At 72.6% G+C, this 191,995-nt stretch carries 168 protein-coding genes, 3 tRNA genes, 1 other RNA gene, 7 pseudogenes and 1 riboswitch; of the genes and pseudogenes, 107 read left to right on the top strand and 72 right to left on the bottom strand.

Features of this window, described 5'->3' with window-relative positions; all coding sequences use genetic code 11:
* Positions 1-229 precede the first annotated feature (229 nt).
* From AB0H28_RS12620 to AB0H28_RS12590, 7 genes are all read left to right on the top strand, one after another.
* Entirely contained in the window at positions 230-1,804 is a 1,575-nt protein-coding gene (locus AB0H28_RS12620; protein WP_358038237.1) for a sugar ABC transporter ATP-binding protein, read from the top strand.
* A complete protein-coding gene (locus tag AB0H28_RS12615) occupies positions 1,801-2,886 on the top strand; it encodes an ABC transporter permease (RefSeq protein ID WP_358037884.1) in 1,086 nt (361 codons plus the stop codon). Before AB0H28_RS12620 ends, AB0H28_RS12615 begins: the two co-directional genes overlap by 4 nt.
* 89 nt (positions 2,887-2,975) lie before the next feature.
* Positions 2,976-4,019: a substrate-binding domain-containing protein gene (locus AB0H28_RS12610; RefSeq protein ID WP_358037881.1), complete on the top strand. Its 1,044-nt coding sequence runs from the start codon at positions 2,976-2,978 to the stop codon at positions 4,017-4,019.
* Between the two features lie 20 nt (positions 4,020-4,039).
* On the top strand, positions 4,040-5,266 hold the full coding sequence (locus AB0H28_RS12605; protein WP_358037878.1) for a Gfo/Idh/MocA family oxidoreductase: 1,227 nt from the start codon (positions 4,040-4,042) through the stop codon (positions 5,264-5,266).
* A gap of 392 nt (positions 5,267-5,658) precedes the next feature.
* Positions 5,659-8,496 carry an RICIN domain-containing protein gene (locus AB0H28_RS12600; RefSeq protein ID WP_358037875.1) on the top strand — a complete coding sequence of 946 codons (2,838 nt, stop codon included), beginning with the start codon at positions 5,659-5,661 and terminating at the stop codon, positions 8,494-8,496.
* Positions 8,497-8,506: 10 nt separating this feature from the next.
* Positions 8,507-10,603 (top strand): lectin, encoded by a 2,097-nt coding sequence (locus tag AB0H28_RS12595; protein ID WP_358037873.1) that lies wholly within the window; start codon positions 8,507-8,509, stop codon positions 10,601-10,603.
* Positions 10,604-10,775: 172 nt separating this feature from the next.
* Complete coding sequence (locus AB0H28_RS12590) at positions 10,776-11,783, top strand: sugar phosphate isomerase/epimerase family protein (RefSeq protein WP_358037870.1); 1,008 nt, start codon at positions 10,776-10,778, stop codon at positions 11,781-11,783.
* 170 nt (positions 11,784-11,953) lie between these two features.
* On the opposite strand, the gene AB0H28_RS12585 is transcribed toward AB0H28_RS12590, so the two are convergent.
* The gene (locus AB0H28_RS12585) at positions 11,954-12,337 is read right to left on the bottom strand and encodes a hypothetical protein (RefSeq protein ID WP_358037867.1); all 384 of its coding nucleotides are present in this window, start codon (positions 12,335-12,337) and stop codon (positions 11,954-11,956) included.
* Between the two features lie 194 nt (positions 12,338-12,531).
* On the opposite strand from AB0H28_RS12585, the gene AB0H28_RS12580 reads away from it, so the two are divergent.
* From AB0H28_RS12580 to AB0H28_RS12565, 4 genes are all read left to right on the top strand, one after another.
* A tRNA-Asn gene (locus AB0H28_RS12580) sits at positions 12,532-12,604 on the top strand.
* Between the two features lie 166 nt (positions 12,605-12,770).
* A complete protein-coding gene (locus AB0H28_RS12575) occupies positions 12,771-14,906 on the top strand; it encodes an MMPL family transporter (RefSeq protein WP_358037864.1) in 2,136 nt (711 codons plus the stop codon).
* On the top strand, positions 14,899-16,131 hold the full coding sequence (locus AB0H28_RS12570) for an FAD-dependent oxidoreductase (protein ID WP_358037861.1): 1,233 nt from the start codon (positions 14,899-14,901) through the stop codon (positions 16,129-16,131). The genes AB0H28_RS12575 and AB0H28_RS12570 overlap by 8 nt, the downstream gene beginning before the upstream one ends.
* A gap of 120 nt (positions 16,132-16,251) precedes the next feature.
* Positions 16,252-16,328 (top strand) — tRNA-Ile (locus tag AB0H28_RS12565).
* A gap of 902 nt (positions 16,329-17,230) precedes the next feature.
* Here AB0H28_RS12565 and AB0H28_RS12560 read toward each other — a convergent pair.
* The 5 genes from AB0H28_RS12560 to AB0H28_RS12540 all read right to left on the bottom strand — a co-directional run bounded on the left by AB0H28_RS12560 (position 17,231) and on the right by AB0H28_RS12540 (position 19,491).
* Positions 17,231-17,728, bottom strand: a complete 498-nt coding sequence (locus tag AB0H28_RS12560; RefSeq protein WP_358037858.1) for a DUF5956 family protein — start codon at positions 17,726-17,728, stop codon at positions 17,231-17,233.
* Between the two features lie 113 nt (positions 17,729-17,841).
* Entirely contained in the window at positions 17,842-18,633 is a 792-nt protein-coding gene (locus AB0H28_RS12555) for a hypothetical protein (protein ID WP_358037855.1), read from the bottom strand.
* A 188-nt stretch (positions 18,634-18,821) separates the two neighbouring features.
* Complete coding sequence (locus AB0H28_RS12550; protein WP_358037852.1) at positions 18,822-19,133, bottom strand: hypothetical protein; 312 nt, start codon at positions 19,131-19,133, stop codon at positions 18,822-18,824.
* The gene (locus AB0H28_RS12545) at positions 19,079-19,366 is read right to left on the bottom strand and encodes a helix-turn-helix transcriptional regulator (RefSeq protein ID WP_358038234.1); all 288 of its coding nucleotides are present in this window, start codon (positions 19,364-19,366) and stop codon (positions 19,079-19,081) included. Before AB0H28_RS12545 ends, AB0H28_RS12550 begins: the two co-directional genes overlap by 55 nt.
* Positions 19,363-19,491 carry a hypothetical protein gene (locus AB0H28_RS12540; protein ID WP_358037849.1) on the bottom strand — a complete coding sequence of 43 codons (129 nt, stop codon included), beginning with the start codon at positions 19,489-19,491 and terminating at the stop codon, positions 19,363-19,365. The genes AB0H28_RS12545 and AB0H28_RS12540 overlap by 4 nt, the downstream gene beginning before the upstream one ends.
* A 581-nt stretch (positions 19,492-20,072) precedes the next feature.
* On the opposite strand from AB0H28_RS12540, the gene AB0H28_RS12535 reads away from it, so the two are divergent.
* On the top strand, positions 20,073-21,140 hold the full coding sequence (locus AB0H28_RS12535; RefSeq protein WP_358037847.1) for a helix-turn-helix transcriptional regulator: 1,068 nt from the start codon (positions 20,073-20,075) through the stop codon (positions 21,138-21,140).
* A 130-nt stretch (positions 21,141-21,270) separates the two neighbouring features.
* On the opposite strand, the gene AB0H28_RS12530 is transcribed toward AB0H28_RS12535, so the two are convergent.
* From AB0H28_RS12530 to AB0H28_RS12520, 3 genes are all read right to left on the bottom strand, one after another.
* Positions 21,271-22,164 carry an IS5 family transposase gene (locus AB0H28_RS12530; RefSeq protein ID WP_358037844.1) on the bottom strand — a complete coding sequence of 298 codons (894 nt, stop codon included), beginning with the start codon at positions 22,162-22,164 and terminating at the stop codon, positions 21,271-21,273.
* 291 nt (positions 22,165-22,455) lie between these two features.
* Positions 22,456-22,791 (bottom strand): hypothetical protein, encoded by a 336-nt coding sequence (locus AB0H28_RS12525; protein ID WP_358037841.1) that lies wholly within the window; start codon positions 22,789-22,791, stop codon positions 22,456-22,458.
* Between the two features lie 123 nt (positions 22,792-22,914).
* Complete coding sequence (locus tag AB0H28_RS12520) at positions 22,915-23,643, bottom strand: ALF repeat-containing protein (RefSeq protein WP_358037838.1); 729 nt, start codon at positions 23,641-23,643, stop codon at positions 22,915-22,917.
* Positions 23,644-23,771: 128 nt separating this feature from the next.
* Between AB0H28_RS12520 and AB0H28_RS12515 the strand changes: the two genes are divergently transcribed.
* Both AB0H28_RS12515 and AB0H28_RS12510 read left to right on the top strand, forming a co-directional pair.
* On the top strand, positions 23,772-24,353 hold the full coding sequence (locus AB0H28_RS12515; RefSeq protein WP_358037836.1) for a DinB family protein: 582 nt from the start codon (positions 23,772-23,774) through the stop codon (positions 24,351-24,353).
* Positions 24,350-25,003, top strand: coding sequence for a hypothetical protein (locus AB0H28_RS12510; RefSeq protein WP_358037833.1), 654 nt, complete (start codon positions 24,350-24,352; stop codon positions 25,001-25,003). The genes AB0H28_RS12515 and AB0H28_RS12510 overlap by 4 nt, the downstream gene beginning before the upstream one ends.
* Positions 25,004-25,251: 248 nt before the next feature.
* On the opposite strand, the gene AB0H28_RS12505 is transcribed toward AB0H28_RS12510, so the two are convergent.
* Positions 25,252-25,956 (bottom strand): RidA family protein, encoded by a 705-nt coding sequence (locus AB0H28_RS12505; RefSeq protein ID WP_358037830.1) that lies wholly within the window; start codon positions 25,954-25,956, stop codon positions 25,252-25,254.
* The gene (locus AB0H28_RS12500) at positions 25,953-26,135 is read right to left on the bottom strand and encodes a hypothetical protein (protein ID WP_358037827.1); all 183 of its coding nucleotides are present in this window, start codon (positions 26,133-26,135) and stop codon (positions 25,953-25,955) included. The genes AB0H28_RS12505 and AB0H28_RS12500 overlap by 4 nt, the downstream gene beginning before the upstream one ends.
* Here AB0H28_RS12500 and AB0H28_RS12495 point away from each other — a divergent pair.
* A pseudogene (locus AB0H28_RS12495) lies at positions 26,093-26,761 on the top strand (GNAT family N-acetyltransferase). The gene AB0H28_RS12500 and the pseudogene AB0H28_RS12495 sit on opposite strands and share 43 nt — an antisense overlap.
* A gap of 92 nt (positions 26,762-26,853) precedes the next feature.
* Here the strand turns inward: AB0H28_RS12495 and AB0H28_RS12490 are convergent.
* Positions 26,854-27,105 carry a type II toxin-antitoxin system prevent-host-death family antitoxin gene (locus AB0H28_RS12490; RefSeq protein WP_358037825.1) on the bottom strand — a complete coding sequence of 84 codons (252 nt, stop codon included), beginning with the start codon at positions 27,103-27,105 and terminating at the stop codon, positions 26,854-26,856.
* A gap of 174 nt (positions 27,106-27,279) precedes the next feature.
* Between AB0H28_RS12490 and AB0H28_RS12485 the strand changes: the two genes are divergently transcribed.
* Both AB0H28_RS12485 and AB0H28_RS12480 read left to right on the top strand, forming a co-directional pair.
* On the top strand, positions 27,280-27,864 hold the full coding sequence (locus tag AB0H28_RS12485; protein ID WP_358037822.1) for a hypothetical protein: 585 nt from the start codon (positions 27,280-27,282) through the stop codon (positions 27,862-27,864).
* A 65-nt stretch (positions 27,865-27,929) separates the two neighbouring features.
* Positions 27,930-31,082, top strand: coding sequence for a BTAD domain-containing putative transcriptional regulator (locus AB0H28_RS12480; RefSeq protein ID WP_358037819.1), 3,153 nt, complete (start codon positions 27,930-27,932; stop codon positions 31,080-31,082).
* Positions 31,083-31,088: 6 nt separating this feature from the next.
* Here the strand turns inward: AB0H28_RS12480 and AB0H28_RS12475 are convergent, their stop codons facing one another.
* From AB0H28_RS12475 to AB0H28_RS12460, 4 genes are all read right to left on the bottom strand, one after another.
* Positions 31,089-31,913 (bottom strand): ABC transporter permease, encoded by an 825-nt coding sequence (locus AB0H28_RS12475; protein WP_358037816.1) that lies wholly within the window; start codon positions 31,911-31,913, stop codon positions 31,089-31,091.
* A complete protein-coding gene (locus AB0H28_RS12470) occupies positions 31,910-32,866 on the bottom strand; it encodes an ATP-binding cassette domain-containing protein (RefSeq protein ID WP_358037814.1) in 957 nt (318 codons plus the stop codon). The genes AB0H28_RS12475 and AB0H28_RS12470 overlap by 4 nt, the downstream gene beginning before the upstream one ends.
* Before the next feature lie 145 nt (positions 32,867-33,011).
* Positions 33,012-33,542 carry an SRPBCC domain-containing protein gene (locus AB0H28_RS12465; protein WP_358037811.1) on the bottom strand — a complete coding sequence of 177 codons (531 nt, stop codon included), beginning with the start codon at positions 33,540-33,542 and terminating at the stop codon, positions 33,012-33,014.
* Positions 33,543-33,544: 2 nt separating this feature from the next.
* A complete protein-coding gene (locus AB0H28_RS12460; protein WP_358037808.1) occupies positions 33,545-33,853 on the bottom strand; it encodes a metalloregulator ArsR/SmtB family transcription factor in 309 nt (102 codons plus the stop codon).
* A gap of 65 nt (positions 33,854-33,918) precedes the next feature.
* Here AB0H28_RS12460 and AB0H28_RS12455 point away from each other — a divergent pair, with 65 nt between their 5' ends.
* Entirely contained in the window at positions 33,919-34,848 is a 930-nt protein-coding gene (locus AB0H28_RS12455; protein ID WP_358037805.1) for an LLM class F420-dependent oxidoreductase, read from the top strand.
* Positions 34,849-34,915: 67 nt separating this feature from the next.
* On the opposite strand, the gene AB0H28_RS12450 is transcribed toward AB0H28_RS12455, so the two are convergent.
* Positions 34,916-35,260: a hypothetical protein gene (locus AB0H28_RS12450; protein ID WP_358037802.1), complete on the bottom strand. Its 345-nt coding sequence runs from the start codon at positions 35,258-35,260 to the stop codon at positions 34,916-34,918.
* 67 nt (positions 35,261-35,327) lie between these two features.
* Here AB0H28_RS12450 and AB0H28_RS12445 point away from each other — a divergent pair, with 67 nt between their 5' ends.
* Positions 35,328-36,554: an FAD-binding protein gene (locus AB0H28_RS12445; RefSeq protein ID WP_358037799.1), complete on the top strand. Its 1,227-nt coding sequence runs from the start codon at positions 35,328-35,330 to the stop codon at positions 36,552-36,554.
* 75 nt (positions 36,555-36,629) lie between these two features.
* Here AB0H28_RS12445 and AB0H28_RS12440 read toward each other — a convergent pair whose 3' ends face one another.
* The gene (locus tag AB0H28_RS12440; protein WP_358037796.1) at positions 36,630-37,769 is read right to left on the bottom strand and encodes a site-2 protease family protein; all 1,140 of its coding nucleotides are present in this window, start codon (positions 37,767-37,769) and stop codon (positions 36,630-36,632) included.
* Positions 37,770-37,830: 61 nt separating this feature from the next.
* Here AB0H28_RS12440 and AB0H28_RS12435 point away from each other — a divergent pair, with 61 nt between their 5' ends.
* The 12 genes from AB0H28_RS12435 to AB0H28_RS12380 all read left to right on the top strand — a co-directional run bounded on the left by AB0H28_RS12435 (position 37,831) and on the right by AB0H28_RS12380 (position 52,660).
* Positions 37,831-38,115 carry a hypothetical protein gene (locus AB0H28_RS12435; RefSeq protein ID WP_358037793.1) on the top strand — a complete coding sequence of 95 codons (285 nt, stop codon included), beginning with the start codon at positions 37,831-37,833 and terminating at the stop codon, positions 38,113-38,115.
* A complete protein-coding gene (locus AB0H28_RS12430) occupies positions 38,112-38,522 on the top strand; it encodes a hypothetical protein (RefSeq protein WP_358037791.1) in 411 nt (136 codons plus the stop codon). The genes AB0H28_RS12435 and AB0H28_RS12430 overlap by 4 nt, the downstream gene beginning before the upstream one ends.
* Positions 38,523-38,586: 64 nt before the next feature.
* A complete protein-coding gene (gene pglW, locus AB0H28_RS12425; RefSeq protein WP_358037788.1) occupies positions 38,587-42,705 on the top strand; it encodes a BREX system serine/threonine kinase PglW in 4,119 nt (1,372 codons plus the stop codon).
* Positions 42,706-42,770: 65 nt separating this feature from the next.
* Positions 42,771-43,040 (top strand): type II toxin-antitoxin system prevent-host-death family antitoxin, encoded by a 270-nt coding sequence (locus tag AB0H28_RS12420; protein ID WP_358037785.1) that lies wholly within the window; start codon positions 42,771-42,773, stop codon positions 43,038-43,040.
* A 2-nt stretch (positions 43,041-43,042) separates the two neighbouring features.
* Entirely contained in the window at positions 43,043-43,318 is a 276-nt protein-coding gene (locus tag AB0H28_RS12415; protein WP_358038231.1) for a type II toxin-antitoxin system RelE/ParE family toxin, read from the top strand.
* Between the two features lie 136 nt (positions 43,319-43,454).
* Positions 43,455-44,711, top strand: coding sequence for an AAA family ATPase (locus AB0H28_RS12410; RefSeq protein ID WP_358037782.1), 1,257 nt, complete (start codon positions 43,455-43,457; stop codon positions 44,709-44,711).
* Entirely contained in the window at positions 44,701-45,540 is an 840-nt protein-coding gene (locus tag AB0H28_RS12405; protein ID WP_358037779.1) for a hypothetical protein, read from the top strand. Before AB0H28_RS12410 ends, AB0H28_RS12405 begins: the two co-directional genes overlap by 11 nt.
* 13 nt (positions 45,541-45,553) lie before the next feature.
* Positions 45,554-47,260: a DUF262 domain-containing protein gene (locus AB0H28_RS12400; protein ID WP_358037776.1), complete on the top strand. Its 1,707-nt coding sequence runs from the start codon at positions 45,554-45,556 to the stop codon at positions 47,258-47,260.
* Positions 47,261-47,294: 34 nt separating this feature from the next.
* Positions 47,295-50,825: a BREX-2 system adenine-specific DNA-methyltransferase PglX gene (pglX, locus tag AB0H28_RS12395; RefSeq protein WP_358037773.1), complete on the top strand. Its 3,531-nt coding sequence runs from the start codon at positions 47,295-47,297 to the stop codon at positions 50,823-50,825.
* Positions 50,826-50,989: 164 nt separating this feature from the next.
* On the top strand, positions 50,990-51,454 hold the full coding sequence (locus tag AB0H28_RS12390; RefSeq protein WP_358037770.1) for a winged helix-turn-helix domain-containing protein: 465 nt from the start codon (positions 50,990-50,992) through the stop codon (positions 51,452-51,454).
* Entirely contained in the window at positions 51,433-52,041 is a 609-nt protein-coding gene (locus tag AB0H28_RS12385; protein WP_358037767.1) for a transposase, read from the top strand. Before AB0H28_RS12390 ends, AB0H28_RS12385 begins: the two co-directional genes overlap by 22 nt.
* Before the next feature lie 79 nt (positions 52,042-52,120).
* The gene (locus tag AB0H28_RS12380; RefSeq protein WP_358037764.1) at positions 52,121-52,660 is read left to right on the top strand and encodes a DUF6879 family protein; all 540 of its coding nucleotides are present in this window, start codon (positions 52,121-52,123) and stop codon (positions 52,658-52,660) included.
* Between the two features lie 50 nt (positions 52,661-52,710).
* Here the strand turns inward: AB0H28_RS12380 and AB0H28_RS12375 are convergent, their stop codons facing one another.
* The 3 genes from AB0H28_RS12375 to AB0H28_RS12365 all read right to left on the bottom strand — a co-directional run bounded on the left by AB0H28_RS12375 (position 52,711) and on the right by AB0H28_RS12365 (position 54,635).
* A complete protein-coding gene (locus tag AB0H28_RS12375; protein ID WP_358037761.1) occupies positions 52,711-53,421 on the bottom strand; it encodes a hypothetical protein in 711 nt (236 codons plus the stop codon).
* A 142-nt stretch (positions 53,422-53,563) separates the two neighbouring features.
* Entirely contained in the window at positions 53,564-53,764 is a 201-nt protein-coding gene (locus tag AB0H28_RS12370) for a DUF397 domain-containing protein (RefSeq protein WP_358037758.1), read from the bottom strand.
* A complete protein-coding gene (locus AB0H28_RS12365) occupies positions 53,757-54,635 on the bottom strand; it encodes a helix-turn-helix transcriptional regulator (protein WP_358037755.1) in 879 nt (292 codons plus the stop codon). The genes AB0H28_RS12370 and AB0H28_RS12365 overlap by 8 nt, the downstream gene beginning before the upstream one ends.
* Positions 54,636-54,996: 361 nt before the next feature.
* Here AB0H28_RS12365 and AB0H28_RS12360 point away from each other — a divergent pair, with 361 nt between their 5' ends.
* The 6 genes from AB0H28_RS12360 (at position 54,997) to AB0H28_RS12335 (ending at position 65,695) form a co-directional block, all read left to right on the top strand.
* Entirely contained in the window at positions 54,997-55,326 is a 330-nt protein-coding gene (locus AB0H28_RS12360; protein ID WP_358037752.1) for a DivIVA domain-containing protein, read from the top strand.
* On the top strand, positions 55,323-55,577 hold the full coding sequence (locus AB0H28_RS12355; RefSeq protein WP_358037749.1) for a hypothetical protein: 255 nt from the start codon (positions 55,323-55,325) through the stop codon (positions 55,575-55,577). The genes AB0H28_RS12360 and AB0H28_RS12355 overlap by 4 nt, the downstream gene beginning before the upstream one ends.
* Before the next feature lie 175 nt (positions 55,578-55,752).
* The gene (locus AB0H28_RS12350) at positions 55,753-59,538 is read left to right on the top strand and encodes a phage resistance protein (RefSeq protein ID WP_358037746.1); all 3,786 of its coding nucleotides are present in this window, start codon (positions 55,753-55,755) and stop codon (positions 59,536-59,538) included.
* Positions 59,539-59,587: 49 nt separating this feature from the next.
* Positions 59,588-62,293, top strand: coding sequence for a BREX-2 system phosphatase PglZ (gene pglZ / locus AB0H28_RS12345; RefSeq protein ID WP_358037743.1), 2,706 nt, complete (start codon positions 59,588-59,590; stop codon positions 62,291-62,293).
* Positions 62,290-63,594, top strand: a complete 1,305-nt coding sequence (gene brxD / locus AB0H28_RS12340; protein ID WP_358037740.1) for a BREX system ATP-binding protein BrxD — start codon at positions 62,290-62,292, stop codon at positions 63,592-63,594. The genes pglZ and brxD overlap by 4 nt, the downstream gene beginning before the upstream one ends.
* A 1-nt stretch (position 63,595) precedes the next feature.
* Positions 63,596-65,695: a DEAD/DEAH box helicase gene (locus AB0H28_RS12335; protein ID WP_358037737.1), complete on the top strand. Its 2,100-nt coding sequence runs from the start codon at positions 63,596-63,598 to the stop codon at positions 65,693-65,695.
* 6 nt (positions 65,696-65,701) lie between these two features.
* On the opposite strand, the gene AB0H28_RS12330 is transcribed toward AB0H28_RS12335, so the two are convergent.
* Positions 65,702-66,550 (bottom strand): alpha/beta fold hydrolase, encoded by an 849-nt coding sequence (locus AB0H28_RS12330; protein ID WP_358037734.1) that lies wholly within the window; start codon positions 66,548-66,550, stop codon positions 65,702-65,704.
* A gap of 174 nt (positions 66,551-66,724) precedes the next feature.
* On the opposite strand from AB0H28_RS12330, the gene AB0H28_RS12325 reads away from it, so the two are divergent.
* From AB0H28_RS12325 to AB0H28_RS12310, 4 genes are read left to right on the top strand one after another with little or no spacing between them, the layout of a single operon-like run.
* Positions 66,725-67,612, top strand: coding sequence for an ABC transporter ATP-binding protein (locus tag AB0H28_RS12325; RefSeq protein ID WP_358037731.1), 888 nt, complete (start codon positions 66,725-66,727; stop codon positions 67,610-67,612).
* A gap of 23 nt (positions 67,613-67,635) precedes the next feature.
* Entirely contained in the window at positions 67,636-68,442 is an 807-nt protein-coding gene (locus AB0H28_RS12320; RefSeq protein ID WP_358037727.1) for an ABC transporter permease, read from the top strand.
* Positions 68,443-68,471: 29 nt separating this feature from the next.
* Complete coding sequence (locus AB0H28_RS12315) at positions 68,472-69,617, top strand: histidine kinase (RefSeq protein ID WP_358037724.1); 1,146 nt, start codon at positions 68,472-68,474, stop codon at positions 69,615-69,617.
* Complete coding sequence (locus AB0H28_RS12310; protein WP_358037721.1) at positions 69,614-70,234, top strand: response regulator transcription factor; 621 nt, start codon at positions 69,614-69,616, stop codon at positions 70,232-70,234. The genes AB0H28_RS12315 and AB0H28_RS12310 overlap by 4 nt, the downstream gene beginning before the upstream one ends.
* Positions 70,235-70,323: 89 nt before the next feature.
* On the opposite strand, the gene AB0H28_RS12305 is transcribed toward AB0H28_RS12310, so the two are convergent.
* Together AB0H28_RS12305 and AB0H28_RS12300 are read right to left on the bottom strand one after the other, a co-directional pair.
* Positions 70,324-71,199, bottom strand: a complete 876-nt coding sequence (locus AB0H28_RS12305) for a L,D-transpeptidase (RefSeq protein ID WP_358037718.1) — start codon at positions 71,197-71,199, stop codon at positions 70,324-70,326.
* Between the two features lie 70 nt (positions 71,200-71,269).
* The gene (locus AB0H28_RS12300) at positions 71,270-72,715 is read right to left on the bottom strand and encodes an alpha-amylase family glycosyl hydrolase (protein ID WP_358037715.1); all 1,446 of its coding nucleotides are present in this window, start codon (positions 72,713-72,715) and stop codon (positions 71,270-71,272) included.
* Positions 72,716-73,082: 367 nt separating this feature from the next.
* Between AB0H28_RS12300 and AB0H28_RS12295 the strand changes: the two genes are divergently transcribed.
* Entirely contained in the window at positions 73,083-74,579 is a 1,497-nt protein-coding gene (locus AB0H28_RS12295) for a hypothetical protein (RefSeq protein ID WP_358037712.1), read from the top strand.
* Entirely contained in the window at positions 74,576-76,042 is a 1,467-nt protein-coding gene (locus AB0H28_RS12290; protein ID WP_358037709.1) for an NADH-ubiquinone oxidoreductase-F iron-sulfur binding region domain-containing protein, read from the top strand. The genes AB0H28_RS12295 and AB0H28_RS12290 overlap by 4 nt, the downstream gene beginning before the upstream one ends.
* 113 nt (positions 76,043-76,155) lie before the next feature.
* Here the strand turns inward: AB0H28_RS12290 and serS are convergent, their stop codons facing one another.
* The 5 genes from serS to AB0H28_RS12265 all read right to left on the bottom strand — a co-directional run bounded on the left by serS (position 76,156) and on the right by AB0H28_RS12265 (position 81,523).
* The gene (gene serS / locus AB0H28_RS12285; RefSeq protein WP_358037706.1) at positions 76,156-77,442 is read right to left on the bottom strand and encodes a serine--tRNA ligase; all 1,287 of its coding nucleotides are present in this window, start codon (positions 77,440-77,442) and stop codon (positions 76,156-76,158) included.
* A gap of 85 nt (positions 77,443-77,527) precedes the next feature.
* Entirely contained in the window at positions 77,528-78,616 is a 1,089-nt protein-coding gene (locus tag AB0H28_RS12280; RefSeq protein WP_358037703.1) for a MerR family transcriptional regulator, read from the bottom strand.
* Positions 78,617-78,706: 90 nt separating this feature from the next.
* On the bottom strand, positions 78,707-79,882 hold the full coding sequence (locus AB0H28_RS12275; RefSeq protein WP_358037700.1) for a saccharopine dehydrogenase NADP-binding domain-containing protein: 1,176 nt from the start codon (positions 79,880-79,882) through the stop codon (positions 78,707-78,709).
* 145 nt (positions 79,883-80,027) lie between these two features.
* Positions 80,028-81,164, bottom strand: a complete 1,137-nt coding sequence (locus AB0H28_RS12270) for a zinc-binding dehydrogenase (protein WP_358037697.1) — start codon at positions 81,162-81,164, stop codon at positions 80,028-80,030.
* Entirely contained in the window at positions 81,161-81,523 is a 363-nt protein-coding gene (locus AB0H28_RS12265) for a hypothetical protein (protein WP_358038228.1), read from the bottom strand. Before AB0H28_RS12265 ends, AB0H28_RS12270 begins: the two co-directional genes overlap by 4 nt.
* Positions 81,524-81,745: 222 nt before the next feature.
* Here AB0H28_RS12265 and AB0H28_RS12260 point away from each other — a divergent pair, with 222 nt between their 5' ends.
* Positions 81,746-84,427, top strand: coding sequence for a LuxR C-terminal-related transcriptional regulator (locus tag AB0H28_RS12260; RefSeq protein WP_358037694.1), 2,682 nt, complete (start codon positions 81,746-81,748; stop codon positions 84,425-84,427).
* Positions 84,428-84,436: 9 nt separating this feature from the next.
* On the opposite strand, the gene AB0H28_RS12255 is transcribed toward AB0H28_RS12260, so the two are convergent.
* Complete coding sequence (locus tag AB0H28_RS12255; protein WP_358037691.1) at positions 84,437-84,988, bottom strand: DsbA family protein; 552 nt, start codon at positions 84,986-84,988, stop codon at positions 84,437-84,439.
* Between the two features lie 71 nt (positions 84,989-85,059).
* Positions 85,060-85,503, bottom strand: a pseudogene (locus AB0H28_RS12250) (BON domain-containing protein); the annotation flags it as partial.
* A 248-nt stretch (positions 85,504-85,751) separates the two neighbouring features.
* Here AB0H28_RS12250 and AB0H28_RS12245 point away from each other — a divergent pair.
* Positions 85,752-88,502: a cellulose binding domain-containing protein gene (locus AB0H28_RS12245; protein WP_358037688.1), complete on the top strand. Its 2,751-nt coding sequence runs from the start codon at positions 85,752-85,754 to the stop codon at positions 88,500-88,502.
* Between the two features lie 70 nt (positions 88,503-88,572).
* Here AB0H28_RS12245 and AB0H28_RS12240 read toward each other — a convergent pair whose 3' ends face one another.
* Positions 88,573-88,977 carry a hypothetical protein gene (locus AB0H28_RS12240; protein ID WP_358037685.1) on the bottom strand — a complete coding sequence of 135 codons (405 nt, stop codon included), beginning with the start codon at positions 88,975-88,977 and terminating at the stop codon, positions 88,573-88,575.
* 468 nt (positions 88,978-89,445) lie between these two features.
* Here AB0H28_RS12240 and AB0H28_RS12235 point away from each other — a divergent pair, with 468 nt between their 5' ends.
* Positions 89,446-89,805, top strand: a complete 360-nt coding sequence (locus AB0H28_RS12235) for an STAS domain-containing protein (RefSeq protein WP_358037682.1) — start codon at positions 89,446-89,448, stop codon at positions 89,803-89,805.
* 40 nt (positions 89,806-89,845) lie between these two features.
* Complete coding sequence (locus AB0H28_RS12230; protein WP_358037679.1) at positions 89,846-90,358, top strand: SRPBCC family protein; 513 nt, start codon at positions 89,846-89,848, stop codon at positions 90,356-90,358.
* Positions 90,359-90,775: 417 nt separating this feature from the next.
* On the opposite strand, the gene AB0H28_RS12225 is transcribed toward AB0H28_RS12230, so the two are convergent.
* The 4 genes from AB0H28_RS12225 to AB0H28_RS12210 all read right to left on the bottom strand — a co-directional run bounded on the left by AB0H28_RS12225 (position 90,776) and on the right by AB0H28_RS12210 (position 96,439).
* Positions 90,776-91,864 carry a hypothetical protein gene (locus tag AB0H28_RS12225; RefSeq protein ID WP_358037676.1) on the bottom strand — a complete coding sequence of 363 codons (1,089 nt, stop codon included), beginning with the start codon at positions 91,862-91,864 and terminating at the stop codon, positions 90,776-90,778.
* A gap of 4 nt (positions 91,865-91,868) precedes the next feature.
* A riboswitch (cyclic di-AMP (ydaO/yuaA leader) is annotated at positions 91,869-91,999 on the bottom strand.
* Positions 92,000-92,145: 146 nt separating this feature from the next.
* The gene (locus AB0H28_RS12220) at positions 92,146-93,060 is read right to left on the bottom strand and encodes a cation diffusion facilitator family transporter (RefSeq protein WP_358037673.1); all 915 of its coding nucleotides are present in this window, start codon (positions 93,058-93,060) and stop codon (positions 92,146-92,148) included.
* A 76-nt stretch (positions 93,061-93,136) separates the two neighbouring features.
* Entirely contained in the window at positions 93,137-95,254 is a 2,118-nt protein-coding gene (locus AB0H28_RS12215) for an AAA family ATPase (protein WP_358038225.1), read from the bottom strand.
* Between the two features lie 216 nt (positions 95,255-95,470).
* Positions 95,471-96,439 carry an alpha/beta hydrolase gene (locus AB0H28_RS12210; protein ID WP_358037670.1) on the bottom strand — a complete coding sequence of 323 codons (969 nt, stop codon included), beginning with the start codon at positions 96,437-96,439 and terminating at the stop codon, positions 95,471-95,473.
* 143 nt (positions 96,440-96,582) lie between these two features.
* On the opposite strand from AB0H28_RS12210, the gene AB0H28_RS12205 reads away from it, so the two are divergent.
* Positions 96,583-97,218 (top strand): carbonic anhydrase, encoded by a 636-nt coding sequence (locus tag AB0H28_RS12205; protein ID WP_358037668.1) that lies wholly within the window; start codon positions 96,583-96,585, stop codon positions 97,216-97,218.
* A 40-nt stretch (positions 97,219-97,258) separates the two neighbouring features.
* On the opposite strand, the gene AB0H28_RS12200 is transcribed toward AB0H28_RS12205, so the two are convergent.
* Positions 97,259-97,588 (bottom strand): hypothetical protein, encoded by a 330-nt coding sequence (locus AB0H28_RS12200; protein ID WP_099164126.1) that lies wholly within the window; start codon positions 97,586-97,588, stop codon positions 97,259-97,261.
* A 330-nt stretch (positions 97,589-97,918) separates the two neighbouring features.
* On the opposite strand from AB0H28_RS12200, the gene AB0H28_RS12195 reads away from it, so the two are divergent.
* The 3 genes from AB0H28_RS12195 (at position 97,919) to AB0H28_RS12185 (ending at position 100,499) form a co-directional block, all read left to right on the top strand.
* Positions 97,919-98,410: a DUF3145 domain-containing protein gene (locus AB0H28_RS12195; protein WP_358037665.1), complete on the top strand. Its 492-nt coding sequence runs from the start codon at positions 97,919-97,921 to the stop codon at positions 98,408-98,410.
* A gap of 24 nt (positions 98,411-98,434) precedes the next feature.
* Positions 98,435-100,168, top strand: a complete 1,734-nt coding sequence (locus AB0H28_RS12190; protein WP_358037662.1) for a glycoside hydrolase family 3 protein — start codon at positions 98,435-98,437, stop codon at positions 100,166-100,168.
* Between the two features lie 109 nt (positions 100,169-100,277).
* Entirely contained in the window at positions 100,278-100,499 is a 222-nt protein-coding gene (locus AB0H28_RS12185; RefSeq protein WP_358037660.1) for a hypothetical protein, read from the top strand.
* Positions 100,500-100,552: 53 nt separating this feature from the next.
* Here the strand turns inward: AB0H28_RS12185 and fabF are convergent, their stop codons facing one another.
* The 5 genes from fabF to AB0H28_RS12160 all read right to left on the bottom strand — a co-directional run bounded on the left by fabF (position 100,553) and on the right by AB0H28_RS12160 (position 105,603).
* The gene (gene fabF / locus AB0H28_RS12180) at positions 100,553-101,779 is read right to left on the bottom strand and encodes a beta-ketoacyl-ACP synthase II (protein WP_358037657.1); all 1,227 of its coding nucleotides are present in this window, start codon (positions 101,777-101,779) and stop codon (positions 100,553-100,555) included.
* A 2-nt stretch (positions 101,780-101,781) separates the two neighbouring features.
* A complete protein-coding gene (locus AB0H28_RS12175) occupies positions 101,782-102,021 on the bottom strand; it encodes an acyl carrier protein (protein ID WP_007072348.1) in 240 nt (79 codons plus the stop codon).
* Between the two features lie 87 nt (positions 102,022-102,108).
* Positions 102,109-103,053 carry a beta-ketoacyl-ACP synthase III gene (locus AB0H28_RS12170; protein WP_358037654.1) on the bottom strand — a complete coding sequence of 315 codons (945 nt, stop codon included), beginning with the start codon at positions 103,051-103,053 and terminating at the stop codon, positions 102,109-102,111.
* Positions 103,054-104,223: an acyltransferase domain-containing protein gene (locus tag AB0H28_RS12165; RefSeq protein WP_358037651.1), complete on the bottom strand. Its 1,170-nt coding sequence runs from the start codon at positions 104,221-104,223 to the stop codon at positions 103,054-103,056.
* Between the two features lie 78 nt (positions 104,224-104,301).
* Positions 104,302-105,603 (bottom strand): helix-turn-helix domain-containing protein, encoded by a 1,302-nt coding sequence (locus tag AB0H28_RS12160; protein WP_358038222.1) that lies wholly within the window; start codon positions 105,601-105,603, stop codon positions 104,302-104,304.
* Positions 105,604-105,741: 138 nt separating this feature from the next.
* On the opposite strand from AB0H28_RS12160, the gene AB0H28_RS12155 reads away from it, so the two are divergent.
* Positions 105,742-106,053: a hypothetical protein gene (locus AB0H28_RS12155; RefSeq protein ID WP_358037648.1), complete on the top strand. Its 312-nt coding sequence runs from the start codon at positions 105,742-105,744 to the stop codon at positions 106,051-106,053.
* A gap of 92 nt (positions 106,054-106,145) precedes the next feature.
* Here AB0H28_RS12155 and AB0H28_RS12150 read toward each other — a convergent pair whose 3' ends face one another.
* Positions 106,146-106,808 carry a hypothetical protein gene (locus AB0H28_RS12150; RefSeq protein WP_358037645.1) on the bottom strand — a complete coding sequence of 221 codons (663 nt, stop codon included), beginning with the start codon at positions 106,806-106,808 and terminating at the stop codon, positions 106,146-106,148.
* 193 nt (positions 106,809-107,001) lie between these two features.
* Between AB0H28_RS12150 and AB0H28_RS12145 the strand changes: the two genes are divergently transcribed.
* Positions 107,002-107,604, top strand: a complete 603-nt coding sequence (locus AB0H28_RS12145) for a copper resistance CopC family protein (protein ID WP_358037642.1) — start codon at positions 107,002-107,004, stop codon at positions 107,602-107,604.
* Positions 107,605-107,691: 87 nt separating this feature from the next.
* On the opposite strand, the gene gltX is transcribed toward AB0H28_RS12145, so the two are convergent.
* Genes gltX through AB0H28_RS12130 form a run of 3 tightly spaced genes read right to left on the bottom strand, consistent with a single transcriptional unit; the run spans position 107,692 to position 111,738 of the window.
* Positions 107,692-109,101 (bottom strand): glutamate--tRNA ligase, encoded by a 1,410-nt coding sequence (gltX, locus tag AB0H28_RS12140; RefSeq protein ID WP_358037639.1) that lies wholly within the window; start codon positions 109,099-109,101, stop codon positions 107,692-107,694.
* A gap of 49 nt (positions 109,102-109,150) precedes the next feature.
* On the bottom strand, positions 109,151-110,428 hold the full coding sequence (locus tag AB0H28_RS12135) for an MFS transporter (protein WP_358037635.1): 1,278 nt from the start codon (positions 110,426-110,428) through the stop codon (positions 109,151-109,153).
* Entirely contained in the window at positions 110,425-111,738 is a 1,314-nt protein-coding gene (locus AB0H28_RS12130; protein WP_358037633.1) for a GH1 family beta-glucosidase, read from the bottom strand. The genes AB0H28_RS12135 and AB0H28_RS12130 overlap by 4 nt, the downstream gene beginning before the upstream one ends.
* Positions 111,739-111,939: 201 nt before the next feature.
* Between AB0H28_RS12130 and AB0H28_RS12125 the strand changes: the two genes are divergently transcribed.
* A complete protein-coding gene (locus AB0H28_RS12125; RefSeq protein WP_358037630.1) occupies positions 111,940-112,386 on the top strand; it encodes an SRPBCC family protein in 447 nt (148 codons plus the stop codon).
* A 149-nt stretch (positions 112,387-112,535) separates the two neighbouring features.
* Here AB0H28_RS12125 and aceE read toward each other — a convergent pair whose 3' ends face one another.
* The gene (aceE, locus tag AB0H28_RS12120) at positions 112,536-115,280 is read right to left on the bottom strand and encodes a pyruvate dehydrogenase (acetyl-transferring), homodimeric type (RefSeq protein WP_358037627.1); all 2,745 of its coding nucleotides are present in this window, start codon (positions 115,278-115,280) and stop codon (positions 112,536-112,538) included.
* 187 nt (positions 115,281-115,467) lie between these two features.
* On the opposite strand from aceE, the gene AB0H28_RS12115 reads away from it, so the two are divergent.
* The gene (locus AB0H28_RS12115; RefSeq protein WP_358037624.1) at positions 115,468-115,872 is read left to right on the top strand and encodes a secondary thiamine-phosphate synthase enzyme YjbQ; all 405 of its coding nucleotides are present in this window, start codon (positions 115,468-115,470) and stop codon (positions 115,870-115,872) included.
* 103 nt (positions 115,873-115,975) lie between these two features.
* Here AB0H28_RS12115 and AB0H28_RS12110 read toward each other — a convergent pair whose 3' ends face one another.
* The gene (locus AB0H28_RS12110; protein ID WP_358037621.1) at positions 115,976-117,619 is read right to left on the bottom strand and encodes an alkaline phosphatase D family protein; all 1,644 of its coding nucleotides are present in this window, start codon (positions 117,617-117,619) and stop codon (positions 115,976-115,978) included.
* Between the two features lie 129 nt (positions 117,620-117,748).
* Positions 117,749-118,057 (bottom strand): annotated as a pseudogene (locus tag AB0H28_RS12105) (helix-turn-helix transcriptional regulator).
* 29 nt (positions 118,058-118,086) lie between these two features.
* Here AB0H28_RS12105 and AB0H28_RS12100 point away from each other — a divergent pair.
* The 6 genes and pseudogenes from AB0H28_RS12100 to AB0H28_RS12075 all read left to right on the top strand — a co-directional run.
* Positions 118,087-119,274 (top strand): annotated as a pseudogene (locus AB0H28_RS12100) (MFS transporter); the annotation flags it as partial.
* A gap of 21 nt (positions 119,275-119,295) precedes the next feature.
* Entirely contained in the window at positions 119,296-119,760 is a 465-nt protein-coding gene (locus tag AB0H28_RS12095) for a MarR family transcriptional regulator (RefSeq protein ID WP_358037618.1), read from the top strand.
* Positions 119,761-119,913: 153 nt separating this feature from the next.
* The gene (locus AB0H28_RS12090; RefSeq protein ID WP_358038219.1) at positions 119,914-122,508 is read left to right on the top strand and encodes a thiamine pyrophosphate-dependent enzyme; all 2,595 of its coding nucleotides are present in this window, start codon (positions 119,914-119,916) and stop codon (positions 122,506-122,508) included.
* 110 nt (positions 122,509-122,618) lie between these two features.
* Positions 122,619-123,056 (top strand): DUF3052 domain-containing protein, encoded by a 438-nt coding sequence (locus tag AB0H28_RS12085; protein WP_358037614.1) that lies wholly within the window; start codon positions 122,619-122,621, stop codon positions 123,054-123,056.
* Positions 123,057-123,066: 10 nt separating this feature from the next.
* Positions 123,067-123,534, top strand: a complete 468-nt coding sequence (locus AB0H28_RS12080) for a peroxiredoxin (protein ID WP_358037608.1) — start codon at positions 123,067-123,069, stop codon at positions 123,532-123,534.
* A gap of 77 nt (positions 123,535-123,611) precedes the next feature.
* Positions 123,612-123,686 (top strand) — tRNA-Val (locus AB0H28_RS12075).
* 161 nt (positions 123,687-123,847) lie between these two features.
* Here the strand turns inward: AB0H28_RS12075 and AB0H28_RS12070 are convergent.
* The 3 genes from AB0H28_RS12070 to AB0H28_RS12060 form a co-directional block, all read right to left on the bottom strand.
* On the bottom strand, positions 123,848-124,444 hold the full coding sequence (locus AB0H28_RS12070; protein WP_358037605.1) for a hypothetical protein: 597 nt from the start codon (positions 124,442-124,444) through the stop codon (positions 123,848-123,850).
* Positions 124,441-124,797, bottom strand: coding sequence for a hypothetical protein (locus tag AB0H28_RS12065; protein ID WP_358037602.1), 357 nt, complete (start codon positions 124,795-124,797; stop codon positions 124,441-124,443). The genes AB0H28_RS12070 and AB0H28_RS12065 overlap by 4 nt, the downstream gene beginning before the upstream one ends.
* A 502-nt stretch (positions 124,798-125,299) precedes the next feature.
* Positions 125,300-127,147 carry a glycoside hydrolase family 15 protein gene (locus AB0H28_RS12060; RefSeq protein ID WP_358037599.1) on the bottom strand — a complete coding sequence of 616 codons (1,848 nt, stop codon included), beginning with the start codon at positions 127,145-127,147 and terminating at the stop codon, positions 125,300-125,302.
* A 179-nt stretch (positions 127,148-127,326) separates the two neighbouring features.
* On the opposite strand from AB0H28_RS12060, the gene AB0H28_RS12055 reads away from it, so the two are divergent.
* Both AB0H28_RS12055 and AB0H28_RS12050 read left to right on the top strand, forming a co-directional pair.
* Positions 127,327-127,911: an XRE family transcriptional regulator gene (locus tag AB0H28_RS12055; protein ID WP_358037596.1), complete on the top strand. Its 585-nt coding sequence runs from the start codon at positions 127,327-127,329 to the stop codon at positions 127,909-127,911.
* Positions 127,912-128,144: 233 nt separating this feature from the next.
* A complete protein-coding gene (locus AB0H28_RS12050) occupies positions 128,145-128,411 on the top strand; it encodes a hypothetical protein (protein WP_358037593.1) in 267 nt (88 codons plus the stop codon).
* 14 nt (positions 128,412-128,425) lie between these two features.
* Here AB0H28_RS12050 and AB0H28_RS12045 read toward each other — a convergent pair whose 3' ends face one another.
* Both AB0H28_RS12045 and AB0H28_RS12040 read right to left on the bottom strand, forming a co-directional pair.
* A complete protein-coding gene (locus AB0H28_RS12045; RefSeq protein ID WP_358037590.1) occupies positions 128,426-128,794 on the bottom strand; it encodes a hypothetical protein in 369 nt (122 codons plus the stop codon).
* Between the two features lie 19 nt (positions 128,795-128,813).
* Complete coding sequence (locus AB0H28_RS12040; protein ID WP_358037587.1) at positions 128,814-130,319, bottom strand: transcriptional regulator; 1,506 nt, start codon at positions 130,317-130,319, stop codon at positions 128,814-128,816.
* 121 nt (positions 130,320-130,440) lie between these two features.
* Between AB0H28_RS12040 and AB0H28_RS12035 the strand changes: the two are divergent.
* The 3 genes and pseudogenes from AB0H28_RS12035 to AB0H28_RS12025 form a co-directional block, all read left to right on the top strand.
* A pseudogene (locus tag AB0H28_RS12035) lies at positions 130,441-131,217 on the top strand (alpha/beta fold hydrolase); the annotation flags it as partial.
* 92 nt (positions 131,218-131,309) lie between these two features.
* Positions 131,310-131,642, top strand: coding sequence for a helix-turn-helix transcriptional regulator (locus AB0H28_RS12030; protein WP_358037584.1), 333 nt, complete (start codon positions 131,310-131,312; stop codon positions 131,640-131,642).
* Entirely contained in the window at positions 131,639-132,445 is an 807-nt protein-coding gene (locus tag AB0H28_RS12025; RefSeq protein WP_358037581.1) for a permease prefix domain 1-containing protein, read from the top strand. Before AB0H28_RS12030 ends, AB0H28_RS12025 begins: the two co-directional genes overlap by 4 nt.
* 191 nt (positions 132,446-132,636) lie before the next feature.
* On the opposite strand, the gene AB0H28_RS12020 is transcribed toward AB0H28_RS12025, so the two are convergent.
* On the bottom strand, positions 132,637-133,086 hold the full coding sequence (locus AB0H28_RS12020) for a GNAT family N-acetyltransferase (RefSeq protein WP_358037578.1): 450 nt from the start codon (positions 133,084-133,086) through the stop codon (positions 132,637-132,639).
* 98 nt (positions 133,087-133,184) lie between these two features.
* Between AB0H28_RS12020 and AB0H28_RS12015 the strand changes: the two genes are divergently transcribed.
* Positions 133,185-133,571: a Scr1 family TA system antitoxin-like transcriptional regulator gene (locus AB0H28_RS12015; protein ID WP_358037575.1), complete on the top strand. Its 387-nt coding sequence runs from the start codon at positions 133,185-133,187 to the stop codon at positions 133,569-133,571.
* A complete protein-coding gene (locus AB0H28_RS12010; protein ID WP_358037574.1) occupies positions 133,562-133,750 on the top strand; it encodes a DUF397 domain-containing protein in 189 nt (62 codons plus the stop codon). The genes AB0H28_RS12015 and AB0H28_RS12010 overlap by 10 nt, the downstream gene beginning before the upstream one ends.
* A gap of 1 nt (position 133,751) precedes the next feature.
* Here the strand turns inward: AB0H28_RS12010 and AB0H28_RS12005 are convergent, their stop codons facing one another.
* Positions 133,752-134,690 (bottom strand): phosphotransferase, encoded by a 939-nt coding sequence (locus AB0H28_RS12005; protein ID WP_358037571.1) that lies wholly within the window; start codon positions 134,688-134,690, stop codon positions 133,752-133,754.
* A gap of 239 nt (positions 134,691-134,929) precedes the next feature.
* On the opposite strand from AB0H28_RS12005, the gene AB0H28_RS12000 reads away from it, so the two are divergent.
* Positions 134,930-136,075: a polysaccharide pyruvyl transferase family protein gene (locus AB0H28_RS12000; RefSeq protein ID WP_358037569.1), complete on the top strand. Its 1,146-nt coding sequence runs from the start codon at positions 134,930-134,932 to the stop codon at positions 136,073-136,075.
* 10 nt (positions 136,076-136,085) lie between these two features.
* On the opposite strand, the gene AB0H28_RS11995 is transcribed toward AB0H28_RS12000, so the two are convergent.
* A complete protein-coding gene (locus AB0H28_RS11995) occupies positions 136,086-136,292 on the bottom strand; it encodes a hypothetical protein (RefSeq protein WP_358037567.1) in 207 nt (68 codons plus the stop codon).
* An 83-nt stretch (positions 136,293-136,375) separates the two neighbouring features.
* Here AB0H28_RS11995 and AB0H28_RS11990 point away from each other — a divergent pair, with 83 nt between their 5' ends.
* Positions 136,376-136,897 carry a DinB family protein gene (locus AB0H28_RS11990; RefSeq protein WP_358037564.1) on the top strand — a complete coding sequence of 174 codons (522 nt, stop codon included), beginning with the start codon at positions 136,376-136,378 and terminating at the stop codon, positions 136,895-136,897.
* 3 nt (positions 136,898-136,900) lie between these two features.
* On the opposite strand, the gene AB0H28_RS11985 is transcribed toward AB0H28_RS11990, so the two are convergent.
* Positions 136,901-137,761, bottom strand: coding sequence for a carbohydrate kinase family protein (locus tag AB0H28_RS11985; RefSeq protein WP_358037562.1), 861 nt, complete (start codon positions 137,759-137,761; stop codon positions 136,901-136,903).
* 65 nt (positions 137,762-137,826) lie between these two features.
* Between AB0H28_RS11985 and AB0H28_RS11980 the strand changes: the two genes are divergently transcribed.
* Together AB0H28_RS11980 and AB0H28_RS11975 are read left to right on the top strand one after the other, a co-directional pair.
* Positions 137,827-141,126 carry a DEAD/DEAH box helicase gene (locus AB0H28_RS11980; protein WP_358037559.1) on the top strand — a complete coding sequence of 1,100 codons (3,300 nt, stop codon included), beginning with the start codon at positions 137,827-137,829 and terminating at the stop codon, positions 141,124-141,126.
* Positions 141,123-142,175 carry an SWIM zinc finger family protein gene (locus AB0H28_RS11975; RefSeq protein WP_358037556.1) on the top strand — a complete coding sequence of 351 codons (1,053 nt, stop codon included), beginning with the start codon at positions 141,123-141,125 and terminating at the stop codon, positions 142,173-142,175. The genes AB0H28_RS11980 and AB0H28_RS11975 overlap by 4 nt, the downstream gene beginning before the upstream one ends.
* A gap of 51 nt (positions 142,176-142,226) precedes the next feature.
* Here AB0H28_RS11975 and AB0H28_RS11970 read toward each other — a convergent pair whose 3' ends face one another.
* Positions 142,227-142,484: a DUF3040 domain-containing protein gene (locus AB0H28_RS11970; RefSeq protein WP_358037553.1), complete on the bottom strand. Its 258-nt coding sequence runs from the start codon at positions 142,482-142,484 to the stop codon at positions 142,227-142,229.
* A 454-nt stretch (positions 142,485-142,938) separates the two neighbouring features.
* On the opposite strand from AB0H28_RS11970, the gene AB0H28_RS11965 reads away from it, so the two are divergent.
* Genes AB0H28_RS11965 through AB0H28_RS11945 form a run of 5 tightly spaced genes read left to right on the top strand, consistent with a single transcriptional unit; the run spans position 142,939 to position 149,296 of the window.
* Positions 142,939-145,122: a DUF1800 domain-containing protein gene (locus AB0H28_RS11965; protein ID WP_358037550.1), complete on the top strand. Its 2,184-nt coding sequence runs from the start codon at positions 142,939-142,941 to the stop codon at positions 145,120-145,122.
* A 14-nt stretch (positions 145,123-145,136) separates the two neighbouring features.
* Positions 145,137-146,510, top strand: coding sequence for a DUF1501 domain-containing protein (locus AB0H28_RS11960; RefSeq protein ID WP_358038215.1), 1,374 nt, complete (start codon positions 145,137-145,139; stop codon positions 146,508-146,510).
* Complete coding sequence (locus tag AB0H28_RS11955; protein ID WP_358037547.1) at positions 146,507-147,922, top strand: ferredoxin reductase family protein; 1,416 nt, start codon at positions 146,507-146,509, stop codon at positions 147,920-147,922. Before AB0H28_RS11960 ends, AB0H28_RS11955 begins: the two co-directional genes overlap by 4 nt.
* A 13-nt stretch (positions 147,923-147,935) precedes the next feature.
* Entirely contained in the window at positions 147,936-148,532 is a 597-nt protein-coding gene (locus tag AB0H28_RS11950; RefSeq protein ID WP_358037544.1) for an FMN-binding protein, read from the top strand.
* Between the two features lie 44 nt (positions 148,533-148,576).
* On the top strand, positions 148,577-149,296 hold the full coding sequence (locus AB0H28_RS11945; RefSeq protein WP_358038212.1) for an FAD:protein FMN transferase: 720 nt from the start codon (positions 148,577-148,579) through the stop codon (positions 149,294-149,296).
* Between the two features lie 374 nt (positions 149,297-149,670).
* On the opposite strand, the gene AB0H28_RS11940 is transcribed toward AB0H28_RS11945, so the two are convergent.
* Positions 149,671-150,342, bottom strand: a complete 672-nt coding sequence (locus tag AB0H28_RS11940; RefSeq protein ID WP_358037541.1) for a bifunctional DNA primase/polymerase — start codon at positions 150,340-150,342, stop codon at positions 149,671-149,673.
* Between the two features lie 216 nt (positions 150,343-150,558).
* Between AB0H28_RS11940 and AB0H28_RS11935 the strand changes: the two genes are divergently transcribed.
* The 7 genes from AB0H28_RS11935 (at position 150,559) to mctP (ending at position 157,467) form a co-directional block, all read left to right on the top strand.
* On the top strand, positions 150,559-151,788 hold the full coding sequence (locus AB0H28_RS11935) for a helix-turn-helix domain-containing protein (RefSeq protein ID WP_358037538.1): 1,230 nt from the start codon (positions 150,559-150,561) through the stop codon (positions 151,786-151,788).
* A 16-nt stretch (positions 151,789-151,804) separates the two neighbouring features.
* Positions 151,805-152,395: a flavoprotein gene (locus AB0H28_RS11930; RefSeq protein WP_358037535.1), complete on the top strand. Its 591-nt coding sequence runs from the start codon at positions 151,805-151,807 to the stop codon at positions 152,393-152,395.
* A 121-nt stretch (positions 152,396-152,516) separates the two neighbouring features.
* Positions 152,517-153,347, top strand: coding sequence for a Nif3-like dinuclear metal center hexameric protein (locus AB0H28_RS11925; RefSeq protein WP_358038209.1), 831 nt, complete (start codon positions 152,517-152,519; stop codon positions 153,345-153,347).
* A complete protein-coding gene (locus AB0H28_RS11920; protein WP_358037532.1) occupies positions 153,344-154,081 on the top strand; it encodes a C4-type zinc ribbon domain-containing protein in 738 nt (245 codons plus the stop codon). The genes AB0H28_RS11925 and AB0H28_RS11920 overlap by 4 nt, the downstream gene beginning before the upstream one ends.
* A 5-nt stretch (positions 154,082-154,086) precedes the next feature.
* Positions 154,087-155,292 (top strand): bifunctional RNase H/acid phosphatase, encoded by a 1,206-nt coding sequence (locus AB0H28_RS11915; protein ID WP_358037529.1) that lies wholly within the window; start codon positions 154,087-154,089, stop codon positions 155,290-155,292.
* Positions 155,293-155,516: 224 nt separating this feature from the next.
* Positions 155,517-155,762, top strand: coding sequence for a DUF3311 domain-containing protein (locus AB0H28_RS11910; RefSeq protein ID WP_358037526.1), 246 nt, complete (start codon positions 155,517-155,519; stop codon positions 155,760-155,762).
* Between the two features lie 58 nt (positions 155,763-155,820).
* Entirely contained in the window at positions 155,821-157,467 is a 1,647-nt protein-coding gene (gene mctP / locus AB0H28_RS11905) for a monocarboxylate uptake permease MctP (protein WP_358037524.1), read from the top strand.
* Between the two features lie 60 nt (positions 157,468-157,527).
* Here the strand turns inward: mctP and AB0H28_RS11900 are convergent, their stop codons facing one another.
* Positions 157,528-157,995, bottom strand: a complete 468-nt coding sequence (locus tag AB0H28_RS11900; RefSeq protein WP_358037521.1) for a MarR family transcriptional regulator — start codon at positions 157,993-157,995, stop codon at positions 157,528-157,530.
* A 56-nt stretch (positions 157,996-158,051) separates the two neighbouring features.
* Here AB0H28_RS11900 and AB0H28_RS11895 point away from each other — a divergent pair, with 56 nt between their 5' ends.
* Entirely contained in the window at positions 158,052-159,275 is a 1,224-nt protein-coding gene (locus AB0H28_RS11895; protein ID WP_358037518.1) for an MFS transporter, read from the top strand.
* A 4-nt stretch (positions 159,276-159,279) separates the two neighbouring features.
* On the opposite strand, the gene AB0H28_RS11890 is transcribed toward AB0H28_RS11895, so the two are convergent.
* On the bottom strand, positions 159,280-160,041 hold the full coding sequence (locus tag AB0H28_RS11890) for a sulfite exporter TauE/SafE family protein (protein ID WP_358037515.1): 762 nt from the start codon (positions 160,039-160,041) through the stop codon (positions 159,280-159,282).
* Between the two features lie 198 nt (positions 160,042-160,239).
* On the opposite strand from AB0H28_RS11890, the gene rnpB reads away from it, so the two are divergent.
* Positions 160,240-160,649, top strand: an RNA gene (gene rnpB, locus AB0H28_RS11885) — RNase P RNA component class A.
* A gap of 194 nt (positions 160,650-160,843) precedes the next feature.
* Here the strand turns inward: rnpB and AB0H28_RS11880 are convergent.
* A complete protein-coding gene (locus AB0H28_RS11880; RefSeq protein ID WP_358037512.1) occupies positions 160,844-160,993 on the bottom strand; it encodes a hypothetical protein in 150 nt (49 codons plus the stop codon).
* A gap of 151 nt (positions 160,994-161,144) precedes the next feature.
* Here AB0H28_RS11880 and AB0H28_RS11875 point away from each other — a divergent pair, with 151 nt between their 5' ends.
* Positions 161,145-162,590 (top strand): toll/interleukin-1 receptor domain-containing protein, encoded by a 1,446-nt coding sequence (locus AB0H28_RS11875; protein WP_358037509.1) that lies wholly within the window; start codon positions 161,145-161,147, stop codon positions 162,588-162,590.
* A 68-nt stretch (positions 162,591-162,658) separates the two neighbouring features.
* Positions 162,659-162,985, top strand: coding sequence for a hypothetical protein (locus AB0H28_RS11870; protein ID WP_358037506.1), 327 nt, complete (start codon positions 162,659-162,661; stop codon positions 162,983-162,985).
* A gap of 76 nt (positions 162,986-163,061) precedes the next feature.
* Here AB0H28_RS11870 and AB0H28_RS11865 read toward each other — a convergent pair whose 3' ends face one another.
* Positions 163,062-163,697, bottom strand: a complete 636-nt coding sequence (locus AB0H28_RS11865) for a DJ-1/PfpI family protein (RefSeq protein WP_358037503.1) — start codon at positions 163,695-163,697, stop codon at positions 163,062-163,064.
* Positions 163,698-163,854: 157 nt separating this feature from the next.
* Here AB0H28_RS11865 and AB0H28_RS11860 point away from each other — a divergent pair, with 157 nt between their 5' ends.
* On the top strand, positions 163,855-164,400 hold the full coding sequence (locus AB0H28_RS11860) for an N-acetyltransferase (RefSeq protein WP_358037500.1): 546 nt from the start codon (positions 163,855-163,857) through the stop codon (positions 164,398-164,400).
* Between the two features lie 47 nt (positions 164,401-164,447).
* Here AB0H28_RS11860 and AB0H28_RS11855 read toward each other — a convergent pair whose 3' ends face one another.
* Positions 164,448-164,933 (bottom strand): roadblock/LC7 domain-containing protein, encoded by a 486-nt coding sequence (locus AB0H28_RS11855; protein WP_358037497.1) that lies wholly within the window; start codon positions 164,931-164,933, stop codon positions 164,448-164,450.
* Positions 164,930-165,301: a hypothetical protein gene (locus tag AB0H28_RS11850; protein ID WP_358037495.1), complete on the bottom strand. Its 372-nt coding sequence runs from the start codon at positions 165,299-165,301 to the stop codon at positions 164,930-164,932. The genes AB0H28_RS11855 and AB0H28_RS11850 overlap by 4 nt, the downstream gene beginning before the upstream one ends.
* A gap of 350 nt (positions 165,302-165,651) precedes the next feature.
* Here AB0H28_RS11850 and AB0H28_RS11845 point away from each other — a divergent pair, with 350 nt between their 5' ends.
* The 5 genes from AB0H28_RS11845 to npdG all read left to right on the top strand — a co-directional run bounded on the left by AB0H28_RS11845 (position 165,652) and on the right by npdG (position 169,335).
* Entirely contained in the window at positions 165,652-165,957 is a 306-nt protein-coding gene (locus AB0H28_RS11845; RefSeq protein WP_358037493.1) for a PadR family transcriptional regulator, read from the top strand.
* 193 nt (positions 165,958-166,150) lie between these two features.
* On the top strand, positions 166,151-166,354 hold the full coding sequence (locus AB0H28_RS11840) for a hypothetical protein (protein ID WP_181569665.1): 204 nt from the start codon (positions 166,151-166,153) through the stop codon (positions 166,352-166,354).
* Between the two features lie 76 nt (positions 166,355-166,430).
* Positions 166,431-167,039: a histone gene (locus tag AB0H28_RS11835; protein WP_358037491.1), complete on the top strand. Its 609-nt coding sequence runs from the start codon at positions 166,431-166,433 to the stop codon at positions 167,037-167,039.
* Positions 167,040-167,132: 93 nt separating this feature from the next.
* On the top strand, positions 167,133-168,569 hold the full coding sequence (locus AB0H28_RS11830) for an RNB domain-containing ribonuclease (RefSeq protein WP_358037488.1): 1,437 nt from the start codon (positions 167,133-167,135) through the stop codon (positions 168,567-168,569).
* 67 nt (positions 168,570-168,636) lie between these two features.
* A complete protein-coding gene (npdG, locus tag AB0H28_RS11825; RefSeq protein ID WP_358037485.1) occupies positions 168,637-169,335 on the top strand; it encodes an NADPH-dependent F420 reductase in 699 nt (232 codons plus the stop codon).
* A 66-nt stretch (positions 169,336-169,401) separates the two neighbouring features.
* Here npdG and panB read toward each other — a convergent pair whose 3' ends face one another.
* Positions 169,402-170,247 (bottom strand): 3-methyl-2-oxobutanoate hydroxymethyltransferase, encoded by an 846-nt coding sequence (gene panB, locus AB0H28_RS11820; protein WP_358037482.1) that lies wholly within the window; start codon positions 170,245-170,247, stop codon positions 169,402-169,404.
* A 114-nt stretch (positions 170,248-170,361) separates the two neighbouring features.
* Positions 170,362-172,122 (bottom strand): NAD+ synthase, encoded by a 1,761-nt coding sequence (locus tag AB0H28_RS11815; protein ID WP_358037480.1) that lies wholly within the window; start codon positions 172,120-172,122, stop codon positions 170,362-170,364.
* Positions 172,123-172,329: 207 nt separating this feature from the next.
* Here AB0H28_RS11815 and glnA point away from each other — a divergent pair, with 207 nt between their 5' ends.
* The 3 genes from glnA (at position 172,330) to AB0H28_RS11800 (ending at position 177,589) form a co-directional block, all read left to right on the top strand.
* On the top strand, positions 172,330-173,679 hold the full coding sequence (gene glnA / locus AB0H28_RS11810; RefSeq protein WP_091059137.1) for a type I glutamate--ammonia ligase: 1,350 nt from the start codon (positions 172,330-172,332) through the stop codon (positions 173,677-173,679).
* 161 nt (positions 173,680-173,840) lie between these two features.
* Positions 173,841-177,179 (top strand): AAA family ATPase, encoded by a 3,339-nt coding sequence (locus AB0H28_RS11805; RefSeq protein ID WP_358037476.1) that lies wholly within the window; start codon positions 173,841-173,843, stop codon positions 177,177-177,179.
* 38 nt (positions 177,180-177,217) lie between these two features.
* Entirely contained in the window at positions 177,218-177,589 is a 372-nt protein-coding gene (locus AB0H28_RS11800; RefSeq protein WP_358037473.1) for a VOC family protein, read from the top strand.
* A gap of 73 nt (positions 177,590-177,662) precedes the next feature.
* Here the strand turns inward: AB0H28_RS11800 and AB0H28_RS11795 are convergent, their stop codons facing one another.
* Complete coding sequence (locus tag AB0H28_RS11795; protein ID WP_358037470.1) at positions 177,663-178,106, bottom strand: hypothetical protein; 444 nt, start codon at positions 178,104-178,106, stop codon at positions 177,663-177,665.
* A 159-nt stretch (positions 178,107-178,265) separates the two neighbouring features.
* Here AB0H28_RS11795 and AB0H28_RS11790 point away from each other — a divergent pair, with 159 nt between their 5' ends.
* Complete coding sequence (locus AB0H28_RS11790; RefSeq protein ID WP_358037467.1) at positions 178,266-179,153, top strand: virginiamycin B lyase; 888 nt, start codon at positions 178,266-178,268, stop codon at positions 179,151-179,153.
* Positions 179,154-179,246: 93 nt separating this feature from the next.
* Here the strand turns inward: AB0H28_RS11790 and AB0H28_RS11785 are convergent, their stop codons facing one another.
* Complete coding sequence (locus AB0H28_RS11785; protein WP_358037464.1) at positions 179,247-180,176, bottom strand: LD-carboxypeptidase; 930 nt, start codon at positions 180,174-180,176, stop codon at positions 179,247-179,249.
* 66 nt (positions 180,177-180,242) lie between these two features.
* Here AB0H28_RS11785 and AB0H28_RS11780 point away from each other — a divergent pair, with 66 nt between their 5' ends.
* The 5 genes and pseudogenes from AB0H28_RS11780 (at position 180,243) to AB0H28_RS11760 (ending at position 185,979) form a co-directional block, all read left to right on the top strand.
* Positions 180,243-181,013: a type 1 glutamine amidotransferase gene (locus AB0H28_RS11780; RefSeq protein WP_358037461.1), complete on the top strand. Its 771-nt coding sequence runs from the start codon at positions 180,243-180,245 to the stop codon at positions 181,011-181,013.
* 1 nt (position 181,014) lies between these two features.
* Entirely contained in the window at positions 181,015-184,038 is a 3,024-nt protein-coding gene (locus tag AB0H28_RS11775; protein WP_358037458.1) for a bifunctional [glutamine synthetase] adenylyltransferase/[glutamine synthetase]-adenylyl-L-tyrosine phosphorylase, read from the top strand.
* 479 nt (positions 184,039-184,517) lie between these two features.
* A pseudogene (locus tag AB0H28_RS11770) lies at positions 184,518-184,982 on the top strand (transposase family protein); the annotation flags it as partial.
* Positions 184,940-185,341, top strand: coding sequence for a transposase family protein (locus AB0H28_RS11765; RefSeq protein ID WP_358038207.1), 402 nt, complete (start codon positions 184,940-184,942; stop codon positions 185,339-185,341). The pseudogene AB0H28_RS11770 and the gene AB0H28_RS11765, both read left to right, overlap by 43 nt.
* A 251-nt stretch (positions 185,342-185,592) precedes the next feature.
* Complete coding sequence (locus tag AB0H28_RS11760) at positions 185,593-185,979, top strand: peptidase inhibitor family I36 protein (RefSeq protein WP_358037455.1); 387 nt, start codon at positions 185,593-185,595, stop codon at positions 185,977-185,979.
* A 218-nt stretch (positions 185,980-186,197) separates the two neighbouring features.
* Here the strand turns inward: AB0H28_RS11760 and AB0H28_RS11755 are convergent, their stop codons facing one another.
* Positions 186,198-187,790 carry a hypothetical protein gene (locus AB0H28_RS11755; RefSeq protein WP_358037452.1) on the bottom strand — a complete coding sequence of 531 codons (1,593 nt, stop codon included), beginning with the start codon at positions 187,788-187,790 and terminating at the stop codon, positions 186,198-186,200.
* 45 nt (positions 187,791-187,835) lie between these two features.
* Between AB0H28_RS11755 and mptB (AB0H28_RS11750) the strand changes: the two genes are divergently transcribed.
* From mptB (AB0H28_RS11750) to AB0H28_RS11735, 4 genes are read left to right on the top strand one after another with little or no spacing between them, the layout of a single operon-like run.
* On the top strand, positions 187,836-189,239 hold the full coding sequence (gene mptB, locus AB0H28_RS11750; protein ID WP_358037449.1) for a polyprenol phosphomannose-dependent alpha 1,6 mannosyltransferase MptB: 1,404 nt from the start codon (positions 187,836-187,838) through the stop codon (positions 189,237-189,239).
* 12 nt (positions 189,240-189,251) lie between these two features.
* Complete coding sequence (mptB, locus tag AB0H28_RS11745; protein ID WP_358037446.1) at positions 189,252-190,751, top strand: polyprenol phosphomannose-dependent alpha 1,6 mannosyltransferase MptB; 1,500 nt, start codon at positions 189,252-189,254, stop codon at positions 190,749-190,751.
* Between the two features lie 16 nt (positions 190,752-190,767).
* Positions 190,768-191,100, top strand: coding sequence for a metalloregulator ArsR/SmtB family transcription factor (locus AB0H28_RS11740; protein WP_358037443.1), 333 nt, complete (start codon positions 190,768-190,770; stop codon positions 191,098-191,100).
* Complete coding sequence (locus tag AB0H28_RS11735; protein ID WP_358037440.1) at positions 191,097-191,546, top strand: SRPBCC domain-containing protein; 450 nt, start codon at positions 191,097-191,099, stop codon at positions 191,544-191,546. Before AB0H28_RS11740 ends, AB0H28_RS11735 begins: the two co-directional genes overlap by 4 nt.
* Before the next feature lie 189 nt (positions 191,547-191,735).
* On the opposite strand, the pseudogene AB0H28_RS11730 reads toward AB0H28_RS11735, so the two are convergent.
* Positions 191,736-191,995, bottom strand: a pseudogene (locus tag AB0H28_RS11730) (type I glutamate--ammonia ligase); the annotation flags it as partial.

Here is a 191,995-nt window from a genome sequence, read left to right as displayed (position 1 = left end):
CATGAGCGAACGCACCGAGCGCAGCGAGGGCCGTGAGGGCGTGCCCGGTAAGCCCCGCATGAGCGAACGCACCGAGCGCAGCGAGGGCCGTGAGGGCGTGCCCGGTAAGCCCCGCATGAGCGAACGCACCGAGCGCAGCGAGGGCCGTGAGGGCATGCCCGGTAAGCCCCGCATGAGCGAACGCACCGAGCGCAGCGAAGGCCGTGAGGGCATGCCCGGTAAGCCCCGCATGAGCGCGAGGAACGGGGCGGAACCCGAGGTGAGCACGAACGACGAGGCCGACCCGGGCGAGGTGGTGCTGCGCCTGCGCGACGTGGTCAAGACCTTCCCCGGGGTACGCGCGCTGGACGGCGTGCAGCTCGAGGTGCGGGCCGGCGAGGTGCACTGCCTGCTCGGGCAGAACGGCGCCGGCAAGTCCACCCTGATCAAGGTGCTGGCCGGGGTGCACCGGCCGGATGCCGGCGAGGTGGTGTGGCGGGGCCGGCCGGCTGCGTTCGCCAACCCGCAGGCCGCCATGCGCGCCGGCATCGCCACCATCTACCAGGAACTCGACCTCGTCGACGACCTGTCGGTGGCGGAGAACACGTTCCTCGGCCACGAGCCGCGCCGGCTCGGGTTCGTCCGGCGTGGGCACCTGGCCCGGCGTACCCGGGAGATCCTGGCCCGGCTCGGCCACCCGGAGATCCCACCCGGCCGGCTGGTCCGGCACCTGCCGGCGGCCGGCAAGCAGATCGTCAGCATGGCCCGCGCGCTGTCCCACCAGGCCCGCCTGATCATCATGGACGAGCCGAGCGCGGTGCTGGCCCACGACGAGGTGGGCAACCTGTTCCGGATCATCCGGGAACTCACCGCGCAGGGCATCGCGGTCATCTACATCTCGCACCGGATGGAGGAGATCCGCGAGATCGGCGACCGGGTCACCGTACTCAAGGACGGCCGGACCACGGCGGCGAGCCTGCCGGCGCGCGACACCCCGACCGGCGACCTGGTCGCCCGGATGACCGGGCGGACCATCGAGTACGTCTTCCCGCGCCGCCCGGCCGACGACGGCACCGGCGCGGAGTTGCTGCGGGTGGACGGGCTGACCCGGCACGGCGAGTTCGCCGACGTGTCGCTCGGCGTGCGGGCCGGGGAGATCGTCGGGATCGCCGGGCTGGTCGGCTCCGGCCGGTCCGAGCTGCTGGAGACGATCTTCGGGGCCCGCCGGTCGCACGCCGGGACGGTCCGGCTGGCCGGCAAGGCGCTGCGCCCCGGCAGCGTGGGCGCGGCGGTGCGGGCCGGCATGGGCATGGCGCCGGAGGAGCGCAAGAGCCAGGCGTTGTTGCTCGGCGAGCCGATCTACCGCAACGTCACGCTCGCCACCTTCGGCCGCTACGCCCGCCTCGGCTTCACCGACGCCGGTCGGGAGCGGGCCGAGGCGGGCCGGGTCGCCGCCTCGCTGGAGCTGCGGCCGGCGGACGTACGCCGGCCGGTGCGCACCCTCTCCGGCGGCAACCAGCAGAAGGTGGTGGTCGGCCGGTGGCTGCTCGGGGGCACCCGGCTGCTGCTGCTCGACGAGCCGACCCGGGGCGTGGACGTGGGCGCGCGGGCCGAGCTCTACCAGGTCATCCGGGACCTGGCCGCCCGGGGCGTCGGGGTGCTGCTGGTCTCCAGCGAGGTGCCCGAGGTGCTGGGCCTGGCCGACCGGGTGCTGGTGATGCGGGAGGGCCGGGTGGTCCGGGAGGCCCCGGCCGGCGAACTCGACGAGAACACCGTGCTCGACCTCGTCATGGCGGGGTCCCTCATGGAAGGCGCACCGGCATGAGCGATACCGACACCGCCCTGCCCGCGCAGTCGCCGCCGGTGGACCGGGCGGAGACCGCCAAGGCCGACGCGGCTCCCCGGCTGTCCTGGTGGCGCGGCGACGGCGGGGAGGGCGCCAAGCGCAACCTCGGCCTGCTGGCGACCCTGGTGGTGCTGGTGGTCATCGGCGTCCTGACCCGCCCCGACCTCTACGGCGACCCGAACTGGGTGTGGGGCAACACGTTGACCATCCTCAAGCTCGCCTCCGTGGTCGGCGTGGTGACCGTCGGCATGACCTTCGTGATCATCGGGGGTGGGATCGACCTGTCGGTCGGCGCGATCGTGGCGCTGGCCGGCGTCTGGTGCACCACCGTCGCCACCCAGAGCTACGGCGCGGGAGGCATGATCTTCACCGCGCTCACCGTCGGGCTGGCCGTCGGCGTGGTCAACGGGCTGCTCGTCTCGTACGGGCGGTTGGTGCCGTTCATCGCCACGCTGGCCATGCTGGTCGCCGCCCGCGGGTTGGCCGCCGAGATCTCCGACAAGCAGACCCAGGTCTCCACCAGTTCGTTCATCAACGGCATCGCCACCACCGACGTGCTCGGCATCCCGCTGCTGGTCTTCATCCTGGTGGCGGTGGTCGCGGCCGGCTGGGTGCTGCTCAACCGGACCACGTTCGGTCGCCGCACGGTGGCCGTCGGCGGCAACCCGGAGGCGGCCCGGCTCGCCGGCATCGACGTCCGCCGGCACACCGTGCTCCTCTACGCGCTCTCCGGCCTCTGCTGCGGCATCGCCGCGGTCATGCTGACCGCGCAGGCCACCTCCGCCCAGGCGGCGATGGCAAACCTCTACGAGCTGGACGCGATCGCCGCCGCGATCATCGGCGGCACGCTGCTCAGCGGCGGGCGGGGCACCATCATCGGCTCCCTGCTCGGGGTGGTCATCTTCTCCACGATCACCAACCTGTTCGCCATCAACAACCTGTCCGCCGAGGCCCAGAACATGGTCAAGGGCGGCATCATCGTCGCCGCCGTCCTGGTCCAGCAGGTGCAGTTCCGCAGCCTGACCCAGTTCCTCGCCCGCAACCGGGCGACCACCACCTGACCCCACCGCACCACCAGGCGACCGTCGAGCAGACGGTGGCCCGGCCCACCGCACCCGAAACCACCCCACCACCTCATCAGGAGGCCGTCATGACACGTGATCTGTCACGCCGCCGGTTGCTCTTCGGCGGGGCCGCAGTCTCCGCCGGGGTGCTGCTCGCCGGCTGCACTAGCAACGAGCAGTCCCCGACCGAGGCGCAGACCAAGGCCGCCGCGCCCGGCGGCAACGCCGAACCCGGCAAGAAGGTGACCGTCGGCTTCTCCGCCCCGGCCGCCGACCACGGCTGGATCGCCGCCATCACCAACAACGCCAAGGCGCAGGCCGGGGCGTACGGCGACGTGGAACTCAAGTCGGTGGAGGCCGGCGCGGACGCGGCGGCCCAGCGGGCGGCGCTGTCCACGCTGATCTCCCAGAAGCCGGACGTGATCGTGCTGCTGCCGCACGACGGCAAGGAACTCAACGCGTTCGGCCTGGAGGCGATGAAGGCCGGCATCCCGGTGGTCAACCTGGACCGGGCCTTCCCGGACGCGCGCGCCTACCGGTTGCAGATCAAGGGCGACAACTACGGCATGGGGGTGGCCGCGGCCACCTACATCGCCGAGCAGCTCAAGGCGAAGGGCGTGAGCAACCCGGTGATCGGCGAGATCCCCGGCATCGAGTCGCTGGAGCTGACCCAGGAACGCTCCAAGGGCTTCGCCGACACGCTCGCCTCGTACGGCCTGAAGGTGGCCAACCGGCGGCCGGCCGAGTTCACCGTGGACTCCGGCCAGCAGGCCGCCACCGGCCTGTTCCAGGCGCTGCCGAAGATCGACGCGGTCTGGAACCACGACGACGACCAGGGCATCGGTGTGCTGGCCGCCGTCAACCAGGCCAACCGCAAGGAGTTCTTCATGGTCGGCGGCGCCGGCTCGAAGAAGGCCATGGAGGACATCGCGGCCGACAACACGGTGCTCAAGGCCACCGTCACCTACAGCCCGTCGATGGCCTCCTCGGCCATCTCCCTGGCCCGGCTGATCGGGCAGGGCAAGGGCATGTCCGACCTGGTGGAACTCCAGGTGCCGAAGGAGATCGTGCTCGCCTCCGAGACGATCACCAAGGAGAACGCGGGCGACTACCTGAAGCTCGGGTTCTGACACACGGGGGGAGACCCACCTTGTCCACTCACGACAGCATCCTGCGGGTCGGCATGGTCGGCTACGCGTTCATGGGCGCCGCGCACTCGCAGGCGTGGCGCACCGTGAACCGGGTGTTCGACCTGCCGGCACGGGTGCGGATGACGCTCGTCTGCGGCCGGGACGAACCGAAGGTGGCCGAGGCCGCCGACCGGCTCGGCTGGGACGGGCACACCACCGACTGGCGGCGACTCGTCGAGTCCGACGAGATCGACGTGGTCGACATCTGCACGCCGGGGGACAGCCACGGCGAGATCGCGCTGGCCGCGCTGGCCGCGGGCAAGCACGTGCTGTGCGAGAAGCCGCTCGCCAACACCGTCGCCGAGGCCCGGGAGATGACGGCCGCCGCCGCCCGGGCCCGGGAGTCCGGGGTACGCGCGATGTGCGGCTTCAACTACCGGCGGGTGCCCGCGGTCGCCCTGATGCGGCAGCTCGTCGCCGACGGGCGGCTCGGCGAGATCCGGCACGTCCGGGCGGTCTATCTCCAGGACTGGATCGTCGACCCGCAGTTCCCGCTGGTCTGGCGGTTGCAGAAGGACAGGGCGGGCTCCGGTGCGCTGGGCGACATCGGCGCGCACATCATCGACCTCACCCAGTACGTGACCGGGCAACTGATCAGCGGCGTCAGCGCGCTCACCGAGACGTTCGTGCGGCAGCGGCCGTTGCCGGCCGGGTCGAGCGGCCTGGCCGCGCAGGCCGGCGGCAACGGCCGGGGCACGGGCGAGGTCACCGTGGACGACGCGGCGGTCTTCGTGGCCCGGCTCGACGGCGGCGGGCTCGCCACCTACGAGGCGACCCGGTTCGCCACCGGCCGCAAGAACGCCCTCCGAGTCGAGATCAACGGCTCGCGCGGCAGCGTCGCGTTCGACCTGGAACGCCTCAACGAACTGGAGTTCCTCGACGCCACCCGGCCCGCCGCCGAGCAGGGCTTCAACCGGATCCTGGTGACCGAGCCGGAGCACCCGTACCTGGGCGCGTGGTGGCCGCCGGGCCATCTCATCGGCTACGAGCACTCCTTCACCCACCAGGCGCGCGACTTCGTCGAGGCGGTCGTCACCGGCGCCGACCCGACACCGTCGTTCGCCGACGCGCTCCAGGTGCAGCTCGTGCTCGACGCGGTCTCCCGCTCCGCCGCAGCCGCCACCTGGGTCGAGGTGAAGGAGGGGGCCCCGCTTAACGCCTCCGGCAGAGCAGGGGGCCCCGCTTAACACCCCGCGCGGCGCGGGAGCGCCGCCACCACCCGTCCGGCGCCGGCCGGCGAGGGCCCACCGCGGTTGCGCCCCGCGGCGGGGACGAGGCCGGCTCCGGGGAACGTGCCGCCGGGACCTCCGGCCGGCACGACAAGCACGGCCCTCCGGTGCGGCCGGACCGGGATTCCCCGGCCGCACCGGTGGACCGGCACCGACCGGGGACGTGGTGGGTGTGCCCACGCTGCCTGACTTTTGTCGTCAAACGTCAAAAGTAAATGCCGATCGATCAGAAGCTATGGACACTCTGATCGAAAGGTCTTAATGTCGGGCCCAGCACCAGCTTCCCCCTTCGGCATCCGGCGCGGCGCGCGCCCGGTCCTGGCTGCGCGCGTCAGGAAGGACTGCACAGCATGTCCAGCCACCCCCACCACCCACCCGCCCGACGACGACTCGCCGCCGGCGCGGCGCTGCTGCTCGCCGCCACCGCCGGCCCGGTCACCCTGGCCACGACGCCCGTCCCGGCGTCCGCCCACCCCATCCCGGCGAGCGACTTCCAGCAGGTCGAACTCGCCCGCGGCGTCGCCGAGACCGGCGAGCCGATGTCGCTCGCGGTGCTGCCCGACCGCTCGGTCCTGCACACCGCCCGCAACGGCACGCTGCGCCGCACCGACGCCGCCGGCACCACCACGGTCGTCGGCACCCTGGCCGTCTACACCCACGACGAGGAGGGGTTGCAGGGCGTCGGCGTCGACCCCGGCTTCGCCGCCAACCGGCACATCTACCTCTACTACGCGCCGCCGCTGTCCACCCCGGCCGGGGACGCGCCGGCCACCGGCACCGACTTCTCCGCCTGGCAGGGCGTCAACCGGCTCTCCCGGTTCACCCTCAACGCCGACTTCACGCTCAACCAGGCCAGCAAGGTCGACGTGCTCGACGTGCCGGCCGACCGGGGACTGTGCTGCCACGTCGGCGGCGACATCGACTTCGACGCCGCCGGCAACCTCTACCTCTCCACCGGCGACGACACCAACCCGTTCGACTCCGCCGGCTACGCGCCGATCGACGAGCGCACCAACCGCAACCCCGGGTACGACGCGCAGCGCAGCGCCGGCAACACCAACGACCTGCGCGGCAAGATCCTGCGGATCAAGGTCAACGCCAACGGCACGTACTCGATCCCCAGCGGCAACCTCTTCGCGCCCGGCACCGCGAAGACCCGTCCGGAGATCTACGCGATGGGCTTCCGCAACCCGTTCCGGATGAGCGTCGACAAGGCCACCGGCATCGTCTACGTCGGCGACTACGGCCCGGACGCCGGCACCACCTCGGCGCGCGGACCGTCCGGCCAGGTCGAGTTCGACCGGGTCACCGGGCCGGGCAACTACGGCTGGCCGTACTGCACCGGCACCAACACCGCCGCCGAGACGTACGCCGAATGGGACTTCGCCACCGGCACGGCGGGCCCGAAGTTCGCCTGCGCCGCCGGCCCGACGAACAACTCGTTCCGCAACACCGGCCTGGCGACGCTGCCCGGCGCGAAACCGGCCTGGATCCGGTACGGCGGCGACGCCGGGAGCCCGAGCGAGTTCGGCGGCGGCTCCGAGTCGCCGATGGGCGGCCCGGTCTACCGCTACGACGCGGCCAACCCGTCCACCACCAAGTTTCCGCAGTCCTTCGACGGGCAGTTCTTCGCCACCGAGTTCGGCCGCGGCTGGATCAAGCCGATCCACCTCGACGCGGACGGCTCACCCGGCGGCATCGACAGCTTCCCCTGGACCGGGAAGCAGGTGATGGACTCGGCGTTCGGCCCGGACGGCGCCTACTACGTGCTCGACTACGGCACCGGCTACTTCAACGGCGACGCCAACTCGGCGTTGTACCGCTTCGACTATCTGGGTGGCGGCAACCGCGCCCCGGTGGCCCGGGCCGCCGCCGACAAGACCTCCGGCGCCGCGCCGCTGGCCGTCACGTTCTCCTCGGCCGGCTCGGCCGACCCGGAGGGGGGCGCGCTGACGTACGCCTGGGCGTTCGGCGACGGCGGCACCTCCACCGCGGCCAACCCGTCGCACACCTACACCGCCAACGGTCGCTACACCGCCACGCTCACCGTCCGCGACCCGCAGGGCGCCACCGGCACCGCAAGCGTGACGATCACCGTGGGCAACACCGCGCCGACGGTGGCCGTCGCCACGCCCGGCAACGGCAAACTGTTCTCCTTCGGCGACACGGTGCCGTTCCGGATCACCGTCACCGACCCGGAGGACGGCACGATCGACTGCACCAAGGTCAAGATGACCTACGTGCTCGGTCACGACCAGCACGGCCACCAGATCACCTCGGCCACCGGCTGCACCGGCTCGATCGCCATCCCGGTCGACGGCGAGCACGACGACGCGGCGAACATCTTCGCCATCTTCGACGCCGAGTACACCGACGCCGGCGGCCTCACCACCCACACCCAGCACACGCTCCAGCCCCGGCACCGGCAGGCCGAGCACTTCAAGACCTCGTCCGGGATCAACACGTTCGACAAGGGCACCGCCGAGGGCGGCAAGACCGTCGGCGACATCCACAACGGGGACTGGATCGCGTTCCAGCCGTACCTGCTCGCCGACGCCACCGGGTTCAGCGCCCGGGTCTCCTCGGCCGGCGCGGGCGGCACGCTCCAGGTGCGGGCCGGCTCGGCCACCGGCACGGTGCTCGGCTCGGCCACCGTCCCGGTCACCGGCGCCTGGGACTCGTTCACCACGGTCACCGGCACCATCACCAACCCGCCGGCCGGCACCACCACGCTCTACCTGACGTTCGCCGGCGGCGCCGGGGCGCTCTACGACCTGGACGCGTTCACGTTCACCACCTCGACCGTGCGGACCGGGCAGGTGAAAGGGCTGGCCGGCAAGTGCCTGGACGTGCGCAACGCGGCGACCGCGGACGGGACCCAGGTCCAGCTGTACGCCTGCAACGGCACCGGGGCGCAGTCGTGGACGGTGACGCCCAACTCGACCGTCAGGGCGTTGGGCAAGTGCCTGGACGTCTCCGGTGGGGCGAGCGCGGACGGTACGAAGATCCAGTTGTGGACGTGCAACGGCACCGGTGCGCAGAACTGGTCGGCGCAGGCCGACGGCACGGTGCGCAACCCGCAGTCCGGCAAGTGCCTGGACGTCTCCGGCAACAACTCCGCCGACGGCACCCCGGTGCACCTGTGGACCTGCATCGGGGCCGCCAACCAGCGCTGGACCCTACCGTGAGGAATGACCGATGAGACTCCTGCGCACCGCGCTGGTGGCGGTGGCCGTCGTGGCCGCCACCAGCGCCGGCACCCCGGCCAGCGCCGCCGACGCCCCCTACGACGTGCTGGTCTTCTCCAAGACCGCCGGCTTCCGGCACGACTCCATCGCGGTCGGCACGCAGGCCGTGCGGGACCTGGGGGCGGCGAACAACTTCACCGTCACCGCGACCGAGGACGCCGCCCAGTTCACCACCGCCAACCTGGCCCGCTTCGAAGCGGTGATCTTCCTCAACACCACCGGTGACGTGCTCAACGCGAGCCAGCAGGCCGCGTTCGAGACGTACATCGGCGGCGGCGGCGGATACGTGGGCGTGCACTCGGCCGCCGACACCGAGTACGACTGGCCGTTCTACGGCAACCTGGTCGGCGCCTGGTTCGCGTCCCACCCGGCGATCCAGCCGGCCACCGTCCAGGTGGCGGACCGGGCCCACGCGGCCACCGCACACCTGCCGCAGCGGTGGACCCGCACCGACGAGTGGTACGACTACCGCACCAACGCCCGCTCCACCGCGCGCGTGCTGGCCAGCCTCGACGAGTCGACCTACTCCGGTGGTTCGATGGGTGGCGACCACCCGCACGCCTGGTGCAAGTCCTACGGCGGCGGCCGGTCCTTCTACACCGGCGGCGGGCACACCCAGGCGTCGTACGCCGAGCCGGCGTTCCGGGCCCACCTGCTCGGCGGCATCCGCTACGCCGCCGGGCGCACGAGGGCCGACTGCCGGCCGGAGACCGGCTACACCGCGCTCTACGACGGCGGCACCGCAGGCTGGTCCCAGGCCGGGCCGGGCAGCTTCACCAACACCGACGCCACGCTCACCTCGGTCGGCGGCATGGGCCTCTACTGGTACGGCGCGAAGCAGTTCACCAACTACTCGCTCAAGCTGGACTGGCGGCTCGCCGGCGACGACAACTCCGGGGTGTTCGTCGGCTTCCCGCCGTCGAGCGACCCGAACTCGGCGGTGAACAACGGCTACGAGGTGCAGATCGACCCTACCGACACGGCCGATCGGACCACCGGGGCGATCTACGGGTTCAAGTCCGCGGACCTGGCGGCCCGGGACGCGGCGCTGAACCCGGCGGGGGAGTGGAACACCTACGAGATCCTGGTCGAGGGCGAACGGCTCCAGGTCTTCCTCAACGGCGTCCGGATCAACGACTTCACCAACACCGACCCGGTGCGGTCGCTCGCCGGGCACGTCGGCATCCAGAACCACGGCGCCGGCGACGACGTGTCGTTCCGCAACATCCGGATCAAGGAACTGGGCGGCACCCCGCCGCCGACCGGCGCCACCACCGTGCAGGCCGAGGCGTTCAGCGCGGCCAGCGGCGTCAGCGCGTACCCCAAGGCCGGCGCGAACGGCGGGCAGACCCTGGGGTACGTCGACCCGGGCGACTGGGCCGCCTACCAGGGCCTGGACCTGACGGCGGTGACGTCGTTGCGGGCCCGGGTGGTCTCCGGCGGCCCGGGCGGCACGGTGCAGGTGCGCACCGGCTCGCCGACCGGCCCGGTGCTCGGCCAGGTGGCGGTGCCCAACACCGGCGGCTGGACCACCTTCGCCGACGTCTCCACCACGTTGAGCGGGGTGCCGTCGGGGCCGCAGACGGTCTACCTGACGTTCACCGGCAGCGGCTCCGGCCTGTTCGACGTGGACGACTTCACGCTGGTCCGCCCGACCGGCACCGGCGGGACCGGTGCGGTGCGGGGACTGGCCGGCAAGTGCCTGGACGTGCGGGGTGCGGGGACGGCGGACGGGACGCAGGTCCAGCTCTACACCTGCAACGGCACGTCGGCCCAGTCGTGGACCGTGACGTCGAACGGGCCGGTGAAGGCGTTGGGCAAGTGCCTGGACGTCTCCGGTGGGGCGAGCGCGGACGGTACGAAGATCCAGTTGTGGACGTGCAACGGCACCGGTGCGCAGAACTGGTCGGCGCAGGCCGACGGCACGGTGCGCAACCCGCAGTCCGGCAAGTGCCTGGACGTCTCCGGCAACAACTCCGCCGACGGCACCCCGGTGCACCTGTGGACCTGCATCGGGGCCGCCAACCAACGCTGGACCCTGCCGTGAGGTAGGCCATAGAGTGGGGACGGCGACCGCGAGGTGGCCGGTGACCCGGTGGGAGGCGCAACCCGTCGGGCGCAGACGCTCCGGCGTCCACCGGTGCCGAGCCGTCGCCGTTCCCGGTCACCCTCGCCCCGGTCCGCGACGGAATCCCCCATCACGACAGGGGAGAAGGACAATGGCGCGACCCATCACGCTCTTCACCGGCCAGTGGGCCGATCTTCCGTTCGACGAGGTCTGCCGGCTCGCCGCCGAGTGGGGGTACGACGGCCTGGAGATCGCCTGCTGGGGCGACCACTTCGAGGTCGACAAGGCGCTCGCCGACGACTCCTACGTCGAGCGCAGGCGGGACACGCTGGCCAAGCACAACCTCCAGGTCTTCACCATCTCCAACCATCTGGTCGGGCAGGCGGTCTGCGACCACCCGATCGACGAGCGGCACCAGGACATCCTGCCGGGCCGGATCTGGGGCGACGGCGAGCCGGAGGGGGTGCGCCGCCGCGCCGCGGAGGAGATGAAGGACACCGCGCGGGCGGCGGCGAAGCTCGGCGTACGGACCGTGGTCGGGTTCACCGGGTCGTCCATCTGGCACACGCTGGCGATGTTCCCCCCGGTGCCGCCGGCCATGATCGAGCGCGGCTACCAGGACTTCGCCGACCGGTGGAACCCGATCCTGGACGTCTTCGACGCCGAGGGCGTGCGCTTCGCGCACGAGGTGCACCCCAGCGAGATCGCGTACGACTACTGGACCACGAAGCGGACCCTGGAGGCGATCGGCCACCGGCCGGCGTTCGGGCTCAACTGGGATCCGTCGCACTTCGTCTGGCAGGAGCTGGACCCGGTCAACTTCATCCTCGACTTCGCCGACCGGATCTACCACGTGGACTGCAAGGACGCGAAGGTCCGCACCGGCGACGGCCGGCGGGGCCGGCTCTCCTCCCACCTGCCCTGGGCCGACCTGCGACGCGGCTGGGACTTCGTCTCCACCGGCCACGGCGACGTGCCGTGGGAGGACTGCTTCCGGGCGTTGAACGCGATCGGCTACGACGGCCCGATCTCGATCGAGTGGGAGGACGCCGGCATGGACCGCCTGGTCGGCGCACCGGAGGCACTCCAGTTCGTCCGCCGCCTGGCCTTCGACGCCCCCACCGCCGCCTTCGACGCCGCCTTCAGCACCCGCGACTGAGCACCCCTCGGCCGGCGCGGGAACCGTGCCGGCCGAGGAACGGCTGCGGCGGACGCTGCCCCGGTCGCGTCGTGCCCCGGGTGCGTCGAGGGACGGGCCGGGAACGTGCGGGACGGGCGTACGGAAGCGGGCCGGTCACCCGAGGGTGTCCGGCCCGCTGTCCGCTGATGTCAGAGGGTGCTGCTCGTGCCGTTCGGCTTGGTGCTGGTGCCGGTGGTGGTCGAGCCGGTCGCGCTCGTACCGGTGGTGCCGGTCTTGCTGCCGACGGCCGCCGGCGTGCCGGCGAACGGCTTGTCGGCGTCGGTCAGCCCCGACTTGTTGCCGTTGCCGGTGGAGATCTTCTCGCCGAGCTTGCTCTGCCCGAGCTTGTCCTTGCCCTCGGAGTAGAGCCGGGTCGCCTGGGCCTGCGCGACGCCGGCCGCCTCCTGGACGGTCGGGTGGTCGAGCACCTTGCGCCCGCGGACCACCAGCTCCTCGTACTTCTCCCGGCCGGCGCGGGCGCCCAGGACGAATCCCGCTGCCAGCCCGCCAAGAAACATCATCTTTCCGCGCATGGCGGCTCCTTTCGTACCTGAACTCTGTTGGTGGCTAACTACCCATCCTCCTCTCAGCTCATGCCTCCCGGTGCGGAGATGACGATTTATCCCGATTCTGGGGTGCCGGCAACCCACTGGCGCGCCACCCCCCGATGTCCTGTATTCTTTTCCCGTCGCACGGCACGGGGAGATCCGAGCCGAGCGGTGCACGGTCCCCTGTAGCTCAATTGGCAGAGCAGCCGGCTGTTAACCGGCAGGTTATTGGTTCGAGTCCAATCGGGGGAGCTTCGCTCCGACCACACGCCCGCCGGCCACGCCGGCGGGCGTTTCTCGTCGCCCTGCGCACGGCCGCCCGGTTTCCGCCCGGCACGCCGGTTCGAGAGGCAGGATGGTCCCGGTCGGCCTAGACTCCCGCTGCGTCGATGTGTGCGTCGATTCGAAGGTGGTGGAGATGACGGCAGGACGCAGCCGCTGGACCGCGACGCTGATCGCGGTGGCCGTGGTGCTCGGCTGGCTGATCGTCGGCGGCGTCGCCGGCCCTTACGCCGGCAAGCTCGGCGACGTCGCCACCAACGACAACGCCTCCTTCCTCCCGGCCGACGCCGAAGCCACCCGCGCCCAGGACCTCGCCGCCGGCTTCGTCGACCGCGAGACCGTTCCGGCGCTGGTGGTCTACGAGCGCACCGGCGGCCTCACCCCCGCCGACCAGCAGCGGATCCAGGCCGACGCGGCCCGCTTCGCCCAGGTGCCCGGCGTCATCGGCCCGCTGCCCCCGCCGATCGTCAGCCAGGACAAGCAGGCCGCCCAGATCATCGTGCCGATCGACAGCGCCGAGGGGGAACAGATCCGCGGCGTCGTCGACGAACTGCGGAACATCGCCGGCCCGGACCGGGACGGGCTGACCGTCGACGTCGCCGGCCCGGCCGGCCTGCTCGGCGACCTGATCGAGGTGTTCTCCGCCATCGACGGCCCGCTGCTGCTGGTCACCCTGGTCGTGGTGCTGGTCATCCTGCTGATCGTCTACCGCAGCCCGGTGCTCTGGATCTTCCCGCTGCTGGCCGCCGGAATGTCATACTCGCTGGCCGCCGTCTTCGTCTACCTGCTCGCCAAGCACGACGTGGTGAAGCTCAACGGGCAGGCGCAGGGCATCCTCACCGTGCTCGTCTTCGGCGCCGGCACCGACTACGCGCTGCTGCTCATCGCCCGCTACCGCGAGGAACTGCACCGGCACGAACGCCCCTGGGACGCCATGAAGGCCGCCTGGAAGGGCGCTGCCCCGGCCATCATCGCCTCCGGCGCCACGGTCATCGTCAGCCTGCTCTGCCTGCTGCTGTCCAGCCTCAACTCCAACCGGGCGCTCGGCCCGGTCAGCGCCGTCGGCATCGCCGCCACCCTGCTGGTGATGCTGACCTTCCTGCCCGCCCTGCTGATGCTCGGCGGCCGGTGGGCGTTCTGGCCCCGGCGACCCCGGCACGACGACGCCGACCCCCGCACCGAGCACGGCATCTGGGGGCGGATCGCCGGCTTCGTGGCGCGCCGCGCGCGTACCGTCTGGATCGTCACCGCGGTGGTCCTGGCCGCGCTCGCGATCGGGGTGACCCAGCTCGGCGCCACCACCCTCGGCCAGTCCCAGCTCTTCACCCAGCGCACCGAGTCGGTCGCCGGCCAGGAGGTCATCGACAGGCACTTCCCGGCCGGCACCGGCAGCCCGGCCACCATCTTCACCGCGCAGGCCGCCGCGCAGCGGGTCGCCCAGGTAGCGCGGGGCGTCGAGGGCGTCGCCTCGGTGGCGCCGCTCGGCCAACAGGGTCAGAACGCGCCACCGGATCCCGACGCGCCGCCGAAGGTGGTCGACGGCCGGGTGCAGCTCAACGTCACGCTCACCGATCCGCCCGACAGCAACGGCGCCGAACGGACCATCCGCAACCTGCGCGAGGCCGTGCACGCGGTGCCCGGCGCGGACGCCGTCGTCGGCGGCTTCACCGCCATCAACGTCGACACCGCCGACGCCTCCGTCCGCGACCGCAACGTCATCATCCCGGTGGTGCTGCTGGTCATCGCGATCATCCTGGCGCTGCTGCTGCGCGCCCTGGTCGCCCCGGTGCTGCTGATCGCCACCGTGGTGCTGTCGTTCCTGGCCACGCTCGGCCTCTGCGCGCTGCTCTTCACGTACGTCTTCGACTTCCCCGGCGTCGACCAGTCGTTCCCGCTGTTCGCGTTCGTGTTCCTGGTCGCGCTCGGCATCGACTACAACATCTTCCTGATGAGCCGGGTCCGCGAGGAATCGGTGCGGCGCGGCACCCGGGCCGGGGTGCTCACCGGCCTGGCGGTCACCGGCGGCGTCATCACCTCCGCCGGCATCGTGCTCGCCGCCACGTTCTCCGCGCTCGCCGTCCTGCCGCTGGTCGTGCTGGTGGAGTTGGGCGTGGCGGTCGCCGCCGGGGTGCTGCTCGACACCATCGTGGTCCGCTCGCTGCTGGTGCCCGCGCTCGCGTACGACATCGGGCCCAAGGTGTGGTGGCCGAGCCGCCTGTCGAAGTCGCACCGCGACGGCGACCGCGCCGGAGCGGGGGTGGACCGTGCCTGACACCGACGTGGTGATCGTCGGCGGCGGCCTGGCCGGGCTCGCCGCCGCCCGCCGGTTGCACCGCGCCGGCGTGCCCTGGCGGCTGCTGGAAGCCGGCGACCGGCTCGGCGGCCGGGTCGCCACCGACGAGGTCGACGGCTTCCTGCTGGACCGCGGCTTCCAGGTGCTCAACACCGCCTACCCCCGACTCGGCACGTTGCTCGACCTCGACGCCCTCGACCTGGGCTGGTTCACCTCCGGAGTGCTGGTGCGCCGCGGCGACCGGCTGGCACGGCTGGTCAACCCGCTGCGCGAACCCACCGGCGCGCCCAGCGCGCTGACCGCCGGGGTCGGCTCGCTGCGCGACCGGCTGCGCCTGGCCGCGCTCGCCGCCGGCTGCGCCACGGTGCCCGTCGGGCGGCTGCTCACCGCGCCGGAGACCAGCACCGAGACGGCGCTGCGCCGGGCCGGGCTCTCCGCCGCGATCATCGAGGAACTGCTCCGGCCGTTCCTCGCCGGCGTGCTGCTCGACCGCGAGCTGGCCACCTCCAGCCACGTGTTCGCGGTCATCCTGCGCTCGTTCGCCCGCGGCCGGATCGGCCTGCCCGCGCGGGGCATGGCCGCGCTGCCCCAGGCCGTCGCCGCACCGCTGCCCGCCGACCTGATCGCCCTGCGCACGCCGGTCACCGACGTCGCTCCCGGCCGGGTCCGCACCGAAGGCGGCGAGATCACCTGCCGCGCCGTCGTGGTCGCCGCCGACCCGCCCGCGGCGGCCACGCTGCTGCCCACGATCGACCGGGTACGCATGCACGCCTACACCACCTACTATCACCGCACCGACTCGGCGCCGCTGAACGAGCCGATCCTGCTGCTCGACGGCGACCGGCGGGAACTGGTCACGAACACGGTGGTGATCAGCAACGCCGCGCCCACGTACGCGCCGGCCGGCCAGCACCTGGTCGCCACCTCCGTCGTCGGCCCGCAGGCCCCGCCCGAGCCGGTGATCCGGCGCGAACTGGACCGCCTCTACGGCCGCTCCACCGCCGACTGGACCCACCTCACCACCGTCACGGTGCCGGACGCGCTGCCGGCCGCCCCGCCGCCGCAGGGCCGGCTGCGCAAGCCGGTCGCGCTCGGCGACGGCCTGTTCGTCGCCGGCGACCACCGGGACAGCCCGTCCATCCAGGGGGCGCTGGCGAGCGGTTGGCGTACTGCCGGCGCGGTGCTGGACGACCTGCGGGGCTGAGCCGGAGAGCGGCTGCGCGCTGTTATTCTCGCGTTGCCCATCGTGCTGTCGCGGGCGGCGTTGCCGCCGGGTCGGTGGTGGCCGGAGATCGATCGGGGGGTTACGATCCGGCGCGGTGACGGGGCGGTAGCTCAGCCGGTTAGAGCAGGGGACTCATAATCCCTCGGTCGCGGGTTCGAACCCCGCCCGCCCCACCAGCACATACGTGGACGACGCGGGGAAGCTGCGCGAGCAGAGCACCACGCGTAACGCCACCAGGCAGGGCCGAACACCGCCGCCGCGCTACGCCGACGCCGGCTCATCCGAGTGCACGACGGACAGCCACCACGAGCCGACCGCCGTGAGCCCTACGACGAGCACCACCGAGACCACGCCGCCCGACTACCCGCCCCCGCCGATGCTGCCGGCATCACCGGGGCCGGCTTTGACGTGCTGCCGCGCCGGCAAGCCGGCTTGCCCCCGAGTGTCGTGGCAGGGCACCGCGATGCCCGCCAGGATCAAGCCCTTCCCATTTGAAGGCGCACACCCGGCGTCGGTGATCTTCACTCCTTCCCGGCTGATACCTCGCCGCGTACAGAGGAGCCTTCACCTACCAAGAAGGGACCGCGAATCGCGAAAAAGTGCCTTGATCAACGAAAATTCTTCTAGTTTTTTGCAGGCACCTCATGAGACGACCGGCCTGTCAGGGGCGCCCGGTCGCGGACGGCGCATGATTCCGATGCTTGGGACCGTGGAGCACCACGTCATCATCGTTCGCGGGCAGAGGCACCCACACCTCATCCGGATCGACCAGGAGCACGGTTGCCGCCGGCAGAGAGCGAACCCAGGACAAGACCTCCTCCCGGCTGCCCGCCCGTGTGGCGATACCAACAGCCTCCGCGTTGTCGCCAGCCTCGTCGAAGGGGTCCACCCACGTAGCGCGCCAGACCGTGTGGCGCTCCCGTTCACCGGCCCCGCTCAGACTCACATAGATGGTGCCGTGGCCCCGGACGAGGGACGCCGATACGCTGTTCCGTGCCGCCTCCGTCAGGTCGGGGTTCCAGTGGCGCTGCACTCTTCGAGGCTCACCCATGCCGGTCACGGTGGCCCCGTCGCCGCCTCATCGGCCGGTGTACAGCTCTGCGAGGGCCGCACGGATGGCCGGTACCGCCTCGGCGGGGTGGTGGTCAAGGGGTAGGTGCTTGATCGCCTCGTAGACCGCTTCATCGATATCTCTGACGGTGAGGTCGTCGGGTAGGCGTTGGAACCAGCGATAGCCAGCCGGCCGCTCCGGCAATCCCACATCGCGTAGGAACGAGTTCGCGGCCTCATCGATGATCTCTTGATCATCGGCCGTGCGTGGCTCGAAGGACGTACGCTCTCCTGCGCGGTCGATGATCTTCACCTCCACTTGGTGTTGCCGGGTTTCAGGGAGCCGCGCCAGGGTGGAGGGGTCGGCGAGGTAGCCGAGCATGGCATCCCAGCCGGAAGCGCTCAGCTCCCAGTACCTGCCATCAGGAGTGTGGATGGCGTGGCGGCGCTCGGTGATGTCCGGCGGTGAACCGGGGAACGGCGCGGCCGTGCCCCAGGCGTTCGGTGCGGCGCTGGTGTCGCCCATGCTGCTCCTCCGAGGCTTGCTACGGCACGGTCCCGACCTCCCCGGGGAGAGGTCGGGACCGTGGTCACACATCCGCATTCACCTGTGATGGTACGACTTCGGACCGGACAGGATCAGAACTTGCAGGGGTCGGCGGTCGACCCGTAGCACTTGAAGCGCGCCGTCTCCAGCGGGGGCAGCGTGCGCACGGAGTAGCCGCCGGGGGTGAAGTCGGTGTTGAAGGCCGCGTAGTACGGCTTGGGGTTGACCAGGAAGTTGCCGTAGAGAGTCGAGCTGTTCCAGCGCCAGTTCGTGCCACTGATTCGGCCCGGGTAGAGAGCGTGGTCGCCGCAGTCGGCGTCCGGCCAGTTGTCGATGACCTCGTAGCAGTTGATCCGGGAGTCGCTGAAGGTCAGCGACGGGCCGTAGTCCCAGATCAGGGAGACGGTCCACCGGCCGCGCCGACCCTGGAGGCTGTTGCGGATGATCACGTCGAAACTGCCGATAACCCCGTTGCTGTCGCCGTAGGTGGCGTTGCCCTTCGTCTCGCCGATGTAGCGCGAGGCGTCGATGACCCGGTGACAGGTGCCGCTGCTCTCGCACCAGGTGTCGTAGTCGTCCGCGAGGACCGACACGGGATCGGGGGCCGGGGCGATCGTCGCGGCGACGGGCGTGAAGGTGGTGACGTGGGTGCCGTTGGGGTCACGGCGGGTGCTGGCCAGGCCGGCGCTCGTGCAGACCCATTCCGGCGACTTCTGCTGCATGGCCAGCGCGATGCACGGCGCGAGCACCTTCTGAGCGCCGTCGTAGGTGTTCTTCCCGCTCGCGCCGGCCACCGCCGGAGCTTCCACCGTCGTGACGCCGAGCACGACAGTGAGAAGGCCGGCGACGATTGCGCCGCCCCTTCTGAGACTACGGACGTTCACGCTTTCTCCTCTCACACAAACCGCCGGTTAATGCGGTCCTGAGAATTCTTGCGAAATCTAGAACCGTCAACCAATGCTTTGTCGCTTTACTGACACCCATCAACATCAATCAATATATGCAAGGCGGAATTGCCGCATGGGCGAAATCGGACCCGGCGGTGAAATCACGTTCGGCCTGTTTGGTCCGCCTAGCTTCGCTCCCTCTCTTGTAACTTCGGCCACCCCAAAAAGCGATCGAACAGCTCGTTCGCACTCGGCACGTCTGCGCGCAGCTTGGCGAGGTCGTCCGCCGCATCACAAAGCGTCCCGGCCAGGTACACGAACAGGCTCACCCTGTTCCGTTCGTACTCACTCAAGAGCGCAAGCTTCGCGTCCCCACACGGCCATGGATGGCCGCAGGCACGACACAGCCAGATCGGCCGAAGCGGCGAATGCGGCCGGCGCGTCACGACGGCCACCCCGACTCTGCCAACAGCCGATGCAGCTCCCGACAGACACATCCAGAAGGCGGCTGGGCGAGGATCTGCCGAATCTGCGCTTCCTTCTTCTGCTCCCTCAGCCGACGCGCCAGAGCGTCCGTGCGGCCCCACGCGGCCAGCAACGCACCCTCGCATCCCAACGCCACGGCACAGGCCATCCAGAACTCGCGTGGCGCGACCTGGCGCCCTACCTCGATGTTGGCGATGCTGCTGCGCGACCGCCGCACCAAGAGCGCCAACCGCTCCTGTGTCACCACCGCCGACCGCCGCGACTCCGCCAGAGCACGCCCAACACCCGGCGTGAGTCCGCCACCACCTGCAACGTGACCACCTCCAGGCGCTGAGGAGCGGCGAGCACGGCCACCACAGAAAGGGTCACCGCCGCCTACCGCCCTCATGAGACAGACGACCCGGCGGCCGAGCCGGCGCGTACTCCGCAGCGGTACGCGCCACCACTGAGCCGGCCGTCTGCCCGTTCCTGGCTCTCCACGCCAGCAGCGTTTCGCCCGCGCGACTGAGCCGAGCACAACTGCCGTCCGGCTGGCACCGAGAGCACGCATTTCGGTGATGGAAGCCAACGACGAAACCCGCCATCATCACGGCGAACGGGGGTTCAGGCAGCGGCGTTCCCACGTTCACCGCCGATCTCCACATGACCGGCGGCCCGTCTGATCAGCCCGCCACATGCCACCCCGCGTCAGCAAGGGCCGATCATTTAGCAGCATTGTGGGACCGTTCCAGCCGGGCGCTGAACGGACGCGGCCGACATGTAGACCGCTACATTGCCCACGCGCCGAGCGCTCTGAGACATCTCCGGGGTGCTGCTTGCGCCGAAACCACTTCCATCGAGGCACGTTGCTCTACCTCCCGTCGCGTCGGCCGTCTGGTCTCAGCCTGCAATCAGCGGACTACGCTCGGAAGGAGGTCGATGCTTTCAGAGGCTTTCAACAGGGGGACCCCGTGGACGACCTAGGCGCGCAGTTGCGGCAGGCTCGTACCGAGGCCGGCGTGACGCTGGCCTCGGTGGCGGCCCGCTCGTGCTACTCGGCTTCGCACCTGAGCAACGTGGAGGCAGGACGGAGGGCCGCGACCCCTGACATCGTGCTCGCCTATGCGCGGGCGCTCGGGGAGGGTGACGTGAACCGCCGACAAGTACTCGGGCTCGCAGCCGGCGTCGTGGGTCCGGTCGTTGCTGGAGAACTCATCCGTGCTGGCTTTACCGCCGCACTTGATGGCCGAGGGGCCGAGGAAGACTGGCGCGAGCGGGTTGACCAGTACGGCCGGGACTACATGGCTGTAGGAGCGGCCGTTCTCCAGGTCAGACTTGCGAATGACCTCGTGATCCTTCAACAGCATCTCGACACGCCGCACATGTGGTCGCACGCCGCGAGAGCCCTTGTCACCTATGGGAAAACCACAGCCAACCCGGCTGAAGCGATCCGTTGGTACGACCTGGCGGCAACGGCGGCGGACCGGTCCCACGACCTTGGAGTCCGCGTGTGGGTTCGGGGCCGGGCAGCTATCGCACTCGCCTACGAAGGCGCGGCGCTTCCAACGGCCCGGCGGTACGCCGACCAGGCCCTAGCCCTGTCCGACCGGCCCTCGCTCGGCCGCGTCCAGGCCCTCATGGCCGGCGCGCACGTCGCGGCGGGGCGCGGCAACCAGGCCGGCGCGATCGCGCTTGACACCGAAGCGCGGCGCGTCTTCGATCACGTCGCGTCACCGGACGGCGAAATCTCCGACACCGCCGTTCCGCCATGGCGTATGGCGACCTTCCGTAGCATGCTGTACGCCCGTTTGGGGATGCCGGAACCTGGAAGCGAGGCTCAAGAGGAAGCCGACCGGACACGGCCGGCAGGGCTCCCGCGCTTCGCGACGCACATCGAGCTACATCGGGGGCTGACGATGGCAAAGGCCGGCGACAAGGCTGGCGGCGTCATGTACGCCCGGCGGGCTTGGGACGCGCTTCCGGCCGAGCGGCGGTCACAGAGCCTCGCGCTGATGCTGCGCGAGGTCGAGCGAGCCTGACAGCGAGGCGGAGCTCACTGCGGCTGAGAGCACTCAGCCGACCGGCGTGGGGGCCTAACGTGAGCCCGGTGTGAGCCCGGACGCCTCCGGACTGATCGTCACGGGGCTAAGGCGTGTTTCATAAGCCCGGTCAGAGCCATTCGCAGATGATGGTGATGGTCAGGACGGCCTGGAACCGGACGGCCAGCTTGTCGTAGCGGGTGGCCACGCCGCGGTGGCGCTTGAGTCGGGCGATGCCGTTCTCGACGGCATGGCGTAGCCGGTAGAGGTCTCGGTCGAACTTCGGCGGGCGTCCGCCGCGGCTGCCCTTGGCCTTGCGGTGGGCGTCCTGGTCGGTCTTGCTCGGGATGCACGCCTTGATCCCACGCTTGCGTAGGTAGGCGCGGTTACCGCGGCTGGTGTAGGCCTTGTCAGCCAGGACCAGGTCGGGGCAGGTGCGGGGCCGGCCCACGCCAAGACGGCTCACCTTGATCCGGCGCAGGACCGGGATGAACTGGGGACTGTCACCACGATGCCCGGCGGTCACCACCATCGACAGGACCTTCTGCCCCTGCTCACAGGCCAGATGCGTCTTGGTGGTCAGACCGCCGCGAGATCGTCCGAGGGCGTGATCGGCGGGTTCGTCGTGCACGCCGCCGGGTGGCTCTTTCTGCAGGTGACCATCGTGGCGGGCGCCAGCGGCGTGTTGGTGGGCGCGGCTGGTCATCGAGTCCACGCTGACCGTCCAGGCGATCCGGCCTTGCGCATCGCCGGCGGCCTGTGACGCGGCCAGGATCTTGTCCCAGGTGCCGTCGCGCTGCCAGCGGCGGAACAGGCCGTAGACCGTCTGCCAGGGTCCGTACTCGGCCGGGACGTCACGCCAGGGCGACCCGATCCGAATCCGCCACCTGATCCCGTCGACGAGCTGCCGTTTCTCCCACTTCGGCGGCCGACCCTTCGCCGACGCGACCGGCAGCAGTGCGGCAAGCCGCTGCCACTGAGCGTCGGTGAGGTCGTGCCGCCTCGTCACCGCTAAGGTGGCCACGAGGTCTCCGGTATGACGTTCTTGCTTGGTCGCAGAACCAGATACCGGAGACCTCTTCAGTTGTCGATCACCGCCACGCCGGGACCTTCATCGACCACCACAACTTCTGAAACACGCCTTAGTTGGGGAACCACGGTGAGGGGTGCCCACCAGGACGGATAGGCACCCCTCAACACGTCTTCGGACTGGCGATCACGCGGGAAATCTAACTCATAATCCCTCGGTCGCGGGTTCGAACCCCGCCCGCCCCACCACTTCCGAGCTGCCCGCGACGGCCCTCGGAGTTCGCGGTCAACGCCGTGTCGATTTGTGCCGCCTGCGCCCTGCCCTGATCAGCGCGGCGAACACGCCCACGCACAGGACAGAACACAGGCACATGGTGCCCGCCGCGATGGGATCGCTTTTCGGGCCCGACACGATGCTCACCGATGTGAGTCCGAACACGATGGCAAGCATGGGCGACAGCAGACGTGCCGCAGCGCGGTGATGACGTCGATTGTGGGCGGCGTTGATACGACGTTCCTCGGGACTGAGGTCCTTCTCCCAGGGAGTGTTGAAGGGCCAGTTGGCCACCCAGATCATCACGGCCAGGCCCGCGACGGCCATCAATACCGTCAGGACGAGCATGTGCCACCTCTGAAAGCGCTGGCCAAGGTCGGAACGCCCACCCGTGATCGGGATCAACCTCGTCGGGCAGTGCGTTGAGCGCGCCCGGCCCGACGAGGCGTCGGGCCGGGCGCGTCGCGCGAGCTACGCCACGAAGCGGGATCGGCGCCGACGGCCGATCACGAAGCCCACGCCGCCGAGGAGCAGCAGCGCCCCGCCGACGCCGGCCACCGTCGCGGTGTCGGAACCGGTCACGGGCAGCCCGCCACCCTCGCCGCCGGGAGCGCCCGCGCTGCCGGAGGGTGCCGGGGTCGGCACGACGGTCGTCGTCGCGCTGGGCGTGGCGGTCGCCGTCGCCGTCGGCTCGGGCGTCGCCGTCGCCGTCGGCTGAGCCGCGCAGTCGAGCGCGCGGGCGTCGTACAGGCCGGTGTTCAGGTAGGCCAGGAAGACGTCGACGGAGCCGTCGTCGAGCGCCGTCTGCGCCGCCTTCCGCACGGCGGGGCCGGCGTTCGTCATGGTCTGGCCCGTCGCGACCCGCAGAGCCACCTGCCACCTGCCCTGCACGCCCGACTTCAGGAAGGCGCGCAGATCATCCGAGGTGCCGTTCAGCCGCTCCTCGATGGCTTCGGGCAGAGCGGCCAGCGACTCGGCTTTCGCCTCGTCCAGGAGCCGGTAGGCCAACAGCCGCAGGTCTGCGGTGCTGGCGGTGTCCAGGTCGATGGTGATGAGCTGGCGAAAGTCCTGGTAGACCCGGCGCTCGATCGTCTGGCAGGCCGGGTCCAACCCAGGCGCCTGGGCCTGAGCCACCGCCGGCGCTCCCGGAATCAGAAAGGCCAACGCCATCAGGACGCCGGCCGCCAACTTCAATCGCATGTGGATGGTCCTCCCCGTTTCAGGCAAAAACATGGCGATGCTACCGGCAGCGGGTGGATCCCACTGCCCCGCATCGCTCCGCCGAACCGGCCCCCTGCGCCGAGGGCCGATGCCGCATGCTGTGCGCCATGGCGAACTACGACCCCAAGGCGGACCTGCGCGACTATCTGCGCGGGGCCCGCGAGGCGATGGTGTGGAAGCTCGACGGGCTGAGCGAGTACGACGCCCGCCGCCCGCTGACCGCCACCGGCACGAACCTGCTGGGCCTGGTCAAGCACCTGGCGCGCGGCGAGTTCGGATACTTCGGTGAGACGTTCGGGCGCCCGAGTGACGCCGTTCCGCAGTGGCCCGACGGTGAGCAGGCGTGGGAGGCGTGGGCGCTGCCGACGGAGTCGCGCGAGTCCGTCGTCGATCTGTACCGGCAGGCGTGGGCGCACGCGGACGCGACGATCGAGGCGTTGCCGCTGGACGCCGTCGGTCGGGTGCCGTGGTGGGGCGACGGCGGCGATGTGACGCTGCACCACGTCCTGGTCCACGTGACCGCCGAGACGCATCGCCACGCCGGTCACGCCGACATCATCCGGGAGTTGATCGACGGCACGGTCGGTCTGCTGCGGACCACGACGAACGTGCCGACGACGGACGCCGCGCACTGGGCCGCACACCGGGACCAGGTGGAACGGTACGCGCGGGCGGCGGCCGGACGATGACACCTCCCAGGGACCTCGCTCGTCGCCTCTCCCACGTACGGTGGATCGCGGGCGGCACCGGCGCGGGCAAGAGCACCCTGGCCCGGGCCCTGGCCGACCGCCACGACGTGCTGATCTACGACGGTGATCGCGCGGAGCGCGGCTACGTCGGCCGGTGCACCGCGCGGGAGCAGCCGTACCTGTGGGCGTTGCTCCACGCGCCGGACGCGCGGCGGTGGAACGGGCGCAGCGCACAGGAGATCCTCGAGTCGATGCCGAGCCGGCACGGGGAGACGTTCGGTTTCGTGCTGGACGACCTGCTGGCGCTGCCCGCGGACCGGCCGGTCCTGGTCGACGACTTCCGCACCCTGCCCCGCGACGTCGCGCCGCTGCTGACCTGGCCGGAACAGGCGGTCTTCCTCCTGCCGACGCCGGCGTTCCGGGACCGGGCGTTACGCGCGCGGTTCGCCGACCCGGTACGGGCCCGCGCGAACTGGGGGGACAGCGACCACGACGAGGCGCTCGCGCTGCGGCTGGCCCGCGACGAGCTGTGGGACGGCGAGATCCGCCGCCAAGCGGTCGCGTCGGGCCTGCCGCTGGTCACCGTCGACGGCTCGCGTGACGTGCGCGACCTCGCCGACGACCTCGCCGTCCGCTTTCGTCTGGGCTGACCCGCAACCGCACGTGACGCGGGCCGTCACGCCTGCCGGATGCTCGCGGTGTCCCGGCGGTGGCGAGGATCCTCGGCCTCGTCGAGCAACGCGAGAGCCCCGTCCACGCCGGCCGGCCGCCGCACGTGGAGTACGAGTTGACGTCGCTGGGCCGTAGCATGCTCGAACCGATCGCGGCGGCGTGCGCCTGGACCGCGCGGCACTGGGACGAGCTGCTCGACGCCCGCGAGTCCTACGACAGGCAGGACCTACGACGTCTCGGGCAGCGCCGCGGTGACGTCCAGCTCGACCAACTGGCCGGGAAAACCGAGCTGGGCCACCCCGAGCAGCGTGCTGGCGGTCGTGAACGCGGCGGCGAGCGGGGAGGCCAGGAACCGCCGCCACACCTGGGCCAGCATGGCCCGGTCGGCGCTGACGACGTAGACGACGGTACGCACGACGTGCTCCGGGCCGGCGCCGACCGACCGGAGGGCGGCCAGCACGTTCCCGGCGATCTGGTCGACCTGGGCGTCGACGTCACCGTCGCCCACCAGCATTCCGTCTGGGTCCAAGGGGCACTGGCCGGCGAGGTGGGCGGTGCGCCCGGCGGGAACGACGGTGACGTGGTGGTATCCCGGGGTCGAGTGCAGGCCCTCAGGGTTGGAACTGATGATGGTCATGCTCCGCAGCATCCCGGACCGACGCTCAGGCGTCACCGGGTTTCGCGCGGCGGTGCAGATCAGAGGAGGTCGGATGGATGGAAATCTGGCGAGGTCTCGCTGATGTCCTGCTTCGGCGAAGCGCAGCCCGGCGAGCCCGATCGGCCGGTCCGGGTAGGCGTCGCGGCACACCCAGGCCAGGATGTGGCACGCGCCGGCGGCGAAGAACGCCTGGTCCGTGCGGTCCCACGCGAGGCGCTGGTCGGACCGTTCCAGCGGGGTGCGTCGGAAGACCCCCGTTGCCACCGCCGTCATTCGCCACCCTCGGCGTACGCGGCGAGGTTCGCCAGCGAGGGCGCGATGCCCTCCTCGTGGACGGCCTGGCCGATGCCGGGTGGCAGCCACGCCTCCAGGGCCTCCCGGTCCAGGAGGGCGTCGTAGATCGGCGCTGGTGTCGCGGCGATCGTCCGGCTCGCCCGGTCGATCCTGCTCATCGCTCGATCCTAGGCCCGACCGGGTTCAGGATGGACCGGTGCGGTTTCCACTGTCGACACCCCCGACGATTCCCGCCGGCACGCTCGCGGCCGGTCCGCAGCCGACGCTCACCACCGGTGGCGATGTCGTGCTGCGGCCCTGGCGGGACACCGACGCGGCGGCGTTTCTGGCCGCGTACCAGGATCCGGAGATCCGGCGCTGGCACACCCGTCGACCCGCCTCGGAGGAGCAGGTGCGCGAGTGGTTCGGGTTCTACCGCCGGGCGTGGCGGCAGGAGACGGCGGCGAGTTGGGCGATGACCTAAGGCGGCGGCGACGCGCTGGGGCGCATGGTCGTGGGCGCCATGGACTTCGGTGACGGGGTGGCGGTGTGCGCGTACTGGGTGGTGCCGGCCGCCCGCGGCGCGGGCGTGGCCTCCCGGTCGCTGCGGGCGGTGAGCGACTGGGCGCTGGGCGCGGTGGGATTCCACCGTCTCGAACTCGACCACTCGACCCGCAACCCCGCCTCCTGCCGGGTCGCGGTCAAGGCCGGGTTCCGCCCGGAGGGCACCAGACGCAACGCCGCCGTGCATCCGGATGGACGGCACGACATGCACCTGCACGCCCGGGTACGCGGCGACGACTGAGGCTCGGCCCCGCCCACCGGTCGAGGAATTCGGGGTCCAGCGTCGCATCCCCGGCGTTGGCCCACAGCGCAACGTGGGTGTCCGCAGCAGGCTCACGCGCCGAGGCCGAAATCAGCCGCGATCTCGGCGTTGGTCTGCGGCGAGTCCCAGTCGCCGCAGAGGTCAATCTGCCCCGCGAGAGACCCGATGGCGGTGCGGTTGGTTCGCCTGACCAACGGCACGATCTTCGCCACCGGCGTCCCGGCCCACTCGATGATGATCTCCTCGCCGCGTTCCGCCCGCTCGATGATCTGTGAGAGGTGGGTCTTGGCGTCATGCATGTTGTAGTGCGCCTCGGTCGACATCGCCGCCCCTTCGGTGAGCTAGGAGCTCAGTCAGTTCGGTGGAGGCTGCCACGGGCACTCCGTAGTCGGCCCATGGATGGTCCCGCCGTGCCGATTGTCCCGGGGACAGCGCGGGCCATCCGGAAGAGCGGCCATATGTGATGATCGACGCCGAGGGCGTCGGCGGGAGGACGTATGACCGAGCCACGGCGCAGCACCGCGCCACGGACGTCGTTCTGGCAGTCGATGGCCGGGATGCTCACCGCCGTCGCCGGCCTGATCACCGCGCTCGTCGGGGTCGCGGCGCTTGCCTACCAGGTGAGCGGTGGCCCCGCCGCCGCGCCGGCCACGCCGTCGTCGGCCCCTCCCCGGGCAGCCGGCCAGGAGACGTCCGCACCGCCGGACGACGCCTCGGAAAGCGCCGGCGCGGGCCCCTTCGAACTGCTGTTCAACAACAACGGCGTCGATCTCGACGCCGACCCGCCCAGGGTGGCCACCCGGCCGGACACCGGCATCGACGTCTACGACGGGGGCGGCTCGATCCAGAGTTATCCCGTCTGGGCCGGTCTGGCCAGGTGGAGTGCGGCCGGCACACCGAGCCGGCAGGACTGCCTATCCCTGCTCAACGGCTTCGCGACGATCAACTCCATCTACCGCAAGGGCAGCCGATACTGCGTGCACACGCGCGAGGAGGTCCACGTCGCGTTCGTCGAGTTCGTCGAACCGATCGAGGGCGGCTGGAAGATCCGGGTGACCGTCTGGCCGGGCGCGGCCGGCTGACTCGCCTGCCCGCCGGACCGCCCCGGCCGCACGGCTCGACGACGCGCGGATGAGAGAGTGGCAGCGTGCGGGTGGGGATCCTCGGGCCGCTGGAGGTCCGCGACGGCGAGCGGCTCGTCGACGTCGCCGGGGCGCGGCTGCGGGCGCTGCTGATCCGTCTCGCCCTCGACCCGGGCCGGCCGGTCAGCGTGCCGGCGCTGGCCGAGGCGCTGTGGGCGGGCGCGCCGCCCGCCGACACCGCGAACGCCGTGCAGACGCTGGTGTCCCGGCTGCGCCGGGCGGTGCCCGGCCTGGGCGTCCGCAGCGGCCCGGCCGGTTACCGCCTCGACCTGGCCCCGGACGACGTGGACGCCGAGCGGTTCGCGCGGCTGGCCCGGGACGGCCGGGAGGCGCTGCGGGACGGCGACGCGCCGCGGGCGCTGGCGACGCTGCGCGACGCGCTGGCGCTGTGGCGCGGCCCGGCGCTGGCCGAGGTGGCCGACGCCCCCTACGCGGGTGCGGCGGTGGCGCGGCTGGCGGAGCTGCGGCTCACCGCGCAGGAGGACCGGATCGAGGCGGAGCTGCGGACCGGCCGCCCGGAGCTGCTGGTCGCCGAGCTGGACGAGTTGGCCGCCGCGCACCCGCTGCGGGAGCGGCTGGCCGCGTTGCGCCTGCGGACGCTCGCCGCCGCCGGCCGGCCGGCTGAGGCGCTGGAGGCGTACGAGTCGATCCGGCAGCGGCTCGCCGACGAACTGGGGGTGGACCCCTCGCCCGAACTGCGGGCGGCGCACCTGGCACTGCTGCGCGGCGAGGCGACCCCGCCGCCGGTGGCTGCCGCGCCGCGCGGGAACCTGCGCGCCGCGCTCACCACGTTCGTCGGGCGCGACGACGATCTGCGCCGGCTCACCGGGCTGCTCGCCAACAACCGGCTGGTCACGCTGATCGGGCCGGGTGGGGCCGGCAAGACCCGGCTGGCGAGCGTCGCGGCGGCGCGGCTGGCCGACGGCGTGGCCGGTGGGGCCTGGCTGGTCGAGCTGGCACCGATCACCGACCCGGCGGACGTGCCGCGGGCCGTGCTCGACACGCTCGGGCGGCGGGACCGGACGCTGGAACCGGCTCGGGCGACCACGCGCGACACGCTCGGACGGCTGGTCGACGTGATCGCCGCCGAGGAGACGCTTGTCGTGTTGGACAACTGCGAGCACGTGGTGGAGGCCGCCGCCCGGCTCGCCGAGGAACTGCTCGGCCGCTGCCCGGGGCTGACCGTGCTGGCCACGTCCCGGGAGCCGCTGGGCATCGTCGGCGAGGCGCTGGAGCCCGTACCACCGTTGCGCCTGCCGCCGGCGGACGCGAGCCCGGCCGACGCGACCGCGTACCCGTCGGTGCAGTTGCTGCGGGACCGGGCCGTGGCTGTGCGGGTCGGGTTCGCGGTGACCGGCGACAACGTCGCCGACGTGGTGGAGATCTGCCGCCGGCTGGACGGCCTGCCGCTGGCCATCGAGTTGGCCGCGGCGCGGTTGCGGACGCTCTCGCCGCGGCAGGTCGCGGCCGGTCTGGACGACCGGTTCCGGCTGCTGACCGGCGGCAGCCGGACCGCGCTGCCCCGGCACCGGACGCTGCGCGCGGTGGTGGACTGGAGCTGGGGGCTGCTCACCGGCGACGAGCGCCGGCTGGCCGAGCGGCTCGCCGTGTTCCCCGCCTCGGTCACCGCCGAGTCTGCGGCCGGCGTCGCCGGCCCGGCCGCCGCCGCGCTGCTCGACGCGCTCGTCGACAAGTCGCTGCTCCAGGTGGTCGGCGACGGGCGGTTCCGGATGTTGGAGACCATCCGGGAGTACGGGTTGGAGCGCCTTGCCGCCGCCGGAGCCGCTGCCGGGGCGCGCGCCGCGCACACCGCGTACTTCTGCGACCTGGTCGCGACCGCCGAGCCGCACCTGCGCACCGCCGGCCAGCTGCCCTGGCTGCGGTTGCTGGCGGCGGAGCGGGAGAACATCGTCGGTGCGCTGCACTTCGCCTGCGACGCCGGTGACGCGGACACCGCGCTGCGGATCGGCGCGGGTCTGGCGCTGCCGCTGACCATCTGGGGCGACGACGGCGGGATCGGCGGCGACGTGCTGGCCCGCGCGCTGGCGCTGCCCGGGCCGACACCGGCGGCGGAGCGGGCCGTGGTGCTCGCCATCCGGGTGGTCACCGAGATGTTCCAGGTCGCCCGCGAGCCGACCGGGGAGCGGATCGCGGAGCTGACCGAGGCGGTGCGCGCGGCGAAGGGGACCGGTCACCCGGTGGTGGCGCTGCTCGAACCGGCTCTGTCGATCTTCACCGACGACACGGTGGCCGGGATCGCCGCGGTGGACCGGGCGCGCGGGCACCCGGACCCGTGGACCGACGGGACGCTGCTGGCCATGCGCGGCCAGATCCGGGAGAACGACGGCGACGCCGAGGGCATGCTGCGGGACCTGACCGGCGCGGTCGAGGAACTGCGCGCGGTCGGCGAGCGGTGGAGCCTGTCGATGGCCCTCAGCCAGTACGCGGACGCGCTGACCAAGCGCGGCGACTTCGAGGCGGCGACGGCGGCGTTGGAGGAGTCGGCGCGGCTAATCCGCGAACTTGACCCGGGCGCGGAGCCGGGCTTCCAGTTGATCTGGTTGGCCGCGATCCGGGCCCGCTCCGGCGACGTGGCCGGCGCCAAGGCGGAGCTGCGCCGGTTCGTCGCCGACCGCACGGCCGACCGGGACGGCCGGGACGCCGCGTTCGGGTTGATGATGCTCGGCGACATCGCTCGGCTGGAGGGCTCGCTCGACGAGGCGGGCGAGTGCTTCGCCGAGGCGATGCGTCGCCAGGACGAGGCGCCGCTCGTCGCGCCGCAGTTCCGCGGCCTGCTGCTGGCCGCGATGGGGCACCTGGCGCTCGCCCGGGGCGACGTGTCGGGGGCGCGGACGTGCCTCGCCGAGGCCACCGTGCGGGGCCTCGCCGCCCGGGACATGCCGGTGGTCGCGGTCGTCGCGCTCGGGTGGGTGGCGGTCGCCGAGGCGGAGGGCCGGTACGAGCGGGCCGCCGAGCTGCTCGGCACGTCCGACTCGCTGCGCGGCCGGCCGGACCGGTCCAACGCCGACGCGCAGCGGCTCGCCGAGCGGCTGCGCGCCGAGCTGGGCGATGACGGTTACGCCGCCGCGTACGCCCGGGGGCACGGGCTGAGCCGGGCCGACGCCCTCGCGTTCGTGGCGCTCGACCCGGCTCGGTGAGGCCGGTCAGGCGCGACGCCGGTAGGCCCGGACGGCGAGCGGCGCGAAGACCGCGATGATCGCCACGGTCCAGAGGAGTGAGCGGGTCACCGGCCCGGCGACCGGGCCGCCGATGATCAGTCCCCGGGCCGCCTCCATCACGTCGGCCACCGGGTTCACCCCGACCCACCACTGCAACCAGCCGGGCAGCGTGTCGGTCGGCACCATCATGTTGGTGCCGAAGGTCAGCGGGAACAGCAGCAGGAAGGCGGTGCCCTGCACCGCGCCGGGGCTGCGCATCAGCACACCGAGCAGCACGCCGATCCAGCTCACCGCGAACGCGAACGCGATGGTCAGCAGGCAGGCCGCCAGCGTGGACAGCGGGTCGGTGCCGATCCGGAAGCCGATCGCGTAGCCGAACGCGAACAGCACCGCGATGCAGACCACGAAGCGGACCAGGTCGCCGACGACGGAGCCGACGAGCGGCGCGGACCGGGCGATCGGCAGGCTGCGGAACCTGTCGAAGACGCCCTTCTCCACGTCGGTGTTGAGGCTGACGCCGGTCGCGATGGACGCGAACAGCACGGTCTGCACCATGATCGCCGGGAGCAGGAACTCCAGGTAGGCGTGCTGTGAGCCGGAGATGGCACCGCCCAGCAGATAGACGAAGATCACCACGAAGACGACCGGCTGGAGCGTCACGTCCAGCAGTTGCTCCGGGGTGCGCAGCGTCTTGATCAGGCTGCGACCGGCCAGCGCGAGACTGTGCCGGGCCAGCCCGAACGGGCGTGCGCCGGCCCGCGGTGCGCCGGTGCGGGGCGGCGTCGCCGCCGCGCGGGTCGTCGTGGTCATGCCGCCACCTCCGTAGGCTCCTCGGCGCCGTGGCCGGTCAACGTGAAGAACACCTCGTCCAGGCTGGGCAGCCGCAGCGCCAGCTCGACCACCCCGATGCCGGCGTCGTCGAGCCGGCGGACCACCGCGGTGAACACCGCGTCGTTCTCCACCGGCACGGTGAGCAGGCCGGGTCGGGGCAGCTCGGGTTCGGCGCCCGCGCCGGCGCGCAGGATGTCGGCGACCTCGCCGATCCGCTCCGGGTCGGTCGGCCGGACCACGATGGTCTGGCTGCCGGCGATCCGCTTCAACTCGCCCGGCGTGCCGTGGGCGATCACCCGACCGTGGTCGATCACCGAGATCTCGTCGGCGAGCGCGTCCGCCTCGTCCAGGTACTGCGTGGTGAGCAGCACGGTCGAGCCGTCGTCGACGAGCGAGCGGACGACCCCCCACATCTCCTCGCGCTTCGCCGGGTCCAGGCCGGTCGTCGGCTCGTCCAGGTAGATCACGTCCGGTCGGCCGACCAGGCTCGCGGCCAGGTCCAGCCGGCGGCGCATGCCACCGGAGTATGTCTTGGCCGGGCGTCCGGCCGCCTCGGTCAGGTCGAACCAGGCGAGCAGCTCCGCCGCTCGGGCCCGCGCGTCGCGCCGGCTCAGGTCGAGCAGCCGGCCGATCAGCACCAGGTTCTGGGTGCCGGTCAGGTCCTCGTCGACCGAGGCGTACTGCCCGGTCAGCCCGATCAGCCGGCGCACCTGGCCGGCGTCGCGGACCACGTCGTGGCCACCGACTGTGGCGCGCCCGGAGTCCGGGCGCAGCAGGGTGGCGAGGATCCGCACCGCAGTGGTCTTGCCGGCGCCGTTGGGCCCCAGCACCCCCAGCACGGTCCCCCGTCGTGCGGCGAGGTCGATCCCGGCCAGCGCGGTCGTCGTCCCGAACCGCTTGACCAGGCCCTCCGCCTCGAATGCGTAACTCATGGCGCCGAGCATGGCGGACGCCGCTGACAGCGGGCGCACACCGCGCTGACACCGGCGCCTTCGCCGGGATCGGATGATCAGCCGGGTGGTCGAGCCGATCCGCCGCGCGGCCACCGCGATCACGTTGCCGGACGCGGCCTCAGCGTCAGTCGCGGTCCAGGCGCTCGGCGTACGCGTCGCGCAGCTCCGCCCAGCCGAAGTCCTTCGCCTCCGCGCCGCGGATCGGGCCGACCGGGTCGCCGTCGAGCAGGTGCCCGGCGACGTCCAGGCAGAGGTGCCAGCCGGCGGCCACCATCGGCGCCAGGTCGGGCCGGTCGATCCGGTGCCGCAGGGTCAGCGTGGTGCCGCCGCCGGTCGGGGTCAGCTCCCAGCGCAGCAGTCCGTCTCCCCAGGTGTATTCCAACAGGCTCGGGTGGTCGGCGTGCCGCACCGTGGCCGGCGCGGGATCGGCCCGGTCGCCGTCGACGGTGCGCAGCGTGGCCTCGCCGGGGCGGCCCAGGTCCCGGTCGGCGAGGAACGGCGCCCACTCGGCGAGCTGCCCGGGGTCGGTGAGCGCGGCCCACACCTTCTCCGGCGGGTGCCGTAGCTGCCGGACGAGGATCAGGTCCCACCGGTCGCCGACCGGGACCCGGTCGACGTCGGCGAGCGGGCCGGGGCGGAAGTCGTCACGCTGCATCGTCACTCCTGACGGTCGAGATGGCGTTCCAGGGCATCGAGGTGCTCGGTCCACATCAGCCGGTAGGGCCCGAGCCAGTCGTCCACCGCCCGCAGCGGCCGGGTGTCCACCCGGTAGATCCGCCGCTGGGCCGCGGTGCGGCAGGTGACCAGGCCGGCCTCGCGGAGCACCCGCAGGTGCTTGGAGACGGCGGGCTGGCTCATGCCCAGGGCGTCGACCAGCTCGCCGACGCTGCTCTCCGCGCGGCGCAGCCGGTCGAGGATGTCGCGCCGGGCGGGCTCGGCCAGCACGGCGAAGGCGTCCACGGTCACGCCCACAATATGCCACCACGGTTATATGCCGGTCAAGGCATACTAGCTGGCCCTATGCTCAGGTCATGGAACTGCGGATCTTCACCGAACCCCAGCAGGGCGCCAGTTACGACCAACTGCTCGCCGTGGCGCGCCGCGCCGAAGAGACCGGCTTCGCCGCGTTCTTCCGTTCCGACCACTACCTGAAGATGGGCTCGGTGAGCGGCGACCCCGGTCCCACCGACGCCTGGACCACGCTCGCCGGCCTGGCCCGCGACACCACCCGGATCCGGCTCGGCACGCTGATGAGCGCCGCCACCTTCCGCCTGCCCGGCCCGCTGGCCATCACCGTCGCGCAGGTCGACCAGATGAGCGGCGGCCGGGTCGAGCTGGGCATCGGCACCGGCTGGTACGCCGAGGAACACGCCGCGTACGGCATCCCGTTCCCGCCGCTGGGCGAGCGGTTCGACCGGCTGGAGGAGCAGCTCGCGGTCATCACCGGGCTCTGGTCCACCCCGGCCGGCGCCACGTTCGACCACCCCGGTGCCTACTACCCGGTCAGTGACTCCCCGGCACTGCCCAAACCGGTGCAGCGGCCCCGCCCGCCGATCCTGCTCGGCGGCATGGGCCCGAAACGCACCCCCCGCCTCGCCGCCCGCTACGCCGACGAGTTCAACCTGCCGTTCGTCTCGGTCGACGACACGGTGGCGCAGTTCCGGCGCGTGCGCGACGCCTGCGCCGAGATCGACCGGGACCCGTCCACGATGGTCTGGTCCAACGCCCTGGTGCTCTGCTGCGGGCGGGACGACGCCGAGGTGGCCCGCCGCGCCGAGGCGATCGGCCGGGAGCCCGCCGAGCTGCGCGCGAACGGCGCCGCCGGCACGCCCGCCCAGGTGGTCGACACGCTCGGCCGCTACGCCGAGGCCGGCGCCGGCCGGGCCTATCTCCAGGTGCTCGACCTGGCCGACCTGGACCACCTGGAGCTGGTCGCCGCCGAGGTGATGCCGCAGCTCTGAGCGGCTCGCCTCACCGCCCTGCCTGCCCCCGCGCCGGTCGTTACCGCACGTGACGGCGACCGGCCGTTCAGGCCGCGGTCGCCCGCCGCACGGTGTCGAGCCGGCCGTCCCGGTCGCTGTCCAGGTACATCACGTCCGGGACGCCGTCACCGTCGATGTCGACCTGGACCACGTCGGCCACGCCGTCGCCGTCCAGGTCGGTCACCACCTCGACGGAGCCGTCCAGGTGCCGGGTCACGATCGACCGCGCCTGCCCGTCGCGTGGAGCGGGCCCGGGGTGGGGCGCCGGCTCCGGTTCCGGCGTCGGCGCCGGCACCGGCGCGGTCAGGTCCGGCCCGACGCCGGTCGGGTCGATCTCCTCCTCCGACGGGTACACGTCACCGTGGAGGCTCGGGTCGCGGTAGCTGCTCATCCCACCAGGATTCCCGCTGCGACCCCGGAGCAACCCTGCCCGCGCGCGATGGCGGATGATGCAGCGCATGACCGACACCAACTGGGCCGGCAACGTCCGCTGGTCGGCCCGGACCCGGCACCGGCCGACCTCCCTCGACGAGCTGCGCCGGTTGGTCGCCGGGGCCGACCGGGTCCGGGCCGTCGGCACCGGTCACTCGTTCAACCGGCTCGGCGACACCACCGGCGCCCAGATCGCGCTCGGCGGGCTGCCGCCCACCGTCGTGCTCGACCCCGACCAGGGCGCCGTCACGGTCGCCGCCGGCGTGCGCTACGGCGACCTGGCCACCGCGCTGAACACCCAGGGGTACGCGCTGGCGAACCTCGCCTCGCTGCCGCACATCTCGGTGGCCGGCTCGGTCGCCACCGCCACCCACGGCTCCGGCGTCGCCAACCGCAACCTGGCCGCCGCCGTGGCCGCCCTGGAACTGGTCACCGCCGACGGCGACCTGCTCGCCGTCGACCGGACCGACAGCCGGTTCGCCGGGCTGGTGGTCAACCTCGGCGCGCTGGGCGTGGTCACCCGGCTCACGCTCGACGTGGTCCCCACCTTCGCGCTGCGCCAGCACGTCCGGCTCGGCCTGCCCCGGGCCGCCCTGGACGAGGCGCTGGACGCCGCGTACAGCGTCAGCGTCTTCACCGGCTGGCGCTCCGAGCGCCTCGACCAGGTGTGGCTCAAGCAGGACGCCGACCAGCCGCCGCCGCCCGCCGACTGGCTGGACACGACAGCCGCCGAGACCCCGCAGCACCCGGTGCCCGGCATGTCGCCGGAACACTGCACCGCCCAGCTCGGCGCGGCCGGGCCATGGCACGAGCGGCTGCCGCACTTCCGGCTCGGCTTCACCCCCAGCAGCGGCGACGAGTTGCAGTCCGAGTGGCACGTGGCCCGCGCCGACGCGACGGCGGCGCTCGCCGCGCTCGACCCGGTCGCCGAGCGGATCGCCGCCGTGCTCCAGGTCTGCGAGCTGCGTACGGTGGCCGCCGACGAGCTGTGGCTGAGCCCGAACTTCCGCCGGGACACGCTGGCGCTGCACTTCACCTGGATCGGCGACCCGGTGGCGGTGGCGCCGGTGCTGGCCGAGGTGGAGCAGCGGCTCGCCCCGTTCGCGCCGCGCCCGCACTGGGGCAAACTCTTCGACCGCGACCCGGCCGCCGCGTACCCCCGGCACGCCGACTTCGCCGCGCTGCTGCGCGAGTTCGACCCGGCCGGGAAGTTCCGCACCGCGGAGCTGGACCGCTACTTCCCGCGCGACTGAAAGGTGCTGGCCGGGCCTGCGCCCCGGCCTTCGCTTCGCTCGGTGCGGTCACCGGTGCCGGCCGCCGGCCGGCGCTCAGCGGCCGGCGGGCGACCGCGGGCGCAGGCTGCCGCGCTGCACCGCGCGGCTGATGTCGCTGGGCGAGACGATCCCGACCAGCCGGCCGTCCACCACCACCAGCGCCCGGCCGTCGGTGCACTCGTTGAGCCGGGGGAGCAGTTCGGTGAGCTGCTCGTCCGGCCGGGCGAGCACCAACTCGTCCGCCCGGCAGGACACCTCGGCCAGGGTGGTCGACGGGCGGCGGTCCGCCGCGACGCCGCGTACCCGGTCGAGGGTGACCAGGCCGACCGGCCGGTCGTGCTCGGTCAGCGGCAACGCCGAGTGCCGGTACGCGAAGAGGTAGTTGTCGACGAAGTCGGCAACGGTCAGGTCGCCGGACGCGGTCTGCGGCTGCGGCGTCATCACGTCGCCGACCCGGACGCCGCGCAGCGCGTCACCCATGCGGGCCTGGCGCTCCTCCTGCCCGGCCGCGCCGATCAGGAACCAGCCGATCAGCGCCAGCCAGAGCCCGCCGAACCCGGCCCCGCTGAGGAACCGCCACAACCCGAGGCCGATCAGCACGATGCCCAGCACCCGGCCGGCGCCCGCGGCCACCACCGACGCCCGGGTCCGGTCGCCGGTGGCCTTCCACACCGCCGCGCGCAGCAGCCGACCGCCGTCCAGCGGCGCCGCCGGCAGCACGTTGAACAGCGCCAGCAGCACGTTGATGCCGGCCAGCCAGGACAGCGCGCCGAGCAGCAGCCCGTGCCCGCCGGCCACCGCGACGGCCACCGCCACCGCGCCGAACACCACGCCGATGACCAGGCTGACCAGCGGCCCCACCCCGGCGATCCGCAGCTCCGCGCCCGGGTCCTTGGCCTCACCCTTCAGCTCGGCGACGCCGCCGAAGAGCCAGAGCGTGATCCCCTCGACCTCGATGCCGTTGCGCTTGGCCACCACCGCGTGCGACACCTCGTGGGCGAGCAGGCCGAGGAAGAAGACCACCGCGGCGGCCAGGCCGGCCGCGACGTAGGCGAGCGTCGAGTTGCCCGGGTAGGAGCTCGGGAACAGGCTCGCCGACAGCGACCAGGCGATCAGCACGAAGATGACCAGGACACTCCAGTTGACGCCGACGGGTACGCCCGCCACCCGGCCGAGCCGGAAACTCGCCCTCATCGTTCCTCCATACCCAGCGCGTCGCCCCGGTAACAAAGTATGCACCGACTATGCTGAGAGTATGACGCGCCGCATCACCATCAGCCTGCCCGACGACGTTGCCGAGTATGTCGAGCGCTCGCACGGCACGACGTCCGGCTTCATCGCGGACGTCCTGCGGCGCAAGATGCGGGCCGACGGGCTGCGGGCGCGATGGGCCGAGCACGGCTATGTGGTCACCGACGAAGACGTGGAGCGTGCGCGTCGCCGACTGGCGGAACAGCCCTCGATCACCGACGAGCAGCACGACCGGAACATGCGGTGGCTGCGCCAGTTCGGCGACGACGAGGGGTCGGCAGCGGCGTGAACGGGCTGGTCCTGGACACCTCCGCTCTGCTCGCCTACGCCGCGGGGGACAGCGTGGAGCCTGGTGCGCTGCTGACCCTCGCCCAGGAGGACCCGGAACAGGAGGTGTGGATCCCGGCGCTGTGCCTGGGCCAGGCGCAGCTCCAGCTCGCCGGGACGCCGGCCACCGACCTGCTCGACTTGCTCCTGGACGCCGACCGTGACATCCGGGTCGCGGTGTACGACGGCCCGACCAGCCGGCGGGTGGCTCGGATCGCCGCGAGCGGCAAGGTGCCTCTCGACGTGGCCCACGCCGTCGCCACGGCCGTCCTCTACCGCTGCTACCTGGTGACCCGGGACGTGCCGACGGTGGCTGTGGTAGCCCCACCCGACCTGGAGATCCTCGACATCGCCGACTCCTGGGAGTGAGTGGCTGCCCGGTAAGGTGCCGGGGTTGAACAGACAGCGACGATCATGCAAGAGGGGGCGGCGCATGCGGGAGGACTCGCCGCGCTGGGAGCAGATCAACCCCAGTTCCTACACCTGGGAGCAGGACGGCCTGCGGGAGCTGGCCGGCTACCTGCCGGACGCCGAGCCCTACCACGTCTGGGCGAACGTCGAGTTCGTCGGTGCGGACGGTTCGATCAACGAGGTCGACGCCCTGGTGCTCACGCCGAGCGGCCTCTACGTGCTGGAGCTGAAGCACTGGCTGGGCGAGATCCGCGGCGACGGCACCCAGTGGGTGCGCCGCGCCCCCAACTCCCGGCTCATCCCGGAGGACAACCCCTACATCTTGGCCAACCGGAAGGCAAAGCGGCTGGCCAGCCTGATCCGCCACTACGCCAAGCAGCAGGGGCGGCAGCACGAGACGCCGTACGTCGGTGCGGCGGTGTTCCTGCACGCCCGGGCGATGCGGGCGCAGCTCGACGTGATCGGCAGCCAGCACGTCTACGGCCTGGACGGCCACCCCGGGGCCACCCTGGCAAGCCTGAAGGCGTTTCTGCTCGCCCCGCCGCGTAACCCGGGTCACCTGGTGGACGAGGCACGGGCCCGGCAGATTGTGGAGCTGGTCCGTGGCGCCAAGATCCGGCCGTCGGTGGCGGACCGGAAGGTCGGCCAGTTACTGCTGCATCCGAAGCCGTTCGCGGAAGGGCTCGGCTGGCAGGACTTCCTGGCCGGGCACACGCTGGACACGTCGTTGGTGCGCCGGGTCCGGTTCTATCTGACCAGCCGGGCCGCCGAGCACGAGGTGCCGGCGATCCGCAGGGCGGCGGAGCGGGAGTTCCGCCTCCTTCAGGGCATCCACCATCCGGGCGTGGCCCGGGCGCACGACCTGGTCGACCACCCGTGGGGCCCGGCGGTCGTCTTCGACCATCAGCAGGACTGGGTACGCCTCGACCAGTGGCTGCTGCGGCGGGGGGACGCGCTCACCCTGGCCCAGCGGCTGCGACTGGTGCAGGATCTCGCCGAGATCATCGACTACGCCCACTCCCGACGGCTTGCCCACCGGGCGCTCTCACCCCGGGCGGTCTATGTCGGCGACCCGGACGGGACGCGCCCGACGCTTGTGGTGACCGACTGGCAGACCGGTGGGCGTCTCGCCGGCACGTCGCAGCTCACCCGCCTCGGCCCGTCGAGCGACCCGGCCACGCTGGACCTGTTCTTCGACGACGAGGTCCGCCGCTACCAGGCGCCGGAGGCGGACCGTGCGGCCGGGATGCCCGGTCACCGGCTCGACGTCTTCTCGCTCGGCGCGCTCGCCTTCCGGATCTTCGCCGGAACGGCTCCCGCCAGCACGGCCGAGGATCTGGCCAACACGGTGCGGGACAGCGGGCTGCACCTGGACGCGGTGGCGGACGGGATGCCGTCCGAGCTGGTCAAGCTGGTCTACGACGCCACCCGCGGCGACCCGGGGCAGCGACTGCCCAGCGTCTCGCGGTTCCGCGTTGACCTGGAGAAGATCTGGGACGAGCTGACCGCGCCGGAGCCCGAGCCGGTGACCGATCCGCTCTCCGCGCAGCGGGGAGATGTGCTCGACGGCGGGCTGGAGGTGAAGGGCCGCCTCGGCTCGGGGGCCACCGCCGTCGCGCTGCTGGTCACCCGCGCCGACGAGCCCCGGGAACTGGTTCTGAAGGTGGCCCGCGACGAGCAGCACGAGGAACGGTTGACCGCGGAGGCCCGTACCCTGGCCGGGCTCAAGCATCCCCAGGTGGCCGCGCTTGTCGACGGCCCGGTGCGGGTCGGCGGCCGGACCGCGCTGCTGATGGAGAGCGCCGGGCGGCGGACCCTCGCCGAGGAGCTGCGCGGCGGCCGGCTCGCGCTGGACCTGCTGGAGCGCTACGGGCGGGACCTGCTCGACATCGTCAACTATCTGGACGGTCAGGGCGTCTGGCACCGCGACCTGAAACCGGCCAACCTGGCGGCCCGGCCCCGGCCGAAGGACAAGCAACCGCACCTGTGTGTCTTCGACTTCTCGCTGTCGTCGACGCCGGCCGACCAGCTAGGCGCCGGCACGGTCGGCTACCTCGACCCGTTCCTCGGCCCACCGCGACGACTGCGCTACGACGCGGCGGCGGAGCGGTTCGCGGCGGCCGTGGTGCTCTACGAGATGGCGACCGGCACGCTGCCGCGTTGGGGCGACAACGCGAACCCGGCCGCGGTCGGCGAGGAGGTGGCGCTGGACCCGGCGGCGTTCGACCCGGCGGTCGCCGACCGGCTGGTGGAGTTCTTCCGCCGGGCGCTGGCCCGGCAGGCCACCGTCCGGTTCGACACGGTCGACGAGATGACCGACGCCTGGCGGGGCATCTTCCAGCAGGTCCCGCAGTCGGCGGTGACACCGGTCGGGCCGCAGCCGGCGGTGGTGGGGCTGACCCGTGAGTCGCCGCTGGAGGTCACCGAGCTGACCGCGCGGGCCCGGTCGGCGTTGGAACGGCTCGGCATGCACACGGTCGGCGAGCTGCTGGACGCGGAGCTGTCGGCGCTGACCCGGGCGAAGGGGGTGCCGGACGCCACCCGTAAGGAGATCATCGCCCAGGCGCGCGCGCTGCGTGCGGTGCTGCCCGGCCTGAGCGGGCCGGCCGGCGTCGAGGCCCGCCCGGTGGCCCAGGGCGTCGAGGCGCTCTGCGCAACCCTGCTGCCGCCGAAGACGTCCCGCAACCACCGGGCCCTGGCCGTGCTGCTCGGCCAGGCGCCCACCGACGACGGCACGTTCCTGCACTGGCCGGCGCAGAGCGACGTCGCCCGGGCGACCGGCAGGAAGCAGCGGCAGATCTCCGTGGCGTTGCGGAACGAGACACCGAGATGGTTGGCCGATCCGGCGCTGGCGGCGGTGCGCAACGAGATCGTCGCCCTCCTCGACGCCCGTGGCGCGGTGATGTCGGCCGCGGAGTTGGCGCGGGCGGTGATCGCCGCGCGCGGCTCCTACACCTCCGAGCCGAAGCGGTTGCCCCAGGCGATCGGCCTGGTCCGGGCCGCCGTCGAGGCCGAGCTGAGCACCGGTGGGGACGCCCGCGTGGCCACCCACCGCTGCTACGGCTCGGGGATCGTCCTGGTCGGCCGGGAGCCCGACGACCCGACCTCCGCGGTGACCGCCGAGGACTTCCTCGGGTACGCGGTGAAGCTGGGCGACCGGGCCGCGGAGCTGACCGACGGCGACCCGTTGCCGACCCGGCAGCGGGCGCTGGAGGAACTGCGCCGGCTGCCGGTGCCGGCCGGTATGCCGCCGCTGGCCGACCTGCGGCTGTTGCAGCTCGCGGCGGTGGCGAGCAACGACCGGGTCGACGTCAACGCGCAGGGTCAGCTCTATCCGGTGGGGATGCCGGCGGTGCGGGCGCTGCGGCTGTCGGCGGGCACCCTGATCGGGCAGTCGCTCGGCGAGCAGCAGATCCGCGACCGGGTGCACGGCCGCTTCCCGCGCGCCGAGCGGCTGCCCGGCCGCCCCGCCCTGAAGGAGCTGCTGGCCGCGGCGGAGGTGCCGCTGACCTGGCACGCGCCCGAGCAGCGGTATGGCCGGCCGAACACGATGTCGTCGGTGACCGGCACCCGGATGGCCACCAGTCAGGCTCCCCTGCTCGGGGTGTCCGCCGCCGACGAGGTCGGCGACAAGCTCGCCGCGGCGATCGAGCGGCGGGCCTTTCTCGCGGTGCTGGCCCCGTGGCGCCGGCTCGGCCCGGCCCGGCGGGCGCTGCTGGCCCGGCTGCCGCTGACCGAGGTGGACGTCACCGCGATCCTGCTGACCCGGCTGCGGGGCCTGGGCTTTCCGTGGGAGGCGATCGTGGCGGCCGACAACGGCGTGCCGTTGGACGCCGACTTCCGCAGCCTGGTGGACCTGGTCCGGCATCAGGTCGTGCCGGCGATCGGCGAGGCGATCGCCGCCGCCGACGGGCCGGTGCTGCTCACCGAGGCGGCGCCGCTGGCCCGCTACGGGCAGCTCGGGCTGCTCCAGGAGTTGGCGGACCTGACCCGGCCCCGGCCGGCGGCCCGGCTGCTGTTGGTGCCGGCGCGACGTCCCGAGCCGGCGGTGCTGGACGGCGTGCAGTTGCCGCTGACCTCGCCGGCCAGCCAGTCGCTCTGGCTCGCCGACGACTGGATCGAGCTGGCCCTCGTGGCGTAACGACCTTCCGAAGATGTCCGTGCCGCAGGCATTCGTACGACTCGGACGAGTTGTACGATGAGGGTGTGAGCGAGCCCGCCGCCGAACTTCCGATCTCCGATGCCCGTGACAGCCTCGCGGACGTCGTGTCCCGTGCCCACTACGCCGGGCGTATCACCTACGTCACCCGTCGTGGGCAGCGTCTGGCCGCCATCGTTCCCGCCGACCTGGCCGAAGCGATCGAACGGGCCGAGGACGCTGCGGACGTCGCGGCGGCCCGCGATGCCCTGGCTCGGATCGACGCCGGTGACACCCCCGTCCCGCTGACCGACCTGCGCGACGAACTGGGTCTGTGAGCGTGCCACCCGGGGCGGTTTTCGCCGTCCAGGTCGATCGAGCCGCCGCCAAACTGCTCCGTAAGCTCGATCGACCGGTGCAGGCACGCATCGTCGCCGCGCTCGCCGGGCTGGCCAGCGAGCCCCGTCCGGCCGGTGTGAAGGCGCTCGCCGGGCATCCCGGTCTACTGCGCATCCGGGTCGGCGACTACCGCATCATCTATACCGTCCGTGATCGCGAGCTGATCGTCCTCGTGGTTCACCTCGGCCACCGTGGCGAGGTCTACGACACTCTCTGACCTCGCCGGCCAGCCAGTCGCTCTGGCTCGCCGAGGACTGGATCACCGCTGGGGCGGTGTGGTGGCATGCTGACTGTCATGTAGCGGACATGCCTCGGGATGATTCGTGCCGGGGTGTCCTGGTAGAAACGTGTGAATGCCCCTCAGGAAGATCACGCTTGAGAACTATCGGTGCTTCCGCGACCGGCAGGAGATCGAGCTGGCCCCGGTGACCGTGGTGCTCGGCAAGAACAACTCCGGCAAGAGCGTGCTGACCCGGGCGCCCCTGGTGATCGCGACTGGCTTCGACACCACCAGCACGGCCCCGCTCGACCTGGACCGGTTGCAACCGTCGCCGGTGGACGGCTTTCCCGACCTGATCTTCGAGCAGAGCACCCATGGTCGCTTCACCCTGGGGGTCGAGGTCGAGGGTCGAAACGCCTTCGCGATGGAAGCGACGATCCGCTACGTCGACGAGGATCAGTCCGCGTACGTATCCGATCTTCGCCTTGCGTTCCGGGAAGAGTCCTTCGAGTACCGGTTGCAGCCGACCATCGAGGTCACGGACGCGGGGCCGGTCTACGACGTGCGCGGAGGACCGGAGGGGCCGAGCACCGAGCCGGTCGGCTTCCGTGGGCTGCTACCGGCTGTGTTCGATGTGCGTCGCTTCCTGCCAGGCAGATACACGTGGCGGCCGTCTCTGGGTCCGATCCGGTTCCTCAGCGCCTACCGTGACCGTCCGGAACGGCAGCACCGCCTGCCGTTCGGGACCCCGCACGAGGTGGGGCAGGAGGGGCAAGGGGTCTACGGCATCCTCGCCGACGATCGGGCCCGGCGCAGCGGAGAGCTGATCGAGCGGGTCAACGGGTTGCTGCCGCACATCGTGCCCGACTGGCGGATCGAGGAGATCCAGGCCGGTCCGTTGTGGTCGACCGTCCTGACCCGCAGGGGCAGTTCGGTGCGGGTCAACCTCGCCGATGCCGGCACCGGGCTGGCCCAGGTGCTGCCCATCCTGGTGCAGTGCGCCCTCGACGAGATGCGTGAGGTCGATGTCAAACCGTTTCAGATCATCGAGGAGCCGGAGATGCACCTGCACCCGGCCGCCCACGCCGCGTTGGCCGATCTCTACCTGGACACCGCCAGGACGACCGGGACGCGGTTCCTCGTCGAGACGCACAGCGAGACGCTGTTGTTGCGATTGAGACGCCGCATCGCCGAGGGCGCGTGTCAGCCCGACACGGTGGCGGTTTATGTGGTGCACCAGCAGGACGGGGTCTCGACCGTTCAGCGCGTGGCGATCGACGAGTTGGGCAACCTCGGTGCCGGCTGGCCCGACGGGTACTTCTCGCAGGATTACCAGGAGGCCCGGGCGTTGGCCACCGCGCAGTTGAGCCGGAGCGGCTATGCATCTTGACATCAAGCCCGAGGTGTTCGTCCAGGGCGACAAGATGGCCGTGGTCAAACTGCTTGAGCTGCTCATGCAGGAGCGGCACGAGTGGCGGCCGGACCGGACCACGGCCGACAGTGCCGCACGCTTCGCTGACACGCTGCCGTTCGACGGCGTGAAGGTGTTCGTCGAGACAGCCTTCACCGAAGCCACGAGCACCGTGGCCGCGCCGTCCGGGCGGCGGGCAGCGATCACGGCCGCCGAGCTGAAGGAACTGGTGGCGGATCTGAGCCGCCCGGCGGTGCTGGTCGTCGAGGACGAGATCACCGAGGAGTGCTTCCTGCTCGCGCTCGCCGAGGCATTCGACGCGAAGCGCATCGTGCACGCCATCCGCGCCGACTGGCTGACCATCGGGCATGCGGGTGGCAAGGACCGGATGCCGCAGTTCGTCGAGCGTCGTCGCCGACACTTCGCCCTCCTGGTTCGGCTGGCGGCACTGATGGACAGCGACCGCAAGCACCCCGGGCATCGGACGCGCAACGACACCTACGCCGCGAAGATCCGGGCCGTCGACGGTGTCGAGCTGCACCTGTGGGGCTGCCGGGAAACGGAGAACTACATCCCCTGCCGGGCCTGGGAGGAGAGCCTGCCGGCACGACTGCCCAAGGTGGACGCGCTGCGGAGCAAGAGCGTCGAGGAGCGGCGATACCTGGACGTCAAGAAACATTTCGGGGAGATGCCGAGGCCGCTGATCGCCGAGCACACCTGCCTGACCGAGGAGGACTTCGCCGAGTTGGGGCCGGAGGTCGTCGCGGAGCTGCGGGAGTTGCTCGCGATGATCCACCGGATCCTGTAGGAGACTGGGCTCCATGCGTACCGACCAGGCCGAGATCCGGCCCGACCCGACCATCGCGCTCGTCGATGATCTGCTGGGCGGCATCGGTCGGGGTGAGATCCGGGTGCCCGCGTTCCAGCGTCCCTTCGTGTGGCGACCCCATCAGATGCTGGAGCTGTTCGACAGCATCGAGCGCGGCTACCCGATCGGTAGTCTGCTGCTCTGGCAGACCGACGAGCGGGTGCCCTCGCTCGACCGGATCGGCGGGCTGGACGTGCCGCCGCCGCCCGCCGGTCGGCAGGTCTCCTACCTCCTCGACGGGCATCAGCGGGTGTCGACGCTCTTCGGTGTGCTCAACCGGCCACTGCGGGACGGCCCGGCCGAGGACGAGGGGGACTGGATCTGGCAGATCTACCGGGACTTGCGTCCCGACCCGCTGGGCTCCGACCGATACCGCCACCACCGGTCCGGCAGGTTCTCGCCGCACCTGCTGCCGTTGGCGGCGGTGATGCGGACACGGGACTTCCTCCGACACTTCCACCGGGTGGAGCTGGGGGTCAAGGACGCCGGTCAGGCCGACTCCCTGATCCGGGAGGCCGAGGCGGTCACCCAACGGATCAAGGGATACAAGTTGACCCTGGTCCGGCTCCAGGGAGCGAGCATCGACCAGGCGGTCAACGTCTACGCCCGACTGAACCGCACCGGCACCCGGATGGACCCGGACCAGATGGTGTCCGCGTTGACATACCGGAAGGAGCAGCCCTCCCTGGCGAGCCGGATCGACGACATCGTCACCGCCATCGCGGACACCGGCTTCGGCGAGCTGCCACGGTTGGCGGTGTTCCGGTCGCTGCTGGCGATCGCCGGGGAGACGGACATCATGTCGCCCAGGTGGAGCCTGGTGGCCGACTATGTGCAGAACCGCCTGCACGACGCCCTGCCGCAGACCGACCGCGCGGTGCGGCTCGCCGCGCAGTTCCTTCGGAATGGCGTGGGCCTACCACAGGCGAAGTTCCTGCCCTATTCGCACCAGCTCGTGTTGCTGGCCATGTTCTTCCACGTTCAACCTGAACCGAGCGGCCGGCAGTACGACCGGCTGCGCCGCTGGTTCTGGATCACCTCTTGGTCCAGCGCGTTCGCGGGCGCGACCTCCACCGTCCTGCGCCGGGCGTTGAACGAGGTGCGGGCGTTCGCCGTCGGCGACGGGGATCTCCGGCCGGACGAGGACGACGTGCAGCCGATGCCCGAGTCCTTCAACCTCAACAGCGCCCGCACGAAGGCGTACGTCGCCTGGGAGGCGTTGGAATTCCCGCGGCGCCTCGACATGCTGGGCCAGCCGTTCGACGTGGCGAATCTGCTGGCGAACTCGGATCCACAGATCTTCCGGCACGTGGTGCCGAAGGACAGCCGCCCCGCCAACAGGTTGATCTTTCCGACCACGCCGAACATCGGCGTGCTCGCCGCGCTCAAGGGGCTCGATCCGCTACGCGGCCCCGGTCTCTTCGACGGTGACCCCGAGCTGACCAGCGCGGTCGGCCGTTCGATGACGGAGCAGATCCTCGACAGCCACGGGATCCCGATCAAGGCGTGGCGACGGTTGTGCGAAGGCGGGGCCGGGGGTCAGATCTTCGTCGACGATCGCACCGACTTTCTGGAGCAGCGCCTCCGAGCCTTCGCCGCTCACCTGGACGTGCGGGTCGGCGGAAAGATGGAAGGCGTGGCCGACGACGACTCTGAGTAGCGGTCGTCGGGGCGGCAGGCCGTAGAATCTGGCGGTGATCGAGCTGAAGGCGTTGCAGGCGCAGGTCAAGAGCCTGGTGGATGATCTCCGTGGGCAGGTCGCGGAGGCGCCGGGCCTGCGCGCGGAGCTGCGCCAGGAGCACGCCCGGGCGCAGGCCGCCGAGCGGGTCGGCGCGAGCTTCGAGACGTGGCTCGACGACGTGCTCGACCAGGCGGCGGTGGCCTGGGTGCTCGGCTGCGTGTTCGTCCGGTCCTGCGAGGACAACGCGCTGATCACCGACAAGCTGTGGATCGGCGGCGACGACCCGGCCGCGCCGGCCGACCGGGCGGTCCAGCACCGGCAGGCGTACCTGATCGCCAACCCTCGGCACAACGACCGGCACTGGCTGACGGAGGCGTTCCGCTACCTGGCCGGGCTGAAGGCCACCGGGAAGATCTTCGACAAGCACAACCCGGTCTGGCGCTTCGACATCTCCGGCCCGGCGGCGGAGGATCTCAGCGACTTCTTCCGGCGGGGCGCCGGCCGGGAGTCGCTGCGCCGCGACAAGCTGGACACCCGCTTCCTCGGCGACCTCTACCAGGACCTGTCGACGCACGCGAAGAAGACGTACGCGCTGTTGCAGACGCCGGAGTTCGTCGAGGAGTTCATCCTCGACCGCACCTTCGAGCCGGCGGTCAAGGAGTTCGGCCTCCCCGCCACCAGCGTCATCGACCCGACCTGCGGCTCCGGCCACTTCCTGCTGGGCGCGTTCCACCGGTTGGTGCGCAAGTGGCAGGACCGGGAACCGGCCACCGACATCAAGGTGCTGGCCGAGCGGGCGCTCGGCCAGGTGACCGGCGTCGACATCAACCCGTTCGCGGTGGCGATCGCCCGGTTCCGGCTGCTGATCGCCGCGATGCAGGTCTGCGGCCTGACCAAGCTGGAACGGACGCCGGCCTTCCCGGTCCGCGTGGCGACCGGCGACTCCTTACTGCCGTGGGGACCATTCGACTCCCGAGCCCAGGGCGACCTGATGAAGGAGTTGGAGAGCCAGACGCAGGAGCGTGACGAGGAGGAAAAGAAGGAAATCTTCGCGTACGACAGTGAGGACGCCGACCTGCTCAAGGACTATCTCGCCGAGAACCAGTACACGGTGGTGGTCGGCAACCCGCCCTACATCACGGTCGCCGACGGGAAGCGCAGCGGGCTCTACCGCAGCATCTATCCCACCGTCTGCCACCGGCAGTACGCCCTCACCGTGCCGTTCGCGAAGCGGTTCTTCGACCTTGCCAAGTGGTCGGATGAGCATGGTGAGGGAGCAGGTCACGTCGGCCAGATCACCGGCAACGCCTTCATGAAGCGCGAGTTCGGCAAAAAGCTCGTCGAGAACTACTTCGCGCACGAGGTGGAGCTGACCGAGGTCATCGACACCTCGGGCGCCTTCATTCCCGGCCACGGAACCCCAACGGTGATCCTGGTTGGCCGCGCCAACAAACGCCGTCGTGTGCCGACGTTGCGCGCAGTCCTCGGAGTCCGAGGCGAGCCGGCGGCACCTGAGGCCCCCGCTGATGGCAAGGTATGGGGCGCGATCGTCGGTCAGATCGATCTACCCGGCTCGGAGTCGGAATGGGTCAGTGTCGCCGATCTGCCGCGCACTCAACTCACCGCCCATCCGTGGAGCCTGACCGGCGGTGGTTCCGTGGAACTGATGACGAGACTGACGAGTCGTACTAATTCGCTCTTAGGTGAGCACATCGATGTGGTGGGCCGGACTACCCACACCGGGCTTGATGACGCCTACTACGCGCCTGACTTCGCCTTCAGGACCAGAAACCTTACCGAGGCCGGCGTGCCGGTCGTGCTCGGTGAAAGTGTGCGTGACTTCGTGCTTTCGGCGAGGACGTGGACCCTCTTCCCTTACGACGAAGAGGGCCGTGCTCGCGAGCTGACGGACAGTGAACGTCAATTCTACTGGCCTAATCGCACGTCATTGCGACAGCGGGTCGACTTTGAGCAAACCCCCGAGGAGCGAGGGCTGAGGTGGTTCGACCACAGCATGTTCTTCGCGAAGCGGTATCGGATATCGTTATCGATCACGTTCGCGGAGGTGGCGACTCATAACCGCTTCGTGTTCGATCGAGGTGGAAAGGTATTCAAGCAAACGGCGCCGGTGATCAAGCTGTCGGAACGGGCGACAGAAGACGACCACCTGATGCTGCTCGGTGTCCTGAACAGCTCAACCGCCTGCTTTTGGCTGAAGCAGGTGAGTCATAACAAAGGCGGGCAGGGAGTCAACGAGGGATTTAAAAGCCAGGAGTGGGAACGCTTCTTCCAATTCAACGCTACAAAGTTTCGGCAGTTTCCGCTGCCTTCGGCGTACCCGTTGGATCGGGCTCGTGAGCTGGACTCGCTGGCGCAGCGGCTGTCGAGCGTGACCCCGGCGGCGGTGGCCGCCTCGGGGGTGCCGACCCGGCAGCGGCTCGCGGAGGCCGAGGCGGAATACCGCTCGACCCGGGCGCGGATGATCGCGCTTCAGGAGGAGTTGGACTGGGAGGTCTACCGGCTCTACGGGCTGATCGACGAGGATCTGACCTGCGCCGACCCGCCGGAGCTGGCGTTGGGGGAGCGGGCCTTCGAGATCGTGCTGCACACCAGCGGGGCGCAGACCGAGTGGTTCAACCGGCACGGGTCGAAGCCGATCGACCGGCCGGCGGCGCACTGGCCGGCGGCGTACCGGTCGTTGGTGGAACGGCGGATCGCCATCATCGCGGCGAACCGGCACATCGGGCTGATCGAGCGGCCCGAGTGCAAGCGGCGCTGGTCCACCGACGGGTGGGAGAAGATGCAGAAGGCCGCGCTGGGGGAGTGGCTGCTCGACCGGCTGGAAGCGCCCGAGCTGTGGGGCGGCACCCCCACGCCGCTGTCGGTGGCGCAGCTCGCCGAGCGGGTCGGCTCCGATCAGGACTTCCTGGCGGTGCTGGAGCTGTGGGTGGGGCACGACAGCTACGACCTGACGCGGACGCTCGGCGGGCTGGTCGCTGAGGAGCACGTGCCGTATCTGCCGGCGCAGCGCTACAAGCCGGCGGGGCTGCGCAAGCGGGCGCAGTGGGAGCGGACGTGGGCGTTGCAGCGGCGGGAGGACGCGGGCGAGAAGGTGGAGGTCCCGGTGCCGCCGAAGTACACGTCGGCGGACTTCGTGCGGTCGTCGTACTGGAAGGCGCGCGGCAAGCTCGACGTGCCGAAGGAACGGTTCATCTCGTATCCGCAGGCGGGGCGGGACAGCGACGGCAGCGAGCTGCTCGGCTGGGCCGGGTGGGACCACCTCGCCCAGGCGCAGGCGCTCGCCGCCGTCTATCTCGACCGCAGGACGCAGGAGTTGTGGCCGGCGCACCGGCTGTTGCCGCTGCTCGCCGGGCTGGCCGAGATCGAACCGTGGCTGCACCAGTGGCACACGGAGAAGCAGCAGGCATTCCTGGGCGGGTCACCGGCCGACTTCTTCACCACGTTCATCGACACGGAGTTGGCGCAGCTCAGCTCCGACCGGTCGGCGCTGGCGCTGCTGCGGGGCGTACCCGAACTGCCCTGAACGGCGGGCATCCAGCGGTGGGGAGTCCAATTGATGCCTCGTGAGCGGTTGACTACTATCCGTGGCTACAGAGGTTGAAGGGCTGACGTCCGTCGGCGTGTCTGCGTGATTTGGGTCGATGGGGGCGGTAGGCCGGAGGTATGAGATATCCGGCTGGTGGTGGCATGAACGCGGCAGCCCGGGTCCGGCGTGAGAAGGTCCGGATCCAAGCCGCGACCATGTTCGGGAGGTCCGTACCGACCGCGCAGATCGCTTCTGAGCTGCGGGTTTCCGAGAAGTCGGTGCGTCTGTGGCGACGGCAGTGGACTGCTGGCGGAACGGAGGCTCTGGCGTCGGCCGGGCCGGGCGGTTCGGACTGCAAACTCTCGGTTGAGCAGCTAAAACAGCTGGCCGGGATGCTCGACGAAGGGCCAATCGTGCACGGCTGGGACGATGCCCGCTGGACCCTCGCGCGGGTGGCCGAGATGATCGAGCGCCGTTTCGGCGTCTCCTACACGCTGCGCGGAGTGTCCTATCTGCTGCATCGCATCGGGTACAGCCAGCAGGTTCCCACTCGTCGGGCGATCGAACGCGATCCCGAAGCGATCACCGGCTGGCAGCGCGGGCGGTGGCCGTCGGTAAGAGGTTAGCGGCGGCGCAAGACGCCTGGATCTGCTTCCAGGACGAGGCAGGCCAGGTCATGCGACCGCCGGTGGCCAAGACGTGGGCCCGGCGGGGGCACACGCCGGTGGTCGAGGTTTCCGGCAAGGGCTCCGGCCGGGTCTCGATCGCCGGCCTGGTCTGCCTCAAGCCCGGACAGCGAGGCCGGTTGATGTGGCGAACCCGGCTGCACCGTGGTCGTACAGGCGAACGCGGTAGCTTCAGCGAGGACGACTACATCGCCTTCCTCGACCAGGCCCACCAGCGTCTACAGGCACCGATGGTGCTGATCTGGGACAACCTGAACACCCACGTCAGCCGCCGCATGCAGGCCCTGATCGCCACTCGGCCGTGGCTGACCGTGATCCGGTTACCCGCCTACGCTCCGGACCTCAACCCCACCGAAGGCGTCTGGCGCTGGATGAAACGAGGCCTGACCAACACCGCCGCCCGCGGTGTCGACCACCTCGCCGAACTGGTCAAACGTCGACTACGCGCGTGTCAGCAACAGACCGATCTCCTCGCCGGCTTCTTCGCCAGCACCGGCATGACCCTCGAACCCGAGCCACCGAGATAGCTCGAACCTTGACCTTTCAATCTCTGTAGCGCCGTTGGAGGAGGAACGATGAAGCTTCGGTTCGGGAAGAAGGGCTGAGATGGGGACGCTCATCGATGATCCAGACGCCTTCCAGCGTCTCTTCGAAGACTTCGAACACGCTGCGTTCAAGCTGGAGGTCCGCCGGTCGTACGGGCTCCCCTCCGAGGACGAGCCGTTCCAGGCGTTCCTTGCCGGTGCGGATCCGGGCATCGAGTGGCTCCGGTCCTGGCTTGATCTGATGCAGACGGAGACCTCGACGGGCAAGACCGTGGAGCGGGTTCGGGTCATTGATGAGCCCCCGAGCGACTACCTCCGGTTCGAAATGTCGGTGACGCCGCACAACCTGGCGGCGGGCGAGGACATCCGCTATCTCGGGCGGCGACGGGCGGCAGAGCTGGCACTGCCGGATTACGACTTCTGGTTGTTCGACTCGCGGGTGGTGGCGTTCCTGCACTTCACCGACGATGACCGATTCGAGGGGTTCACCGTCACCGAAGAGCCTGCCGAGGTCTTGCGGCACTGCCAGTGGCGGGACCGGGCGTGGACGAGAGCCACCCGTTTCGCGGAGCTTCCGGCGGCTGTGACGGCCGGGCGCTGAACGAGCCCGGCCGTCCCAAGGTCGAAGCCGAGTCGACAGTTCGGGAGCTGTCAGCCGACGACGGCGGTGAAGTGGTAGTTGCCGGCGCCGACCGAGCGGTCAAGCGTCCGCATGATCCGCGCGGCGTTGTCGTTCGGCCCCTGGAGGAAGAATGGTTTACCGTCGCGGCCAAAGGTGATCCGGCTCGGTGGCTGCCACTCGCCCAGGTGACCGGCCGCCGCGTAGTAGTCCTGATGCGGGTCGAACCCGAGGCCACGGGCGTACTCGACGGCACCGAACACGAGATGCCGCGCCAGGTCGATCGGCGCGGCCAGCGGAAGCGCGGCGTAGCTGCCGAAGAAATCGTCGGCGAACGCGGACACGTCCCGCTCGTCGAAGGTGCTGGGCGGCAGGGCGTTCTTCGCCCCGAGACAGTAGGTGTCCACCAGGAAGCCGGCCAGGCTCACCCGGTCACCCTCCCGGCGGGCGACCAACACGCTGGTCAGACCAGCCGTCTCAGTCATCGATCCGTCGTCGGCGACGTCCACCCAGTCGTCCGGACGGTCCTCGATGAGCAGACCCTCGCTCCACCCGGGGCTGATCCAGCATCCGAGCAGAGGCAGGTCGGCGGGCCGGCTCCGCCCGGGCCGTTCCACGGCGACGCCGCGGACCAGGGGGCCGACCACCGCGCGGGTGAGGCCCAACTCCCGCGCGATCTGCTTGGGGGTACGCCCCGAGGCGCGCAACGCGACCGCCTTGGCCCTCAACTCATCGGAAACCATCGGCACATGGTCGGACCGGGGGCGGTCGCTGTCAAACAACCGCACGGCGGGCCGCGTCGCAATCGAGAGCGGTACGACCGGCGAGGAAGCGGGGCTCGGGTGCCGGCTGGTGCGGGCCAGCGCCCGAGGGGTACGGCTCCGATCAGCGGTGGTACGAGCCTTGCTTGGCCCCTGACACGAAGGCCACCCACGTCTCGGGCGCGAACGTGAGGACCGGCCCCGCCGGGTCCTTGCTGTCACGCACCCCGACGAGGTCAGCGAGGTTGTCAGCGACCTCGACGCAGTTGCCGCCGTTGTTGCTGCGAGTTGATTTGCGCCAGATCGCACCGACAAGGTCAACCATGGGTGTACTCCTCAATCAGTTCGTTGATCAACGCGCGTGTCCGGGATTCGTCGAGTGCCCGAGCTGTCATGTCTGCCCAGATGGCGTCGTATGCCTCGGTCTCGTGGGGCCTGTCGAGGTAGATGGCTCCCGTCGCAGCTTCGAGATATGTCACGGGAGGCTCAACGGTCTGGCCCTTGCTGTCAAGTGGGAAATCCAGGATCGAGAACGCGCCGGCCATCGCTCCGGCGTGCAGTCCAGCGGAAAAATCCAGAATTCGGACCGTTACGTTCGGTAGCTCCGCTGCCTTGATGATCTGCTGAAGCTGCTCGGCCATGAGTGCGGGACCGCCAACCTGTCGACGCAGTACGGCTTCGTTGATTATCACACTGAGTTGCGGCGCGGCGAAGCGTGTCAGCAGCGCCTGACGCTGAAGGCGTAGCTGTACCGCGCGCTGTCGCTCTTGATCGTCGTTCGGGTTGATCGCGCCGCCCGGCATGCCGAAGAGGTGCTCGGCATAGGCTCGGGTCTGAAGTAGCCCCGGCACCAACTCTGCCTCGTACTGCCGGATGGTGGAGGCTGATCCCTCCAAGCCGATGTAGAGCTGGAACCACTTGGGCAGGCCGGAGCCGACGTAGTCGTGCCACCAGTTCTTGTTCTCCCGCGTGGCGGCGGTCATCGCCAGAAGCAGCTCGCTGTCCTCGCCCGAAGCGCCGTAGAGGTTCAGCATCTCCTTGACGTCGGCCTGGCGGAAGCGCACGTGTTCGGCGCCGTTCTCGATCCGGTGCAGCGTCGCGCGGGCACGGTCGAGCTGTTCGGCGGCCTGGTCCATGGTGAGGCCGGCGGCTTTGCGGAGTGCTTCGAACTTCCGGCCGATCTGGCGGCGGAGCATGGTCGATCCAGTGACGGTCTGTGACACTGCCGGGCCTCTCACATCGTTCATCGTGGACGAACTCTCGACCAATTAAAGCGGCCTGATGTTCACCTAGCAATAGACAAGTTACAGAGCGTCCCCTCGCAAAAGATCGCCCCGCAAGCCACTTCACTATTGAGACGTTGCAATCAGCATGGAGTGCTGCTCTACTGCCTTCGCGGCCACTGTGGATCAGCCCAGGTCAGGGGCCGCGAGCTGCCCTGCTGTCGTACCGCTGAGCGAAGGCTGCGGTGGCAGGTGCGGGTGGGTCCGTCGGCGCGCGGCGGGCCGACGGGCCCACCCATCCAGACGACGTCCAGGATCGAGAGGTGGTCTCTCCATGCGGGTCTTCTTTCGGCGGCGCGAGCGCGCGGAGCGGCCGAGGCCGGTCGGCGGCTCCACCTGTTACCGGTCGGCGTCCTGCCGGCCGCTGCACCCGACCCAGGTGCGGCAGCGGAATTTCCGGTGGACCCGCCGTGGCCTCGACCCGGACGAGGTGCGGCTGTTCCTCGAACGGGTGGCCTGCGAGCTTTCCGAGGCCCACGACGCGCTGGTCCGCAGCCAGGAGGAGTACAAGCGGATCCGGGACGCGCTGCGCGACTGGCAGTCCGAGCAGTCCCGGGTCCACCTCGCCGAGCTTCAGGGGTCCGGGCATCGGAGCGTGCGGTGAGCGAGCGATGGGTGATCCACCTGCCGGTGGTCGCCCCGGACCTGCCCGCCGCGCAGCGGCTCGCCCGGCTGGTGGCCCGCTGGGCCCTCGTCCTGCCGCAGAGCGACACCGGTGAGACCACCGTGTCCGCCGAGGACGAGCAGGGCGTACACCATCGGGTCTTCTGCGACCTGCGGATGCCCGGCGGCCGGCGCTGCCTGCTTCGGGCCGAGCACGACGGACCCTGCGCCCGCCGGCTGGGGCGCCGGTGACCGGCGAGCCGGCGACTTCGTCGGCGTGCCGAGCCGGTGGTTGATCTTCATCGCGGCGGTCCGTGACTGACCGGCCGCCGCATCGGCTGGGACCCGCTGCGGTCAACCCGTAGGATCGGCGGGTTGTCGGTGACGGGGGTGTCACCCCGGGGGGAGCGGCAGTGCGAGGAGTGGCATGACCCTGCTACGGGACGTGATCGACATTCCGGTCTCGGTCGGCGACGGAGACTTCGTCGTCCGGGCCGCCGAGGGCGCCGACCTGCGTCGGTACGTCGTCACCGACCAGCTCCGGGACAACTTCGCCGACGCGCTGCGCCGGATCGGCCACGCGGTGACCACCGGCCGCTCCCAGGCGATGTTCCTGCACGGCTCGTTCGGCTCCGGCAAGTCACACTTCATGGCGGTGCTGCGGGAGATCCTCCAGCACAACCCGGAGGCCCGGGAGGTGCGCGGCCTGGCCGAGCCGGTACTCACCGCCGACCCGTGGCTGCGCGACCGCACCCTGCTCACCCTGACCTTCCACATGCTCGACGCGCGCTCCGTCGAACAGGCGGTCCTGGAGGGCTACCTCAACCAGATCACCCGGCTGCACCCGGAAGCGCCCGTCCCGGCCGTACACCGGTCGGACGCGCTGCTCGACGACGCCGCGCGGCTGCGCGCGCGGATGGGCGACGACGCCTTCTTCGCCGCGTTGCGCGACGGCGGGGGCGCGCCCACGGCCGCCGGCGGCGGTCTTGCCTCGCACATCGCCCGCGCCACCGGCTGGACCCCCGAGATCTACGCCGCCGCGGCGGCGGAGCCGCCCGGCACCGAGCAGCGGGACCGCCTGGTCAGTGCGCTGACCAGCACGTTCTTCACCGGCGCGGTCCGCAGCGGGGAATACCTCGACCTGGACACCGGCCTCGCCGTGATCACCCGGCACGCCAAGGCGCTCGGGTACGACGCGCTGGTGCTCTTCCTGGACGAGCTGATCCTCTGGCTCTCCACGAAGATCAGCGACCACACCTTCGTCAACACCGAGGGCGCCAAGCTCAACAAGCTCATCGAGTCGGCCGACGCCACCCGCCCGCTGCCGCTGATCTCGTTCGTCGCCCGGCAGCGCAACCTGGAGGAATTCCTCGGCCCGCAGGTCGGCGGCACCGAGCGGGAGGCGCTGGCGCACGTGATGCGCAGCGTCCAGGGCCGGTTCGGTGAGATCGTCCTCGCCGACACCAACCTGCCCGAGATCACCGAGAAGCGCCTGCTCAAGCCGCTCACCGACGAGGGACGGGCGGTCATCGACAACGCCTTCGCCGCGGTGCGGGGCAACCGGGAGGTATGGGACGCGCTGCTGCTCGGCGCGCAGTACGGTGACGCCGGGATCGGCTCCGATGCCGCTGCCTTCCGCAAGCTCTACCCGTTCTCGCCGGCGTTGGTGGCCACGCTCGTCGCGTTGTCGCAGGCGTTGCAGCGGGAGCGGACCGCGTTGAAGGTGATGACCGAGCTGCTCGTCATCCGCCGGGACAGCCTGCGGGTCAACGACCTGATCGGGGTGGCCGCGCTCTTCGACCCCCTGGTCCTGCACGGCGAGCTGCCCGACCGGCCCGAACTCAAGCAGCTCTTCCAGTCCGCCCGGACGCTCTACACGCAGAAACTGCGGCCGATCCTGCTCAAGCTCAACGACATCGGCGAGGACGCGGCGGCCGGGCACCAGCAGTTCCAGCTCGACGACAAGTTGATCAAGACGGTGCTGCTCGGTGCCCTGGTGCCCGACGTGCCTGCCCTGCACAACCTCACCGCCGGCAAGCTGCACGCGCTCAACTTCGGCTCGATCACCTCACCGATTCCCGGCTACGAGCGCACCATCGTGATCAACCGGCTTGAGCGGGTCGCCGACGCCGCGGGCGAGCTGCACCTGACCAAGACCCCGGATCCGGTGGTCAGCCTCAAGCTGCACACCGTCGACTACGACAAGTTGCTCGACCTGGTGCCCGAACAGGAGACCAGCACCACCGGCGTCCGGCAGCAGCTCATCCGCGACCTGGTAACGGCCGAGATGGGCATCGTCGGCGTCGACGGGCAGCTCGGCGAGCTGCTGCACACCCGGGCCTGGCGTGGCCGGTCGCACACCGTGCAGGTGAAGTTCGGCAACGTCCGCGACCCGGACACCATGCCGGCCCCGGCGCTGATCGCCACCGGTGAGGCATGGCGGGTGATCATCGACTACCCGTTCGACCCGCAGGGCTACGAGCGCAACGCCGACCTGGCCCGGATCGAGCGGCTGGAGCGCGGCTCACGCACCGTCTTCTGGCTGCCGTTCTATCTCACCGATGAGCTGATGGCGAAAGTGGGCCAGCTCATTAAGATCAACTATCTGTTGAACGGCGCCGGTGACCGGCTCAACTCGCTGGCGGCCGACTGGCCGCTGGCCGACCGGCAACAGGGCAAGGTCTACCTCCAGCAGCGCCAGTCCCAGCTACGGAGCACCCTGACAGGCGCGCTCATGCAGGCGTACGGGTCCGCCACCTCCCGCGGGTCGGACGTGCAGGACGACACCATCAGCGTGTTCCACACCCTCGCCGACGGCCTGCACATCGGCGACCCCCGGGGCGGCACCCTCACCGAGGCGTTCGCCAATCTCACCGGCGAGTTGCTCGCCTGGTCCTACCCCGGCCGCCCGGCCATGCCCGAGGACGAGAAGCCCGTCACCCGAGGCGAACTGGCCAAAATCCTGGAGTACGCCCGGAGAGCCGCCGCCGACCCGACCCGCGGCGTGACCGTCACCAACCCGGTCGACCAGCGGACCCTCCGGCGGGTCTGCAACAACCTGCGGCTCGGCGAATACATCGACGGCCGGTACGTGCTGACCACATCCACCTCGCGATGGAGTCGACACTTCCTCCAGGCCGCCGCCAACGAGGGATACACCGACCGCTTTCCCGTCTCACGTCTGCGTGAGCTCATCGACGAGCCCGACGCGTTCGGATTCGACCGGGAACTGCAGAACCTGATCATCATGGCCTTCGGGCTGGACCAGCAACTCGCCTGGTACCAGCACGAGGTTAAGGTCGACGTGCCCCACCTCGCCGCGGTCCGGGACGACATGGAGCTGCGGCACCCTCCCATGCCCAGCGAAGCGGACTGGTCGAGCGCGGTGAGTCGAGGCGCGGCGATCTTCGGTGGCGTGCTTCCCGCCTGGCGCACCCCCGCCAACCTCGGCAAACTCGCCGACGCCCTGCGCGAGCAGGCGCGTGAGCGGAAGAAGGCCGCCGGCAGCCTGGTCGACGTGCTGACCGCACACGCCGACGTGCTGGGCCTGGACGTCACGGCCGCCACCGGTCGACTCGCCACCGCCCGACGGGCGTACCGGTTCGTGACCGACGTCGCCACCGAACGGGACGACGTGGTGCTGGTCGAGATGGTGGCCCGGGCCGACCTGGGCGACGTCGACGACCAAGCCGTCGGCGCGGTGCTCAGCCAGGCCGGCACACTCACCGGCGAACTGGCCGGAAGCCCGCAGTGGCCGCTGCTCCGGGCCATCTCCGCGCGGGTTGGCCACGACCAGCGGGCCAGCGAGGTCATCGGGCGGCTCCGGGACGTCGCCCGACGTGAACAGCACGGCCAGGATCTCGTCGAGGCATTCCATACCGCCTCCGCCGCGTCCGCGGCGCTGCTCGCCGAGCTGCCGACGGCGCCGGTCGAGCCCGCACCCGCCGGACCCGTCCTCGGCGGCGCCCACCAGGTGCCGAAGCAGCAGGGCACCCGGGCCCCGGTTGATGAAGCCTCCGACGCGGTCCCGGTCGGTGACGCCGGGGCCGTCACCGCCCCCGGCGGCGGCGAGGTGACCGGCGCAAGCCTGGTCGCGAACCAGCGCCGGCGTCACGAGATCACCGACCCGGCCGACTGGACGAAGGTCGCCGCCGAGATCGAAGCCGAGATCGCCGCAGGCCGCCGGGTGGTCGTCACCTGGGAGATCCGGTGACCCGCCGGGCCCGCCGTGGTCCCCGGGCCGGCTCCGCCGGGACGCAAGCATGAGCGCGCCGGTCGGTGTCGCCCAGCCGGACTCGGTCCGGCGAAAGGTCGAGGCATGGCTAACCGAGGGCGACGCGGCCGAGGCGATCGCGTTGACGGCCCGCCCCGAATGGCCGGCCGATCCGGTGCTCACCGTCGACGGCACCCATGTCCGGGTGGTCGCGTGCCCCACTCCGCTCGCCGCCCGCGCCGCCCTGCACGACCGCGCCGACGGGGAGCGCCTGGTGCTGCTGACCGAGCTGACCGACAGCGAGTTGGGCGACGGGCTCCTCGCCCATCTCAGCCGGCAAAGAGTCCGCAAGATCGATCCGTGGGACCTGGTCCGGCAGATGTTCGGTGGCGTGAAGGACCTGGATCCCACCCTGGTCCGGGTCGGACGCTGGGTCGCCGACGCGCTGACCGACCACGCCCCCGCCGCGGGCTGGCCGGTGCCGCCGGGTGCGGTCCTCACCCGGGACCACGCGTTACGCAGCCTGACCGCGGAGCTGCTCGATCTGCCCCCCGCCGAACTCGACGACAGCGGCCTGGTGCAGTGGAGCGCCGACGCCCGCCGCCAGCTCCGGTTCACCACGCTGCCGGACACCGTGGCCGAGGGGATCACGGCATACCTGACGAGCACCGCCGGCCGGTCCGCCGTGCCCATCATGGCAGCCGTCCGGGCCGGGCACGGAGTGGACGTCATCCCGCTCGGACTGCTGGCCGGGCTGCTCTGGCCCACCGCCGGTGGCCGCGCGGCCGAGGTGGAGACCGCCGTGGGGCGTACCCGCCTGGAGCCATGGTTCGGTGGGCTGCGACTGTCACCGCACCAGGCCGAAGGGCTGCACCAGGCCGCCGAGGCATGGGTCTACCGCACGGTCGACTCTGGCGACCGGGGCCGGGCCGAGGCCATGCGGATGCTGCGGCGGGCCGAGACGATCGCCGCCGAAATCGGCATCGGCACGCTGCTCGGAGCGTCCACCGTGCTGCCCAGCGGATTCGCCCACCGGCTGCGGGCCTTCGCCGCCGGGGTGCGGCTCGCCGTGCCGGCCGGCGGCTCGGCGCAACCGGCCGCGGTCATCCGCGCGCAGTCGGCGCTCGCCACCGTCGAGGAGCACCGGGCCGGCGAACCGCGCCGGGTGGAAACCGCGCGGATGGCGCTCCGGCTGCTGCGTTGGCTGCACCACGCCGACGGCCCCGCACCGGTGACCATGCTCGACGCGGTGCACCGGCAGGCCCGGGAGGACGGCTGGGTCGACCGCGCCCGGCTGGACATCTTCGCCGGGGACACCGACCCGCAGATCGCCGACGCCTACCGGTTGCTGCACCGCGCCGTGGACGCCCGCCGGTCCCGGCACGACCAGCAGTTCGCCACCCTGCTCGCCACCGCGACCAGCGCCGAGGTCGAGCCGGGCGCGCTGCTGCGGGTCGAGGACGTGCTCGACCGCGTGGTCCAACCGATCCTCGACCACGGCCGGCGGGTGCTCCTGCTCGTGCTCGACGGCATGGGCGTCGCCGCGGCCACCGAACTGGCCGAGTCCATCACCAGCAGCGGTACGTGGGTGGAACTCACGCCCGACGGCGGGCCCCGCACCGGAGTGCTGGCCGCGCTGCCCACCGTCACCGAAGCCAGCCGATGCAGCCTGCTGAGCGGCCGGATCTCCACCGGAGGTCAGCAGGCCGAGCTGAAGGCGTTCCGGCGACGGTGGCCCAGCGGGCGACTGTTGCACAAGGGGGCGTTGCGCGCCGGTGCCGGCGCAGCCCTGGACCCGGACGTGCGGGCTGCGGTCGAGGACGCATCCGTCCCGGTCGTCGCCGCCGTGGTCAACACGATCGACGATGCGCTGGACCGCAGCGACCCGGGCACCGTGGTGTGGGGCGCGGACACCGTCACCGCCGTGGGCGACCTGCTGGCCGCCGCGACCGACCGGGTGATCGTCCTGACCTCCGATCACGGCCACGTGGTCGACCGGGGGCCCGAGTCGGTTGTCCTGCCCAGCACCAGCAGCGAGAATCGCTGGCGGCCGGCCACCGGCCCGACCGCGGACGCGGAGATCGCGGTGAGCGGCAGCCGGGTGGCGCTCGGCGGCGGCTCGGTCGTCCTGCCCTGGCGGGAGGAGGTCCGGTACGGGCCACGCAAGGCCGGCTACCACGGCGGTGCCGCACCCGCGGAGGCCGTCATCCCGCTGCTCGTCCTGGCCGCCGGCGACGACCGGGCCGTGCCGGGGTGGGCCGGTGCGCCGGTCGCCAGCCCGGAGTGGTGGCGGGAGCCGCTGGCCGAAACCGTCGACCCGCCGTCCGCACCGCCGCAGACCGGCCGCCGGCGGTCCGGGCGTAACGCCGAACCGCAGGCGGAGGGACTGTTCGACCTCGCGCCGGTGACCGTTGCGCCCGCGGCGTCGCCGCCCGCCCCGGCTGCGCCGGACCTGGTGCGGGCGCTGCTCGCCAGCGATCGGTACGCCCAGCGGCGAGATCCCCGGATGCCGCTGTCCGACGAGCGCGTCGCCGCGCTGCTGGGCACCCTGCTCGCCGGTGGGGACCGGGCGACCGTCGACACGCTCGCCGCCCGTGCTGGCGTGCCGGCGCACCGCATCACCGGCACCGTCACCGTCCTGCGTCGGCTGTTGCAGGTCGAGGGATATCCGGTCATCACCATCGATCCGGACGGGGTTACCGTCCTGCTCGACCGCAGGCTGCTGATCGAGCAGTTCGATCTGGAGCAGCCGTGACCGCCGAGGTCTCGGCTCGCCGTCGCCGGGACATCGTCGACGCGCTGCGTCGCGGTGTCGTGCCGAGCAACGGGCTCGACGCGCTCGCGGTCGGCCTGGACCGGTTCACCGCCGCTCTGGACGACGACCTCGACCGGGTCGCCGGTGGAGGCAGCGTGTTCAAGGCCGTCCGCGGCGAGTACGGCGCCGGTAAGACCTTCTTCACGCGGTGGCTGGCCGAACGCGCCAAGCGACGTGGGTTCGCCACCGCCGAGGTGCAGATCTCCGAGTTGGAGACGCCCCTGCACCGGATGGAGACAGTCTACCGCCGGCTGGTCGAGCACCTGAGCACCGAACAGTTCGCACCGAGCGCGTTCCGGCCCGTCCTCGACGGATGGATCTTCGCGTTGGAGGAAGACGCCCTCGCCGGCGGCGCGATCGCGGAGGAGGACGCGGAAGCGCTCGACCGGGCGGTCAGCGATCTGCTGGAGCGCCGACTGGGCGAGATCTCCCGCAGCACCCCGGGATTCGCGGCGGCTCTGCGCGGCTACCGGGCCGCCACCGCCGGTGGCGATCACCGCACCGCCGATGGTCTCGCCGCCTGGCTGGGCGGGCAACCACACGTCGCCGCGTCCGCGCGTCGGGTCGCCGGAGTCAAGGGCGACCTCGACCACTACGCCGCGTTGAGCTTCCTGCGGGGGCTGCTGACCGTCCTGCGCGACAGCGGACACCAAGGGCTGCTCATCGTGCTCGACGAGGTCGAAACGCTGCAACGGGTGCGCTCCGACGCCCGGGACAAGGCGTTGAACTCGCTGCGCCAGCTCATCGACGAGGTGCACTCGGACCGATTCCCGGGTCTGATGCTGGTCATCACCGGCACCCCGGCCTTCTTCGACGGACCGCAGGGGGTGCAGCGTCTCGCGCCGCTCGCCCAGCGGCTGGCCACGCACTTCGACCCCGAACCCCGCTGGGACAACCCCCGCGCCACCCAACTACGGCTACCCGGCTTCACGGCGGACGCACTCGTCGAACTCGGCCAGCGGGTCCGCGCGATCTACGGCAGCCCTGCGGTCGAGTCCCGGGTGGACGACGCCTACCTCTCGGCGCTGGCCGGCGCCGTCACCGGAGCACTCGGCGGCCAGGTCGGTGTCGCCCCCCGCGTCTACCTGAAAAAGCTGGTCGCCGACGTGTTCGACCGGGTCGACCAGTTCCCGGACTGGGACCCACGCCGCCACTACGAGCTGACGCTGCGCGCCGACGAGTTGACCGAGGTCGAGCGCAACGCCGCCGCCTCGGCGGACGACATCGAACTGCCGCTCTGACATGCTGCCGGACCTCGACCCGGTCGTCCTGCACCACATGGTGAACACCCTCGGTTGGCGCGACCTCCGCCCGATGCAGCGGGCCGCCGTCGCGCCGGTACGCGACGGATCGGACGCGCTGCTCCTGGCCCCGACGGCCGGAGGCAAGACCGAGGCCGCGCTGTTCCCGCTGCTGAGCCGGATGGGGGAGCACCGTTGGACCGGCACGTCTGTGCTCTACCTCGCCCCGCTGAAGGCGCTGCTCAACAATCTGCAACCACGGATCGAGCAGTACGCGGGCTGGCTCGGCCGACGAGCCGCGACCTGGCACGGCGACGTCAGCGCGTCCCGGCGACAGGCGATCCTCCACGAACGCCCAGACATCCTTCTCACCACCCCCGAGTCGCTGGAATCCATGCTGGTCAGCACGCGGGTCGACCACCGGCTCCTCTTCGCCGACCTGCACGCCGTCGTCGTCGACGAGGTCCACGCCTTCGCCGGGGACGACCGGGGCTGGCATCTGCTGGCCGTGCTGGAACGGCTGAGCCGGGTCGCCGGCCGGTCGTTGCAGCGCATCGGGTTGTCGGCCACCGTCGGCAATCCCGCCGAACTCCTGACCTGGCTCCAGGGAACTGGTGCAGGTCACCGGCGAGCCCAGGTCGTCGCCCCGGCCCCTGCGGCGGTGCCCGACGGCCCGCCGCCAGGTGACATCGAGTTGGACTACGTCGGCTCGCTGCACAACGCGGCAACGGTGATCGCCGGCCTGCACCACGGGAAGAAACGGCTGGTCTTCTGCGAGTCCCGACAGACCGTCGAGGAACTCGGTCAGCTGTTGCGCGGAAAGGGCATCACCACCTTCCTGTCGCACGCCTCGCTCTCCACCGACGAGCGCCGCCGCGCCGAGCAGGCGTTCAGCGAGGCGCGGGACTGCGTCATCGTCTCCACCAGCACACTTGAGCTGGGCATCGACGTCGGCGACCTGGATCAGGTCATCCAGATCGACGCCCCCGCCACGGTCGCCTCGTTCCTGCAACGCCTGGGCCGCACCGGCCGCCGACCCGGGACGAGCCGCAACTGCCTGTTCCTGACCCTCGACGGGGACGCGCTGACCGAAGCTGCGGCGCTCCTGCTGCTCTGGTCACGGGGCTGGGTGGAACCGGTGACCGCACCACCCGAGCCGAGGCACATCGTCGCCCAGCAGATGCTCGCGCTCTGCCTACAGGAGCATCGCGTCGGTGACCAACTCTGGACCCGTGAGTGGAACGGGCTGGCGCCCTTCGACCAGAGTGCCCGACCGATCCTCCGCCATCTCGTCGAGCGCGGCTATCTCGACCAGGACAGCGGGATGCTGTTCATCGGCCCGGCCGCCGAGCAGCGCTTCGGTCGTCGGCACTTCATGGAGCTGACCGCGGTCTTCACCGGCCCGCCGGAGTTCACCGTGCTGGCCGGCCGTCAGGAACTCGGCCGGATCGATCCGAGCCTGCTCACCGAGGAGGTACGGGGCGACCGCCGACTGCTGCTGGCGGGTCACCGTTGGCGTGTCACGTACATCGACTGGCGCCGGCGGCGCTGTTTCGTCGAGCCGGCCGACACTGGTGGGCGTGCCCGATGGCGCGGTGGTAGTTGGGCCTGTCTGAGCTTCGAGCTGAACCGCGCCGTCCGTGAGGTGCTGCTGGGTGCCGACCCGCCGGTGTCGATCACCCGCCGGGCGGCCGGCCGGCTGGCCGAGGCGAGGGCCGAGAAGGCCCACCTGGTGCACCCGGGCGGACCGGTGATTCTGCGGGACCAGCACGGCGATCTACGCTGGTGGACCTGGGCCGGCTTCCGAGCGAACGCCACCCTGACCGCCACGCTGGGTGAGGTCGTCGACCCGGTGGAGAGGTTCGACGACAACAGCATCCGGCTGCGGGAGAACCTCACACCGCAGGCGTGGCACGCCCTGACCGCCGATGCCCGAGTTCGGCTGTGTCTCCCCGCCGTCGACGAAAAGGCGTTGGCCGGCCTCAAGTTCAACGCCGCCCTGCCGGCCCGCCTGGCCACAGCGACGCTTGCCGCACGGCTGGCAGACCTCAACCGGGCAGCCACCGTGCTCGGCGAACCTACCCGCTTCGTGGTTCTCTGACCGCTTTCAGTGCCGAGGCGCCTCGCTGACCACCGTGGGGGAGAACTCGTTCGCGGCCTCGACCGCCCACTCCAGCGCGAAGTCGGCCTCCTCCTCCCAGCCCGGCTCGCCGCCGACGAAGTGCGACCGGCCGGGGAACTCCCGGTAGCTGGTGATCGCGGTCGAGCTGCGGTAGAGGTTGGCCAGACTGGCGGCGAGCGACTGCGGGATGACGTGGTCCGCGCCGCCAGCGGTGATCAGCAGCGGGGCGCGGTCGGCCCGCTTGCGGTCGATCATGGTGGCCGAGTCCGGGTCCAGGTTGGCGAACGATCCCTCGAACAGCACGTGGCCGGCGCCGGGCACGGCGTACCGCTCCCAGGCGGCGTCGGACGCGGCCCGGGTGAGCGTGTTGCCGAAGGCGTACCGGAAGTCCTCGGCGGTGAACGGCACCGCGCGATGCCGGTTGGCCGGGTTGTGCAGGATGGAGAACCCGGAGCGCAGCGTGCTCAACGGCAGCTTGAGCACACCCTTCACCGGCGCGGGACGCACGCCCACGACGGCGGCGCCGAGCCGGCGGTCCAGCAGCAGTTGGGCGACCAGACCGCCGAACGAGTGCCCCATCACGATCGGCGGCCGGGGCAGCCCTCGGATGATCGCCGCGGAGTGCTCGACGATGTGGGTGATCCGCTGGCCGGCGATCGGCGTCGGGTCGGCCCGCAGCTCCGCCGGCTCGCGGTCCATGCCCGGCCAGGCGGGCGTGAGCACCCGGAAGCCGCGAGCCGCGTAGCGGTCCGCCCAGCGCTCCCAGCTTCGTGAGGTCATCCAGAGGCCGTGGATGAGCACGATCGTGTCGACCCGCCCGGTCGGTACGCCCATACCCCCGCTTACCCGGCCCGGCGGCGCACACTCCCAGGCGGGCTCGTTGAGAAGGGGCCCCTTCTCTACCGGAGGCGTTAACAGGGGGCCCCTCCTTACGCCTGACAAATGTCACGGGCGGAGGGTGACGGGTGCTCCGGGGGCCCGACCGTCGTACGCCGGAGCATGATTGGCATGACCGACACCGCACCGGCCGTCGAACTGGCCGGACTCACCAAGACCTTCGGCCCGGTGACCGCCGTCGACGGGCTCAGCCTGCGGATCACCCCCGGTGAGGTGGTCGCCTTCCTCGGCCCCAACGGCGCCGGCAAGACCACCACCGTGGACATGCTCCTCGGGCTCGCCCGGCCGGACGCCGGCACGGTCCGGCTCTTCGGCGGCAGCCCGGCCGACGCCGTCCGGCACGGCCGGGTCGCCGCCGTGATGCAGACCGGCGGCCTGCTCAAGGACCTCACCGTCGCCGAGACGGTACGGATGACCGCGCACTTCTACGGTCACACCCGGCCGGTGTCGGAGGTGCTGGAGCGCGCCGGCCTCGCCGAGATCGCCGACCGGCTGGTGGGCAAGTGCTCCGGCGGCCAGCAGCAGCGCCTGCGCTTCGCGCTCGCGCTGCTGCCCGACCCGGATCTGATGGTGCTGGACGAGCCGACCACCGGCATGGACGTCGAGGGCCGGCGCGACTTCTGGCAGGCCATCCGCGCCGACGCCCGTTCCGGCCGGACCGTCCTGTTCGCCACCCACTACCTGGACGAGGCCGACGCGTACGCGGACCGGATCGTGCTGGTCCGGCGGGGGCGGCTGGTCGCCGACGGGACCACCGCCGAGATCAAGAACCTGGCCGCCGGCCGGGTGGTGCGCGCCACCCTGCCCGGCGCCGACCAGGCCGCGCTCGCCGCGCTGCCCGGCGTCCGCTCCGTCGAGGTACGCGGCGACGCGATCCTCGTGCACAGCGAGGACTCCGACGTCGTCGCCCGGCACCTGCTGACCCGGACCGACGCCCGGGACCTGGAGATCACCTCGCACAACCTCGAGGACGCGTTCCTCGCCCTGACCGCCGCCTGACCGACCTGCCCGGGAGCCCCACCATGACCGCGACCACCTCGCCCGACACCACCACCGCGTCCGGCCCGGCCGACCGCCGGCCGCCCGCCCTGGGCGGGTTCTCCGCCGCCGTGCTCGCCATCGAGATCCGCCGGGTGCTGCGCAACCGCCGCACGCTGATGTTCATCCTGGTCATGCCGGCGGTGTTCTTCCTCCTCTTCGGGTTGCCCTCGCGCGGCGAGACGCTCGACAACGGCCTGCCGGTGACCGGCTGGATCATGATCAGCCTGGCCGTCTACGCGGCCATGGTGGCCACCACCAGCGCCGGCGCCGCCGTCGCCACCGAACGCGCGCTGGGCTGGAGCCGCCAGTTGCGGCTGACCCCGCTGCGCCCCGCCGCCTACGTGGCGACGAAGGTGGCCACCGCGATGGTGCTCGGACTGCTCGGCGTCCTCGTCGAGTTCACCGTCGGCGTCGCCTCCGGGGTCCGGCTGCCGGCGCACGTCTGGCTGGAGTCCGGCCTGACCGCCTGGATCGGCTCGCTGGTCTTCGCCGCGTTCGGCCTGTTCGTCGGCTACCTCGCCCCGGCCGAGAACGTCATGCAGTTCATGGGCCCGGCGCTGGCCATCCTGGCCATGCTGGGCGGCCTGTTCGTTCCGCTCCATCTGCTGCCCCACGTGATGCAGCAGATCGCCAAGTTCACCCCGGTGTACGGGGTCGGCCAGCTCGCCCGCGCGCCGCTGACCGGTGCTGGCGTGGACTGGGCGGCGGTCGGCAACGTGGCCGCCTGGACCGCGTTCTTCGGTCTCGGCGCGACCCGGCTGTTCCGCCGCGACACCACCCGCGTCTGAGCGGGCACGGCGGCACTAGCGTGGTGGGCGTGACGTCGACGCCCGAGCGGGTCCGGCCGGCGAACCGCCACTGGCGGTTCACCGGCTGGCTGCTGGCGGCGGTCTGGCTCTTCTTCCTCAACGTCCCGTTCCGCACCGCGCTGCACCAGCCGGATCTGGGGCGGCGGCTGCTCGGGCTCGGCTCCGTGGTCGCGTTCGCCGTGGCGTACGTGCTGATCTTCGAGTGGGGCCGCGCTCTGCGGCAACGACACCGCCCGGTCCCGGCCGGCCGGGCCCGGTCGTTGATCGCGCTGCTGCTCGCGCTCGGCCTGGTCGGCATCCCGGGCACCGACGGCGACTGGCTGACCACACTGGTCTTCGTGGCCGCCGCCGCGGTGTTCCTGCTGCCGCCGGTCGAGTCCCTGGTCGTGGTGGTGCTGGCCGCGGCGACCCCGCCGGTGACCTCGCACCTGGTGGCCGGTTGGGAGTCCGAGAGCACCCTCGTCTTCGTGGTGCTGCTCGCCTCGTTCGCCATGTTCGGGGTGAGCCGGCTGGCCCAGCGCAACGGGGAGCTCCAAGCCGCGCAGCAGGAGATCCACCGGCTCGCGGTGGCCGAGGAACGCGCCCGCACCGCCCGGGACCTGCACGACATCCTCGGGCACTCGCTGACCGTGGTGGCGGTGAAGGCCGAGCTGGCCGGCCGGCTGCTGGAGCTGGACCCGGCCCGCGCGGCGGTGGAGATCGCCGACGTGGAGCGGCTGGCCCGCCAGGCGCTGGCCGACGTGCGGGGCACCGTCGGGGCGTACCGCGGGGTGGATCTGGCGTCCGAGCTGGCCGGCGCCCGCTCGGCGCTGGCCGCGGCGGGCATCGTCGCGGAACTGCCCGAGGCGGTGCCGGAGCTGCCGGCGGAGCGGGACGAGCTGTTCGGCTGGGCGGTTCGCGAGGGGGTGACGAACGTGGTGCGGCACAGCGGCGCGCGACGCTGCGTGATCCGGGTCGGCCCGGCGGCGGTGGAGGTGTGCGACGACGGCCGGGGGCCGGCCGGTGAGCCGGCGGGCGGCGGGCACGGGCTGGTCGGGCTGCGCGAGCGGGCGGGCCGGTTGGACGCCACGGTGACGGTGGCCCGGGCGCCCGGCGGGCGCGGTTTCCTGCTGCGGGTCACGGCGCCGGAGCCGAACGGGAGGGCCGGCGGGTGACCGGGACGATCCGACTGCTGCTCGCCGACGACCAGGCCCTGGTCCGGGGCGCCCTGGCCGCGCTGCTGTCGCTGGAACCGGATCTCACCGTGGTGGCGGAGGTGAGCCGGGGCGACGAGGTGGTGCCGGCGGCGTTGCGTAGCCGGCCGGACGTGGCGCTGCTCGACGTGGAGATGCCGGGGATGGACGGGGTGGCCGCCGCCGCGGCGCTGCGCGTCGCGCTGCCCGACTGCCGGGTGCTGGTGGTGACCACCTTCGGCCGGCCCGGCTACCTGCGCCGGGCGATGGAGGCCGGCGCGAACGGCTTCGTGGTCAAGGACACCCCGGCCCGCCAGCTCGCCGACGCGGTCCGCCGGGTGCACGCCGGCCTGCGGGTGGTCGATCCGACGCTGGCCGCCGAGACGCTGGCCACCGGGCCGAGCCCGCTCACCGAGCGGGAGACCGAGGTGCTGCGCACGGCCCGGGGCGGCGGCACGGTGGCCGAGCTGGCGGCCACGTTGCACCTGTCCGAGGGCACCGTCCGCAACCATCTCTCGTCGGCGATCGGCAAGACCGGCGCCCGCAACCGCGCCGACGCCGTCCGCCTGGCCGAGTCCCACGGCTGGCTGCTCGGATAGAAGGAGGGGCCCCCTCTTAACGCCTGCGGTAGAGAAGGGGCCCCCTCTCACACCCACCTGTTAACCGGGGGCCCCTCCTTCGACCAGCGTCAGGGGAGGACGACGAAGCTGGTGCCGGGGGCCAGGGCGGCGAGGAGTTGGCGTTGGGCGCTGCGGGTGAGCCGGATGCAGCCGTTGGTGACGTCCTCGCCGAGCGTGTCGTCGTTCTGCCAGGAGTGCAGCCCGATGTGGGCGCCGCGTAGGCCGGTCGGCACCGCGTCCGGGTCGTCGGGGACCGCGCCGAGGGCGAAGATGTCGACCCCGCCGTAGACGGCCTGCGGGGGTTGGGTGCGACCGAGCACGAACGTGCGGCCGAGCGGTGTGAGCTGGCCGGGCATGCCGAGGCTGACCGGCCAGGTGTGGACCGCGCGCCCGTCGCGGAGCCAGGTGAGCCGGTGGGTGCGCCGTTGCACGACGATCTGGTCGCGCAGCGCCACCGTGGTCCAGCCGCCCGCGGGCAGCCAGGCGATGGTGCGGTTGGCCGACGGGAGCAGCACCGCGGTCCAGCCGGCGCGGCGTTGCACGATCGGCACGGTCAGCCGGACGTCGCTGATCGTCGGCGCGAGGAAGGCCAGCGGCCGGCCGCCGGGCGCGTCGTACGCGGCGACCTTGCCGTTCGGCCGCGCGCCCTCGCGCAGTGGCCGGGTGTCGGCGGGGGCCGGGTCGGCGGGAAAGCCGCCCGGCGCCGGGTCGTAGGTGACCACCGGCAGGTCGGGCGGCGCGGGCGCGGCGGGCGGAACGGGCTCCGTCGTCGACCGGGCGGGGGTCGAGGGTCCGGCGGCGGGCGCGGCGGCGACCGGCGCGGGTGGCGGGGCGCCGGTCAGCGCGCGACCGACGAGCAGCGCGGTGGCCAGCAGCAGCGGTACGCCGAGCGCGGCGAACAGCCAGCCGGGCATCCGCCGCTCGGTTATCCGGTCGAAAGGCACAAAACTACTCTATCCGCCCGAAAGCCCCCGCACCGCGAACTGCGGCACGGGGGCCTTCCGGCGGGCGAGGTCAGCTCACCTTCGCGCCGACGTGGATGGCGATCGCGTCGTGCGCGTTGACGGTCGCGGCGAACCAACCCGCCGAGTCCACGGTGACCACCGGGCCGCTGCACGAGCCGTTGCGGAACGTGCCGTGGATGACGTCGCAGTAGCGACCGGCCGGCAGACCGGTGTAGTAGGACCGGCCGCTCACCGCGAAGTCCTCGTCGTTGAGCGTCAGGTAGCCCTTGCCGGCCCGGCTGAACGCGATGTGCTGGTAGCCGTTGTCGTACCAGTTGGCGACCGCCGCGCCCTCGGTGGCGTTGCGGAAGCCGACCATGTTGGCGATCACCGGCCAGCGGTGCTCGCACTCCCAGCCGGAGTAGCAGGTGGTGTTCCTGACCTTGTTGCTGCCGTCGGCGGGCGGGCCCTGGTCCCGGTTGCTGTACGTGAAGCTGGACATCACCGCCGGGGTGCCGTAGGGCCAGGCCAGCATGAACGCGTTGGCCAGGGCGTACTCGCCGCGGTCGCGGTAGGTGAGCACGCCGCCGTCGCGCTGGGTGTCGTGGTTGTCGGTGAAGACCACCGCCGAACCGCTCGGCAGGTAGCCCCAGGCCTGGCCGAAGTTCTTCAGGTACGCGAGCCGCTCATTGTTGAACATCCGGGCCAGGTCCTTGCCGTACCGGAACTCGTGCACGTCGCCGTTGCCGGTGTACTCGGTCGGCTGCACCGGCTCGCCCGCGCCGTAGATGACCTCCTGCACCAGATAGGCGGGGCGGGACAGCCTGGCCTTGATCGCCGCGATGTCGGCGGCCGGCATGTGTTTGCTGCCGTCCAGCCGGAACCCGTCCACGCCGAGCGAGAGCAGGTCGTTGAGGTACGCGGCCAGTCGGCTGCGGACGTAGTCCGACTCGGTCTTGAGGTCGGCGAGGTTGACCAGCTCGCAGTTCTGCACCTCGTACCGGTCGTTGTAGTTGGCGATGTCGTTGTTGCCGTTGCGACCGCAGTAGTGGAAGTCCTGCGCGGAGTAGGTGCCCGGGTAGGTGTAGTGGCCGTAGGACGTGCCGGCCCAGCCGGTCCCACCGTTCTCCTGGCCGGACATGTGGTTGACCACGGCGTCGACGATCACCTTGACGCCGGCGTTGTGGCAGGTGTTCACCATGGACTGGAACTGGGCGCGGGTGCCCTTGCGGGATTCGATCCGGTAGCTGACCGGCTGGTAGGACACCCACCACGGGCTGCTGTTGACGTGCTCCTGCGGCGGGGACACCTGGACGTAGCCGTAGCCGGCGGGGCCGAGCGTGCTGGTGCACTCGCTGGCCACCGAGGTCCAGTTCCACTCGAAGAGCTGGACGATGACCTTCTTGCCGCCCGCGGGGGCGGCGGCGGCCGGGGGTGCCGCCACGGTGGTCGGGATGAGCAGGCTCGCGGCCACGCCCAGGGCGAGCGCGGCGGCGCGGCATCGGCGTCGATGCATCAGGACTCCTCGGGGGGTACGGGGGTGTGGGGAGTTGAGCCTGGAGAGGGGCAGTGCCGACTTCTTGCAGTCAGCACTGAAATTTTCCGCAAGGTTACGAGTGTGTTGCAAGAAATGTCAACGCATGGGCATTCGTCGTTGCGTCGGGCGCTACACGCGCGCCCGGTCGGGACGGTTCGAGGACCCGGTCGAGAAATTCGCCACCAGAGGTGATCCGTCCGGGCCGCCGCTCCGTACCTGAGGTGGGAGCAGGGTCGGCCGGTGGGGGCGCCGCCGCGAGACGATCGAGGAGCAGATGGCCCGGGCACAGCAGAACGAGAAGGCGACGACCGTCCGGACCGCCACCACCAGTCGTGGTGTCCGAACCGTGTCGAAGCCCGCGATGGTGGCACTCACCGCCTCCGCGCTCGGCCTCGTGTGGGCGGGTGTGGAGCTGGCCGGCGCCGGCGGCGTCATGTACTCGTACGGATTCTTCTTCACCGAGTTCTTCGCCGGGGTGATCGCCCTGGTCTCGCTCAGCCTCACCGTGATGCTGGGGCTGCTCGCCACGGACCGGCTGGTGCTGCTCATCCGGCACCGGGTGCTGCTCCAGTCGGCGCACCGGGCCACCGGCGTGCTCGGCGTGGCCGGGCTGGTCTTCCACGTCATCACCAAGATCGCCATCGGCCGGGCCGGCCCCACCGACGCGGTGGTGCCGTTCGTCGGCGGCAACGGCCTCTACGTCGGGCTGGGCACCGTCGCCGCGCTGCTCATGGTGGGCGTGCTCTGGACGGGCCTGGTCCGGGTCCGGTTCGCCGGCGTCGGTCCGAAGTGGCTCTGGCGCTCGCTGCACTCGATGGCGTACGTCTCCTGGCCGTTCGCCCTGTTCCACGGCCTGAACGCCGGCCGGACGGCGAAGGGCTGGGTGGTGTTCAGCTATCTCGGCTGCGTCCTGCTCGTGGTGGTGGCGCTGCTGGTGCGCCTCTCCGTGCACCTCGGCAAGCGCAGCCGCGAGCAACACCAGGCCGTCGCGTTGAACAAGGCGATGGCCGGCAGAGGCGAGGAGCGCACCGGCGTCCTCGCGGCGTTGCTGGGTAGGAAGACCGCCGGCAAGCAGGAAAGCGCCGCCGGCAAGGGCCGCTGGGCCGAGGCCACCGCCGGATGGACCGCGCCCGCCGGCACCGCCCGGCGGCGCGACCCGGAGCGGTTCGCCGTACCCGTGGTGCCGGAACCCGGGTCGCTGCGCGAGCCGGTCCGCGCCGCCGCCGCCCGGCGGCGCACCGGGGAGCCGGCCGAGCCGGCCCGCCGCGCCCGGACGTCTGAGGCGCCCGCCGAGCGGCGTGCCGCCCGCCGCCGCGACACCGAGGAACGGGTGATCCGGCGGTCCCGGATCGACGAGGAGACCGCCGCCCGGCACTCCGCGCCGCCGGAGAGTGGTGGCCGGCACTCCGCGCCACCGGACACCGGTGGCCGCCACTCCGCCCCGCCGGACGACGGCCGGTACGCCACCCCGGCCGAGGTGGCCCGCTACTCGGCCCCGCCGCGCCCGAACGACGAGGCGGAGGAGCCGTGGGACAGCCCGCGCCGCTGGGCGAGCGAACCGATCTCCGCCGGCCCGATCTCCGCCGAGCCGCGCAGCGGGACCGGCCGGCGCCACCGCGACGAGGAGGACGTGCCGGAGGAGCCGGACTACTGGCGCCCGCCGGCCCGCTACGCCGCCGACGACGACGCGTTCGTCGACGACACCCCGACGCTCGTCGACCTCGCCTCCCGCCGGGCGATGCGCGCCACCAAGGAGAGCCGCTCCGGCCGCCGCCGCAAGAAGGCCGACGCGGACGCGGTCGACGGGGCGTACTGGGCCGGGCTGCGTGGTGAGGCCCGGTGAAGCGGACGACGGTGCCGCCGGTCGCCTGCGTCGGTGAGCCCCGCCTGACCGCCGGCTTCGCCGAGTTCGGCCGGCTCGACCTGCTCGCCCACGAGGAGGTGCACGGCCCGATCGGCCCGATGGAGCCGGCCGCGCTGCTGCGGCTCGCCGAGGCGATCGACCTCAAGGGCAAGGGCGGAGCGGGCTTCCCGTTCGCCCGCAAGCTGCGCGCGGTGCTGGAGTCCTGCGAGCGGCAGGACCTCGCCGCCGTGGTGGTGGTCAACGCCACCGAGGGGGAGCCGGCGAGCTGGAAGGACAAGGTGCTGCTCACCCGGGCCCCGCACCTCATCCTGGACGGCGCCGCGCTGGCCGCGTTCGCGCTGGACGCCGAGGAGATCGTGATCGGGGTCGCCGACGACGACGTGGGCCGGCCCTCGCTGACCGAGGCGTTGCAGGAACGGCGGATGCCGGTGCCGACCACTGTCGTCACCGTGCCGCACCGGTTCATCTCCGGTGAGGGCGGCGCGCTGGTCAACGGCATCAACGGCCTGCCGCACATCCCGCCCGGCACCAAGAAGCGCTCCAGCGACTCCGGCGTCGGCGGTCTGCCCACCCTGCTCTCCAACGCCGAGACCTACGCCCAACTCGCCGTCGCCGCCCGGATCGGCCCCTACGAGTACGCTGCGCTCGGCACCGACGACGAGCCGGGCACGGTGCTGCTCACCGTCACCGGGTCGGCGAAACGGCCCGCCGTGGTGGAGTGCGCCGCCGGCACCCCGCTACGCGAGATCCTGGACCTGTGCGAGGTGCCGCCGGGGCCGGGCATCCTGATGGGCGGCTACCACGGCAAGTGGATCACCGCCGAGGCGGCGGCCCGGGCCGAGGTCTCCCGCCGGGGGCTCACCGCGGTCGGCGGCACGCTCGGCGCCGGCATCATCGTGCCGCTCGGCGCCGACACCTGCCCGCTCGGCGAGGCCGCCCAGGTGGTCCGCTACCTGGCCGGCGAGTCCGCCGGGCAGTGCGGCCCGTGCAAGATGGGCCTGCCCGACCTGGCCCGCTCCGTCGACCTCGCGGTCTCCGGCAGCGCGCCGATCGAGCTGGTCCGGGCGGCGGCCGGTGACGTGAAGGGACGCGGCGCGTGCAGCCACCCCGACGGCACCGCCCGGTTCGCGCTGTCCGCCATGGAGGTGTTCGCCGACGACCTGCGGTTGCACGCCACGGGGGAGGGCTGCGGCAAGCGGGTCAAGGGGGTGCTGGGCCTGCCCGGCGCGCCCGACGCGAACCCGCAGAAACTCACCCTGGACTGGTCCCGCTGCGACGGGCACGGGCTCTGCGCGCACGTCGTGCCGGACTTCATCCGGCTCGACGGCAACGGCTACCCGGCGTTCCCGCCCACCCCGGTGCCGACCTGGCTGCGCGAGGGCGCGCTCAAGGCGGTCAAGGTCTGCCCGGAACTAGCGCTCCGCCTCGTCCGATCCGACTAGGGCGTAAGGAGGGGCCCCCTATTAACGCCTCCGGTAGAGGAGGGGGCCCCGCTTAACACCACGGAAGACACGCAACGGGGGCCGGTGGAACCGGCCCCCGTTGCGTCGGGTGCTCAGCGAGCGGGGGTGAGGCGGTCGGTGCCGAGCTTGTCGCGCAGCACCTGCGGGACCACCACCGAACCGTCGGGCTGCTGGCACTGCTCCAGGATGGCCGGGAACAGGCGGCTGGTGGCCAACGCCGAACCGTTGAGCGTGTGCACGAACCGGGTCTGCTTGCCGCCCGGCTCCCGATAGCGGATGGCCGCCCGGCGGGCCTGGTAGTCGCCGGCCCAGGAGACCGACGACACCTCCTTGTACTTGCCGGTGCTCGGCATCCACACCTCGATGTCCAGCGTCTTGCGCATCGAGGCGCTGGCGTCGCCGGCCGCGAGCAGGCTGGTCTGGAAGTGCAGGCCGAGCCGGTCGACCAGCCCTTCGACGTGGCCCACCATCGCCTCCAGCGCGGCGTCGGCCTGCTCGGGGAGGGTGAACTGGAAGATCTCCACCTTGTTGAACTGGTGGCCGCGTACCGTGCCGCGCTCGTCGGAGTGCGAGCCGGCCGCCTCGCGCCGGTAGCACGGCGTGTAGGCGAACGCTTTCAGCGGCAGCTTCGCCGTCTCCAGGATCTCGTCCTGGTAGGCGCCGAGGATCGCCGTCTCGGACGTGGGCAGCAGGAACTGGCCGCGCGGGGCGGACTGCCGGTCCAGGTGGTAGACGTCGTCGTAGAACTTCGGGAACTGCCCGGCGGCGAAACCGGCGGTGTCCAGCAGCAGGTGCGGCGGCAGCAGGAACTCGTAACCGGCCTGGACGTTCTGCTCGATCAGCCAGTTGATCAGCGCCCACTCCAGCCGCGCGCCCATCCCGGTATACATCCAGAAGCCGGAACCCCCGAGTTTGACGCCCCGCTCGTGGTCGACCAGGCCGAGCGCGCGGCTCAGCTCCACGTGGTCGCGTACCTCCTCGATGGCCGGCGCCGCGCCGAACGTCCGCACCACCCGGTTTGCCTCCTTGCCCCCGGCGACCACGTCGTCGGCGGGCAGGTTGGGCAGCTCGCTCATCGCCGAGCGGAGCCGGGACTGCACCTCGTCGAGCTGGGACTCCAGCTCCGCGAGCTGCTTGCGCTCGGCCTCCGGCGCGGTCGGCTCCGGGGTGGCGCCGGACCGCTTCGCCGCCGCGTACGCGCGTGCCTCGGCCTTGCGGCGCTGCCGCTCGGCGTCGATCTCGGTGATCAGGGCGCGCCGCTCCTGGTCGAGCCGCTGGATGTCGTCCAGCGCCCGGGTGACCTCGGCGGGATCCAGACGCTTCGCCAGCGCGGTCGCCACCGCCTCGCGATCCTTCCGGATCAACTCCATGTCGAGCATGCTGCTCGTACGCCTTTCGTCCAGGCAGTCGGGTGGGACCACCAGATGCTACCGTCGCGGCCCCGCCGGCCCGGCCCGGCCCGGTCTACAGGCGCACCGGCATGAGGATGGAGAATGCGTGCGGGTCGTCGGCCCGGCGCACCGCCAGCGGCAGGATCGGACCGTCCAGCTCCAGCACGAGCTGGCTGCCGCCGGCGTCCAGCGCGTCGAGCAGATACTCCCGGTTGACCCCCACCCGCAGCCCGTCGTCCGGGCCGTCGGCAATGGCCGGATCGACCAGCCGCAGCTCACCGCGGCCGTCCAGGCCGAGCGCCACCACCTCGTGCGCGACGCCGTCGTGCGTCCGGTGGCACAACCGGACCCCGTCGGCGGTGAGCGCCGCGCGCAGCGCCGCGCCGTCCACCGGAATCCGGTACGCGGGCGCGTCGCCGACCTTCGCCCGCAGCAGCCGGCGGTAGTCCGGGAAGTCGTACGGCAGCGCGGTGACGTCCATCGTGCGACCGGCCACGGAGAACGTCACCCGGTCCGCGACGACGGCGTCGACGGTGGCCGCGTCGGCGTCCAGCAGCGCGCGCAGCTCGTCCACCGCGGCCACCGGCAGCAGCGCGCCCACCGGCGGGCCGTCGACGGTGGCGTCGACCCGGGCCACCGCCAGCCGGTGCCGGTCGGTGGCGACCAGGTGTACGCCGTCCGGCTCGACCGACAGCAGCACGCCGGACAGGGCCGGCAGCTCCGGGTCGGCGCCGACGGCGAAGCGTACGGCGGCCACGGCGGCGGCCAGGTCGGTGCGGGACAGCACGAGGCGGGTGGTCACTGTGGTCTCCTCCGGGTCGATCAGGCGACGGATCCGGGAGAGTTCGCGACGCGCGTCGGCCAGGCCGTCCTCCAGCCGGCGCAGGTGCGCGTCCAGCAGCCGGTGCACCTCGGCCGGCCGGTGCCGGTTCCGCAGCGCCTCGGCGATGCCGGCCAGCGGCATGCCCACCCGGCGCAGCCCGGCCACCAGTCGGGCCGGGCCGACCTGGTCGCCGGTGTACCAGCGGTAGCCGGTCACCGGGTCGACCCGGGCCGGGGTCAGCACGCCGGAGCGGTCGTAGAACCGCAACGCGCTGGCCGTCAACCCGCTGGCCCGGGCCAGCTCACCGATGCTGCGAAGCTCGCTCTCCACGGCGGTCATCCTGTGCCCTCCACCAGGTCGAGGGTCAACGCCTCGGGGTGTTAAAAGGGGGCCCCGCCTCTACCGGATGCGTTAACAAGGGGCCCTTCCTTAACCCTTCAGGGTGCGGAAGGTGATGCCGGCGCGGACCAGGCGGTCCAGCAGCGCGTCGCCCATCGCGGCCACCGGGGTGAGCTGGCCGGCGGTCGCCGGCAGGTCGTCGAAGGCCAGGCAGAGCGCCGACTCGGCGAGCATCTTGGCGGTCTCGTCGTAGCCGGGGTCGCCGCCGGCCACCTCGGTCACCACCCGCCGGCCCCCGCCGGCGCCCACGAACCGCACCCGGAACCAGGACTTCGCCCGCTGCTCGGCGCTCGGCCCCTGACCGGAGGAGAGCCGCCCGAGCAGCCAGCGCCGGGTCGGCGGCAGCTTCACCAGCCCCAGCACGCCGGCCAGGCCGACCCCCGCGACGAACACGGTGGGCAACCGCTTCATCGCGGCGAAGTGCCGGTAGCGGAAGTCCGGGCCGTACTCCGGGCGGGCCGCCGCCGACCGGCGGACGATCTGCGGGTCGATGGTGGGCAGCGGCGCCGCCCACTGGCCGAACTCGCGGACCCGCCCGACCCGGCCGGGCACCGCCCGCACCCGCCGCCCGTCCGGTCGCGGCTCGACGGCCCGGCGGGCCCGCGCCGCCCGGCTCATCTCGCCGGTGCGGGCGAACGCGGTCAACGCCGAGTGGTAGGTCCCGGCGGAGAACCGGCCGCCGGCCCGCACGTAGCCGTCCACCGTGACCGGCCCGTCCGACGGGAGCTGCTTGACCGTGTACCAGGCGCCCAGGTCGTGCGGGACCGAGTCGAAGCCGCAGGCGTGCACCAGCCGGGCCCCGGTGCGCACCGCCTCGGCGTGGTGCCGCACGTACATCAGGTCGACGAACTCCGCCTCACCGGTGATGTCGACGTAGTCGGTGCCGGCGGCGGCGCAGGCGGCGACCAGCGGCTCGCCGTGGTGCACGTACGGGCCGACGGTGGTGGCGACCACCCGCGCGCTGTCCGCCACCGCCCGCAGCGACGCCGCGTCGGTCACGTCGGCGGTCAGCAGGGGCAGCTCGGCCAGGCCGGCGTCGATCGCGGCCAGCCGGTCGCGGACGGCGGCCAGCTTGGCCGGGTTGCGGCCGGCGAGCGCCCAGCGCAGCTGGTCCGGCGCGTGCCGGGCCAGGTACTCGGCGGTGAGGCCGCCGGTGAAGCCGGTGGCGCCGAACAGGACGAGGTCGTACGGGCGGTCAGTGGGCATCCGCCGAGTGTGCCATCCGTGCTGGCCGGGCAGTGCGCTCACGGCCCTCGCTTCGCTCGGTGCGTTCGCCCATGCGTGCTGGTCGGGCAGTGCGCTCACGGCCCTCGCTTCGCTCGGTGCGTTCGCCCATGCGTCCCGGCCGGCATCACGGGGTGAACACCACCCGGACGCAGCCGTCCGCCCGGTCCCGGAACAGCGCGTACCCGTGGGCGCCCCGATCCAGCGGCAGCCGGTGGGTGGCGAGGTGCTCGGTGACCAGTTCGCCCCGGGCCATCCGGTCCAGCAGCGCGGGGATGGCGGCCGGACCGGCCCGGTTGCCGCCGCGTACCGCCAGACCCTTGTCCGTGACCGCGCCGAGCGGGAACCGGTCGGTGAACGCCGCCCCGCCGCCGAGCACCACCACCGTGCCGCCCTTGCGGCAGGCGTGCACCGCGTCGCGCACCGCCGCCCCGCCGTCCGGCCCGTGTGCCGGCCACCGTGCCGGCGCAGGCGGCGGGCCCGCCGCGTCCACGCACACGTCCGGTCCCCGGCCGCCGCTGCGCTCGCGCAGCTCGGCGAGGACGTCCACCGACCGGTGGTCGAGCGCTTCGGCGCCGGTGTGCCGGGCGGCCATCCGCAGCCGGTCGTCGTGCTCGTCCACCATGATCACCCGGGCCGCGCCGCGGGCCACCGCCGCCGCGGCGGTGAGCTGGCCGACCGCGCCCGCGCCCCAGACCGCCACCACGTCACCCGGGGCGACGCCGCCCAGCTCGACCCCGTGCCAGCCGGTCGGGGCGGCGTCCGCGGCGAAGACCGCCCGGTCGTCGTCGACCTCCTCGGGCACCGCGAACGCGCCCACGTCGGCGTACGGGACGCGGACGAACTCGGCGTGGCCGCCGGCGACGCCGCCGAGGCGGGCCGGCCGGCCGTAGCACCCGGCGGTGGGCTGTCCCCACTCCGGCTCGGCCGTCACCTGACTGGTGCCGTTGTCGCAGCAGGCGAGCAGGCCCTGCCGGCAGAACCAGCACACCCCGCAGGCGACCGCGGCGCCGACCACCACCCGGTCGGCGACCCGGTGCCGGCGCACCGCCGGCCCGACCTCGACCACCTCGCCGAGGAACTCGCGCCCGAGCACCTCGCCGACGGCCGCCTCGGGCACCCGCCCGGCCAGCAGCGGAAGGTCGCCGCCGCAGGTCAGGCTGCGTCGCACTCGGACGATCATGTCGTGGGCGTTGCGCAGCTCCGGGTCGGGGACCTGGCGTACCGCCAGCGCGTCGGCACCCTCCCAGCACAACGCCCTCACCGCGGTGCCTCCGGGCGGTCCAGCGGAGCACGATCCGCCCGCAGCACCTCCCCGGTCTCCAGGAGCTGGCGGGTCTCCCGGAGCACCTGCCGCAGGAACCGACCGGGGTCGTCGCCGACCAGGTGGGCGGCGAACCCGCGCAGCGTCGGCGCCCCGCCCAGCGGCCGTACCGCCAGTTCGGTGCCGCGCCCGCCGGGGGCCGGGCGGGCCCACACCTCCACCGCCCCGTCGAGCCGGCGCAGCGGCTCGGGCCACCGCCCGGCCGGGAGCACCTGCTCGGGCCGCCCGGACACGGTCACCACCTGCCAGCGCGCCGGGCGGGGGCCGGTGGCGGCCGGTCGGGTGCGCCGGCGGGCCAGTGCCCGCGCGCCACCGGCCGCCCGGGCGAGCGCGTCGACCAGCCGTCCTGTCCGAGCCACCGGCCCTCCTGCGGGTCGTGGGTCACCGGGCGGCCGGCGGTGCGTGGCCGGCCGCCCGAGTGGCCCCAGCGTGCCGGCGGCCCGGGTGACGCCGGCTCGCCCCGAAGGGGTGAACCGGCGCGGTCCGGGTAACCGCCCCCCGCGCCGACGGGGGAGGGACGCATGCCGGATGAGGTCGACACGGTGACCGGCGTGTCGCGGCCGTCGGCCGGGACGCCCGCCACGGTGGCCGGCACGCCGCTGCTCGCATCCCGGTTGGCGCCGCCCGCGCCGCCCGGGCCGACGGTGCTGCGCCCCCGGCTGCTGGAGCGGCTGGAGCGCGGCGCGGCCGGACCGGTCACCCTGCTCCTCGCCCCGGCCGGCTGGGGCAAGACGGTACTGCTGACCGGTTGGGCGCGGTCGGAGCGGCCCGGTCCGGCGCCGGTCTGGGTGAGCGTGGCGGAGGGGGACACCACCGGCCGGCTCTGGGCGTACCTGGCCGCCGCGTTGCGCACCGCCGTCGCGGGGGAGCCGGACGACGGGCCGGCGCCGGACGGCCCGCCCCGGCCGGAGCAGCTCGAAACGCTCGCCGCGGCGCTCGCCGCCCGGGAACACCCGGTGCTGCTGGTCCTGGACGACCTGCACCGGGTGACCGACCCGGCGGCGCTGGCCGGGCTGGAGTTCCTGCTCCGCCACGGCGACGGACGGCTACGGCTGGTGGCCGGCGCGCGCCGGGAACCGCCGCTGGCCCTGCACCGGTGGCGGTTGGCCGGCGAGCTGACCGTGCTCGGCCCGGACGAGCTGGCGTTCACCGCCGACGAGGTGGCCGACCTGCTGGTGGCGCACGGCGTGCCGGTGCCGGCCGAGGCGGTGCCCCGGCTCGTCGAGCGGACCGCGGGCTGGCCGGCCGGGCTGCGCTTCGCCGCGCTGGCCGCGGCGGCCGGCGCGGACCCGGCGCGCGCCGTGGACCAGGTCAGCGGCGACCAGCCGGACGTCGCCGCGTACCTGCGTGACGAGGTGCTCGTGGCGCTGCACCCGGCGGCGCGCGACGTGCTGTGCCGCGGCGCGGTCGCGGTCGCGGTCTGCGCCGACCTGGCCGTCGCGGTGACCGGCCGGGCCGACGCCGGAGCGCTGCTCGCCGACGCGGCCCGGGTGGGCGGCTTCGTCCAGCAGGACGGCGGCAGCCCGCCCTGGTACCGGCCGCACCCGTTGCTGGCCGACCTGCTCCGCGCCGACCTGGGCCGGCTCCCCGCCGACGAACTGCGCGAGCTGCACCGGCGCGCGGCCACCTGGTTCGCCGCGCACGACCGGCCGGCCGAGGCGCTGCGGCACGCCCTGACCGCCGGGGAGTGGGGCGACGCCACCGAGCTGCTGATCACCCGCTGGCCCGAGCTGGCCCCGGACGAACCGGCCCGGGTCGCCGTGCCCGCCCCGCCGGAGCCGCCGGCGGAGGCGGTGCGCCGGGACCCCGAGCTGGCGCTGGCGGTCTCCGCCGAGCGGGCGTACGCCGGGGACCCGGCCGCCGCGGACGGGCCGCTGCGGCAGGCGCTCGCGCACGCGGCGGACCTGCCGGCGTCGCGCCGCGACCGGTTCCGCCGGCTGACCGCCGCGGTCGAGCTGAGCCTGGCCCGGCTCACCGGAAACCACGAGGCGGTACGCCGGGCCGCCGATCGCCTGCTCGCGACCGCCACGGGCGGGAGCGTCGCGGTGGACGACGTGCGGGCGGTGGCCGGAGCCGCGCAGGGGCTGGTGGCGCTCGCCGAGGGGGAGCTGTCGGTGGCGGGCGAGCGGTTCGCCGGCGCGCTCGCGGCGGCGCGGCGGGCCGGCCGGCCGCGTACCGAGTTGCTCTGCGCCACCCGGTCGGCGGCGCTGCACGCGGCCCGGGGCGCGTTGCGGGCCGCCGAGGAGCACGCCCGGGAGGCGCTGTCCATGCCGCCCTGCCGGGGCTGGTCGTCCCGGGTGGACTGCGGCTACGCGTACCTCGCGTTGGCGCTCTCGCGCTGGCAGCGGGACCGGCCGGCGGAGGCCGCCGCGCACCTGGCGCTGGCCGGGCCGGTCGGCGCGGAGCCGGGTGGGGCGGCGTTGGTCGCGCTGTGCCGGGCCGGGCTGCTGGCCGACGGCGGTGACCCGGCGACCGCGCTGCGCACGCTCGCCGCGGCCCGGGCCTCGGCGCCCGGGCCGGAGCTGGGCGCGTGGCTCACCGCTGGCGAGGCGCAGCTCCGCGCCGAGGTCGGTGACCTGGCCGGGGCCCGCGCGCTGCTGGACGCGGCGGGCGGCGACCCGCCCGACCCGGCGCTGGCGCTGGCGTCCGCCCGCCTCTGGCTGGCCGCCGGTGACGCCCGCGCGGCGGAGCGGACGCTGCCCGACTGGACCGGGCCCGACGCGCGACGCTGGCCGCTGCCGGTACGACTGGGCGCCGGGTTGCTGGACGCGACGCTGGCCGGTGCGGCCGGGGACGGCCGGCGGGCCGGGCGGCTGCTGGAGGAGGTGCTGGCGCTGGCCGAGCCGGAGGGCTGCCGGCGGGTCTTCACCCGGGCCGAGCCGGGGCTGCGCGACCTGCTGGCCGCCCACCTGGACTCCGGGACCGCCCACTGGGCCACTGTCGACGACCTGCTCCGCGGCGTCGCCGCCACCTCCGGCGGGCCGCCGGAGGCGCCGGCGCGGGCGTTGGGCGAGCCGCTCACCGAGCGGGAGTTGACCGTCCTGCGCTATCTGCAGAGCATCCTGTCGAACGTGGAGATCGCCGCCGAGTTGTCGCTGTCGGTCAACACGGTCAAGACGCACGTGCGCAACATCTACCGCAAGCTCGACGCCACCCGCCGGCGGGAGGCGGTCCGGCGGGCGCGCGAGCTGCGGTTGATCTGACCGGTGCGGTCAGGTCCCGGCGGCGGCGTCCACCATGGCCAGCAGTTCGGCCAGGTCGTAGCCGCCGTCGTGGCGTACGTCGTTGACGAACAGCGTCGGGGTGCCGCTGACCCCGCTGCGGATCCCGCCCACGAAGTCCTGCCGGACCCGGTCGGCGTGGGCCTGTCGCGCCACCTCGGCGTTCACCTCGTCGGGCGCCAGCCCGACCTGCTCCACGCCGAGCGACAGGTGCACCGGGTCGAGTTGGTCCTGGTGCTCGTAGAGCCAGTCGTGCATCTCCCAGAACCGGCCCCGCGCGCCGGCCGCCTCGGCGGTCTCCGCCGCGCTCTCCGCGTGCGGGTGGACGTTGGTGATCGGGAAGTGGCGGTACGCCAGCCGTACCATGTCGGCCCGCTGGCGCAGCACCTCCGCCAGGTTCGGGTAGGCGGCGCCGCAGAACCGGCACTGGAAGTCGCCGTACTCGACGACGGTGACCGGGGCGTCGGCCGGCCCGCGCACGTGGTCGCGGTCGGTGACCGGGATCCGCAGCCGGGCGGTGGTGACCTGGAGTGGCGTCGTCATACCGCCCACCCTGGCCCGCGCCCGGGTGAGCCCGGCTCACCCGGGCCGGGTGGTTCGCCGGCTCACCCGGCCCGTACCGCGATCTGGTTGCGCAGCCCGCACACGCCGGGCAGGCGGGCGACGGAGCGTTCGGCGGCCCGGCGTTGGTACTCCCACTCGACGTCGCCGTGCAGCGTGACCCAACCGTCGGTGACCGTCACGTGCAGCGCCCCGACCGGCACGAACGCGGCCCACTCCAGGGCCCGCACGGCGGCCACGGCGATCTCCGGGTCGTCCCGACCGGGCGCGGCGGCGATCCGGACGGCCAGGTCGTCGGCGACCGCACGGACCCGGGCGACCCGGTGCGCTGCCTGTTCGGCGGCCCACTTCCCGGCGTAGCCGTCCACCCGGCCGGTCAGCGTCACCACGCCGTCGGTGACTGTCGCCGCGACCTCGTCGAGGCCCGCCCGGGCCAGTTCGTCGCGTACGCCGGACCGGATCTCCCGGTCGGTGCGCGTGGTCGTCCCGGTGGTCATCCGGCTCTCCTTCCGGTCGATCGGCGGTGCGGTCGCGCAAGCCGATCCTGCGCGCCGCCGGGGTGAGCCGTCCTCACCCGGACCGGATGACCTGGGAGCGCTTCCATGAACGGCTCGGCCGGCGTACGCTGAGGGTCCCTCGGCTGCGGGAGCCAGCAAGCCGACGGGGAGCCCGGGCCGCTCCCCGACGACGCACCGCCCCCTGCTCCCGTTCCCCCACCACAGGGCAACCGAGAGGACCGCCCCCCATGCGCAGAAGTCTCGCCGGTCTGGCCGCCGTCGCGCTGGCCGCCACCGCGGCAGCCGTCGTCGTGCCGCTGGTCACCACCGGCGTACCTCCGGCCGCCGCCGCCGCCGCGGAGCCGTACACCTGGAAGAACGTCCGGATCGACGGCGGCGGCTTCGTGCCCGGCATCGTCTTCAACCCGACCGAGAAGAACCTGATCTACGCGCGGACCGACATCGGCGGGGCGTACCGCTGGGAGCAGGCGACCGGCTCGTGGACGCCGCTGCTGGACTGGGTCGGGGCGGACCGGTGGGGCTGGAACGGGGTGGTCAGCCTCGCCACCGACCCGGTGCAGACCAACCGGGTGTACGCGGCGGTCGGCATGTACACGAACGACTGGGACCCGAACCACGGGGCGATCCTGCGCTCGACCGACAAGGGCGCCACCTGGCAGGCCACCGAGCTGCCGTTCAAGAACGGCGGCAACATGCCCGGCCGGGGCATGGGGGAGCGGCTCGCGGTCGACCCGAACCGCAACAGCGTCCTCTACTACGGCGCCGAGGGCGGCAACGGCCTGTGGCGCAGCACCGACTACGGGGCGACCTGGGCGAAGGTCGCCAACTTCCCGAACGTGGGCAACTATCGGGCCGACCCGAACGACAGCACCGGCTACCAGAGCCAGAACCAGGGCCTGACCTGGGTGAGCTTCGACAAGAGCACCGGCACGGCCGGTGCCGCCACGAAGACGATCTACGTCGGGGTGGCGGACAAGCAGAACCCGGTCTACCGCAGCACCGACGCCGGCGCGACCTGGGAGCGGATCCCCGGCCAGCCGACCGGCTACCTGGCGCACAAGGGCGTGGTGGACCCGGTCGGCGGCTTCCTCTACCTCGCCACCAGCGACACCGGCGGCCCGTACGACGGCGGCAAGGGCGACGTGTGGAAGTTCGACCGGAGCACGGGCGCGTGGACGCGGATCAGCCCGGTCCCGTCGTCGAGCGGTGACGCCTACTTCGGCTACTCCGGGCTGACCATCGACCGGCAGCACCCGAACACGCTCATGGTCGCCTCGCAGATCTCCTGGTGGCCGGACGCGATCTTCTGGCGCAGCACCGACGGGGGCGCGACCTGGACGCGGATCTGGGACTTCACCAGCTATCCGAACCGGAGCAAGAAGTACACGATGGACATCAGTTCGGTGCCGTGGCTGACCTTCGGCACCAACCCGGCGCCGCCGGAGGAGACCCCGAAGCTGGGCTGGATGAACGAGTCGTTGGAGATCGACCCGTTCGACAGCGACAGGTTGATGTATGGCACCGGCGCGACGATCTACGGCACCACCGGCCTGACGAAGTGGGACACCGGCGGCACCTTCACCATCACCCCGATGGTCAAGGGGCTGGAGGAGACCGCGGTGCTCGACCTGATCAGCCCGCCGTCGGGCGCACCGCTGGTCAGCGGGCTCGGCGACATCGGCGGCTTCCGTCACACCGACCTCGGCGCGGTGCCGCCGATGATGTTCACCCAGCCGGTCTTCGGCAGCACCACGAGCCTCGACTACGCGCAGACGAAGCCGGCGGTGATGGTGCGGGCCGGCAACTTCACCGACGCCGACCGGCCCAACGACAGCCACGTGGCGTTCTCCACCGACGGCGGCGCGAACTGGTTCCAGGGCACCGAACCCGGCGGCATCAACAACGGCGGCACGGTGGCCGCGTCCGCGGACGGCGGCCAGTTCGTCTGGTCGCCGGGTGACGCCGGCCAGCAGGTCGTCCGGTCGGTCGGCTTCGGCAACTCGTGGACCGCCGCCACCGGCATCCCGGCCAACGCCACCGTCGAGTCCGACCGGGTCGACCCGAACAGGTTCTACGGCTTCAGCGCCGGGAGGTTCTACCTCAGCACCAACGGCGGGGCCGGTTTCACCGCCACCGCGGCGACCGGCCTGCCGACCACCGCTGTCAAGTTCAAGGCGCTGCCCGGGGTCGAGGGCGACATCTGGCTGGCCGGGGAGGGTGGCCTCTGGCACTCCACCAACTCCGGCGCGAGCTTCACCAAGGTGACCGGCGTGTCCTCGGCGGTGAACGTCGGTTTCGGCAAGGCGGCCCCGGGGCGGACGTACCCGGCGTTGTTCACCATCGGCACGGTCGGCGGCGCGCCCGGGGTGTACCGCTCCGACGACGCCGGCACGACCTGGGTGCGGATCAACGACGACAAGCACCAGTACGGCAACGCGGGTGAGGCGCTCACCGGTGACCCGCGCGTCTACGGCCGGGTCTACCTGGGCACCAACGGCCGGGGCATCCTGGTGGCGGACCGGCTGGGCGGCACGCCCACGCCGCCGCCCACCTCGGCGAGCCCGACGCCGACCCCCACCTCGGCGAGCCCGACGCCCACGCCGACGTCACCGAGCCCGACGCCCACGCCGACGCCCACGTCGCCGAGCCCCACGCCGACCCCGTCGTCCACCGGGCGCGGCTGCGCGGCGGCCTACGCGGTGACGAACACCTGGCCGGGTGGCTTCCAGGGCGAGGTGGCGGTGCGCAACTCGGGCACCGCGCCGATCGCCGGGTGGACGCTGACCTGGTCCTTCCCGGACGGTCAGCGGATCGCCCAGTTGTGGGGCGGGTCGTACACCCAGACCGGCGCGGCCGTGACGGTGACCGACGCCGGCTGGAACGGCAACCTCGGCGTCGGCGGGTCGACCACTGTCGGCTTCACCGCGACGGCGACCGGCGGCAACCGCGCGCCGACGGTGACCTGCAGCGCCCGCTGATCGGCGCCGTCGACGGTGGCCGCCCCCGAGCGTCGGGGGCGGCCACCGTTCGTCGTGCGTGGTGTGGCGGTCAGCCGTCCAGTCCGGCGGGGGAGTTGGGCCGGTCGACGTCCACGAACTCGATCTCGTCGGTGTCGCGCTCGCGGCTGCCGGCGGCGCGGGCGGCGGTGCCGGCGGCCCACCCGATGGCGGCGCCGGCGAGGGCCGCCGCAATCAGCAGCGTCCAGGGCAGCGCGGGCCGGCGACCGGCGAGCGCGTCGAAAGCGAGGCCGGCCCGGCGGCGCGCCTCGTCGGCGGCGGAGCCGACCAGGTCGGTGGCGTCGTCGGCCAGGCCGGAGGAGTTGCGGCGGGCCGTGCGGGTGGCGTCGCGCACGCTGTCCCCGGCGGAGCCGACCGCGGAGAGCAGGTGCTGCCACGCCTGGTCCGCGACTCGCTCGGGCTTGCTGCGGCGGTCCATCAGGCTGGATCCGAACATCGTTCTACCTCCTCGGGTGCCGAAGCCCGGCGGCCATTTCGGACTCCGGCGTTCATCCGGCGCGTCACGGTTCACTCCCGGTGGGCAGTGCCCCACCCACCACCGTCCCAAACCCCGCGTGGCGACCAGGGGTGATCAAGGAGTCGACGCGGACCCGCGGGCGGTGAGGTAGGCGGACAGGAGCGGACGAATCACCCGAACGCGCCGACGGGTGGGTGTTCCCCGTGACGTGCGCCGGCCCGCTACCCTGGATCGGCGGATCGGTCGACCGGGCTCCGTCGTTCGGCCGGTCGTGGTCCGCGACGAAGGGGAAATCGGAACCCGGAGGTCCGGATTGGGTTCGCCCAGGTGTGCCCAGTCCGCGAATTGCTCATCCCGGGGGGTGGCGACCGGGGCCGTTGGAGGAATACTCTCGGTCGCGGCCCGCGTACTGATGAGGCGCCCGTTGGGGCGAGTGGAGGTGCTCGCGTGAGCCTGTCGATCGTGAAGTCGATGCGTCCTGGTGGTGTCGTCCAGATCGCCCCTCGGGGGGAGATCGACGTCGACACCGCGTACGAGGTGCGAGAGGCGATCGCCGAGGTGCTCGCCAAGGGGCGCCCCGCCCGGATCGAGCTCAACATGCGGCTCGTGACGTTCATCGACTCCGTCGGCATCAGCGCCATGGTGGCCGGCTTCCAGACCTGCGAGGTCAGCGGCGTCAAGCTCGTGGTCACCGAGCCGAGCCGGTTCGTGCACCGTCAACTCTGGGTGACCGGTCTGCTCGGTCTCTTCGGCGCGCCCGAGCCCTGGTTCGCCGACGACGCCCCCGAGGTGCTCCCGGGCGCCTGAGCGCCGCCCGACCCCCACCGACCGGGGGACCTTCGACCCGTTGCCAGCCCGGCGCTGGTACGGGACGATCGTCCGGACCCACGACGGCGAGGGGGACCGGTTGCAGAGCAGCGACAGCTTCAGCTACACCGTGCAGGCCCGGTGCAGCCGAGCGGACGCGGCGGCCCTGCTCGGTGACCTCAGCCGGCAGGGCGAGCTGCATCCGTTGATCGTGCGGGTCCGGCAGGTGCCGGCCCGGCCGGGCGCGCTGGCCAGCTATGCGATCACCGACCGCCTGGAGTTGGGTCCGCTGCACTTCCCGGTGACCTATCAGGCGGACGTGCTGGTCGCCAACGAGGACGAGGTGGTCACCGTCGCCCGGCAGCAGCCGGCGACGACGGTGCGCAACCACACCCGGCTGCGCGACGAGCCCGACGGTGTGGTGCGGATCGACGTGGAGATCACCCTCACCGCGCCGGCGCCGCTGTTCGGCTACGCGTTCCGCCAGGCCCGGGCCGCCCACCTGGGTCTCGCCGCCCGTCTCGGCGCGACCCTGGAGGGCCGGCCGGTCTGACCCCGGCGGTCCCCGGGCCGGCCCGACGCCCCGGCCGCATCCGCCCCCACGGCTTGTATACCGACAGCACGGTGGCGACCAGCAGCAGCGTGGTGGAGACGGCCGGCGCCACCACCAGGTCGACCCGCAGGTGCGCGTCGGCGGCCCCGGCGGGCGCGCCGAGGTGCCGGAGCCGGGGGGCCACCAGCGCCGCCGCCGGGTAGACCACCTCGGGGTCGGCCCCGCGCAGCCCGGCCACGCCGAGCGCGAGCAGCGTCAGATCGCTGCCGAGCCAGCCAACGAGGTGGCCAGGTGCGCGGTGAGCAGCGCCTTCCGGCCGGCGGGGGAGAGTCGTCTCATGCCCCGATCGTCACCCGCCGCGCCGCCCGCGTCGTGGCCCGGGCGGCGACACCCGGCGTACGCCGTGGGGCGTGGTGCTCAGTACACCGACAGGTGCACGTGGTTGGTGTGGTCGCTGGACGGGTCGCCGTTGCCGCCGCTGTACGACTTCCAGCCGCTGCTGGGCAGCCAGATCCGCCGGAACCAGATCACGTAGAGCACGGCGAGCGGGTCGGCGTTGCGGATGAAGTACGCGGCCAGGTTGTTGCCGTACGTCTTGTCGCCGCCGCTGGCGACGCCGCCGAAGCCGTTCTTCTGCGCCGCGAAGTCGCAGGCCCGCCCCTTCGGGTGCTCGCCCGAGCCGCTGGGCCGGTGACAGGAGACGTACCGGGTGAAGCCGGCCGCCTTGGCCTGTTGCAGCGCGTGCAACGTGCGCGGCGTGATGCAGCCGCTGGCCGGCGTCGGGTCGTTGACGCTGCACGACTCCGCCGGCCAGGAGCCGTCGGAGTTGCGCCGGGCCGGCTTCGCGTTCGCCGTGGACGTGCCCCGGACGCTGTCGCCGTCGTCGCTGTCGCGGCTGGTGGAGCTGCGGTTGTTCGCCACCTCCAGCGCGCGTTCGGCCTGCTCCTTGCGCTTGCCCATGACCGTGACCTGCTTGCGCTGTTCCCGGATCTCGCCGTCGAGGGCGGTGCGGGTGCGGATCGCCTCGTCCCGGGTGGCGATCAGGTCGCGTAGCGCCCGGTCCTCGTGCGCGGCGACCGTCTCCAGGGCCGCGGCCCGGTCCATGAAGCCTTCCGGGCTGCGGCTGCCGAGCAGCGCCGCGGCGGTGCCCATCCGGCCGGTGCGGTAGGCCACCTGGGCGATCTCGCCGACCTTGGCGTCGCGTTCGGTCAGCTCCCCGTCGATCGTCCGGAGCCGGTCGTTGAGCTGCTTCTGCCGGGTCACCGAGCGGTTCAGTGCGGCCTTGGCGTCCAGCCAGCCCTTGCTGGCCGCGTCGAGTTGGGCGCGCAGGGTCGGGGTGCCGCCCTCGTCGTCGCCGGGCGCGGCGGCCAGCAGGCCGGTCGGTGGGGCCGACCGGGCCGCGACGGCGGGGGAGACCGGCGCGGTGCCGACGCCGAGGGCCAGGGTCGCCACGAGCAGGGCCGCCAACCGGGCGGCCGTCCGTCGTACAGGTGCCGCTGTGGGCATTCAGGTTTCCTTCCGTCAACCGCCGACCGGGTTAGCTGACGGGTTCGGGACGGAAGATCCCTACCGCTGACGCGGATGCACCCCACGTACGTGGTTCCCCGGCTCGCCCTGCGGGCGATTAGGCGCCGGCCGCGCCCACGGGCGCCGGAGTGGCGCTCGCGGTGTGGCCGCGACCGAGCCTACCGGCGCTGCCCGGGGCCGGCTCCACCGACCGGAACCAGCTACCCAGACAAAACCGGCGTAAGCTAACAATAACCACAAGGATTTAAGGCTGTCCTCAATTACCACTCGGTCGGGCCGCAGGTCCCGGCCGACGCTCCGGGTTCGACCTGCAACGTGGCGTGGTCGATCGAGAAGTCCTCGTGCAGCGCGGCCCGGGCGGCGCCCAGCACGGCGGCCACCTCGGCGTCCGCGTCGAGGGCCAGGTGGGCCGAGGCGACGTCCATGCCCGAGGTGAGCGTCCAGACGTGCAGGTCGTGCACCTCCGCCACGCCGGGCACCGCGGCCAGCCGGTCGTGCACCGCGGTCACCTGGAGGTGCTCCGGGGCGGCCTGCACCAGGATGCGCACCGCGGCGCGGCCGAGCCGCCAGGTGCGCGGCAGGATGAACAGGCCGATCGCCACCGCGACCACCGGGTCGGCCCACCACCAGTCGGTGAGGGCGATGACCAGCGCGGCGCCGATCACGCCGAGCGAGCCGAGCAGGTCGCCCAGCACCTCCAGATAGGCCCCGCGCAGGTTGATGCTCTCCTGCGCGCCGGAGCGCAGCAGCGCGAACGCGGCGATGTTGGCCAGCAGGCCGAGCACGGCGACCACGAGCATCGGCCCGGCGAGCACCTCCGGCGGCTCGCCGAAGCGGCGTGCCGCCTCGATCAGGACGTAGATCGCGACGGCGCCGAGCAGCACCGCGTTGGCCAGCGCCGCGAGCACCTCCAGCCGGTAGAGCCCGAAGGTGCGCTGCGGGTCGGTGCGGGCACGCCGGGTGGCGCTGATCGCCGCGAGCGCCATGCCGATGCCGAGGACGTCGGTGAACATGTGCCCGGCGTCGGAGAGCAAGGCGAGCGAGCCGGTCGTGACGGCGGTCACCGCCTCGACCAGCATCAGCGCGGTGAGCAGCGCGAAGGCGGCCCAGAGCCGCCCCGCGTGCCGCTGCGCCGCGTTGGCGACCGCACCGCTGTGGTCATGACCTGCGCCCACGCGCACACCCTCCGTCCCGTGCCTCGGCCGGAACCAATCTATGCTCACATCGCTATGTGTGCAACTGAGGGTGGGATCATCCCACCGGGTCGAGCGTGGTCAGGCGCTGGGTGGCCCGGGAGAGCGCCACATAGAGCGTGCGGACCCCGGAGCCGGGGTCGGCCCGGATCTCGCCCGGCGCGACCAGCACCACCCCGTCGTACTCCATGCCCTTTGCCTGCAGGCTGGTCACCACCTGGAGGCGGCCGGCGCCGAGCGCGCCCAGCCAGCCGGCCACCTCGTCCCGGCGCGGCACCGGCGTGATCACCCCGACCGTGCCCTCCACCTCGGCCAGCAGCGCCCGGACCGCCTCCACCGTGGCCGCCGGCAACTCGGCCGCCGGCACGACGCGCTGCACCGGCGGTACGCCCGTCGAGCGCACCGCGTCCGGCAGCGCCAGGTCCGGGTACAGCCGACGGATCTCCGCCGCCGCCACGGCGAAGATCTCCGCCGAGTTGCGGTAGTTGGTGGTCAGCTCGTAGCGGCGCCGGCGGCGCCGCCCCAACGCCTCGTCCCGGGCCCGGTCCAGCTCCTGCGGGTCACCGGTCCAGGCGGTCTGCGCCGGATCGCCGACCACCGTCCAGGACGCCAGCCGCCCGCGCCGCCCGACCATCCGCCACTGCATCGGCGAGACGTCCTGCGACTCGTCCACCACCACGTGCGCGTAGTCGCGGTAGTCCGCCGGGCGCTCCCGGGTCGCCGCCCGCGCGGCGCGCTGCCGGTCGGCGTACGTGCTCAGCTCGCGCACGCCGCCGGCGAGCTGGTACGGGTCGCGCTTCGGCTTCGCCCGCCGCACCGGCGTGCCGAGCAGCGCGTCCAACTCGTCCAGCAGGGCGATGTCGGCCACGGTCAGCCCGTCGCTGTCGAGCGTCCGGTAGGCGTCGGTGAGCAGCCGGATCTCGGCCGGGGAGAGGACCCCGCCGGCGTACCGGCGCAGCCGCTCCGGCCGGGCCAGCCAGCCCAGCACGTGCCGGGGATGCAGCCGGGGCCACCAGCTCTTGAGGAACTCGCGGAACTCCGGCCGCTCGATGATCTCGTCCTCGAACGCGGGCTGCTCCGGCAGCCGGCCCACCCGCAGCGTGCGGGCCTGCGCGTAGAGCGCCGCGAGCACGGCGTCGAACGCCGCCCGGCGCACCTCGTTGCGGCGCGCGCCCCGGGTCAGCGTCCGGTCCCGCACCGCGTCCAGCGCCCGGCGGTCCAGCCGCAGCAGCTCGCCGCGGTAGAGCAGGCGCAGCTCCGCCGGGGAGTCCGGCACCGCGTCCCGGGCCGCGCGCTCCAACACCCGGCGCATCCGCAGCGAACCCTTCACCGCCGCCACCTCCGGCGGGTCCGTCCGGGTCGCGGACAGGCCCGGGAAGAGCGAGCCGAGCGAGTGCAGGGTGGCCGTCTCCTCGCCGAGCGAGGGCAGCACCGACGCGATGTACTCGACGAACACGCCCGACGGTCCGACCACCAGGATGCCGCCGCCGGCATACCGGGCCCGGTCCGAATAGAGCAGGTACGCGGCCCGGTGCAACGCCACCGCCGTCTTGCCGGTGCCCGGTCCGCCGGAGACGATCGTGACGCCGTTGCCGGGCGAGCGGATCGCCTCGTCCTGCTCCCGCTGGATGGTCGCCACGATGTCGCGCATGCCCCGGCCGGTGGCCCTCGACAGCGTGGCCAGCAGCGCGCCGTCGCCGACCACCGCCATGTCCGGCCCGGCGGCGTCCGGGTCCAGCAGGTCGTCCTCGATCCGGGTGACCCTCTCGGCGGTGGACTGGATCGTGCGCCGGCGCACCACGCCGCGCGGCTCGGCCGGCGTGGCCTGGTAGAACGCGGCGGCGGCGGGCGCCCGCCAGTCCACCACAAGCGTCTCGGCGTCGTCGGCGCGCACCCCCAGCCGGCCCACGTGCAGCACCTGCCCGGTACGCAGGTCCAGCCGGCCGAAGACCAGCCCCTCGTGCTCCGCGTCCAGCACGTGCCGGCGCTGGGCGGCGTGGAAGACCATCGCGTCCCGCTCGACCAGCGCGCCGAACGTGCCGACCCGGGCCAACTGGTAGCCCTCCCGCTCGGCGTCGGCCGCGGACCGGCGTAGTTCGGCCAGCCGGGCGTACACCCGGTCGAGGTGCCGCTGCTCAGCGGCGATCTCCCGGTCCAGCGTGGTCTGGTCGGTCAACGCGGTGCTCCTGTGGTCGGACGGCACGACGGGCTGAATGAGGGTACGGGCCGGCGGCAAGCCGGACGTCGGGGCCATGCCGCCGGCCCCGCGCACGCGGGTGCCGGTTGCCCGTTATCGCGCTGTTCCCACCCGTTTCCCGGGCCGTTCGGCCGCCGGTCAGGCGGCCCCCCGCGCTACCCTGCCGGTCCGGCGGCCCGTGCTACCGGCCGCCGGTCAGGCGGCCAACCGTCGGGTGGCCGGGCGCCGCTTCCGCCGGACGGCCGGGCGGGTGACCGTCGTCGCCGGCCCGGCGAGCACCCGGCTCAGCACCCCGGCGACGGCGCCGTTCACCACGTCCGGACGCTCCATCATCAGCATGTGGCCGGCGCCCGGGCAGACGGTCAGCTCCGCGGTGGGCAGCGCCGCCGCGATGGACTCGGCACAGGGCGGCGGGGTCAGCCGGTCCCGGTCACCGACCAGCGCGGCGGCCGGCAACCCGCCGAGCGCGGCCAGCGTCTCCAGCCGGTGCTGGGCGCCGATCGACGCGCGGAACCCGCCGATCGAACGGAGCGTGGCGCGCGCCACCGCCGAGGTGACCAGCCGGATGTCCGCCGGGTCGCAACGGTCGCCGAAGAGCATCCAGCGGATGCTGGGGCGCAACGCGCGCAGCAGCGCGTGCGGCGGTCGCCAGCCGCCGCAGCGGGCCAGCACCCCGGCGCCGGTGGTCTCGGCGAGGCGGATCAGCCGGGCGATCCGGGGCGAGAGCCCGTAGACGGTGTGCGTGTGCCCCTCCGCCGTGGTCGAGACGAAGACCAGCCCGGCGACGCGGGCGGCGAACCGGTCGGGGTGGCGGTGCGCGTACTCCATCACCGTCATCCCGCCCATCGAGTGCCCGACCAGCACGACCGGGCCGGACGGGGCGAACTCGTCGACCACCGCGGCCAGGTCGTCGCCGAGCTGGGCCAGGGTGGCATCACGCAGGGTCAGGCAGCTCGACCGGCCGTGGCCGCGCGCGTCGTAGGCGACCACCCGCACCCGGTCACCGAAGCGCTCCCGCAGGTCGGCGAGCTGCCGGTGCCAGCTCCGCCCGTCCAGCGTCCAGCCGTGCAGCAGGATGACCGTGACCTCGGCGTCGACCGGTCCGGCCGACGTGACGCGCAGGCGTACGTCGTCTCCAAGCCGCAGTTCCTGGTGCTCCGGCATGTCCACCTCCCCGGACCGCTGGGTCCACCGGGGTGACCCGGCGGTAACACCGGCGTTACCCGCCATGACACCACGGCAACCGGGGCGGTGAGAAGATTCGCCGTCCGCCCGCGTCCGGGCGGTTCCGTGACCAGGCTGGAGCCATGCCGACCACCCCCGCCGCCCGGAGCCCCCGGGCCGCCCTGGCCGAGCTGCTCACCGGCAACCGTCGCTTCGTCAGCGGCCAGCCGCTGCACGGGCACGACGTGAGCGCCGCCGCGGCGGTGGCGTCCGGCGACCAGCAGCCGTACGCGGTGGTGCTGGGCTGCATCGACTCCCGGGTGCCGCTGGAAGCGATCTTCGACCAGACGTTCGGGTCGATCTGCGTGATCCGCACCGGCGCGCACGTGCTGGACCGAGCCGTCCGCGGCTCGATCGAGTACGTGGTGGGCCAGCTCGGCGTCCGGCTGGTGATGGTGCTGGGCCACGAGCGCTGCGGCGCGGTGGGCTCGGCGGTCGAGGCGCTGCGCACCGGACGGCGACCCGGCGGGGCGCTGGCCTACGTGGTGGACCGGATCGCGCCGGCGGTCGTCGAGGTGGGTGTGGACGACCCGGCCGCGCACCCGTTGGCGATCCGCCGGCACGTGCGGCGGACGGTGGCCGCGTTGCGCGCCGACGACCTGCTCGTCGACCCGGTGGCGGCCGGTGAGCTGGCGGTGGTGGGCGCGCTCTACGAGTTGGCCACCGGCGAGGTCACGCTGCTGGCGGAGGACGACACGCACGACCGCCCGCCGGGGTGATCCCCCGACGGGCGGTCGCGGTGGTGCGGAGTGCGGGTGCTCAGCCCTCGAAGACGCCGGCCTCGACGAGACGCTTCTCGGTCGCGTCCCAGCCGTGACCCGGGTGGGCCGCGGCCAGGCCGTTGATCTCGGCCCGGATCTTGGCGGCGTGGCCGGCGGCGGCCAGCACGCGGATCTCCTCGACGAAGGCGTCGGAGTCGGTGCGCAGGTGCGCGGTCTTGCCGTTGGTCAGGTTGCGCACGTAGGCGTGCTTGCCGCCGTTGAGCGGAATCAGGTACTTGAACTCGCCCAGCACGCTGAGGGCGCCACCCTGGCCTGCCTGGCCGGCCCGGACTGACGCGCGCGCGGTCTTAGAGGTGTTGCTCGCCACGGAGGTACTCCTTGCAGACGTACGGTGGGGACGAAAGATCGTCCGGGGGCTGGTGTGCGAGTGACGCCCGGGGTGAGCGTCAGCCCGCGAAGACGTGCGGCGGCACAGAACCGCCCAGAGAACTGTACACGACTACGACACCTGGCTGGCCGTCGCGCCGTCAGGGGGCACAACCGGGTCGGCCACCCGGGTATTTCCGGCCGCCCGACCCCGGCGAATTTTCCGATTAGCTGGCGCACCACCAGCCACAGCCGTCATCATGGGTGCCAGGGGCCACTCGGGTGACGAGGTCGTAGGGGAAGACGCACCTCGGCTCACCGGGAGGTCACCGTGCCAACGCGTGGCGTCGTATACGTCCACTCGACCCCGCTCGCCGTGTGCTCGCACGTCGAGTGGGCGATCGCGCGCGTCCTCGCCGCGCCGGTCAACCTGCACTGGACGGCGCAACCCGTCGACCACGGCGCGCGCCGCGCCGAGTGCGGCTGGACCGGCAGCCCGGGGACGGGTGCCGAGCTGGCCGCTGCCCTCCGGCAGTGGCCCATGATCCGTTTCGAGGTGACCGAGGAACCCAGTCCCGGTGTCGACGGCGAGCGGTTCATGTACGTGCCCGGACGGGGCCTGTTCCGGGCTGCCGTCGGCGCGGCCGGCGACATCCAGCTCGGCGAGGACCGGCTGCGCAGCCTGATGGCCGCCGCGCGCGCCCCGGAGGCGCTCGCGCACGCGCTGGACAAGGCGCTCGGCACCGCCTGGGACGCCGAGCTGGAGCCCTACCGGTACGCCGGTGACGGCGCCCCGGTGACGCTGCTCACCCGGGTGGGGTGACGGCGGGCAAGTTGCCCCGATACGGTGGGGCCCGTGTCGATTTCCCCGCGGCGCTCCGCCGTCGCGCTCGCCGCACTGACCACGCTGCTCGTCTCCGGGTGCTCGGACCGGCCGGACCGGCCCCGGCCGACCCCGTCGACCCCGGCGGCGTCGTCGGTCGCGCCGGCCTCCGCCGACCCGGTCGCCGCCGACCCCGCCGCCCGGGCCGCCACGCTGGTCGCCACGCTCTCCGACGAGGACCTGGTCGGGCAGGTGCTGATGCCGTACGCCTACGGCAGCTCGGCCACCGACGTCTCCGCCGGCTCGGCCGCCGGCAACCGGGCCCTGGCCGGCGTCGACACGCCCGCCGAGATGGTCGCGAAGTATCGCCTCGGCGGGGTGATCCTGGTCGGCTTCAGCGCCGACGACCCGACCTCGGGCAACCAGGAGACCACGAACGTCGACAGCCCGAAGCAGGTCCGGGCGCTGACCGACGGGCTGCGGGCGGCAGCCGGCAAGCTGCCCGCCGGCGCCGCGCCCTTCCTGGTCGGCACCGACCAGGAATACGGCGTGGTCACCCGCGTCACCGACGGGGTGACCCAGCTCCCCAGCCCGCTCGCCGCAGGTGCGGCCGGCAACCCGGCGCTGACCGAGGCCGCCTGGCGGGCCGCCGGGGCCGAACTGGCCGCGATGGGCATCAACCTGGACTTCGCCCCGGTCGCCGACGTGCTGGTCACCCGCAGCACGGTGATCGGCTCCCGGTCCTTCGGGGCCACCCCGGCCACCGCGTCGCCCCAGGTGGCCGGTGCGGTACGCGGGCTGCAGGCCGAAGGCGTCGGCGCCGCGGTCAAGCACTTCCCCGGGCACGGCCTGACCGCCGCCGACTCGCACACCGACCTGCCGGTGGTCGGGCAGTCCCGGGCCGTGCTGGACCGCACCGCGTTCCCGCCCTTCCGCGCCGGGATCGACGCCGGGGCGATGGCGGTGATGTCCGCCCACCTGGACGTCAAGGCGATCGACCCGGGCACCCCGGCCACGTTCTCCCACAAGGTGCTCACCGACGTGCTCCGCGGCCAGCTCGGCTTCCAGGGCGTGGTGATCACCGACGGGATGAACATGGCGCCGGCGAAGAAGTGGTCGCCGGGCGAGGCGGCGGTCCGCGCGCTCAACGCCGGCAACGACCTCATCCTGATGACCCCCGACGTGCGCCAGGCGTACGACGGGCTGCGCGCCGCGCTCTCCGACGGCTCGCTGCCGCGGGCCCGCCTGGTCGAGGCGGTCACCCGGGTGCTCACCATGAAGTTCCGGCTGGCCGGGCACCCGCAGCCGGCGCTGTCGACGCTGGAGGCCGCCGACCACCGCCAGGCCGCCGCCGACCTGGCCGCCGCCGCGGTGACCGTGCTGCGCGGCAAGTGCGGCGGCGCGGTGGCCGGCCCGGTCCGGGTCACCTCCTCCGGCGGCCGGGACCGCACCCGGGCCGCGCTGACCGAGGCGCTCACCGCCGCCGGGGTGAAGGTGGTGACCTCCGGCGGAACCGTGGTGCACCTCGTCGGATACGGCGACGGCGCGAAGGACCTGCGCGCCGACGCGGCCGTGACGGTGGCCATGGACACCCCGTACCTGTTGGCCGGGGCGAAGTCGCCGACGGTGCTGGCGACCTACTCGTCCAGCCGGGCCTCGATGACCGCGCTGGCCGCGGTGCTCGCCGGCAAGGCCCGCCCGACCGGCCGCGCCCCGGTCCCCGTCCCCGGCCTGCCCGCCACCACCTGCAAGGCGTAAGGAGGGGCCCCTTGTTAACGCCTCCGGTAGAGGAAGGGGCCCCGCTTAACACCCCGGCACGGTGAAACCGGGTGCGGCGCCGGGTGCCCGGATGGCAGGGTGGGCGTCCATGGGAGAGGCGGCACAGGGTTTCGGCTATGTCGAGCGCGCCGACGGCACCGTGGTGATCACGCACCACGGGCGGGTGGCGGGCACGTTGCGCGGTGGCCGGGCCGCACGGTTCCTGGCCGAGGTGGACGACGACCCGCAGCTGACGATGGCCCGCTGGACCGGCAACTACCGGCACGGCAACGAGCGGACCGCCCGCCAGCACTCCCGCAACCGAACGTGAGGAGGGGCCCCTTCTTAACAGACGTCTGTTAAGAAGGGGCCCCTCCTCACGCCTCAGGGGCGGGTGAAGACCAGGGCCACGTTGTGGCCGCCGAAGCCGAACGCGTTGTTCAACGCGGCCGGGACCTCCAGGTGCCGGGCCTTCTGCGCGGCCACGTCCAGGTCCAGGCCGTCGTCCGGGTCGTCCAGGTTGATCGTCGGCGGCACCACGCCGTCCCGGATGGCCAGGATGGTGGCGATCGACTCCAGCGCGCCGGCCGCGCCGAGCAGGTGCCCGGTCATCGACTTGGTGGCGGTGAGCAGCGGGTGGTCGCCGATCGCCTGGCGCAACGCGCCGATCTCCAGCATGTCGCCCACCGGCGTGGAGGTGGCGTGCGCGTTGACGTGCACGATGTCGGCGCGGGCCACGCCCGAGTCGGCGATCGCCCGGGTGATGGCCCGGATGGCGCCCTCACCTTCGGCGTGCGGCTGCACCATGTCGTAGGCGTCGGAGGTGATCCCGGCGCCGGCCAGGCGCGCGTAGACCCGCGCGCCGCGGGCGGCGGCGTGCTCGGCACGCTCCAGGACCACCACGCCCGCGCCCTCGCCGAGCACGAAGCCGTCGCGGGCCTTGTCCCACGGCCGGGATGCCTTCTCCGGCTCGTCGTTGCGGGTCGACATGGCCCGCATCGAGGCGAAGCCGGCGATCGGCAGCGGGTGGATGACCGCCTCGGTGCCGCCGGCCACCACCACGTCGGCCCGACCGGACCGGATGATGTCCAGGCCCAGCGCGATCGCCTCCGCGCCGGTCGCGCAGGCGCTGGCCACCGAGTGCACCCCCGCCTTCGCACCCAGTTCCAACCCGACCCAGGCGGCCGGGCCGTTCGGCATCAGCATCGGCACCGTGTGCGGGGAGACCCGCCGCGGGCCGGACGCCTCCAGGATGTCGTCCTGGGCGAGCAGTGTGGTGGCGCCGCCGATGCCCGAGCCGACGCTGACCGCCAGCCGTTCCGGGTCGGCCCCGCCGTCGGCCAGCCCGGTGTCCGCCCAGGCCTCCCGCGCGGCGATGAGGGCGATCGCCTGCGACCGGTCCAGCCGGCGCAGCTTCACCCGATCCAGCACCTCGGCCGGATCCACCGCCAGTTGGGCGGCGATCCGGACGGGCAGTTGCGCGGCCCACTCCTGGGTGAGCGCACTCACCCCGGAGCGGCCGGCGAGCATGGCGTCCCAGGTCGAAGCGACGTCCCCGCCGAGCGGGGTCGTCGCGCCGAGCCCGGTGACGACGACGTCGGAGCGACTCATGATCAGGACTGTGCCTCGATGTAGCTGACCGCGTCCCCGACGGTCTTCAGGTTCTGCACCTCGTTGTCCGGGATCTTGACGCCGAACTTCTCCTCGGCCGCCACCACGACCTCCACCATGGAGAGCGAGTCGACGTCGAGGTCGTCGGTGAAGGACTTCCCCTCGGCCACGTCGTCCGGGTTCACCCCGGCAACCTCTTCGAGGATCTCGGCGAGGCCGGCGGTGATCTCGTCACGGGTCATTGCGGTTGGTTCCTCTCATCGGGGGTTTCTCGGTGGCCGGCGACGCCGGCCACCGCACCTGGAGCGCGTGTGCGCCCGAGGGGGTCATCAGGGACAGCGGACGACCTGACCGGCGTAGGTCAGGCCGCCGCCGAAGCCGAACAGCAGCACCGGGGCGCCGGAAGGCACCTCGCGCCGCTCGATCAGCTTCGACAGGGCCAGCGGGATGCTCGCCGCCGAGGTGTTGCCGGACTCGACGATGTCCTTCGCGATGATCGCGTCCGGGATGTTCAGCCGCTTGGCGATGCCGTCGATGATCCGGCCGTTGGCCTGGTGCGGCACGAAGGCGGCCAGCTCGGACGGGGCCACCCCGGCCCGCTCGCAGGCCTGCAACGCCAGCGGGGCCAGCGCGGTGGTGGCCCAGCGGAACACCGACTGTCCCTCCTGCGTGACGTAGGGCTGCCAGCCCTCGATCCGGACCGCGTCGCTCTTCTCCGGCACGGAACCCCACACCACCGGCCCGATGCCGGTCGGCTCGCCGTCGGCGGTCGCGGTGACCACCGCCGCGCCGGCGCCGTCGCCGAAGATGATGCAGGTCGACCGGTCGGTCCAGTCGGTGAAGTCGGAGAGCTTCTCCGCCCCGATGACTATCGCGTTGCGCGACGCGCCGGCCCGGACCGCGTGGTCCACCGTGCCCAGCGCGTACGCGAAGCCGGAGCAGGCGGTGTTGATGTCGTACGCCCCGGGCGCGTTGATGCCCAGCTTGGCCGCGACCCGGCAGGCCACGTTCGGGCTGCGGTCCACGGACGTGCAGGTGGCCACCACGACGAGGTCGATGTCGGCGGCGGTGAGCCCCGAGTTGGCGAGCGCCTTGCCGGCCGCGGCGATGGCCATGTCGGCCACCGTCTCGTCGCCGGCGATCCGCCGGGTGACGATGCCGACCCGGTCCCGGATCCACTCGTCGTTGGTGTCGACCATCTGTGCGAGCTCGTCGTTGGTGACCACGCGGGAGGGCTGGTAGTGCCCCATCGCGGCGATCCGGCTGCCGGCCATTTAGTGCGATCCTCCGATGCGGACGAGGGGCTGGCCCGGGGCGACCGGGTCGGCGTGGTGCGCGAGCCACTCGGTGAGCGGCCCGGTGTGGTGCGCGGTCACCTCGACCGGCCCCCGCCGGCCGGAGACGTGGCCGAGGACCTGGCCGGCGCGCAGCTCGGCGCCCTCGGCCAGCTCGGTCACCGGCGTGAAGACACCGGCGGCGGGGGAGACGACCACCCGGAAGCGGGCCGCCGGGCGGTGGGCGGCGGCGCCGCCGTGCCGGGCGACGAGCCGCCGGGCGGCGGGCAGGTCGTCCGGGGTGTTCAGGGTGACGACCTCCGGCACGCCCTCGCCCTTCAGCTCCCGCTTGACCAGGCCGGCCAGGGTGCCGGCCGGTGGTAGCTCGACCACGCCGGTGACGCCGAGGTCGGCCAGGGCACGCATGCACAGGTCCCAGCGGACCGGGGCGGTCACCTGCCGGACCAGCCGCTGGACGGTCTCCCGGCCGTGCCCGACCGGGCTGCCGTCGAGGTTGGACAGGAGGATGCGGGCCGGGTCGGCCACGGTGACGCCGGCGGCGACGCCGGCCAGCGCGGACTCGGCCGGGGCCATGTAGGGCGTGTGGAACGCGCCGGCCACCTGGAGCCGGATGATCCGCGCCCGGGCCGGCGGCTCGGCGGCGAGCTTCTCCAGACCGGCGACCGCGCCGGCGGCGACGATCTGTCCGGCGCCGTTGCGGTTGGCCGCGTGCAGCCCGTGCGTCCGGAGGGCGGCGAGCACCTCGTCCGGGTCGCCGCCGAGCACGGCGGCCATCCCGGTCGGCTCCAGCGCGCAGGCGGCGGCCATCTCCCGGCCGCGTACGCCGGCGAGCGTCACGGCCGCCTCGGCGGGCAGCACTCCGGCCAGGGCGGCGGCGCCCAGCTCGCCCACGCTGTGCCCGGCGACCAGCGCGACGTCGTGCATCGGCAGGTGCTCGGCGGCGAGCAGCGCGGCGGCGACGAGCAGCGGCTGGGTGCGGGCGGTGTCCTTGATCTCGTCCGCGTCCGCCCGGGTGCCGAGGTGGACCAGGTCGACTCCGGCCAGCGCCGACCACCAGCGCAGGCGCGCCTCGACACCGGCGACGTCGAGCCAGGGGTTCAGGAAACCGGGCTTCTGTGAACCCTGTCCGGGCGAGAGTACGGCGAGCACGTCTACGACTCTGACGGATACTCGCGGGTCGCGCTGTAACGCACGGCACGAAACCGCACTAGAAGCTTTAGAGGTTTCCTACAAAGATCGGCGGCGGTCGTCGCTGCTCTGGGTGGCTTTGCGACCTGCCGGGTTGGCCGTCTGGTTCGGGACCGGTGCGACGGCCGGTGCCACCGGGTCGAGCCGGCCGACGGTCAGCGCGATCTGGAGCGCGAAAGCGTCTCGCGGCGAGAGCGGCGAGAAGCCGGTCACCTCGGAGATCCGCTTGAGCCGGTAACGCACCGTGTTCGGGTGTACGAACAGCGCCCGCGCGGCGCTCTCCAGCGTGCCGCCGGCGGCGAAGAACGCATCAAGCGTCTCCAGCAGCTCGCCGCCGGCGCGGGCCAGCGCCGCGTACACGTCGTGACGCAACCGGCGGCGGGCCTCGGCGTCGCCGGCCAGCGCCCGCTCCGGCAGCAGCTCGGCGGCGGCGACCGGGCACGGCGCGGTCGGCCAGGCCGGCGCGGCCCGGAAACCGGCGAGCGCGGCCCGCGCCGACTCGGTGGCCTCGTCGAGGCTGGGCACGGCCGGGCCGACCACCACCGGGCCGTCGCCGAACGCGGTACGCAGCTTCTCCGTGGCGGCCAGCGGATCGGCCGCCCCACCGAGCACGATGACCAGGCGGTCGCCGTGCACCCCACCGATCACCTCGACGCCGATCCGCCGGGCCTGCCGGTAGACGGTGTGCAGCACGGCCGCCACCTCGCCGCCGGGGGAGCGGCCCACCGCCACCGCCACCGGCGGCGCGTCCGACCAGCCCAGCGCGGCGGCGCGGCTGGCCAGCACGTCCGGTGAGTCGCCGCGCAGCAGCGCGTCGACCAGCAGCGCCTGCAACCGGGCGTCCCAGGAGCCACGCGTCTCGGCGGCGCGGGCGTAGACCCGGGCGGCGGCGAACGCGATCTCCCGGGAGAAGCGCAGTACGGCCTCCCGCAGCGACTGCTCCTCGCCCGGCACGGCCAGGTCCGACACCTGCTCCTCGACGACCTCGATGGTCACCTTGATCAGTGCCACCGTCTGTTGCAGGCTGATCGAGCGGGCGAGCGCCTGCGGCGCGGTGGCGAAGACCTCGTCCGACACCTCCTGGGTGCGGTCGGTCGCACCGCCGCCCTGACGCAGCCACTGCACCAGCGACCGCACGCCGGCCTGGGCCACCACCATCACCCACGAACGCTGGTCGGCCGGCAGCTCCCGGAACCACAGCAGGCTCTCGTCCATCCGGGCGACGCTGGCGGTGGCCAGGCTGCCCGCGGCCCGTTCGATGCGGCGTAGCGTCGCCGACGTCTCCGTCCCGCCCGGTTCGCTCACCGCACCAGCCTGACACGCGTTGACCAGCGGATCCACTCCGATCCCGGGCCGCGGGCAGCGGCCGACGATCTCCACCGGTACGCGCTGACGATCTCGTCGGGCCGGGCCAGTACGGTGTCAGGGCGCGTCGGGGCGTTCCGTCCGGCGGGCGGAGGCGAAGGTGAGGAGACCGCGATGGCGCACGGGGAGGCCGAGCACGGCTGCGCTCAGGACGAGCCCTGCCGGCTGGGCCACGACCAGCCGCGCCGGACGGGCCTGACCCACGCGGGCGAGTCCGCCGCCGGGTGGTCGCCCGAGCGCGCCGACGACGAGCCGGCGGTGCCGCGGCAGCGGTTCGTCGAGCCGACGGATCCCGTGGCCGAGCCGATCCCGGCCCGGACCTGCCGCAGCGACCAGGCCGGCTGGGCCGGCGGTCACCGGCACGGCGCGGTGCGCCCGGGCAACCGCATGATCCGCCGGGAGCGACCGCCGCGCCGCTGGTGCTGACGTCGTGATGCCGGTCCGGCGGCCGAGCGCGTGGTGGGGGCGGGGCACCACACGGCCCGGGGCGAGGTCGTGCTGATGCGCTGAGTCAGCGCTCAGCGGGTGCGGCGACGCACCAACAGCGCGATGCCGGCCAGCCCGACGGTGATGACCAACACCACGCCGATGTTGAGCAGCAGCAGCCGCTGAAGCTCGGCCAGCGCGGTGTCGAGGTTGCCCTTCGGGTCGAGCGCGTCCTCCGGCAGGACCCGCTCGCCGCCGCCGATGCCGCCGGAGAGCGTGTCGAACTGGGGCGCCAGCGGCACCCCGACGGCGCGCAGCGTCTCGGACATGTTGAGACGCCCGAGGAACCAGCCGGCTCGCGGGTGGCTCAGGTCGGGCTGCTTGGCCGGCCGGTAGACCCGGGGGCCGCCCTTGGCGAGCGGGAACAGGTCGTACGTGTTCTTCGGGGTGCCGGCCACGAGGAGCACGATTGTGTACTTCGGACCGAGGTCCTTGGCGGCGGGCCCGCGCAGCTGCCCGGTCGTCCCCAGCCACTTGACCTGGTCGACGACCATGTTAACCTCGGCCGGCTGGGTTTCACCGCGGAGCTGTAGCGGCTGGTCGAGCCCGTCGCCGGTGATGTCCACCCCGGGCGGGGCGAGCTTCGGTTTCGGCGCGGCCAGCGCCGCGTTCGTGCCGGTGAGCGCCAGCGAGCACGCGAGTGCCGCCGTCGCCCCGGCCACGGCCGTCAGCAGCCGTCTCACCTTCAGGACCATCGCCGCCTCCTCGCCCCGTTCGATGGCTGGCTTCCGCTGTCGCTCGCACTGGACCCCACCCACCTGAAAGACTCCGCAGAACGTCGCGCGGTTGCAGCTGGTGGAAGAGTATTTGGAACTATCTGCGAGCTGAGACCGACCAATTGAGGCGGTCGAAGATCAGCGGCCGGATCTTACCCGGACGGAGGGGTTCATGGGGGGCAGGGTCGCCCGTACGGCACGTGCCTGGCTGGTGGTGCTCGGGGTGGCGGCAGGCGTGTCGCTGCTGTCGCCGGCCGCGCCGGCCGCCGCGCACAACTCGCTGACCGGCAGCGATCCGAAGAACGGCGCCCGCGTGGCCACCGCGCCGAAGCGGATCGAGCTGCGCTTCCTCGCGACGCCGAAGGAGGCCACGACGAAGGTGACGGTCACCGGGCCGGACAACGTGGTTGCCACGGGCGGCGCGCCGACGTTCTCCGGCAAGCGGGTGAGCGTGCCGTTCACGCCGGGCGCGGCCGGGCTCTACATCGTGGCGTACCAGCTCGCATCCGACGACGGCCACCCGATCAAGGGTGAGGTCCGGTTCACGCTGACCACCGGCACCCCGGCGGAGGCCCCGTCCGCGAGCGCGGCGCCGACCACCGCCGCGCCCACCCCCACCGCGGCGCCGACCAGCGCAGCGCCCGCGAGTCCGACCCCGGCCGCCGCCGTTGACGACGACGGGGGTACGGGGTGGCTGTGGGCGCCCGTCGCGGTGCTGGTGCTGGCCGCGCTGGCCGGCGGCCTGTTGCTGCGCCGCCGCGCGGGTCGCCGCTGACCGCATCGAACCGGGCGCTGCTGGTGCTGGTGCGCCCGTCTCGGCGGGCGGCTGGAACCGCCGCGCCGGGGCGAGGCGGGTGCGGGCTCAGACCAGGCGTACCCGGGCGGCGCGCAGCCGGGTCAGCGTGCGGTCACGGCCGAGCACCTCCAGGGACTCGAACAGCGGCAACCCGACGGTGCGTCCGGTGACCGCGACCCGGACCGGCGCCTGCGCCTTGCCCAGCTTGAGCCCGCGCTCCGCGCCGACCGCCTCCAGGGTGGCCTTCAGCGACTCGGCGTCCCAGGTCGCCAGCGAGTCGAACGCGGCGATTGCGGCGTCCAGCAGCTCGGCGGCGCCCTCCTTCATGGCCTTCGCCCAAGCCGCCTCGTCGATCAGCGGGTCGGCCAGGAAGAGGAAGTCGACGTTCGGCACGATCTCGCTGAGCACTGCGATCCGGGTCTGCGCCAGCGGGGCGACCGCCGCGAACGCGGCCGGGTCGAACTCGCTCGGCTGCCAGGGCGGCGGGACGATGGTGTCGGTGCCGGTGAGCCACGGCTGGCACGCGGCGACGAAGTCCTCGACCGGCAGGGCCCGGATGTACTCGCCGTTGAAGGCGCGCAGCTTCTTCTCGTCGAAGAACGCCGGGGAGGGGTTGACCTCGTCGAGCCGGAACTCCTCCTCGATCACCGACCAGGGCACGATCTCCCGGTCGCCGGAGGGGGCCCAGCCGAGCAGCATCAGGTAGTTGCGCATCGCGTCGGCGAGGTAGCCCTCGTCCCGGTAGGCCTCCAGGGCGACCTTGTCGCGCCGCTTGGAGAGCTTCTGCCGCTTCTCGTTGACCACCACGGGCACGTGCGCCCAGACCGGCGGCTTGACCCCGAGCGCGTCCCAGAGCAACTGCTGCTTCGGGGTGTTGGGCAGGTGCTCCTCGGCCCGGATCACATGGGTGATCCCCATGGTCATGTCGTCGACCACGTTGGCCAGCAGGAAGACCGGTGAGCCGTCGCCGCGGGCGATGACGAAGTCCTCGATCAGCTTGTTCTCGAACGTGGGCTCACCACGGATCAGGTCGACCACCACGGTCTCGCCCTCGTCCGGGGTGCGGAAACGCAGCGCCCGGCCCTCGGCCGACGGCAGCCCCCGGTCGCGGCAGAAGCCGTCGTAGCCGCGGTGCGGCGAGCCGGTGCGCGCCTGCACGTCGTCGCGGGTGCAGTCGCAGTAGTAGGCCCGGCCGCCCTCGTACAGCCGCTGGGCGGCGGCGCGGTGCTCGGCGGCGTACGAGGACTGGAAGTAGGGGCCCTCGTAGCTGCCGCGCGCGATGCCGATCCAGTCGAGCGCGGAGAGGATGCCCTCGGTCCACTCGGGCCGGTTGCGGGCCGCGTCGGTGTCCTCGACGCGCAGCACGAACACCCCGCCCTGCTGCTTGGCGAAGATCCAGTTCTGCAGGGCCGAGCGGGCGCCGCCGACGTGGAACATTCCGGTCGGGGAGGGGGCGAAGCGTACACGTACCGTCACGTCCCCCAGCCTACGGCGGGCCGCGACCGCTTTCCGGCAGGGGGCCCGGTCAGGGCACCGCCCTGATCTTCACGACCAGGGCGCTGCCGGCCAGGGTGACGGCCGCGGTGACCGCGTAGAGCGTGGGGTAGCCGCCCAGGTGGACCACGATCGGGGCGGAGAGCGCCGGCCCGAGCACCTGCGGCGCGGAGTTCGCGATGTTGATCACCCCGAGGTCCTTGGCCCGGTCGGTGGCGGCGGGCAGCACCTGGGTGATCAGCGCGGCGTCCACCGCCAGGTAGACCCCGTAGCCGGCGCCGAGCAGCAGCGCGGCGACGATCGCCATCGGCCAGACCGGCGCGACCGCGAGCAGCGTCGCCGCCACCGCCATGATCAACCCGGAGACGATCACGAACACCTTGCGCCGGCCGGACCGGTCGGAGATCCGCCCGGCGACCACGGCGGTCAGCATCATGCCCAGCGTGTAGAGCAGGATCAGCACCAGCAGCGAGCCCTCGGGGTCGGCCACCCGCACCCCGTCGGTGAGGAAGTAGAGCAGGTAGAGCGTGCCGAGCGCGTTGCCGGTCTGCACCAGGAAGCGGGTGAACCAGGCCCAGGCGAAGTCGGGGTGACGGCGCGGGCTGATCCACATCGAGGCGACCAGGGCACGCAGCCGCAGCGGCGACCGGTGTTCCCGGGGCAGCGGGTCGTCCTGGGTGAGCAGCGCGAACGGCAGCGACAGCAGCAGCACGGCGAGCGCGATCGCGGCGTACCCGGCGGCGTTGCCGGTGACCACGGCGGTGACCAGCATCGCGCCGAGCACCAGGCCGAGCGCCTGCGGGATGCCCACCCAGCCGGAGACGCCGCCGCGCTGGGCCACCGGCACCCGGTCCGGGATCGCGGCGGTGAGGCTGGCCAGCATGGCGTTGAAGCAGACCTGCGCGGCCACCCAGGCGACCGCCACCCCGGCGACGGTGTCCTGGCGGGCCAGCAGCAGCAGGGCCAGCGCACCCACCACCGCGCCGGTCGCGGTCCAGACGTGCCGGCGGCCGAAGTGCCGGTTGGCCAGCCGCAACGAGGTACGGTCCGACAGTGCGCCGGCGAGCGGGTTGGCCAGCACCGCGGCGAGCGCGCCCAGGCCGGTCACCACCGCCAGCATCGCCTCCTTGTCGCCCGGCGCGATGCGTTCGATCTGCTGCGGCAGCAGCACCTGGATCGGGGTGAAGAACGCCATCCAGACGCCCAGGTTGGCCGCGAAGATCAGCGCGATCCAGCTCCGCCGCACCGGCGCCGTCGGTTCGGCGAGGGCCGCCGGCAGCGAGGCCGGCGTCGGGTTCACCGTGGTCATCGCCGGGCCAGGTCCCGGAACCAGGCGTACGACGACTTCGGGGTACGCCGCTGGGTCGGGTAGTCGACGTGCACCAGGCCGAAGCGTTTGGTGAACCCCTCCGCCCACTCCCAGTTGTCCAGCAGCGACCAGACGAAGTACCCGGTCACCGGCACGCCCGCGGTGATCGCCTCGTGCACCGCGCGCACGTGCCCGTCCAGGTACGCGATCCGCTCCGGGTCGTCCACCCGGCCGTGGGCGTCCGGCGCGTCGTCGTACGCGCAGCCGCTCTCGGTGACCTGGATCGGCGGCAGCTCGTCGCCGTACCGCTGGTGGAGCTGGAACAGCAGCTCGCGCAGCCCGTCCGGGGCGACCGGCCAGTCGAACGCGGTGCGCGGGTAGCCGTCCAGCGGCACCATCTCGAACGGCAGCGGCGAGCCCTCCTCGGGTGCCCGGACGCCGGTCGGGTTGTAGTAGTTCACCCCGAGCACGTCGATCGGGGCGGCCAGCACGTCCAGGTCGCCGGCGCGGATCACGGCCGGGTCGAGGCCCGGGGCGTCCGGGTAGCCGCGGCCGAGCAGCGGGTCGGTGAAGAGCCGGTTGTGCAGCGCGTCGTACGCCTGCGCGGCGGCCCGGTCGACGTCGGTGTCACCGGCCGGCCGCACCGGCGAGTAGTTGTTGGCGATCGCGACCGGGCTCGCGCTGCGGGCGCGCAGCGCGGCGACCGCGAGACCGTGCCCGAGTAGTTGGTGGTGGGCCACCGGGAAGGCGTCGAAGAGCAGCATCCGGCCGGGCGCGTGGGTGCCGAGGCCGTAGCCGAGGGTCATGTGGACGAACGGTTCGTTGAGCGTGATCCAGAGCTGCACCCGGTCGCCGAGGCGGGTCGCGGTCAGGTCGGCGTACTCGGCGAAGCGGGCGGCGGTGTCCCGGTTCAGCCAGCCGCCGGCGTCCTCCAGCGGCTGCGGCAGGTCCCAGTGGAAGAGCGTGGCGACCGGGTCGATGCCGGCGGCGAGCAGGCCGTCCACCAGCCGGTCGTAGAAGTCCAGCCCGGCCGCGTTCGCCGGGCCGGCGCCGCCGGGCTGCACGCGCGGCCAGGCGATCGAGAACCGGTACGCGGAGACGCCCAGCCCGGCCAGCAGCGCGGTGTCCTCGGCGTACCGGTGGTGGTGGTCGCATGACTCGTCACCGGTGCTGCCGTCGACGATCCGGCCCGGGGTGCGGGCGAACGTGTCCCAGATGGACGGGCCTCGACCGCCGGCGGTGGCCGCCCCCTCGATCTGGTACGCGGAGGTGGACACCCCCCACCGGAAGCCGGCGGGAAAGTCGGGCATCGGCACGGTCGTCAATTCACCCTCCCGAGACATGAAGCGTGTTCGCGACTCTAGGGTGCCGGTGGCCGCGACGCCATAGGCCGGGACGGCGGCCGGCACAAGGGTTTTCGGCGTGTCTTTTCCGATCCCGTCCGCTTAAGTCCGATTTACACATAGAGTGCCAAATATCGCGGATGTGATTTAAGTGGGGGAAAGACACTCATGATCCTCGTGGAACGCAGCGCACACGTGGCGGCGCCGGTGGAAGTGGTCTGGGACGTCGTGCAGCGGGCCGAGCAACTGCCGGCCTGGCTGGCGGGTGTCCGCGCGGCCGAGGTCCTCTCCGGGGAAGGGTTCGGCCGGCGGCAACTGGTCCAGGCCGGGCGCGGCGCCGCCCACGAGGCCGAGGTGATCGCCTATCAGGAACCGACCCTGATCGGCTGGCGCGAGCGGGCCAGGGGCGCCGGCGCCCGCGCCGAGGCACGCACCGAGATCTACGTCCAGCTGACCGCGGACGAGGACGCCGGCGGCACCCTGGTCCGGCTGATCGTGGTGCGGTGGCCGGCCGGGCCGGTCAAGGCCGCCATGCTGCGGCTCGGCCTGCGGCGGGTCGGCGCCGACCTGGAGGACTCGCTGGCCCGGCTGACCGACCTGGCCGCCGTCGGCTGACCGAGCCGCAGTTCCGGCGCCGCCCGCAACGGCGATGGTCCGGCATCCCGGCCAGGGACGCCGGGCCATCGCCGCGTCTCGCGGCGCCGGCGGTGAGAAAGGGCCCCTTCTCTACCGGAGGCGTTAAGAAGGGGCCCTTCCTTTCACCTCTAGCTGTCGCCGCCGGTCTCGCCTACCGGGGCGGCGTTCACGTCGTCCAGGGCGTACTTGCGGGCGGCGTCGGCCGGCACGTGGGCCGGGACCGTGCCGCGCAGGGCGAGCTGGCGCAGCGTGGCGACCGCCACCGACTCGGCGTCCACGTGGAAGTGGCGGCGCAGCGCGTGCCGGGTGTCCGACATGCCGAAACCGTCGGTGCCGAGCGAGGTGTAGTCACCCGGCACCCAGCGGGCGATCAGGTCCGGCACCGCGCGCATCCAGTCGCTGACCGCGACCTTGGGACCCTCGGCGTCGGCCAGCTTCCGCTGGACGTACGGCACCCGCTGCTCCTCACCCGGGTTGAGCAGGTTGTGCTCCTCGCACTCCACCGCGTCGCGGCGCAGCTCCGTCCAGGACGTCACCGACCACACGTCGGCGGCCACGCCCCAGTCCTCGGCGAGCAACTGCTGCGCCTTGAGCGCCCACTGCACGCCGGTGCCGGAGGCGAGGATGTTCGCCTTCGGCGCGTCGCCGTCGACCTGCGGGGCGGGGGAGTAGCGGTAGATGCCCTTGACGATGCCCTCGGTGTCCACACCCTCCGGCTCGGCCGGCTGGAAGATCGGCTCGTTGTAGATGGTGAGGTAGTAGAAGACGTTCTCCTGCGCCTCGCCGTACATCCGGTGCAGGCCGTCCTCCATGATGTGCGCGATCTCGAACGCGAACGCCGGATCGTACGCGACCACCGCCGGGTTGGTGGCGGCGATCAACAGCGAGTGGCCGTCCTCGTGCTGGAGGCCCTCGCCGTTCAGCGTGGTGCGCCCGGCGGTCGCGCCGAGCAGGAAGCCGCGCGTCATCTGGTCGGCGGCGGCCCAGAACTCGTCCGCGGTCCGCTGGAACCCGAACATCGAGTAGAAGATGTACATCGGGATCATCGGCTCGCCATGGGTGGCGTACGACGTGCCGGCAGCGGTGAACGAGGCGACCGAGCCGGCCTCGTTGATCCCCTCGTGCAGGATCTGCCCGGTGGTCGACTCCTTGTAGGACAGGAACAGCTCCCGGTCGACCGAGGTGTAGCGCTGGCCGTGCGGTGAGTAGATCTTCTGGGTCGGGAAGAGCGAGTCCATGCCGAAGGTGCGGGCCTCGTCCGGGATGATCGGCACCCAGCGCTTGCCGAACTCCTTGTCCTTCATGATGTCCTTGAGCAGGCGGACGAAGGCCATCGTGGTGGCCACCTTCTGCTTGCCGGACCCGCGCTTGACGTCGGCGAACCGCTCGCTGCCCGGGATGGCCAGCGTCTTGCGCGTCGTGGTGCGCGACGGCAGGTAGCCGCCGAGCTGGCGACGCCGCTCCCGCAGGTATTCCATCTCGTCCGACTTGTCGCCCGGAGTGTAGTAGGGCGGGAGGTAGGGGTTCTCCTCCAACTGCTTGTCGGGGATGTCGAGGTAGAGCCGGTCACGGAACAGCTTCAAGTCGTCAAGCGTCAGCTTCTTCATCTGGTGCGTGGCGTTGCGGCCCTCGAAGTGCGAGCCCAGCGTCCAGCCCTTGATGGTCTTGGCGAGGATGACCGTCGGCTGGCCGGTGTGCTCCATCGCCGCCTTGTAGGCCGCGTAGAGCTTGCGGTAGTCGTGACCACCCCGCTTGAGGTTCCAGATCTCGTCGTCGGAGAGGTGCTCGACCATCCGGCGGGTGCGCGGGTCGCGGCCGAAGAAGTGCTCCCGGACGTACGCCCCGGACTCCGCCTTGTAGGTCTGGTAGTCGCCGTCGGGCGTGGTGTTCATCAGGTTGACCAGCGCGCCGTCGGTGTCCGCGGCGAGCAGCCGGTCCCACTCGCGGCCCCAGACCACCTTGATGACGTTCCAGCCGGCGCCCCGGAAGAACGCCTCCAACTCCTGCATGACCTTGCCGTTGCCGCGGACCGGGCCGTCCAGTCGCTGCAGGTTGCAGTTGATCACGAAGGTGAGGTTGTCCAACTCCTCGCGCGCCGCCACGCCGATCGCGCCGAGCGACTCGACCTCGTCCATCTCGCCGTCACCGAGGAACGCCCAGACGTGCTGCTGGGAGGTGTCCTTGATGCCGCGGTGGTGCAGGTAGCGGTTGAACCGCGCCTGGTAGATGGCGTTCAGCGGGCCGAGGCCCATGGAGACGGTGGGGAACTCCCAGAAGTCCGGCATCAGCCGCGGGTGCGGGTAGGAGGGCAGCGAACCGGCGCGGTGCGACAGCTCCTGCCGGAAGCCGTCGAGCTGGTCGGCGCTGAGCCGGCCCTCCAGGAAGGCCCGCGCGTACATGCCGGGCGAGGCGTGACCCTGGTAGAAGATCTGGTCGCCGCCGCCCGGGTGCTCCTTGCCCCGGAAGAAGTGGTTGAAGCCCACCTCGTACAGCGACGCGGAGCTGGCGAACGTGGAGATGTGCCCGCCCACGCCGATCTCCGGGCGCTGCGCCCGGTGCACCAGCATGGCGGCGTTCCACCTGATGTACGCCCGCAGCCGCCGCTCGATGTGCTCGTCACCGGGGAACCACGGCTCCCGCTCCGGCGGAATGGTGTTGATGTAGTCGGTGGTGGTCAGGGACGGCACCCCGACCTGGCGCTCGCGGGCCCGCTCCAGCAGGCGAAGCATGACGTACCGGGCGCGCTTGGTTCCGCGCTCGTCGATGACACCGTCGAGCGACTCGACCCATTCGCTGGTCTCTTCAGGGTCGATGTCCGGAAGCTGGCTCGGCAGACCAGCGGTGATCACCGGGCGCTTGCGTTCCGTAGCCACAGGCGTTCCCTCGGTTCTGTGTGGGATAGGTCTCTAGCGCCATCCTGCCCCCTGGTGAGGCTCGTCGTCACGTCTGGCTCCCCCAGACGCGACGCTGAACACAGGTACCCGTCGGTAACTTTGCGCGATCCCCGGATGCGCCGCCCGACGCGGGCGGACGCCGGTCCACTGCGGCAGAATGCGCCCTATGCGCAGTGAGGTGATCAGCGTCCGGACCGGTTCCCGGCCGACCGTCCGGGACATCACGGCCGAGGCCGAGCGTTTCGTGGCCGGGGCCGGCGACGGACTGCTGCACGTCTTCGTCCCGCACGCCACCGCCGGGCTGGCGATCATCGAGACCGGCGCCGGTTCCGACGACGACCTGCTCCGCGCGCTCGACGACCTGCTCCCCACCGACGACAGGTGGCGGCACCGGCACGGCTCGCCCGGGCACGGCCGTGACCACGTGCTGCCGGCGTTCGTGCCGCCGTACGCGACGGTGCCGGTGCTCGACGGGCGGCTCCAGCTCGGCACCTGGCAGTCGATCTGCCTGGTCGACCCGAACGGCGACAACCCCGACCGCCAGATCCGCCTCTCCTTCCTCCCGGCCTGACCCCACCCCCTTCACACACCCCCTGATTCACGGAAAGTGCGGCCATCCGAGGCGGGACAGCCACACTTTCCGTGAATCAGCGCGCGTGGGGCGGGGGCGGCGGCTACGGGCGGAGGGTTTCCTGCTCGACGGTCTGGCGGGACCGGTCGACGTTCGGGGCGGTGGTGCGGGCGGGGGCCGGGGGGCGGTCGTACGTCAGGTTCAGCCCGGGGATCCGGTCCTCGATCACGAACGTGGCCCGGGTGTGTGCCGGCGCGTCCGGCCGGCTCACGTACGGCAGCACGTCGAAGTTCGCGGTCAGCTCCTTCGGCGTGATCGTGGTGCGCACGTACCCGCGCAGGTTGTTCTGGAAGCGCAGGTGCGGGTTGGTCGCCAGCCACGGGTGCGAGCCGGTGGGCGAGTCGGCGCCGTCCCCGGTCGAGGTGATCGAGGAGCAGACCAGCTCGCTGCCGACCGTGCGCGAGGTCGGGTCCGCGTAGTCGAGCTTCAGGTCGCTGGCCCAGTGCGCGTGCACGTCGCCGGTGAGCACGACCGGGTTGCGCACCCCGGCGGCCACCCAGCCCCGGGTGATCCGGTCGCGGGAGGCGACGTACCCGTCCCAGGCGTCCATGCTGGTGACCGTCAGCGGCCCGGCGTCGCTGTCCCGCTGGGCGAAGAAGACCTGTTGACCGAGGAGGTCCCAGCGGGCCTCGGAGCGGCGGAGCCCGTCCAGCAGCCACGCCTCCTGCTCGGCGCCGGTGATCGACCGGGCCGGGTCGGACGCCGCCGCGCAGCTCCGGTAGCCGTCGCCGCACGCCTGGTCGTCGCGGTACTGCCGGGTGTCGAGCATGTGGAACGTGGCCAGCCGGCCCCAGCGCACCCGCCGGTAGAGCTGCATGTCGATGCCGCGCGGGATCGAGGTGCGGCGCAGCGGCATGTTCTCGTAGTACGCCTGGAACGCCGCCGCCCGCCGGGCGAGGAAGTCCGGATCGGGCGCCTCGGGCACCTCGTCGGCCCAGTTGTTCTCCACCTCGTGGTCGTCGAAGACCACCACCCACGGCGCGACCGCGTGCGCCGCCTGGAGATCGGTGTCGGTCTTGTACTGGGCGTGCCGCTGCCGGTAGTTGGCCAGCGTCCGGGTCTCCGGACCCTCGTGGTCGCGTGGGTTGCCGCCGGGGACGGTGTAGGTGTCCTTGGCGTACTCGTACTGGTAGTCGCCGAGGTGCAGGATCAGCTCCGGCTCGGTCTCGGCCAGCCGGCGGTAGGCGGTGAAGTAGCCGTGCTCGTACTGGGAGCAGGAGACGAAACCCATGGCGAGTGCGGACGGCATCAGCCACGGTGCCGGCGCGGTGCGGGTGCGGCCGACCGGGGACAGCCAGCGTTCGGCCCGGAACCGGTAGAAGTACTCCCGCCCGGGGAGCAGGCCGCCCAGTTCGACGTGGACGCTGTGCGCCGACTCCGGCCGGGCCAGCCGGACGCCGCGCCGCACCACGTGCCGGAAGCGTTCGTCGGCGGCCACCTCCCAGGCCACCGGCACGGCCCGCGACGGCATGCCGCCCAGGCCGTCCTCGGCCAGCGGCTCCGGCGCCAGCCGGGTCCAGAGCACGAAGCCGTCGTGGTCCGGGTCGCCGGAGGCCACCCCGAGCGTGAACGGGTCGCGGCGCAGCGGGCCGGGCGACGCGGTGGCCGCGAGCGGCAGGCCGCCGACCGCGCCGGCGGCGCCGAGCGCCGCGCCGCTGAGCAGGATGGTACGTCGGGACAGAGCCATGGTTCCTCCCCGGAGTCCGGTTCGTCGACTCCGGGCAGCCTGGCGAGCGTCGATGGCCGCCGGATGACGCCCAGGCGACCGCACGGCACCTTGCGCCGAACAGCGGCCGGCGGGTGAAAGACCGTGCCGTCAGCCGAGCAGCCGACGCAGCTCGCCCGGTGTGTGGCCGAGGTGGGCGCGGACCGTACGGGTCAGGTGCGCCTGGTCGCTGAAGCCCAGCTCGCCGGCGAGATCGGCCAGGTGTACGTCGCCCTACTCGATCCGGTCGAGCGCCCGGGCGACGCGCAGCCGGTTGCGGTAGCGGGTCAACGGCACGCCCGTGTGGGCCTGGAACTCGCGGCTGAGCCGGTAGGGCGACGTGCCCAGCGCCCGGGCCAGCGGGAGCAGCCCGGCGGCCTCCGGGGCGTCGTCGTGCAGCGCCGCCCGGGCCCGCTCCACCAGCCGGCGGCCCGGACCGCCACCGGGTCTTCCTGCTCGGCCTGGCCGGCTTCACGCTCACCTCGCTGGCCTGCGGTCTGGCCCCGACGCCGGTCACGCTGGTGCTCGCCCGGGTGGCCCAGGGCGCGGCGGGCGCGCTGATGGTGCCGCAGGTGCTCGCGCTGATCCGAGCCGCGCTGCCGGACGCGGCCCGGGCGCGCGCGATCGGGGCGTACTCGATGGTGCTCGCCCTCGGCGTCGCCGCCGGTCAGATCGTCGGCGGGCTCCTCGTCACGCTCGACCTCGGCGGCCTCACCTGGCGGCTGGCGTTCCTGGTCAACGTGCCGGTCGGGCTGGTCCTCCAGATCGTCGGCCGGCGGGTGCTGGCCGGCCCGCCGGCCACGCCGCCCCGGCGGGAACCGCTCGACCTGACCGGCGCCGCGCTGCTGGCCGTGGCGATGCTCACCCTGGTGCTGCCGCTGGTGTTGGACACGGCCACCGGGGTCCGCGCCGTCGCGGTCGCCGCCGGCGCCGTCGGGCTGTGGCTCTTCCTCGGGTACGAGCAGCGGCGGGCCCGTCGAGGCGGAACCCCACTGCTGGACGTGACCGTGCTGCGTCACCCCGGCGTTGCGGCCGGACTGCTCGCCTGCTGCGTGGTGATGGGCTGCTACGCCGGCTTCCTGTTCGTGTTCACGCTGCGGGCGCAGGGCGCGCTGGGCCTCAGCCCGCTCGCCGCCGGGCTGGCGTTCCTCCCGTACGCCGCGGGTTTCGCCCTGTGCGGTCTGTCGGTGGCGCGCCTTCCGGAGGCGGCCCGTGCGGTCCTCCCGGTCGCCGGGCCGCCGGTGTTGGCCGCGGTGGTGGTGCTCCTCGCCGCGCTCTCCGCCGGGGCCTGGCCGTGGTTGGCCGGCAGCGCGTTGCTGCTGCTCGGCGGCGCGGCGCACGCGGCGGCGTTCAGCCCGCTGGTCAGCCGGCTCACCGACGCCGTGCCGACGAGCGCGGCGGCTGCGCTGTCGGCGGTCGTCTCCACCGGTACGCTGCTCGCCGCCGTGCTCGGGGTGACCGTGATCGGCGGTGTCCACCTGGCGTCGGCCGCCGGCCTGCGGGGGACCGCGTCAGCCCTCCCGCCGGCGGCCGTCACCGCCGGGTTGCTGCTGGTTGGTGCGGTGGCCGCGCGCCGGGCGCTGCGGCCGTTCCGGACGGTTGCGCCGGAGCACATGGTGGATCAGGTCAATTGTTGATCGGTCACGTACGATCGGGGCATGGCGCCATCCCCGTCTCCCGACGACGGCACCGGCCTGGCCGGGGACACCGTGCGCCGGATCCTGCACGTCGCCGCCGCGCTGCGGCACCACCAGGACGAGGCGATCGCCGCTTTGGGGCTCACCCCGGCCGCCGCCCGGGCCCTGCACGAGTTGGACCCGGACCACCCCCTGCCGGCCCGCGACCTCGCCGAGCAGTTGGGCTGCGACCGGTCCAACGTCACCGGCCTGGCCGACCGGCTGGAGCAGGCCGGGCTGGTGGAGCGGCGGGTCGACCCGGCCGACCGCCGGCAGAAGACGCTGGTGGTGACCGGGCGGGGACGCGAGGTCCGGGACCGGGTGGGACGGGTGATGTCGGACTCCCGACTCCTCGACGGGCTGACCACCGCCGAGCTGGCCGCGCTGCGTGAGCTGGTCTGGAAGGTGTCCGACGGCGGCTGCCCCGAGGAGTGCGGCGAGGTCTGAGCCACGCCGGGCAGTACGTGTCCGACTGGGCGAGGCGGGCCCGAGTCGGTAATGCTGTCCGACGTGACCACCCCGCACGATCTCGACGACCGGCTCCGCGCCGACCTGGCCGCGCTCGGCGTGCCGGAGCGGCGGCGCGACCTCGACGAACCGCTGCCCGGCGGGTCGCTGCCCGACGGTGAACCGCTGCCCGACGGCGGGTCGCTGACCGGGGCGCAGGTGTTGGCCCTGTTCGACGCGCAGCTCACCAGCCGGCTGCTCGACCTGGCCGGCCGCTGGCTGCGCGGCTTCGGCGAGGGGTACTACACGATCGGCTCGGCCGGCCACGAGGGCGACGCGGCGGTGGCCGCCGCGCTGCGCCCGACCGACCCGGCGCTGCTGCACTACCGGTCCGGGGCGTTCTACTGCCTGCGCGCCGCCCAGGCGGCCGGCGCCTTCCCGTCCGCCCCGCCGCCGGACGGCTCGCCGGCCCGGCAGGACGCCGTCGACCCGCATGCCCCGTCCACTTCCCGAGAACAACGCTCCGAAGGACAGGACGAGGACGGGGCGGCCCGGCGGGATGCCGGGGCCGGGCCTCCGGCGTGCCCCGGGCCGGGCGCGGCTGGCGGGCGGGACGCGGGGGCCGGGTTGGGCGTCGGCGTCGGCGTCGGCGTCGGAAGGGCTGACTCGCCGGAGCGGGTGGGTGTCGAGGAGGCTGGTTCGCCGGACCGGGCGGCCGGCGAGGCGGCGCCGCTGCCGGTCGGGGCCGGGGTGACCGTGGACGCGGACGGCGACGCCACGGTCGGCGTACCCGATCTGCCGTTGCCGTCGCTCGACGACGCCTACGCGGCGGCGGCGCGCGACGTGCTGCGGGGCATGGTCGCCTCCGCCGCGGAACCGATCGCCGGCGGCCGGCACAAGGTCTTCGGTCGGGCCGACCTCGCGGTCGTGCCGACCACCTCCACCATCGCCTCGCACCTGCCCCGGGCGGTCGGGCTGGGGCTGGCCCTGGAGCGGCTGCGCCGCGCCGGGGGCGACGCGGAGGCGGCGGCCTGGCCGCCGGACGCCGTGGTGGTCTGCTCGTTCGGCGACGCCTCGGTCAACCACGCCACGGCCACCGCCGCGCTCAACACCGCCGGCTGGTACGACCACACCGGCCTGCGGATCCCGGTCCTGTTCGTCTGCGAGGACAACGGGCTGGGCATCAGCGTGCGCTCACCCGAGGGGTGGGTGGCCGCCGCGCTGCGGTCCCGGCCCGGTATCCGCTACTTCGCCGCCGACGGCACGGACGTGGTCGAGACCTACCGGGTGGCGGCGGAGGCGGCGGCCTGGGTGCGCCGGCACCGCCGGCCCGCCGTGCTGCACCTGAGCACGGTCCGGCTGATGGGGCACGCCGGGGCGGACGCGGAGACCGCCTACCGGAGTTCGGCGGAGATCGCCGCGGACGTGGCGCGGGACCCGCTGCTGGTCACCGCCCGCCGGCTGGTGGCGGCCGGCTACGCCGACGGGGCGGAACTGCTCGCCCGGTACGACGAGCGGGGCTGGCAGCTCCGCCGGATCGCCGAGGAGGTGCTCGACGAGCCGAAGCTGGCGTCGCCGGTCGAGGTGGTGGCGGAGCTGGCGCCGCGCCGGCCGGTGCGGGTGTCCCGGGCGGTCGCCGATTCGGCGGCGCACGCGGCGGGTCCCGGCGCCGGGGCTCGCGCCGAGGCGTTCGGCGGCAAGCCGCCGGAGCTGACCGGGCCGCTGACGCTGGCGCAGAGCATCAACGCGGCGTTGGCCGACGGCATGCTCGACCACCCGCGGATGGCCGTGTTCGGGGAGGACGTGGCCGCCAAGGGCGGGGTGTACGGGGTGACGAAGGGGCTGCGGGAGAAGTTCGGGGCGGCGCGGGTGTTCGACACGCTGCTCGACGAGACCTCGATCCTCGGGCTCGGGCTCGGCGCCGGGCTGGCCGGCATGCTGCCGGTGCCGGAGATCCAGTATCTGGCCTACCTGCACAACGCGGAGGACCAGCTCCGGGGCGAGGCGGCCACCATGCGGTTCTTCTCCCGGGGCGCGTTCCGCAACCCGATGGTGGTGCGGGTGGCCGGCCTGGCCTATCAGGAGGGCTTCGGCGGGCACTTCCACAACGACAACTCGGTGGCGGTGCTGCGCGACGTGCCGGGGCTGGTGGTCGCGGCGCCGGCCCGGCCGGACGACGCGGCGCCGATGCTGCGTACCTGCCTGGCGGCGGCCCGGGTGGACGGCACGGTCTCGGTCTTCCTGGAGCCGATCGCGCTCTACCACTCCCGCGACCTCTACGCCGAGGGCGACGGCGAGTGGCTGGCCGAGTACGCCGAGCCGGGCGCCTGGGCGGACCGGCACGTGCCGATCGGCCGGGCCCGGGTCTACGGGGTCGGTTCCGCCGAGGACCTCACCATCGTCACCTTCGGCAACGGGGTGCGGATGTCGCTGCGCGCGGCGGCGACGCTTGCCGACGAGGGGATCGGCAGTCGGGTGCTGGATCTGCGGTGGCTCGCCCCGCTGCCGGTGGCGGATCTCATCCGGGAAGCCTCGGCGACCGGCCGGGTGCTGGTGGTGGACGAGACGCGGCGGTCCGGCGGGGTGGGTGAGGGGGTGCTCTCCGCGCTTGTCGACGCCGGTTACGTCGGTGCGGCACGACGGGTGGCCGCTCTCGACTCTTTTGTACCATTAGGTCCGGCCGCCCATCAGGTTCTGGTGTCCGAGGAAGCCATCACCCAGGGTGCCCGTACGCTGCTGGCACGGTAAATTCCGTTCCACCCGGTGCGCCACTTGCGCAGCGAGCCGCAACTGTGTGGACTGGGCACCACGGCGTCGCACGACGCCGGAGCAGGGATGAGACGAGGAGGCACGCGACAGTGAGCGCGACCGCTGGTCAGGCCGCCGACGGGGTACGCAGCCTGGCGGACCGGTTCGGGATCGAGCCGGGCATGGTCGTCATGGAGATGGGCTACGACGACGACGTCGACACCGATCTTCGCGACGCCCTGACCGACCGCTGTGGAGAACTTGTCGACGAGGACACCGACGAGGTGGTCGACGCGGTTCTGGTCTGGCACCGCGACGGCGACGGTGACCTCTTCGAGCTCCTCGTGGACGCCCTCGGGCCGCTGGCGGACAACGGCGTGGTCTGGCTCCTGACGCCGAAGGCCGGCCGGGACGGTCACGTCGAGCCGAGCGAGGTCGCCGAGAGCGCGCAGACCGCCGGGCTCCAGCAGACCTCCACCATCAACGCCGGCCGCGACTGGAGCGGGGCCCGCCTCGTGATGCGGCGCGGCTCCAAGAGCAAGAAGTAGGAGCGCACGCATGCCGATCGAGGTTGGCGCCGAGGCGCCGGACTTCCTGCTCAAGGACCAGAACAACCAGGAGGTCCGGCTCTCGGACTTCCGCGGTCGCAAGACCGTCCTGCTGGTCTTCTACCCGCTCGCCTTCACCGGCATTTGCCAGGGTGAACTGTGCGAGGTGCGGGACAACCTCAACGAATACGTCAACGACGACGTCCAGGTGCTGACCATCAGCGTCGACTCGGTCTACGCCCACAAGATCTGGGCCGACCGGGAGGGCTACCAGTTCCCGCTGCTGGCCGACTTCTGGCCGCACGGCGCGGTGGCCCAAGCGTACGGCGTCTTCAACGAGGTCGCCGGCATCGCCAACCGGGGCACCTTCGTCATCGACAAGACCGGCGCGGTCCGCTTCGCCGAGATGAACATGCCCGGCGAGGCGCGCGACCAGCAGGGCTGGCGCAAGGCGCTGGCCGAGGCCGTCGCCGGCTGATCCCACTCCGAACACGTTCGACCGGGCCGGAGGCCGGCAGGTAAGCTTGCCGCTCCGGCCCGCCGTACGGGCGTTCCGGGCGCGTAGCTCAGTGGGAGAGCACTCGCCTTACAAGCGAGGGGTCGCAGGTTCGAAACCTGCCGCGCCCACCACCCACCAGCGCGGAGCGCTTACGAAGGTCGAGAGCTCCGCTGACAGCAACGTCGGTCACGACGGCCGTCGTCAAGCTTGCGGAGCGCTTGGCGTCCGACCAGAACCACCGCGCCCTCCCTGGCCGGTGGTAGATGTCGGGTGGGAGGGCACGAGGTTCTGCCTAAGCCAGGCTCACCGAGTCATCGATCAAAGGCCCTCTGCGAATCTTCCGGGCAGGGGGTGCAAGCTCTGGGATGGCTCGCAGTTCCGCGCTCTCGACCTGCTGGCGAAGGGCAGGGCTGGGCTGCTCCCGGTTACGGTTCGACCTGCGCCGGGATGCGTTTATCCGCAGTCGGAGTCCGATTAGCCAACCAGACGGAGAGCTGCGTTTCAGATATGAGAAGTTCGCCTCACGGAAATCGATGAAGTATCTCATCAGCACTCTCCGATCTTCGGGCCGAACCGCGTGGTTCAACATCAGATCGGTGATTGGCGGAAGCTCGACTTTGCGCAGCAGGAATACCGCCACCATCACATCGGTGAAGGTGTGCCGTCGCGTATTCCTGATGTGAGTTTCGATTACGTGCAGGAGCACTTGAGCGCCACTGCTGAACTCGATATTCTCCCCCAGTAGTTCGTCAACGAGCGAGTCTCTGATGTTCCAGAGCCGGTTACGGTATCTGCTGTGTTGCCAGTTCGAGTACTGGAGGACGAGTCCAAGGGGCAGGAATGCCGCTATAAGCAGTAGCGCAAACATGAGGCTCGACGCTGCGTTCATCGTGACGTCTCCTCGGGGGCGGGGTCTGGCTGATTCATGGAATCGGCCGTAGGCGCCTGTGGCCGGGGCAGGAAGCGGTGTTCAAGCTTGTCGTTTCTTGAGCGCAGGCGGTCGACTTCTCTCTTCCGCTCGTGGCTTCGCCGAGCGGTGATGGCCCAGCCGACTGACAAAAGAATTGAGATGGCGATACTCACGCTGACCGAGGCTGAAAAGTTGGTTTGCTTGCCCGCGATGTTGCGTGAAATCTTCTCGATAGCTGTAAGCGGAACGAACGATGAGATGATCCAAGCTCCCACCCTGAGCCCGTCAATCAATCGAACGACTAATTGGTACTTAAGCCGCATGGCCTCCATCGCCATGTCCTGCTTGGAGGGCTGCGATCTCTGGCGCGTCCGCGGGGTCGTCTTCGAGGCGCGGCGAGGCGACGGAGCTTGGGGCATGAAGCGGAGCGTAGCGGAGGGGTACCCCTTCGCACTTGCCCCGTTCATCAATGTGTCGGGTACCCGACCGTCGCGAGTCTCAACTACGAGGTTCACGTTCCTCGTCCTTGCTCATGTGCCGCTGGCCTCGTCATCAGTAACGAGTTGGGTGTGCCCTCGTGGCGGGAGTGGCCCTTGTCCTCGGTGGAAGCAGAAGGAAAGCCTGGCCAGGTGCGCATAGATGAGAGTAGCGCCATGTGAGGAAGATCCACATCCCCGATCCGGCGCGTCAACTTGACGCTATGGTGAACACGGTTCGGTTGATCTATCGCCCGTTCCTTGGCCGCGCCCGCCAACACCGTGCACGGCCGATAGCGGGGTTCGGCGACGGTTTCCGGGTGGGCACGCAGCACCGCCTCGACGCGCTCGGCCGGCGCTACTGGCGGCGGCGCGCGTCGGCCTCGGCGTCGAGCAGGTCGTTCAGCGCCAGCGCCGAGTTGATCAGTGAGAGGTGGCTGAACGCCTGCGGGTAGTTGCCGATCTGCTCACCGGTCGCGGCGATCTCCTCGGCGTACAGGCCGAGGTGGTTGCTGAAGGTGAACATCTTCTCGAAGGTGAGCCGGGCGTCGTCCAGCCGGCCGGTGCGGGCCAGCGCCTCCACGTACCAGAACGTGCACATGTTGAACGTGCCTTCGTGGCCGGGCAGGCCGTCGGGGGAGTGCACCGGGTCGTAGCGGTGGACCAGGCTGTCGGAGACCAGGTCCCGCTCGATCGAGGCCAGGGTGGACTGCCAGAGGGGGTCGCTGGGCGTGACGAAGCCGACCGCCGGCATGGCCAGCAGCGCGGCGTCCAGCACGCCCTCGTCGTACGCCTGCACGAAGCTGGCGCGATCCCGGTGGTAGCCGCGGGCCATGACCTGGTTGTAGATCCGGTTGCGTTGCTCGACCCAGCAGCTCATGTCGCCGGGCCGGCCGGTGCGGGTGGCGAGGCGGATGGCCCGGTCCAGCGCCACCCAGGACATCACCCGGCCGAACGTGTAGTTGCGGGGGTGGTGGCGGCTCTCCCAGATGCCGGCGTCGGGCTGGTCCCAGTTGTGGCAGAGCCAGTCGACCAGCCGGACGGTGCTCTTCCACACCTGGTGCGACACCCGGATGCCCTGCTCGTCGGCGAGGTGCATGGCGTAGAGCGCCTCGCCGTGGATGTCGAGCTGGAGTTGGTCGGCGGCGCCGTTGCCGATCCGCACCGGGCTGGAGCCGCGGTAGCCCTCCAGGTGGTCGAGCACCTCCTCGTGCAGGTCGGAGGAGCCGTCCACCCGATACATGATCTTCAGCGGGTCCTGGTGGTCGCCGGCCTCGCGGATCCGCTCGTCCAGCCAGTCCATGTAGCTGCTGACCTCCTCGGTGAAGCCGAGGCCGAGCAGCGCGTGGACGGAGAACGAGGTGTCGCGTACCCAGGTGTAGCGGTAGTCCCAGTTGCGGGTCCCGCCGACCAGCTCGGGCAGCGCGGCGGTGGGCGCGGCGATCATCGCGCCGGTCGGCGCGTACGTCATGAGTTTCAGCGTGATCGCCGAGCGTTCCACCATCTCCCGCCACCGGCCGGTGTAGCGGGACCGTTCGACCCAGCGGCGCCAGTAGTCCCGGGTCCACTCGAACATGCCCTGGACCTCTTCCGGCGGGATGACGCGCGGCTCGATGCCGCCCGTCTCCAGCACCACCCCGCCGGTGTCGCCCTCGTTCAGCGTGCCGTAGGCGACCAGGTCGCCGTTGTCCAGGTGGACGTCGCCGGTCTCGGAGATGAGCCGCCGCACCGGGTCGACCGGGTGGAAGGTGAGCGCCGCCGACCGGGCGCGGAAGACGTACCCGTTGCGGTGGCGCTCCAGCTTGTGCTCCTGCCGGGCGTAGTCGAACCGGGGCCGGCACTCCACCCGGAAGCGCATGCTGCCGCGCACCATGTTGACCATGCGGACCAGGCGGTGCGAGTCGGTGACCCGCTCGCCGGTGACCGGCATGAAGTCCATCACCTCGGCGACGCCGTCGGCGCTGATGAACCGGGTGATCAGGATCGGCGTGCCGGGCAGGTAGAGCTGCTTGGTCACGTACCGTACCTCGTGCGGCGCGATGCGGAAGTAGCCGCCCTTCTCCCGGTCCAGCAGCGCGGCGAAGATGCTCGGCGAGTCGAAGCGCGGCGCGCAGAACCAGTCGATCGTCCCGTCGCAGGTCACCAGCGCGGCGGTCTGCAGGTCGCCGATGAGCCCGTGATCCTCGATCGCCGGATAGCTATCCACGTCGCCCCCCGGTGTCAACTGCCTCCTGCGCATCCCAACCTAGGGGAAGAATTGTCGCGTCAGGCCCGATTCGCGGTCAGCCACCCGGCCGCGCGCCCCGCGCGCCGCGCCCACCCGGCGGGTCTCCTCGGCTGACGACAGAATCGCAAATCTCCTTGCTGTTGTGGCAAAATGATGGTATGGACGATGACCTCGACCGGGCCCTCGACGCGGTCGGCCCCCGCCTGCGCGCGCTGCGCCGCGAGCGGGAGACCACGCTCGCCGACCTGTCCGCCGCCACCGGCATCTCGGTGAGCACGCTGTCCCGGCTGGAGTCGGGCGGCCGGCGGCCCACCCTCGAACTGCTGCTCCCGCTGGCCAAGGCGCACGGCGTCACCCTGGACGAGTTGGTCGGCGCGCCGCCCACCGGCGACCCGCGAATCCACCTGCGGCCGGTCGCCGCGCACGGGATGACCATGCTGCCGCTCACCCGACGGCCCGGCGGCATCCAGGCCTACAAGCTGATCATCCCGGCCGGCGGCCGGGCCGAGCCCGAACCGAAGACCCACGAGGGGTACGAGTGGGTCTACGTGCTCAACGGCCGGTTGCGGCTGGTGCTCGGCGAGCACGACCTGGTGCTCGCCCCGGGGGAGGCGGCCGAGTTCGACACCCGGGTGCCGCACTGTTTCGGCCGCGCCGACGCCGACGGGGTGGAGTTCCTCAGCCTCTTCGGCAGCCAGGGCGAACGGGCCCACCTGCGCGCCCGCCCCCGCGAACGGGAGTGATCCTGCACACACCTGGCACACAGCGCCTGCTCAGCTCGGGTTACCGGGGCTGGTTAGGGGTGGGCCCCGCGAAGTCGTCTCCCGGTCACCGGGACGCGGCTTCGTAGTGCTTCACGGTGTCCGTGGAGCCCAGCCGTTCCGACGTTCTCCGGGCCAACCGCAACGGGACGGCTGCACCCCACCGCCCGTCCGGCGCGACCGGCGGGCCAACCCGGAACGGAGTACGCCACGCCATGAGCGTGTCCACGCGGGATCCCGCCGCCCCGGTGGAGCCGGCGGAACCCGCCCCACACGGCCGCCTCGACAGCTACTTCGAAATCACCCGGCGCGGCTCGACCGTGCGACGCGAGGTGCTCGCCGGGCTCGCCATGTTCGCCACGATGGCCTACATCGTGGTGCTGAACCCCCTGATCATCGGCACCGCGCCGGACGCCGACGGCAACCTGCTCGGCATCGCGCCGGTCGCCGGCGTCACCGCCCTGATCACCGGCGTGAGCTGAATACGCCCTCCGGGCTAGATGGGTGCGCTTCGTTCCTCGATGCTCTCGAAGATGTCGGCGTCGGTCTCCTGCTGCCAGCGTGGCAGGTCGGCCCAGTCCGCGACGTACGACGGTTTGGGATTCGGGAAGTGCTTGTGGATCTGACCGATCCAGCACAGCGCGACGAAGCGCCCCTTCTGCTCCCGGTTCAGCAGCCGCGCAGCGCCGTCCGTGGCTGCCAGAAAGGCGACGACCTGCTCGTACACGGCGGCGGCGCTGGCTCGCTCCCAATCGGCCGTCGCCTCCCAGGGCGTGACGTGGCCGGGCTTGGGCTCGCCGGGATGGTGGGCCCGGACCCCGGCGATCCATGCATCCCGGAAGACCTGACCTGCTTCGACGGTCATCTGCCTGCTCCTCATGTTTTCAGCCGGCGACCGGGGTCGTGACAGCGGCGGTGATCTGCTGGGTCAGGTGGCGCACGTGGTGGTCGCCGCCGAACGGTTTCAGCTCCGCCCGCAGGTCCAGGAGCCGCTGTTTGAGTAGGCCGGATCGGCTCTGTCGCTCGGCGTCCAGGGCGGCGGCGCCGAAGTGTACGGCCTGGTAGACGTCGCCACGCTGGACGCCGACCAGCGCGAGATCGGTCATGACGATCCCGCGTCGGCGCACCGACAGGCCCTGGCTGACGGCCTCCATGAGCACAGGCTCGGCGAGGTCTGGCCGTCCCAGTGCTACGTAGCAGCTGCCACGTTCCTCGGTTGTTCGTGACCCGTCGAAGCGCAGCCACCCGCCGTTGTGCACCTCGCCGGTCAACGAGCGGACGGATTCCGCCGAGTCGAGTGCTCGGCGGCATTCGTCAACCTGCCCGAGACGCGCCAGCGCCTGGGCTCGGACCGACTGGACCCATTGCCTGGTGGATAGTTGGCTGTCGCCGTTTGCGGCCAGTCGCGCCGCTGCGTCCAGCATCGCCTTCGCGTCAGAGAACGCCTGCTGATAGAGGCTCAGGTATGCGTACCGGGTCATGGCGCAGGCCCACAGGTCGTACGCCTCGGCGTCGCGGCAGGCGGTCGCGGCGAGGGAGTAGCAGCGAGCGGCCTCGTCATGGTTGCCGGCATCGAAGGCCAGTTCCCCGGTGAGCTGAAGCAGGTCGGCCAGGACGGCGCACAGCCGCTCGTGGATGTCGGGAGCGTTGGACAGCCGCAGCGCGTCAGTCACGATCTCGAGTTGCTGACGGACCATCGGGGCGGCGGCCTGCTTCGACGTTGCTGCGCCGTATGCCTTCCACAGGCGGGCGTTGACCGTCTCGTACTGCCGCACGGCGCCGAGGCCCGGCTGCGCCGATCTGGCCGCCGAGGAGCCGGTGCGTTCCCAATCGATGCTCTGAGCGGCGGATCCGCCCATGAAGGCACCGGCCATCGTGAGAAGGCGCATCAGTTCGCGTCGCGTCACGTCTCCAGTGTCCGCGATCTTCGTCGGCTCCAGCCAGTCCGTGACGGTGCCAAATCCGGGAGGTGTGCCTTCGGTGGCAACCATCGAGGTCGGAAGCTTGAACCACAGCGCGCGGGCCGGGATGCCGAGGGTCTTCGACCAGTGCGCCAGGCGGTCGAGATAGACGATGGGTGGGCCGTTCTCGATGCGGCTGAGTTGCGCCTGTGTGATGCCGAGCCAGCCGGCCACCGTACGCTGCGGCAGCGGTTCGCGGCCGTGGTACGGGTGGTGGCGGTAGGCGCGGATGACCCGGCCGAGGTGTCGTTCGGTCAGGGCTCGCCGGATCGGTTCGTGTTCCCAGAAGCTTGTCGGCACGATCGGCGATGTGACGAGCCGGTCCCGCTGCGCCCTCTGGCAGGCGGCGCAGCGGCCGGTCTCGTTGTCGCGGGCCAGCAGCCCACCGCAGCGTGGGCAGTTGGCGGGCCTTCCCGACAGCCTCGTCATCCGCGGTCGCTCCGTCCGTAGCGCTTCGTCGAGCCTATCCATCCAATCCGCTCCGCGAGGGATCGGTATACATAGCGCGTATATGCGGGTCGCCCCCTTCGACTTCCGCGACGATCGGCGGATGAGTTACGTGGACATGCGCGGCCTGCGGATCTGGTATGAGCAGAGCGGCGCTGGCAAGCCCCTGGTCCTGCTGCACGGCTCCTACGGATCGACCGAGATGTTCGCTCCGACCCGGGCGGCGTTCGCCACCCGCCGCCTGCTGATCGCGGTCGACCTGCCCGGCCACGGCCGCACCGCCGGCGCCGACCGGCCGCTGCGCTTCGAGTCGATGGCCGACGACGTGGCCGCGCTGCTGCGCCACCTCGACCTGCCCGAGGTCGACCTGCTCGGCTACTCGCTCGGCGGCGCGGTGGCCCTGCGTACCGCGATCCAGCATCCCGCGCTGGTCCGCCGCCTGGTCCTGGTCTCCACCCCGTTCCGGCGGCGGGGCTGGCATCCCGACGTGCTGGCCGCGATGTCCGCCCACGACGAACGGGCCGGCGAGCGGATGCGCGGCACCCCACCCCACGAGCGGTACGCGCGGGTCGCGCCCCGCCCGCAGGACTGGCCCGCGCTCTGGGCCCGCAGCGGCGAGCTGCTGCGCCGCGACTACGACTGGTCGGCCGAGGTGGCCGCGCTGCCGATGCCGGTGCTGCTGGTCTTCGCCGACGCCGACGCCATCCCGGTGCGCCACATGGCCGACTTCTTCGGCCTGCTCGGCGGCGGACGCCGGGCCGCCGGCCGTCCCGCGTCCCGGCTGGCCGTGCTGCCCGGCCTGACCCACGACGAGGTGGTCGCGTCGCCCGCCCTGCCGGCGGCGGTGCTGCCGTTCCTCACCCACGTCGCACGCCCCCCCCGGCTGACCGGGACGCCGTCCCAAAACTCGGCCGAGGCGTCGGCGTCAAGGGTGCGTGACACCTAGGCTGGCTATGCCTAGGATATCTAGGTATGGATGTGAGAGGGAACCTCGACCTGCTGCTCCTGGCGGTGCTCGCTGCGGAAGGCCCTGGGCACGGCTACGCCCTGATCGCCGCTCTGCGGGACCGGTCGGAGGGTGTCTTCGACCTGCCGGAAGGCACGGTCTATCCGGCGCTGCACCGGCTGGAGCGAGCGGGTCTGGTGGCCAGCCGATGGGAGCAGGCAACGCCGCGAAAGCGGCGGGTCTATGAGCTGACCAGCGAAGGGCGCCTCGCCCGCGTGAACAAGCAGCGGGAGTGGCGCAGCTTCGTCGACGGTGTGCAGTCGGTCCTCGGGCCGATCACCGCGCGGGGGACGGCATGAGCCCCGCGCGGTCCGGCGAGGGACCGGTCGAGGAGTATCTCGATGAGCTGTTCGACCAACTGGCCGGCACCGGCGCCGCCGGCCGCCGCGTACTCGCCGAAGCCGAGAGTCATCTGCAGGCAGCCGTCGACGACGGGCTCGACCGTGGACTCGCACAGGAGGATGCGGAAGGGGACGCCATACGGCGGTTCGGGCCGCCCGCCGCGCTCGCTCGCCAGGTTCCCGTGCCCACCGGCAGCGCAGGAGCATCCCTACGCCGCCTTGTCGTCGGCGTCTGGGCGGCCGTCGGTGTGACCATGACGTGGTACGGCATCAGCGGCGTGCTCACCTGGTTGCTCGGCTGGCCCTGGGTCCGACTGCTGATCGCCACCGGCCGCTTCGGCGGGCAGCCGAACATGTGCGAACGACCATGGGTGCCCTCGACGCCCGTGGCGGACTGCGCCACCCAGTACCACGACCAGCTCTACCTGATCCCCGTCGGCGCGGACGAAGTGCGGGACCGACTGTTCCTGATCTTCGCCGTCGGCGGTGTCGTGCTGCTCGTCGGGTTGACGATGGTGCGTCGTGCCAGTGCACTCGGCACGCCGGCCTGGACGCCACGCCTGGCGTCGGCCCTCCTCTGCGTCGTGCTCTGCTTCGGACCGGCCGCCCTCGTGCTGCTGTCCTTCGGTGTCCGCGGCGTTCTCACCTCAGCCCAGGACTGGTCACTGAGCTACCTCGTCAGCGGCCTCCTGGCGGCCGGTGTGGCGGTGACCGCGGGCCGACGCATGCGACGGTCACCTACTCCAGCGAACTCCGCGTAACCAAGGGGCGGCCCTATGCCGCCAGCGTGCTGCACCGGCTCGGCGGGGGTGAACCGACCGCTCGGGTGGGGATCTGGCCGCTGACCGGCACGCGCCGGCGAGCGGACGCGCCGGGCGTCCGTCCTTCGTGGTCCGGCCCGAGTCGGAGCCGTCCAGGCGCCAGAACTCCGAGATCGACGACGGGAGGGGTGTCAGAGGTAGCGGCGGTAGCCGGCGGCGGACGGGGTGAAGCCGACGCTCTCGTAGAAGCGGTGCGCCTCGACGCGGCTGCGGCGGGAGAGCAACTGGATCTTGTAGCAGCCGGCGGAGCGCGCCCGGTCCACGGCGGCCCGCATCAACGCGCCGGCCACCCCGCGCCGCCGGGCCGCCCGGTCGACGACCACGTTCTCCACCAGCATGAACGGCCGCGCGCCGTGGGTCAGGTTCGCCACGACCAGGGTGTCCAGCGTGCCGACCGGCCGCGCGCCGAGGTGGGCCAGCAGCAGTTCCCGGCCCGGCTGGGCGTGCAGGTCCCGCCACGCCGCGACGAGCGCCTCCGGGGTGGGGCGATCGTCGGCGGGGGCCAACTGCCACAGCAGGTCGAAGACCTGGTCCACGTCGTCGTCGGGGGTCGCCGCACGGATCGTCAGCTCAGCGGGCACAGTGGCCGAGCCTAATCCGCCGGGCGGTCGACCACGCCCCGCCGGTACGGACCCCAGCCGACGAACCGGTCGAACAGGTCGCGTGGGGTCGGCCCGTCGTGCGGGTCGAGGCCCGTGAGCATCCCTGCCGGCTCGTGGCCGTCATCGACGTGATGGTGCTTCGACGACCTCTCGCCAACCACGCCGGTCTGATGGGCCAGCAGTTGGCACACCTGGTGAAGATGGCCGTGCTGCCGCACGTGCAGATCCTGGTGGTGCCGGAGGAAGCCGGCCTCTACCCTTCCCTTCAGGGCGGCTTCATCCTGGCGAGCCTCACCGACGGGTCGGTGGCCGCATACCTCGACAACCAGATCCGGGCGCAGATGATGCACCAGGTCGAGGACGTCGCTGCCCTGGAAGCGTGCTGGGAGGCGGTGCGCGGGGAAGCCCTGTCCCGCAGGCAGTCCTTCGACCTGATCAAGGAGGCGGCAAGCTCGTGGATCTGACGGGTGCGCGCTGGCGCAAGTCGTCCCGCTCGGGCTCGAACGGCGGTTCGTGCGTCGAGGTGGCGGACGGCCTGCCCGAGATCGTCGGCGTGCGGGACAGCAAGGACCCGTCCGGCCCCGTGCTCGGTTTCGATCCCGCCGCCTGGCGCGCCTTCGTCGCGTACGCGAAGCGGGTTTGACTCACCCGCCCAGCCGGCGGGCCAGCCAGGGCAGCAGCGCGTCGCCCTGGCGGCGCTGGAACGCCCGCACGGTGGGGATGCCGGGCGGCGGTGGCTGCCGGGCGGCGTCGAGGAAGAAGCCGGTGAAGCCGGTCAGCGCGCCGGTCACGTCGGCCGGATTCACGTGCGCGGTGAGCGGCCGGGTGGCCAGCAGCGCGTCCAGGTCGTGGCCGCCGTACACCTGCACGTTGATCACGGTGAGCAGGGTGTCCAGCCAGGCCGGCCCGCGGCAGGCCCAAGGCCAGTCGACCACGGTGACCGTACCGTCCGGGCCGAGCAGCAGGTTGTCGGCGCGGACGTCGAGGTGGCAGAGCGTGTCGCCGGCCAGGGCGGCGCGGCCCCGGTCGGCGGCGGCGCACAGCTCACCCAGGTGGTCCCGGGCCCACGGGTCGAGGTCGGCCGGCGGGTCCTCGGCGATCCGCCGCCAGCCGTCGAAGTCGGACGCGAGCGCCTCGGCCGCCGTGGTGGTCGCGACAGCGGGGGCCGGGGTGAGCGTGGTGGCCAGCATCTCCAGGGTGGACAGCACGGCGCTCAACTCGGCGGCGTGCCACGGGGTGGCCGGGTGCCGCCCCTCGACGTCGGCGTAGACCAGGGCGATCCATTCACCGTCGTCCTTGCTGCCGAGCAGCCGAGGTGTCGGCGCGGTCGCGGGCAGGGCGGCGGCGATCCGCGCCTCGGCCCGGTGCATGGCCGGGCTGCGGTCGTTCTGCGCCGGGCTGACCGCCTTGACGAACGCCCGGCCGCCGCGGGCGGTGCGGACCCGGTCGGCGGTGCCGGGGGAGAACCCGCCCGGCTGCGACTCGGCCGCCACCACCCGGTCGCCGAGGATACTCTCCACCGCGGCACGCACGCGGACCGGCAGATCGTCCCAGGTGATCCGGGTCTTCGTCGGGCTGCTCATGGTTCCACCGTGCGCGTCGCCTTCCCTCCCGGCAACCGAGTAAGGAGGGCCCCTGTTAACGCCTCGATGTTAAGAGGGGGCCCCTCCTATACAAAATGCGTTAACAGGGGGCCCCTCCTTCGGGATCGGGTGGTTTGTGCCCCGGTCTCCCGTCTGGTTGGTGGCGCGGTGCTCCGACCGGGTTACCCCACCCCGAACCGCGGGAACGCTGGCCCGGACGCCCCGGGAAGGAGCATCGGATGCCCGACGGCACCGGACTGACCATCGGCGTGCTCGGCTCGTACGGCGGTCGCAACCTCGGCGACGAGGCGATCCTCACCGGCCTCCTGGCCGATCTGCGCCAGCACGAGCCGAACGCGCGGATCATCGTGTTCTCCCGCAACCCGGCGCACACCGCGCTGGCCCACCCCGAGGTCGAGGCGGTGCCGTGGGAGGGTGTCAGCCGGGTCGACGCCTCCCAGGTGCTCAACCAGCTCGACCTGCTCGTCCTCGGCGGCGGCGGGATCCTCTACGACAAGGAGGCCCGGCGCTACCTGCGCGTGGTCCGGGTCGCCCAGGAACGGGGCCTGCCGCTGCTCACCTACGCGGTCGGGGTCGGCCCGCTCACCGACGGGGTGGACACCGGCATGGTCCGGGAGACGCTCGCGCAGGCCATCGAGGTGACCGTCCGCGACCAGGAGTCCCGGATGGTGCTGGAGGAGGCCGGTCTGGTCAACCCGATCACCGTCACCGGGGACCCGGCGTTCCTGCTGGAGCCGGAGGAGTTCCCCGCGCAGTGGCTGCGCGAGGAGGGCGTACCGGCCGGTTCCCGGCTGGTCGGGTTGAGCGTGCGCGAACCGGGCCGGGCCGCGGAACGCCTCGACGTCGACGGCTACCACCGGCTGCTCGCCCAGATCGGTGACTTCCTGGTGCACCGCATCGACGCGCACGTGCTCTTCGTGCCGATGGAGCGCGACGACATCCGGCACTCGCACGGGGTGCTGTCGCACATGATCGCCGCCGACCGGGGCCGGATCCTGCACGGCGACTACCGGCCGGCGCAGATCCTCGGCCTGATGCGCCACTTCGACCTCGCGGTCGGCATGCGACTGCACTTCCTGATCTTCGCCGCCATGATGAACACACCGTTCCTGCCGCTGCCGTACGCCGGCAAGGTGTTCGACCTGGCCCAGCGACTCGGCGTGCCGGCGCTGCGCGGCGTGGAGCGGGAGGTGGAGGGCCCGCTGCTGGCCGAGGTGGACCGGCTGTGGGACGAGCGATCGGCCCGGGCCGACGAGACCGCCCGCCGGGTGGCGGAGGTCTGCGACCAGGCGCGCGGCACCTCGCAGGTGACCCGCAGCGTGCTGGACAGCATCCGGGCCCGGGCGCTGGCCCCGGTGGCCTGAGCCGGCGCGCTCAGACCGCCGGGCCGCGCCAGGTGTAGACCCACTCGTGGTCCGGCCGGTCACCCGACTCCAGCTCGTAGATCTGCGCCTCCGCCAGCCCGCCCGGCCCGAGGTGGTGGTGGGTCAGCGGCGGGCGGCCGTTGCTGTCCAGCTCGACCGTGACGCGGTCACCGTCGGCCGCGCCGCCCACCAGGGGGATCTGCACCGTGGAAGCCATGCGCCCATCCTGCCCCGACCGGCGGGCGCGCGCAGCGGATAACGGGGCAGCGGGCCGCCCTCGCCGGCGACTAGGGTCCGGGAATGACGACCCCGACGATCGACCCGACACTCGGTCCGGTCCTCGCCCGCACGGGCGACGAGCGGGCGATCCTCGACGCGTTCCTCGACTTCCACCGCGCCACCGTGCTGCGCAAGGCGCGCGGCCTCACCGACGCCGACGCCGCCCGGCGTCTGGTGCCCTCGCTGACCACCCTGGCCGGGCTGCTCAAACACCTCACCGTGGTCGAGGCCAACTGGTTCGCCCGGCTGTTCGCACCCGAGCCGGGCGACGGCTACCTCACCTCCCAGGCCGACGCCGACGCCAGCCACACGCTCGGCCCCGACGACACGCTCGCCGGGCTCGCCACGGCCTACGAGGCGGCCTGCGCCCGTTCCCGGGCCATCGCCGCCCGCTTCGACCTCGACCACGTGGTGCCGCACCCGCAGCTCGGTGAGGTGTCGCTGCGCTGGGTGCTGGTGCACCTGATCGAGGAGACCGCCCGGCACGCCGGGCACGCCGACATCCTGCGCGAGCTGACCGACGGCGAGACCGGCGCGATCTGAGTCTCAGACGCGGGGAAGCAGCCCGTCCGGATACTCCATTCCGTCGTGGGCGCAGGCGGCGGCGGCCACCCGGGCGGCGTACCGGGCCGCCTCCGGCGGGGTGGCCCCGTGCAGCCGGGCGGCGATCAGGCCGGCGGCGAACGCGTCCCCGGCGCCGTTGGTGTCCACCACCGGCGACGGCGGGGCGGCGGCGGGCACGTGCGCCGGCGGTGCGTCCGCGGTGTGCAGCGTCGCGCCGGCCGCCCCGCCGGTGACCAGCACCGTGCGTGGCGCCAGCGCGGTCGCCACCGCGCCGGCCCGCTCGCCCAGCCGCACGTCGCTGACGAACACCAGGTCGGCGGCCTCGGCGAACGGGCGGTGGTAGTCGTTCTCGCCGTCCCAGTCGTGCAGGTCGGTGGAGAGCGACGCCGCGCCGCGCAGCACCGGCAGCGCATTCCGCGCCCAATCCATGATCGACACGTGCGCGTGGGCCGCCTCGGCGACCAGCGCGGCCAACTCGGCGTCGGCGAACGGCGCCGGACCGGACCAGGGACGAGGGTCGTAGAGCGACATCCGGCGGCCGGCCGGGTCGACCAGGTTCACCGAGCGCCGGGTGCCGGCGGGCGCGTCGACGAGCACGGTCCGCACCGAGGTACGCGCGAGCGCCGCCCGCACCACGTCGCCGGCCGGGTCGGCGCCCAGCACGTCGACGAGCGTCACCCGCAGGCCGAGCGCGTGCGCGGCCAGCGCCACCCCGGCGCCGGTGTTGCCGATCCGCAGCTCGACCGGGGGCACGGTCAGCGAGTCGGCGGCCGGCAGCGGCAGCGCGGGCACCCGGGCGCGGACGTCCACGCCCAGCCCGCCGAGCACGAGAAGGTCGACCATGGCGCCGACGATAACCGCGCCCGGCCGCCTATCCTGGCCCCGGGCGTCGTCGAGGGGGAAAGCGCGTGCTGGTGATCCACGGGCTGTGGCTGCCCGGTGCCGGGCTCGCGCTGTGGGCCGAGGACAGCACGCTGCCCGCCCGGGCGCCGCGCCGGCCCGGTCGTGCCCCACGGGAACGGCCGCATCCCTTCGCCGCCGACCACGCCACGCTGGCCGCCGCGCTCGACGGCACCCCCGGCACGCCGGTCTCGGTGCTGCTCGGGCTGCCCACCCGGGCCGGTTCACCGGTGGACTCCCCGGAGCTGGTCCGGGCCACCGTCGCGGACCCGGCCCGTGGCCCGCTCAGCCGCGCCGGCTGGCGGGTTCCCGCCCTGGCGTACCCGCCGGACGACGCCTACGCGCTGCTGCGCGCCGCCCCGCCCGACCCGGTCGGGGCGAGCCTGCGGCACCTCGCCGAGCTGGCCGACTTCGCCGCCGACCTGGTCGCGCGTGGCCGCCTCCTCCCCAGCTGTAAGGAGGGGCCCCCGGTTAACGCCTCCGGTAGAGAAGGGGCCCCCTCTCACCGGCCGGCCCGATCGAGGCGCGGTGTGCGGGCGGTGGGAGAGGGCGACGTCGGGATTGCCCAAGCGCTTTGGCGACCGCTGCTCACCGGCACTGACGCGGCCTGGGCCCGTGACCTGGCGATGGCGCTGCCCCCGGCGGCCCGCGCCGCCCGCGAGTGGCAGCCGGTGACCGGCCCGCTCGACCCGGCCGGCCGGCCCGAGGTGCAACGGCTCGACGCGACCGGCGGGGCCGGCGCGACCGGGCGGAGCGGCGGGGTCGGCGCGACCGACGGGACCGGCCGGAGCGGCGCGACCGGCCGGGTCGCGGTCGCCGGCGGGGACGGTCGCTCCGACTGGGCCGGGCGGGCGGGGGACGCAGGGGCGGGTGAGCTGGTCGCGGACGCGCTGGACGCGCTCGTCGATGCCGCCGCCCGGGTGGCCCTGGCCGACACCCGAGTGCACCGGGGGATGCGGCCCGGCGGGGCGGTGCCGGGCTGGCTGGCCGCGCTCACCGGCCCGGACCGCACCTTCCCCGCCGAGCCGGCGGCGCTGGCGACGCTGCGCACCGAGTTGGACGCCTGGCAACGCGACGCCGCCGGCGGGACCGTACGCGCCACGTTCCGCCTGGTCGAGCCGCCCACCGACCCGGTCGCCGAGCTGGTCGAGGGCGGCACCTGGCGGGTGGAGTTCGGGCTGCACCCGGCCGACGAGCCGGGGTTGGTGGTCGACGCCGGGCAGATCTGGCAGCGGCCCGCACCCGCGCTCGCCGCCCGTGGCGTGGACCCGCAGGAGACGCTGCTGGCCGAGCTGGGCCGGGCGAGCCGGCTCTGGCCCGAGGTGGACGCGGCGCTGCGGACCGCCGCGCCCGAGGGGATGGAGCTGGACGCCGACGGCGCGCACCGGTTCCTGCGCGAAGGCGCGCCGGTGCTGCACGCGGCCGGCTTCGGGGTGCTGCTGCCGTCCTGGTGGCGACGTTCCTCGTCCCGCCTGGGCGCCCGGCTGCGCGCCCGCAGCCGCACCGCGCCGGGCGCGGTCGCCGCCACCGCCGGCGGGCTGGGGCTGGACGCGCTCGTCGACTACCGCTGGGAGGTGGCCCTCGGTGACCAGCCGCTGACCGCCGAGGAACTGGCCGCGCTGGCCGACCTGAAGTCGCCGCTGGTGCGGCTGCGCGGCCGGTGGGTGGAGCTGGACCCGCAGCGGCTGGAGGCCGGGCTGCGGCTGCTCCGCTCCTCGGGTGAGCTGAGCGTGGCCAACCTGCTGCGGATGGGGCTCTCCGGCGGGGACCGCGGCGACGAGTTGCCGGTGCTGGACGTGGTCGCCGACGGGGCGCTCGGCGAGCTGCTGGCCGGTGACGCGGAACGGCGCCTCACCCCGGCGGACCCGCCACCGGGCTTCGTCGGGACGCTGCGGCCGTACCAGCGGCGCGGGCTGGCCTGGCTGGCCTTCCTCCAGTCGCTGGGGCTGGGCGGGATCCTCGCCGACGACATGGGGCTGGGCAAGACCGTGCAACTGCTCGCGCTGCTCGCCGGCGACCCGCCGGAGGCCGGGCCGACGTTGCTGGTCTGTCCGATGTCGCTGGTCGGCAACTGGCAGCGGGAGGCCGCCACGTTCGCGCCCGGCCTGCGCGTACACGTGCATCACGGCGCCGAGCGCGCCCGGGGCGAGGGTTTCGCCGCGGCCGTGCGCGCGGCGGACCTCGTGCTGACCACCTACTCGGTGGCCGCCCGCGACGCCTTCGAGCTGGCCGGCGTCGACTGGCACCGGGTGGTGGTCGACGAGGCGCAGGCGATCAAGAACGCCGCGACCAGGCAGGCCGAGGCGGTCCGGTCGCTGCCCGCGCGGCACCGGGTCGCGGTCACGGGTACGCCGGTGGAGAACCGCCTCGCCGACCTCTGGTCGATCATGCAGTTCGCCAACCCGGGACTGCTCGGCCCGGCCGCCACCTTCCGCAAGCGGTTCGCCGAGCCGATCGAGCGCCACGGTGACGCCGAGGTGGCCGAGCGGTTGCGCCGGATCACCGGCCCGTTCGTGCTGCGCCGGCTCAAGACCGACCCGTCGATCATCACCGACCTGCCGGAGAAACTGGAGATGGAGGTGCTCTGCAACCTCACCGCCGAGCAGGCCGCCCTCTACCGGGCCGTGGTCGACGACATGATGACGAAGATCGAGTCCAGCGACGGGATCGAACGCCGAGGGCTGGTGCTGGCCACCATGACCCGGCTCAAGCAGGTCTGCAACCATCCCGCGCACCTGCTGCACGACGGCTCCGCCCTGGCCGGCCGTTCGGGCAAGCTGGAACGCCTCGACGAGATCGTCGACGAGGTGCTCGGCGCGGGGGAGAAGGCGCTGCTCTTCACCCAGTACGCCGAGTTCGGCGGGATGCTGCGCGGGCACCTGTCGGCGCGTACCGGCCGGGAGGTGCTGTTGCTGCACGGCGGCCTGGGCAAGGCGGAGCGGGACGCGATGGTGACCCGGTTCCAGACCCCGGACGGCCCGCCGCTGTTCGTGCTCTCGCTCAAGGCCGGCGGCACCGGGCTCACCCTCACCGCGGCCAACCACGTCGTGCACGTGGACCGGTGGTGGAACCCGGCGGTCGAGGACCAGGCCACCGACCGGGCGTTCCGCATCGGCCAGCGCCGGCGGGTGCAGGTACGCAAGTTCGTCTGCGCCGGCACCGTGGAGGAGAAGGTGGCCGCGATGATCGCCGACAAGCGGAACCTGGCCCGTTCGGTGGTGGGCAGCGACGAGCAGTGGGTGACCGAGCTGTCCACCGACACGCTGCGCGAGCTGTTCACGTTGGAGGCCGGGGCGGTGGTCGAGTGAGCACGGGTTTCGACGACTACGGGCCGCCGCGTCGCGTCGAGGGCGGGTTGCGGGCGCGCAGCACCCGGGGCGCGATCGGGCGGTCCTGGTGGTCCCGGCGCTTCCTGGAGGTGCTGGAGTCGTTCGCGCTCGGCTCCCGGCTCACCCGTGGCCGGGCGTACGCACGCCGGGGTCAGGTGCTCCGGCTGGACGTCGCACCCGGTCTCGTCACCGCCGAGGTGCAGGGATCCCGGCCGCGTCCGTACCCGGTGCGGATCGGGCTGACGGCGTATCCGGAGAAGGTGTGGCGGCGGGTCGAGGCGGAGTTGGCCGGGCAGGCGTTCTTCAGCGCCCGGCTGCTCGCCGGTGACCTGCCGGCCGAGTTGGAGGAGTTGTTCGTCGCGGCGGGCGCGCCGCTGTTCCCGGCCGAGGTCGGCGAGTTGGCGCAGCGGTGCGGCTGCCCCGACTTCGCGGTGCCGTGCAAGCATCTGGCGGCCACGTTCTACCTGCTCGCCGAGGCGTTCGACGCCGACCCGTTCCAGTTGCTGCACTGGCGTGGACGGTCCCGGGGTGACCTGCTCGACCGGTTGCGTACCCTGCGCGGCGCCCGAGCCGGTCAGGCGGCGGCGGTCGACGTCCGGGCCGGTGCGGCGGATCCGGCTGGGCGGGGTGGTGAAGCGCTGCGCCCGACCGTGGCGCCCGGGCCGGCGGCGGCCGGTGCCGGGCCGGCGGCGGTCGGTGCCGGGCCGGCGGCGGTCGGGTCCCGGCCCGGGGCGGCCGGTGCTACGGCCGCGGTGACCGGGCCGGTGGACCCGCCGGCCGGGAGACCGGCGTCGGTGACCGGCGCGGCGCGGGCGCTGACCGGGTTGCCGGCGGTCGAGCCGGCGGAGGAACTTGACCGGTTCTGGCTCCCGCCGGTGGCGCTGCCCGATCGACCACCCACCCTGGACACCGGGCCGGAGCTGCTGCTGCGGCAACTCGGCCCGCCCGCCCCCGAGATCGGTGGCCCCGGCCTGACCGAACGTCTCCGCCGCGCCTACCGGGCCTTCGGTCATGGACCGAACGGTTAAAAGGGGGCCCCGCCTCTACCGGAGGCGTTAAGAGGGGGCCCCTCCTTGCACTCACAGGAGGCGGCGGCGGAAGCGCCACATCAGGGCGGCGTTGGCGACCAGCACCACGGCGCAGATCGCGCCGGCCAACCGTCCGGCCAGCACGGTCATCGCCGGCAGCGAGGCCCACAGCACGATGGTCATCAGCATCATGTACCGGCCCCGGCGGCCCCTGATCCGGCTGTCCAGCCGGGCGAAGAACCGTGGGTCACTTTCCCGCAGCTGGCGGGTGATCTGTTCGAACCTGCGCTGATCCTCTTGGCTGAGCATGGCGGTGTGCCTTCCCCTCACGGCTTCAGCGGTTCGGCGGCATACCCGGATCGGCGGGGGGTCACGCGCCGCCGCTGCTGCTTGTTTCGCCGGGTCGGACAGGCGGGCACGCACCGGTCGGGCACCCTCAGCGCAGGCTTATCCGTACCTTAAGTTTGTCTGATGTCGGGAACGGGTCCGGCGGCGTCGCGGCGGGGTGAAATCTCACCTCCGGGCGGTTCGCGACCGGGTCGCCCCTGCTCGGGGCGGGGATGGGCCGCGCACCCGACGGCGGACTCCGCGCGCCGGTCATGAGCACCGTCTTAAGTGCGCGCCAGCCCGCCCGAGGTCCGCCTTGAGCTGCCGGGACGGCCTGGCTACTTTCCCGTAGCAACACTCCGGCAACCGTCGCCGCCCCTGCACCCAACCCCCGGGTGGCAGGCGTGCCGGCGCTCGAAGAAAACGGGATAGGTACATGGCCGACCTGAACGTGCCACCGCGTCGACCCAGGGACGACCGCGGCTGGGACGGATACCAGCACCCCCACCCGGACGGGCACCGCGACCTGGACGCCGCCGCACCGTACGCCGGCGGGTACCCCACGCCGGTGCCCCAGCCCGCCCCGGGCCCGCAGTGGGTCGGCCCGAACGGCTTCGCCCCCGCCGGCCCCGCCGACCAGGGCGGCTACGGCCAGCCCGGCGGCTACGGCCAGCCCGGCGGCTACGGCCAGCCCGGCGGCTACGGCCAGCCCGGCGGCTACGGCCAGCCCGGCGGCTACCCCCAGCCCGGCGGCTACCCCCAGCAGGGCGGCTACCCCCAGCCCGCCGGCGGGTACCCGCCGCCGGCCGGGCCGGGACTGCCCAGTCTGGACGACGACTCCGACGACGCCCCGAACCGTGGCCGGCGGCGTGCCCTCGCCACGCTCGGCGGTGCGGCGGTCGTCGCCGGCGGCGCCGCGTTCGCCCTCTCCCCGCAACTGCGCGGCCTGTTCTCCGACGGCCCGGCGGCCGGTGACGCCACCGGCACGGTGACCACCGACGGCACCCAGGCCCGGCCCAGCGGCCAGCAGCCCAGCACAGTGCGGACCTACACCGAGCAGAACGAGAGCTACATGGGCTCGCGGGCCGGCGCGGCGCTCAAGCGCAACGCCCCGTCCGGCGGCCGGCTCTTCGGCGGCCCGGCAGCCGCCGCGGCGGCGACCGAGGTGACCGTGAAGACGGTGCTCGCCAAGGACCCGATCACCCACCTGGCCCGCCGCGCCACGTTCGGCCCCACGCCCAAGGTGATCGCCGACATCAAGCGGCTCGGCATCGACGACTGGCTGCGCCAGCAGCTCGAACCGGAGAAGATCGCCCCGACCAAGGGTGAGCTGAAGCTGGCCGAGCTGCCCTCGCTCAAGCTCAGCCCGGCCCAGCTCCGCGACCAGCGGGAGCAGCTCAACGAGCGGGGCGTCGACCCGGCCCGGGAGACGGTGGACGCCACCATCGCCCGGCAGATCTGGTCCGACCGCCAGCTCTTCGAGGTGATGGTCGACTTCTGGAACGACTTCCTGCACGTGGCGGCCGACTTCGACGGCGGCGAGAACTACCGCAACGCGTTCGACCGGGACGTCATCCGTAAGCACGCGCTGGGCAGCTACCCGGACATGCTGGTCGCCGCGAACAAGCACCCGGCGCTGCTGCTCTACCTGAACCAGGTCGACTCGCGCAAGGACGCGATCAACGAGAACCTGGCCCGGGAGAACCTGGAGCTGTACTCGGTCGGCGTCGACGGCGGCTACACCGAGAAGGACGTGCGGCAGGCCGCCATGCTCCAGACCGGCCGGGGCGTCGCCGACGGCAAGTACATGTTCTTCGCCGACCGGCACTACGTCGGCAAGGTGAAGATCCTCGGGTTCAGCCACGCCAACAACTCGACCGACCCGAAGGTCGCCGACCAGGTCATCGACTCCTACATCCGGTACATCGCGCTGCACCCGTCGACCGCGAAGTACGTGGCCCAGAACCTGGCCACCCGGTTCGTCTCCGACACCCCGCCGAAGTCGATCGTGGACCGGCTGGCGAAGGCGTACACCACCAACAAGGGCAACATCCGGCCGGTGCTGGCCACGCTGTTCAGCTCCTCGGAGTTCTGGGCTGCGGTCGGGCAGAAGGTGCGCCGCCCGATGGAGTACCTGGTGGCCACGTACCGGTCGCTCGGTGTCGGGCCGGACGCGGCGGCCGGGTTCGACGGCGACAAGCGGCGCACGCCGTTCGCCCAGGGCCTGCGGCAGATCCAGGACAAGATGCGCGAGCTGGGCCAGTACCCGATGGGCAAGCCCACCCCGGACGGCTACGCCGACGTCTACCTGGCGTGGACCTCGGCCGGCACCATGGTCGACGGCTGGAACGAGGCCGGTGACCTGCTCGGCGGCTGGCGCAAGCAGTTCACCTACGTCAAGCCGGAGAAGCTGGTGGCGAAGCCGCCCGCGACCGCCGGGGCGTACCTGGACGCGCTGGCGATGAAGCTGGTGCACCAGAAGCTCAGCGCCAAGGAGAAGAAGCTCGTGCTCGCCGTGGCCGGGGTGTCCGAGGGCGCCAAGGTCGACGCCACCTTCAACGGGGCCATCGCCGCGGTCGCGCGGACGATCCTCGCGTCCCCCCAGCACCACCTCCGGTGAGGCATTCGATGGAGATGACCGTGAACCCGTACCCCCTGCACCCCGAATGCCCCGACGTGCGGCGGCTGGCCGACAACCCGGCCGAGGCGCTGCTGCGCGCGGAGGCGGACGTCGTCGCGGCCGAGAACGCGGCCGAGGCGGACCGGTACCGCCGGCTGGAGGAAGTCGAGGAGGCCCAGCAGGACGGCCGGGGCGTCACCCGGCGTACCTTCGTCGCCGGCGCCGCGGCCACCGCGACCGCGCTGGCCACCGCGCAGTTCGTCACCACCTCGGCGTCGTTCGCGGCGACCAAGACCGGCACCCTCATCCACGTCTTCCTCTACGGCGGGCTGGACGGGTTGAGCCTGGTCGCGCCGGCCAGCGACCCGGTGCTCGGCAAGGCCCGTCCGGACCTGCTACTCGGCAACGACTCGCTGGCCCTGGACCGCGGCTTCAAGCTGACCAGCGCGTTCTCTCCGCTGGAGAAGTGGCTCAAGGCCGGGCAGCTCGGCTTCGTGCCGGCGGTGTCCGACCCGCGGCTGTCCCGCAGCCACTTCCAGGCCGCCGACGCCTGCAACCTGGGCGGCCTGCCCGGCGAGACCGGCGGCCGGGGCTGGCTGGACAGCCTGGTCGACGCGCTCGGCAAGGGCACCGCGTTCCGCAGCGTGGGCATCGGCAGCACGCTGCCGCGTTCGCTTGTCGGCGTGAACGGCGCGCTGGCGCTCAACAGCGTCGGCGACCTGCGGCTCAACGGCGACGACAGGTTCCGCGCGGCCACCGAGAAGGCGATCCGCGGCCTGTTCACCGGGATCAACCACCCGGTGGAGGACGCGGTCATCGAGGGCATGGGCGCGCTGGCCACCGCGCAGAAGCTCGCCGCCAAGCCGTACGCCGCGGCGGCCGGCGTGGAGTACCAGGGCGTCGGCAACGCCTTCAAGCAGCTCGCCCAGCTCATCAAGGGCGGGGCGAACGTGCGGGTGGCGACCGTCGGCATGGGCGGCTACGACACCCACGAGAACCAGGGCACCAGCGAGGGCGGCCAGCTCTGGCGGCGGCTCAACGAGCTGGCGAAGGCGATGGCGGCCTTCTTCACCGACCTGGGCGACCAGGCAGCCGACGTGACGATCATGGTGTCCAGCGAGTTCGGCCGGCGGGTCGCCTCGAACAAGGGTGGCACCGACCACGGGCACGGCGGTGTGGTCACCGTGCTGTCCGGCCGCAAGCTCGCCGGCTCGCTGCTCGGCACGTGGAACGGGCTGAGCAAGCTGGACAGCGGTGACGTGCCGGAGTACAACAACATGTTCAACGTCTACGGGTCGGTGGCCCAGGGTCGCTTCGGTCTGACCACCGCCGAGGTGGACAAGGTGTTCCCGAAGCAGAAGTTCACCCCGATCAAGATGTACGCGTGACATATCAGGACACCCACGCCGCCGGCCGTCGTACCGGGCATCCCGCCCCGTACGGCGGCCGTCCGGCTGCTTCCGTACCACCCGGCCGGCCGCGTCGCGGACCCGGCGGCCGGCGGGCGCTGACGGCGCTCTTCTGGCTCGGCCTGGCCGCCGCCGTCCTGCCCTGGTGGCTGGACACCCCGGCCGGCTCGCTGACCGACACCGCCGACCTGCTCACCGCAGGCGGCCGGATCACCGGCCTGATCGCCGGCTACCTGCTGCTGGTGCAGGTGCTGGCGATGAGCCGGCTCGGCGTGCTGGAACGCTCGCTGGGCGGCGAGCGGATCTCCCGGCTGCACCGCGACGTCGGCGCGACGCTGCTGGTCGCGGTGCTCACCCACCTGGCGCTGCTGGTGGTGGGCTACGCCCGGCAGGAGCGCAACTCGGTGTTCGGCGAGGTCGGCGCGCTGCTGTCCGACTACGAGGACATGGTCTCCGCGTTCGCGGCGGCCGGCGTCCTGGTGGTGGTCGGGTTCACCGCGGTGCGCGGCATCCGCCGCCGGTTGCCCTACGAACTCTGGTACGCCCTGCACCTGACCAGCTACCTGACCCTGCTGCTCGGCTACGCGCACCAGTTCAGCAACGGCGCCCAGCTTCACGAGCCCGGGCCGGCGCGCATCGGTTGGATCGCCGCGTACCTGCTGGTGGTGGCCGCGCTGCTGTGGGGGCGGGTGATCGCGCCGCTGGTGTTCAACCTGCGGCACCGGCTGCGGGTGGCCGACGTGGTGGCGGAGAGCCCGGACACCATCTCGATCTACCTGACCGGGCACCGGCTCAACCAGATCGACATGCTCGGCGGCCAGTACTTCCGCTGGCGGTTCCTCAACCCGGGCTGCTGGTGGGAGTCGCACCCGTTCTCGGTCTCCGCGGCGGCCAACGGCCGCTGGCTGCGGCTGACCGTGAAGGTCGTCGGCAAGCACACCGCCGAGCTGCGGGACCTCACCCCGGGCACCCGGGTCTGGGCCGAGGGCCCGTTCGGCACGTTCACGGCGGCGCACCGCACCCGCGAGCGGGCTCTGCTCATCGCCGGCGGCAGCGGCATCGCGCCGCTGCGGGCGATGCTTGAGGAACTGCCGCCGGGGGCGGCGCTGATCTACCGCGCGCGGCAGCCCGCCGACGTGCTGCTGCACCGGGAGCTGGACTGGCTCGCCCAGGCCCGGCAGACCTCGGTCTGGTACGTCATCGGTCGCCGCGACGACCCCGGGCCGCGCCAGGTGATGAACCCGGAGGGGCTGCGCCGGCTGGTGCCGGACCTGACCCGGCGCGACGTCTACCTGTGCGGGCCGGGCGGCCTGGTCGACGAGTCCGTCAAGGTGTTGCGGGCGGCCGGCGTGCCGCGCCGCCAGATCCACCTCACCGCGTTCGAGTTGTAGGAAGGCACCCATCATGCGTCGCGCGCTGCTGGCGATCACCGGACTGGCCGCCGGCACGACCGCCCTGGTCGTGCTGAAGGGCGGCCCGGGCGCCGGGCAGGCCACCGCTCAGGACCTGCCCGCCGCGCAGGCCCCGGTCGCCCCGGGCGGCTCGCCCACGCCCGGCGGGGTCACCCCGTCGGCCGCCGCGCCCAGCGTCTCGGCGACGCCCGGCGCGTCGGCGAAGCCGAGCGCCAAGCCGTCGCCGGACCGGAGGCCGGCCAGCCGGGGCAGCACCCGCACCGGCACCACCCCGGCCGCGCCGAAGACGACCACCAAGGCGCCGAAGCCCACCACCCGCACGGTCACCGGCTCGTCGGTCAGCTACAAGTACGGCTCGCTCCAGGTCCGGATCACGCTCAGCGGCACCCGGATCGTCGACGCCACCGCGACCGGGATGCCCCTGGGCGGCCAGTCCGGGCAGCGCAGCGACGACGTGCAGGCCCGCTACAGCGGCAGCTCGGGCGAGGTGGTGGCCAAGCAGAGCGCCGACCTGAGCACCGTCTCCGGCGCCACCTACACCAGCACCGCCTACCAGCGGTCGTTGCAGGCCGCGATCGACAAGGCGTGAGTTCCGCCGCCGCCCGGCCCGGCCTGCGCCGGGTCGAGCAGATCATGGGTACGGCGATCAGCCTCGACCTGGCCGACGACCTGCCCACCGCCACGCTGCACGAGCTGGCCGAGCGGACGTTCGACTGGCTGCGCACGGTGGACGCGCGGTTCAGCACCTACCGCGACGACAGCGAGGTGTGCCGGCTGGACCGGGGCGAGCTGCCGGTGGCGGAGGCGTCCGCCGACCTGCGCGCGGTGCTGGAGCGGTGCGCCGACCTGTGGACGTCCACGGACGGCTTCTTCGACGTGTACGCGACCGGCCGGCTGGACCCGTCCGGCTACGTGAAGGGTTGGGCGGCGCAGGTCGCCTCGGACCGGCTGGTGGCGGCCGGGGTGCCGAACCACTGCGTGAACGCCGGCGGCGACGTGCGGGTCCGCGGGCGCACCGCCGCCGGTGAGCCGTGGCGGATCGGCGTGCGGCACCCGTGGGACCCGGCGGCGACCTGCCTGGTGCTGACCGGCACCGACCTGGCGGTCGCCACCTCGGGGGTCTACGAGCGCGGGCACCACGTGGTCGACCCGCGCCGGGGCGCTCCGGCGGCCGGCCTGCGGTCGGTCACCGTGGTCGGCCCCGACCTGGGCGAGGCGGACGCCTACGCGACGGCCGCCGTGGCCATGGGCGCCCCCTCCGGCATCACCTGGCTGGACCGCCTCCCGCCCCCCTGGCGGCACGCCGTGGTCACCGACGACGCCCGCCTCCTGCACTCCCGCACCCTCCCCTGACACCCCCACCCCGCACCCCGCACCCCCTTGCGCGCTGTTTCACGGAAAGAGCGCTCATCCGGCCGCTGATGGGCGCTCTTTCCGTGAAACAGCGCGGCCTGAGGTGGGGTGGGGGTGGGTGGGGGTCAGCGGAGGGGGCGGTGGAGGGTGGCGGGGCGGGAGCCTGGGGGGCGGGGGCGGCCGGGGCGGGCGCCGCGTGGGCGGGTGAAGGTCCACGGGTGCGGGCGGCGCCGGTGGTGCCGCGGTGGTTCGGTGCCGCCGGTGTGGCGGGCCGCGTCGTCCTGGGACATCTCAACCCCCGCTCTGGCGCGGATGCGCCCTCGCCCGACCCAACGAGTGCGGTGGCGGGTAGGTCGCTGTCGGGCAGTTGTCGGTCAGCACCCGCGCCGGGGCAGCGGGAGGTGACCGGGGAACAGGTCGGGGGCGAGCGTGATCCCGGCGGTGCGCAACGCCGCGATCAGCGCGTTCTGCACCAGGTAGGAATCGGGCATCTGCCACCGGGCCTGCTCCGGGGCGACCGCCCAGCGCACCGTCCCCTCGGGCAGCCGGGTCGGCGGGGCCGGGATCCACGAGCCGGGGCCGTGCCGCACCACGTGGAAACAGTGCTCCAGCTCCGGCCGCAGCGGGTCGCCGGGGCGGACCAGGAACATCCAGCGGCCGGTCGGGGTGACCAGCACCGGCCCGCGTACGCCGGGGCCGGCCGGGTGGGTGGCGACCGTGTCCAGCACCCGCCGGCCCAGGTGGGCGGCGACCTCCAGCACGTCGAACGCGTGCCCGGTGGGCAGCAGCACGCCGTGCGGGCGCAGGCGCCACCAGGTGGCCACCCGGGCCGGATCGACGCTGGCCGCGTGTTCCCAGTCCTCCAGCGCCGGATGGCAGCCCACGGTGGGGCAGCCGGCCCGGCCGCAGACGAAGCGACGGTTGGCCAGGCATGCGCCCGGCGTGACCGGCCAGCCGTGCAGCGCGTACCGGACGGCGACGCGGCGCAGCCGCACCCGCTCCAGCGGCGACAGGTGAGCGACGCGCGGTCGGACGTTTCCCCACATGTGTGCCATCCCCTCTCGCCCCACCGGATCCGTCCACCGCCACACGTCGAGAACCGTCACTGCCGTAACCCGCGATCGTTGACTTGACGAACGGCCGGTGCAACTTGCACGAAAACTACGAGAACTGGCCTGACGGCTGACGCACAACCTGTGCGACCAGGGCAAATCTGGTGGACGCGGGGGCAGCGGCCGGCGTCGACCGGGGGAGGGGCAGGGATGGACGAACTACCCATAGGCCGGCGGGTGGCCTACTGGCGGAGCCGTCGCAAGATGTCCCAGCAGGTCTTCGCCGACCGGCTCGGCAAATCGAAGAGCTGGGTGGACAAGGTGGAACGCGGCGTCCGCCGGCTGGACAAGTTCTCCGTGCTCTACGAGATCGCCGACATCCTCCAGATCGACGTGCAACTGCTGCACGGCAAGGACCCGGAGCGGCGCACCGACGCGCTCAACTGCATCGACCAGGTCGAGGTGGAGGAGATCCGCACCGCCCTGGAGCGCTACGACTCGATGAGCGCATACTTCGACGCCGCGCCGTTCCCGCCGCCGCTGGACGACATGCGCAAGGCGGTCAACCACGCCTGGCTCACCTACCAGTACGGCCGCTACGGCATGCTCACCCGGGCGCTGCCCAAGCTGCTGCGCGACGCCCAGGCGGCGGACGCCACCTACGGCGGTGACGACCGGGGTCGCGAGGCCGCCCACCTGCTCGCGCAGGTCTACCAGATCGCCTCCTCGGTGCTGCGCAAGCTGGGCGAGTGCAACCTGGCCTGGCTGGCCGCCGACCGTTCGATGGGGGTGGCCCAGCGAGCCGACGACCCGCTGCTCGCCGGCATCGCCACCACCCGGGTCTGCAACGCCCTCGTCGCCATGGGCCGCCCCCGCCCGGCGCTCGAACTCAACGTGCGGATCGCCGACCGGCTCGCCCCGTGCGGCGACGACGCCACCGACCCCAGGCGGCTCTCCGTCTACGGCATGCTGCTGCTGCAGGGCGCGATGGCCGCCGCCCGCATCGGCGACTCGGCGACCGTGGACGACCTGCTCAGCGGCGCCGGGGAGGCGGCCGTGCTGCTGGGCGGCGACCACAACCACTACTGGACGTCGTTCGGCCCGACCAACCTCGAACTGCACCGCGCCGCGGCGGCGGTGGAGCTGGGCGACGGCGGCCGGGCGGTGGAGACGCACAACGCGCTGAACGGGCACGCGTTCAACGCGCTGCTGCCCGAGCGGCGGGCGCACCACCTGCTCGACCTGGCCCGGGGCTACTCCCAGATCGGCGATGTCGGCAGCGCCGGCGACATGCTGTTGCAGGGCGACCGGCTCGCGCCGTCGGAGATCCGCTGCCGGCCGATCGCGCACGAACTCATGTCCGAGGTCCTCCGTCGCACACGGGGTGCGCCGCCGCCGCCGATTGCGGAGTTGGCTGAGCACATGGGAGTCGGAGTATGAGCGCGGGCTCGACCGGATGAGCGGTCCGCACACCAGCACCGGGCACCGCGGGGTGCTCTACGTCATCGCCTGCGGCTCGCCGTTGGCCCGGCACGTCGGCCGGCTGGTCGACCTCGCCCGGTCCGACGGCTGGTCGGTCTGCGTGGTCACCACGCCGGACGGCGCCAAGTTCGTCGACCGGACGGCGTTGGCCCGGCAGACCGGCCACCCGGTCCGTACGCACTACAAGAACCCCGGGGACCCGGACGTGCTGCCCGCGGCGGACGCCATGCTGGTGTGCCCGGCCACGGTGAACACGGTGAACAAGTGGGCGGCGGGCATCACCGACACGTTGGCGCTCGGCCTGCTGGTCGAGGCGCAGGGGCTCGGGGTGCCGATCGCCGCCGTCCCGTACACGAACGTGGCGATGGCCGGGCATCCGGCGTTCCGGTCCAGCCTGGCCCGGCTCGCCGAGTGGGGCGTCCGGGTGGTCTTCGGCGACGACGTGGTCCGCCTGCACCCGCCGGGCACCGGTGAGCGGCACCTGGACGCCTTCCCCTGGGACGCCGGCCTGGCCGCCCTGCGCGGCGCGCCGCGACCGGTCGCGCCGGTCGCCCGGGCGGGGTGAGCGCGGGGGCCTCCGGCCACGTCCGGGGGCCCGGCCCGCCCGCCGTGGACGTGCCGGCCGCCGGACGCCGGTAAGCTGGCCGGCCGTGAGCACAACCGGATCGCCGCCCACGGTCGCCGACGTGGTGGCCGCCCTGGACCGCCGCTACCCGCCCGCCTGGGCCGAGGAGTGGGACCGGGTCGGTCTGGTGCTGGGCGAGCCCGACCACCCGGTGCGCCGGGTCGGCTGCGTGGTCGACGTGGTCCCGGAGACGGTCCAGGAGGCGCTGGCCGCCGGCGTCGACCTGATCGTCGCGCACCACCCGCTGCTGTTGCGCGGCGTCTCCTCGGTGGCCGCCACCACGTACAAGGGCCGCATCGTGCACCGGCTGATCAAGGCCGACATGGCTTTGTACGTGGCGCACACCAACGCCGACGTGGCCGCGCCGGGCGTGTCCGACGCCCTGGCCGCCCGGTTCGGGCTGACCGGGCTGCGCCCGCTGCACCCGCCCCGCCCCGGGTCACCCGCCGACGGCCCCGGCCGGGGCATCGGCCGGGTCGGCGAGCTGCCCGCCCCGATGACCCTGGCCGAGCTGACCCGGCTGGCCGCCGCCGTGCTCCCGGTCACCGCCTGGGGTGTTCGCGCCGCCGGGGATCCCGGGCGTATGGTTCGTACCCTCGCCGTCAGCGGCGGCTCGGGGGACGGCTTCCTCGCCGCGGCGACCGCGGCCGGGGTGGACGCGTTCCTCACCGCGGACCTGCGCCACCATCCGGCCGGGGAGCACCTCGCCGCTGGCGGGCCGGCCCTGCTGGACGCCGCCCACTGGGCGACCGAACGACCGTGGCTGGACGACCTGGCCGCCCACCTGGCCCGCGAGTTGGGCGTCGAGACCGTGGTGTCCGACCTGGACACCGACCCCTGGACCGTGCACGCCGCCGCGCCCCGACCGGACGACAAGGAGCCCCGACCGTGAAGGCTGACCCGAAGGTGCAGCGTCGCCTGCTCGACCTGCAGGCGATCGACACCACGCTCGCCCAGCTCGCGCACCGCCGCCGGAGCCTGCCGGAGCGGGCCGAGCTGGAGGCGCTCGCGCGCGAGCTGTCGGCGCTGGAGGACGAGCGGGTCCGCGCCCAGGTGGCCGTCGACGACCTGGACCGGGACATCGCCCGGCTGGAGAAGGACGTCGACCAGGTGCGGGCCCGCAAGAGCAAGGACGAGGCGCGGCTGGCCTCGGGCAACGGCCCGGCGCGGGAGCTGGAGGCGCTTCAGCACGAGCTGGTCTCGCTCAACCGCCGGCAGAGCGACCTGGAGGACGCCGAGCTGGAGGTGATGGAGCAGCGGGAGACGGCGCAGGGCGTGCTGGACGGCATCGAGGGGCGGATCGCCGAGGCGCGGGAGCGCCGGGGCGCGGCCGAGCAGCGCCGCGACGACGCGCTCGCCGAGATCGCCAAGGAGGAGGACTTCAAGCGCACCTCACGCCGTCCGCTCGCCGACGACCTGCCGACGGATCTGGTCACCCTCTACGACAAGATCCGGGAGGACACCGGCCTGGGCGCCGCGCTGCTCACCGGCGGTCGCTGCGGCGGTTGCCGGCTGGAGCTGTCCGGCGCGGACCTGGCCCGGATCCGCAAGGCGGACCCGGACGACGTGGTCCGCTGTGAGGAGTGCCGCCGGATCATGGTCCGGACCAACGAGTCGGGACTGTAGCCGTCGTGGCGGTGCGCGCGGTCGTGATCGAGGCCGACGGCGGCTCCCGGGGCAATCCGGGCCCGGCCGGCTACGGCGCGGTGGTCCGGGACCCGGAGACCGGTGAGGTGCTGGCCGAGCGTTCGGCCGGGATCGGCACGGCGACGAACAACGTCGCGGAGTACCGCGGCCTGATCGCCGGGCTGGAGGCCGCCGCCGAGCTGGGCGCCGCCGAGGTCGAGGCGCGGATGGACTCCAAGCTGGTGGTCGAGCAGATGTGCGGGCGCTGGCAGATCAAGCACCCGGGGCTGCGCCCGCTGGCCGCCCAGGCCGCCGAGCTGGTCGGCCGCTTCGCCGCCGTCCGGTTCACCTGGATTCCGCGGGAGCGCAACAAGCACGCCGACGCGCTGGCCAACGCCGCCATGGACGCCGCGGCGGGCCGGGCCCCGACGGCGCCGCGCGCGGCGGCGCCCGCACGCGAGGTCGCCGGCCCCGACTCGCCGGCTCGCGCCGCCGCCCGCGAGGTGGCCGCCCGCGCCGCCACCGCGAAGGCCACCGGCACCGACCCGGCCACCACCCCCGCGTCGTGGGAGCCCCGCCCGACCGAGGAGGGCACCCGGCTGATCCTGGTGCGGCACGGGGAGAGCGAGCGCACCGTGCAGAAGCGCTACTCCGGTCGCGGCGACGTGCCGCTGACCGCGCGGGGCCGGGCCCAGGCCCGGGCCACCGCCGCCCGGGTGGCCGAGCTGGCGCCGTCCGTCGCGGCCGTGGTCAGCTCGCCGCTGTCCCGGTGCACGGCCACCGCCGAGGCGATCGCCCCGCTGGTCGGAAACCCGCCGGTACGCACCGACGACGACCTGATCGAGTGCGACTTCGGTGTGTGGGAGGGGCGCACGTTCGCCGAGGTGCGCGACGGCTGGCCGGGTGAGCTGGACGCCTGGCTCGCCTCCACCCGCGTCGCCCCGCCGCGGGGTGAGTCGTTCACGGCGGTCGCCGCGCGTACCGGCCGGGGGGTGGACCGGCTGCGGTCGGCGTACCCCGGGGAGACCGTGGTGGTCGTCTCGCACGTCTCGCCGATCAAGCTGGTGCTGCGCGACGCGCTGGCCGCCGGCGACGCGTTCCTGCATCGGCTCTACCTGGACACCGCGGGCGTCTCGGTGCTCGACCTGTACCCGGACGGCGGCGTCGCGGTCCGTTCGGTGAACGACACCGCTCACCTCGGCGACCTCTGATCACCGGGCCCGCGACTCGCGGCCCGGCGCGCCCACTGCCGTGTCCCACGCGTGTTCCTGCGGCGGTGACGCGCGGGCCGTCGCGGCGGCGAGCCCGCCGGCCGTTCGGCGCAGCCGGGCCGCCGTTCGGCGCATCGACGTCCGCCGGTTGAACGTGACCGGGCTCACAGGGTCGTAGCCTCCGGCCGTCACATGGCCCGCTACGACTTCCCGGAGGGTGTCACATGGCCGCACCGGAACCGGAGGCGCCGGAGACGGCGCGTTCCCGGGCGAAGGACAAGAGTCCCTGGAACTGGCTGCTGCTCATCCCGATCGTGGTGCCGCTGATCCCGGTGTTCTACAACGCCGACTCGCCGCGCCTGTTCGGGTTCCCGCGCTTCTACTGGCTGCAACTGGCCTGGATCCTGCTCGGCGTCGCCACCACCACGCTGGTCTACCAGATGACCAAGAAGAAGCGGGGTGAGCGGTGAGCGCGAGGAGTGAGCCGGGCCTGCGAGCCCCGCAGTCGCGAACGAAGGAGGCACAGTGATGTGGCGCGACCACCTCACCGAGATCATCGTCTTCTCGCTGCTGTTCCTGCTGGTCAGCGCCATGGGCTTCGTGGCGGCCCGGTGGCGCCGGCCGCAGGACATGGCCCACCTCGACGAGTGGGGGCTGGGCGGGCGCAGCTTCGGCGGCTGGATCACCTGGTTCCTGGTCGGCGGTGACCTCTACACCGCGTACACGTTCGTCGCGGTGCCGGCACTGATCTTCGGGGCCGGCGCGGCCGGTTTCTTCGCCGTGCCCTACACGATCGTCATCTACCCGCTGGTGTTCCTGGTGCTGTGCCGGCTCTGGTCGGTGTCGCACCGGCACGGCTTCGTCACCCCGGCCGACTTCGTCCGCAACCGGTTCGGCTCGCCGGTCCTGGCGCTGCTGGTCGCGATCACCGGCATCGTCGCCACCATGCCGTACATCGCGTTGCAGTTGGTCGGCATCGAGGCGGTGCTGAAGACCATGGGCGTCACCGGGGAGAGCGCGGCGGCCCGACACCTGCCGATCATCATCGCGTTCGCGATCCTGGCCGCCTACACCTACCAGTCCGGGCTGCGCGCGCCGGCGCTCATCGCGTTCGTCAAGGACTCGCTGATCTACGTGGTGATCCTGGTGGCGGTCGTCTACCTGCCGTACAAGCTGGGTGGTTGGGGTTCGATCTTCGACGCCGCGGACGCGAAGTTCACCGCCTCACCCAACCCGAACGACGGCATCCTGCTCAACGCCAACAACCAGCTCCAGTACGTGACGTTGGCATTCGGTTCGGCCCTGGCGCTGTTCCTCTACCCGCACAGCATCACCGGTGTGCTGGCCAGCCGGAACCGGGACGTGATCAAGCGGAACATGTCCGCGCTGCCGGCGTACAGCCTGCTGCTCGGGTTGATCGCGCTGCTCGGCTACATGGCCATCGCGGCGAACGTGAAGCCGCTGCCCGGCGCGAAGGAGGGCAGCGTCGACGGCAACACGGTGGTGCCGTTGCTGTTCGACCAGCAGTTCCCGGACTGGTTCGCGGGCGTCGCGTACGCGGCGATCGGCATCGGCGCGCTGGTGCCGGCGGCGATCATGTCGATCGCGGCGGCGAACCTGTTCACCCGCAACATCTACAAGGAGTACCTGAAGCGGGACGCCACCCCGGGGCAGGAGGCGAACGTCTCGAAGATCACCTCCCTGGTGGTGAAGGTCGGCGCGGTGGCCTGCATCGTCTTCCTCGACCCGCAGTTCTCCATCGACCTCCAGCTCATCGGCGGGGTGATCATCCTGCAGACGTTGCCGGCGGTGGCGCTGGGCCTCTACACCCGCTGGTTCCACCGGGGCGCGCTGATCGCCGGCTGGGCGGCCGGCATGGGCCTGGGCATGTGGATGCTCTACCAGATCGGCAACCCGGCGACCGGCAAGAAGCACTTCGCCGGCTCGGCGTTCCCACTGTCGGAGTTCGGCTTCGACACCACCAGGACGATCTACGTGGGCATCGTGGCGGTGCTGGTGAACCTGGTGGTGGCCGCGCTGGTCACGCTGGCGCTGCGGGCCGCGAAGGTGGCCGACGGGCCGGACGGCACCACGCCGGACGACTACTTCGCCGACGAGGGCGACCCGCGCGTCGACGCCACCGCCGCCACCGCCGCCCGCGAGCCGGTCGCGTGAAAGGAGGGGCCCCCTGTTAACGCATTCTGCATAACAGGGGGCCCCTCTTAACGCACCGCGTCAGCGGCGACGGTTGCGGGCGTCGAGCGCCTCGTTGAGGCGGTGCAGCAGGTTCGCGAGCGTGTCCCGGTCGGCGGTGGACCAGCCGGACAGCATCTCGCCGTAGAGCCGGGTGCGGGCGGCCCGCACGGCCGCCATCCGCTGGAGCCCGGCCGCCGTCGCCGAGATCACCGTGCCGCGCCCGTCGGCCGGGTCGGGGGTACGCGCGATCAGGCCGTCGCGCTGGAGCGCGGAGACCTGCCGGGTGACCGTGGAGCCGTCCAGGTTGAGCCGGGCGGCGAGCGCCGAGACGTTCTGCGGGCCGGCCACGTCGAGGTGCCGCAGGATCACGTACGCGGCCCGGTCGAGCAGCCGGTGCTCCATGGTGCCGGTGCCGCGCCGGGTGGCCTCGCCCAGTCGCATCAGCAACGCGACCTCGGTCTCGATCCGGCCGAGGGTGATCTCGTCGGGGTGGGCGTCGTCGCTCATAGCTGTATGATACAAGGAAACTGCCTGTACGATACAGCTATCTGGGAGGTTGCGGAGTGGATCGGCGATCCGAGCCCAACCGCAGTGCCATCTACGCCACCACGCTCGTGGCGTTCCTCGCCATCGCCGGCATCGCCGTCGTGGACCCCATCCTGCCCGCCATCGGCGCGGCCATCGGCGTCACCGCCTGGCAGGTCGAACTGCTCTTCACCGCGTACATCGCGGTGATGGCCGTCGGCATGATCCCGGCCACCCTGGCCAGCGGCCGGTTCGGCTTCAAACCGGTGCTCGTCACCGGCGTCTCGGTGGTCGGCCTGGCCGCCATACTCGCCTCGTTCAGCAACGACATCGTCCAGCTCTCCGTGCTGCGCGGCGTCTGGGGGCTGGGCAACGCGATGTTCTTCGCCACCGCTATGGTGGTGCTGGTCAACCTCGCCCTCGACCGGGAATGGGTGGTCGGCCTCTTCGAAACCGCGCTCGGCCTCGGCTTCGCCATCGGCCCGCTGATCGGCGGCCTGCTCGGCGAGGTGAGCTGGCGGCTGCCGTTCTTCGTCTGCGGCGTCTTCATGGTGCTCGCGCTCGGCGTCGCCGCCCGCAAGCTCCGCGAACCCACCACCACACAACCACCGGTACGGGTCGGCCAGATCTTCGCCACCTACCGCAAACCGGCGTTCATCACCCTCTGCGTGGTCACCGCCGCCTACAACTTCGTCTTCTTCGTGGTGCTCGGCTACACGCCGCTGTTCCTGCGCCTCGACGTCATCCCGCTCGGCCTGGCGTTCACCGGCTGGGGCCTCGGCCTCGCCGCCGGCATCCTGCTCATCGGGCACCGCCTGGCACACCGGATCGGCGCGGTGCAGACCGTCGGCGTGGCCGTCGCCGGCCTGCTCGTCTGCATGGTCCTGTTCGCCACCAGCGCCGGCACCGCCATGTCGCTCGCCGTGCTCGTCGTCGCCGGCCTGTTCATGGGTCTGGCCAACGCCAACCTGACCGACCTGGCCCTCGGCCTCGGCTCCGCCGACCGGCGCGTCGCCACCGGCGCGTTCAACCTGGTCCGCTGGGGCGCCGCCGCGCCCGCGCCGATCATCTCCGGCAAGCTCGCCGAACACGGCCTGGCGCTGCCGTTCTGGGTCGGCTTCGGGGTGCTCGCCGTCGGCGTGCTCGTCTATCTCGCCTTCGGCCACCTGATGGCCGCCGGCTACGGCGAACGGGTGATCTGGAACCGGGCCGCCCGCACCGCCGAGCACGCCCCCGAGGAGCCGGTGGGCGAGGCGTACTGACCGGTCAGGTCAGCGCGCGCCACAGCAGGTAGAGGCCGATCGTCGTGCCGAACAGCACGATGACCGTCTTCAACACCACCGCCGGCAGCCGGCGGGCCAGCCGGGCGCCCGCGTACCCCCCGAGGAGGGTGGCCGGCGCGACCACCGCGACGGCCACCCACTGCACCGGGCCGAACAGCGCGAACACGACAAGCGTGGTCAACCCCACCACGGCCGACAGCAGGTTCTTCACCGCCGTGACCCGGGCCAGCGTCGCGTCCAGCGCCAGGGCCAGCCCGGCCACCAGCATCACCCCGAGCGCCGCACCGAAATAGCCGCCGTACACCGTGCCGAGCCCGACCATGACCTGCACGGTGACGGTACGGCGGCGCGGGCTCATCCGCGCCGGATGGCCCACCAGCCGACGCAGCGGATCCTGGAACGCCAACACCGCCGTCGCGCCCAGCACCAGGAACGGCACCACCAGCTCGAACGCCCGGGCCGGCGTGGCCAGCAACAGCACGCAACCGACCACCGTGCCCACCGCGGCCGTCGGCAGCAGCGACCACAGCGCCCGCCCGCGCGGCAGGTCCACCCGGCTGCCCGCCACGCTCGCCAGGTAGCCCGGGAAGACCGCCACCGAGTTCGACACGTTGGCCGCCACCGGCGGCAGACCCGTCGCGATCAGCGCCGGGAACGTGATCAGCGAACCGCCGCCGGCGACCGCGTTCACCGTCCCCGCGGCGAGGCCGGCGACGACCAGCAGCGCGACGTCGGAGATATCCATGATCTCCCGAGGCTAGTACGCCCTCGGCCGGGTCGCCCGCCCGGTCGCGGTCGGTTCCGGGTCCGGTCCCGCCGGTTCGGGAAAGTGGCGGTGTCGACGGCCCCGGAATGCCGCCACCTCGGCGAACTCGCGGCTCGCGCCCGACCCGGGGCGGAAATGCGCGTGCCGGGCCCGTCGTTAGGATGGGGGCGCGACGGACGAGTCGACCGGGCGGTCGCGTCGGCGGGCCCCGGCCCGCCGCCGAGGAACGTCCGGACTCCACAGGGCAGGGTGGTTGCTAACGGCAACCCGGGGTGACCCGCGGGACAGTGCCACAGAAAACAGACCGCCGGCCCGTACACGGGACGGTAAGGGTGAAACGGTGGGGTAAGAGCCCACCAGCACCCCGGGTGACCGGGGTGGCTCGGTAAACCCCACCCGGAGCAAGGCCAAGAAAGGGCCGTCACCGCAAGATGACGACCCGCGCAGACGCTTGAGGGCGGCCCGCCCGATGTCTGCGGGTAGGCCGCTGGAGCCTGCCGGCGACGGCAGGCCTAGATGGATGGCCGCCGCCGGCGCGCCTTCGGGCGTGCCGGGCACAGAATCCGGCGTACAGGTCGACTCGTCCGTCGCCCACCAGCCCAGCCGCCCACACGTGGTGGCTGGCCTGCTGTTTCTTCGCTTGCTATCGGTCATCGTCGGTCACCTTTGGTAGGCCTTCGACGGCCGAGCGACGGCCCAGGGACGGCCCACCTGACCATTGGCTGGCGGAGTGCATCGCCTGGCTACTCGGCCGGGCCGTGCCCAGTTTCTCGGCGGTCGGCTACAACTCCACGATCGTTGCCATCGCGGCGGCGGCGGCGATCGCGATGGTGATCGGGACCACGCTGCGCGGGTACTTCCACGCGCAGAACGCGAGTCCGAAGACGACGACCGCGAACAAAACCCAGGTCGCCTTTACGGTAATGTACATCTGCGTACACTGCCTCCTGCGGCCACCGGCCGCTCCCGCATGGTGGGCACCGGGCCACTTTGCCTGGATCGCCTCGTAAACTAGCTGTCAACTTTACACTGACTTGCAGGAGAGTATGCGGCCGGGGGTGGCATGGTCAAGAAGGGATGGCATGAATACGGCAGGCGGAGACCCGCGCGGCGGAGCGGAGCGAAGATTCTTCGCGGCAATGAACGACCTCTACCTCCAGGCCGGGCGGCCGAGCAGCAGGGCTATCGCTACGGCAATTGGTGGCATAAGTCACACAACGGTAAACTCGGTTACGAAAGGGACAAAGATCCCATCTTGGCCAATAACGGTGAAGATCGTCGAACACCTTAAGGGGGACGTCGAGCTTTTCCGCCAACTCTGGGTTGAGACACGGGAGCGCGTTGACATCGAATCGCCCGGGCCGAGGGCAGAGGTGTCCGTGTTCGTGTCCTACGCGCGGGTTGATGACGAAGCAACACACGGCCGCATTACCCAGCTGATCAACGATATCGCCAACACATATCACAGCCTGACCGGCCAAGTGGTCGGTGTGTTTAAGGATACCGATTCGATAGCGCCCGGCGAAAACTGGAAGGACAGGATCCGTCTTGGCCTGTCATCCTCGTCCGTATTTCTCGCCTTTGTGTCGCCGGCCTACTTGCGTAGCGCGGCATGCCGCGAGGAGCTTAGTGAATTCATCGGGTTCTTGAACGCCAACTCTAGTATTCGGCTAGTCATTCCGCTCGTCTTCGCCAAGTTGGACCGCATTGAGCGATCGTTTTCCGATGACGACCTGTGGAAACAACTATCCGTGCGAAACAGGGTCGACATCTCGGGACTGCGCACGGCGGAAATTGGATCTGCGTCATGGCTCGGGGTGGTCGAGGAGATCAGCGATCGAATCGACGAAGTCCTCGCTACCGCTGTCGCCTTGACCGAAGGTGCGGAGGAGTCTGCCGCGACGCCGGCTGAGGATGAGGATGAGGGTGAGGGTGAGGGTGAGGGTGAGGGTGAGGGTGAGGGTGGTTACCTCTTTGATCGCCTAGCCGAGGCGGAAGAAAGGCTCCCGGAGATCACAAGCGACATGGAGGAGTTTTCATTGCTCATCGAGGAGCTTGGCAGCCGGACGGAGGCGGCCTCGCCTCGCATGCAAAGGGCCAACACCTTTGGTCAGAAGTTGGCTGTCTCAAGGAGCTTGGCCGAGGTGTTGACGCCGATTGCAGATGATATGCAGGTCAGGGCTGACCGCATTCACAGCAATTTCAAGGAGTGGGGATTCCTGGTTAACTATCTATTTGAGAGAGTGAAGGCGGACCCGGACACCATGGAAGACGAGGATGGTATCGCTTTTCTAAGTACAATTCGGGAATTGTCGGAGTCCGGCATAGATTCTCTCTCCCACGTCGAAGGCCTCAGTGCATCGGTAGAGGGCGTGTTGGGATTTTCGAAAACGCTCGATATTCCGTTGAAGAAGATTCAAGCTGCTTGCCTCCGAATGGCTGCCCTTCGCGGTTTGCTCGCTGGCTGGCTTGACGAGGTCAAGGCCCTAGAAAGCGTTTCTCCTGCGCTATTGGAGCACCGTAACTAATTCGGCTCCCACTCAGTCCAAAGCCGCCATCCCGATGCTCCTATGAATGTCAAGTTCCGTCGGCCGCCGTGCTCAGCAGCGCCCTCGACGGTTTCGACGACTGCCAGTTCACCCTCTGCGCGACGACGGTCGCCTGGCCGCATGCCGCAGCCGTCGTCGACTACCACGCCACCGAGGGCCGCTCCTGGCGCCTCCGGCTCTCCCGGGCAGGCGCGCAGGTCGCCCACCTCACGCCCGCTGCCGGCGAGGACATCGGTACGCCCGACGCCTCCGCCCAGGGCACGGCCAGTGACCTGGTCCTGTTCTTCTACGGCCGCATACCGTTGGAGTCGTTGAAGTTCGAAGGCGACCGTCGGGTATTCGATCAGCTCGCGGCCTGGGACCCGTCCGTGTGACACCGACGACACGCGATCGCAGCACCTGCGGGTTGGTGGTGGCGGATGTGCTGTCCTTGAGCTGGTCCCCGTGCGGTCAGTAGAGGATGGCGTCGCGCCGGGCGCGCAGCGCGTCGACGATCTCGCCGGGTGCCCGGTCGGGTGATCCGGCCTGGTAGGGCGGCCGGGGCTCGTACTCGTGTGCGAGCTGGATGGTATGGGCGACGGCGTCGCCGGCGATCCGTCCGGCGAGGGTGAACGCCATGTCCAGGCCGGCGGAGACGCCGGCCGCCGTGAGGTATTTTCCGTCGGCGACGACGCGTTCGGCGACCGGGGTGGCGCCCAGCGGCGCCAGTTGGTCGTGGGCCAGCCAGTGGGTGGTGGCCCGCCGGCCGGTGAGGAGGCCCGCGCCGGCGAGCAGGAGCGATCCGGTGCACACCGATGCGGTCCAGGTGCTGTGTTCGTCGGCGGCGCGTAGCCATTGGCGCACCGGACCATCGATCATCTGGGCGTGCCAGCCCGGCCCGCCGGGCACCACGACGACGTCCGGTTTCGGTACGTCGGCCAGCGCGGCGGTGGCGGTGAGGTGCAGGCTGCCCACCTCGTTGACGACCGGGCCCGGGCGATGCGCGACGAACACGGTTTCGGCGCCGGGCAGGTGGGACAGCACGTCGTAGGGTCCGACGGCGTCGAGGGCGGTGAACCGTTCGAAGAGAAGGATGGCGATCTGCATCTGGCTCCTTCCGGCCCAACCAAGACGTGGACAGTGTCTACCACGGTCCCGTAGACAATGTCTATTGCGTCGTCCATCGGGCGATCGTGGAGACGGTGTCGCAGGGCGGCGGGTTATTCGTTTGTCCCCGGCGGGGCCCGCGCCCTACCGTCCGGCCATGGCTCTTCGGGAGGAACAGGCCCGCGACCGGAAACGCGTCGGCGCGTTGCACCGCGAGGCGTTCGGGGGCCAGCACGGTGAGGTCGTGGCGCGCCTGGTGGAAGACCTGCGCCGCGACGACCCCGCCGCGTTGTCGCTGGTGGCCGACGAGGCGGGCGAGGTCGTGGGGCACGTGATGTTCAGCCGGTGCCGGCTGGACGCGCCCCGCCGGCTCGTCGACGTGGTGTCGCTGAGCCCGCTCGCCGTCGGCCCGCACCGGCAGCGTCGCGGCATCGGTCGCGCGCTCGTCCGGCAAGGGCTGCAGGAGCTTGACGTACGCGGCGTGCCGCTGGTGTTCCTGGAGGGCGACCCCCGGTACTACTCCCGGCTCGGCTTCGGCCCGGCGGAGGCGCAGGGTTTCCGCAGGCCGTCGCTGCGCATTCCCGACGCCGCCTTCCAGGTGGTGACGTTGCCGGCGTACGAGCCGTGGATGACCGGCACGTTCGTCTACTCGGACACCTTCTGGCGGCACGACTGCGTCGGTCTGCGTGACCAGGCCGGATGAGCCGGCCGCGCCGTACCCGGAAAGGGGCCGGCGCGACCGGCGGCGCGTCAGGGCGCGGTGGGGGTGACGCCGTCGAGCAGGTCGGCGAGGTGGGCGGCGGTGGTCGGGGCGTGCAGGTGCAGGCGGGCCACGTTGATGCTGTCCGTGCCGACCACGGCGAGCAGCGCCTGCCGGCTGACCGCGTAGACGCTGAGGTAGCCGTGCTCGTTGCGGACCGTGGACTGCTGGAAGTCGCCCTGCCCGAGCCGGGACCCGACCTGGCGGCCCAGCCCGAACATGGTCGCGGCCAGCGCCGCGAGGTCGTCCGGGCTGGCGTCGTTCTGCAGGTTGTGCGTGATCAGCAGGCCGTCGACGCCGCCGAGCACGCAGCCGTGCACGCCGGGGATCTGCAGCCGCAGCGCGGACAGTTCCTGCCCGATCGCCGGGTACGGCAGCGCCGGGTTGCCGGCCAGCGACGGCGGCAGCGCTCGCGGCGGTGGCAGGGTGCCGGCCCTGGCCGGCGTACGGCGGGGGAGATTGTCCACCCGGCTCACAGCTCCAGGCTCTCCTCGATCGCGCGCAACTGGTGGCGGGCCATCGCCAGGTTGGCCCGGCTCTTGCTCACCATCAGGTAGAGGAACAGGCCCTTGCCGGTGCTGTTGCTCAACGGCCGGATCAGATGGTATTGGCTGCCCAGCGTGATGAGGATGTCCTCGATCTCGTCGTCGAGCTTCAGCATCTCGATGGTCCGCAGCTTGGCCCGGACCACGTCGGTGTTGCCGGCGGCGGCGACGGTCAGGTCGATCTCACCGGTGCCGCCGGCCACGCCGAGAGTCATGCCACTTGTGTAGTCGACGAGCGCGGCGCCGATCGCGCCGTCGATGTCCATCGCGCTCTTCAACGCGACGTCGAGGTTGCCCACGGTGTTCTCCCCAGGGATCGGCCGGGTGGGCCGGCCGCCGCTCGGGTGTCTGCGGGCTGACAGCCGGCGCCTCCCGCGAATATGCTCCGTCGAGGCTTGCACAGCAATGTGCAGCCTGCACGTTGGTGGCCGGTGATCCACCTGGGTAGCTCCGCCCGCCCGTCCGTCAGTCCCGTAAGTGGGACTCGCCGACCGATGGTCGATTGTGGAGCCGCCTGCTAAGCGGATCCGGTCGGCACATCTCCAGCCGGTAGTCGACGTCGAGCAGCTCCCGAGCGCGGACCCGATCGATCTCCGCCGGCTCGCCGGCGTCGCGCAGCGAGTCCAACACCTGGCGGCGGAAGCCGTAGGTGCTCTCGGCGCTGCTCGCCGAGCCCGACGCGCCGCGCTACGGCCTCGACCTGATGCGGCTCACCGGCCTGCCCAGCGGGACGCTCTACCCGGTGCTGCACCGCCTCCGGTCGGCGGCCTGGCTCGCCGCCGACTGGGAGGACGTCGACCCGGTCGCCGCCGGCCGACCGGCCCGCCGCTACTACCGCCTCACCGGCGAGGGGATCCGCGCCGCCCGGCTGGCCCTGGCCGAGGTGCGTGCCCTCGCGCCCGCCGAACGGCTCGACCGGGGCGGCGTCGGACCGGCCGGGGCGAGGGCGTGGTGACCGGCCGCTCTCCTGCTGCGCGTGGCGGTGCCGATCGCCCGCGCCGGTGCCCTGTTGAGGCACGCGCCGCCGGCTCGCGACTCTTCCGCCATTCCCCGCCGTAACCGCCCCGATCAGGTCTAATGTGGAGGAGGCGGCGACTATTTGTGGCGTTCCGGTGGCGGCCGGGCGATTCCCGGTGCACAGTGATCGCATGAGCGACGACGGAAGTGGTGGGCACTACTACTGGTGCACGCGACACCACCGGGTCGAGACCGATGCCGACGTGTGTCCCGCGAAGCACGTTCTCGGACCGTACGCCTCAGCCGCCGACGCGGAGAACGCCCTGCAGAAGGTGCAGGAGCGTAACGAAGCGTGGGATGCCGAGGACGCCCGTTGGGCCGGGGAGGGCCGATAGACGGCGCGGGACGGACCGCGTCGAGGTGATCCGTGCTCCGCGAGGGCGGCAGCACGTCCCCAGAAAGGGAACCGAGATGGCCGTAGCACAGCAGGCCACCCGCCCGGCCGCGAAACGGACAACCGCGCGGAAGAGCGCCGCGGGCAGTACGACGGTCACCAAGGCGTCGCCGAACGCCTCCGGCGCCGGCGCCGGGCGAACACCCGCCCGGAAGGCGGTCGCGAAGAAGGCGGCCAGCAAGAAGGTCGTGTCGGCGGCGCGTAAGGCGCCGGCCTCCAGGACCACCGCCAAGAGCGCGCCGGCCAAGAAGACCACCGCGAAGAAGACCACCGCGAAGAAGACGGCGGCGAAGAAGGCCCCGGCCAGGAAGACCACGACGGCCGCGAAGAAGACCACCGCCGCGAAGAAGGCCCCGGCGAAGAAGACGACCGCCGCGCGGAAGACCACAGCGGCCAAGAAGGCCCCGGCGAAGAAGACCACCGCCAGGAAGACCACGGCGGCGAAGAAGACCACCCCCGCTACCCGTCCCACGGCCGGTAAGGCGGCGGCCAAGAAGGCGCCCGCCCGCAAGACCACCACCGCGAAGAAGACCACGGCGGCCAAGAAGGCGCCGGCGCGCAAGACGACCACCACCGCCCGAAAGACCACCGCGCGCAAGGCGCCGGCCCGCCGGCCCTCCGCCTGACCACCGCCCGCCGGGCGCGGCACCGCTCAGGAGCAGAAGAGCGCCCGCGACACCGATGAGCGGAACGTGCGGAGCACTGTCAGGATTGACCGCGTGGTGATCCGACGCGTACTGGCGCCCCGCATCGACTTCGGCGCGCTGCGCCGCGAGCTGGGACTTCCCGAGAGCTTCCCGGCCGCGGCGCAGCGCGAGGCCGACGCCGCGGCCGTCGCGCCGCTGCCGGCCGTCGCCGACCGGACCGACATCCCGTTCGTCACCGTCGATCCGGCGACCTCGCGCGACCTCGACCAGGCCATGCACCTCACCCGCCGGCCCGGCGGGGGCTACCGCGTCCGGTACGCGATCGCGGACGTGCTCACCCACGTACTCCCGGGGGGTGAGCTGGAGGCGGAGACGTGGCGGCGGGGCCAGACGGTCTACCTGCCCGACGGCAACGTGCCGCTGCACCCGCACACGCTCAGTGAGGGAGCGGCGAGCCTGCTGCCCGACGCCGACCGGGCCGCCGTGCTCTGGACCATCGACCTGGACGCCGACGGCGACACGGTCGCGGTCGGCCTGGAGCGGGCCCGGGTGCGCAGTCGGGCCAAGCTCGACTACGGCGGGGTGCAGCGCGACGCCGACGCCGGCCGCCTGCCCGAGCCGATCGCCCTGCTGCCGGAGATCGGCGCGCTGCTCACCGCGCGCGGGCTGCGCCGGGGCGCGATCAACCTGCCGCTGCCGGAGCAGGACGTCGAGCCCGACGGCGACGGGTGGCGGCTGGTGCTGCGCGGCCCCGCGGCGATGGAGGAGCACAACGCCCAGATCTCGCTGCTCACCGGCATGGCCGCCGCCGACATCATGCTCGCCGGCGGGATCGGCCTGCTGCGGACCATGCCTCCTCCCCGCCCGGAGGCGGTCGAGCGGCTGCGGCTGGCCGCCGGCCCGCTCGGCGTGCCCTGGCCGCGGGGCGCCTCGGTCGGTCAGGTGCTCGTCGGGCTGGACGCGTCGCGACCCCGCGCCGCCGCCTTCGTCGACCAGGCCGCCGAGCTGATGCGCGGAGCCGCGTACACGGCGTTCGACGGCGCGGCGCCCGAGCAGCCGGAGCACGGCGGGGTGGCCGCCGCGTACGCGCACGTCACCGCGCCGCTGCGCCGGCTCGCCGACCGGTACGCCACCGAGGCGTGCCTGGCCCTGCACGAGGGGCGGGAGGTGCCCGCGCACGTGCGGGACGCGTTGCCGAAGTTGCCGGAGGTGATGGCGACGACCGACCGTACCGCCGGCGCGGCCACCCGGGGCGCGATCGAGCTGGCCGAGGCGGTGCTGCTGGCGCACCGGGTGGGGGAGACCTTCGAGGCGGCGGTGCTGGACGTGGACGAGCCTCGCCCGGCGGGCAACGGCCGGGCCGGCCGGCCGCCCGGCGGCACCGTCGCGCTGGACGAGCCGCCGGTGCGGGCCCGCTGCACCGGCGAGCTGCCGCTCGGCGAGCGGGTCCGGGTCCGGCTGACCGTCGCCGACCCGGCCGAACGCAAGGTCGCCTTCGAGCGCGCCTGACCAGGCGCGGGGATTCTCACAGCGCCTCGACGCGCCGGGTGGCGGCCGGCTTTGCGAGGATGACCGCATGGCTTACGACGCGACCACGCTGCCCGACGTCTCCGGGCTCACCGTCGGCATCATCGGTGGCACCGGCGACCAGGGCCGGGGCCTCGCCTACCGGTTCGCCCGGGCCGGGCAGACCGTGCTGATCGGCTCCCGCGCCGCCGACCGGGCCGCGGAGGCCGCCGCCGAGATCGCCGCCCTGCCGGGCGTGCCGGCCGGCGCCCCGGTCTCCGGCGCGGGCAACGAGGAGGTCGCCCGCCGCAGCGACGTGGTCGTCGTCGCGGTGCCGTGGGACGGGCACGAGGCCACCGTCGCCGCGCTGGCCGGGCCGCTGGCCGGCAAGATCGTCGTGGACTGCGTCAACCCGCTGGGCTTCGACAAGCACGGCCCGTACGCGCTGACCGTGGCCGAGGGCAGCGCCGTGCAGCAGGCCGCCGCGCTGCTGCCCGAGTCGCGGGTCTGCGCCGCCTTCAACCACGTCAGCGCGCCGCTGCTGGCCGACCCGGAGGTCGACCGGATCGATCTCGACGTGCTGATCTGCACCGAGGACCGGGACCTCGTCGGCGTGATCGCCGCGCTGGCCGCCCGGATCCCCGGCATGCGTGGCATCTATGCCGGCCGGCTGCGCAACGCCCACCAGATCGAGGCGTTCACCGCCAACCTGATCGCGATCAACAAGCGCTACAAGGCGCACGCCGGCATCCGGGTCACCGATCTCTGAGCGTCGGTTGTTAAGAAGGGGCCCCTGCTCGACGCCAGGCGTTGAGAAGGGGCCCCTCCTTACCCCTCAGAAGGTGTGTTCGGGGGCGGGGAAGTCGCCGCCGCGCACCTCGTCGGCGAACCGCCGCGTGGCGTCGGTCAACGCGCCGGCCAGGTCGGCGTAGCGCTTCACGAAACGCGGCGCCCGGCCGGTGCGCAGCCCGGCCATGTCCTGCCAGACCAGCACCTGACCGTCGGTGTCCGGGCCGGCGCCGATGCCGACGGTGGGGATGGGCAGCTCACCGGTGATCCGCTTGGCCACCTCGCCGGGCACCATCTCCAGCACCACCGCGAACGCGCCCGCCTCGGCCACCGCCCGGGCGTCGGCGAGCACCTCCTCGGCGGTGTCGCCCCGGCCCTGCACCCGGTAGCCGCCCAGCGTGTGCTCGCTCTGCGGGGTGAAACCGACGTGCGCCATCACCGGGATGCCGGCGCCGACGATCGCCTCGATCTGCGCGGCGCAGCGCCGGCCGCCCTCCAGCTTCACCGCGTGGCAGCCGCCCTCCTTCATGAACCGCACCGCGGTGCGCAGCGCCTGCGCCGGCCCTTCCTCGTAGGAGCCGAACGGCAGGTCGCCGACGATCAGCGAGTGCGTCGTGGCCCGCACCACGGCGCGGACCAGCGGCAGCAACTCCTCGGCGGTCACCGGCAGCGTGGTCTCGTAACCGAAGACGTTGTTCGCCGCCGAGTCGCCGACCAGCAGCACCGGGATGCCCGCCCGGTCGAAGATGGCGGCGGTGTACTGGTCGTACGAGGTGAGCATGGCCCACCGCTCGCCGCGCTCCTTGGCGGCGATCAGGTCGCGGGTGCGGATCCGCCGGGTGGCCGGCCCGCCGTACAGGGCGGTCACCTCGGTCGGGGTGGACTCCACCATGACAATCTCCCTTCCTCGAGGCCGCGCACGCGGTCCCCGGGTCCCCGCGATCGTCGCACCGCCCGACCGGCCGCCGGCAGGTCGGAGTGGAGGAATTCACTCCCGCCGAGGCGCTCAGCCGTCCTCGCGCCAGCGGTTGGTGATCGGCAGCCGCCGGTCCCGGCCGAACGCCTTCATGGAGATCTTGGTGCCGGGCGCGGACTGCCGCCGCTTGTACTCGGCGGTATCCACCATCCGCAGCACCTTGTCCACCACCGCCGGGTCGTGGCCGGACTCGATCAGGCCGTCGCGGCCCAGGTCGCCGTCGACGTAGCCGATCAGGATCGGGTCGAGCACGTCGTAGTCGGGCAGCGTGTCGCTGTCGAGCTGGCCCGGGCTCAGCTCGGCCGACGGCGGCTTGCCGATCGAGTTCTCCGGGATCGGCGGGGTCTCCCCGCGCCGGGCCGCGTCCGCGTTGCGCCACTTCGCCAGCCGCCAGACAAGCGTCTTCCACACGTCCTTGACCGGGTTGTAGCCGCCCACCGAGTCGCCGTAGAGCGTCGAGTAGCCCACCGCCAGCTCGCTCTTGTTGCCGGTGGTGAGCACCAGGTGGCCCTCCTGGTTCGACAGCGCCATCAGGATCACGCCGCGCACCCGGGCCTGGAGGTTCTCCACCGCCACGCCGGACAGCGACATGTTGGCCAGGAACGTGTCGACCATCGGCTGGATCGGCTCGACGCGGTAGTCGAGGCCGGTCCGCTTGGCCAGGTCCTCGGCGTCGGTGCGGGAGTGCTCGGAGGAGTGCTGGCTGGGCATCGAGACGCCGACCACCCGCTGCGGGCCGAGCGCGTCCACCGCGAGCGCCGCCGCCACCGCCGAGTCGATGCCGCCGGAGAGGCCGAGCACCACCGACGGGAACCGGTTCTTGTCGGCGTAGTCGCGCAGGCCCAACACCAGCGCCTGCCACACCTCGGCCTCGTCGGCGACCGGCTCGATGATCCCGCCGGCCGCCGCCGGGCCCTCGGGCGCGGGCGGGACCGCCGACACCTCGTGGCGGACCAGCCGCATCCCGTCGGCCAGGTCGGTCGCGCCGCCGGTCGCCTCCGGGGCCGCCGGCAGCGCCACGTCGTGCACCAGCAGGTGCTCGACGAACTGCGGCGCCCGGGCCAGCAGCGTGCCGTCGGCGTCGACGATCAGCGAGTCGCCGTCGTAGACCAGCTCGTCCTGCCCGCCGACCATGTTCACGTACGCGATCGCCGCGCCCGCCTCGGCGGCGCGCCGGCGCACCAGCGGCAGCCGCGCGTCGTCCTTGTTCAGCTCGTACGGCGAACCGTTGATGCTGAGCACCAGCCCCACGCCGGCCTGCCGGGCCACCGCGAACGGGCCGCCGGCCTGCCACAGGTCCTCGCAGATGGTCAGCGCCACGTCCACCCCGCCGATCCGCACCACGGTCAGCGTGTCCCCGGGGACGAAGTAGCGGTCCTCGTCGAACACCCCGTAGTTGGGCAGGTGGTGCTTGAAGTAGGTGGCGACCACCTCGCCGCGGTGCAGCAGCGCCGCCGCGTTGCGGGCCCCCCGGCCCGGTTCGGCGTCTGCGCTGACCTGCGGCGGCCCGTCCGCGTCCAGGTAGCCGACCAGGACCGGCAGGTCACCGAGGCCGTCGCCGGCCAGGTCGGCGGCGAGCCGGTGCACCGCGGCCCGGGACGCGGCGACGAACGACCGGCGGAAGACCAGATCCTCGACCGGGTAGCCGGTCACCATCAGCTCGGGGAAGAGGGCGAGCTGGGCGCCGGAGTCGGCGGCCTTGCGGGTCCACGCGCGGACCCGGTCGGCGTTTCCGGCGAGGTCGCCGACCGTCGGGTTGACCTGGCACAGGGCGAGACGCAGGGTGGGCATGTCCCCATCTTTCCCCAGCCGTCCCGCCCGAATCAGGCCGGCCGGGGGAGAGGTGGGCCACCGTCCCCGGGCGTCTCCGAGGGCGGGACACGGCAGGACGACCCGCCGGGGAAGGGCGTAACGTCGGCGTAACGAGGCCGGTGGAGACTGAGCGGTCAGCCGGGCCGGCCCGACCGGTGCAGGACGTACGTGTCACGAGGGGTGGATGTGGACCGTCAGCAGGAGTTCGTCCTCCGTACGCTGGAGGAGCGGGACATCCGTTTCGTCCGGCTGTGGTTCACCGACGTGCTCGGCACGCTGAAGAGCGTCTCGGTGGCCCCGGCGGAGCTGGAGGCGGCCTTCGAGGAGGGCATCGGCTTCGACGGGTCCGCGATCGAGGGCTTCGCCCGGGTCTTCGAGTCGGACATGGTGGCCATGCCCGACCCGACCACGTTCCAGGTGTTCCCGTTCGAGGGCGGGGTGAGCGGCGAGAGCGCCCGGATGTTCTGCGACATCCTGCTGCCCGACGGCAGCCCCTCCTGGGCCGACCCGCGGCACGTGCTGCGCCGGATGCTCTCCCGCGCCGCCGACAAGGGCTTCACGTTCTACACCCACCCGGAGATCGAGTTCTTCCTGCTGGAGAACGGCCCGCAGGACGGCTCGGTGCCGGTCCCGGTGGACACCGGCGGCTACTTCGAGCACACCACGCACGCGGTGGCCCGCGACTTCCGCCGCCAGGCGGTGCTGGCGCTGGAGCGGATCGGCATCTCGGTGGAGTTCAGCCACCACGAGGTCGCCCCCGGCCAGCAGGAGATCGACCTGCGCTACGCCGACGCGCTCACCACCGCCGACAACATCATGACGTTCCGGCACGTGGTGAAGGAGGTGGCGCTCTCCACCGGGGTGCAGGCCAGCTTCATGCCGAAGCCGTTCACCGACCAGCCGGGCAGCGGCATGCACACCCACCTGTCGCTGTTCGAGGGGGAGCGCAACGCGTTCCACGACGCCGGCGACCCGATGAAGCTGTCCAAGGTCGCCAAGTCGTTCATCGCCGGGCTGCTCACCCACGCCCGGGAATACACCGCGGTGACCAATCAGTGGGTCAACTCCTACAAGCGGCTGTTCCCGCAGGCGCTGCCGGACCGGATCACCGAGAGCCCGGCGTACGTCTGCTGGGGTCACCTGAACCGGTCCGCGCTGGTCCGCGTGCCGGCCTACGGCAAGCCGAACTCGGCCCGGGTCGAGGTGCGGTCGCTGGACTCGGCGACCAACCCCTACCTGGCGTTCGCGGTCATGCTCGGCGCCGGCCTCAAGGGCATCGAGGAGGGCTACGAGCTGCCCCCGGGCGCCGAGGACGACGTCTGGTCGTTGAGCAGCGCCGAGCGCCGCGCCATGGGCTACGAGGCACTGCCGGAGAACCTGTCCGAGGCGATCGACGTGATGGCCGGCTCGGAGTTGGTCGCCGACGTGCTCGGCGAGCACGTCTTCGACTTCTTCCTGCGCAACAAGCGGGCCGAGTGGGAGCAGTACCGCCGCGAGGTCACCCCCTACGAGCGGCAGCACTACCTGTCGCTCTAGGCGCGTCCGCTGGCCGAGCCGGTGACCCGGGAGCTGCGCCCCGACGACCTCGACCTCCCGGTCGACCGGGTGCGCCCGCTGACCCTGGTCTGAAACCCGACAGCGCTTCCGTTTCCGATGGGGGAGGCTGGCGGGTCCGCCGTCGCCGGGGAGGAACGCGCGTGCCCGACACGCTCAGTTACGCCGATGCCATCCGCCTGCTCGGCGGCGAAAAGAGCAATGTCGTCGACTGGTTCGACAAGCTGACCGGCGGGGCGCTGCTGGCCGCGTCGGTGCCGGTGCCGGCGCTGCTCGGCATCTTCGACGCGAAGGCGGAGTTCGTCCGGCTCGGTCACGAACTGGTGCGCGGCGCGTCCGAGAAGCGTTCCGGGCTGTCCCGCTACGGGCGGACGCGGCGGCTGGAGGCGGCGCACGCGGTGATCGCGGTGACCGCCTTCTTCAAGGCGCTGAACGAGATCGACCTTCCGTTCGCCGTCGGGAAGGCCCGCATCACCCGGGCCGAACAGTTGACGCTGGCCGGGGCCGGGGTGGCGCACGGCGACGACCTCGTCGATCGTCTCTTCGCCATCCCCGCGCCGCTGCCCGGTCCGCACCTTCCGTATCCCGCGCTCCGCGAGTCACTCGTCGGCTACTACGAAGGGATGCTCCGGCCGCTGGTGCACTTCCTGGACGGACTCGCCGACCTGAGCGGGATCCGGTTAAGTCCGGCGACCCACCGGGCGCTGCGGGGGCTGCCCACGGTCGCCGCCGACCGGCACCGGGAGCTGTTCACCCGGCTGGCCGTCGACTTCCCGGAGGTGTCGCTCTGGCTCGGCCTGCACGAGCACGAGGCGACCCGCACGGAGGTCCGTCGGCTGTCGCTCGGGCTGGCCGACCTGCGGCACGCACTCACCGAGTTCTCCACCGGCCGCACCCCGGACGGGCACCGGGCGGCGCTCGCCGCCGCGTACCGCGCCGAGCTGCGCCGGCCGGTGGTCAACTCCGGCGACGTGCCGGCCGGGCTGACCGTGCCGACGCTCGGTGGGGCGTACGTGCCGCCGCTGTGCCGGATCGCCGCGCTGGACCCGCTCGCGCGGCCCGCCGACGAGACCTGGTGGGCCGAGCAGCCGATCCGGGAGGACCTTTGGCAGTCCCTCGTCGTGCACCTGACCGGGCCCGGCGCGACCCAGGTGCCGCTGCTCGTCCTCGGGCAACCCGGTTCCGGCAAGTCGGTGCTCACCCGGGTCGTCGCCGCCCAACTGCCGGCGGCGGACTTCCTCGTGGTCCGGGTGGTGTTGCGGGAGGTGTACGCGGCCGGTGACGTGCAGGACCAGATCGAGCAGGCGATCCGTAACGACACCGGGGAGCGCCTCGACTGGCCCGGGTTGGCCCGCTCGGCGGGCGACGCCCTGCCGGTGGTGCTGCTGGACGGCTTCGACGAGCTGCTCCAGGCCACCGGCGTCAGCCACAGCGACTACCTGCGCCGGGTGGCGGCCTTCCAGCGTCGCGAGGCGGACCAGGGACGGCCGGTGGCCGTGCTGGTCACCAGCCGCACCAGCGTGGCGGACCGGGCGCAGCCCCCGCCCGGAACGGTGGCCGTGCGGCTGGAGCCGTTCGACGAGCCGCGCGTCGAGTCCTGGGTGCGGACCTGGAATCGGGCAAACGCCGCCGTGTTCCGCGGGCCGGGCGCCCGGCCACTCGACCCGGTCACCGTGTTGTCCCACCGTGAGCTGGCCGAACAGCCGCTGCTGCTGCTGATGCTCGCGCTCTACGACGCCGAGGGCCACGACCTGCGCCAATCCGGAGAGCTGCGCCGCGGCGAGTTGTACGAGCGGTTGTTGCAACGGTTCGCCCGGCGGGAGGTGGCCAAGCATCGCGCGGGACTGCTCGGGCCGGAGCTGGACCGGGCGGTCGACGACGAGTTGCGCCGCCTCGCCGTGGTGGCGTTCGCGATGTTCAACCGGGGCGCCCAGTGGGTCACTGCCGAGGAACTGGGCGCCGACCTGGTGGCGTTGCCCATCGCCGGCGTGGCGGGGGGCCGACCGGACGGTCTGCGGACCCCGCTGCCGGCGGCGGACGTGGTGCTCGGCCGGTTCTTCTTCATCCACCGGGCGCGGGCCGTCGACGAGCAACGGCACCGCGAGACGTACGAGTTCCTGCACGCGACGTTCGGCGAGTTCCTCGTCGCGCGGCTCACCGCGCAGGCGGTGGCCGACACGGTGGCCCGGGAGTCCGCCGCCAGCCTGTCCTGGGGCGGTGAGCCGGTCACCGACGACCTGTTGCACGCGCTGCTGTCGCACGGGGTGCTCAGCAGCCGGGCGACCGTCCTGGGCTTCCTCGACGAGCGACTGTCCGGCTGGGACGAGGCGCAGCGGGGCCGGTCCGCCCAGCTCCTGCTGCGGTTGTTCCGGGGCGCGGCCTACCATGCCGGGCCCCGCCGCTTCGACGGCTACCGGCCCCGGCGCCTGCGGACGGCGGCCCGTCATGCCGCCTACAGCGCCAACCTGCTGCTGCTCGTCCTGTCGGCGGTGGGTCAGGTCACCGGACGCGAGCTGTTCGGGGAAGCTGCCGCCGCGGTGGACGAGTGGCGTGCCCAGGTCGGGCTGTGGCGGTCGCAGCTCGGCGCCGACGACTGGGACGGTCTCGCCGACCTGCTGGCGCTGGAGCGGACCGGAAATGGCCGGGACCGCGACGTCCGGGTCTGGGCGGACGGCCGGTTCACGGTGCCGCCCGCGCCGGACCAGGGCTGGGTGGCGGGTCTGCCGGTAGGCGGTTCGGGCTACCGCCTCCCGGTCGAGCTGCTGGTGCGGCTGCGGCGCGCCGCGCACCTGAGCTGTGACGAGGGCGAGACGCTGCTGATGCACACGGTGGAACCGGTGATCGATCAGCTGCACACCGCGCTCACCACCTTCCAGGTCCCGGCGGACGGCACCGCGCTCTCGGCCGCCCGGGCGCTGCTCACCGCCTGGTTGCTGCCGTTGCGACCGGCGAGTCAGCGGCACCGGCGGGACGTCTACCTGCGCTGCGCACGGTTGACGGCGAGCGCGGCCGGTCTGGTCGAGGACTGGGACCGGGCGGCCTTTCTGCGCCTGCTGCTGGACCGGGTGGCCGAGGACCACGAGGTGTCCCCGGAGGTGGTGGCGGAGGTGCTGCTGGAGTGTCGCGCGACGTTGATGCAGGATCCCGGGGTCTGCACCGCGATGCTTCGGTGCGTCGAACGGGTGGCGGGCGCCGACGAGACGGTGGACGCCCGGCTCGCCATGGTGGTCGGGCAGGTGATCGCCGTGCAGCCCGCCCCGCCCGCCCCGGTCGCCCTGGCGACGTCAAAGATGTTGGCCCGGCTGCGGGAGAAAGGCGTGAACTTCGGGCCACCGACGATGCCGGCCGAGGTCGCCGCCGAGGCCCGCGGGACGCGGCCGGACCGGGTGCTCCGGCGGGAGCCGTCGCCGGGAAACTCGCCCGGCGCGCCGGAGAAACACCGACAGGACGCTGTCATGGACACCCCCGACGCTGGAACCTGACGACGTCGGCCGACCGGCCGGCGCGGCGAGGAGGCAGCATGTCCAGCACGCCCGTGACCTGGTTCGAGATCGGCGCCGACCGTCCGGACGAGGCGCAGCGGTTCTACGCCGACCTGTTCGGCTGGAGCTTCGAGGAGCAGGGTGGCCCGGGTGGCTCCTACCGGCAGACGGCGGCCGGTGGCGAGCGGGGGATCGGCGGCGCGATCCGGGGCACCGACTCCGGCGCCGACAACTACGCGATCTTCTACGCCCAGGTGACCGACGTGGCGGAGACCTGCCGGCGGGCCGAGGCGGCCGGCGGCACGGTGGTGGCACCGCCGGTGACCGCGCCGAGTGGCCTGACCCACGCCCGGCTGCGCGACCCGTCCGGCAACCTGCTCGGCGTCTTCACCCCGCCGGCCGGCGGCTGAGCGCGGTTCGGGCTGCGGTGTTAAGCGGGGCCCCCTGCTATACCGAATGCGTTAACAGGGGGCCCCGCCTTACTCAGCGGCGGTGGTGGCCGGGGCCGCCGGGGCCGGGGAACACGCCGGACTCGGCGGCCTTGAGCACCGCGTCGGCCTGCTCCTGGGTCAGCTTGCCGTTCTTGACGGCCTGGTCCAGCCGCTCCTTCAACGCGGCCTGCCGGTCCTGCGCCGACGGCGGCGTGGGCCGCTCCGGTCGGTCGGCCTGCCGCTGCTCGCGCAGCTTCTCCAGCGCCGCGGTGACCTTGTCGGTCGACACGCCGAGTTCCTTGGCGAGCGCCTCGGCGAACTCGGCCTGCCGGTCGGCGTGCCGCTGCTGGCGGTCGCCGCCCCTGTCGGTGTTGGCGCTCGGGGACGGGTTCGGGCTGTTGTCGTCGGCGAGCGCCACCGTCGGGGCGGCGATCCCGACGCCGAGCACCCCGGCGGCCAGACCGACCAGCAGGCGCTTCCTCGTCGTGCGGATCATGCGGGTCTCCTTCTCGGTGGTGGTGCGATGACGTCACCGACAGTGACGGCCGCAACTGGGGGGAACCCGTGGCGAACCTGTCAGCGAGCTGGCAATTGCGGTTGCGTCGTCGCCGCGACGGGCGGGAGGCTGGCCGGCATTCCGACGAAAGGCCACCCCATGACACAGCCCGCCATCCGCGAGGTCGCGCTCACCGGGCCGGGCTCCGGCCCGTACGCGATCACGGTCGGGCCCGACGGCGCGCTCTGGCTCACGCTTGCCGGTTCCGGCGGCGTCGCCCGGCTGGGCCTCGACGGTACGGTGCGGACCTACCGTGCCGACCCGCCGGAGAGCCGCCCGCTGATCATCACGACCGGGCCCGACGGCGCGCTCTGGTACACCCGCTCCGGTGACCATCGGCTCGGCCGGATCACCGTCGACGGCGAGAGCGGTTCGGTGGCGCTGCCGCCCGGCTGCGCCCCGTGCGGCCTGGCGACCGGGCCGGACGGCGCGCTGTGGTACGCCGGCATGGGCGACGACACGGTCGGGCGGGTGAGCGTGGCCGGGGAGGTCAGCACGTTCCCGTTGCCGGTCGCCAAGGGGCTCCCGTCGATGTTGGCCGCCGGCCCGGACGACGCGCTCTGGCTGACGCTCAACCGGGCGAACGCGATCGCCCGGGTCGACCTGGACGGGTCGGTGACGCTGCACCCGCTGCCCACCGAGGCCGCCGGGCCGGTCGGCATCACCCGTGGTGGCGACGGGGCGCTGTGGTTCGTCGAGATCGCCGCCGGGCAGCTCGGCCGGATCACCCCGGACGGGCGGATCGACGAGTTTCCGCTGCCGGACCGGGCGGCCCGCCCGCACGCGATCGTCGCCGACGGGGCCGGGGGCTGCTGGTTCACCGAGTGGGCCGCCAACCGCATCGGACACGTCGCCCCCGACGGCACGTTCACCCACCACACCCTGCCCACCCCGAACTCCGAACCCCACGGCCTGACCCGCACCGAAGACGCCTCGATCTGGACCGCCCTGGAAACCGGCGCCGTAGCCCACCTCACCCCCCGCTGAGGTCGATCATGAGGTTGGCGGCACTTCGAAGATCTACAACTGCCGTCAAGTTCATGATCGACGCGGTGGGACGGGTTGGCGATGGGACGGGGGTCAGCGGACGGCGGGGGTGACCGTGAGGGTGGCGGTGGAGGTGTCCAGGACGGCGGGGGTGCCTACCGGGACGGTGAGCTGGGCGGGGCCGTGGCCGATCGGGAGGCCGCCGAGGACCGGGACGCCGAGGTCGCCCAGGCGGTCGGTGAGCACGTCGACGACAGTGGTGTCCCAGCCGTCGGCGCACTCGGTGAACTGGCCGACGGCCACCCCGGCCAACCCGGCCAACGCGCCGCAGCGGCGCAGGTGGGTGAGCATCCGGTCGATCTTGTAGGGCGGCTCCTGCACCTCCTCCACCAGCAGGATCGCGCCGGTGAGGTCCGGCATGTCCGGGGTGCCGATCGACGCGGTGATCAGGCACAGGTTGCCGCCGATCAGCCGGCCCTCGGCCCGCCCGGGCACCCGCACCGCGAACGTCTCCTCCGCCTCCACCGCCGCCACGGTCACCGGTTCGGTGGTCATCAACGCGGCGTGCAGCGACTCGGCCGAGCGCAGCGGGGTGCGCTCGTCGCGCCAGGCGGCGCCGGGGCCGTGCACCCCGGCCAGCCGGGCGCCCCGCCAGAGCGCGAACTGCAACGCGGTGATGTCGGAGAAGCCGGCCACCACCTTCGGGTCGCGGCGTACCGCCGCCATGTCGATCAGGTCGACCACCCGCTGCGCGCCGTAACCACCCCGGGTGCAGACCACGCCGCGGACCTCCGGGTCGGCGAACGCGGCGTTCAGGTCGTCGGCCCGCAGCGCGTCGTCGCCGGCCAGGTAACCCCGCCGGGCGTACGCGTTCGGCGCCGGCACCGGGCGCAACCCCCAGCCGGTGAGCAGCTCCACGCCGCGGGCCACCCGCTCCGGGCGGGTCGGGCCGGACGGCGACACCAGCATCACCGCGTCGCCGGGACGCAGGGCCGGTGGGCGCAGGCAGTCGTCGGTGGGCACGACCGCGAGCCTAGTGCGGCCGAGCCGGACCGCCCGCGCTCGGGCGTACCGGCTAGCCTCGACGTCGTGGCGACCGCGCTGGTGATCGAGAACGACCCGACCGACGACCTCCGCCGCCTGGGCGACTGGCTCACCGAGGGGGGCCTGGAGCTGCGCGTGGTGCGTCCGCACGCGGGCGACCCGCTTCCCGCCGACCTGGACGGGTACGCCGCCCTGGTGGTGCTCGGCGGCGAACAGCAGGCCCACCCGCTGGCCGACGGCAGCCCCGGCGCGCCCTGGTTCCCGGCGGTGGAGGGGCTGCTGCGCAAGGCGGTGCGGCACCGGGTGCCCACGCTGGCGATCTGCCTGGGCGCGCAACTGCTCGCCACCGCGCACGCCGGCCGGGTCGAGCGCAGCCCGTCCGGGCCGGAGGTCGGCCCGACCGTGGTGGGCCGGCGCGACGCCGCCGAGACCGACCCGCTGTTCCGCTACGTGCCGCTGATGCCCGACGTGCTCCAGTGGCACGCCGACGAGATCACCGAGCTGCCGCACGGCGCGACGCTGCTCGCCGCGTCCACCCGCTACCCGCACCAGGCGTTCCGCCTCGGCGACCGGGCCTGGGGCCTGCAGTTCCACATCGAGTGCGACACCGCGATGATCGCCGAGTGGTCCCGCGACTCCGCCACACTGGCCGAGCTGGGCTACGACCCGGAGCTGGTGGTGGCCGCCTGCGACCGGGCGATGGCCGACGTCGAGGAGGCGTGGCAACCGTTCGCGATCCGGTTCGCCGCGCTCGCGCTCGGCGAGCTGGGCGACGACGACAGCCCGCGCCGCAGCCTGCCGCTGCTCGGGGCGTGAGGTGACCCGGCCGACCCGCGGGCGTCTGGCCCGCTACGGCTTCGCCGAGGGTGACGGCGGGGCGCGCGCCGCCGACCTGCTCGGCCCGGACGGGCTCGGCCTGTGGCGGCCGGACACCCAGGAGCCGGTCGACGACCAAGCCGGGGAGCTGCTCACCGCGCTGTCCCGGGCCGCCGACCCGGACCTGGCGCTGCGCCAGCTCCACCGGCTGGTCGAGGCCGAACGACGCCACGGCGACGAGATCGCGGTCCGGGACGCGCTGGCCGCCGACCCCGGCCTGCGCCGTCGGCTGATCGCCGTGCTCGGTGCCTCCTCGGCCCTCGGCGACCACCTGGTGGCCAACCCCGGGCAGTGGGCGGTGCTGGCCACCGAACCGGACGGGCTGGCACCGACCGCCGACGGCCGGCTCGACCTGAGCGCCGCCGCCAAGCTGACCTCGCTCACCGGCGCGGTGCCGCTGCTGCGGCAGGCGTACCGGCTGGCCCTGCTGCGGATCGCGGCGGCCGACCTGACCGGCGGGCGCGGCCTGGAACAGACCATGGCGGCGCTCTCCGGGCTCGCCGACGCGACGCTGGCCGCCGCCTACGACCTCGCCGTCGACGAGCTGCCCGCCGGCACCCCCCGGCCCCGGCTGGCGGTGGTCGCGATGGGCAAGTGCGGCGGCGACGAGCTGAACTACGTCTCCGACGTCGACGTCATCTTCGTCGCCGCCGGTGACGACGACCTGACCGCCGCCACCCAGGTCGCCACCCGGCTGATCGGTGTCTGCGGGCTGGTCGCCTGGCCGGTCGACGCCGCGCTGCGCCCGGAGGGCAACCGCGGCCCGTTGGTCCGCACGCTCGCCAGCCACCTCGCCTACTACCGCCGCTGGGCCCGCACCTGGGAGTTCCAGGCGCTGCTCAAGGCCCGCCCGGCGGCCGGCGACCTGGACCTGGCCCGGGAGTGGATCGCGGCGCTCGCCCCGCTGGTCTGGACCGCCGCCGAGCGCCCCGAGGCGGTCTCCGACGTCCGGTCCATGCGCCGCAGGATCCTCGACAACGTGCCGCCGAAGGAGCTGGAACGCGAGATCAAGCGCGGCCCCGGCGGGCTGCGCGACATCGAGTTCGCCGTCCAGTTGCTCCAGCTCGTGCACGGCCGCGGCGACGAGTCGCTGCGCGTGCCGGGCACCGTGCCGGCGCTGCGCGCGCTGGTCGCCGGCGGCTACGTCGGCCGCGCCGACGGTGAGGCACTGCTGCGCGGCTACCGCTTCCTGCGCGCCGTCGAGCACCGGCTCCAACTCCAGGGCCTGCGCCGCACCCACACCGTGCCGACCGAGCCGGCCGCGCTGCGCTGGCTCGCCGCCGCGCTCGGCTTCACCGCCACCCCGGGCCGCAGCGCCGTCGAGGAGTTCCGCGCCGAGTGGGTCACCCACGCCAGCGAGGTACGCCGGCTGCACGCCAAGCTGCTCTACCGGCCGCTGCTGGAGTCGGTGGCCCGGGTGCCGGCCGAAGGGCTGCGGCTCACGCCCGAGGCGGCCCGGCACCGGTTGGAGGTGCTCGGCTTCGCCGACCCGGCCGGGGCGCTGCGGCACCTCCAGGCGCTCACCGGCGGCGTCAGCCGCACCGCCGCCATCCAGCGCACGCTGCTGCCGGTGCTGCTCGACGAGTTCGCCGACGCCCCGGAACCGGACCGGGGGCTGCTCAACTACCGGCAGGTCTCGGACAAGCTCGGCAGCACCCCGTGGTATCTGCGCCTGCTGCGCGACTCCGGCCCGGTGGCCCGCCGGCTGGCCCGGGTGCTCTCCTCCTCCCGCTACGCCGCCGACCTGCTGGCCCGCGAGCCGGAGGCGCTTCGCCTGCTGGCCGAGGACACCGAACTGACCCCGCGCCCCCGGGAGACCCTGGTCGAGGGCTTCGCCGCCGCGGCGGCCCGGCACGACGACCCGGTCGAGGCCACCCGGGCGGTCCGCGCGCTGCGCCGCCGCGAGCTGGTCCGGATCGCCGCCGCCGACGTGCTCAGCCGGGCCGGGTCGCTCGCCCCGCTCACCCCGCGCCCGGCGGGCGGCGGGGAGCGGCGGCCCACGGTGGTGGACGTGACGGCGGTCGGCACCGCTTTGTCCCACGTCACCGACGCCACCCTGGCCGCCGCGCTGCGCGCCGCCCGGGCCGCCCAGCCCGGCCCGCCCGGCCTGCGCTTCGCGGTGATCGGCATGGGCCGGCTCGGCGGGTACGAGTCCAACTACCTCTCCGACGCCGACGTGCTCTTCGTCTACGACCCGCCGCCGGGGGTGCAGGAGAGCGCGGCCAGCGCCGCCGCGCACGCCATCGCCGAGGAACTGCGCCGGCTGCTCTCCGCGCCCGCCCCCGACCCGCCGCTCGGCGTCGACGCCGACCTGCGCCCCGAGGGCCGGCAGGGCCCGCTGGTGCGCAGCCTCGCCGCGTACGCCCAGTACTACGCGCGCTGGTCGCGCGTGTGGGAGGCGCAGGCGCTGCTGCGGGCCCGGTTCGTCTGCGGCGACGCCGACCTGGGCGCCGAGTTCGAGGCGATGATCGAGCCGGTGCGCTACCCGGCCGACGGGCTGAGCCGTGAGCAGGTGGTGGAGATCCGCCGGATCAAGGCGCGGGTGGAGACCGAGCGGCTGCCCCGCGGCGCCGACCCGGCCACCCACACCAAGCTGGGCCGGGGCGGGCTCGCCGACGTCGAGTGGGCGGTGCAGTTGCTCCAGCTCCGGCACGCCGGCCGGCGGCCCGCGCTGCGCGGCACCCGTACCCTCGACGTGCTGGCCGCCGCCCGCGACGCCGGCCTGCTCGACGGCGACGACGCGGCCGAGCTGGCCGCCGGCTGGACCCTCGCCGCGCAGGTCCGCGACGCGCTGATGCTGGTGCGGGGCCGGGCCGGCGACCAGTTGCCCCGGCACGGGGTGGAGCTGGCCGGCGTGGTGCGCCTGCTGGGCCACGAGGACCCGGGCGAGTTCCTCGACGGATACCTGCGGACCGGCCGCCGCGCCCGGGCCGCGACGGAACGGGTGCTGGACGCTCCGGCCTGAGGGTTCCGGGCGGCAGCCCTCACGACATTGCGGGGCTCTGGTCGACCATCCGGTACTGGCGCCCGGCCCGATGATCTTGGTGTAGATGCGTCCTTGCTCGTGTAGTAGGGCGGGCAGGAGTGGGTTCAGATGATCACCGAGGCTGGTTGAGTACTGTCCGCTCGCCGGACCCGTGACCTCATCACCGCTGATAGCAGCAACATTCCGACAACGCAATACCCTGCCTCTCACTTCCTCCGAAACCCGGCCTTGGCCTGGAAGAAGACCCGGCACCCCGACATCACACCAACGCCGTCTCAGCAGACAAATGTCAGCAATACATTGAGTTGATCTCAGCAACGCATAAGGGTTGATTGGCGCGACACGGACGAAGCCGGTGAGTCGGGCGGCAGTAGAAACAGGCGTGGAGCCATCGATAGACACGTCCTTGCGACAGAAACACGTCTTCGAGAGGGCTCCACGTGATTGCCTATCGTGCCATGGTCGACGTCCCGAGGGAACTCGTGCAGTACCTCGCGCGGCTGCTGTACGCGCGGCGCCTTGCCTGCGGCACCCGCCATGGCACGCGAGCGTTGACGTGCTTCTACCAGGCCCTGATGGTGCTCGTCTGGTTCCGCAAGGCTGAGGACTTGGCCCTCCTCGCCGCCGGGTTCGGCATCTCCCGAGCCACCGCGTACCGCTACCGCGACGAAGGCACCACGGTGCTCGCCGCCCAGGCGCAAAATCTGCACACCGCTCTGCGTCAGGCCGCCGCCGACGGCTGGTCACACGTGATCCTCGACGGCAAGCTGTTCGACTGCGGCCGGCTCACCGAGATCACCCTGTCGGTCAAGGGCGACACCATCGACGCCTGGTACTCCGGAAAGCACCGGGACTTCGGGGCGAACATCCAAGCGGTCTTGTGTCCGGACGGGTTGCCGATCTGGACGTCGGCGGCGATGTCCGGGCACCTGCGCGACACCAGTTGTGCCCGCGACCCGGGCGTGACCGCCGCGCTGAACTGGTCCGCCGCCGACCTGGCCTGCCCACTCTGGCCGACTCCGGCTACGAAGGCGCAGGTCAGGGCATCAAGGCCCCGGTCAAGCAGCCTGCGGACGGCAGTCGGCTCGCATCCGACAACCGCGCCTACAACCGGCTGCTACGCGGCCTGCGCTGGCAAGGCGAACGCGGCTTCGCGATCCTGGTCGGACGCTGGAAGACGCTACGCCACACGACTGTCAGCCCACGCCGGATCGGCGATATCGTCGCCGCCGCGCTACACCTGACCCACTTCGAATACAAATACCTACCGGAAAGTCGCTGAGATTACTTCATTAACCCATGTCAACGGCCTTGACAGGCGAAGTTCCCCGGCATAGCTTGTGTTCAACAGTAGTGGCACGGGGGCTCAGAATGGAGAAGCTGCTTACTTGCGGTGGACGATCTTTGCCGGTTGAACGGCGGCACGTGACGCTGGACCAGGTGATGGTCCACGACGTGTCGGCCGGCGTCCGGGAATGCGATACGCAGGCCTTGTGTCAATGCTGATGTCACCGATCAACGGAAAGGAACACCATGCGCATCGGCGCTATGCTCGCCTGCCTCGCCCTGACCGGCGCGACCGTCCTCGTCGGGGCGCCGGCCCAGGCCGCTACCTCTTCCACCACCGGCACCTTGGCTCTGAGCTGCCCGTCCAGTGGCGCCCTGTGCCTCTACCGAGACAACGGTTTCCTGAACATCACCGACGTGCTCAATGGCAGCGCCAACCTGACCGGCACGTCGGCGAACAACAACGCCAGTTCGGTACGCAACCGCTCGAGCTGCGCCTACCGCCTTTACGACGCCGGCAGCCCGTCCGGGTCGTACATCACCATTCCGGCCCATACCGAGTATTCCCAGATTGGCACCACCTTCGGCTCTTTCTGGAACGACAGGGTGTCCTACGCCCAGGTTTACTGCTAATGTGCAGGCAATGTTTCGGGCATCGCGTCGGTGGCGAAAATCAACCACCATACGCGGTGCCCGAGACTTTTCCTGCAACTAGAAATACGAGTCGATTTGGTTGGCGATGGGTCGGCGCATGGAGCATGCATACGGTCTGACCAGCCGTTACCTCTTTGATCGTTTCCAACCGGGGACTCCCGGGGCTACCACCGAGTGACGCCGGCAGCGGGCCGGGCTCAGGAGCGCAGGGTGTACACCCCGGCGTCGGGCACCCGTACCGCTGTCCAATCCCCGTCGGCGGTCACGGTTGCACCTCCGGTGACGGTTAGCCAGCGGCTGTGCCGCACCCGGATCCGCACGGTGCCGGCCGTCGACGCCCGGAAGGTTACGGTAGCGGCATCCTGTGCGACCAATTCTGCCGGCGGGGCGACGAGCTGGGTCGGGTCGTTGACTACCCAAACCCGCCAATGCGCGTCTGACCAAACCTCGGTGAGGTATGGGAGACCAGCCGTGACCAGCTCGGCCTCTGGGCGGCCCACCCAGGACAGCTCGGCGTCGGGCACGGCTACGTACTGGACCGCGTTGTCGGCCAGCCAGGCACGGTAGCTGTCGGCGGTCAACGGGACGCCGGTGCCGGTCGCGCCAGGAACCGTGGTGAAGAAGAGCGGGTTGCGGGCGATGTCGGCCTGCCGCAGCCAGCCCCGGGCTAGCGGCATCTCGCCGAGGTGGGCTGCCTCCCAATAGTCGCGGGTCGATGGTATCTCCAGCCGGCCGGTCAGCCCACGCCGGGCCAACTCCGAGCGCAGCGGGGTGAAGTACGCAGGGTCGGCGGTGGGGTCGTCCGCGCTGTGCAGATCGGCGCTGACCACCGGCTGCTGCCACCAGCACACCACCGCCAGCAGTCCGGCCATGGCGAGCGCCCCGAGCAGCCGCCTGCGACCGGACCGCGGGAGGGAAAGCCGGCGCGTCGTCCACTGCGGTAAGCGGGCGGTGGCGGCGAGCACGGGCAGGGCGAACATCACCACGAGGCGGGTAGCGTTCAAGCCGACCGGGGTATGCAGGAGCGCGGCGGCCAGCACGCCGGCCGCCGACAGCAGCGCCCCCACCCGCACCGGCCGGTACGCCGCCAGAGCGGCCACGAGTAGGCCAGTCAGCACCGCGTGCAGGGTGTCGGTGCTGCTGATGTTCATCCAGCCGCCCTCGCCGAAGAGCAGTCCGATGACCGCCAGCGGCGCCGCCGCCGGCACTGCGAGCCACAGGCCGTCGGCGTACCGGCGGGTGAGCAGCAGCGCGACACCGGCCAGCCCGACGAAGAGCCCGGCCACCGGGCTGGCCGCAGCGGCGAGCAGCGCCGCCAGGCCGGCCAGGCCGCCGCGTACCCACCAGGCGCGGCGAACCGGACCGGCCGGCAGGGTGAGCGCGAGCAGCGCCACCAGCCCGAAGGCGACCCCGAGGCCGTACGTCACCCGCCCGGAGACCAGGTTGCCGGCGATGGTGAACACGCCGACCAAGCCGCCGAGCAGCGGCCTGGGCACCCGGGCCCGGACCAGCAGCGCGGCGAACGCGGTCGCCGCGGCGAGCAGCGCGAGCGCGCCCGTGGGGCGGACCCCGAGCAGCGCCATCAGCGGGGGCGAGACCAGGCTGTAGCCCCACGGATGGACCCCGCCGTACCAGCGCAGGTCGACCAGGGCCGGCCCATGGGCGGTGAAGAAGTCGGCGCGGGCCACCTGGGCGGACAGGTCCGAGCCCATCGGAGGGAGAGTGAGGTAGAGCACACCGAGGACCAGTGCGGACGCGGCGCACACCGCCACCACCCGACCGCCCCGCATGCCCACCTCCCGATCGCGACCAACCGTACTGGCAGCATGGCGGGCGTGCCTCACCACCTCTCGCGTTGGATCGGCCTGACGGGCTCGGTGCTCCTCGCCGGGGTCGCCGTCCTCGGCGGCGCGCTGCCGCACGGGGATCTGAAACCCACGCCGGTCAGCATCTGGCAGGGCCCGAACGGGCCGTTGATCGTTTTCGGCTGGCTGGTCGGCACGGCGTTGCTGGCCTGGGCCTGGTGGTCGCTGCGGGACCGGGTGCCGTCGGTCCGCTGGGCGCTCGTCACGATCGGGTTCTGGCTGCTGCCCATGCTGGTCACCCCGCCACTAGGCAGCCGTGACTCGTACGCGTACGCCTGCCAGGGGGCCAGCTACTCCGCCGGGCTCAACCCGTACGAGCAGGGCGTGTCCGCGCTGCCCTGCCCGTGGCTCGACACCATCTCGCACATCTGGCGGGACACCCCGGCACCCTACGGGCCGCTGTTCGTGATGATCTCCGGGGCGGTGGTGGCGGTCACCGGGTCGCTGCTCGGGAGCGTGGCGCTGTTCCGGGCGCTCGCGATGGCCGGCGTGGCGCTGACCGCCGTGTCCCTACCGGTGCTGGCCCGCCGCTGTGGGGTGCCGCCGGAGCGGGCCCTCTGGCTGGCGCTGGCCTGCCCCCTGGTCTCCGTTCATTTGGTCTCGGGGGCGCACAACGATGCCATGATGGTGGGCCTGCTCACCGCCGGGTTGGCGGTGGTGGCCGCCCGACCGGGCCGGACCTGGTGGCTGTTGGGCGGCGGGGTGCTGTTCGGCCTGGCCGCCGCGATCAAAGTCACCGCGCTGGTCGTGGTGCCGTTCGCCGCGCTGGCCGCGATCGCTGGGCCGCACCGGGTCCGGACGCTGGTCCGCGACGGCGGGTGGGTGGCCGGCGCGGCGGTCGCCGCGGTGGTCGGGGTGACGTTCGCCGCCGGCCTGGACTTCGGCTTCATCAGTGGGCTGGAGCAGGGCGGGCTGGTGATCGCCTGGTCGTCGCCGCCCACCGCGGTCGGGCAGACCGTGGGCTACCTGGCCCGACCCTTCGGGCTGCACGTCGACGCGTTGCCGGCCACCCGGGGGATCGGTGTGTTGGTCCTGGTGGCGCTCCTGGTCTGGCTGTGGTTCCGCGCGTTCCGCCGGCGTGACCCGCTGTGGCACGCCGCCTTGGCGCTCACCGCGACCGTCGCGCTGTCTCCCCTGTTTCACCCCTGGTACTGGACCTGGCCGCTGGCGGTGCTCGCCGCCACTGCCCGGCGCACCCTGTGGTTCTCAGTGGTAACCGTGGTGTCGTCGTTTCTGGTGATGGCCGACGGCACCGGTTTACCCCGGTTCACCAAGATGCCGGGAGCACCCCTGATGACGCTCTTCGTGATCGTGGTGGTGGTCCGGTTGGTACGGTCGGCTCGGGCGAAACAGCAGCCGGTCCCCGCAGACTGAGGAGAGGTGCCGGTGGGTGAGCCGGACGCGGTGCCCGACGGTCCGGTCGGGCCCGTCGCCGCGGCCGTCGCGCGGTACGCCGGGCTCGCCGGCGCGGTGCTGTTGACCATCGCCGGCTGGCTGGGCGGCGCGCTGCCCGACGCGCCGCTGCGCACCACCCTCGCCGGGCTCTGGCACGCCGCGTACGGGCCGTGGACCCTCGGCTGCTGGCTGGTCGGCACCGGGCTGCTGGTGGGCGCCTGGTGGTCGCTGCGCTGGGGCGCGCCGTCGGGCCGGTGGGCGTACCTGACCGCTGGCCTGTGGCTGCTGCCGCCGCTGTTCGCGCCGCCGCTGGGCAGCCGGGACGTCTACTCGTATGCCTGCCAGGGCTGGTCCTGGACGCACGGCGTGTCCCCGTACCAGGTGGGGGTGGCGGCGGCCGGCTGCCCGTGGACGGACGCGGTGTCGCCGATCTGGCGGGACACCCCGGCGCCGTACGGTCCGTTCTTCGTCCTGCTGGCGGGCCTGGCGGTGCTGGCCGGCGGCGGCCTGGTCGGGGCGCTCGTGCTGCTGCGGGTGGTCGCGGTGGCCGGGGTGCTGCTGGCCGCGCTCTGCCTGCCCGGCCTGGCACGGGCGGCCGGCGTGCCGACCCGGCGGGCGGCCTGGCTGGCGCTGGCCTGCCCGCTCGTCGGGGTGCACCTAGTCGCCGGGGCGCACAACGACGCGGTCGGGCTGGGGCTGATGCTGCTCGGGCTGCTTGTGCTGGTCCGCTATCCCGGCAAGCCCCGCGCGCTGGTGGTGGCCGGGGTGGTGCTGGGGCTGGCGGTGGCGGTGAAAGCGGTCGCCGTGGTGGTGCTCCCGTTCGCCGCGCTGGCCGCGGTGCTGGGCCGCTACACCTGGCGCGCGCTGCTGCGGGACGGCGGCTGGCATGCCGGCGCGGTGCTGGCCACGCTGCTGGTCACCTCGCTGGCCACCGGCCTGCGGCTGGAATGGGTGGAGGGCCTGGCGCACAGCGGCGATTCGCAGCAGTGGACCTCGCCGCCGACCGCGGTCGGTTTCGTGGTCGACTACGCGGGCGCGTTGCTCGGGCGCAAGCCGCACGCGGTGCCGGGGGTCCGGCTGGCCGCGCTGGTGCTGCTCGCGGTGTTGCTGGTGGCGCTCTGGTGGTGGGCCTGGACGGCGTTGCGCCGCCTCAACGAGGTGCGGCAGCGGGTGATCCAGATGGCGTCTGCCCGGCCCCGGGTGACCTTGCTCGGGGCCGGCCTGGCGCTGGCCGCCACGGTGCTGCTGGCCCCGGTCTTCCATCCCTGGTACGCGACGTGGCCCCTGGCGCTGCTGGCGGTGGCGACGCGGTCGCCGGCTCGGGCGGTGTGGTTCGTGGCGCCCTGCGCGGTGGCCTCGGTGCTCACCCTGCCCGACGGCACCAACCTCGCCCGGTTCACCAAGGCGCCCGGGGCGGTCCTGATGACCGCGCTGGTCGTGGTGGTGGCGGTGCGGCTGGTCCGGGCCGTGCCGGCGCGACGCGCCCGCTGAGTCCGCCCGATTCAGCGTGATCTTCGCCGCGCTGGCCGATCCCACCCGCCGGGCGATCCTCGCCCGGCTGGCCGAGGGAGACGCCACCGTCAGCGAGCTCGCCGAGCCGTTCGCGATCAGCCTGCCGGCGACCTCCCGGCACCTAAAGGTGCTGGAGCAGGCCGGCCTGATCACCCGCTCCCGGAGCGCCCAGTGGCGGTCCAGCAGCCTCAATCCGGAGCCGCTGCGCGAGACGACGGCCTGGATGGAGCGCTACCGCCAGTTCTGGGACAACAACCTGGACCGGTTCGACGCCCACCTCAAGCGGGTGCGGGCCGGACGGAAGACACAAGAGAGGCAAGCACCATGACCGAGGTCGCCATGCAGGAGCTTGTCATCACCCGCGTCTTCGACGCCCCGCGCGAGCTGGTCTACCGCGGGTTCGTCGACCCGGACCAGCTTGCCGCGTGGTTCGGCCCGGTGGGCTGGTCGGTGCCCCGGGACACGGTCAGCGTGAACGCGCGCGTCGGCGGCCACCAGCGGTTCACCATGGTCGACGACACGGACCCCGGCATGACCTCCCCGGTCGACGCCACCTTAACCGAGGTGATGGAGAACGAGCTTCTGGTCGGCGAGCAGCGCGTCGACTTCGGGGCCGGGCCGGTGGTCTTCCGGCTGCGGCTGGAGTTCCACGACGAGGGCGGCCTGACCCGCCTGCTACTGCGCCAGGGGCCGTACGGCCCGGAGGTGGCGTCCGGCGCCCGCGAGGGCTGGAACAGCTCCTTCACCAAGCTGGACGCTCTGCTCGCCGGCTGACCGGCCCGCCCGACCGACCCGCCTTGATCGACCCGGTTTGCGGCATTTCGGGGGTGTCCGCGCTGGCCGGCACCGCCGGGTTGCTTCATGTCGCGTGGATCACCGTCGGGCCGGCGGAAACCGGCCGGGCCGGCCCCGCGCGAGCGAGGCCGGCCCGGCCGGTGCTGGTGGAACGGATTCGTCGACGGCTCAGCAGTCGAAGTACATGGCGAACTCGTGCGGGGTCGGGCGCAGGCGCACCGGGTCGACCTCGTTGGTCCGCTTCCAGTCGATCCAGGTGGAGATCAGGTCCGGCGTGAACACGCCGCCGTCGAGCAGGTAGTCGTGGTCGGCCTCGAGCGAGTCGAGCACGGCCGGCAGCGAGCCGGGGACCTGCTTGACGTCGCCCCACTCCTCCGGCGGGAGGTCGTAGAGGTCCTTGTCGATCGGGGCCGGTGGTTCGATCTTGC

The organism is Micromonospora sp. NPDC050980, from assembly GCF_040653835.1.
Classification (GTDB): domain Bacteria; phylum Actinomycetota; class Actinomycetes; order Mycobacteriales; family Micromonosporaceae; genus Micromonospora.
The sequence above is the reverse complement of the archived record's forward strand: the minus strand, read 5'-3'. Positions and strand labels throughout refer to the sequence as shown.

Coding starts and splice junctions, on each gene's coding strand:
- AB0H28_RS12245 (WP_358037688.1), top strand. CDS start 85,752: ATGCGCAGAAGTCTCGCCGGTCTGGCCGCCGTCGCGCTGGCCGCCACC.
- AB0H28_RS11795 (WP_358037470.1), bottom strand. CDS start 178,106: ATGATCCGCACGACGAGGAAGCGCCTGCTGGTCGGTCTGGCCGCCGGG.
- AB0H28_RS11950 (WP_358037544.1), top strand. CDS start 147,936: ATGCGTCGCGCGCTGCTGGCGATCACCGGACTGGCCGCCGGCACGACC.
- AB0H28_RS12490 (WP_358037825.1), bottom strand. CDS start 27,105: ATGTCGACCGAGGCGCACTACAACATGCATGACGCCAAGACCCACCTC.
- AB0H28_RS11965 (WP_358037550.1), top strand. CDS start 142,939: ATGGCCGACCTGAACGTGCCACCGCGTCGACCCAGGGACGACCGCGGC.
- AB0H28_RS12005 (WP_358037571.1), bottom strand. CDS start 134,690: ATGAGCAGCCCGACGAAGACCCGGATCACCTGGGACGATCTGCCGGTC.
- AB0H28_RS12485 (WP_358037822.1), top strand. CDS start 27,280: ATGACCGAGCCACGGCGCAGCACCGCGCCACGGACGTCGTTCTGGCAG.
- AB0H28_RS12390 (WP_358037770.1), top strand. CDS start 50,990: ATGAACGCGGCAGCCCGGGTCCGGCGTGAGAAGGTCCGGATCCAAGCC.
- AB0H28_RS12325 (WP_358037731.1), top strand. CDS start 66,725: ATGACCGACACCGCACCGGCCGTCGAACTGGCCGGACTCACCAAGACC.
- AB0H28_RS12500 (WP_358037827.1), bottom strand. CDS start 26,135: ATGAGCAGGATCGACCGGGCGAGCCGGACGATCGCCGCGACACCAGCG.
- AB0H28_RS12170 (WP_358037654.1), bottom strand. CDS start 103,053: ATGGCCGGCAGCCGGATCGCCGCGATGGGGCACTACCAGCCCTCCCGC.
- AB0H28_RS11880 (WP_358037512.1), bottom strand. CDS start 160,993: ATGTACATTACCGTAAAGGCGACCTGGGTTTTGTTCGCGGTCGTCGTC.
- AB0H28_RS11790 (WP_358037467.1), top strand. CDS start 178,266: ATGACACAGCCCGCCATCCGCGAGGTCGCGCTCACCGGGCCGGGCTCC.
- AB0H28_RS12365 (WP_358037755.1), bottom strand. CDS start 54,635: ATGCTCCGCCGCCAGATCGGCCGGAAGTTCGAAGCACTCCGCAAAGCC.
- AB0H28_RS11755 (WP_358037452.1), bottom strand. CDS start 187,790: ATGCGGGGCGGTCGGGTGGTGGCGGTGTGCGCCGCGTCCGCACTGGTC.
- AB0H28_RS11910 (WP_358037526.1), top strand. CDS start 155,517: ATGGCCGCACCGGAACCGGAGGCGCCGGAGACGGCGCGTTCCCGGGCG.
- AB0H28_RS12575 (WP_358037864.1), top strand. CDS start 12,771: ATGACGGCAGGACGCAGCCGCTGGACCGCGACGCTGATCGCGGTGGCC.
- AB0H28_RS12065 (WP_358037602.1), bottom strand. CDS start 124,797: ATGGAGGCCATGCGGCTTAAGTACCAATTAGTCGTTCGATTGATTGAC.
- AB0H28_RS12040 (WP_358037587.1), bottom strand. CDS start 130,319: ATGACGAGGCTGTCGGGAAGGCCCGCCAACTGCCCACGCTGCGGTGGG.
- AB0H28_RS11945 (WP_358038212.1), top strand. CDS start 148,577: ATGGGTACGGCGATCAGCCTCGACCTGGCCGACGACCTGCCCACCGCC.
- AB0H28_RS12255 (WP_358037691.1), bottom strand. CDS start 84,988: ATGACGACGCCACTCCAGGTCACCACCGCCCGGCTGCGGATCCCGGTC.
- AB0H28_RS12320 (WP_358037727.1), top strand. CDS start 67,636: ATGACCGCGACCACCTCGCCCGACACCACCACCGCGTCCGGCCCGGCC.
- AB0H28_RS12070 (WP_358037605.1), bottom strand. CDS start 124,444: ATGAACGCAGCGTCGAGCCTCATGTTTGCGCTACTGCTTATAGCGGCA.
- AB0H28_RS12515 (WP_358037836.1), top strand. CDS start 23,772: ATGGCGAACTACGACCCCAAGGCGGACCTGCGCGACTATCTGCGCGGG.
- AB0H28_RS12050 (WP_358037593.1), top strand. CDS start 128,145: ATGAGCGTGTCCACGCGGGATCCCGCCGCCCCGGTGGAGCCGGCGGAA.
- fabF (WP_358037657.1), bottom strand. CDS start 101,779: ATGAGTCGCTCCGACGTCGTCGTCACCGGGCTCGGCGCGACGACCCCG.
- AB0H28_RS12435 (WP_358037793.1), top strand. CDS start 37,831: ATGACGCGCCGCATCACCATCAGCCTGCCCGACGACGTTGCCGAGTAT.
- AB0H28_RS12080 (WP_358037608.1), top strand. CDS start 123,067: ATGCCGATCGAGGTTGGCGCCGAGGCGCCGGACTTCCTGCTCAAGGAC.
- AB0H28_RS12520 (WP_358037838.1), bottom strand. CDS start 23,643: ATGCGATTGAAGTTGGCGGCCGGCGTCCTGATGGCGTTGGCCTTTCTG.
- AB0H28_RS12025 (WP_358037581.1), top strand. CDS start 131,639: ATGAGCCCCGCGCGGTCCGGCGAGGGACCGGTCGAGGAGTATCTCGAT.
- AB0H28_RS12125 (WP_358037630.1), top strand. CDS start 111,940: ATGATCCTCGTGGAACGCAGCGCACACGTGGCGGCGCCGGTGGAAGTG.
- AB0H28_RS12410 (WP_358037782.1), top strand. CDS start 43,455: ATGCCCCTCAGGAAGATCACGCTTGAGAACTATCGGTGCTTCCGCGAC.
- npdG (WP_358037485.1), top strand. CDS start 168,637: ATGGCTTACGACGCGACCACGCTGCCCGACGTCTCCGGGCTCACCGTC.
- AB0H28_RS12560 (WP_358037858.1), bottom strand. CDS start 17,728: ATGGGCGACACCAGCGCCGCACCGAACGCCTGGGGCACGGCCGCGCCG.
- serS (WP_358037706.1), bottom strand. CDS start 77,442: ATGCTCGACATGGAGTTGATCCGGAAGGATCGCGAGGCGGTGGCGACC.
- AB0H28_RS12550 (WP_358037852.1), bottom strand. CDS start 19,133: ATGTGTCTGTCGGGAGCTGCATCGGCTGTTGGCAGAGTCGGGGTGGCC.
- AB0H28_RS12375 (WP_358037761.1), bottom strand. CDS start 53,421: ATGGTTTCCGATGAGTTGAGGGCCAAGGCGGTCGCGTTGCGCGCCTCG.
- AB0H28_RS12115 (WP_358037624.1), top strand. CDS start 115,468: ATGCGCAGTGAGGTGATCAGCGTCCGGACCGGTTCCCGGCCGACCGTC.
- AB0H28_RS11970 (WP_358037553.1), bottom strand. CDS start 142,484: ATGCTCAGCCAAGAGGATCAGCGCAGGTTCGAACAGATCACCCGCCAG.
- AB0H28_RS11875 (WP_358037509.1), top strand. CDS start 161,145: ATGAATACGGCAGGCGGAGACCCGCGCGGCGGAGCGGAGCGAAGATTC.
- AB0H28_RS12620 (WP_358038237.1), top strand. CDS start 230: ATGAGCGCGAGGAACGGGGCGGAACCCGAGGTGAGCACGAACGACGAG.
- AB0H28_RS12585 (WP_358037867.1), bottom strand. CDS start 12,337: ATGCGCGGAAAGATGATGTTTCTTGGCGGGCTGGCAGCGGGATTCGTC.
- AB0H28_RS12045 (WP_358037590.1), bottom strand. CDS start 128,794: ATGACCGTCGAAGCAGGTCAGGTCTTCCGGGATGCATGGATCGCCGGG.
- AB0H28_RS12445 (WP_358037799.1), top strand. CDS start 35,328: ATGACCGACACCAACTGGGCCGGCAACGTCCGCTGGTCGGCCCGGACC.
- AB0H28_RS12475 (WP_358037816.1), bottom strand. CDS start 31,913: ATGACCACGACGACCCGCGCGGCGGCGACGCCGCCCCGCACCGGCGCA.
- AB0H28_RS12300 (WP_358037715.1), bottom strand. CDS start 72,715: ATGCATCGACGCCGATGCCGCGCCGCCGCGCTCGCCCTGGGCGTGGCC.
- AB0H28_RS12440 (WP_358037796.1), bottom strand. CDS start 37,769: ATGAGGGCGAGTTTCCGGCTCGGCCGGGTGGCGGGCGTACCCGTCGGC.
- mctP (WP_358037524.1), top strand. CDS start 155,821: ATGTGGCGCGACCACCTCACCGAGATCATCGTCTTCTCGCTGCTGTTC.
- AB0H28_RS11995 (WP_358037567.1), bottom strand. CDS start 136,292: ATGGCTTCCACGGTGCAGATCCCCCTGGTGGGCGGCGCGGCCGACGGT.
- AB0H28_RS12360 (WP_358037752.1), top strand. CDS start 54,997: ATGCGGGTCTTCTTTCGGCGGCGCGAGCGCGCGGAGCGGCCGAGGCCG.
- AB0H28_RS12405 (WP_358037779.1), top strand. CDS start 44,701: ATGCATCTTGACATCAAGCCCGAGGTGTTCGTCCAGGGCGACAAGATG.
- AB0H28_RS12595 (WP_358037873.1), top strand. CDS start 8,507: ATGAGACTCCTGCGCACCGCGCTGGTGGCGGTGGCCGTCGTGGCCGCC.
- AB0H28_RS11860 (WP_358037500.1), top strand. CDS start 163,855: ATGGCTCTTCGGGAGGAACAGGCCCGCGACCGGAAACGCGTCGGCGCG.
- AB0H28_RS12185 (WP_358037660.1), top strand. CDS start 100,278: ATGGGAGAGGCGGCACAGGGTTTCGGCTATGTCGAGCGCGCCGACGGC.
- AB0H28_RS11900 (WP_358037521.1), bottom strand. CDS start 157,995: ATGAGCGACGACGCCCACCCCGACGAGATCACCCTCGGCCGGATCGAG.
- AB0H28_RS12380 (WP_358037764.1), top strand. CDS start 52,121: ATGGGGACGCTCATCGATGATCCAGACGCCTTCCAGCGTCTCTTCGAA.
- AB0H28_RS12370 (WP_358037758.1), bottom strand. CDS start 53,764: ATGGTTGACCTTGTCGGTGCGATCTGGCGCAAATCAACTCGCAGCAAC.
- AB0H28_RS12505 (WP_358037830.1), bottom strand. CDS start 25,956: ATGACGGCGGTGGCAACGGGGGTCTTCCGACGCACCCCGCTGGAACGG.
- AB0H28_RS11930 (WP_358037535.1), top strand. CDS start 151,805: ATGAGCGGTCCGCACACCAGCACCGGGCACCGCGGGGTGCTCTACGTC.
- pglZ (WP_358037743.1), top strand. CDS start 59,588: ATGAGCGCGCCGGTCGGTGTCGCCCAGCCGGACTCGGTCCGGCGAAAG.
- AB0H28_RS11990 (WP_358037564.1), top strand. CDS start 136,376: ATGACGACCCCGACGATCGACCCGACACTCGGTCCGGTCCTCGCCCGC.
- AB0H28_RS12130 (WP_358037633.1), bottom strand. CDS start 111,738: ATGCCCGACTTTCCCGCCGGCTTCCGGTGGGGGGTGTCCACCTCCGCG.
- AB0H28_RS12615 (WP_358037884.1), top strand. CDS start 1,801: ATGAGCGATACCGACACCGCCCTGCCCGCGCAGTCGCCGCCGGTGGAC.
- AB0H28_RS12225 (WP_358037676.1), bottom strand. CDS start 91,864: ATGCCCACAGCGGCACCTGTACGACGGACGGCCGCCCGGTTGGCGGCC.
- AB0H28_RS11985 (WP_358037562.1), bottom strand. CDS start 137,761: ATGGTCGACCTTCTCGTGCTCGGCGGGCTGGGCGTGGACGTCCGCGCC.
- AB0H28_RS12335 (WP_358037737.1), top strand. CDS start 63,596: ATGCTGCCGGACCTCGACCCGGTCGTCCTGCACCACATGGTGAACACC.
- panB (WP_358037482.1), bottom strand. CDS start 170,247: ATGGTGGAGTCCACCCCGACCGAGGTGACCGCCCTGTACGGCGGGCCG.
- AB0H28_RS12400 (WP_358037776.1), top strand. CDS start 45,554: ATGCGTACCGACCAGGCCGAGATCCGGCCCGACCCGACCATCGCGCTC.
- AB0H28_RS12110 (WP_358037621.1), bottom strand. CDS start 117,619: ATGGCTCTGTCCCGACGTACCATCCTGCTCAGCGGCGCGGCGCTCGGC.
- AB0H28_RS11835 (WP_358037491.1), top strand. CDS start 166,431: ATGGCCGTAGCACAGCAGGCCACCCGCCCGGCCGCGAAACGGACAACC.
- AB0H28_RS11760 (WP_358037455.1), top strand. CDS start 185,593: ATGCGCATCGGCGCTATGCTCGCCTGCCTCGCCCTGACCGGCGCGACC.
- AB0H28_RS12525 (WP_358037841.1), bottom strand. CDS start 22,791: ATGCTCGTCCTGACGGTATTGATGGCCGTCGCGGGCCTGGCCGTGATG.
- AB0H28_RS11800 (WP_358037473.1), top strand. CDS start 177,218: ATGTCCAGCACGCCCGTGACCTGGTTCGAGATCGGCGCCGACCGTCCG.
- AB0H28_RS11960 (WP_358038215.1), top strand. CDS start 145,137: ATGACCGTGAACCCGTACCCCCTGCACCCCGAATGCCCCGACGTGCGG.
- AB0H28_RS11890 (WP_358037515.1), bottom strand. CDS start 160,041: ATGGATATCTCCGACGTCGCGCTGCTGGTCGTCGCCGGCCTCGCCGCG.
- AB0H28_RS12145 (WP_358037642.1), top strand. CDS start 107,002: ATGGGGGGCAGGGTCGCCCGTACGGCACGTGCCTGGCTGGTGGTGCTC.
- AB0H28_RS12030 (WP_358037584.1), top strand. CDS start 131,310: ATGGATGTGAGAGGGAACCTCGACCTGCTGCTCCTGGCGGTGCTCGCT.
- AB0H28_RS12205 (WP_358037668.1), top strand. CDS start 96,583: ATGCCGACCACCCCCGCCGCCCGGAGCCCCCGGGCCGCCCTGGCCGAG.
- AB0H28_RS12210 (WP_358037670.1), bottom strand. CDS start 96,439: ATGCCGGAGCACCAGGAACTGCGGCTTGGAGACGACGTACGCCTGCGC.
- AB0H28_RS12260 (WP_358037694.1), top strand. CDS start 81,746: ATGCCGGATGAGGTCGACACGGTGACCGGCGTGTCGCGGCCGTCGGCC.
- AB0H28_RS12590 (WP_358037870.1), top strand. CDS start 10,776: ATGGCGCGACCCATCACGCTCTTCACCGGCCAGTGGGCCGATCTTCCG.
- AB0H28_RS12470 (WP_358037814.1), bottom strand. CDS start 32,866: ATGAGTTACGCATTCGAGGCGGAGGGCCTGGTCAAGCGGTTCGGGACG.
- AB0H28_RS12000 (WP_358037569.1), top strand. CDS start 134,930: ATGCCCGACGGCACCGGACTGACCATCGGCGTGCTCGGCTCGTACGGC.
- AB0H28_RS12240 (WP_358037685.1), bottom strand. CDS start 88,977: ATGTTCGGATCCAGCCTGATGGACCGCCGCAGCAAGCCCGAGCGAGTC.
- AB0H28_RS11735 (WP_358037440.1), top strand. CDS start 191,097: ATGACCGAGGTCGCCATGCAGGAGCTTGTCATCACCCGCGTCTTCGAC.
- AB0H28_RS12275 (WP_358037700.1), bottom strand. CDS start 79,882: ATGCCCACTGACCGCCCGTACGACCTCGTCCTGTTCGGCGCCACCGGC.
- AB0H28_RS12175 (WP_007072348.1), bottom strand. CDS start 102,021: ATGACCCGTGACGAGATCACCGCCGGCCTCGCCGAGATCCTCGAAGAG.
- AB0H28_RS11940 (WP_358037541.1), bottom strand. CDS start 150,342: ATGTGGGGAAACGTCCGACCGCGCGTCGCTCACCTGTCGCCGCTGGAG.
- AB0H28_RS12135 (WP_358037635.1), bottom strand. CDS start 110,428: ATGACCACGGTGAACCCGACGCCGGCCTCGCTGCCGGCGGCCCTCGCC.
- AB0H28_RS11865 (WP_358037503.1), bottom strand. CDS start 163,697: ATGCAGATCGCCATCCTTCTCTTCGAACGGTTCACCGCCCTCGACGCC.
- AB0H28_RS12150 (WP_358037645.1), bottom strand. CDS start 106,808: ATGGTCCTGAAGGTGAGACGGCTGCTGACGGCCGTGGCCGGGGCGACG.
- AB0H28_RS12510 (WP_358037833.1), top strand. CDS start 24,350: ATGACACCTCCCAGGGACCTCGCTCGTCGCCTCTCCCACGTACGGTGG.
- AB0H28_RS12465 (WP_358037811.1), bottom strand. CDS start 33,542: ATGCAGCGTGACGACTTCCGCCCCGGCCCGCTCGCCGACGTCGACCGG.
- AB0H28_RS11935 (WP_358037538.1), top strand. CDS start 150,559: ATGGACGAACTACCCATAGGCCGGCGGGTGGCCTACTGGCGGAGCCGT.
- AB0H28_RS12095 (WP_358037618.1), top strand. CDS start 119,296: ATGGCGCCATCCCCGTCTCCCGACGACGGCACCGGCCTGGCCGGGGAC.
- AB0H28_RS12455 (WP_358037805.1), top strand. CDS start 33,919: ATGGAACTGCGGATCTTCACCGAACCCCAGCAGGGCGCCAGTTACGAC.
- pglW (WP_358037788.1), top strand. CDS start 38,587: ATGCGGGAGGACTCGCCGCGCTGGGAGCAGATCAACCCCAGTTCCTAC.
- AB0H28_RS12280 (WP_358037703.1), bottom strand. CDS start 78,616: ATGACCGCCGTGGAGAGCGAGCTTCGCAGCATCGGTGAGCTGGCCCGG.
- AB0H28_RS12330 (WP_358037734.1), bottom strand. CDS start 66,550: ATGGGCGTACCGACCGGGCGGGTCGACACGATCGTGCTCATCCACGGC.
- AB0H28_RS11815 (WP_358037480.1), bottom strand. CDS start 172,122: ATGCCCACCCTGCGTCTCGCCCTGTGCCAGGTCAACCCGACGGTCGGC.
- AB0H28_RS12350 (WP_358037746.1), top strand. CDS start 55,753: ATGACCCTGCTACGGGACGTGATCGACATTCCGGTCTCGGTCGGCGAC.
- AB0H28_RS12450 (WP_358037802.1), bottom strand. CDS start 35,260: ATGAGCAGCTACCGCGACCCGAGCCTCCACGGTGACGTGTACCCGTCG.
- AB0H28_RS11840 (WP_181569665.1), top strand. CDS start 166,151: ATGAGCGACGACGGAAGTGGTGGGCACTACTACTGGTGCACGCGACAC.
- AB0H28_RS12600 (WP_358037875.1), top strand. CDS start 5,659: ATGTCCAGCCACCCCCACCACCCACCCGCCCGACGACGACTCGCCGCC.
- AB0H28_RS12055 (WP_358037596.1), top strand. CDS start 127,327: ATGGACGATGACCTCGACCGGGCCCTCGACGCGGTCGGCCCCCGCCTG.
- AB0H28_RS12155 (WP_358037648.1), top strand. CDS start 105,742: ATGGCGCACGGGGAGGCCGAGCACGGCTGCGCTCAGGACGAGCCCTGC.
- AB0H28_RS12610 (WP_358037881.1), top strand. CDS start 2,976: ATGACACGTGATCTGTCACGCCGCCGGTTGCTCTTCGGCGGGGCCGCA.